The 218,853-nt window shown below is 71.3% G+C and carries 209 protein-coding genes, 4 tRNA genes, 4 pseudogenes and 1 riboswitch (1 of these 218 running past the window's edge); of the genes and pseudogenes, 60 read left to right on the top strand and 157 right to left on the bottom strand.

Going from position 1 to position 218,853, the window contains the following annotated elements:
* The first annotated feature begins 175 nt into the window (after nt 1-175).
* Complete coding sequence (locus HCJ93_RS04405; RefSeq protein ID WP_167991196.1) at nt 176-883, top strand: ester cyclase; 708 nt, start codon at nt 176-178, stop codon at nt 881-883.
* An 86-nt stretch (nt 884-969) separates the two neighbouring features.
* On the opposite strand, the gene HCJ93_RS04400 is transcribed toward HCJ93_RS04405, so the two are convergent.
* The 8 genes from HCJ93_RS04400 to HCJ93_RS04370 form a co-directional block, all read right to left on the bottom strand.
* Nucleotides 970-1,455, bottom strand: coding sequence for a hypothetical protein (locus tag HCJ93_RS04400; protein ID WP_167991195.1), 486 nt, complete (start codon nt 1,453-1,455; stop codon nt 970-972).
* An 8-nt stretch (nt 1,456-1,463) separates the two neighbouring features.
* A complete protein-coding gene (locus HCJ93_RS04395; RefSeq protein ID WP_240967430.1) occupies nt 1,464-2,735 on the bottom strand; it encodes a hypothetical protein in 1,272 nt (423 codons plus the stop codon).
* 4 nt (nt 2,736-2,739) lie between these two features.
* Entirely contained in the window at nt 2,740-3,111 is a 372-nt protein-coding gene (locus HCJ93_RS29270) for a PrsW family glutamic-type intramembrane protease (protein ID WP_373563549.1), read from the bottom strand.
* Between the two features lie 190 nt (nt 3,112-3,301).
* A complete protein-coding gene (locus HCJ93_RS04390; RefSeq protein ID WP_167991193.1) occupies nt 3,302-4,363 on the bottom strand; it encodes a hypothetical protein in 1,062 nt (353 codons plus the stop codon).
* A gap of 219 nt (nt 4,364-4,582) precedes the next feature.
* Nucleotides 4,583-6,208: a chaperonin GroEL gene (gene groL / locus HCJ93_RS04385; RefSeq protein WP_167991191.1), complete on the bottom strand. Its 1,626-nt coding sequence runs from the start codon at nt 6,206-6,208 to the stop codon at nt 4,583-4,585.
* 111 nt (nt 6,209-6,319) lie between these two features.
* Nucleotides 6,320-6,628, bottom strand: coding sequence for a co-chaperone GroES (gene groES, locus HCJ93_RS04380; protein ID WP_167991189.1), 309 nt, complete (start codon nt 6,626-6,628; stop codon nt 6,320-6,322).
* A 241-nt stretch (nt 6,629-6,869) separates the two neighbouring features.
* A complete protein-coding gene (locus HCJ93_RS04375; RefSeq protein WP_309141302.1) occupies nt 6,870-7,667 on the bottom strand; it encodes a polysaccharide deacetylase family protein in 798 nt (265 codons plus the stop codon).
* The gene (locus tag HCJ93_RS04370; protein WP_167991188.1) at nt 7,664-8,605 is read right to left on the bottom strand and encodes a polysaccharide deacetylase family protein; all 942 of its coding nucleotides are present in this window, start codon (nt 8,603-8,605) and stop codon (nt 7,664-7,666) included. Before HCJ93_RS04370 ends, HCJ93_RS04375 begins: the two co-directional genes overlap by 4 nt.
* 90 nt (nt 8,606-8,695) lie before the next feature.
* On the opposite strand from HCJ93_RS04370, the gene HCJ93_RS04365 reads away from it, so the two are divergent.
* The gene (locus HCJ93_RS04365; protein WP_309141301.1) at nt 8,696-9,874 is read left to right on the top strand and encodes a THUMP-like domain-containing protein; all 1,179 of its coding nucleotides are present in this window, start codon (nt 8,696-8,698) and stop codon (nt 9,872-9,874) included.
* Between the two features lie 152 nt (nt 9,875-10,026).
* Here HCJ93_RS04365 and HCJ93_RS04360 read toward each other — a convergent pair whose 3' ends face one another.
* Entirely contained in the window at nt 10,027-11,076 is a 1,050-nt protein-coding gene (locus HCJ93_RS04360) for a LacI family DNA-binding transcriptional regulator (RefSeq protein ID WP_167991185.1), read from the bottom strand.
* Between the two features lie 305 nt (nt 11,077-11,381).
* On the opposite strand from HCJ93_RS04360, the gene HCJ93_RS04350 reads away from it, so the two are divergent.
* Both HCJ93_RS04350 and HCJ93_RS29265 read left to right on the top strand, forming a co-directional pair.
* Complete coding sequence (locus HCJ93_RS04350; protein WP_167991183.1) at nt 11,382-13,748, top strand: beta-xylosidase/alpha-l-arabinosidase; 2,367 nt, start codon at nt 11,382-11,384, stop codon at nt 13,746-13,748.
* Between the two features lie 256 nt (nt 13,749-14,004).
* Nucleotides 14,005-16,722 carry an erythromycin esterase family protein gene (locus HCJ93_RS29265; RefSeq protein ID WP_240967429.1) on the top strand — a complete coding sequence of 906 codons (2,718 nt, stop codon included), beginning with the start codon at nt 14,005-14,007 and terminating at the stop codon, nt 16,720-16,722.
* A gap of 21 nt (nt 16,723-16,743) precedes the next feature.
* Here the strand turns inward: HCJ93_RS29265 and HCJ93_RS04335 are convergent, their stop codons facing one another.
* The 4 genes from HCJ93_RS04335 to tsaB form a co-directional block, all read right to left on the bottom strand.
* Complete coding sequence (locus tag HCJ93_RS04335; RefSeq protein WP_167991181.1) at nt 16,744-17,010, bottom strand: hypothetical protein; 267 nt, start codon at nt 17,008-17,010, stop codon at nt 16,744-16,746.
* Nucleotides 17,011-17,071: 61 nt separating this feature from the next.
* A complete protein-coding gene (gene tsaD, locus HCJ93_RS04330) occupies nt 17,072-18,169 on the bottom strand; it encodes a tRNA (adenosine(37)-N6)-threonylcarbamoyltransferase complex transferase subunit TsaD (RefSeq protein WP_167991179.1) in 1,098 nt (365 codons plus the stop codon).
* A 24-nt stretch (nt 18,170-18,193) separates the two neighbouring features.
* Nucleotides 18,194-18,694 (bottom strand): ribosomal protein S18-alanine N-acetyltransferase, encoded by a 501-nt coding sequence (gene rimI, locus HCJ93_RS04325; RefSeq protein ID WP_373563548.1) that lies wholly within the window; start codon nt 18,692-18,694, stop codon nt 18,194-18,196.
* Nucleotides 18,691-19,344, bottom strand: coding sequence for a tRNA (adenosine(37)-N6)-threonylcarbamoyltransferase complex dimerization subunit type 1 TsaB (gene tsaB, locus HCJ93_RS04320; protein WP_167991178.1), 654 nt, complete (start codon nt 19,342-19,344; stop codon nt 18,691-18,693). The genes rimI and tsaB overlap by 4 nt, the downstream gene beginning before the upstream one ends.
* A 155-nt stretch (nt 19,345-19,499) precedes the next feature.
* Between tsaB and HCJ93_RS04315 the strand changes: the two genes are divergently transcribed.
* Nucleotides 19,500-20,051, top strand: a complete 552-nt coding sequence (locus tag HCJ93_RS04315) for a hypothetical protein (RefSeq protein WP_167991176.1) — start codon at nt 19,500-19,502, stop codon at nt 20,049-20,051.
* Between the two features lie 276 nt (nt 20,052-20,327).
* On the opposite strand, the gene HCJ93_RS04310 is transcribed toward HCJ93_RS04315, so the two are convergent.
* The 8 genes from HCJ93_RS04310 to HCJ93_RS04280 all read right to left on the bottom strand — a co-directional run bounded on the left by HCJ93_RS04310 (nt 20,328) and on the right by HCJ93_RS04280 (nt 27,454).
* Nucleotides 20,328-21,305, bottom strand: coding sequence for a D-2-hydroxyacid dehydrogenase family protein (locus tag HCJ93_RS04310; protein ID WP_167991174.1), 978 nt, complete (start codon nt 21,303-21,305; stop codon nt 20,328-20,330).
* A 10-nt stretch (nt 21,306-21,315) separates the two neighbouring features.
* Nucleotides 21,316-21,495, bottom strand: a complete 180-nt coding sequence (locus HCJ93_RS04305; protein WP_167991173.1) for a hypothetical protein — start codon at nt 21,493-21,495, stop codon at nt 21,316-21,318.
* Between the two features lie 203 nt (nt 21,496-21,698).
* Nucleotides 21,699-22,145, bottom strand: a complete 447-nt coding sequence (tsaE, locus tag HCJ93_RS04300) for a tRNA (adenosine(37)-N6)-threonylcarbamoyltransferase complex ATPase subunit type 1 TsaE (RefSeq protein ID WP_240967441.1) — start codon at nt 22,143-22,145, stop codon at nt 21,699-21,701.
* 232 nt (nt 22,146-22,377) lie between these two features.
* Nucleotides 22,378-23,631 carry an alpha/beta fold hydrolase gene (locus HCJ93_RS04295; RefSeq protein ID WP_167991171.1) on the bottom strand — a complete coding sequence of 418 codons (1,254 nt, stop codon included), beginning with the start codon at nt 23,629-23,631 and terminating at the stop codon, nt 22,378-22,380.
* Between the two features lie 175 nt (nt 23,632-23,806).
* Entirely contained in the window at nt 23,807-24,979 is a 1,173-nt protein-coding gene (gene alr / locus HCJ93_RS04290; protein WP_167991170.1) for an alanine racemase, read from the bottom strand.
* A gap of 448 nt (nt 24,980-25,427) precedes the next feature.
* Nucleotides 25,428-26,897, bottom strand: coding sequence for an NAD(P)H-hydrate dehydratase (locus tag HCJ93_RS04285; protein WP_167991168.1), 1,470 nt, complete (start codon nt 26,895-26,897; stop codon nt 25,428-25,430).
* Nucleotides 26,898-26,948: 51 nt separating this feature from the next.
* Nucleotides 26,949-27,074, bottom strand: coding sequence for a hypothetical protein (locus HCJ93_RS29815; RefSeq protein WP_277350676.1), 126 nt, complete (start codon nt 27,072-27,074; stop codon nt 26,949-26,951).
* Between the two features lie 8 nt (nt 27,075-27,082).
* Nucleotides 27,083-27,454, bottom strand: a complete 372-nt coding sequence (locus tag HCJ93_RS04280; RefSeq protein ID WP_167991166.1) for a holo-ACP synthase — start codon at nt 27,452-27,454, stop codon at nt 27,083-27,085.
* 109 nt (nt 27,455-27,563) lie between these two features.
* On the opposite strand from HCJ93_RS04280, the pseudogene HCJ93_RS29810 reads away from it, so the two are divergent.
* Nucleotides 27,564-27,845 (top strand): annotated as a pseudogene (locus HCJ93_RS29810) (tyrosine-type recombinase/integrase); the annotation flags it as partial.
* A 99-nt stretch (nt 27,846-27,944) separates the two neighbouring features.
* Here HCJ93_RS29810 and HCJ93_RS04270 read toward each other — a convergent pair.
* Together HCJ93_RS04270 and glmS are read right to left on the bottom strand one after the other, a co-directional pair.
* Nucleotides 27,945-28,427, bottom strand: a complete 483-nt coding sequence (locus tag HCJ93_RS04270) for a hypothetical protein (RefSeq protein ID WP_167991164.1) — start codon at nt 28,425-28,427, stop codon at nt 27,945-27,947.
* Nucleotides 28,428-28,840: 413 nt separating this feature from the next.
* Nucleotides 28,841-30,688: a glutamine--fructose-6-phosphate transaminase (isomerizing) gene (gene glmS / locus HCJ93_RS04265; RefSeq protein WP_167991163.1), complete on the bottom strand. Its 1,848-nt coding sequence runs from the start codon at nt 30,686-30,688 to the stop codon at nt 28,841-28,843.
* Between the two features lie 129 nt (nt 30,689-30,817).
* Between glmS and HCJ93_RS04260 the strand changes: the two genes are divergently transcribed.
* Entirely contained in the window at nt 30,818-31,264 is a 447-nt protein-coding gene (locus HCJ93_RS04260; protein WP_167991161.1) for an ankyrin repeat domain-containing protein, read from the top strand.
* 7 nt (nt 31,265-31,271) lie between these two features.
* Here the strand turns inward: HCJ93_RS04260 and HCJ93_RS04255 are convergent, their stop codons facing one another.
* Nucleotides 31,272-32,051, bottom strand: a complete 780-nt coding sequence (locus tag HCJ93_RS04255) for a hypothetical protein (RefSeq protein ID WP_167991160.1) — start codon at nt 32,049-32,051, stop codon at nt 31,272-31,274.
* A 676-nt stretch (nt 32,052-32,727) separates the two neighbouring features.
* Between HCJ93_RS04255 and coaA the strand changes: the two genes are divergently transcribed.
* Nucleotides 32,728-33,717, top strand: a complete 990-nt coding sequence (coaA, locus tag HCJ93_RS04250; RefSeq protein WP_167991159.1) for a type I pantothenate kinase — start codon at nt 32,728-32,730, stop codon at nt 33,715-33,717.
* A gap of 69 nt (nt 33,718-33,786) precedes the next feature.
* On the opposite strand, the gene glmM is transcribed toward coaA, so the two are convergent.
* From glmM to rplM, 3 genes are all read right to left on the bottom strand, one after another.
* A complete protein-coding gene (gene glmM / locus HCJ93_RS04245) occupies nt 33,787-35,145 on the bottom strand; it encodes a phosphoglucosamine mutase (RefSeq protein ID WP_167991158.1) in 1,359 nt (452 codons plus the stop codon).
* Nucleotides 35,146-35,459: 314 nt separating this feature from the next.
* Nucleotides 35,460-35,972 carry a 30S ribosomal protein S9 gene (gene rpsI / locus HCJ93_RS04240; protein ID WP_167991157.1) on the bottom strand — a complete coding sequence of 171 codons (513 nt, stop codon included), beginning with the start codon at nt 35,970-35,972 and terminating at the stop codon, nt 35,460-35,462.
* A gap of 42 nt (nt 35,973-36,014) precedes the next feature.
* Entirely contained in the window at nt 36,015-36,458 is a 444-nt protein-coding gene (gene rplM, locus HCJ93_RS04235) for a 50S ribosomal protein L13 (RefSeq protein ID WP_167991155.1), read from the bottom strand.
* 1,486 nt (nt 36,459-37,944) lie between these two features.
* Here rplM and HCJ93_RS04230 point away from each other — a divergent pair.
* The gene (locus HCJ93_RS04230; RefSeq protein WP_167991154.1) at nt 37,945-38,826 is read left to right on the top strand and encodes a hypothetical protein; all 882 of its coding nucleotides are present in this window, start codon (nt 37,945-37,947) and stop codon (nt 38,824-38,826) included.
* A gap of 103 nt (nt 38,827-38,929) precedes the next feature.
* Here HCJ93_RS04230 and truA read toward each other — a convergent pair whose 3' ends face one another.
* The 32 genes from truA to HCJ93_RS04070 form a co-directional block, all read right to left on the bottom strand.
* Complete coding sequence (truA, locus tag HCJ93_RS04225; protein ID WP_167991152.1) at nt 38,930-39,784, bottom strand: tRNA pseudouridine(38-40) synthase TruA; 855 nt, start codon at nt 39,782-39,784, stop codon at nt 38,930-38,932.
* A gap of 142 nt (nt 39,785-39,926) precedes the next feature.
* On the bottom strand, nt 39,927-40,430 hold the full coding sequence (gene rplQ / locus HCJ93_RS04220) for a 50S ribosomal protein L17 (RefSeq protein ID WP_167991150.1): 504 nt from the start codon (nt 40,428-40,430) through the stop codon (nt 39,927-39,929).
* 184 nt (nt 40,431-40,614) lie between these two features.
* Nucleotides 40,615-41,637 (bottom strand): DNA-directed RNA polymerase subunit alpha, encoded by a 1,023-nt coding sequence (locus HCJ93_RS04215; RefSeq protein WP_167991148.1) that lies wholly within the window; start codon nt 41,635-41,637, stop codon nt 40,615-40,617.
* A 206-nt stretch (nt 41,638-41,843) separates the two neighbouring features.
* Entirely contained in the window at nt 41,844-42,248 is a 405-nt protein-coding gene (gene rpsK, locus HCJ93_RS04210; protein ID WP_125496499.1) for a 30S ribosomal protein S11, read from the bottom strand.
* Between the two features lie 66 nt (nt 42,249-42,314).
* Nucleotides 42,315-42,695, bottom strand: a complete 381-nt coding sequence (gene rpsM, locus HCJ93_RS04205; protein WP_167991146.1) for a 30S ribosomal protein S13 — start codon at nt 42,693-42,695, stop codon at nt 42,315-42,317.
* A 187-nt stretch (nt 42,696-42,882) separates the two neighbouring features.
* On the bottom strand, nt 42,883-42,996 hold the full coding sequence (gene rpmJ, locus HCJ93_RS04200) for a 50S ribosomal protein L36 (RefSeq protein WP_003974245.1): 114 nt from the start codon (nt 42,994-42,996) through the stop codon (nt 42,883-42,885).
* A gap of 62 nt (nt 42,997-43,058) precedes the next feature.
* The gene (infA, locus tag HCJ93_RS29255; RefSeq protein ID WP_003948620.1) at nt 43,059-43,280 is read right to left on the bottom strand and encodes a translation initiation factor IF-1; all 222 of its coding nucleotides are present in this window, start codon (nt 43,278-43,280) and stop codon (nt 43,059-43,061) included.
* A 151-nt stretch (nt 43,281-43,431) separates the two neighbouring features.
* On the bottom strand, nt 43,432-44,268 hold the full coding sequence (gene map, locus HCJ93_RS04190; RefSeq protein ID WP_167991145.1) for a type I methionyl aminopeptidase: 837 nt from the start codon (nt 44,266-44,268) through the stop codon (nt 43,432-43,434).
* Between the two features lie 190 nt (nt 44,269-44,458).
* Nucleotides 44,459-45,112 (bottom strand): adenylate kinase, encoded by a 654-nt coding sequence (locus HCJ93_RS04185; RefSeq protein ID WP_167991143.1) that lies wholly within the window; start codon nt 45,110-45,112, stop codon nt 44,459-44,461.
* On the bottom strand, nt 45,112-46,425 hold the full coding sequence (gene secY / locus HCJ93_RS04180; protein ID WP_167991141.1) for a preprotein translocase subunit SecY: 1,314 nt from the start codon (nt 46,423-46,425) through the stop codon (nt 45,112-45,114). Before secY ends, HCJ93_RS04185 begins: the two co-directional genes overlap by 1 nt.
* A gap of 243 nt (nt 46,426-46,668) precedes the next feature.
* Complete coding sequence (gene rplO / locus HCJ93_RS04175; protein ID WP_167991139.1) at nt 46,669-47,124, bottom strand: 50S ribosomal protein L15; 456 nt, start codon at nt 47,122-47,124, stop codon at nt 46,669-46,671.
* 2 nt (nt 47,125-47,126) lie between these two features.
* Nucleotides 47,127-47,309, bottom strand: a complete 183-nt coding sequence (rpmD, locus tag HCJ93_RS04170) for a 50S ribosomal protein L30 (RefSeq protein ID WP_030174559.1) — start codon at nt 47,307-47,309, stop codon at nt 47,127-47,129.
* Nucleotides 47,310-47,311: 2 nt separating this feature from the next.
* Nucleotides 47,312-47,917, bottom strand: a complete 606-nt coding sequence (rpsE, locus tag HCJ93_RS04165; protein WP_167991138.1) for a 30S ribosomal protein S5 — start codon at nt 47,915-47,917, stop codon at nt 47,312-47,314.
* Nucleotides 47,918-47,953: 36 nt separating this feature from the next.
* The gene (gene rplR / locus HCJ93_RS04160; RefSeq protein ID WP_167991136.1) at nt 47,954-48,337 is read right to left on the bottom strand and encodes a 50S ribosomal protein L18; all 384 of its coding nucleotides are present in this window, start codon (nt 48,335-48,337) and stop codon (nt 47,954-47,956) included.
* A gap of 3 nt (nt 48,338-48,340) precedes the next feature.
* Entirely contained in the window at nt 48,341-48,880 is a 540-nt protein-coding gene (gene rplF, locus HCJ93_RS04155; protein WP_167991134.1) for a 50S ribosomal protein L6, read from the bottom strand.
* Nucleotides 48,881-48,904: 24 nt separating this feature from the next.
* A complete protein-coding gene (gene rpsH, locus HCJ93_RS04150; protein ID WP_167991133.1) occupies nt 48,905-49,303 on the bottom strand; it encodes a 30S ribosomal protein S8 in 399 nt (132 codons plus the stop codon).
* Between the two features lie 211 nt (nt 49,304-49,514).
* Complete coding sequence (locus HCJ93_RS04145; protein ID WP_003956452.1) at nt 49,515-49,700, bottom strand: type Z 30S ribosomal protein S14; 186 nt, start codon at nt 49,698-49,700, stop codon at nt 49,515-49,517.
* A gap of 5 nt (nt 49,701-49,705) precedes the next feature.
* On the bottom strand, nt 49,706-50,263 hold the full coding sequence (rplE, locus tag HCJ93_RS04140; protein WP_167991131.1) for a 50S ribosomal protein L5: 558 nt from the start codon (nt 50,261-50,263) through the stop codon (nt 49,706-49,708).
* A complete protein-coding gene (rplX, locus tag HCJ93_RS04135) occupies nt 50,263-50,586 on the bottom strand; it encodes a 50S ribosomal protein L24 (RefSeq protein WP_167991129.1) in 324 nt (107 codons plus the stop codon). Before rplX ends, rplE begins: the two co-directional genes overlap by 1 nt.
* 2 nt (nt 50,587-50,588) lie before the next feature.
* On the bottom strand, nt 50,589-50,957 hold the full coding sequence (rplN, locus tag HCJ93_RS04130) for a 50S ribosomal protein L14 (protein WP_003998823.1): 369 nt from the start codon (nt 50,955-50,957) through the stop codon (nt 50,589-50,591).
* Nucleotides 50,958-51,051: 94 nt separating this feature from the next.
* Nucleotides 51,052-51,336 (bottom strand): 30S ribosomal protein S17, encoded by a 285-nt coding sequence (rpsQ, locus tag HCJ93_RS04125; RefSeq protein ID WP_039656223.1) that lies wholly within the window; start codon nt 51,334-51,336, stop codon nt 51,052-51,054.
* Nucleotides 51,336-51,560, bottom strand: coding sequence for a 50S ribosomal protein L29 (gene rpmC, locus HCJ93_RS04120; RefSeq protein WP_007494763.1), 225 nt, complete (start codon nt 51,558-51,560; stop codon nt 51,336-51,338). The genes rpsQ and rpmC overlap by 1 nt, the downstream gene beginning before the upstream one ends.
* Nucleotides 51,560-51,979, bottom strand: a complete 420-nt coding sequence (gene rplP / locus HCJ93_RS04115) for a 50S ribosomal protein L16 (protein WP_125496511.1) — start codon at nt 51,977-51,979, stop codon at nt 51,560-51,562. The genes rpmC and rplP overlap by 1 nt, the downstream gene beginning before the upstream one ends.
* Nucleotides 51,980-51,984: 5 nt before the next feature.
* Complete coding sequence (gene rpsC / locus HCJ93_RS04110; protein ID WP_167991127.1) at nt 51,985-52,806, bottom strand: 30S ribosomal protein S3; 822 nt, start codon at nt 52,804-52,806, stop codon at nt 51,985-51,987.
* Nucleotides 52,806-53,153, bottom strand: a complete 348-nt coding sequence (rplV, locus tag HCJ93_RS04105; RefSeq protein WP_028420772.1) for a 50S ribosomal protein L22 — start codon at nt 53,151-53,153, stop codon at nt 52,806-52,808. The genes rpsC and rplV overlap by 1 nt, the downstream gene beginning before the upstream one ends.
* A 42-nt stretch (nt 53,154-53,195) precedes the next feature.
* Nucleotides 53,196-53,477 (bottom strand): 30S ribosomal protein S19, encoded by a 282-nt coding sequence (gene rpsS, locus HCJ93_RS04100; protein WP_125496514.1) that lies wholly within the window; start codon nt 53,475-53,477, stop codon nt 53,196-53,198.
* A gap of 12 nt (nt 53,478-53,489) precedes the next feature.
* A complete protein-coding gene (gene rplB, locus HCJ93_RS04095) occupies nt 53,490-54,326 on the bottom strand; it encodes a 50S ribosomal protein L2 (RefSeq protein WP_167991126.1) in 837 nt (278 codons plus the stop codon).
* 49 nt (nt 54,327-54,375) lie between these two features.
* Nucleotides 54,376-54,795, bottom strand: coding sequence for a 50S ribosomal protein L23 (rplW, locus tag HCJ93_RS04090; RefSeq protein WP_167991124.1), 420 nt, complete (start codon nt 54,793-54,795; stop codon nt 54,376-54,378).
* Nucleotides 54,795-55,454, bottom strand: a complete 660-nt coding sequence (gene rplD / locus HCJ93_RS04085) for a 50S ribosomal protein L4 (RefSeq protein ID WP_167991122.1) — start codon at nt 55,452-55,454, stop codon at nt 54,795-54,797. The genes rplW and rplD overlap by 1 nt, the downstream gene beginning before the upstream one ends.
* Nucleotides 55,455-55,462: 8 nt before the next feature.
* Complete coding sequence (gene rplC, locus HCJ93_RS04080) at nt 55,463-56,107, bottom strand: 50S ribosomal protein L3 (RefSeq protein ID WP_167991120.1); 645 nt, start codon at nt 56,105-56,107, stop codon at nt 55,463-55,465.
* Nucleotides 56,108-56,123: 16 nt separating this feature from the next.
* On the bottom strand, nt 56,124-56,432 hold the full coding sequence (gene rpsJ / locus HCJ93_RS04075) for a 30S ribosomal protein S10 (protein ID WP_003948644.1): 309 nt from the start codon (nt 56,430-56,432) through the stop codon (nt 56,124-56,126).
* A 476-nt stretch (nt 56,433-56,908) separates the two neighbouring features.
* Entirely contained in the window at nt 56,909-57,238 is a 330-nt protein-coding gene (locus HCJ93_RS04070; protein ID WP_167991118.1) for a cupin domain-containing protein, read from the bottom strand.
* Nucleotides 57,239-57,292: 54 nt separating this feature from the next.
* On the opposite strand from HCJ93_RS04070, the gene HCJ93_RS04065 reads away from it, so the two are divergent.
* Nucleotides 57,293-57,964, top strand: a complete 672-nt coding sequence (locus HCJ93_RS04065; protein WP_309141300.1) for a YqjF family protein — start codon at nt 57,293-57,295, stop codon at nt 57,962-57,964.
* A 157-nt stretch (nt 57,965-58,121) separates the two neighbouring features.
* Here HCJ93_RS04065 and gdhA read toward each other — a convergent pair whose 3' ends face one another.
* The 16 genes from gdhA to HCJ93_RS03980 form a co-directional block, all read right to left on the bottom strand.
* Complete coding sequence (gdhA, locus tag HCJ93_RS04060; protein ID WP_373563547.1) at nt 58,122-59,489, bottom strand: NADP-specific glutamate dehydrogenase; 1,368 nt, start codon at nt 59,487-59,489, stop codon at nt 58,122-58,124.
* Between the two features lie 360 nt (nt 59,490-59,849).
* A complete protein-coding gene (tuf, locus tag HCJ93_RS04055; RefSeq protein WP_167991115.1) occupies nt 59,850-61,043 on the bottom strand; it encodes an elongation factor Tu in 1,194 nt (397 codons plus the stop codon).
* 154 nt (nt 61,044-61,197) lie between these two features.
* Nucleotides 61,198-63,324 carry an elongation factor G gene (gene fusA / locus HCJ93_RS04050; protein WP_167991113.1) on the bottom strand — a complete coding sequence of 709 codons (2,127 nt, stop codon included), beginning with the start codon at nt 63,322-63,324 and terminating at the stop codon, nt 61,198-61,200.
* A gap of 39 nt (nt 63,325-63,363) precedes the next feature.
* Nucleotides 63,364-63,834 (bottom strand): 30S ribosomal protein S7, encoded by a 471-nt coding sequence (rpsG, locus tag HCJ93_RS04045; RefSeq protein WP_167991111.1) that lies wholly within the window; start codon nt 63,832-63,834, stop codon nt 63,364-63,366.
* 2 nt (nt 63,835-63,836) lie between these two features.
* Nucleotides 63,837-64,208 (bottom strand): 30S ribosomal protein S12, encoded by a 372-nt coding sequence (rpsL, locus tag HCJ93_RS04040; RefSeq protein ID WP_003948652.1) that lies wholly within the window; start codon nt 64,206-64,208, stop codon nt 63,837-63,839.
* Nucleotides 64,209-64,579: 371 nt separating this feature from the next.
* On the bottom strand, nt 64,580-65,137 hold the full coding sequence (locus HCJ93_RS04035) for a DUF1707 and DUF4190 domain-containing protein (RefSeq protein ID WP_309141299.1): 558 nt from the start codon (nt 65,135-65,137) through the stop codon (nt 64,580-64,582).
* A gap of 164 nt (nt 65,138-65,301) precedes the next feature.
* Nucleotides 65,302-69,201 (bottom strand): DNA-directed RNA polymerase subunit beta', encoded by a 3,900-nt coding sequence (locus HCJ93_RS04030; RefSeq protein WP_167991108.1) that lies wholly within the window; start codon nt 69,199-69,201, stop codon nt 65,302-65,304.
* 94 nt (nt 69,202-69,295) lie between these two features.
* On the bottom strand, nt 69,296-72,781 hold the full coding sequence (gene rpoB, locus HCJ93_RS04025; RefSeq protein ID WP_167991106.1) for a DNA-directed RNA polymerase subunit beta: 3,486 nt from the start codon (nt 72,779-72,781) through the stop codon (nt 69,296-69,298).
* 561 nt (nt 72,782-73,342) lie between these two features.
* On the bottom strand, nt 73,343-73,735 hold the full coding sequence (rplL, locus tag HCJ93_RS04015; RefSeq protein WP_167991104.1) for a 50S ribosomal protein L7/L12: 393 nt from the start codon (nt 73,733-73,735) through the stop codon (nt 73,343-73,345).
* 115 nt (nt 73,736-73,850) lie between these two features.
* Nucleotides 73,851-74,381, bottom strand: coding sequence for a 50S ribosomal protein L10 (gene rplJ / locus HCJ93_RS04010; RefSeq protein WP_167991102.1), 531 nt, complete (start codon nt 74,379-74,381; stop codon nt 73,851-73,853).
* A 304-nt stretch (nt 74,382-74,685) separates the two neighbouring features.
* Entirely contained in the window at nt 74,686-75,642 is a 957-nt protein-coding gene (locus HCJ93_RS04005; protein ID WP_167991100.1) for an SCO4651 family lipoprotein, read from the bottom strand.
* A 248-nt stretch (nt 75,643-75,890) separates the two neighbouring features.
* Nucleotides 75,891-76,616, bottom strand: coding sequence for a 50S ribosomal protein L1 (gene rplA, locus HCJ93_RS04000; protein ID WP_167991098.1), 726 nt, complete (start codon nt 76,614-76,616; stop codon nt 75,891-75,893).
* Nucleotides 76,617-76,701: 85 nt separating this feature from the next.
* Complete coding sequence (gene rplK / locus HCJ93_RS03995; protein WP_028420794.1) at nt 76,702-77,136, bottom strand: 50S ribosomal protein L11; 435 nt, start codon at nt 77,134-77,136, stop codon at nt 76,702-76,704.
* Between the two features lie 194 nt (nt 77,137-77,330).
* The gene (nusG, locus tag HCJ93_RS03990) at nt 77,331-78,191 is read right to left on the bottom strand and encodes a transcription termination/antitermination protein NusG (RefSeq protein ID WP_167991096.1); all 861 of its coding nucleotides are present in this window, start codon (nt 78,189-78,191) and stop codon (nt 77,331-77,333) included.
* Between the two features lie 80 nt (nt 78,192-78,271).
* Entirely contained in the window at nt 78,272-78,559 is a 288-nt protein-coding gene (secE, locus tag HCJ93_RS03985; RefSeq protein ID WP_167991094.1) for a preprotein translocase subunit SecE, read from the bottom strand.
* 108 nt (nt 78,560-78,667) lie between these two features.
* A tRNA-Trp gene (locus HCJ93_RS03980) sits at nt 78,668-78,740 on the bottom strand.
* A gap of 336 nt (nt 78,741-79,076) precedes the next feature.
* On the opposite strand from HCJ93_RS03980, the gene HCJ93_RS03975 reads away from it, so the two are divergent.
* On the top strand, nt 79,077-80,303 hold the full coding sequence (locus HCJ93_RS03975) for a pyridoxal phosphate-dependent aminotransferase (protein ID WP_167991093.1): 1,227 nt from the start codon (nt 79,077-79,079) through the stop codon (nt 80,301-80,303).
* 246 nt (nt 80,304-80,549) lie between these two features.
* On the top strand, nt 80,550-81,590 hold the full coding sequence (locus HCJ93_RS03970; protein WP_167991091.1) for an adenosine deaminase: 1,041 nt from the start codon (nt 80,550-80,552) through the stop codon (nt 81,588-81,590).
* 56 nt (nt 81,591-81,646) lie between these two features.
* On the opposite strand, the gene HCJ93_RS03965 is transcribed toward HCJ93_RS03970, so the two are convergent.
* From HCJ93_RS03965 to HCJ93_RS03920, 10 genes are all read right to left on the bottom strand, one after another.
* A complete protein-coding gene (locus tag HCJ93_RS03965; RefSeq protein ID WP_167991090.1) occupies nt 81,647-82,702 on the bottom strand; it encodes a UDP-N-acetylmuramate dehydrogenase in 1,056 nt (351 codons plus the stop codon).
* Between the two features lie 534 nt (nt 82,703-83,236).
* A complete protein-coding gene (locus HCJ93_RS03960; RefSeq protein ID WP_167991088.1) occupies nt 83,237-83,617 on the bottom strand; it encodes a DUF3291 domain-containing protein in 381 nt (126 codons plus the stop codon).
* 28 nt (nt 83,618-83,645) lie between these two features.
* Nucleotides 83,646-85,091 (bottom strand): MFS transporter, encoded by a 1,446-nt coding sequence (locus HCJ93_RS03955; protein WP_167991086.1) that lies wholly within the window; start codon nt 85,089-85,091, stop codon nt 83,646-83,648.
* 87 nt (nt 85,092-85,178) lie between these two features.
* Nucleotides 85,179-85,748, bottom strand: coding sequence for a TetR/AcrR family transcriptional regulator (locus HCJ93_RS03950; RefSeq protein ID WP_206316776.1), 570 nt, complete (start codon nt 85,746-85,748; stop codon nt 85,179-85,181).
* 33 nt (nt 85,749-85,781) lie between these two features.
* Nucleotides 85,782-86,288, bottom strand: coding sequence for a hemerythrin domain-containing protein (locus tag HCJ93_RS03945; RefSeq protein ID WP_167991084.1), 507 nt, complete (start codon nt 86,286-86,288; stop codon nt 85,782-85,784).
* Nucleotides 86,289-86,511: 223 nt separating this feature from the next.
* The gene (locus HCJ93_RS03940) at nt 86,512-86,940 is read right to left on the bottom strand and encodes a MaoC family dehydratase (protein WP_167991219.1); all 429 of its coding nucleotides are present in this window, start codon (nt 86,938-86,940) and stop codon (nt 86,512-86,514) included.
* An 8-nt stretch (nt 86,941-86,948) separates the two neighbouring features.
* Complete coding sequence (locus HCJ93_RS03935; RefSeq protein ID WP_167991083.1) at nt 86,949-87,401, bottom strand: MaoC family dehydratase N-terminal domain-containing protein; 453 nt, start codon at nt 87,399-87,401, stop codon at nt 86,949-86,951.
* A gap of 249 nt (nt 87,402-87,650) precedes the next feature.
* Nucleotides 87,651-87,815: a 50S ribosomal protein L33 gene (gene rpmG, locus HCJ93_RS03930; protein WP_003948671.1), complete on the bottom strand. Its 165-nt coding sequence runs from the start codon at nt 87,813-87,815 to the stop codon at nt 87,651-87,653.
* A gap of 91 nt (nt 87,816-87,906) precedes the next feature.
* Nucleotides 87,907-87,979, bottom strand: a tRNA-Met gene (locus tag HCJ93_RS03925).
* Between the two features lie 34 nt (nt 87,980-88,013).
* A tRNA-Thr gene (locus HCJ93_RS03920) sits at nt 88,014-88,086 on the bottom strand.
* 228 nt (nt 88,087-88,314) lie between these two features.
* Between HCJ93_RS03920 and HCJ93_RS03915 the strand changes: the two genes are divergently transcribed.
* The 3 genes from HCJ93_RS03915 (at nt 88,315) to HCJ93_RS03905 (ending at nt 91,339) form a co-directional block, all read left to right on the top strand.
* Nucleotides 88,315-89,598: an amidohydrolase family protein gene (locus HCJ93_RS03915; protein ID WP_167991081.1), complete on the top strand. Its 1,284-nt coding sequence runs from the start codon at nt 88,315-88,317 to the stop codon at nt 89,596-89,598.
* A gap of 186 nt (nt 89,599-89,784) precedes the next feature.
* Nucleotides 89,785-90,441, top strand: a complete 657-nt coding sequence (locus HCJ93_RS03910) for an SDR family oxidoreductase (protein ID WP_167991079.1) — start codon at nt 89,785-89,787, stop codon at nt 90,439-90,441.
* A 223-nt stretch (nt 90,442-90,664) separates the two neighbouring features.
* Complete coding sequence (locus HCJ93_RS03905; protein ID WP_167991077.1) at nt 90,665-91,339, top strand: DUF5701 family protein; 675 nt, start codon at nt 90,665-90,667, stop codon at nt 91,337-91,339.
* A gap of 372 nt (nt 91,340-91,711) precedes the next feature.
* On the opposite strand, the gene HCJ93_RS03900 is transcribed toward HCJ93_RS03905, so the two are convergent.
* On the bottom strand, nt 91,712-91,933 hold the full coding sequence (locus HCJ93_RS03900; RefSeq protein WP_167991075.1) for a LexA family protein: 222 nt from the start codon (nt 91,931-91,933) through the stop codon (nt 91,712-91,714).
* Between the two features lie 45 nt (nt 91,934-91,978).
* Here HCJ93_RS03900 and HCJ93_RS03895 point away from each other — a divergent pair, with 45 nt between their 5' ends.
* The 4 genes from HCJ93_RS03895 (at nt 91,979) to HCJ93_RS03880 (ending at nt 95,028) form a co-directional block, all read left to right on the top strand.
* Complete coding sequence (locus tag HCJ93_RS03895; RefSeq protein WP_167991074.1) at nt 91,979-92,317, top strand: DUF6233 domain-containing protein; 339 nt, start codon at nt 91,979-91,981, stop codon at nt 92,315-92,317.
* Between the two features lie 196 nt (nt 92,318-92,513).
* Nucleotides 92,514-93,641, top strand: coding sequence for an ABC transporter permease (locus HCJ93_RS03890; protein WP_167991072.1), 1,128 nt, complete (start codon nt 92,514-92,516; stop codon nt 93,639-93,641).
* Nucleotides 93,638-94,354 carry an ABC transporter ATP-binding protein gene (locus HCJ93_RS03885; protein ID WP_167991070.1) on the top strand — a complete coding sequence of 239 codons (717 nt, stop codon included), beginning with the start codon at nt 93,638-93,640 and terminating at the stop codon, nt 94,352-94,354. The genes HCJ93_RS03890 and HCJ93_RS03885 overlap by 4 nt, the downstream gene beginning before the upstream one ends.
* Before the next feature lie 62 nt (nt 94,355-94,416).
* Nucleotides 94,417-95,028: a TetR/AcrR family transcriptional regulator gene (locus HCJ93_RS03880; protein ID WP_167991068.1), complete on the top strand. Its 612-nt coding sequence runs from the start codon at nt 94,417-94,419 to the stop codon at nt 95,026-95,028.
* Between the two features lie 85 nt (nt 95,029-95,113).
* Here HCJ93_RS03880 and HCJ93_RS03875 read toward each other — a convergent pair whose 3' ends face one another.
* Both HCJ93_RS03875 and HCJ93_RS03870 read right to left on the bottom strand, forming a co-directional pair.
* A complete protein-coding gene (locus HCJ93_RS03875) occupies nt 95,114-95,587 on the bottom strand; it encodes an NUDIX domain-containing protein (RefSeq protein WP_167991067.1) in 474 nt (157 codons plus the stop codon).
* Nucleotides 95,588-96,095: 508 nt separating this feature from the next.
* Nucleotides 96,096-96,177: transfer RNA gene (locus HCJ93_RS03870), tRNA-Tyr, on the bottom strand.
* Between the two features lie 235 nt (nt 96,178-96,412).
* Between HCJ93_RS03870 and HCJ93_RS03865 the strand changes: the two genes are divergently transcribed.
* Nucleotides 96,413-96,901 (top strand): YajQ family cyclic di-GMP-binding protein, encoded by a 489-nt coding sequence (locus HCJ93_RS03865; protein WP_167991065.1) that lies wholly within the window; start codon nt 96,413-96,415, stop codon nt 96,899-96,901.
* 155 nt (nt 96,902-97,056) lie between these two features.
* Here the strand turns inward: HCJ93_RS03865 and HCJ93_RS03860 are convergent, their stop codons facing one another.
* A complete protein-coding gene (locus HCJ93_RS03860) occupies nt 97,057-97,323 on the bottom strand; it encodes a GlsB/YeaQ/YmgE family stress response membrane protein (RefSeq protein WP_167991063.1) in 267 nt (88 codons plus the stop codon).
* A gap of 147 nt (nt 97,324-97,470) precedes the next feature.
* On the opposite strand from HCJ93_RS03860, the gene HCJ93_RS03855 reads away from it, so the two are divergent.
* Nucleotides 97,471-98,760: an APC family permease gene (locus HCJ93_RS03855; protein WP_167991062.1), complete on the top strand. Its 1,290-nt coding sequence runs from the start codon at nt 97,471-97,473 to the stop codon at nt 98,758-98,760.
* Between the two features lie 207 nt (nt 98,761-98,967).
* On the opposite strand, the gene HCJ93_RS03850 is transcribed toward HCJ93_RS03855, so the two are convergent.
* From HCJ93_RS03850 to HCJ93_RS03795, 12 genes are all read right to left on the bottom strand, one after another.
* On the bottom strand, nt 98,968-99,363 hold the full coding sequence (locus HCJ93_RS03850) for a YccF domain-containing protein (protein ID WP_167991060.1): 396 nt from the start codon (nt 99,361-99,363) through the stop codon (nt 98,968-98,970).
* A complete protein-coding gene (gene htpX / locus HCJ93_RS03845; RefSeq protein WP_167991059.1) occupies nt 99,360-100,223 on the bottom strand; it encodes a zinc metalloprotease HtpX in 864 nt (287 codons plus the stop codon). The genes HCJ93_RS03850 and htpX overlap by 4 nt, the downstream gene beginning before the upstream one ends.
* A gap of 280 nt (nt 100,224-100,503) precedes the next feature.
* Entirely contained in the window at nt 100,504-102,003 is a 1,500-nt protein-coding gene (locus HCJ93_RS03840) for an NADH-quinone oxidoreductase subunit N (RefSeq protein ID WP_167991058.1), read from the bottom strand.
* Nucleotides 102,000-103,574, bottom strand: a complete 1,575-nt coding sequence (locus tag HCJ93_RS03835; RefSeq protein ID WP_167991057.1) for a complex I subunit 4 family protein — start codon at nt 103,572-103,574, stop codon at nt 102,000-102,002. Before HCJ93_RS03835 ends, HCJ93_RS03840 begins: the two co-directional genes overlap by 4 nt.
* 6 nt (nt 103,575-103,580) lie before the next feature.
* On the bottom strand, nt 103,581-105,578 hold the full coding sequence (locus tag HCJ93_RS03830) for an NADH-quinone oxidoreductase subunit 5 family protein (protein ID WP_167991055.1): 1,998 nt from the start codon (nt 105,576-105,578) through the stop codon (nt 103,581-103,583).
* On the bottom strand, nt 105,575-105,982 hold the full coding sequence (gene nuoK, locus HCJ93_RS03825; RefSeq protein WP_167991053.1) for an NADH-quinone oxidoreductase subunit NuoK: 408 nt from the start codon (nt 105,980-105,982) through the stop codon (nt 105,575-105,577). The genes HCJ93_RS03830 and nuoK (HCJ93_RS03825) overlap by 4 nt, the downstream gene beginning before the upstream one ends.
* Nucleotides 105,982-106,689, bottom strand: coding sequence for an NADH-quinone oxidoreductase subunit J family protein (locus tag HCJ93_RS03820; RefSeq protein WP_167991052.1), 708 nt, complete (start codon nt 106,687-106,689; stop codon nt 105,982-105,984). The genes nuoK (HCJ93_RS03825) and HCJ93_RS03820 overlap by 1 nt, the downstream gene beginning before the upstream one ends.
* Nucleotides 106,686-107,243 carry a NuoI/complex I 23 kDa subunit family protein gene (locus tag HCJ93_RS03815; protein WP_167991050.1) on the bottom strand — a complete coding sequence of 186 codons (558 nt, stop codon included), beginning with the start codon at nt 107,241-107,243 and terminating at the stop codon, nt 106,686-106,688. The genes HCJ93_RS03820 and HCJ93_RS03815 overlap by 4 nt, the downstream gene beginning before the upstream one ends.
* On the bottom strand, nt 107,243-108,211 hold the full coding sequence (locus HCJ93_RS03810; protein ID WP_167991048.1) for a complex I subunit 1/NuoH family protein: 969 nt from the start codon (nt 108,209-108,211) through the stop codon (nt 107,243-107,245). The genes HCJ93_RS03815 and HCJ93_RS03810 overlap by 1 nt, the downstream gene beginning before the upstream one ends.
* Nucleotides 108,208-109,710 carry an NADH-quinone oxidoreductase subunit C gene (locus tag HCJ93_RS03805; protein WP_167991046.1) on the bottom strand — a complete coding sequence of 501 codons (1,503 nt, stop codon included), beginning with the start codon at nt 109,708-109,710 and terminating at the stop codon, nt 108,208-108,210. Before HCJ93_RS03805 ends, HCJ93_RS03810 begins: the two co-directional genes overlap by 4 nt.
* Nucleotides 109,707-110,405 (bottom strand): NADH-quinone oxidoreductase subunit B, encoded by a 699-nt coding sequence (locus tag HCJ93_RS03800; RefSeq protein WP_167991045.1) that lies wholly within the window; start codon nt 110,403-110,405, stop codon nt 109,707-109,709. The genes HCJ93_RS03805 and HCJ93_RS03800 overlap by 4 nt, the downstream gene beginning before the upstream one ends.
* Nucleotides 110,396-110,791: an NADH-quinone oxidoreductase subunit A gene (locus tag HCJ93_RS03795; protein WP_167991043.1), complete on the bottom strand. Its 396-nt coding sequence runs from the start codon at nt 110,789-110,791 to the stop codon at nt 110,396-110,398. Before HCJ93_RS03795 ends, HCJ93_RS03800 begins: the two co-directional genes overlap by 10 nt.
* 208 nt (nt 110,792-110,999) lie before the next feature.
* Between HCJ93_RS03795 and HCJ93_RS03790 the strand changes: the two genes are divergently transcribed.
* Together HCJ93_RS03790 and HCJ93_RS03785 are read left to right on the top strand one after the other, a co-directional pair.
* The gene (locus tag HCJ93_RS03790; RefSeq protein ID WP_373563546.1) at nt 111,000-112,217 is read left to right on the top strand and encodes a sensor histidine kinase; all 1,218 of its coding nucleotides are present in this window, start codon (nt 111,000-111,002) and stop codon (nt 112,215-112,217) included.
* A 366-nt stretch (nt 112,218-112,583) separates the two neighbouring features.
* The gene (locus tag HCJ93_RS03785) at nt 112,584-113,930 is read left to right on the top strand and encodes a sensor histidine kinase (protein ID WP_167991040.1); all 1,347 of its coding nucleotides are present in this window, start codon (nt 112,584-112,586) and stop codon (nt 113,928-113,930) included.
* A gap of 74 nt (nt 113,931-114,004) precedes the next feature.
* On the opposite strand, the gene HCJ93_RS03780 is transcribed toward HCJ93_RS03785, so the two are convergent.
* From HCJ93_RS03780 to HCJ93_RS03770, 3 genes are all read right to left on the bottom strand, one after another.
* Complete coding sequence (locus HCJ93_RS03780) at nt 114,005-114,907, bottom strand: Dyp-type peroxidase (protein ID WP_309141298.1); 903 nt, start codon at nt 114,905-114,907, stop codon at nt 114,005-114,007.
* A gap of 152 nt (nt 114,908-115,059) precedes the next feature.
* Nucleotides 115,060-115,581 carry a hypothetical protein gene (locus HCJ93_RS03775; RefSeq protein ID WP_167991038.1) on the bottom strand — a complete coding sequence of 174 codons (522 nt, stop codon included), beginning with the start codon at nt 115,579-115,581 and terminating at the stop codon, nt 115,060-115,062.
* Between the two features lie 6 nt (nt 115,582-115,587).
* Entirely contained in the window at nt 115,588-115,956 is a 369-nt protein-coding gene (locus tag HCJ93_RS03770; protein WP_167991037.1) for a hypothetical protein, read from the bottom strand.
* Between the two features lie 830 nt (nt 115,957-116,786).
* On the opposite strand from HCJ93_RS03770, the pseudogene HCJ93_RS03765 reads away from it, so the two are divergent.
* From HCJ93_RS03765 to HCJ93_RS03755, 3 genes and pseudogenes are all read left to right on the top strand, one after another.
* Nucleotides 116,787-117,398: pseudogene (locus tag HCJ93_RS03765) on the top strand (replication initiator); the annotation flags it as partial.
* Entirely contained in the window at nt 117,398-117,622 is a 225-nt protein-coding gene (locus HCJ93_RS03760) for a helix-turn-helix domain-containing protein (protein WP_167991035.1), read from the top strand. The pseudogene HCJ93_RS03765 and the gene HCJ93_RS03760, both read left to right, overlap by 1 nt.
* Nucleotides 117,622-118,929: a tyrosine-type recombinase/integrase gene (locus tag HCJ93_RS03755; protein WP_167991033.1), complete on the top strand. Its 1,308-nt coding sequence runs from the start codon at nt 117,622-117,624 to the stop codon at nt 118,927-118,929. Before HCJ93_RS03760 ends, HCJ93_RS03755 begins: the two co-directional genes overlap by 1 nt.
* An 83-nt stretch (nt 118,930-119,012) precedes the next feature.
* On the opposite strand, the gene HCJ93_RS03750 is transcribed toward HCJ93_RS03755, so the two are convergent.
* Together HCJ93_RS03750 and HCJ93_RS03745 are read right to left on the bottom strand one after the other, a co-directional pair.
* Nucleotides 119,013-119,459: a hypothetical protein gene (locus HCJ93_RS03750; protein WP_167991032.1), complete on the bottom strand. Its 447-nt coding sequence runs from the start codon at nt 119,457-119,459 to the stop codon at nt 119,013-119,015.
* Between the two features lie 16 nt (nt 119,460-119,475).
* A complete protein-coding gene (locus HCJ93_RS03745) occupies nt 119,476-126,402 on the bottom strand; it encodes an RHS repeat-associated core domain-containing protein (RefSeq protein ID WP_167991030.1) in 6,927 nt (2,308 codons plus the stop codon).
* A 296-nt stretch (nt 126,403-126,698) separates the two neighbouring features.
* On the opposite strand from HCJ93_RS03745, the gene HCJ93_RS03740 reads away from it, so the two are divergent.
* The 4 genes from HCJ93_RS03740 to rarD all read left to right on the top strand — a co-directional run bounded on the left by HCJ93_RS03740 (nt 126,699) and on the right by rarD (nt 131,989).
* Nucleotides 126,699-127,400, top strand: a complete 702-nt coding sequence (locus HCJ93_RS03740; protein WP_240967428.1) for a response regulator transcription factor — start codon at nt 126,699-126,701, stop codon at nt 127,398-127,400.
* Nucleotides 127,401-127,697: 297 nt separating this feature from the next.
* Nucleotides 127,698-129,626, top strand: a complete 1,929-nt coding sequence (locus HCJ93_RS03735) for a 2-oxoacid:acceptor oxidoreductase subunit alpha (protein ID WP_167991028.1) — start codon at nt 127,698-127,700, stop codon at nt 129,624-129,626.
* A complete protein-coding gene (locus tag HCJ93_RS03730) occupies nt 129,619-130,698 on the top strand; it encodes a 2-oxoacid:ferredoxin oxidoreductase subunit beta (protein ID WP_167991026.1) in 1,080 nt (359 codons plus the stop codon). Before HCJ93_RS03735 ends, HCJ93_RS03730 begins: the two co-directional genes overlap by 8 nt.
* Nucleotides 130,699-130,990: 292 nt before the next feature.
* Entirely contained in the window at nt 130,991-131,989 is a 999-nt protein-coding gene (gene rarD, locus HCJ93_RS03725) for an EamA family transporter RarD (protein ID WP_373563550.1), read from the top strand.
* A 9-nt stretch (nt 131,990-131,998) separates the two neighbouring features.
* On the opposite strand, the gene HCJ93_RS03720 is transcribed toward rarD, so the two are convergent.
* Entirely contained in the window at nt 131,999-132,625 is a 627-nt protein-coding gene (locus tag HCJ93_RS03720) for a CGNR zinc finger domain-containing protein (RefSeq protein ID WP_240967426.1), read from the bottom strand.
* Between the two features lie 21 nt (nt 132,626-132,646).
* Between HCJ93_RS03720 and HCJ93_RS03715 the strand changes: the two genes are divergently transcribed.
* Both HCJ93_RS03715 and HCJ93_RS03710 read left to right on the top strand, forming a co-directional pair.
* On the top strand, nt 132,647-133,132 hold the full coding sequence (locus HCJ93_RS03715; RefSeq protein ID WP_167991023.1) for a VOC family protein: 486 nt from the start codon (nt 132,647-132,649) through the stop codon (nt 133,130-133,132).
* A gap of 190 nt (nt 133,133-133,322) precedes the next feature.
* Nucleotides 133,323-134,273 carry a M28 family metallopeptidase gene (locus tag HCJ93_RS03710; protein ID WP_167991022.1) on the top strand — a complete coding sequence of 317 codons (951 nt, stop codon included), beginning with the start codon at nt 133,323-133,325 and terminating at the stop codon, nt 134,271-134,273.
* A 100-nt stretch (nt 134,274-134,373) separates the two neighbouring features.
* On the opposite strand, the gene HCJ93_RS03705 is transcribed toward HCJ93_RS03710, so the two are convergent.
* Nucleotides 134,374-135,987 (bottom strand): tetratricopeptide repeat protein, encoded by a 1,614-nt coding sequence (locus HCJ93_RS03705; RefSeq protein WP_167991020.1) that lies wholly within the window; start codon nt 135,985-135,987, stop codon nt 134,374-134,376.
* A 214-nt stretch (nt 135,988-136,201) separates the two neighbouring features.
* Between HCJ93_RS03705 and HCJ93_RS03700 the strand changes: the two genes are divergently transcribed.
* The 3 genes and pseudogenes from HCJ93_RS03700 (at nt 136,202) to HCJ93_RS03685 (ending at nt 138,707) form a co-directional block, all read left to right on the top strand.
* Nucleotides 136,202-136,714, top strand: coding sequence for a DUF6668 family protein (locus HCJ93_RS03700; RefSeq protein WP_240967425.1), 513 nt, complete (start codon nt 136,202-136,204; stop codon nt 136,712-136,714).
* 14 nt (nt 136,715-136,728) lie between these two features.
* Nucleotides 136,729-137,916, top strand: a pseudogene (locus HCJ93_RS03690) (amidase family protein).
* A gap of 206 nt (nt 137,917-138,122) precedes the next feature.
* Nucleotides 138,123-138,707, top strand: coding sequence for a flavodoxin family protein (locus HCJ93_RS03685; protein WP_167991015.1), 585 nt, complete (start codon nt 138,123-138,125; stop codon nt 138,705-138,707).
* A gap of 37 nt (nt 138,708-138,744) precedes the next feature.
* On the opposite strand, the gene HCJ93_RS03680 is transcribed toward HCJ93_RS03685, so the two are convergent.
* From HCJ93_RS03680 to HCJ93_RS03665, 4 genes are all read right to left on the bottom strand, one after another.
* Entirely contained in the window at nt 138,745-139,617 is an 873-nt protein-coding gene (locus tag HCJ93_RS03680; protein WP_167991014.1) for an ABC transporter permease, read from the bottom strand.
* Nucleotides 139,604-140,590: an ABC transporter ATP-binding protein gene (locus HCJ93_RS03675; RefSeq protein WP_167991012.1), complete on the bottom strand. Its 987-nt coding sequence runs from the start codon at nt 140,588-140,590 to the stop codon at nt 139,604-139,606. The genes HCJ93_RS03680 and HCJ93_RS03675 overlap by 14 nt, the downstream gene beginning before the upstream one ends.
* 71 nt (nt 140,591-140,661) lie before the next feature.
* Nucleotides 140,662-141,843, bottom strand: a complete 1,182-nt coding sequence (locus tag HCJ93_RS03670) for a LolA family protein (RefSeq protein ID WP_167991010.1) — start codon at nt 141,841-141,843, stop codon at nt 140,662-140,664.
* 299 nt (nt 141,844-142,142) lie between these two features.
* Nucleotides 142,143-143,153: a polyprenyl synthetase family protein gene (locus tag HCJ93_RS03665; RefSeq protein WP_167991008.1), complete on the bottom strand. Its 1,011-nt coding sequence runs from the start codon at nt 143,151-143,153 to the stop codon at nt 142,143-142,145.
* A 553-nt stretch (nt 143,154-143,706) separates the two neighbouring features.
* Nucleotides 143,707-143,873: riboswitch (cyclic di-AMP (ydaO/yuaA leader) on the top strand.
* Between the two features lie 4 nt (nt 143,874-143,877).
* Between HCJ93_RS03665 and HCJ93_RS03660 the strand changes: the two genes are divergently transcribed.
* Entirely contained in the window at nt 143,878-144,363 is a 486-nt protein-coding gene (locus HCJ93_RS03660) for a transglycosylase SLT domain-containing protein (RefSeq protein ID WP_167991006.1), read from the top strand.
* A 113-nt stretch (nt 144,364-144,476) separates the two neighbouring features.
* Here the strand turns inward: HCJ93_RS03660 and HCJ93_RS03655 are convergent, their stop codons facing one another.
* The gene (locus tag HCJ93_RS03655; RefSeq protein ID WP_167991005.1) at nt 144,477-145,376 is read right to left on the bottom strand and encodes an HAD family hydrolase; all 900 of its coding nucleotides are present in this window, start codon (nt 145,374-145,376) and stop codon (nt 144,477-144,479) included.
* Nucleotides 145,377-145,542: 166 nt separating this feature from the next.
* Here HCJ93_RS03655 and HCJ93_RS03650 point away from each other — a divergent pair, with 166 nt between their 5' ends.
* The 3 genes from HCJ93_RS03650 to HCJ93_RS03640 all read left to right on the top strand — a co-directional run bounded on the left by HCJ93_RS03650 (nt 145,543) and on the right by HCJ93_RS03640 (nt 148,922).
* Nucleotides 145,543-146,637, top strand: a complete 1,095-nt coding sequence (locus HCJ93_RS03650; RefSeq protein WP_167991003.1) for a GNAT family N-acetyltransferase — start codon at nt 145,543-145,545, stop codon at nt 146,635-146,637.
* Between the two features lie 111 nt (nt 146,638-146,748).
* Entirely contained in the window at nt 146,749-148,059 is a 1,311-nt protein-coding gene (locus tag HCJ93_RS03645; RefSeq protein ID WP_167991211.1) for a glycosyltransferase family 2 protein, read from the top strand.
* Between the two features lie 107 nt (nt 148,060-148,166).
* Entirely contained in the window at nt 148,167-148,922 is a 756-nt protein-coding gene (locus HCJ93_RS03640) for a polysaccharide deacetylase family protein (protein ID WP_240967433.1), read from the top strand.
* A gap of 65 nt (nt 148,923-148,987) precedes the next feature.
* Here the strand turns inward: HCJ93_RS03640 and HCJ93_RS03635 are convergent, their stop codons facing one another.
* The 5 genes from HCJ93_RS03635 to HCJ93_RS03615 form a co-directional block, all read right to left on the bottom strand.
* Nucleotides 148,988-150,139: a glycosyl hydrolase gene (locus HCJ93_RS03635; RefSeq protein WP_167991002.1), complete on the bottom strand. Its 1,152-nt coding sequence runs from the start codon at nt 150,137-150,139 to the stop codon at nt 148,988-148,990.
* 23 nt (nt 150,140-150,162) lie between these two features.
* The gene (locus tag HCJ93_RS03630) at nt 150,163-150,603 is read right to left on the bottom strand and encodes a hypothetical protein (protein ID WP_167991000.1); all 441 of its coding nucleotides are present in this window, start codon (nt 150,601-150,603) and stop codon (nt 150,163-150,165) included.
* Nucleotides 150,600-152,396 (bottom strand): glycosyltransferase, encoded by a 1,797-nt coding sequence (locus tag HCJ93_RS03625; RefSeq protein WP_167990999.1) that lies wholly within the window; start codon nt 152,394-152,396, stop codon nt 150,600-150,602. The genes HCJ93_RS03630 and HCJ93_RS03625 overlap by 4 nt, the downstream gene beginning before the upstream one ends.
* A gap of 212 nt (nt 152,397-152,608) precedes the next feature.
* Nucleotides 152,609-155,539, bottom strand: coding sequence for a lipopolysaccharide biosynthesis protein (locus tag HCJ93_RS29995; protein ID WP_167990997.1), 2,931 nt, complete (start codon nt 155,537-155,539; stop codon nt 152,609-152,611).
* Nucleotides 155,532-156,878, bottom strand: a complete 1,347-nt coding sequence (locus HCJ93_RS03615; protein WP_167990995.1) for a DegT/DnrJ/EryC1/StrS family aminotransferase — start codon at nt 156,876-156,878, stop codon at nt 155,532-155,534. Before HCJ93_RS03615 ends, HCJ93_RS29995 begins: the two co-directional genes overlap by 8 nt.
* 293 nt (nt 156,879-157,171) lie before the next feature.
* Between HCJ93_RS03615 and fahA the strand changes: the two genes are divergently transcribed.
* Both fahA and HCJ93_RS03605 read left to right on the top strand, forming a co-directional pair.
* Complete coding sequence (gene fahA / locus HCJ93_RS03610) at nt 157,172-158,386, top strand: fumarylacetoacetase (protein WP_167990994.1); 1,215 nt, start codon at nt 157,172-157,174, stop codon at nt 158,384-158,386.
* A 356-nt stretch (nt 158,387-158,742) separates the two neighbouring features.
* Complete coding sequence (locus tag HCJ93_RS03605) at nt 158,743-159,681, top strand: M56 family metallopeptidase (RefSeq protein WP_167990992.1); 939 nt, start codon at nt 158,743-158,745, stop codon at nt 159,679-159,681.
* A 97-nt stretch (nt 159,682-159,778) separates the two neighbouring features.
* Here HCJ93_RS03605 and recQ read toward each other — a convergent pair whose 3' ends face one another.
* Complete coding sequence (recQ, locus tag HCJ93_RS03600) at nt 159,779-161,863, bottom strand: DNA helicase RecQ (protein WP_167991209.1); 2,085 nt, start codon at nt 161,861-161,863, stop codon at nt 159,779-159,781.
* A 235-nt stretch (nt 161,864-162,098) separates the two neighbouring features.
* On the opposite strand from recQ, the gene HCJ93_RS03595 reads away from it, so the two are divergent.
* From HCJ93_RS03595 to HCJ93_RS03580, 4 genes are read left to right on the top strand one after another with little or no spacing between them, the layout of a single operon-like run.
* On the top strand, nt 162,099-162,893 hold the full coding sequence (locus tag HCJ93_RS03595; RefSeq protein ID WP_167990991.1) for an SCO2525 family SAM-dependent methyltransferase: 795 nt from the start codon (nt 162,099-162,101) through the stop codon (nt 162,891-162,893).
* A 51-nt stretch (nt 162,894-162,944) separates the two neighbouring features.
* Nucleotides 162,945-163,904, top strand: a complete 960-nt coding sequence (locus tag HCJ93_RS03590) for an SCO2522 family protein (protein ID WP_167990989.1) — start codon at nt 162,945-162,947, stop codon at nt 163,902-163,904.
* 1 nt (nt 163,905) lies between these two features.
* Nucleotides 163,906-164,907, top strand: a complete 1,002-nt coding sequence (locus tag HCJ93_RS03585; RefSeq protein WP_240967423.1) for an SCO2521 family protein — start codon at nt 163,906-163,908, stop codon at nt 164,905-164,907.
* Nucleotides 164,877-165,725, top strand: coding sequence for a phospholipase D-like domain-containing protein (locus HCJ93_RS03580; RefSeq protein WP_167990987.1), 849 nt, complete (start codon nt 164,877-164,879; stop codon nt 165,723-165,725). The genes HCJ93_RS03585 and HCJ93_RS03580 overlap by 31 nt, the downstream gene beginning before the upstream one ends.
* A gap of 64 nt (nt 165,726-165,789) precedes the next feature.
* On the opposite strand, the gene nuoN is transcribed toward HCJ93_RS03580, so the two are convergent.
* From nuoN to HCJ93_RS03510, 14 genes are read right to left on the bottom strand one after another with little or no spacing between them, the layout of a single operon-like run.
* Entirely contained in the window at nt 165,790-167,448 is a 1,659-nt protein-coding gene (gene nuoN / locus HCJ93_RS03575; RefSeq protein WP_167990985.1) for an NADH-quinone oxidoreductase subunit NuoN, read from the bottom strand.
* Nucleotides 167,445-169,016: an NADH-quinone oxidoreductase subunit M gene (locus tag HCJ93_RS03570; RefSeq protein WP_167990984.1), complete on the bottom strand. Its 1,572-nt coding sequence runs from the start codon at nt 169,014-169,016 to the stop codon at nt 167,445-167,447. The genes nuoN and HCJ93_RS03570 overlap by 4 nt, the downstream gene beginning before the upstream one ends.
* A 5-nt stretch (nt 169,017-169,021) precedes the next feature.
* Complete coding sequence (gene nuoL, locus HCJ93_RS03565; RefSeq protein WP_167990982.1) at nt 169,022-170,986, bottom strand: NADH-quinone oxidoreductase subunit L; 1,965 nt, start codon at nt 170,984-170,986, stop codon at nt 169,022-169,024.
* 11 nt (nt 170,987-170,997) lie between these two features.
* The gene (nuoK, locus tag HCJ93_RS03560; RefSeq protein WP_167990980.1) at nt 170,998-171,297 is read right to left on the bottom strand and encodes an NADH-quinone oxidoreductase subunit NuoK; all 300 of its coding nucleotides are present in this window, start codon (nt 171,295-171,297) and stop codon (nt 170,998-171,000) included.
* Complete coding sequence (locus HCJ93_RS03555) at nt 171,294-172,139, bottom strand: NADH-quinone oxidoreductase subunit J (RefSeq protein ID WP_167990978.1); 846 nt, start codon at nt 172,137-172,139, stop codon at nt 171,294-171,296. The genes nuoK (HCJ93_RS03560) and HCJ93_RS03555 overlap by 4 nt, the downstream gene beginning before the upstream one ends.
* Nucleotides 172,136-172,777: an NADH-quinone oxidoreductase subunit NuoI gene (gene nuoI, locus HCJ93_RS03550; protein ID WP_167990976.1), complete on the bottom strand. Its 642-nt coding sequence runs from the start codon at nt 172,775-172,777 to the stop codon at nt 172,136-172,138. The genes HCJ93_RS03555 and nuoI overlap by 4 nt, the downstream gene beginning before the upstream one ends.
* A complete protein-coding gene (nuoH, locus tag HCJ93_RS03545; protein ID WP_167990975.1) occupies nt 172,770-174,176 on the bottom strand; it encodes an NADH-quinone oxidoreductase subunit NuoH in 1,407 nt (468 codons plus the stop codon). The genes nuoI and nuoH overlap by 8 nt, the downstream gene beginning before the upstream one ends.
* Complete coding sequence (locus HCJ93_RS03540; protein ID WP_167990973.1) at nt 174,173-176,677, bottom strand: NADH-quinone oxidoreductase subunit G; 2,505 nt, start codon at nt 176,675-176,677, stop codon at nt 174,173-174,175. The genes nuoH and HCJ93_RS03540 overlap by 4 nt, the downstream gene beginning before the upstream one ends.
* Nucleotides 176,674-178,023, bottom strand: a complete 1,350-nt coding sequence (gene nuoF, locus HCJ93_RS03535) for an NADH-quinone oxidoreductase subunit NuoF (RefSeq protein ID WP_167990971.1) — start codon at nt 178,021-178,023, stop codon at nt 176,674-176,676. Before nuoF ends, HCJ93_RS03540 begins: the two co-directional genes overlap by 4 nt.
* The gene (gene nuoE / locus HCJ93_RS03530; RefSeq protein ID WP_167990969.1) at nt 178,023-178,883 is read right to left on the bottom strand and encodes an NADH-quinone oxidoreductase subunit NuoE; all 861 of its coding nucleotides are present in this window, start codon (nt 178,881-178,883) and stop codon (nt 178,023-178,025) included. Before nuoE ends, nuoF begins: the two co-directional genes overlap by 1 nt.
* Nucleotides 178,880-180,220, bottom strand: a complete 1,341-nt coding sequence (locus tag HCJ93_RS03525) for an NADH-quinone oxidoreductase subunit D (protein ID WP_167990968.1) — start codon at nt 180,218-180,220, stop codon at nt 178,880-178,882. Before HCJ93_RS03525 ends, nuoE begins: the two co-directional genes overlap by 4 nt.
* Nucleotides 180,217-180,966 carry an NADH-quinone oxidoreductase subunit C gene (locus HCJ93_RS03520; protein ID WP_167990966.1) on the bottom strand — a complete coding sequence of 250 codons (750 nt, stop codon included), beginning with the start codon at nt 180,964-180,966 and terminating at the stop codon, nt 180,217-180,219. Before HCJ93_RS03520 ends, HCJ93_RS03525 begins: the two co-directional genes overlap by 4 nt.
* Nucleotides 180,963-181,517, bottom strand: coding sequence for a NuoB/complex I 20 kDa subunit family protein (locus HCJ93_RS03515; RefSeq protein ID WP_167990964.1), 555 nt, complete (start codon nt 181,515-181,517; stop codon nt 180,963-180,965). The genes HCJ93_RS03520 and HCJ93_RS03515 overlap by 4 nt, the downstream gene beginning before the upstream one ends.
* Nucleotides 181,518-181,530: 13 nt before the next feature.
* A complete protein-coding gene (locus tag HCJ93_RS03510; RefSeq protein ID WP_003992243.1) occupies nt 181,531-181,890 on the bottom strand; it encodes an NADH-quinone oxidoreductase subunit A in 360 nt (119 codons plus the stop codon).
* 736 nt (nt 181,891-182,626) lie between these two features.
* Here HCJ93_RS03510 and HCJ93_RS03505 point away from each other — a divergent pair.
* On the top strand, nt 182,627-183,451 hold the full coding sequence (locus HCJ93_RS03505) for a C40 family peptidase (RefSeq protein ID WP_167990962.1): 825 nt from the start codon (nt 182,627-182,629) through the stop codon (nt 183,449-183,451).
* A gap of 493 nt (nt 183,452-183,944) precedes the next feature.
* Here the strand turns inward: HCJ93_RS03505 and HCJ93_RS03500 are convergent, their stop codons facing one another.
* Nucleotides 183,945-185,279 (bottom strand): geranylgeranyl reductase family protein, encoded by a 1,335-nt coding sequence (locus HCJ93_RS03500; protein ID WP_167990961.1) that lies wholly within the window; start codon nt 185,277-185,279, stop codon nt 183,945-183,947.
* Nucleotides 185,280-185,326: 47 nt separating this feature from the next.
* On the opposite strand from HCJ93_RS03500, the gene HCJ93_RS03495 reads away from it, so the two are divergent.
* Both HCJ93_RS03495 and HCJ93_RS03490 read left to right on the top strand, forming a co-directional pair.
* A complete protein-coding gene (locus HCJ93_RS03495) occupies nt 185,327-185,833 on the top strand; it encodes a GNAT family N-acetyltransferase (RefSeq protein WP_167990959.1) in 507 nt (168 codons plus the stop codon).
* Between the two features lie 146 nt (nt 185,834-185,979).
* Entirely contained in the window at nt 185,980-186,330 is a 351-nt protein-coding gene (locus HCJ93_RS03490; protein WP_167990957.1) for a PASTA domain-containing protein, read from the top strand.
* 63 nt (nt 186,331-186,393) lie between these two features.
* Here the strand turns inward: HCJ93_RS03490 and HCJ93_RS03485 are convergent, their stop codons facing one another.
* Nucleotides 186,394-187,089, bottom strand: coding sequence for a demethylmenaquinone methyltransferase (locus tag HCJ93_RS03485; RefSeq protein ID WP_167990956.1), 696 nt, complete (start codon nt 187,087-187,089; stop codon nt 186,394-186,396).
* Between the two features lie 159 nt (nt 187,090-187,248).
* On the opposite strand from HCJ93_RS03485, the gene HCJ93_RS03480 reads away from it, so the two are divergent.
* Nucleotides 187,249-188,265, top strand: a complete 1,017-nt coding sequence (locus HCJ93_RS03480; RefSeq protein ID WP_206316772.1) for a chitinase — start codon at nt 187,249-187,251, stop codon at nt 188,263-188,265.
* 12 nt (nt 188,266-188,277) lie between these two features.
* Here HCJ93_RS03480 and HCJ93_RS03475 read toward each other — a convergent pair whose 3' ends face one another.
* The 4 genes from HCJ93_RS03475 to HCJ93_RS03460 form a co-directional block, all read right to left on the bottom strand.
* A complete protein-coding gene (locus HCJ93_RS03475; protein WP_309141296.1) occupies nt 188,278-188,940 on the bottom strand; it encodes an amidohydrolase family protein in 663 nt (220 codons plus the stop codon).
* 7 nt (nt 188,941-188,947) lie between these two features.
* Nucleotides 188,948-190,147 carry a cyclic dehypoxanthinyl futalosine synthase gene (gene mqnC, locus HCJ93_RS03470; protein ID WP_167990954.1) on the bottom strand — a complete coding sequence of 400 codons (1,200 nt, stop codon included), beginning with the start codon at nt 190,145-190,147 and terminating at the stop codon, nt 188,948-188,950.
* 187 nt (nt 190,148-190,334) lie between these two features.
* Complete coding sequence (locus tag HCJ93_RS03465; protein WP_167990953.1) at nt 190,335-191,117, bottom strand: prepilin peptidase; 783 nt, start codon at nt 191,115-191,117, stop codon at nt 190,335-190,337.
* Between the two features lie 191 nt (nt 191,118-191,308).
* The gene (locus tag HCJ93_RS03460; RefSeq protein WP_167990951.1) at nt 191,309-191,542 is read right to left on the bottom strand and encodes a hypothetical protein; all 234 of its coding nucleotides are present in this window, start codon (nt 191,540-191,542) and stop codon (nt 191,309-191,311) included.
* Nucleotides 191,543-192,011: 469 nt separating this feature from the next.
* On the opposite strand from HCJ93_RS03460, the gene HCJ93_RS03455 reads away from it, so the two are divergent.
* A complete protein-coding gene (locus HCJ93_RS03455; protein ID WP_167990949.1) occupies nt 192,012-194,207 on the top strand; it encodes a hypothetical protein in 2,196 nt (731 codons plus the stop codon).
* A gap of 41 nt (nt 194,208-194,248) precedes the next feature.
* Nucleotides 194,249-194,839, top strand: coding sequence for a hypothetical protein (locus tag HCJ93_RS03450; RefSeq protein ID WP_167990947.1), 591 nt, complete (start codon nt 194,249-194,251; stop codon nt 194,837-194,839).
* On the opposite strand, the gene HCJ93_RS29115 is transcribed toward HCJ93_RS03450, so the two are convergent.
* The 3 genes from HCJ93_RS29115 to HCJ93_RS03435 form a co-directional block, all read right to left on the bottom strand.
* Nucleotides 194,766-195,668, bottom strand: coding sequence for a hypothetical protein (locus HCJ93_RS29115; protein WP_206316771.1), 903 nt, complete (start codon nt 195,666-195,668; stop codon nt 194,766-194,768). The two genes, HCJ93_RS03450 and HCJ93_RS29115, sit on opposite strands and share 74 nt — an antisense overlap.
* 5 nt (nt 195,669-195,673) lie before the next feature.
* The gene (locus tag HCJ93_RS03440) at nt 195,674-197,524 is read right to left on the bottom strand and encodes a serine/threonine-protein kinase (protein ID WP_167990945.1); all 1,851 of its coding nucleotides are present in this window, start codon (nt 197,522-197,524) and stop codon (nt 195,674-195,676) included.
* A gap of 98 nt (nt 197,525-197,622) precedes the next feature.
* Nucleotides 197,623-198,471, bottom strand: coding sequence for a menaquinone biosynthetic enzyme MqnA/MqnD family protein (locus tag HCJ93_RS03435; RefSeq protein WP_167990943.1), 849 nt, complete (start codon nt 198,469-198,471; stop codon nt 197,623-197,625).
* A 322-nt stretch (nt 198,472-198,793) separates the two neighbouring features.
* On the opposite strand from HCJ93_RS03435, the gene HCJ93_RS03430 reads away from it, so the two are divergent.
* On the top strand, nt 198,794-198,997 hold the full coding sequence (locus tag HCJ93_RS03430; RefSeq protein WP_004984723.1) for a cold-shock protein: 204 nt from the start codon (nt 198,794-198,796) through the stop codon (nt 198,995-198,997).
* 216 nt (nt 198,998-199,213) lie between these two features.
* On the opposite strand, the gene HCJ93_RS03425 is transcribed toward HCJ93_RS03430, so the two are convergent.
* Nucleotides 199,214-199,789 carry a helix-turn-helix domain-containing protein gene (locus HCJ93_RS03425; RefSeq protein WP_167990941.1) on the bottom strand — a complete coding sequence of 192 codons (576 nt, stop codon included), beginning with the start codon at nt 199,787-199,789 and terminating at the stop codon, nt 199,214-199,216.
* Between the two features lie 68 nt (nt 199,790-199,857).
* Between HCJ93_RS03425 and HCJ93_RS03420 the strand changes: the two genes are divergently transcribed.
* From HCJ93_RS03420 to HCJ93_RS03405, 4 genes are all read left to right on the top strand, one after another.
* Entirely contained in the window at nt 199,858-200,541 is a 684-nt protein-coding gene (locus tag HCJ93_RS03420) for an AzlC family ABC transporter permease (RefSeq protein ID WP_167990939.1), read from the top strand.
* Nucleotides 200,538-200,852 (top strand): AzlD domain-containing protein, encoded by a 315-nt coding sequence (locus tag HCJ93_RS03415; protein ID WP_167990937.1) that lies wholly within the window; start codon nt 200,538-200,540, stop codon nt 200,850-200,852. Before HCJ93_RS03420 ends, HCJ93_RS03415 begins: the two co-directional genes overlap by 4 nt.
* Nucleotides 200,853-200,892: 40 nt before the next feature.
* Entirely contained in the window at nt 200,893-201,636 is a 744-nt protein-coding gene (locus HCJ93_RS03410) for a class I SAM-dependent methyltransferase (protein WP_167990936.1), read from the top strand.
* 188 nt (nt 201,637-201,824) lie between these two features.
* Nucleotides 201,825-202,736: a LysR family transcriptional regulator gene (locus HCJ93_RS03405; RefSeq protein WP_167990934.1), complete on the top strand. Its 912-nt coding sequence runs from the start codon at nt 201,825-201,827 to the stop codon at nt 202,734-202,736.
* A 67-nt stretch (nt 202,737-202,803) separates the two neighbouring features.
* On the opposite strand, the gene HCJ93_RS03400 is transcribed toward HCJ93_RS03405, so the two are convergent.
* Both HCJ93_RS03400 and HCJ93_RS03395 read right to left on the bottom strand, forming a co-directional pair.
* A complete protein-coding gene (locus HCJ93_RS03400; RefSeq protein WP_373563545.1) occupies nt 202,804-204,732 on the bottom strand; it encodes an AMP-dependent synthetase/ligase in 1,929 nt (642 codons plus the stop codon).
* A 254-nt stretch (nt 204,733-204,986) separates the two neighbouring features.
* The gene (locus HCJ93_RS03395) at nt 204,987-206,273 is read right to left on the bottom strand and encodes an acetyl-CoA C-acetyltransferase (RefSeq protein WP_167990931.1); all 1,287 of its coding nucleotides are present in this window, start codon (nt 206,271-206,273) and stop codon (nt 204,987-204,989) included.
* A gap of 106 nt (nt 206,274-206,379) precedes the next feature.
* Here HCJ93_RS03395 and HCJ93_RS03390 point away from each other — a divergent pair, with 106 nt between their 5' ends.
* Nucleotides 206,380-207,681, top strand: a complete 1,302-nt coding sequence (locus HCJ93_RS03390) for a 3-oxoacyl-ACP reductase (protein ID WP_167990929.1) — start codon at nt 206,380-206,382, stop codon at nt 207,679-207,681.
* Nucleotides 207,682-207,685: 4 nt separating this feature from the next.
* Nucleotides 207,686-208,552, top strand: a complete 867-nt coding sequence (locus tag HCJ93_RS03385; protein ID WP_167990927.1) for a MaoC family dehydratase — start codon at nt 207,686-207,688, stop codon at nt 208,550-208,552.
* On the opposite strand, the gene HCJ93_RS03380 is transcribed toward HCJ93_RS03385, so the two are convergent.
* The 9 genes and pseudogenes from HCJ93_RS03380 to HCJ93_RS03345 all read right to left on the bottom strand — a co-directional run bounded on the left by HCJ93_RS03380 (nt 208,522) and on the right by HCJ93_RS03345 (nt 215,175).
* Complete coding sequence (locus HCJ93_RS03380) at nt 208,522-209,205, bottom strand: TetR/AcrR family transcriptional regulator (RefSeq protein WP_167990925.1); 684 nt, start codon at nt 209,203-209,205, stop codon at nt 208,522-208,524. The two genes, HCJ93_RS03385 and HCJ93_RS03380, sit on opposite strands and share 31 nt — an antisense overlap.
* Nucleotides 209,206-209,314: 109 nt before the next feature.
* Nucleotides 209,315-210,637, bottom strand: coding sequence for a dicarboxylate/amino acid:cation symporter (locus tag HCJ93_RS03375; protein WP_167990924.1), 1,323 nt, complete (start codon nt 210,635-210,637; stop codon nt 209,315-209,317).
* A gap of 96 nt (nt 210,638-210,733) precedes the next feature.
* A complete protein-coding gene (locus HCJ93_RS30085; protein WP_344016058.1) occupies nt 210,734-210,820 on the bottom strand; it encodes a putative leader peptide in 87 nt (28 codons plus the stop codon).
* Nucleotides 210,821-210,985: 165 nt separating this feature from the next.
* Nucleotides 210,986-211,351: a DUF4229 domain-containing protein gene (locus tag HCJ93_RS03370; RefSeq protein ID WP_167990922.1), complete on the bottom strand. Its 366-nt coding sequence runs from the start codon at nt 211,349-211,351 to the stop codon at nt 210,986-210,988.
* Between the two features lie 124 nt (nt 211,352-211,475).
* On the bottom strand, nt 211,476-212,000 hold the full coding sequence (locus tag HCJ93_RS03365; protein ID WP_167990920.1) for a GNAT family N-acetyltransferase: 525 nt from the start codon (nt 211,998-212,000) through the stop codon (nt 211,476-211,478).
* 16 nt (nt 212,001-212,016) lie between these two features.
* Nucleotides 212,017-212,665, bottom strand: a pseudogene (locus tag HCJ93_RS03360) (UdgX family uracil-DNA binding protein).
* 65 nt (nt 212,666-212,730) lie between these two features.
* The gene (gene mqnE / locus HCJ93_RS03355; RefSeq protein ID WP_167990918.1) at nt 212,731-213,894 is read right to left on the bottom strand and encodes an aminofutalosine synthase MqnE; all 1,164 of its coding nucleotides are present in this window, start codon (nt 213,892-213,894) and stop codon (nt 212,731-212,733) included.
* 49 nt (nt 213,895-213,943) lie between these two features.
* A complete protein-coding gene (locus tag HCJ93_RS03350) occupies nt 213,944-214,402 on the bottom strand; it encodes an Lrp/AsnC family transcriptional regulator (RefSeq protein WP_167990917.1) in 459 nt (152 codons plus the stop codon).
* 83 nt (nt 214,403-214,485) lie between these two features.
* Nucleotides 214,486-215,175, bottom strand: coding sequence for a UbiX family flavin prenyltransferase (locus tag HCJ93_RS03345; protein WP_167990915.1), 690 nt, complete (start codon nt 215,173-215,175; stop codon nt 214,486-214,488).
* A gap of 89 nt (nt 215,176-215,264) precedes the next feature.
* Here HCJ93_RS03345 and HCJ93_RS03340 point away from each other — a divergent pair, with 89 nt between their 5' ends.
* Nucleotides 215,265-215,858, top strand: a complete 594-nt coding sequence (locus HCJ93_RS03340; RefSeq protein WP_167990913.1) for a rhomboid family intramembrane serine protease — start codon at nt 215,265-215,267, stop codon at nt 215,856-215,858.
* 151 nt (nt 215,859-216,009) lie between these two features.
* On the opposite strand, the gene mqnP is transcribed toward HCJ93_RS03340, so the two are convergent.
* Nucleotides 216,010-216,915, bottom strand: coding sequence for a menaquinone biosynthesis prenyltransferase MqnP (mqnP, locus tag HCJ93_RS03335; protein WP_167990911.1), 906 nt, complete (start codon nt 216,913-216,915; stop codon nt 216,010-216,012).
* A complete protein-coding gene (locus HCJ93_RS03330) occupies nt 216,912-218,363 on the bottom strand; it encodes a menaquinone biosynthesis decarboxylase (RefSeq protein ID WP_167990909.1) in 1,452 nt (483 codons plus the stop codon). The genes mqnP and HCJ93_RS03330 overlap by 4 nt, the downstream gene beginning before the upstream one ends.
* Before the next feature lie 67 nt (nt 218,364-218,430).
* On the opposite strand from HCJ93_RS03330, the gene HCJ93_RS03325 reads away from it, so the two are divergent.
* Nucleotides 218,431-218,778 carry a PLD nuclease N-terminal domain-containing protein gene (locus HCJ93_RS03325; RefSeq protein ID WP_167990908.1) on the top strand — a complete coding sequence of 116 codons (348 nt, stop codon included), beginning with the start codon at nt 218,431-218,433 and terminating at the stop codon, nt 218,776-218,778.
* A gap of 37 nt (nt 218,779-218,815) precedes the next feature.
* Here HCJ93_RS03325 and HCJ93_RS03320 read toward each other — a convergent pair whose 3' ends face one another.
* Nucleotides 218,816-218,853, bottom strand: the final stretch of a protein-coding gene (locus HCJ93_RS03320) for a protein kinase domain-containing protein (protein WP_167990906.1). 1,759 nt of this gene lie beyond the right edge of the window; the window shows 38 of its 1,797 coding nt (coding positions 1,760-1,797); its start codon lies off the right edge, out of view; it ends in the stop codon at nt 218,816-218,818.

Here is a 218,853-nt window from a genome sequence, read left to right as displayed (position 1 = left end):
ACTGCTCTCTGACCGGGAGGTCGGTGCAGTGGGCAGCGATCGCCGCCACAGGCTCCGGCCAGGCGCAGCGGTGGCCCGTCCGCCGCAGGGCTCACGCGAGCTGTGGGTGTGGCGGCCCGGTGGGAGGATGGTGCTGACACATCCGGATCCCAGGGGGGCCGGAGAGGTGGGCACCATGACCTTCGTACAGCTCATCGACTGCAGGACGAACCTGCTGGAGGAGATGGACCGGCTCCTGGACGAGTGGGTCGAGCAGACCAGGGGCAAGCGGACGGCGACGCACGCGATGGTCGGCAAGGACCACTCGGACGCGACGCATGTCGTGGAGATCGTGGAGTTCCCGTCGTACGAGGAGGCGATGCGCAATTCCGGGCTGCCGGAGACGGACCGGATCTTCCAGGAGATGGTGGCGCTCTGCGAGGAGACGCCGACCTTCACCGACCTCGACGTGGTGCGGGACGCTCGGCTGAACGCGGACGCGGCGCGGCGGTTCTTCGAGGTGCTGCAGAGCGAGGACGATCTGTCGCCGATGGCGGGCCTGGTCGCGGAGCACTACCACGACCATGATCCCGCCAATGAGCAGGACATCGTCGGTCTGGACCACTTCCGGCGGGAGATGGACGTCTGGCGCAACGCCTTCGACCTCACGATGCGCCTCGAGGACCAGATCGCCGAGGGCGACCGCGTCTGCACGCGCTGGTCCTGGGAGGGCACGCACAAGGGCGAGTTCCTCGGCATCCCGCCCACCGGCAAGAAGGTCTCCATGACCGGCACGACCATCTTCCGCTTCGACAGCCACGGCAAGATCGCCGAGGGCTGGTGGCAGTACGACCGCCTGGGCCTGATGGCCCGGCTGGGAGCCCTGGAACCAACGGAGTTGTAGAGAAGCCGGGAGGAGCCGGCCGTCGCGGGCGAACGGGGCTCAGCTCATCGAGTCCCGCTCCCGCACGGGGTGCCGTTCCGCCGCCCTCAGCGATCGCGCCGGATCAGCGAGGCGTACTCCCCGAACTCCGGGACAGGTTCCCAGTTCTTGGAAACGTCAATGCCGTACCGGCTCTCGGTGGCCCCCACCCCGCCCCCCTCGACCGTACGCTGAATGACGCCATCGGTCGTCATGCGGTAGGTCTCCATGCTTTCCACGTCTGCGTATCCGCCGCGCTCCTGCGATGCCCCGTAACGGTACAACCTCGCCGTTTTCAGAAAGAGCGAACCGTCGATCAGAGTGAACTGGTAGTTGAGCTCGTCGCGAGCGTACTCATCCATGAAGACGACCGAGGCGTAGCCGGTCTCCAGCCGCAGTTCCACACGGAGTTCCGGCGCCGAGTCGCCCTCGGAGGCGGGTACGGCGGTGTAGAGTTCACCGGATTCGTGTCGGGCTCTTGCCTGTTCCGGCGTGAGCGGCCTCATGGGGGCTTCCGTCAGACGGTTCCACTGCTCGCAGTAGGTCCACTTCATGAGCGATTTCAACCCGTGCCTTTCGGTAGCCGGTAGACAAAACCCTGCACATCTCTGATCATTACGCCACGGTCCGCCGCTTCCCTGAGGGCCCATTCTGGCACAGGCCGGGACTGGACAGGGACTTCCAACACAAATCTCCCCGTCAAGGGTTCCCCGATTAACTCAGGGTAATTCGCGCGCGCCTTCGGAGTGTCTGGAACAATCGTCCCTGGGCTATACTTCTGGCTCATCTCATTCAGATAGTTCTTGAACGTGGAACGTTCGATCTTGGCTATCTGCGTGAACTTGCGCGAAACAATTTCTCGTCCGGGTAAATACGAGTCGAGCCACTTTCCATTCTCCAGGTAGACCTCGTTGGCAGGGTACCGGTGCCAGTTATCCCTGTTGAATTGCCGGCCCCTGTTCCACTGCTCTCGTAGCCACGGTGGAAGGCCGCTGCGAGGGCCACCGCCGGATCCCCCCGTCCCGCCCGCCCCCGCCCCGCCCGCGCCGACTGCGAGCAGCGCGACCCCCGCGATCCCGAGGGCACCCGCGTTCAGGGCGGCTGGGGCTGTGACCGCGCCGACCGCACCGCCTCCGGCCAGGGCGAAACCGGTGGGCGGGAACAGGGCCAGCAGGGAGAGCAGGAGAAGAGCGAAGCCGAGGTAGACGAAGAAGGTGTCCAGCGCCTCGAGCAGATGCAGGGTCTTGATACTCCTGCCGTCCGGGCCGGCCGGCCCGAGTCCTCGCCACAGCAGGAAAGTTCCCGTCGTGGCCGCCCCTGCCGCGATGCCGCAGCGGAAGCGATGTGCGGCCAGCGACTCCGCCACGGGCTGGGACGAAGCCTGCCGCCAGGCCCGTAACAGGATGATCAGCTGGCAGGCGATCCAGGCGAGGGCGGCGACGGCGAACCCCATGAGGATCGCCGGCCCCTGCCCCGTCGTGAAGTACTCCTGGAGACCGGCGGTGGAGGGGAACGAACCGACGCCCAGGAAGAGCAGCGACGGCAGCATCAAGAGCCACGGAAGCAGCCGGAGCCACCGTGCTCGGGTTGTGCGAGACCTGCGCCTTCCCCTCAGCCAGGCACGGATGTTGACCGAACGCCAGGCCGCCTGGTTGTCGGACGCGTCCATGCGCGCGGTGATTCCCGTGAGGACGGAACCGAGTTCACTGGTGGCACGGTCGTGCGGCGCGACGGCTGCGGCGTACAGCAGTGACCGCCGCAGCCCGACGTAACGAAGGACGATCAGCAGCGACCAGGGCAGACGCCAGGCCGCATACCGCAGCAGGGCTGCCACGCTGTCACCGTCGGCGCGTTCCGAATCCGCTGCCCAGCGCCGAGCCCAGCACCACGAAGTCCGTGAGTCCCCACTGCCGGCGGATGACCGGACTCCATCCCGCCAGCAGCAAGGGACTGAGCTTGATGAGTTCTTCCGCCCAGGGCGCCACGGTGTAGCTGGTGGTGTTCACCACCTCGACCAGCGACTGCCCCGACCGGCCGGCCTGGAGACGGGTGTAGCCGTACTCCACCAGCGCGGTCGCCACGCCACACCCGTACACCCCGACCAGAAGCGCGAGCAGCACGGTCGGCAGACGCACCGAACGTGTGGGCAATGACAGGAGGAGGAGCTGCAGCACGCCCCAGACGGCTGCCACCGCCATCATCAGTGTCACGCCAAGCCCCCGACACACTGAATGCAGCACAGATTCGCAACAGTGAACGAATGCTAGGCGATCAACTCAGGTATATACAGGCGAGTTGTGGTCAGCTTTGAGGGGCTCATGTGGCGGTCGCGAACTCATCCGGCCGCGCTTGCCGCCCCAGTACCACGCCCTCACGGGACGGGGATCCGGGACCCGGCGGTCAGTCGCCGCCGCCTCCGCCGCCCCCGTCGCCTCCTCCGCTGTCGCCGCCGCCGTCGCTGCCGCCGTCGCCGGCGTCGCCGCCGTCGGAGCCCCAGCCGTCGCTGCCGCCGGGTTCGTTGTCCTCGGAGCCGAAGCCGAGGTTGGTGTACCAGGGCCGGTCCCAGGGGGTTTCGAGGGGTTCGGCGGCGGGGCGCGGGGTGCGGCGGAACCGGGCGAGGCCCGTGGTGTCGCCGAGGCCGAAGGAGACGGCGACGGCGTGGGCCATGACGGCGTCCAGGGGGTCGGGGCCGGACAGATCGACGGTGGCGAGAGGGAGCAGGACGTCGTCGGGGGTGGTGGGGGTGGGTCGGCGCGGTGGGCGGGTGAGCAGGGCGACGCGGTGGCCGTCGCGTTCCAGCCAGGAGCTGGTGGCGTTCTCGCGGCGCAGCGTGTACTGCCGGTCGGGCAGCCGGATCTCGACCCGGCTCTTGGACTTGCGGAGCTTCTTCTGCAGGTCGAGCCGGGCGGTGGTGTCGCCCACGGTCATCACCAGGCCGGCGCCCGGTGCGGACCGGTCGCCGAGGAAGCCGTGGGGTGCCCTGAGACGGACGGCGGGGGCCTGCGGGCCCCAGACGTCCACGTGCACCAGGCGCCGGTCGACCACGACGGCGACCGGTCCGGCGGGGCCCGGGGCGTAGCGGCGTGCCATCCACAGCGGGACGCCCTCCACGCGGGCCCGGCCGGCCAGGGCGCTCACCTGCTCGGGGCCGCCGCAGCGGCGGACGGCGAGTTCGCCGAGGGCGCGGGCGAAGTCGGCGGCCTGGCGCACCTTCCACGGTGTGGTGGTGCCGGTGACGCGGGTGACGGGGACGACGCCGGCGCCCTGCGGCAGGTGGTCCAGGGGGCGTTCGGTGCCGCAGGCGCCGAGCCAGCTGCCGCGCAGGTAGGCGTCGGCCATGGCGGCGAGGTTGAGTTCGTGGAGGGGCGTGGTACGGCCGCCCTTGCGCAGTCCGTCCTCGGTGAGCTGCACGGTCCGGGCGAACGGATTCCGCGAGCGTTCCGAGTAGAGCGTGTGGTGCATGGTCTCTCCCCCTCCGGTCCGGCCGGTTTCTTCTGCCGTGCGGACCGCCTCCGGCCTCGAACGAGCCGGGCGCGGGCCGCCCATCATTAGGTCGCCGGTGCGTTCTTCGGCGGTTCCATGATCGTGGCCCGGCGATTCCCGCGGTCGGCGGACCGCGCGTCCGGCACGGCGAAGGCCCGGCACCCTCCGGGGTGCCGGGCCTTCGAGCGAGCGTGTGGCTCAGTGGGCGTGGCCGTGGCCGTGGCCCGCGGCGGCCGGCTCCTCCTCTTCCTTCTTCTCGACGACCAGGGTCTCGGTCGTCAGAAGCAGGGAGGCGATGGAGGCGGCGTTCTCCAGGGCGGAGCGGGTGACCTTGACCGGGTCGATGACACCGGCCTTGATCAGGTCGCCGTACTCGCCGGTGGCGGCGTTGTAGCCGCTGCCCTTCTCCAGCTCGGCCACCTTGGAGACGATCACGTAGCCCTCGAGGCCGGCGTTCTCGGCGATCCAGCGCAGCGGCTCGACGACGGCGCTGCGGACGACCGCGACACCGGTGGCCTCGTCACCGGACTTGCCGAGGTTGCCCTCCAGGACCTTGGCGGAGTGGACCAGGGAGGAGCCACCACCGGAGACGATGCCCTCCTCGACCGCGGCGCGGGTCGCGGAGATGGCGTCCTCCAGACGGTGCTTGCGCTCCTTCAGCTCGACCTCGGTGGCGGCACCCACGCGGATGACGCACACGCCACCGGCCAGCTTGGCGAGACGCTCCTGCAGCTTCTCGCGGTCCCAGTCGGAGTCGGTGGTCTCGATCTCCGCCTTGATCTGGGCGACGCGGCCCTCGACGTCCTCCTTCTTGCCGGCGCCGTCGACGATCGTGGTGTCGTCCTTGGTGACGGTGACGCGGCGGGCGGAGCCGAGCACGTCCAGGCCGACCTGGTCGAGCTTGAGGCCGACCTCCTCGGAGACCACGGTGGCGCCGGTGAGGACCGCCATGTCCTGCAGCATCGCCTTGCGGCGGTCACCGAAGCCGGGCGCCTTGACGGCGACGGCGTTGAAGGTGCCGCGGATCTTGTTGACGACCAGGGTGGACAGGGCCTCGCCCTCGACGTCCTCGGCGATGATCAGCAGCGGCTTGGAGGAGTTGGCCTGGATGACCTTCTCCAGCAGCGGCAGCAGGTCGGCGATGGCCGAGATCTTGCCCTGGTGGATGAGGATGTACGGGTCCTCCAGGACGGCCTCCATGCGCTCCTGGTCCGTCACGAAGTACGGCGACAGGTAGCCCTTGTCGAAGGCCATGCCCTCGGTGAAGTCCAGCTCCAGACCGAAGGTGTTGGACTCCTCGACGGTGATCACACCGTCCTTGCCGACCTTGTCCATCGCCTCGGCGATCAGCTCGCCGACCTGCTGGTCCTGGGCGGACAGCGCGGCCACGGCGGCGATGTCGGACTTCTCGTCGATCGGGCGGGCGGAGGCCAGCAGGTCCTTGGACACGGCCGCCACGGCCGCGTCGATGCCCTTCTTCAGCGCTGCCGGGGAAGCGCCGGCGGCGACGTTCTTCAGCCCCTCACGGATCAGGGCCTGGGCGAGCACGGTGGCGGTGGTCGTACCGTCACCCGCGATGTCGTTGGTCTTGGTCGCCACCTCCTTCACCAGCTGCGCGCCGAGGTTCTCGTACGGGTCCTCGATCTCCACCTCGCGGGCGATCGTGACACCGTCGTTGGTGATGGTGGGGGCGCCGAACTTCTTGTCGATGACGACGTTGCGGCCCTTGGGGCCGATCGTCACCTTCACCGTGTCGGCAAGCTTGTTGACGCCGCGCTCGAGGGCGCGACGGGCGTCCTCGTCGAACTTCAGGATCTTCGCCATGGCAGCGGGAGCCCTCTCGGAATTCTGGGTGAAATCACTGCGCCCCGGGCGCCCGGCTTCTTATGGATGCGGGGGCCAGGGGCGCAGTCGAGCAAAGGTGCGTCGAGGTGATTACTTCTCGACGATCGCGAGGACGTCGCGGGCCGAGAGAACGAGGTACTCCTCGTTGTTGTACTTCACCTCGGTGCCGCCGTACTTGCTGTAGAGCACGACGTCACCGACCTTGACGTCGAGCTCGATGCGCTTACCGTCCTCGTAGCGGCCCGGGCCCACGGCCAGGACGACGCCCTCCTGGGGCTTCTCCTTGGCGGTGTCCGGAATGACCAGGCCAGAGGCCGTGGTCTGCTCGGCGTCCAGCGGCTGGACCACGATGCGGTCCTCGAGCGGCTTGATGGCAACCTTGGAGCTGGCGGTCGTCACGATCCGACCTCCCCCTTCGGAGATCTCACGGGGTTAACTGTCTGAGGTGGCGACCAGGTCGATCCGTCGTCGCGGGTGCCGGACCTGCCCGTCGCGTGGTTGGCACTCTCCACCGGGGAGTGCCAGAGCCGAGACTATGACTGCGATTAGCACTCGGTCAAGCGGAGTGCCAATCGGCGACGGCGCGTCGGACACCGGTTCGCGCCCCCGGGTTCACTTCGGAGCGCAGTCGGGCGTGCGCTCATGGTTCTGCCCCGGTCCCTGCGAGGTAGTCCTCGAGGCGGGCCACCCGCAGGCCGCGCCGGTCGGCCTCCTTCAGCAGCCGCCTCGTCCGCTCCGCCAGGGTCAGCGACGGCAGATCGACCGAGGGGACGGAGACGATGTCGCCGGGCATCAACTGCTTCGCACCCTGGGCGTAGGTGAGTACGCCGTCCCCGTCCAGGCTCACCCGCCACAGCACGAGAGCCGTGATGCCGCAGTCGGCGGCGGCGCGCAGGGTGGTCGCGTCGTACGTGCCGTAGGGCGGGCGGAACAGGCGGGGGCGGACGCCGAAGCGGGAGGTGAGCTTGCGCTGCTGGCCGCAGATCTGCGCGCGCTGGCCGGCGTACGGCAGCCCGCGCAGAGCGGTGTGGTCGAGGGTGTGGTTCTGCAGGCCGGCCCCGACCGCGCGCAGCCGGGCGAAGTGGGCGTAGCCGGGGCCCACCACGCTGTCGGTGAGGAAGAAACTGACCGGCAGGCGCCGTTCGCGGACGAGGCCGATGAGGCGGGGGTCGCGTTCGGCACCGTCGTCGTAGGTCAGGAAGACGACTTTGTCGGTGGTGCGGACCCGGTCGACGGCCGGCGGGAGCGCGGTGGCGGACGGGCGCGCGGCGGCAGCGGGTGCCGTGCTGTCGCCGGCCGGGCGCGTCGCGGTCTCACCGGCCGGCTGGCCGGCGCCGTCCCCGGCGGTCGCCGCCCGGTGCTGCACGGGGCCGGCGCAGCCCGCGGCCAGCAGCAGCGCGAGGGCCGCCAGCGCCGGACCGCGGGCGCGGGGCCTCACAGGTAGTCCTCCAGGCGGGCCACCGCGTAGCCCTCGGCGGTGACCTTGTCCAGGAAGCGGCGGACCATGTCGCGCATGGTGCCGTCCCAGTGGTCGGTGCCGCGGAAATGGGTCAGCACGATGTCGCCGGGGCGCAGTTCCCGGTCCCATTCGCGGTACTCCCAGCGGTCGACGAAGACCTCCTCGTTCCACAGGGGCACGTACTTGATGCCGCAGCTCTTGGCGGCGCGCAGCGTGTCCTTGTTGTAGTTGCCGAAGGGCGGGCGGAAGAGGACGGGGCGGGTGCCGTAGCGCTTCTCGATGACCTCCTGCATGCCGCAGATCTCGCGCTTCTGGCGGGCGTAGGACAGGGCGGGCAGATAGCGGTGGTGGAGGGTGTGGTTGTTGAGGGTGACACCGCGGTCCTGCATCCGCTCGAAGTAGGCGTAGTCGTCCTCGATGACGTAGTCGCTGAGGAAGGCGGAGTAGGGGATCCGCAGCTCGCTCATCATCCGCAGGAACTTCGGGTCCTTCTCGGCACCGTCGTCGATGGTGAGGAAGACGATCTTCTTCTTGGTCGGGACGGTGGTGAAGACCGGCGGGAGCCCGAGGCTCCGGTGGCCCTTCACCTCGAAGCCCTCGCGGGTGCCGATGTGCGGCTTCTTCCGTGGAGGCGGCGGGGCGGGCAGCGGCACCTTCTTCAGCCCCCAGCGCTTCGCGGCGGCGGCGCGTGCGGCCTGCGTGGCGCGCAGCTTGGTGGCGTAGGAGTCGAGCGCGCGGGCCGGGGGCGCGTTCAGGGGCCGTTCGCCGCTCGCGGGCGGGGTCCCGCCGCGTCCGCAGCCGGGGGCGAGGGCGGCGAGGGCGAGGACGACGAGCGCGACCCGCACCCGCCCCAGGGGGCCCCGCCTCCGCCACACACCCCGCGCCCTCTTTTCATCGTTTTGTCCTACTACTCGCATGGGCCCGGATCCTCCCAGTCCGCCGCCCTCCAGCCGGTCCGACACCGCGACCGGAGGCGCCCGGTCCACCGACTGGCCCACAATGAGCCGGTGAACGACCTCGACCCGCTCCTCACCCCCGAAGGCCGCGCCCTGCTGGAGGAGGTGCGCGACACCGCCCCGGCGGACGAACTCGCCGTCGCCACCCGGCTGCGCCGCGAGCACCCCGCCGAGCTGGTGTCCGCGGCGCTCGCCCAGGCACGGCTGCGGCAGCGGGCGGCGGCCAAGTTCGGCGCGGAGGACGCCCGCCGGATGTTCTTCACCGCCAACGGGGTCGAGCAGTCGACACGGGCGAGCGTGGCCGCCCACCGGGCGCGGAGGTTCGCCGAGCTCGGCGTGACCTCGGTGGCCGACCTGTGCTGCGGGATCGGCGGGGACGCCATCGCGCTGGCCCGCGCCGGCATCCGGGTGCTGGCGGTGGACCGCGACCCGCTCACCGCGGCGGCGGCACGGGCCAACGCGGAGGCTCTCGGCCTGGCCCACCTGATCGAGGTGCGCGAGGACGACGTCACCCGGACCGACACGGCCGGGTACGACGCGGTCTTCGTGGACCCGGCACGGCGCGGCGGGCGGGGCCGGATCTTCGACCCCGAGGCCTACTCGCCCCCGCTGTCCTGGGCGATCGGGGCGGCGCGCACGGCACGGCTCGCCGCCGCCCTGAAGGTCGCGCCCGGCATCCCGCACGAGGCGGTCCCGGACGACGCCGAGGCCGAGTGGATCTCGGACGGCGGGGACGTCAAGGAGGCCGTGCTGTGGTTCGGCGCGGCGGCGGCGAAGGGCTCCGTCCGCGCCACGCTGCTGCCCGGCCCGCGCACCCTGGCCTCCCGCGGCCTGCCCGACCCGGCGGTGCGCCCGCCCGGCCGGTACCTCTACGAGCCCGACGGCGCCGTCATCCGCGCCCATCTGGTCGCCGAGGTGGCCGAGGAGCTCGACGGCGGCCTCATCGACGAGACCATCGCCTACATCACCGCCGACGAGCACCGCCCCACGCCGTACGCGACCGCCTACGAGATCACCGACCGGCTGCCCTTCAACGCCAAGCAGCTGAAGGCGCTGCTGCGGGAGCGCGGCGTCGGCACCCTCACCGTCAAGAAGCGCGGCTCGGCGGTGGAGCCGGAGGAACTGCGCCGCAAGGTGCTGCCCAAGCCGCACGGCAGCGAGGCCGTCACGGTCTTCCTCACCCGGGTCGCCGGTGCCCCGTCCATGCTGCTCGGCCGCCCGGCCGGCTGATCAGCCGACAGCCGCCGCTCCCCGCCCGCCGGCCAGCCGTCCGCGGAGTCGGAGAGCGCGCTTCCGGGTCACCTTGCGTATGCGCATCCGAAAGTTTCGCAGGCCCCTGCACCCGGCCCCGACTGCCTTCTCACACGCCCTCTCGCGCCCTCTCACACACCCGCCGGCGCCGCCGTACTGCTGCGCACCACCAGGCTGGTGGCCAGCTCCACGCGGGTCGCCGTCTGGTCGGCGCCCTTGGCCAGGTCGAGGACCAGCTTGGCCGCCGCCTCCGCCATCTCGGTCAGCGGCTGCCGCACCGTGGTCAGCGGCGGCCCCACCCAGCGGGCCACCGGCAGATCGTCGAACCCGACCACGCTCACGTCCTCCGGGATGCGCAGCCCCAGCTCGCGCGCGGCCTCGTAGCACCCGAGCGCCTGCAGGTCGTTGCCGGCGAACACCGCGGTGGGCCGGTCCTCCCGCCGCAGCAGGGCGAGCCCTTGCCGGTAGCCGGCCTCGTGGTGGAAGTCCCCGGTGAGGATCAGCGCCGGGTCGACGGGCAGCCCCGCGGTCTCCAGTGCGGCGCGGTAGCCGTCGACGCGGGCGCGGCTGCACATCATCTGCGTGGGCCCGCTGATCGCCCCGATCCGGGTGTGCCCCAGCTCGATCAGGTGACGGGTGGCGGCCAGCCCGCCCTGCCAGTTGGTGGCGCCGATGGAGGGCACGTCGGTGCCCGGGTCGCCCGCCGGGTCCATCACCACGAACGGGATGGAACGGCTGGTCAGCAGCGCCCGCCCGGCCTCGTCCAGGCCGGAGAGCACCAGGATCACGCCGTACGGGCGGCGGGCGGCGACCTGGTCGGCCCAGGTGCGGCCGGGGGTGAGCCGCCCCGCACTCTCGGAGAGCACCACGCTCAGCCCGGCGTCCCGGGCCACGTTCTCCACGCCCCGGATGACCTCCATCGCCCAGGCGCTCTCCAGCTCGTGGAAGACCAGGTCGATCAGGGGTGAGCGGGTGGCCTCGGCGCGTCGGCGGCGGTAGCCGTGATCCCGCAGCAGCTGCTCCACCCGGCTGCGGGTGGCCGGGGCGACATCGGCGCGGCCGTTGAGGACCTTCGAAACAGTCGGCGCCGAGACACCGGCCTCCCGGGCGATCTCGGCGAGCGTCGCGGTCTGGCCGCCGCGCCCTTGCGTCCGGGTTTCTGCGGGCTGCGAGGAACTCATGGCGGCGATCGTATCCCCGCAGCACCCCTTGACGAAGTCTCCGAGGCGCCATAGGTTCCCGGAACATTCGATGGATACTTCGAAACATTCGAACCCACCGCCTCGACCCGAGTCACTCGAGCCCGACCAGCCCACGTCACTCCGAACCCGAGCCACCCCGACCCGAGCCACCCCGACCCGAGCCACCCCGACCCGAGCCACTCCGACCAGAACCACTCCGACCCGAGCCACTTCGAACCCAGTCAAGGTGAACGTCCGCGAGGAACGTTCGTGAAAGGGCCGTCCGTCCACCCGACAGGAGCTTCATGACCACCGCGCCCTGGCGTGACCCGAGCCTGCCCGCCGCCGCCCGCGTCGACGACCTGCTCTCCCGGATGACCCTGGAGGAGAAGACCGCCCAGCTGTACGGCGTGTGGGTGGGTGCCGACACGGACGGCGAGGGCGTCGCCCCGCACCAGCACGACATGACCTCCGACTACGACTGGGACGAACTGATCACCCGGGGCCTGGGCCAGATCACCCGCTCCTTCGGCACCGCCCCCGTCGATCCCGACCTCGGCGCGCAGGCGCTGGCCCGCGCCCAGCGGCAGATCGCGGCGGCCGGGCGGTTCGGCATCCCGGCGGTCGCGCACGAGGAGTGCCTGGCCGGGTTCACCGCCTGGCGGGCCACCGCCTACCCCGTGCCGCTCGCCTGGGGCGCGAGCTTCGACCCCGCGCTGGTGGAGGAGATGGCCCGCCGCATCGGCCACGACCTGCGCGCGGCCGGCGTGCACCAGGGCCTCGCTCCCGTCCTCGACGTGGTCCGCGACCCGCGCTGGGGCCGGGTGGAGGAGACCATCGGCGAGGACCCGTACCTGGTCGGCACCATCGGCACCGCCTATGTGCGCGGCCTGGAGTCGGCCGGAGTGATCGCCACCCTGAAGCACTTCGCCGGATACGCCTCCTCGGCCGGGGCGCGGAACCTGGCGCCGGTGCGGGCGGGCGTGCGGGAGTTCGCCGACGTCACGCTCCCGCCGTTCGAGATGGCGCTGCGCCAGGGCGGGGCCCGCTCGGTGATGGCCGCCTACACCGAGACCGACGGGGTGCCCGCCTCCGCCGACCCGGGGCTGCTCACCCGGCTGCTGCGCGAGGAGTGGGGCTTCACCGGCACCGTCGTCGCCGACTACTTCGGCATCGGCTTCCTGCAGACCCTGCACCGGGTCGCGGGCAGCGAGGCCGAGGCGGCGCACGCGGCCCTGCGGGCCGGCATCGACGTCGAGCTGCCCACCCTCAGGTGCTACGGCGCCCCCCTGGTGGCCGCGGTCCGCGCGGGCGAGATCCCCGAGGAGCTGGTGGACCGGGCGGCCCGCCGGGTGCTGCTGCAGAAGTGCGAACTGGGCCTGCTGGACGAGGACTGGACACCGGAGCCGACCGCCCCCCTCGACCTGGACTCCACGGAGAACCGCGCCCTGGCGCGCCGCCTCGCCGAGGAGTCGGTGGTGCTGCTGGACAACCCCGACGGGCTGCTCCCACTCGCCGCCGGGACCCGGATCGCGGTCGTCGGCCCGCGCGCCGCCGACGCGCTGGCGATGCTGGGCTGCTACTCCTTCCCCTCCCATGTCCTCCCCCACCACCCCGATGTCCCCCTGGGCATCGACATCCCGACGCTGCTGGACGCGGTGCGTACCGAACTGCCGGACGCCAAGGTGACGTTCGCCGAGGGCTGCGACACCTCGGGGCCGGACACCTCGGGCTTCGAGGAGGCCGTGGCGCGGGCCGCGGAGGCGGACGTGTGCGTGGCGGTGCTCGGCGACCGGGCGGGCCTGTTCGGCCGCGGCACGTCGGGCGAGGGCTGCGACGTGAGCGACCTGAGCCTGCCCGGGGTGCAGGCCGAGCTGCTGGACGCGCTGGTCGCCACGGGTGTGCCGGTGGTGCTGGTGCTGCTCACCGGGCGCCCGTACGCGCTGGGCCGGTGGGACGGGCGCCTCGGCGCGGTCGTCCAGGCCTTCTTCCCGGGCGAGGAGGGCGGTCCGGCGGTGGCGGGCGTGCTGTCCGGCCGGGTCAACCCCTCCGGCCGGCTGCCGGTCAGCGTGCCGCGCGTGCCGGGCGGGCAGCCGTGGACCTACCTGCAGCCTCCGCTGGGCCTGGCCGGCGAGGTCAGCAGCCTCGACCCGACCCCGCTGTACGCCTTCGGCCACGGCCGCTCGTACACCACGTTCGCCTGGGAGGACTTCACCGGCGGCGGCACGCCGGTCCCGGTCGCGACGGACGGGGTGTACGACGTCTCGCTGACCGTGCGCAACACCGGCGACCGCGCGGGCGCCGAGGTGGTGCAGCTGTACCTGCACGACCCGGTGGCTTCGGTGACCCGCCCCGACATGCGCCTGATCGGCTACCAGCGGGTCGAGCTGGACCCGGGGGCGGCGGCCCGGGTCACCTTCCGCTTCCACGCCGACCTGGCGGCGTTCACCGACCGCAGCGGCGAGCGCATCGTCGAACCGGGCGATCTCGAACTGCGCCTGGCCGCCTCCAGCGCGGACGTGCGCCACACCGCCCGGCTCACCCTCACCGGCGACACGCGCCGGCTCGGTCCGGACCGGCTGCTGCGGTGCGAGACGGAGGTGTCGGTGCTCCCCGGCACCTCGGGCTCCCCGAAGGGCTCGGGGGTGGAGGAGGCCGGCGGAGCGGAGTGACGACGGGGAAGGTCCTCCGCTCCGCCGGCGCCAAGGAGCCGGGCGAGCACGGCCGGTGGCGGCCACGCCGGACACCGGCGCGACGGACACCGGCCGCGACGGCACTCGCACTCGCCTCCCCCCCCTGCCTCCGGGCGGCCGGCACCGCCGCAAACGCGGGGGGAGAGCCTCCCGGCGTCAAGGGCCTCACCCGGCGTTGCTCCGGCCGGGTGACCGGTGAAGGGCGCCCGGAGGCCCGTGCGGCGAAGCTGGCCGCATGGCACCTTCCCCGACCAGGCGGTTCACCCTGGCCGCGCGGCTTCTGATCGCCGCCCTCGTCTGGCTCGTCGTCGTCCCCGGCACGGTCGCGATGTCCCCGGCAGGAGGTGACTCCGGTCCCCCGGACCGGCCCGCCGCCGGGGATCCGCTGCCGGGCCTGGAGCACATCGCCCGCCCGCTGCGGAGCACCGACCCCACGTCTCCCGCCGGCGACCTGCGGCCCCTCGTCCGTGCGGTCGGCGACGCGGTGGTCGTCGGCGTCGGCGAGGCCGCCCACGGCTCCCGCGACTTCGTCACCTTCCGCGACCGGGTCTTCCGGCACCTGGTCGAGGAGAAGGGCTTCAGGGCCTTCGCCCTGGAGGCCAACTGGAGTGCCGGAGTCCGTCTGGACGAGTATCTGCGCACCGGGCGCGGCGACCCGGTGCGGATCATGTCCGAGGAGTTCCAGAACGCCCATGCGCTGCTGCACAGCCAGGACTATCTGGACACGATCCGCTGGATGCGCCGGTACAACAGCGCCCACCCCGGCGACCCGGTCCGCTTCGTCGGCACCGACAACGGCTACGCCGGACCCGAGCTGTACGACCGGGTGGAGGAGCACGTCCGGCGAGCCCACCCCGAGCTGCTCCCGCAGGTCACCGAGCTGTACCGGGGACTGCGGCCCACGGTGTCCATGCACGAGTGGGTGCGCACCGCCATGGCCGCGCCCCTGGGCGAGCGGCGGGAGCGGGCCGAACGTACCGGCAAGGTCCTCGAACTGCTCCGCGCCCGCGGCTCCGCGGGGACCGCCCGCGGCTCGACCGGGGCGGACGACGACCACGTCTGGGCGGTGCAGCACGCCACCGCCGTCGACCAGGTGGCGCGCCTGTACGCCTTCGACTTCGCGGACCCCGAGGTCGCGCCGCAGGCCATGGCCTACCGCGACAGGGTGATGGCGGAGAACACCCTGTGGTGGCACCGGCGGACCGGCCAGAAGGTGGTGGCCGGCGGCCACAACAGCCACCTGTATCTGACGAGTTCCACCCCGGACCTCCCCCTCCCCCAGGGCCAGGTGCTCAGGGAGCGGCTGGGCGAGGGCTACGTGATGGTGGCCGCCTCCTTCGACCGGGGCACCGTGCACGCCACCGAGAAGAACCTGCAGAACCCCACGGACGAGGACATCCGCCGCTTCGAGGTGGAGCCCGCCGCCCCCGGCACCGTCGAGCACATGCTGGACCGGGTGAGCCACGCCGACTGGTACGCGGACCTGCGCACCGCGCCGCCCCCGGCCCGCGCCTGGCTGAACACCGCCCTGCCCAAGCGGGAGATCGGCACCGACTACCCGCCGGACGGCGACCAGGTCGCCCTGCTGCGGATGGCCGACCTGGTGGTGCACCTGCACGAGATCCGGCCCAGCCGCAGGCTCGACCGGGTACCGGCGCAGGCGCGGACGCCGGCGTCCGGCGGGGCCGCCGGCACCGACCCGCTGCCCGCCCTGCGGGCCGCCGCCCGCCCCCTGCGCACCGTGGAACCCGAAGGCCCCTTCACCGATCTGCGCCCGCTGGGCGAGGCGCTGGGCGACGCCCGGCTGGTGGGCGTCGGGCAGGCCTCCCACGGCGGCCACGAGTTCCAGGCCTTCCAGCACCGGGCGTTGCGGTACCTGGTCGCCGAGAAGGGCTTCCGCTCCCTGGTCCTCGAGGCCCCCTGGAGCACCGGGGTGCGTCTGGACGACTATCTGCGCACCGGGCGCGGCGACCCGCTCCGGATCATGTCCGATGAGCTGCACAGCGGCTACCTCTTCATGCACACCCGCGAGATCCTCGGCCTGATCCGCTGGATGCGCCAGTACAACATCGCCCACCCCGGCGACCCGCTCCGCTTCGCCGGCAACGACAGCAGCTACGCGGGCCCCCAGCTGTACGACCGGGTGGAGGAGCACGTCCGGCGGGCCCACCCGGACCTACTCCCGCGGGTGAGGGAGCTGTACCGCGGTCTGCGGCCCACGCTGCCCGCCCTGGAGTACATGATCGGCTACCTCGGCGAGCCCCTGGACGTGCGCCGGGAGAAGGCGGAACGCACCGCCGAGGTGCTGGAACTGCTGCGCGAGCGCACCCCGAAGGAGCGCACCGAGCAGGACCACCTCTGGGCGGTGCAGCACGCCACCGCCGTCGACCAGGTCGCCCGCCAGTACGCCTTCGACTACGACGACCCGGACGAGGCGCGACGGGCCATGGCCTACCGCGACACGATGATGGCGGACAACACCCTGTGGTGGCTGGAGCAGACCGGGGACCGCACGGTGCTGGCCGCCAGCAACGGCCATGTGTACCTGGAGGGTTACACCCCCGACTATCCGGTGATCCAGGGCGGCCTGCTGCGCCGCGCCCTCGGGGACGACTACCGGGTGGTGGGCGCGGCCTTCGGCCGGGGATCCTTCCTCGCCGCCGACCCGAGCGTCGCCGACCCGAGTGACACGGACGTGAAGAGGTTCTCCTCGGGCCCGATCGCCCCCGGCTCGGTGGAGGAGACGCTGGACCGGGTCGGTCACCCCCACTGGTTCGTCGACCTGCGCACCGCACCGGCCGCCGCCCGCGCCTGGCTGGGCGTCACCCGGCCCAAGCGGGAGATCGGAACGCATTGGCCCCGTCCCCCGGACCAGGTCAATGTGCTCCGCTCGGCGGACGTACTGGTGTACGTGCACCAGACCCGCCCGATCGAACTGCTCCCGCGCGTCTGACCCGGCCGTGCCGCGGGCGGTTCAGGCGGTGTTCTCGGCGCCCACCGACTCGAACCGCCACCGGTGCACCGCGCGGGTGATCAGCGAACCGTCGGGCTCCGGCAGTTCGGGCAGCTCCGCACCGTACGGGGCGTCCCACCAGGTGATGACGAGAACCCGGTCCTGCGGAGCCCGGAAGGTCTCCCGGCGCAGCGGGACGGGTTCCAGCCGCTGCGCCCGCGCCCACTCGAGCAGCTCGCCGCCCCGGCCGGGCACCGCCCGCGCCTCCCACATCAGCGCGACCGTCACGACGTCAGGATCTCCTTGCCCGTCATCAGTACAGGTTCTGCCCGCCCGCCATGAGCACCCGTCATGAGTACAGGTTCTGCTTGCTGAGCTCGTGCACGTGGTCGTGGGAGCGGGCCTCGCCCGGCACATGCGGGTCGGTCACCGGCAGCGAGGAGTCGGCCGACAGCTCCCAGTCGGAGGCGGGCCGGTTCCGGGCGACCATCTCGGCGCCCAGCGCGGCCACCATCGCCCCGTTGTCGGTGCACAGCTTGGGCCGCGGCACCCGCAACCGGATCCCGGCCGCCTCGCAGCGCTCCTGGGCCAGCGCCCGCAGCCGCGAGTTGGCGGCCACCCCGCCGCCGATCATCAGATGGTCGACGCCCTCGTCCTTGCAGGCGCGCACCGCCTTGCGGGTGAGCACGTCCACCACCGCCTCCTGGAAGGAGGCCGCCACGTCACGCACCGGCACCTCCTCTCCGGCCGCCCGCTTGGCCTCGATCCAGCGGGCCACGGCGGTCTTCAGGCCGGAGAAGGAGAAGTCGTAGGCCGGGTCGCGCGGCCCGGTCAGGCCGCGCGGGAAGGCGATCGCGTCCGGGTCGCCCTCCTGCGCGTACCGGTCGATGACCGGCCCGCCGGGGAAGCCGAGGTCGAGCACACGGGCGATCTTGTCGAAGGCCTCGCCGGCCGCGTCGTCGATGGTGGCGCCCATCGGGCGGACGTCGGTGGTGATGTCGCTGGACAGCAGCAGCGAGGAGTGCCCGCCGGAGACCAGCAGCGCCATGGTCGGCTCGGGGAGCGGACCGTGCTCGAGCTGGTCGACGCAGATGTGCGAGGCGAGGTGGTTGACCCCGTACAGGGGCTTGCCGAGGGCGTAGGCGAAGGCCTTCGCCGCCGAGACGCCGACCAGCAGCGCACCGGCGAGCCCCGGGCCCGCGGTGACGGCGATGCCGTCCAGGTCCCGCGCGCTCACCCCGGCCTCCTCCAGCGCGCGCTGGATCGTCGGCACCATCGCCTCCAGGTGCGCCCGCGACGCCACCTCGGGGACGACCCCGCCGAAGCGGGCGTGCTCGTCGACGCTGGAGGCGACCGCGTCCGCCAGCAGCGTGGTGCCGCGGACGATGCCGACGCCGGTCTCGTCGCAGGAGGTCTCGATCCCCAGGACCAGGGGTTCGTCAGCCATTGATCTCGGTTCCTTGTACGCCGTTCACCGGAGGGCCGGTGGGACTGAGGTGGAAGGGTCGGACAGGCGCATCACCAGCGCGTCCACATTGCCCGGCTGGTAGTAGCCGCGCCGGACGCCGATGACCTCGAAGCCGAAGCGCTCGTAGAGCTTCTGGGCGCGGACGTTGTCGATCCGGCACTCCAGCATCACCTCGGAGCACTCGAAGGCGGTCGCCGCCCGCAGCAGCTCGGTGAGCAGCCGCGAGCCGAGGCCGGTGCCCCAGTGGTCGCGGGTGACCGCGATGGTCTGGACGTCGCCCTGACCACCGGAGGCGGCGAGCCCCGCGTAGCCGACGATCCGGTCGCCCTCCTGGGCCACGACATAGCGGCGGGTCGCCCCGTGGCCGCGGGAGTGGGCCAGCTCGGACCAGAACATGCCCCGGGACCAGGCGTCCTCGGGGAACAGCTCCCGCTCCAGCTCCAGCACGGGTTCGATGTCCCACCAGCGCATCTCGCGCAGCACGACGGTCTCGGTTCCGGTCACTTCGGGGTGACCACCTTGTAGTTCTTGGGGACCTGGGCGTCTGGCCGCCGCAGATACAGCGGCCTCGGTGCGGGCAGCTCCTGACCGGCGGCCAGCCGTTCGGCGGCGAGCCGGGCCAGGGCGGCCGCGGACACGTGCTCGGGCTCGTGCGCCCTGGGGAAGACCTCCGGATACAGCAGCGCCCCCGCGCCGACCGCGGGCAGGTCCTCGACCTGCTCGGCGATGTCGGCGGGCCGGTCGACGGCCGGGCCGCTCACCCGGGTGCGGGAGTCCGCGTAGCGGGCCCAGTAGACCTCCTTGCGGCGGGCGTCGGTCGCCACGACGAACGGCCCCGGCAGGTCGGCCGCGTAGGCGAGACCGTCCAGCGTGCACACACCGTGCACGGGGACGCCGAGCGCGAGCCCGAAGGTGTCCGCGGTCATCAGACCGACGCGCAGGCCCGTGTAGGGCCCCGGTCCGATGCCGACGACGATGCCGGTGACGGCGTCCAGCGTGCGGCCGGCCTCGGCGAGGACCCGGTCGATCGCCGGGAGCAGCAGTTCCCCGTGCCGGCGGGCGTCCACCTGGCTCGACGAGGCGATGATGTCGTCGCCGTCGTGCAGCGCGACCGTGACGGCAGGGGTGGCGGTATCCAGAGCGAGCAAGAGCACGCAAACAGCCTACGGCTCCCGCGCCTTCGCCACGGCCGCACGGTCCGGCCGGTCACGGGCTGCTACCGTCCGGAACACGTATGTACAGAACGGGCTGAAACGGTTCGGACAGGACAGGCGCCGGTCCGGAGACCGACAGGACAGGGGTGACGACGGTGGCAGGCACCAGCTCGGCGATCGTGGCGGGGCTGACCGCGGCGGCGCTCGCGACGGTCGGCTATCTCGGTCACCAGGCGGCCGAGAACGTCCCCGCCGGGCTGCGCGCCGCCGCGCAGCCGGGTACCGCACAGTCCGCGCCCAGGACACCCGGCCAGAACGGGAATCCCGAGACTCTTCCCGCCCGCTCAGGTCAGGGCACGCGGGTGGTGTACTCCCTGACCGCGGACCGGGTGTGGCTGGTCGAGGAGGACGGCCGCATCCGGCGCACCTTCCCCGTCCACCCCTCCACGGTGGACCCGGCGCCGGGCACCTACCGGGTCACCTCCCGCTCCAAGCGGGTCACCGGTTCGGACGGCGTTCCGGTCGAACACGTGGTGCGCTTCGCCAGCGTCGACGGCACGGTGATCGGCTTCAGCGCGGCACTCGACGGCTCCGTGCCGCAGCTCGACCCAAAGGTGCGCACCGGCGGAGTGCGGGAGACGCGGGCGGACGGGGCGGCGATGTGGCGGTTCGCCACGATCGGCCGGAAGGTCGTGGTGGTGCCGTAGCGGCCGCGGGCCCCGCCCTCGCCCGGGCGCTGTCGTCCCGTCCCGTCGGTCGAGGGCGAACCCGTCGCCGGCGTCGATCGCGGCGAACCCGTCGCCGGCGTCGATCGCGGCGAACCCGCCAGTCGAGCCGGTCCCGCCGGTCGAGCCGGTCCCGCCGGTCGAGCCGATCCCGTCGGTCGAGCCGATCCCGTCGGCTGAGGGCGAACCGCCACCAGCGTCGGTCGAGGCGAACCCGCCAGTCGAGCCGATCCCGCCGGCTGAAGCGGCCCCGTCCCGTCAGCCGAGGCGGCGCACCGGTTCGCCCGCGAGGTACGCCTGGATGTCCTCCACGGCCTGGCGGTAGTACGTCGCGTAGTTGTCCTGCGTGACATAGCCGAGGTGAGGGGTGGCGAGCAGCCGCGGCGCGGTGCGCATCGGATGGTCCGCCGGGAGCGGCTCGATGTCGAACACATCGAGGCCGGCGCCCGCGATCCGGCCCTCGTGCAGCGCGGCCAGCAGCGCCTTCTGGTCGACAATGGCCGCGCGGGAGGTGTTGACGAGATAGGCGGTGGGCTTCAGCAGGGCCAGCTCGGCCGGGCCGAGCAGGCCGCGGGTGCGGTCGCTGAGCTTGAGGTGCACGGTCAGGAAGTCGCTGCCGCTCAGCAAGTCCTCCAGGGAGGGCGCCCGTTCCACGCCCACCTCGTCGGCGCGCTCCTGGCTGAGGTTCTGGCTCCAGGCGCTCACCCGCATCCCGAAGGCCAGGCCGATCTGCGCCACCCGCCCGCCGATCCGGCCCAGACCCAGCACCCCGAGCCGGCGGCCGTGCAGATCGGCGCCGACCGTGGACTGCCAGGGGCCGCCCGTGCGCAGCGCGCCGTTCTCGGTGACCAGGTTGCGGGCGAGGCCGAGGAGCAGCGCCCAGGTCAGCTCCACCGGCGGGGTGGAGGAGCTGGCGGTGCCGCACACCGTCACGCCGTTGCGCTCGGCGGCCGCGAGGTCGATGGCCGAGTTGCGCATGCCGGAGGCGACGAGCAGTTTCAGGCGGGGCAGGCGGTCCAGCAACGTGCCGGGGAACGGCACCCGTTCACGCAGGGTCACCACGATGTCGAAGCCGGCCAGCCGCTCGGCCAGCTCGTCCTCGCCGGCGATGTGGTCGCGGAAGGTGACGACGTCGACGCGGTCCTCGAGCGGACTCCAGTCGGCCGACCGCAGGGCGGCGTCCTGGAAGTCGTCGAGCACGGCACAGCGCAGGCGAGAAGGCGAAGAATCGTTCACGCGGAAAAGGTTACGCGGCCTCGCGGCGGTCCCGCGCCGGCCCGGCGAGGTGCGGTTCTGGCGCGGGCGCGGACGGCGGGGTGGAGACCGCGGCCGCGGCGGCGCAGGCGGCGAGCAGATCACGCATGGACACCCCGGAGACCGGCTTCGGCTGCGCCGTAATCCTGCGGGCGCTCTCGGTGGCCGACATGGACGCCTCCTGGGGGCCGGGGGGCGGAAAGCAGTCAGGAATCGGTGCCCGGGGCACCGAAGGGGTACTTAGGTACACCTAACTACGTGCTGGATACCATGTGACCACGCCCGACGGCCCGGGCGCAACATTTTCCCGACGCCTTGTCGGAAACTCCCGCCGGAGGGCCACGGCCTCTCGCCGGAGGGCTACTGCTTCTTCGCCTACGCCGCCAGGACGCTCAGGTCGGTCTCCGCCCAGCGTTCGCCCAGACCGGTGAGGGTCACGTGCCGCAACTCGTCGGTGGTGTCGCCGACGGCGCGGTGGATGACGACCTGGAGCCGGTCCTCGGTCAGCTCCTCGACCTTGCCCTCGCCCCACTCCACGACGACCACCGACTCGGGCAGCGAGACGTCGAGGTCGAGGTCCTCCATCTCGTCCAGGCCCCCGGAGAGCCGGTAGGCGTCCACATGGACCAGCGGCGGACCGTCGCCCAGCGACGGGTGGACCCGGGCGATCACGAACGTCGGCGAGGTGACCGCACCCCGCACCCCGAGCCCTTCGCCGAGCCCCCGGGTCAGCGTGGTCTTGCCGGCGCCCAGCTCACCGCTGAGCATCACCAGGTCACCGGCGCGCAGCAGCTTGGCGAGGGTGCGGCCCAGCTCCCGCATCCGGTCGGCCGAGGTGACCGTCAGCTCGACCGTCTGCCCGCCCTGCCCGGCCTGCGCGGCCTGCGCGGCCTGTCCGGCGTGCCCGGCCTGCCCGGGCGACTCGGACCGCCCGGACCCCCCGGACGACTGATCCGCGGCGGGCTGACCGGCGGACCGCTCCCGGCCGGCGGACGGCCCTCGGTCGCCGGAGTGGCCGGAGTGGCCGGGGTGGCCGGAGCCGGAGGGCTCGTGCTCAGCCGGGTTGTGCCGTGCTGCTGGTGCTTCCATAGCCACCCACGGTAGCCCCTGCGGGCACCGCCCCCGCGCGGGTGAGCAGGTCGGCGAGACGGTCGGTGACCACCTCCGGTTGCTCCAGCATCACCAGGTGCCCGGCGTCCGGGACCAGCACCAGCTCGGCGTCCGGCAGCGCGTCGGCGATCGCCTCGCTGTGCTCGCTGGGGGTGACCAGGTCCTGCACCCCGGCCAGCACCAGCACCGGCAGACCCGCGAAGTGGGCGAGCGCCTCGGTCTTGTCGTGGTCGTTGAACGCCGGGTAGTACTCGGCGACCACGTCGATCGGCGTCGACTCGATCATCCGCTCGGCGAACCGGGCGATCGCCGGATCCACGTCCCGGGAGGCGAACGAGTACCGCTTGATGATCCCGGCGAACAGGTCCGCCGTCGCCCGCCGTCCCTTCTCCACCAGCTCGGCCCGCTGCCCCAGCGCCTTCAGCACCCCGGGCAGCACCCGCCGCACCGCGTTGACCCCGGCCACCGGGAGCCCGAAGTTCACCTCGCCGAGCCGCCCCGACGACGTACCGACCAGGGCCACGCCGACGACCCGGTCGCGGACCAGCTCCGGGTACTGGTCGGCCAGCGCCATCACCGTCATGCCGCCCATCGAGTGCCCCACCAGCACCAGCGGCCCCTCGGGCGCGGCGGCGTCGATCACGGCCTTCAGGTCCCGCCCCAGCTGCTCGATGGTGACCGGTTCGCCCCGCTCCAGTTGGGCGGCGCCCCGCGCGGAGCGCCCGTGGCTGCGCTGGTCCCAGTGCACGGTCCGTACGACACCCCGCAGCGCGGCCCGCTGGAAGTGCCAGGAGTCCTGGTTGAGGCAGTAGCCGTGGCTGAAGACCACGGTGACGGGCGCCGGCGACGTGCGGCCGAACAGCCGCCGGCGGCGGGCGGGGCCGGTCTCCTGCGCGGGATCGACGTCGTCGACCTCGTAGTACAGCTCGGTGCCGTCCTCGGCGTACGCCCGGCCCGGCGTGCCGCGCAGCGTGCCGTACGGGCCCGCCGAGTCGAGCACCAGCCGGGCCTTGCGGCGCATGCCCCGGCCGACGGTCATCCGCTCGATGGCGACGCCCGCGGCGGCGCCGGTGGCGAGCACGCCTATCGCGACGCCCGCGATGCCGGTCGCCCGGCGCCAGCCCCCGGACGCCCCGGCGGCGGAGGCGACGGCCGCGGTGGCGGCGCTCGCGGCGGCCTCCGCACTGCTCTCGGTCACGTACCGCTCCTTCTCACCGGCTGTTGCCCGACGGGGGGTGAGCCCCGCCGGACCCGTCTCCGCGTCACCTGTCACAGGCGAATGTCAGTCCGTCATCACCCGTCTGTGCATCGCTTACCCGCCCCGCCCCTCATTCACAGCGACGCGTTTCACAGCGGGGGCGTTCACCCCTCGCTCACGCGGACGCGTTCTTGTAGACGCGCGGGACGCGGGGTCCGATCCGGGTGACGATCTCGTACGCGATCGTGCCGGCGGCCTGTGCCCAGTCCTCGGCGGTGGGCTCGCCCCGGTCACCGGGCCCGAACAGCACGGCCTCCGTGCCCTCCGGCGGCATGTCGCCACCCAGGTCCACGACGAACTGGTCCATGGCGACCCGTCCCGCGACCGTGCGCCACTTGCCCTCGACCAGCACCGGGCCGGTGGAGGAGGCGTGCCGGGGGATGCCGTCCGCGTAGCCGAGGGGAACGAGGCCGAGGGTCGTCGGGCCCGGGGTGACGTAGTGGTGCCCGTAGCTGACGCCATGCCCGCCCGGGACCTTCTTGACCAGTGCCAGCGAGGCGGACACCGTCATCGCCGGCCGCAGCCCGAAGTCCGCGGAGCTGCCCAGCTCGGGGCTCGGCGAGACCCCGTACAGCGCGATGCCCGGCCGGACCAGGTCGAAATGGCTCTCGGGGAGGGTGAGGGTGGCCGGCGAGTTGGCGATGTGCCGCACCTCGGGCGTCGCGCCCCGCGCCTCGGCGTACGCGACCATCTCCCGGAAACGGGAGAGCTGGGCGGCGATCGAGGGATGCCCCGGCTCGTCGGCGCAGGCGAAGTGCGACCAGAGCCCCGCGATCCGCACCAGCCCGTCCCGTTCGGCCCGCAGCGCGGCGCCGACCAGTTCGGCCCAGTCCTCGGGCTGGCACCCGCTGCGCCCGAGCCCGGTGTCCGCCTTGAGGTGCACCAGCGCAGACCTCCCGGCGGCATGCGCGGCCCGGGTGACCTCCTCCAGCGCCCACAGCCCGCTCACCGACACGTCGAGGCCGGCCTCGACCGCCTCCCGCCAGGGCCCTCCGGGCGTCCACAGCCAGCACATGATCCGCACATCGGCCGGCAGCCCGGCCTCCGGCGCGCGCAGGGCCAGCGCCTCCTGGGGCGTTGCGGTACCCAGCCAGGTCGCCCCGGCCTCGACAGCCGCCCTGGCGCAGGCCGGCGCCCCGTGCCCGTACGCATCCGCCTTGACCACGGCCATCAGGGCAGCACCGGGCGCCAGCTCGCGCAGCCGGCGCACATTGCCCCGCAAGGCGTCCAGATCGATCTCGGCACGGGCGCGCAGGGTGCCGGTCCGCCGGGCTTCTGTCTCACTCATGGTTGGGTCAGTGTCTCAGAGGGGACGAGCGAGGTCTGTGACGGCTTTCTCGGCGCCGCCTCGCCCTCACCACTGGGGACGCACGGAGCAAACCGGATGGTTTCCGGCGCCTCCCCGCCTGCCACCCCGGACCAGCCCGCGGACGCGGGCGCCGGCACGCTCATCGACGGTGTCGTCGTCGAGGGCCGGTCCCCGCGGCTCCCGAGCTGCCGATCCCCCACGCTCGACCGCGCTCGCGCGGAAGGGCCGTCGTCACATCGGCGCCCTCGTCCGCCCCCGCAGCCGCACGCACCGGACCGCCGTGCATCCGCACTCACGGGCCCGGGCATTGCGCTCACGGGGACCGGACCCCGCTCACCGGCGCCGGCACAGCGCCGGCGATCCCCGCGGGCCGACATGAACGAAGACTTCAGCCGCCCGCCTCCCGCACCCCATCCCCTCACATCCCCTATACGCCGATCTCCCGCACGACGTCCCGCCAGGCCCGCGGAATCGCCGCAGCCACGTCATGCGCCCCGACCGGCGCCGCGCCGCCCCCCGGCCCCGTCTCCGCCCCCGCCGCGAGCCGTCCGGCCAGGCCGTGCAGATACGCCCCCGCGCTCCCCGCGTCCCGCGCCTGCAACCCGGCCGCCAGCAGAGAGCCTGCGAGCCCGGACAGCACGTCACCGCTCCCCGCGGTCGCCAGCCACGAGGTCCCCGTCGGATTCACCCGCACGGGCCCACCCCCCGGCTCCGCCACCAGCGTGGTGGACCCCTTCAGCAGCACCGTCGCCCCGTACCGCTCCGCCAGTTCCTTCACCGCCGCCAGCCGTCCGCGCTCGACCTCCTCCCGCTCGACACCGAGCAGCGCGGCGGCCTCCCCCGCGTGCGGGGTCATCAGCGTCGGCGCCTTCCGCGCGCGCACCGCCGCCGCATCCGCCAGCCGCAGCCCGTCCGCGTCGATCAGCACCGGCACGTCCGCCGCCAGCACCTCCCCCACCGTGGCCGCGTCGTCCCCGGCGCCCGGCCCGGTCACCCACGCCTGCACCCGCCCCGCGTGCTTGGGCCCCCGGTCCGACACCAGCGTCTCGGGGTACCGGGCGATCACAGCGCTCCCCGCGGGCCCCACGTACCGCACGGCCCCCGCCCCGCCCCGCAGCGCACCCGCCACCGCGAGCACCGCGGCACCCGGATACCGCGCGGACCCGGCGGCGATCCCCACGACTCCCCGCCGGTACTTGTCACTCTCCGCCCGCGGCACCGGCAGCAGCCGCGCCACATCCGCATGCTGCAGGGCCTCCAGGGCGGCCTGGTCCTGCGCGAGGTCGAGTCCGATGTCGACCAGCCGCACCAGCCCCGCGTACTCCCGCGCGGGATCGATCAGCAGCCCCGGCTTGTGCGTCCCGAACGTCACCGTGAGATCCGCCCGCAGGGCGACCCCGTGCACCTCCCCGGTGTCGACGTCCACACCGCTCGGCAGATCCACCGCCACGACCACCGCCCGCGACCGCTCCGCAGCGGCGGCCAACGGCACCGCGTTCGGGCGCAGTCCGCCTTTCCCGCCGATCCCGACGATCCCGTCCAGCACGAGATCGGCCCGTTCGATCAGCTGCTCGGCACCGTCCGTCCCCACGGCCCGGCCACCCGCACGGCGCAACGCCGCGAGCCCGCCGGCGTGCGCCCGCTCCGGCGACAGCAGCACCGCGCTCACCCCGGCGCCCCGCCTCGCCAGCCGGGCACCGGCGTACAGGGCGTCCCCGCCGTTGTCCCCGCTGCCGACCAGCAGCACGACCCGGCTGCCGTAGACCCGCCCCAGCACATCCGCGCAGGCGGCGGCGAGCCCGGCCGCGGCGCGCTGCATCAGCGCCCCCTCCGGCAGCCGCGCCATCAGGTCCCGCTCCGCCGCCCTGACCTTCTCCACGCTGTACGCAGTACGCATGCGTCCGAGTCTCCCGCAGACACAACACGCACGCCCGCCCGCGCGGTCAGGTCAGCGACGCCGATTCCGCATCAACCGCACCAGCGCGAACACGACCGCGAGCGTGGCGGCGACGACCAGCATGGCCTGCCCCCACATCGGCAGATCCACCCCGGCCCCGGGAAACCCCAGCGTCACAGCGTTCCTCACCCCTCCGCGATCACGACCGCCGACGCGACCCCCGCGTCATGACTGAGCGACACATGCCACGACCGCACGCCCAGTTCGGCGGCCCTCGCCGCCACGGTCCCCTTCACCCGCAGCCGGGGTTGCCCGCTGTCCTCGACGTAAACCTCGGCATCGGTCCAGTACATCCCCGACGGCGCCCCCAGCGCCTTCGCCAACGCCTCTTTCGCGGCGAACCGCGCAGCCAGCGAGGCGACCCCCCGCCGCTCCCCACTCGGCAACAGCAACTCGCTCTCGAGAAACAGCCGCTGAGCCAGCCCGGGCGTCCGCTCCAGAGACGCCGCAAACCGATCGATCTCAGCTACGTCGATCCCGACGCCGATGATGCTCATGGGGGCACCCTACGACCCTGCCCGCAGGACGCCTGCCGTCCTCACGCGCTGAGCGTCCCCGCCTACGAAGCCACCCTCTCCACGCCCCGGAGGGGAGCCTTCATGTCCCTCCGTGCTCCTCCGCAAGGCCAGCCTCCGCCGCATCCGCTTCCACGACCTCCGACACTCCACCGCCACCCTCCTCCTGGAACAGGGCGTCGAACTCGTCGTCATCAAGGAACTCCTCGGCCACGCCCACATCGGCGTCACCGCCACCGTCTATGCCCACGTCCGACTCCGCCTCCAACGAGACGCCATCGACGCCCTCGGCACCGCGCTCGTGGGCCGGGAGACCACCGAGACGGCACGCTCCGACGGCGACGAACCGCCACCCTGCGCCTCGCTCGTCCGCTGCCGTTGCCGTCAACTACTGCCGTCACCCCACGCAGAAGCCCTGCCAGGACGCACCTGGCAGGGCTTCAGATCTGCATGCGCGCCGCGTCGAACGCGATCAACTTTCTGTTGATCCACTCCTGAACCAGAAGTGCGTCAGCTCACTTTGATGACTCACTCCCACCACAACAGGACCGCAGCTTGCCTCGACAGCCGTCACAGCTCCACCGAGGGTTAGTAGTTCGCCTTCCGGAAGGCGAACATGCGACAGGTCGACAGTTTTTCTCACACTCCGAATGGCAGGGTCGACGTCCTCCCATTCCGAGATGTCGAATACTGGCACGACATCCCCGAGCAATTCCGGTTCGGGAACCGAGTCCAGGCCACCCCCTTCCGGGGGAAGGTCGATAACCGTCAAGCTCATCAGTTGACCACTTTCAGGGTGCACCCGGACCTCAAGATAGCCGCCAGAGCTGCCGGAAATCATCAGGTAAAGAGGTTGGCGATCCCTGTCGACTTCCCATGAGGCATCCAGCGGGATCCACGGATCCTGCTCTACAACGGCACCGGGACAGGGAGCCCACCGAGTTACTTTTACCATCGGCTACTCCTGACCGACATGGAGAGCGTGAACGAGAGCGGGGAGTGGATCTTGCTGGCGCTGACTGAACTCAAGCTCCCAACCGCCGGAAGTAACCATCCTTCCTGCAGGAACGCCATTCCGAGTCGCCCCTGCAACGGCAGATTGCAAGCTGCGAAGCTGAACCTGGGTAGCCAGTCGCCTCGCCGGTGAGCTGATAGGTGTACTTGGCCACGTCCGCCGGACGAGTGGAAGGTGAAGGTGCCGTAGTCGCCGACGCCGGAGTGCCTGGTCTCGTCCTCCGGATAATCGGCGGAGGTCACCTTGAGATCGATCACACAGTCACGCCGAGCGACCATCGCAGATCTGCCCGAAATCGTACACGGGATCCCGGACGGAGTTCTCGCACCCAGGCGCTCGCCCCGCCGCCGGCCCTACTCCACCGTCACCGACTTCGCCAGGTTCCGCGGCTGGTCCACCTCGTTGCCGCGGGCCGTGGCCAGTTCGCAGGCGAAGACCTGGAGGGGGACCGTCGCCACCAGGGGCTGCAGCAGCACCGGTGTGGCCGGGATGCGGATCAGGTGGTCGGCGTAGGGGACGACCGCCTCGTCGCCCTCCTCCGCGATGACGATGGTCCGTGCGCCGCGGGCCCGGATCTCCTGGATGTTGGAGACGATCTTGTCGTGCAGGACGGAACGGCCGCGGGGTGACGGCACGACGACCACGACGGGCAGGTCCTGCTCGATCAGTGCGATGGGCCCGTGCTTCAGCTCGCCCGCCGCGAAGCCCTCCGCGTGCATGTAGGCGAGTTCCTTCAGCTTGAGGGCGCCCTCCAGGGCGACGGGGTATCCGACGTGCCGGCCGAGGAAGAGGACGGTGTTCTTTCCGGCCAGGGAACGGGCCAGCTCCCGCACCGGGCCCATGGTCTCCAGCACCCGTTCCACGGCTTTGGAGATGGAGGAGAGATCCCGTACGACCGCCCGGATCTCGTCGGCCCACTTGGTGCCCCGCACCTGCGCCAGATAGAGGGCGACGAGGTAGCAGGCGACCAGCTGGGTCAGGAACGCCTTGGTGGAGGCGACCGCGACCTCCGGACCGGCGTGCGTGTAGAGCACCGCGTCCGACTCCCGCGGGATCGTCGAGCCGTTGGTGTTGCAGATCGCCAGGACACGGGCGCCCTGCTCGCGGGCGTGCCGCAGCGCCATCAGCGTGTCCATGGTCTCGCCGGACTGGGAGATCGCGACGACCAGGGTCTGCTGGTCGAGGATCGGGTCCCGGTAGCGGAATTCGCTGGCCAGCTCCACCTCGCAGGGGATCCGCGTCCAGTGCTCGATGGCGTACTTGGCGATCAGCCCGGCGTGGAAGGCCGTACCGCATGCCACGATGACGACCTTGTCGACCTCGCGCAGCACACCGTCAGGGATCCGCACCTCGTCCAGCGACAGCGTGCCGGAGCCGTCGATCCGCCCCAGCAGCGTGTCGGCGACGGCCTTCGGCTGCTCGGCGATCTCCTTGAGCATGAAGTAGTCGTAGCCGCCCTTCTCGGCGGCGGAGGCGTCCCAGTCGACGTGGTACGGGTTCACCTCGGCGGGGCTGCCGTCGAAGCCGGTGACGGTGACGGAGTCCCGGCGCAGCTCCACCACCTGGTCCTGGCCGAGTTCGATCGCGGACCGGGTGTGCGCGATGAACGCGGCGACGTCCGAGGCGAGGAACGACTCGCCCTCGCCGATGCCCACGACCAGTGGTGAGCTGCGCCGCGCGCCCACCACGACGTCCGGCTCGTCGGCGTGCACGGCGACCAGGGTGAACGCCCCCTCCAGCCGCCGGCACACCAGCCGCATCGCCTCGGCGAGGTCGGCGCAGGAGGAGAACTCCTCGGCGAGCAGGTGGGCGACCACCTCGGTGTCCGTCTCGGAGGTCAGTTCATGGCCGCGCTCGGTGAGTTCGGCGCGCAGGGCGGCGAAGTTCTCGATGATGCCGTTGTGGACGACGGCGACCCGGCCGGCGTTGTCGAGGTGCGGGTGGGCGTTGGAGTCGGTCGGTCCGCCGTGGGTGGCCCACCGGGTGTGTCCGATCCCGGTCGTGCCCGTGGGCAGCGGCCGTTCGGCCAGCTCCTTCTCCAGGTTGACCAGCTTCCCGGCCCGCTTGGCGGTGGCCAGACCGCCGTCCGCGAGGACGGCGACCCCTGCCGAGTCGTAGCCCCGGTACTCCAGCCGCTTCAGCCCTGCGGTCACCACGTCGAGCGCCGACTGCGTACCCACATAACCCACGATTCCGCACATACAGGGCACCCTATGGCCCGTCAGCCACCCGGATCGGCCTCCACCTGCCCGGAATCGGAAATTCCCACTACCGTACGAACGGCCGGCGGGACCTTCCCCGAGTCACGGCTCGGGGTAGCCTCGGCCGCCATGAACCACCGTCGGCGCAAGAAACTCACCCGGCGTCTCGTGGACGCGATCGTCGTGGGCGACACGGCCGGAGTGCGCGCGGCGCTGCGAGCCGGCGCCGACCCGGAGCACCCCGGCGGCGAGGGCGCGACGCCGCTCTATCTGGCCGCCGTGAGCGGACACGCGCAGATCGCCCGCCTGCTGCTGAGCGCCGGCGCCCGCCCGGACACCGAGAGCGGCGGGGCCGGCTCGGAGGGCACACCGCTGTGCGCGGCCGCGTGCTGGGGACACATCGGCGCCGTACGCGAACTGCTCGCGCACGGCGCCGACCCGAACCTCCGCGAGGACCACGGCACCGGCCGCACCGCCCTGGAGTGGGCCCGGGAGGGCGGGCACACCGAGACGGCGGAGCTGCTCGCCGAGGCGGGCGGGGAGGGCGTCGGCGAGCCCCGGCCTCCCCGCCCCTGAACGCACGTCAGCCGAGCTTGGACACCTGCGCGTCCACCACGTCCGCGGGCACCTCGAAGTCCTTGCCGTCGGCCATCGCCGCCAGGTTCACGACGGTGAAGGTCACCACGGTCGAGCCCTTGCGGACGGCGACGACCTTGTTCGGGGCCTCGAGCCCGCCTTCGGCCGCCAGAGTGAGCGTGATGGCCGCGCTCTCGTCGCCGCCCTTCGGCGCGGCGGTCGTGGCGACCTTGGCGATCTCCAGCTTCTCGCCGCTCGTGGTGGTCTTGAAGCCGCCGGTGCACTTCTCGGCCGCGGCGCTCAGGCCCTTCATGGCCTTCTCCGCGCCGCCGTCCTCGTACGAGGCGAGGGTGATCAGCATCTTCGAGACGTCCAGGGCCGCCCCGAGGGCCTCCTCGGGGTCGGTGTCCGCGGCGGGCTTCTTCGGCTCGCCGGTCCACGAGCGCTTCGCCGTCGCCGCCGGGTCGCCCTGCGCGACGCCCGCCTGCGCACGGGCCAGCGGCAGGCAGGCCCCGTCCTCGGCCTTCACCTGGTCCGCGGTGAGGTCGTCGCTCGCCGGGACCTCGGCGGCGACCTTGCCCTTCTCGACGTCCGACTGCGCCAGAGCGGCCTTCTCCAGCTCTGCGCCGGTCAGCGCCTTCGCCGCGGGGGCGGGCGCCGCGGTCGGCTCGGAGGCACCCTTGCCCTCGTCGGCCTTCTCCCCGTCGCCACCGCAGGCGGTGACCAGCAGGGTGAGGGCGGCGGCGGAGGCGGCCAGGGCGGTACGGCGGACGGATGTGGGCTTCACTGTCGGCTCTCTCTTCACTGGTGCGGAGAACTCCGCATGATGGTGCGCGCACCCTAGGCGCAGAATCCCCACAGATGATCAACAGAGAGACCACCCGGTATGCGAACGTGACACCGACGTGATCTTGAAACCGGCCCACGCCCCGGCGCATCGCCCGCGTACCGTCGACTCTCGGCCGACTTTCACCGACCGGCGGCCACCGTCTCCGCCCTTCGGTCACGAAACCTTCACAAGCGCCCCTTGGTCTGCGCAGCGTTGGTGAGCCGAGGCAACTGTCGCCCGAGGGAAAGGATCAGGCCGCCCGCCCCGCACGCGGCCGGGCGCCTCCCCTTCCCTCCCCCTCGGATCGATGCCTACAGTTTCGCCGCGCCTGAACGGATCTCACCACTCCGCTCACGCACCCATCGACCAGCGACCGGGGGAACGCGTCGCCAGGGGGAAGGGATGCGGGGCATGCCGGGCAAGAAGGCACCGGCATGCCCCGCAGCACCCCGGCACCGCTTCAGGCCCGCGCCATGCATGTCCGCGTGAGCGGTTCCCGGCATCGCCTCCACCTGGCCGAGGGGGAAGTACGGACCGCGCGAGAGGAGGCCCGGTCCGGTGGGCCCGGTGGGGGCGGGCGCCGACGTGACACACCCCACCCGCCATCGGGTTCGAACAGCGTTAACAATGGACTGTGATCTCACAGGTCTCCTCGACATCCCGGAGCGCCCACCGGCAGCGGCCGGAGACGACTCCCTACGTCGATCTCACCCGTGCCGAGTGGAGTGCGCTGCGCGACAAGACGCCGCTGCCGCTCACCGCCGAGGAGGTCGAGCAGCTGCGCGGACTCGGTGACGTCATCGACCTCGACGAGGTGCGGGACATCTACCTCCCGCTGTCCCGGCTGCTCAATCTCTACGTCAAGGCCACCGACGGGCTGCGCGGGGCCCTGAACACCTTCCTGGGCGAGCAGGGCTCCCAGTCGGGCACGCCGTTCGTCATAGGGGTCGCCGGTTCCGTCGCCGTCGGCAAGTCGACCGTGGCCCGCCTGCTGCGGGCCCTGCTGTCGCGCTGGCCCGAGCACCCCCGGGTCGAGCGGGTGACCACGGACGGGTTCCTGCTGCCGACCAAGGAGCTCCAGGCCCGCGGTCTGATGTCGCGCAAGGGCTTCCCCGAGTCGTACGACCGCCGTGCGCTCACCCGGTTCGTCGCCGACATCAAGGCCGGCAAGGACGAGGTCACCGCGCCGGTGTACTCGCATCTGAAGTACGACATCGTGCCGGACGAGAAGCTCGTGGTGCGCCGGCCGGACATCCTAATCGTCGAGGGGCTGAACGTCCTGCAGCCGGCCCTCCCGGGCAAGGACGGGCGCACCCGGGTCGGTCTCGCCGACTACTTCGACTTCAGCGTGTACGTGGACGCCCGCACCGAGGACATCGAGCGCTGGTACCTCGACCGCTTCAAGCGGCTGCGCGAGACCGCGTTCCAGAACCCGTCCTCGTACTTCCGCAAGTACACGCAGGTCTCCGAGGAGGAGGCCCTGGACTACGCCCGCACCATGTGGCGGACCATCAACGAGCCGAACCTGGTCGAGAACATCGCCCCTACCCGGGGCCGGGCCACCCTGGTACTGCGCAAGGGCCCGGACCACAAGGTCCAGCGCCTCAGTCTGCGCAAGCTGTAGGGGGAAAGCACGACGCGGCAGCACTTCCCTCCGGGGAAGCGGTGCCGCGTCATCGGTCCGGGCGGCGGGCTAGCCCAGCGCGGACTTCACCGCATCGGCCAGCCGGCCGGCGACGGTGCGGGCCTGGTCGCTGTCGGCCGCCTCGACCATGACCCGGACCAGCGGCTCGGTCCCGGAGGGGCGCAGCAGCACCCGTCCGGTCTCGCCGAGCTCCCGCTCCGCCTCCGCCACGGCCGCCGCGAGCTCCGGCGAGGTCTTCACCCGGGACTTGTCCACGTCCGGGACGTTGATCAGCACCTGCGGCAGCCGCTCCATCACCGCGGCCAGGTCGCGCAGCGTGCGGCCGGTCTGGGCGACCCGCGCGGCCAGCAGCAGGCCGGTGAGCGTGCCGTCGCCGGTGGTGGCGTGGTCCAGCACGATGACGTGCCCGGACTGCTCGCCGCCGAGCGCGTAGCCGCGCTCCTTCATCTCCTCCAGGACGTACCGGTCGCCGACGGCCGTCTGCACCAGCTGGATGCCCTCGCGCTCCATCGCCAGCTTGAAGCCGAGGTTCGACATCACGGTCGCCACCACGGTCTGCGAGCGCAGCGCGCCCCGCTCCCGCAGCGCCAGCGCCAGCACGGCGAGGATCTGGTCCCCGTCGACCTCCTCACCGGTGTGGTCGACGGCCAGGCAGCGGTCGGCGTCCCCGTCGTGCGCGATGCCGAGGTCGGCGCCGTGCTCGACGACGGCCGCCTTGAGCTTGTCCAGGTGGGTGGAGCCGCAGCCGTCGTTGATGTTGAGCCCGTCGGGGTCGGCACCGATGGTGACGACCTCGGCGCCGGCCCGGCTGAACGCCTCCGGCGACACCCGGGAGGCCGCGCCGTGCGCCTCGTCGAGGACGATCTTCAGCCCGTCGAGCCGGTTCGGCAGGACGCCGACGAGGTGGGCGACGTAGGTGTCGAGGCCCTCGTGGTAGTCCCGCACGCGGCCCACGCCGGCGCCGGTCGGCCGGTCCCAGGGCGCGCCGGTGCGGTGCTCCTCGTAGACGGCCTCGATGCGGTCCTCCAGCTCGTCGGCGAGTTTGTGACCGCCGCGGGCGAAGAACTTGATGCCGTTGTCGGGCATGGCGTTGTGGCTCGCGGAGAGCATCACGCCGAGGTCGGCGCCGAGCGCGGCGGTCAGGTGGGCGACGGCGGGCGTGGGCAGCACGCCGACCCGCAGCACGTCCACACCGGCGCTGGCCAGACCGGCGACGACGGCGGCCTCCAGGAACTCCCCGGAGGCGCGCGGATCGCGCCCGACCACCGCCGTGGGCCGGTGCCCTTCGAACGTGCCCGCCTCGGCCAGCACGTGCGCGGCGGCCACGGAGAGGCCGAGGGCCATCTCCGCGGTCAGGTCCGCGTTGGCGACACCACGCACGCCGTCCGTGCCGAAGAGTCGTCCCACTTGTCCTCCTGAGGAAGCATCAGTACCGAAACCGCGCCGTGGCGACGTCGGCAGGGTGCCGAGGCGCTGGACGGTCGCGAGGTCGCGAGTCGCGAGGTCGCGATGCGAGTGCGGCTCCGCATCGCCGGGCGGCCGGCCGCACCCGGAGCGGGCCCGGCCCCTGGGCGGCCCGCCGGGGCGGGCAGCACGACCATCCGATCACATTAGCCGCTGAGCGCATGGTGTCGTCATACGCCCACGTCAGTGAAACACGAACGCCCCGGCAGCACAGTGGCGTGCCGCCGGGGCGTTCGGAGTACAGGCAGGCGCGTACCTCAGCGCTTGCTGTACTGCGGAGCCTTGCGGGCCTTCTTCAGACCGGCCTTCTTCCGCTCGACCGCGCGGGCGTCGCGGCGCAGGAAGCCGGCCTTCTTCAGCGGGCCGCGGTTGTTGTCGACGTCGGCCTCGTTCAGCGCACGGGCGACACCCAGGCGGAGCGCACCGGCCTGACCGGAGACACCGCCGCCGGAGATGCGGGCGATGACGTCGTAGCGGCCCTCGAGCTCGAGCACCTTGAAGGGCTCGTTCACGGACTGCTGGTGCACCTTGTTCGGGAAGTAGTCCTCGAGGGTGCGACCGTTGATCTTCCACTTGCCGGTGCCCGGGACGATCCGGACGCGGGCGATGGCGTTCTTGCGGCGGCCCAGGCCGGCGGCCGGCTGGGGCTCGCCGAAGCGGGACGCCATGGACTCCGAGGTGTACTCGCCCTCGACGGGGGCCTCGGACTCGGTGGTGTAGCTGTCGATGTCAAGCTCTTCGAGCGGCTGCTCAGCAGTGGTCTCGGCCACGATTCTCCTCAGATTCTCTTCAGTCTTAGGGGGTGGCCGGACTTACTGCGCGACCTGGCTGATCTCGAACGGCACCGGCTGCTGAGCAGCGTGCGGGTGCTGGTCGCCCGAGTAGACCTTCAGCTTCGAGAGCATCTGACGGCCCAGGGAGTTCTTGGGCAGCATGCCCTTCACGGCCTTCTCGATGGCCTTCTCGGGGTTCTTCTCGAGCAGCTCGTCGTAACGGACGGAGCGCAGACCACCCGGGTAGCCGGAGTGGCGGTACGCCATCTTCTGGGTCCGCTTGTTGCCGGAGAGGTGCACCTTGTCGGCGTTGATGATGATGACGAAGTCACCGGTGTCGACGTGCGGTGCGTAGATCGGCTTGTGCTTGCCACGCAGGAGGGAGGCAGCAGTGGAGGCCAGACGGCCCAGGACGACGTCCTGGGCATCGATGACGTGCCACTGGCGCGTCACATCGCCGGGCTTGGGGCTGTACGTACGCACGGTTCGTAGCCTTTGCTTCTTCAGTGAATGGTCCTGACAAGGTCACCGAAGGCGATCACGACAGCCCTGACCGCACTGCGGTGACGCAAGCCGCGTGCTGGTCGCTGGTCATCGGCCCGGTGGACCGGTGTAAGGGCCCCTCACGTGAGAATGAGCAAGCCAATACACATAACGAACATGCAGAATACCCACGCTCGGCCGGACGGGTCAAAACGAGTCGGCCTGCGCGGACTGCACGCACTCCTTCGATTCTGAAGCCCCTGGTGGGCTGCCTGCGGCACACCCACGGGTCACGCGGCAGGGCGCCTGCGGAGCTGCGCGGACGCCCTCGGGGACCGGCCGGCCGCCGCCCAGGACGGGCACACCGCGGCCGACCGCCGCCGACGAGTGCGCCGCGGCCGGCGTCCGGGGGTGGGGGCACGGCCGGCACGGACACGGCCCGTGCACAGAGGGTGAGGACGCCGCGCGGCGCCGGCCGCGACACCCGCGCGAGCCCCGGCGGGGGCGGCCCGGAAGCCGCGGCGGCGGCGCCGGCCGGGTCCGGGGCCGGCGCGCCGACGACCCGGCGTACCCGCGCCCCGGCGAGCAGCAGGGGCACGACGATCAGCAGGGAGCGCTCGTACGACGGCCCGACGAGCAGCGGAACCGGGAGCATCAGCCCGGTGGCCGTCTCCAGCAGCCGCAGCGGCCCGGCGCCGCCCGCGATCCAGCGCAGGCACGCACACACCCCAGCGCCGGTACGCCCGCACTCCAGCGCCGGTACGCACACACCCCAGCGCCGGTACGCCCGCACCCCAGCGCCGGTACGCGCACACCCCGCGGCCGCGAGCAAGCAGGTCCATGCGGCGGGCTCCGGCGGCAACCCCGGCAGGACCGACCGGGGCAGCCCCGGAAAGCACGAGGGGCTCCGCCTCCGGCACATCCCCGGAAACCACGAACGGCACCTTCCCCGGCACCGCGACCGACACAAGCCACGGGCATCGCGGTCAGCGCGGCCTGCGCCCCCCCACCGGCGCGCGAAGACGAACGGCAGCACCATCGGCGCGAGCAGCGGCTCCAGTACGACGATCACTCCGGTCGGCGCACCCGCCGTCACCCGCCGGCCCCGGCTCGCCGCCGGCAGGCACAGGGGAAGCACGGGCCCCGCGGGGACCTGCCGGGCCTCCCGGAACGTGAACGTGAGATGCACGACCGGAAGCGGCTCCGCGGACGCCGCCGCGATCGGACCCGGCACCGCGACCGCCCGCGAGTCCGTCGCACACCACCGCACGGACCACCCGTCCGGGCCCCGTCCGAGGTCACCCGCGCCGCGCGCGCCGGCGGCGGGTCCGGGACCGCACCGGCCCCCTGCCGCGGGGCCCGCCGGCCGGTCGCACCAACCACCCGGAGATGTCGCATTTGCGCCTCACCACGGGCGCAACGCTACGGGCTCCGGGGCCCGTTGAGGCGGACCAGCACGCCCTGGAGCCCGTCTAAGATGCGCCCCATGAGTTATGGGCAGGGGGGCTCTCAGCAACAGTGGGATCCCTGGAAACCGCATTCTCAGCAGCCCTGGAACAGCGGCAGCTCCGGCCAGTCCCCCGACTGGGCCGCGCTCGCCGAGGCCTCCGAGGCCCGCGCCAAACGGCGGCGGCTGCTGTTCATAGGCGGCGGCGCGCTCGCCACCATCGCGATAGGCACGGCGGTGGCGCTGGCCGTGGTGTCCGCCGACGGCGGCAACGAGAGCGCGGGCGGCCCGTCCTCCCAGCTGCCCGGCGCCGCCGACATCCCGAGCGCGACCAGCACCGTGCCGTCGTTCGCACCCACCAGTGCGCCGCCACCGCTGGACCCGAAGGACTTCATCTCCAACGTCAAGAAGGACCGGGCGCCGCTCGGGCCCGACATCCTCTTCCCCGGCACCCAACTCACCATGGGTGAGACGGTGTACAAGAAGGGGCCCACGGCGGACACCCGCAACTGCGCGTCGGCCGCCAAGGCGACGCTGCCCAAGGTGCTCACCGACAACGACTGCACCCGCCTGATGCGCGTCAGCTACACCAAGGACGACGTGGCGGTGACGGTCGGCGTGGCGGTCTTCGACACCGAGGCGCAGGCGCTCAAGGCCAAGAAGCAGGCCGACAACAAGAGCATCATCAAGTCCCTGTCGGGCGGCGGGGTCAAGGAGTTCTGCGACGGCGCGGTGTGCCGGTCCACCATCAACTCCTACGGCCGCTACGCCTACTTCACCCTGGCCGGTTTCACCAACGGCAAGGACGTGACGACCAAGGACAAGGCCGTCTTCTCGACCGGCGACGACCTCGCCGAGTTCACGTTCCGTCAGATCCGCCGCAGGGGCGAGGCCCAGGCGTCGGCAGCGGCGAACGAGTAGCCGCGCGGGAGCAGCCGCACCGAGGGCCGGCCCGCCCCGACGGGATCAGGACCGGCCCTCGCGCATCTCCGGATCCAGGGGCCCGCACCGGTCCCCGGGGGTCTCAGCAGCAGCCCCGCGGCGGCAGCGTCCGCTTGTTGCGGGCCTCCTTGCTGCGCGCGGCCAGCAGCTCGTCCGCCGGGTAGCCGACCTCCTCCAGCGTCAGCCCGTGCGGCCGCACCACATGCACGGCCGAGTCCCGCACGCCCGCGTCCAGGACCTTGCGCGGCCAGTCCGGCGGCCGGTGGCCGTCGCCCACGAAGAGCAGCGCCCCGATCAGCGAGCGCACCATGTTGTGGCAGAAGGCGTCCGCCCGCACGGTGGCGGTGATGATGCCGTCGTCGCCGCGCACCAGGCTCAGCTCCTGCAGGGTGCGGATGGTGGTGGCGCCCTCGCGGCGCTTGCAGTACGCGGCGAAGTCGTGCTCGCCGAGCAGGGCGCGGGCGGCCTCGTTCATGGCGTCGACGTCGAGCGGCCAGTCGTGCCACAGGACGTGGTTGCGAAGCAGCGGGTCGACGCCTCCGGGGTTGTCGGTGACCCGGTAGGCGTAACGGCGCCAGATAGCCGAGAACCGCGCGTTGAAGCCGCTGGGGGCCTCGCGCAGGGCCCACACCCGCACATCCCGCGGCAGCCGCCCTGCGAGGCGCTTGAGCAGCTTCTCGTGGTGCTCGCGCCACACGCTCTCGGGCAGGTCCACATGGGCCACCTGTCCCCGGGCGTGCACCCCGGCGTCGGTGCGTCCCGCGACGGTCAGCTCGTAGGTCTCCCGGGACCGGGTGACGGTGCGCAGCGCGTCCTCGATCTCCCCCTGCACGGTCCGCCGTCCCCCGGCCTGCTTGGCCCAGCCGGAGAAGTCGGTCCCGTCGTAGGACAGGTCGAGGCGGATGCGGACGTGTCCCGGCGCTACTTCATCACTCACGTGCGAATTCTCTCAGGAGCGGCGCGGCTCTCCCGCCGGGGCGGCGAAGGGGACCGCCCCCGCGCCGAGCCCCGGCCCCCGGAAGACGGAACGGGCCCGCCCCCTGGAAGGGAGCGGGCCCGCGGCCGGGACAGAAGAACGCTTACGCGTCCTTCGACTCCTCGGCCGACTCCTCGGCGGGCGCCTCGTCGGACTTGGCCTCGGTGGCCTCCTCCTTCTTGAGGGCGTCCTCCTTGACCGCACGCTTGGTGGCGGCCTCGGCCTCGCCGACCGCCTTCTGCTGCACCGTCAGCGCCTCGACCAGCTCGATCACGGCCATGGGCGCGTTGTCGCCACGGCGGTTACCGATCTTGGTGATGCGGGTGTAGCCACCCGGACGGTTCTCGTACCGCGGGCCGATCTCGGTGAAGAGCGTGTGCACGACGCTCTTGTCCGTGATGACCTGGAGCACCTGGCGGCGGTTGTGAAGGTCGCCCTTCTTCGCCTTGGTGATCAGGCGCTCGGCGTACGGCCGCAGACGGCGGGCCTTCGCCTCGGTGGTGGTGATGCGGCCGTGCTCGAACAGCGACTTCGCGAGGTTCGCGAGCATCAGCTTCTCGTGCGCGGCACTGCCGCCCAGACGGGCACCCTTGGTGGGCTTCGGCATCGTGTTTCTCCTAGGTGTCTGCCCCGGCCGTATCAGGTACCGGGGTCAGTATCCGAGCAGGCGGTCGCCTGTCGGAGATCCGGGCACGGGCCCGCGAGGGGACCGCGCCCGGAAGAGGTGCGGGGAGCCGTGCGATCAAGCGCGGCGCGCCCGCACCCCGGGTACGGACCGGGAGGCCCGAGCCTCAGTACTGCTCGGTCTCCACGAACCCGGAGTCCGCGTCGTCGTCCGTCCCGAAGGCGTCCGCGGCGGCGGTCGGGTCGAATCCGGGCGGGCTGTCCTTCAGGGCCAGGCCCATGCCGGCCAGCTTCGCCTTGACCTCGTCGATCGACTTCGCACCGAAGTTGCGGATGTCGAGGAGGTCGGCCTCGCTGCGCGCGACGAGCTCGCCCACGGAGTGGATGCCCTCACGCTTGAGGCAGTTGTACGACCGGACGGTGAGCTCGAGCTCCTCGATCGGCAGCGCCAGGTCGGCGGCGAGGGCGGCGTCCGTCGGGGACGGACCCATGTCGATGCCCTCGGCGTCGATGTTCAGCTCGCGGGCGAGGCCGAACAGCTCGACCAGCGTCTTACCGGCGGAGGCCATGGCGTCGCGGGGACGCATCGCCTGCTTGGTCTCGACGTCGACGATCAGCTTGTCGAAGTCGGTGCGCTGCTCGACTCGGGTGGCCTCGACCTTGTAGGTGACCTTGAGCACCGGCGAGTAGATCGAGTCGACCGGGATCCGGCCGATCTCCTGGCCGACCTGCTTGTTCTGGACGGCGGAGACATAACCGCGGCCACGCTCGACCGTCAGCTCCATCTCCAGCTTGCCCTTGCCGTTGAGGGTCGCCAGAACCAGGTCGGGGTTGTGCACCTCGACACCGGCCGGCGGCGCGATGTCGGCGGCGGTGACCAGACCCGGGCCCTGCTTGCGCAGGTACATCACCACGGGCTCGTCGTGCTCGGAGGAGACGACGAGCTGCTTGATGTTGAGGATCAGGTCGGTGACGTCCTCCTTGACGCCCGGCACGGTGGTGAACTCGTGCAGGACGCCGTCGATCCGGATGCTGGTGACGGCCGCACCGGGGATCGACGACAGGAGGGTACGGCGCAGGGAGTTGCCGAGGGTGTAACCGAAGCCCGGCTCCAGCGGCTCGATCACGAACCGGGAGCGGAACTCGTCGACAACCTCTTCGGTCAACGAGGGACGCTGAGCGATCAGCATGTGTGGATCAGATCCTTCATTCGTGGGCGACCGCTATATGACGCCCGACGGAAACCGCACCGGTCACAGATGCGGGTACTGCAAGGGTAACGGGCGATACGGCCGATATGACTCGGCCGTATCGCCCGGAACCACGGACCGTGACGAAGCGCACCTGCTGCGCGACGGCGACGATCACCCCGGCGGGGGCGGATCCTCGCGTCGGGTCAGACGCGGCGGCGCTTCGGCGGCCGGCAGCCGTTGTGCGGGGTCGGGGTGACGTCCTGGATGGAGCCGACCTCGAGACCCGTGGCCTGCAGGGACCGGATGGCGGTCTCACGACCGGAGCCCGGGCCCTTGACGAACACGTCGACCTTGCGCATGCCGTGCTCCTGGGCGCGGCGGGCGGCCGACTCGGCGGCCATCTGCGCGGCGAACGGCGTGGACTTCCTGGAGCCCTTGAAGCCGACGTGGCCGGCGGAGGCCCAGGAGATCACGTTGCCGCTCGGGTCGGTGATCGAAACGATGGTGTTGTTGAACGTGCTCTTGATGTGCGCGTGGCCGTGAGCGACGTTCTTCTTTTCCTTGCGGCGCACCTTCTTGGTCGCGCCCTGACGTCCCTTGGGGGGCATCTGTACTCCTACGGGAGGTGGTCGGTCCTACAGCGAAGACCGCTGGACGGCGAAGTCCGCTGAGGACTACTTCTTGCCCGGCTTCTTCTTGCCGGCGATGGCGCGACGCGGGCCCTTGCGGGTACGCGCGTTGGTGCTGGTGCGCTGACCGCGGACGGGCAGACCGCGACGGTGACGCAGACCCTGGTAGGTGCCGATCTCGACCTTGCGGCGGATGTCGGCCTGGATCTCGCGACGGAGGTCACCCTCGGTCTTGATGTTGTTGTCGACGTACTCGCGGATGGCGACCAGCTGCTCTTCGGTCAGGTCGCGGACGCGGGTGTTGGGGTCGACGCCGGTCGCCGCCAGCGTCTGCTTCGAAAGGGTCCGGCCGATGCCGAACACGTAGGTGAGGGCGATCTCCACGCGCTTGTCGCGCGGGATGTCAACACCGGAAACGCGTGCCATTCAATGGCTCCAGTTGGTTGTCGGAGGTCTTCCACAGGACCGGCTCCCAGCCGCCGTACCAGGTACGAACTGGGTCCCCGGCCTCCGAACCGGGGGTGTCGAGCCGCATGCGGCTCGGGCCCTGCGTATGTACATACTCAGCTCGCGTCGCGCGAATCTCTGCGGAAGGCAGAGGGCAGGTCGTGCGTCAGCCCTGGCGCTGCTTGTGGCGCGGGTTGTCGCAGATGACCATGACCCGACCGTGACGGCGGATCACCCTGCACTTGTCGCAGATCTTCTTGACGCTCGGCTTGACCTTCATGGGATGTGAGGTTCTCCGGGTCAGTTGCCGGCGGCCCCGCTGACGCGGGACGTGGGCAAGATCTACTTGTAGCGGTAGACGATCCGGCCACGCGTCAGGTCGTACGGAGACAGCTCCACCACGACCCGGTCGTCAGGGAGGATGCGGATGTAGTGCATACGCATCTTGCCGCTGATGTGTGCCAGGACCTGGTGGCCGTTCTGGAGCTCGACCTTGAACATGGCGTTCGGCAGAGACTCGACGACAGTGCCCTCGATCTCGATGGCACCTTGCTTCTTGGCCACGCTTCGCCCTTCGAATCGACTACCTTGATCGACTCCTGCGAGCACCGCTGGCGTGCATGCGGACATGCGGGTGCACCAGAGCCGACGAGTCAGTCTACGTCAGCACACCCGGAAAGACGAATCGGGGAAGTCTGCCCCACCCGGCTGATCCTTAACCGAGCGGATCGGGGGCGGCCGTGATGCCGTACTCGGCGAGCTTGGCCTTGCCGCCGTCGGGGGCCGTCAGGACCAGCGGGCCCTGCTCGGTGAGCGCGACGGAGTGCTCCCAGTGCGAGGACCAGGTGCCGTCGGTGGTCACCACGGTCCACTCGTCCTCCAGGACGACCGTCTTCGGTGTGCCCAGGCTCACCATCGGCTCGATGGCCAGGCAGAAGCCGGGGACCAGCTTGGGGCCCTTGCCCCGGCGCCGGTCGACGTAGTTCAGCAGGTGCGGGTCCATGTGCATCTCGGTGCCGATGCCATGGCCGCCGTAGTCCTCGATGATCCCGTAACGGCCGCCGCCGGGCTTGGGCTGGCGGCGGATGTAGGTCTCGATGGCGCGGGAGATGTCGACCAGGCGGTTGCCCTGCTTCATCGCCGCGATGCCGGCCCACATCGACTCCTCGGTGACGCGGGACAGCTCGATCAGCTCCGGAGCGTGACCGGAGCCGACGAACGCCGTGTAGGCGGCGTCACCGTGCCAGCCGTCGACGATCGCGCCGCAGTCGATGGAGATGATGTCCCCGTCCTTGAGGACCACGTCGTCGGAGGGGATGCCGTGCACCACGACCTCGTTCACCGAGGTGCAGATGGTCGCCGGGAACCCTCCGTAGCCGAGGAAGTTCGGCTTGGCGTTGTGCTCCGCGAGCACCTTCCGGGCGACCTGGTCCAGATCCTTGGTGGTCGCCCCGGGGACGGCCGCCTCCCGGGTGGCCGCGTGGATGGCGGCGACGACCAGCCCCGCCTCGCGCATCTTGGCGATCTGCTCAGGGCTCTTGATCTGCACCATGGGGACTACGGCCTTTCTGGACCGGGGGAGAGTCTGTCGTCATCAACGATACGGGCACCCGGACGGGCGAAGCCCGCGTCCACGGCCCCTTTCGGGCGCTCCGGGGCAGCTCCGGGGCGCCCCGCCCCCGCCACGCCGCAGCCGCGGCCCGCCGTGAGCGGACCGCGGCTGCAACGAGCGCGGAGCGTTTCTACTTGTCGCGCTTGAGCGCCTCCAGCGCGCGCCGGGTGACGTCGTCCACCGCGCCGAGCGCCGAGATCGTCACCACGAGGCCCTGCGCCTTGTAGTAGTCGATGATCGGCTCGGTCTGCGTGTGGTAGACCTCCAGGCGCGTGCGCACCGTCTCCTCGGTGTCGTCGTCGCGCTGGTACAGCTCACCGCCGCACACGTCGCACACGCCCTCCTGCTCGGGCGGGCTGTACGACACGTGGAACACATGGCTGGAGTCCTTGCGGCAGATCCGCCGCCCGGCGATCCGCTTGACGACCTCGTCCTCGGGGGCTTCCAGGTCGAGGACCGCGTCCAGCTGGATGCTCTCGGTCTTCAGCAGCTCGTCCAGAGCTTCGGCCTGGGACACATTGCGGGGAAAGCCGTCCAGCAGGAAGCCGCCCTCGGCGTCGGGCTGTTCCATGCGGTCCTTGGCCATGGCGATGGTGACCTCGTCCGGAACGAGGTTGCCGGCGTCCATATAGGACTTCGCGAGCTTGCCCAGCTCGGTCTGCCGGCTGATGTTGGCCCGGAACAGGTCACCGGTGGAAATGTGCGGGATGCGCAGCTTCTCGGCAAGGCGGGTGGCCTGCGTACCCTTTCCAGCACCCGGCGGCCCGACGAGGACGATTCGCATCAGCGGAGGAACCCTTCGTAATTGCGCTGCTGGAGCTGGCTCTCGATCTGCTTCACGGTCTCGAGACCCACACCCACGATGATCAGGATGCTGGTCCCTCCGAACACGAAGTTCTGGTCTGCCCCAAAACCAGCCAACGCCATTGTCGGCACGAGAGCGATCAGGCCCAGGTACAGCGAACCCGGCCAGGTGATCCGGTTGAGTACGTAGCTCAGGTACTCAGCGGTCGGTCGGCCAGCCCGGATGCCCGGGATGAAGCCACCATACTTCTTCATGTTGTCGGCGACTTCTTCGGGGTTGAAGGAGATGGCCACGTAGAAGAAGGCGAAGAAGACGATCAGCAGGAAGTACAGGGTCACGTGGATGGGCGCATCCGTCGCGACCAGGTTCTTCTCGATCCAGGTCTTCCAGCCCGCGTTGCCGCTCGAGAACTGGGCGATCAGCGCCGGGATGTAGAGCAGGGACGACGCGAAGATGACCGGGATCACACCGGCCTGGTTCACCTTCAGCGGGATGTAGGTGGACGTACCGCCGTAGGAGCGGCGGCCGATCATGCGCTTGGCGTACTGGACGGGGATGCGGCGCTGGGCCTGCTCCACGAAGACCACCAGGCCGACCATGACGAAGCCGACCAGCATGACCGTGCCGAACTCGATCCAGCCGTCGGCCAGGCTGCCCTGCTCCTTGATGGCCCACAGGGAGGCAGGGAAGGTCGCGGCGATCGAGATGAACATCAGGATCGACATGCCGTTGCCGATGCCACGGTCGGTGATCAGCTCACCGAGCCACATCACCAGGGCGGTACCGGCGGTCATGGTGATGACCATGGTGATGGTGACGAAGATCGACTGGTCCGGGACGATCTGGTTGGCGACCGGGCAGCCCGAGAAGAGGGCGCCGCTGCGGGCGGTGGCCACCAGACCCGTTCCCTGCAGGATGGCCAGCGCCACCGTCAGGTAGCGCGTGTACTGCGTGATCTTCGCCGTACCGGCCTGGCCCTCCTTCTTCAGGGCTTCCAGGCGCGGGATCACCACGGTCAGCAGCTGCAGGATGATGCTCGCCGTGATGTACGGCATGATGCCCAGCGCGAAGATCGTGATCTGGAGCAGCGCGCCACCGCTGAACATGTTGACCAGACCGAACAGGCCCTGGTTGGCCTCGGCCGCGTCGAGGCAGGTCTGGACGTTGCGGTAGTCGACACCTGGGATCGGGATGTGCGTACCGATCCGGTACACCACGATGATGCCGAGCGTGAAGAGCAGCTTCTTGCGCAGGTCGGGCGTCTTGAACGCCCGGGCGAACGCGGTGAGCACGGTGCCTCCTGCGACCCCCCGCGCAACTGCGTCAAGGGTGACGGTCTTGAGATTCCGACTAAGGACGAATACGTAACGGTCAACTGCCGCCCCGAGTGCCCCGCATGAGGCGCCCGGGAAAAGTGGGCAGTGCAGGTCACCTTACCGGCGAGACTGCCGCCCTAGGAACGACCAACCGGGGATGCCCCATTTGTGGGGCATCCCCGGTCGGGATCGCTCAAGTCATCAAGACGCCTGATGGGTTCAGACGAGCTCGGTGACGGTACCGCCGGCGGCGGTGATCTTCTCCTTGGCGGAGCCGGAGACGGCGTCGACCGTCACCTGCAGCGCCACGGAGATCTCGCCCTGGCCGAGCACCTTGACGAGCGCGTTCTTGCGAACGGCACCCTTGGCCACCAGGTCCTCGACGGTGACCTCGCCACCCTCGGGGTAGAGGGCGGCCAGCTTGTCGAGGTTCACCACCTGGTACTCGGTCTTGAACGGATTCTTGAAGCCCTTCAGCTTCGGGAGGCGCATGTGCAGCGGCATCTGGCCGCCCTCGAAGCGCTCCGGAACCTGGTAGCGGGCCTTCGTACCCTTCGTACCACGACCGGCCGTCTTACCCTTCGACGCCTCACCACGACCGACACGGGTCTTGGCGGTCTTGGCGCCCGGGGCGGGACGGAGGTTGTGGATCTTCAGCGGGTTCTGCTCCGCCATGATCAGTCGACCTCCTCGACCGTCACGAGGTGGCGGACGGTGTGCACCATGCCGCGGAACTCGGGGCGGTCCTCCTTGACGACCACGTCGCCCAGGCGCTTCAGGCCCAGGGAACGCAGGGTGTCACGGTGGTTCTGCTTGCTGCCGATGTAGGACTTGACCTGCGTGATCTTCAGCTGCGCCATGATTACGCACCCACCCCGGCACGCGCACGCAGCAGAGCCGCGGGAGCGACGTCCTCGAGCGGCAGACCGCGGCGGGCCGCGATCTCCTCGGGACGCTGCAGGCCCTTCAGGGCGTCCACGGTCGCGTGCACGATGTTGATGGCGTTGTCGGAGCCGAGCGACTTCGACAGCACGTCGTGGATACCGGCGCACTCGAGCACGGCACGCACCGGACCACCGGCGATCACACCGGTACCCGGGGACGCGGGCTTGAGCAGCACGACGCCGGCAGCCTTCTCACCCTGGATCGGGTGCGGGATGGTGCCCTGGATCCGGGGGACCTTGAAGAAGTGCTTCTTGGCCTCCTCAACGCCCTTGGCGATGGCGGCCGGCACCTCCTTGGCCTTGCCGTATCCGACACCCACGGTGCCGTCACCGTCGCCCACCACGACCAGCGCGGTGAAGCTGAAGCGACGACCACCCTTCACAACCTTGGCGACGCGGTTGATCGCGACGACGCGCTCGACGTACGCGGTCTTCTCGGCGGCAGCAGCGCCGCCGTCACGGCCCTTCCGGTCCCGCCGCTCGCCGCCACCGGCACCGCTTCCGCGGCGCTGGGGTCCAGCCATTGGATTACCTCTCTCTTTCCGCTAGCTACAAGCGGCTCAGAACTTGAGCCCGGCTTCGCGGGCGGCGTCGGCCAGGGCGGCGATGCGCCCGGCGTACTGGTTGCCACCACGGTCGAACACGACGGCCTCGACACCGGCGGCCTTGGCACGCTCGGCGACCAGGGCGCCGACCTGCTTGGCCTGCGCGGACTTGTCGCCCTCGCCACCACGGATCGAAGCGTCCAGGGAGGACGCCGACGCCAGGGTGTGCCCCTTCAGGTCGTCGATCACCTGCGCCACGATGTGGCGGTTGGAACGAGTCACGACCAGGCGAGGACGCTCGGGGGTGCCGGCGACCTTCTTGCGGATCCGGATGTGACGACGCTTGATAGCAGCACGCTTGTAGGCGTCGCCCTTGAGGATCTTCTGCCCGTATGCCATGGCTTACTTACCCGCCTTTCCGACCTTGCGGCGGATGACTTCGCCCTCGTACTTGACGCCCTTGGCCTTGTACGGGTCGGGCTTGCGCAGCTTGCGGATGTTGGCCGCGACCTCGCCGACCTTCTGCTTGTCGATGCCCTCGACCGAGAACCGGGTCGGGGACTCCACCTTGAAGGTGATGCCCTCGGGGGCCTCGACCGTGATCGGGTGGCTGTAGCCGAGGGAGAACTCCAGGTTCGAGCCCTTGGCGACAACGCGGTAACCGACACCGCTGATCTCGAGCTTCTTCACGTAACCCTGGGTCACGCCGGTGATCATGTTCGCCACCAGCGTGCGGGACAGGCCGTGAAGGGCCTTGCTCTGACGCTCGTCGTTGGGGCGGGTGACGTTGATGACGCCGTCCTCACCCTTGGCGATCTCGATCGGCGCCGCGACGGTGTGGGTCAGAGTGCCCTTGGGGCCCTTGACCGTGACCGTCTGGCCGTCGATGGTGACGTCCACGCCGGCGGGAACCGCGATGGGGAGCTTGCCGATACGCGACACAGCTGTTTCCTCCGTTCCCTTCTGCTACCAGACGTAGGCGAGGACTTCCCCACCCACGCCCTTCTTGCCGGCCTGCTTGTCGGTGAGGAGCCCGTGCGACGTGGAGATGATCGCCACGCCCAGGCCGCCCAGCACCTTCGGCAGGTTGGTGGACTTCGCGTACACCCGGAGACCGGGCTTGGAGATCCGCTTGATGCCCGCGATGGAGCGCTCACGGTTCGGGCCGAACTTCAGGTCGATGACGAGGTTCTTGCCGACCTCGGCGTCCTCGACGCGCCAGCCCGTGATGAAGCCCTCCTGCTGGAGGATCTCCGCGATGTGCGACTTGATCTTGGAGTGCGGCATCGACACCGAGTCGTGGTACGCCGCGTTCGCGTTCCGCAGACGCGTCAGCATGTCTGCGATCGGATCAGTCATGGTCATGAATTGGCCTTCGGCCTCTCTCGCCGGGGTTTCCTGGTGCGCCATCCCTCTCCCCGATCCGAGACGGGACGGGTGCGGCGCGGTGGACCTACGGCGTAGTAAGTCGTACGGGCGTCAGGGCGCCCAACCCTCCTAGCCTAAGCCATGAAGGGGTGGGCCCCTGAGCGAACCCTCTGCTTACCGAGAGCCCTGAAATCCCTGATGAGCGGGATTACCAGGAACTCTTGGTCACGCCCGGCAGCTCGCCGCGGTGAGCCATCTCACGAAGGCACACACGGCAGAGGCCGAACTTGCGGTACACGGAGTGCGGGCGGCCGCAGCGCTGGCAGCGGGTGTACGCACGCACACCGAACTTGGGCTTGCGAGCAGCCTTTGCGATCAGAGCCTTCTTCGCCATCTCGCTCACGCCTCCTTGAACGGGAAGCCGAGGTGACGGAGAAGGGCACGGCCCTCTTCGTCGTTGGTCGCCGTGGTCACCACGGTGATGTCCATACCCCGGACGCGGTCGATCTTGTCCTGGTCGATCTCGTGGAACATGACCTGCTCCGTGAGACCGAAGGTGTAGTTGCCACGGCCGTCGAACTGCTTGGGGGACAGGCCGCGGAAGTCGCGGATGCGCGGCAGCGCGAGCGACAGGGTGCGGTCCAGGAACTCCCACATGCGGTCGCCACGGAGCGTGACGTGGGCACCGATCGGCTGTCCCTCACGCAGCTTGAACTGCGCGATGGACTTGCGGGCCTTGGTGACGGCCGGCTTCTGACCGGTGATCGTGGCGAGGTCGCGGATGGCGCCCTCGATCAGCTTGGAGTCGCGGGCGGCGTCGCCCACACCCATGTTGACCACGATCTTGACGAGGCCCGGCACCTGCATGACGTTCTCGTACTTGAACTCGTCACGCAGCTTGCCGACGATCTCCTCGCGGTACTTCGTCTTCAGGCGCGGAGTGGTGGTGGTCGTCATCAGATGTCCTCACCCGTCCGCTTGGCAACGCGGATCTTGTTGCCCTCTTCGTCGAAGCGGTAGCCGACGCGGGTCACGACCTTCTTGCCGTCCTTCTCGACGACAAGCTGGACGTTGGACACGTGGATCGGCGCCTCGGTGGTCACGATGCCACCGGCCTGCGAACCGCGAGCCGTCGGACCGGCCTTGGTGTGCTTCTTGACCCGGTTGACACCCTCGACCAGGACACGCTGCTCGCGCGGGTAAGCGGCAATGACCTTGCCCTGCTTGCCCTTGTCCTTGCCGGTGATGACCTGGACCAGGTCGCCCTTCTTGATCTTCATGCTCACAGCACCTCCGGCGCGAGGGAGATGATCTTCATGAACTTCTTCTCGCGCAGCTCACGGCCGACGGGGCCGAAGATACGGGTGCCACGAGGGTCGCCGTCGTTCTTGAGGATGACGGCGGCGTTCTCGTCGAAGCGGATGTACGAGCCGTCCGGACGGCGGCGCTCCTTGACGGTGCGAACGATGACCGCCTTGACGACGTCACCCTTCTTCACGTTGCCACCGGGGATCGCGTCCTTGACGGTGGCGACAATGACGTCACCGATACCCGCGTAGCGGCGACCGGAGCCGCCGAGCACACGGATGCAGAGGATCTCCTTCGCACCCGTGTTGTCGGCGACACGCAGTCGCGACTCCTGCTGGATCACGTCTATCTCCTGAATGTCTGCCGGTTCCCCGGGAGCCGCTCAGCGAGCGGCTCCCGGAGCCTGGCGGAACTGTCCTGCGGTTTTCCCGCAGGAATTACTTGGCCTTCTCGAGGATCTCGACGACGCGCCAGCGCTTGGTCGCGGACAGCGGCCGGGTCTCCATCAGGAGAACGCGGTCGCCGACACCCGCGGCGTTCTGCTCGTCGTGCGCCTTGAGCTTGTTGGTACGGCGGATGACCTTGCCGTACAGCGCGTGCTTCACGCGGTCCTCGACGGCGACGACGACGGTCTTGTCCATCTTGTCGCTGACGACCAGACCCTCACGGGTCTTGCGGAATCCGCGTGCTTCCTTGTTCTCAGTCACGTTGCTCTCGCTCATCAGGCGTTCTCCACCGTCTCGATGCCGAGCTCACGCTCACGCATGAGGGTGTAGATCCGGGCGATGTCCTTGCGGACCGCCTTGAGACGGCCGTGGTTCTCGAGCTGACCCGTGGCCGCCTGGAAGCGGAGGTTGAACAGCTCTTCCTTGGCCTCGCGGAGCTTCGCGAGAAGCTCCTCGTTGCCCAGCTCGCGCAGCTCGGACGCCTTGGTACCGGCCGACATCACGCTTCACCTGCCTCGCGCTTGACGATCCGGCACTTCATCGGCAGCTTGTGGGCCGCACGAGTCAGCGCCTCACGGGCGATCTTCTCGTTGGGGTACGACAGCTCGAACATGACGCGTCCGGGCTTGACGTTGGCCACCCACCACTCCGGAGAACCCTTACCGGAACCCATGCGGGTCTCGGCCGGCTTCTTGGTGAGCGGGCGGTCCGGGTAGATGTTGATCCAGACCTTGCCGCCACGCTTGATGTGACGGGTCATGGCGATACGAGCCGCCTCGATCTGGCGGTTCGTGACATAGGCCGGGGTCAGCGCCTGGATGCCGTACTCGCCGAACGCAACCTGCGTGCCACCCTTGGACAGGCCGGTGCGCTTGGGGTGGTGCTGCTTGCGGTGCTTGACCCTACGGGGGATCAGCATGTCGGTCAGGCCTCCGTTCCGGTGCTCTCAGCCGGAGCGGCGGCGGGCGCCTCGGCCTTGGGGGCCTCGGCGGCCGGAGCCTGCTGCTGCGGCTTGCGACCGCGCCGCTCGCCACCGCGGCCACGGGCCGGGCGGTCGGAGCCGCCGCGGGCCGGGCGGTTGCCCGCACGGGCGGCAGCGTTCTCGGCGCGGACCTCGGCGATGTTCTTGACGTCGCCCTTGTAGATCCAGACCTTCACACCGATGCGGCCGAAGGTCGTCCTGGCCTCGAAGAAGCCGTAGTCCACGTTCGCGCGGAGCGTGTGCAGGGGCACGCGGCCCTCGCGGTAGAACTCCGAGCGGGACATCTCGGCGCCGCCGAGGCGGCCACCGCACTGGATCTTGATGCCCTTGGCGCCGGCCTTCATCGCGGACTGCATGCTCTTGCGCATGGCCCGGCGGAAGGAGACGCGGGAGGAGAGCTGCTCGGCGACGGCCTGCGCGACCAGCTGAGCGTCGGTCTCGGGGTTCTTGACCTCGAGGATGTTCAGCTGGACCTGCTTGCCGGTGAGCTTCTCGAGGTCGCCGCGGATGCGGTCGGCCTCGGCACCACGGCGGCCGATGACGATGCCCGGACGAGCGGTGTGGATGTCCACACGCACACGGTCGCGGGTGCGCTCGATCTCGACCTTGGAGATGCCGGCACGCTCCATGCCGGACGTCATCATCCGGCGGATGGCGACGTCTTCCTTGACGTAGTCCTTGTACAGCTTGTCGGCGTACCAACGCGACTTGAAGTCGGTCGTGACACCGAGCCGGAACCCGTGCGGGTTTACCTTCTGGCCCATTACCGGGTTCCTTCCTTGCTGCTGACGACCACGGTGATGTGGCTGGTCCGCTTGCGGATCCGGTAGGCGCGGCCCTGGGCGCGCGGACGGAACCGCTTCAGGGTCGGACCCTCGTCGACGTAGGCCTCGGAGATGTAGAGGCTGTCGACGTCGGTGTGGTCGTAGTTGTGCGCGGCGTTGGCGATGGCGCTGTCGAGCACCTTGCCCACCGGAACCGAGGCTGCCTGCGGAGCGAATCGCAGGACGGCCTGGGCCTCCGTGGCGTCCATGCCACGGATGAGGTCCACCACACGGCGGGCCTTCATGGGCGTGACGCGGATGTACCGCGCCTGGGCCCTGGCTTCCATGGTTGTCCTTCCAGTTACTTACGTGTCTGTTGCGATCCGCGCCTAGCGGCGCTTCGACTTCCGGTCTTCCTTGACGTGGCCCCGGAAGGTGCGGGTCGGCGAGAACTCGCCGAGCTTGTGGCCGACCATCGACTCGGTGATGAACACCGGGATGTGGGTCTTGCCGTTGTGCACCGCGATCGTGTGGCCGAGCATCGCCGGGACGATCATGGAGCGGCGGGACCAGGTCTTGATGACGTTCTTGGTACCGGCTTCGTTCTGGGCGTCCACCTTCTTCATCAGGTGGTCGTCGACGAAGGGTCCCTTCTTCAAGCTACGAGGCATCTCAACCCGTCCTTAGCGCTTCTTGTTCGTCTTGCGGCGGCGGACGATGTACTTGTTCGACGCCTTCTTGGGCGAACGAGTACGGCCTTCCTTCTTGCCCCACGGGGACACGGGGTGGCGGCCACCGGAGGTGCGGCCCTCACCACCACCGTGCGGGTGGTCGACCGGGTTCATGACGACACCGCGGACGGTCGGGCGAACGCCCAGCCACCGCTTGCGGCCGGCCTTGCCCCAGTTGATGTTGCTCTGCTCGGCGTTGCCGACCTCGCCGACAGTGGCGCGGCAGCGGACGTCGACCAGGCGGATCTCGCCGGACGGCATGCGCAGGTGGGCCATGGAGCCCTCCTTCGCGAGCAGCTGCACCGAGGCACCGGCGGAGCGGGCGAACTTGGCGCCGCCGCCGGGACGCAGCTCGATGGCGTGCAGCGTCGTACCGACCGGGATGTTGCGCAGGGCGAGGTTGTTGCCCGGCTTGATGTCGGCCCCGGGGCCGTTCTCCACGCGGTCGCCCTGGTTCAGGCCACGCGGCGCGAGGATGTAGCGCTTCTCGCCGTCCGCGTAGTGCAGGAGCGCGATGCGCGCGGTGCGGTTGGGGTCGTACTCGATGTGCGCGACCTTCGCCGGCACGCCGTCCTTGTCGTGACGACGGAAGTCGATCACGCGGTAGGCGCGCTTGTGGCCGCCGCCCTGGTGGCGGACGGTCACACGACCGGAATTGTTACGGCCGCCCTTGCTGTGCAGGGGACGGACCAGCGACTTCTCCGGCGTGGACCGCGTGACCTCGACGAAGTCGGCGACGCTGGAGCCACGACGGCCCGGAGTCGTCGGCTTGTACTTGCGGATACCCATTGTCTCTCAGTCCTCGGAAGAATTCCGAAATCTGGACGATCCCGCCCGCTTACGCGGTCGGACCGCCGAAGATGTCGATACGGTCGCCCTCGGCGAGGGTCACGATCGCGCGCTTGGTGGCGGCGCGCTGGCCGAAGCCCGTGCGGGTCCGCTTGCGCTTGCCGACTCGGTTGATCGTGTTGACCCCGGTGACCTTGACCGAGAAGACCGACTGCACGGCCTCCTTGATCTGGGTCTTGTTGGCACGCGGGTCGACGAGGAACGTGTACTTGTTCTCGTCGATGAGCGCGTAGCTCTTCTCGGACACCACCGGCTTCAGCAGCACGTCACGGGGGTCCGTGTACGCCTTGCTGGCCGGGGTGGCGACGGTGTTCTTGCCCTCGGTGGCGTGGCGGCGGGCCTTGGCGACGCGCGCAGCCTTGGCCGCCTTGGCGGCCTTCGAGGCGATCGAGGGGTGACGGGCAGCCATCAGACCTCGCTCCCTTCGTTGTCGTTGGCCTTGTTCGGGCCGGCGACGAAGGACTCGAAAGCGGCCTTGGTGAAGACCACGTCGTCCGAGACGAGAACGTCGTACGTGTTCAGCTGGCCCGGCTCCAGGATGTGCACCTGGGGCAGGTTGCGGGCGGACAGCCACGCCAGCTCGTCGGAGCGGTCGGCGACCAGGAGCAGGTTCTTGCGCTCGCTGATCTTGCCGAACAGGCTCTTCGCGGCCTTGGTGGACGGCTTGTCGCCCTCGATCACGCCGGTGACGACGTGGATGCGGTTGTGACGCGCCCGGTCGGTGAGGGCGTGACGCAGCGCGGCAGCCTTCATCTTCTTCGGGGTGCGCTGCGAGTAGTCGCGCGGCACGGGGCCGTGGACCACGCCACCGCCGGCGAACTGCGGCGCACGCGTCGAACCCTGGCGGGCGCGGCCGGTGCCCTTCTGGCGGTACGGCTTCTTGCCACCGCCGCGGACCTCGCCGCGCGTCTTCGTCTTGTGGGTGCCCTGGCGGGCAGCGGCCAGCTGCGCGACGACGACCTGGTGGATCAGCGGAACGCTGATCTTCTCAACGCCGAAGATCTCCGCGGGGAGCTCGACGGTACCGGCCTTGTCGCCCGCCGGCGAAAGGATGTCAACAGTGCTCATCGGTTACCTCAGGCCCCCTTGGCCGCGGTGCGGACCAGGACGAGGCCGCCGTTCGGACCGGGAACCGCGCCCTTGATGAGCAGCAGGCCCTTCTCCGCGTCAACGGCGTGGACGGTCAGGTTCTGGGTGGTGACCCGCTCGTTGCCCATGCGACCCGCCATGCGGAGGCCCTTGAACACACGGCCCGGGGTGGCGCAGCCACCGATGGAACCGGGCGAGCGGTGCTTGCGCTGGGTGCCGTGCCCGGCGCCGAGGCCACCGAAGTTGTGACGCTTCATGACACCGGCGAAGCCCTTGCCCTTGCTCTTGCCGGTCACGTCGACCTTGGTGCCGGCCTCGAACACCTCAGCGGTGATCTCCTGGCCCAGCGTGTACTCGGAGGCGTCCGACGTGCGGATCTCGACGAGGTGACGACGGGGGGTGACGTCGGCCTTGGCGAAGTGGCCCTTGAGGGGCTTGTTCACCTTGCGCGGGTCGATCTCGCCGAAGGCGATCTGGACGGACTCGTAGCCGTCGACGTCGTTCGTACGGATCTGGGTGACGACATTGGGCCCGGCCTTGACGACGGTGACGGGAACAACGCGGTTGTTCTCGTCCCACACCTGCGTCATACCGAGCTTCTCGCCCAGGATGCCCTTGATCTGCTTAGCCATTCTCAGATCACCGGCCTCAGAGCTTGATCTCGATGTCGACACCGGCCGGGAGGTCGAGTCGCATCAGAGAGTCAACGGTCTTGGGGGTCGGGTCGAGGATGTCGATCAGGCGCTTGTGCGTGCGCATCTCGAAGTGCTCGCGCGAGTCCTTGTACTTGTGCGGCGACTTGATGACGCAGTACACGTTCTTCTCAGTGGGCAGCGGCACCGGGCCCGCGACCGACGCACCAGTGCGGGTCACCGTCTCGACGATCTTCTTCGCCGAGGAGTCGATGACCTCGTGGTCGTAGGCCTTGAGCCGGATGCGGATCTTCTGTCCCGCCATGGCTACTTCGTAGTCCTGTCTCTCTTCACGCTCTGGAACCCGGCGTTCCAGTCCTTCTCCTCCGACCCACGCGGTCGGGCGTGTCGCGGTCCCGCTGACATGGATGTCCCTTGATCGAACATTCCTGCGGGAATGCACACGGCCCTACCGGAACCGCGGACCGGGGGGCGACAGCGTCATGTGCTGACGCGGACCCGCCGGGTGCCTGGCCGGCGCCGCGCACACGCTTCCCGGAAGATTCCCGTACGTCCGCCCCTGATCAGGAACGACGAGTACTGTGGGACTCGCTTCCGGTCCTCCCGGCGGGAGGCGCGCAGCATCAACACTCGACCGAGCAACTCGGACAGTCTGCCATACGGGGCAGGGGCCTGGCCAATCGAGCGGAAGAGAGTACCCCGCGGGGGCCTCGGATCAAACAGGGTGCGGCCGCTCGGCCCCGTTTCGCAACCGTCGCGGCCCCCTGATCACGTTTCGCGTCACGCTTTCACGACCGTGAGAACGACCACCGCGTCCTCGAGCGCCTCCAGCGCGTGGCGCGCCGGGGGAATCGCGATGAGGTCCCCGCTGCGGCCCTCCCAGGCGGTGTCGCCGCTGGTCAGACGCACCCGGCCGCGCAGCACCAGCAGGGTGGCCTCGCCGGGGCTCTCGTGCTCGGCCAGCCCGGTACCGGCGGTCAGCGCGAGCAGGGTCTGGCGCAGGGTGTGCTCATGGCCGCCGTAGACGGTGGTGGCGCTGCGGCCGTTGTCCGCCGCGGCGGCGCGCTCCAGGTGTTCACGGGCCAGGGCATCGAGTGAGAACTTCCGCATGCCTCAAGCCTTCCGCCGCACCCCGGCGTCCACCAGGGCCATCCGGGGCACATCGTGTCCTCCACCACGATTCACCCCTCCGGACGCCCTGCGCCGGCCGACCCGGCGGATGTCGCACCGCTGCTGCCGCCGGGCACCGTGCCCGACACCCTGGACGGGGTCACCTACGTCGGCCTCGTCCCCTTCCGCATGCACCGCGTCGGCTGGCTGGGCCTGCCCGGCGTGCCGTACCTCGGCGACTTCCCCGAGACCAACGTCCGCCTCTACTCCGTCGACTCCCGCGGCCGGCGCGGCGTCGTCTTCCTGTCCCTGGACGCGGCGCGCCTGATACCGGTGGCGGTCGGGCGCCTGGGCTTCGGCATGCCGTACCGCTGGTCCCGGATGCGCGTCGAGCACCGCCCCGACGGCACGCTCACCTACACCAGCACCCGCCGCCGGCCGGGCGCCCTCCGCGCGACCAGCCGCATCACCGTCCGCCCCGGCGAGCCGATCGACGACCCCACCCCTCTCGAGCACTTCCTCACCGCCCGCTGGGGCATGCACGGCACCCTCTTCGGCCGTCCCCTCCACCTCCGCAACACGCACCCCCGCTGGCCCCTCCACCGGGCCGAGCTCCTGGAGTGCGACCAGACCCTGCTGACCGCGGCCGGTCTCCCCCACCCGGCCGGCCCTCCGGCGAGCGTCCTCTACTCCCCCGGCGTCCCGGCCCGCTTCCCTCCCCCGTGACCGGGAAGGGGCGTGCCGTGGCGACCGCGGGCCATGCGGGCCGGCGTACGCGGCTGCAGGCCGGCACGGCCGCGGCACCGCGGGCAACGAGCCCGCCGTAGCTGCGGGCAGAGCCGGGTCCCACACGAACCCGCCCGCCCGCGCAACGCCGCGCCCGTCAGATGACACCCTGCGCGAGCATCGCGTCCGCGACCCGCTCGAACCCGGCGATGTTGGCACCGGTGACGTAGTCGCCGGGAGCCCCGTACCGTTCCGCGGTCTCCGCGCAGGTCGCGTAGATGTCCGCCATGATCCGAGCCAGCTCCGCCTCGACCCGCTCGGCCTTCCACGACGTCCGCGACGCGTTCTGCGTCATCTCCAGCGCACTCACCGCGACGCCGCCCGCGTTCGCCGCCTTGCCGGGCCCGAACGCGACACCGGCCTCCTGGAACAGATCCACGGCCTCCGGCGTGGCCGGCATGTTGGCCCCCTCGGAGACCGCCTTCACCCCGTTGCGGATCAGCGCGGCCGCGTCGGCCGCGTTCAGCTCGTTCTGCGTGGCCGACGGCAGTGCCACATCGGCCGGCACCTCCCACACACGCCCACCGGGCACGAACCGCGCCGAGCCGCCCCGCCGCTCCGCGTAGTCGCTCACCCGTCCGCGCTCGACCTCCTTGACCTGCCGCAGCAGCTCGACGTCGATGCCCTTCTCGTCCACGACATAGCCACTGGAGTCCGAGCAGGTCACAGGATTGGCCCCGAGCGCGGCCAGCTTCCCGATCGTGTGGATCGCGACATTGCCGGACCCGGAGACCACCGCGGTCTGCCCCTCCAGATCCTCCCCACGGGCACGCAGCATGGCCTCCGCGAACAGCACGTTCCCGTACCCGGTCGCCTCGGGCCGGATCAGCGAACCGCCCCAGCCGGCGCTCTTGCCGGTCAGCACCCCGCCCTCCCAGCGGTTGGTGATCCGCCGGTACTGCCCGAACAGGTAGCCGATCTCGCGGGCGCCGACGCCGATGTCACCGGCCGGGATGTCGGTGTACTCGCCGATGTGCCGGTACAGCTCCGTCATGAAGGACTGGCAGAACCGCATCACCTCGGCGTCGCTGCGCCCCTGCGGGTCGAAGTCGCTGCCGCCCTTGCCGCCGCCGATGCCGAGCCCGGTCAGCGCGTTCTTGAAGATCTGCTCGAAGCCGAGGAATTTGATGATCCCGAGGTTCACCGACGGGTGGAAGCGCAGTCCGCCCTTGTAGGGGCCGAGGGCGCTGTTGAACTCCACCCGGAACCCGCGGTTGACGTGGACCCTGCCCTTGTCGTCCTGCCAGGGCACCCGGAAGATGATCTGCCGCTCAGGCTCGACGAGCCGCTCCACCAGCCCCGGCTCCGCGTACTCGGGCCGGGCCTCGAGCACGGGGGCGAGCGTCTGCAGCACCTCGCGCGCGGCCTGATGGAACTCGGGCTCCGCCGGATTGCGGCGCTCGACCTCCGCGCGCAGTCGGTCGAGCGAGTCGGAGGCGCTCTTCGAGATGGGTCGTGTCACCACGGGGTTCCCTTCTGGCACGGCTGCTCCCTCTACGCATGCCCAGAGGTACGCAGGAACCGCGCCGGACGCTCGGCACTGACGCGCCGGGCATGACTGCGGATGCTCGGCACCATTGCCGCGCGCAGGGCTGTGGCCGCGTCACGCGGACGTCCCGCGCAGCGACCCAGCCCATGGTGCCCCCGCCCGGCCACGAAAACCAAAAGAATCGAGTCACACCACCGGCCGGCCCTCTCCGGCCCGAACCCGGATCGCCCCCTCGGCGCCGCTGTCATGCCCGCACGCCAAGGGGCCCGCACGACTGAAGTCGTGCGGGCCCCTTGTGGTGCTCGCGGTGGAGCTACCAGGTCAGATCAGCAGGTCTTACTTGATGATCTTGGTGACCTGGCCGGCGCCGACGGTCCGGCCACCCTCGCGGATGGCGAACTTCAGGCCCTCCTCCATGGCGACGGGCTGGATCAGCTCGACGCGCATCTCGGTGTTGTCGCCCGGCATGACCATCTCGGTGCCCTCGGGGAGGTTCACCACACCGGTCACGTCCGTGGTACGGAAGTAGAACTGCGGGCGGTAGTTGTTGAAGAACGGGGTGTGGCGGCCACCCTCGTCCTTCGACAGGATGTAGGCCTGGGCCTCGAACTCGGTGTGCGGGGTGACCGAGCCCGGCTTGATGATGACCTGGCCGCGCTCGACGTCCTCGCGCTTGATGCCGCGGAGCAGCAGACCGACGTTCTCACCGGCCTGGCCCTCGTCGAGCAGCTTGCGGAACATCTCGATGCCGGTGACCGTGGTGGTGGTCTTCTCCGGCTTGATGCCGATGATGTCGACGGTCTCGTTGACCTTGAGGACACCACGCTCGATGCGGCCGGTGACGACCGTACCGCGACCGGTGATGGTGAAGACGTCCTCGATCGGCATCAGGAACGGCTTGTCGATGTCGCGCTCCGGCTCGGGGATCGCGGTGTCGACGGCGTTCATGAGCTCCAGGACGGACTCGGCCCACTTCTCGTCGCCCTCGAGCGCCTTGAGCGCCGAGACCTTGACGACCGGGACCTCGTCGCCGGGGAACTCGTACTCGGAGAGGAGCTCACGCACCTCGAGCTCGACGAGCTCCAGGATCTCCTCGTCGTCCACCATGTCGGCCTTGTTCAGGGCGACCACGATGTACGGCACGCCGACCTGGCGGGCCAGGAGCACGTGCTCCTTGGTCTGCGGCATCGGGCCGTCGGTGGCGGCGACCACGAGGATGGCGCCGTCCATCTGGGCAGCACCGGTGATCATGTTCTTGATGTAGTCCGCGTGACCCGGGCAGTCGACGTGGGCGTAGTGACGCGCCTCCGTCTGGTACTCGACGTGCGCGATGGAGATGGTGATACCGCGCTGGCGCTCCTCGGGAGCCTTGTCGATCTGGTCGAAGGCCGAAGCCTCGTTCAGGTCCGGGTACTTGTCGTGCAGCACCTTGGTAATGGCGGCCGTGAGGGTCGTCTTACCGTGGTCGATGTGACCGATGGTGCCGATGTTGACGTGCGGCTTAGTCCGCTCGAACTTCGCCTTCGCCACTGGGGTCCTCCTGTGGAGTGGTTCTGTACGCCTTACTCATCGGCGCCAGGTGATCTTTGCTGGGAAACCCGGGCCCGGGGCATTCCGACAGGTTGATGGCGGAATGCCCCTTGCAGGCTCCGGGGTCAAGCCTACGGCGTATGGACGGAGTCCGTTACTCGCCCTTGGCCTTCGCGATGATCTCCTCGGCGACGTTCCGCGGAACCTCGGCGTAGGAGTCGAACTGCATCGAGTAGCTGGCGCGACCCGACGTCTTGCTGCGGAGGTCTCCGACGTAGCCGAACATCTCCGACAGGGGCACGAGGCCCTTCACGACGCGGGCACCGCCCCGCTCCTCCATGGCCTGGATCTGGCCACGGCGGGAGTTGATGTCGCCGATGACCTCACCCATGTAGTCCTCGGGCGTGGTGACCTCGACGGCCATCATCGGCTCCAGGAGCACGGGCGAAGCCTTGCGCGCGGCCTCCTTGAAGGCCTGCGAACCGGCGATCTTGAACGCGAGCTCGGAGGAGTCCACCTCGTGGTAGGCACCGTCGAGCAGCGTCACGCGGACGCCGGTCATCTCGTAGCCGGCGAGAATGCCGAACTGCATGGCCTCCTGGCAGCCGGCGTCGACCGAGGGGATGTACTCCTTCGGCACGCGGCCACCGGTGACCTTGTTGACGAACTCGTACGAGGCGTCGCCGCCCTCGATCGGCTCGATCGAGATGATGACGCGACCGAACTGGCCGGTACCACCCGTCTGCTTCTTGTGGGTGTACTCGACCTTCTCGACCGCCTTGCGGATGGTCTCGCGGTACGCCACCTGCGGCTTGCCGACGTTGGCCTCGACCTTGAACTCACGGCGCATGCGGTCGACCAGCACCTCGAGGTGCAGCTCGCCCATGCCGCCGATGATGGTCTGGCCGGTCTCCTCGTCCGAGTGGACCTGGAAGGACGGGTCCTCCTCGGCCAGGCGCTGGATCGCGACGCCGAGCTTCTCCTGGTCGCCCTTCGACTTGGGCTCGATGGCGACCTGGATGACCGGCGCCGGGAAGTCCATGGACTCCAGGATCACCGGCTGCTTGTCGTCGGAGAGCGTCTCACCGGTGGTGGTCTGCTTCAGACCCATGACGGCGACGATGTCGCCGGCGCCCACCGACTCGATCTCCTCACGCTTGTTGGCGTGCATGCGGTAGATCTTGCCGATGCGCTCCTTCTTGCCCTTCACGGAGTTCAGCACCTGGGTGCCGGACTCCAGGCGGCCGGAGTACACGCGGACGAAGGTGAGCTTGCCGAGGTGCGGGTCGCTCATGATCTTGAACGCCAGCGCCGACAGCGGCTCCTCGTCCGACGGCTTGCGCCGGATGACCGTCTCCGGGTCCTTCGGGTCGTGACCCTCGATGGCCTCGACGTCGAGCGGCGACGGCAGGTAGCGCACGACCGCGTCGAGCAGGGGCTGCACGCCCTTGTTCTTGAACGCGGTACCGCAGAACACGGGGGTGACGGTGGTGCCGCCGCCCTTGCCGGAGGCGATGGTGATACGGCGGATCGCCGCGTACAGCTGCTCCTCGGTGGGCTCCTGGCCCTCGAGGTACAGCTCCATCAGCTCCTCGTCGTTCTCCGCGACGGCCTCGAGCAGCTTGCCGCGCCACTCCTCGGCGGCCTCGGTGTGCGTGGCCGGGATGTCGACGACGTCGTACATCTCGCCCTTGGCGGCCTCGGCGGACCACACGAGCGCCTTCATGCGGACCAGGTCCACGACGCCCTTGAAGTCGGCCTCGGCACCGATCGGCAGCTGCATGACCAGCGGCTGCGCGCCCAGGCGGTCCTTGATCATGTCGACGCAGCGGTGGAACTCGGCACCGGTGCGGTCGAGCTTGTTGACGAAGCAGATGCGCGGAACGCCGTAGCGGTCCGCCTGACGCCACACGGTCTCGGACTGAGGCTCGACGCCGGCAACGCCGTCGAACACCGTCACGGCACCGTCGAGCACGCGCAGGGAACGCTCCACCTCGACGGTGAAGTCGACGTGGCCCGGCGTGTCGATGATGTTGATGGTGTGGTCGACGTTGTCCAGCGGCCAGTGGCAGGTGGTGGCAGCAGAGGTGATCGTGATGCCACGCTCCTGCTCCTGCTCCATCCAGTCCATGGTGGCAGCGCCGTCGTGGACCTCACCGATCTTGTAGGAAACGCCGGTGTAGAACAGGATCCGCTCGGTGGTCGTCGTCTTGCCCGCGTCGATGTGGGCCATGATCCCGATGTTGCGGACCCTGGCCAGGTCAAGCGAAGTGGTAGCCATAAGGCTTCAGTCTTCTCTCGGTCTCGATGGGGTCTGCGACTACCAGCGGTAGTGCGCGAAGGCCTTGTTGGACTCGGCCATCTTGTGCGTGTCCTCGCGCTTCTTCACAGCGGCACCGAGGCCGTTGCTGGCATCGAGGAGCTCGTTGAGCAGACGCTCGGTCATGGTCTTCTCCCGACGGGCGCGGGAGTAACCGACCAGCCAGCGCAGTGCCAGCGTGTTGGCACGGCCGGGCTTGACCTCGACCGGGACCTGGTAGGTGGCACCACCGACACGGCGGGACTTGACCTCGAGGGTCGGCTTGATGTTGTCGAGAGCGCGCTTCAGCGTGATGACCGGGTCGTTGCCGGTCTTCTCACGCAGGCCCTCCATGGCGCCGTAAACGATGCGCTCGGCGGTGGAGCGCTTTCCGTTCAGCAGCACCTTGTTGATGAGAGAGGTCACCAGGGGGGAGCCGTAAACCGGGTCGACGTGGACCGGGCGCTTCGGGGCGGGGCCCTTACGAGGCATTCTTACTTCTCCTTCTTGGCGCCGTAACGGCTGCGGGCCTGCTTGCGGTTCTTGACACCCTGGGTGTCGAGGGAGCCGCGGATGATCTTGTAACGAACACCCGGCAGGTCCTTCACACGGCCGCCTCGCACGAGCACGATGGAGTGCTCCTGCAGGTTGTGTCCCTCACCCGGAATGTAAGCGGTGACCTCGATGCCGCTGGTCAGACGCACACGCGCGACCTTGCGGAGGGCCGAGTTCGGCTTCTTCGGGGTGGTCGTGAACACACGCGTGCAGACGCCTCGACGCTGGGGCGAGCCCTCGAGTGCGGGCGTCTTGTTCTTTTCGACCTTGTCCTGCCGGCCCTTACGGACCAGCTGCTGGATCGTAGGCACTACTTCTCCGGTTTCTGTGTGCCGATGGGTACAGCTAACCTGGAACGTCGCCGACCCACGCGGTCGGGTGTGTCGAATCGTGCGGACCTTCGCCACAAGGCGAAAAGAAGCGCAGATTGCGGTGGCCGTTCATCGGCCTCCGGTGCGGTTGTGATGGCACGCACGAAGGCCAGGGCACACCCCAGGCACAAGGTCTGAGCGTACCTATCGCATTCGCTGCGGTCAAAACAAACTGGCGCCGCCCACAGGGGTACTGGACACATGTCAAGACCCCGCGTCGAAGACGATCTTCAAATCTCCGGCCCGCGGGTGATTCGGGTGATTTGTTCATCGTAGGACGCACCCTCGCCCAGTACCCCCCGGAGCTCTCTTCAGGCAGCCACCAGGGCCAGCACGAACGACAGGATCAGCAGCGCCGCCCACGCCGCGTTCGACAGCCACCCGAGCGCCAGCCCGGTCAGCGCCAGCGCGTCCCCCTCCTCACCGGTGCGCGCCATCTCCGCCCGCGCGGCATGCCCCAGCACCACCGCGGGAATGCCGGTCAGCCCGAACGTCAGCAGACACAGCCCACCGCACACCGCCGAGGCCACCGCCTTGCCGTTCACCCGCGGCCTGGGCGCCGGCAGGAACGAAGGGGGCACGGGATGCGCCACGGGGTGCGGAGCGGGACCCTGCGGCAGATCCGCCACCAGCAGCGCCAGCTCCCCCACCGTGCGCGCCGCGTACGCCCGCGCCACGCGCCCCTCGAACTCCTGCTGCTCCATCCTCCCCTCGCCGTACCCGGCTCTGAGCACGTCCACGGCCCGCTCCCGGTCGGCGTGCGAGGCGAGCATCGACGACGCGTTCTGAGGGCCCCACGGCTGCCACGGCTGCGGGACACCGGGCTGCTGCTGCCAGGGCTGCCACGAGGGATACGACGGCTGCGACACGGGGCACCTCCCGGAAGGCCGGAGTGTCTCCATGATGCGCCCGGCGGCCCGATCGGGCACCGACGAACCACCGGCGGATCTCCGGGAAGCGCCGGCGGGCCCTCCGGGCACGCCGAAGGGCGGCCACCCCTCGCGGAGTGGCCGCCCTTCAGTGGACGTGCGCCTTACTGGTTGTACGGACCGTAGTCGTAGTCCTCCAGCGGGACGGCCTGGCCGGAGCCGGTGCCGAACGGCGAGTAGTCGATGTCGTCGTAGCCGACGGCCGAGTACATGGCGGCCTTGGCCTCCTCGGTCGGCTCGACCCGGATGTTGCGGTAGCGGGACAGGCCCGTACCGGCCGGGATGAGCTTACCGATGATGACGTTCTCCTTGAGGCCGATCAGCGAGTCGGACTTGGCGTTGATCGCCGCGTCCGTGAGGACTCGCGTCGTCTCCTGGAAGGACGCTGCCGACAGCCAGGACTCCGTGGCCAGCGAGGCCTTGGTGATGCCCATGAGCTGCGGACGGCCGGAGGCCGGGTGACCGCCCTCCTGGACCACACGACGGTTCTCCTGCTCGAACTTCGAGCGCTCGACCAGCTCGCCGGGCAGCAGCTCGGCGTCGCCGGACTCGATGATCGTCACCCGGCGCAGCATCTGCCGGATGATGATCTCGATGTGCTTGTCGTGGATCGACACACCCTGCGAGTTGTAGACCTTCTGGACCTCGCCGACCAGGTGGACCTGGACGGCACGCTGGCCCAGGATGCGCAGCACGTCGTGCGGGTTGGTGGCACCCACGGTGAGCTTCTGGCCCACCTCGACGTGGTCGCCCTCGCTGACCAGGAGACGGGCGCGCTTCGAGATCGGGTAGGACGTCTCGTCGCTGCCGTCGTCCGGCGTGATGACGATCTTCTTGGTCTTCTCGGTCTCCTCGATCCGCACGCGGCCGGAGGCCTCGGAGATCGGGGCGACACCCTTCGGGGTACGGGCCTCGAAGAGCTCGACGACACGCGGCAGACCCTGGGTGATGTCGTCACCGGCCACACCACCGGTGTGGAAGGTACGCATCGTCAGCTGGGTACCGGGCTCACCGATGGACTGGGCGGCGATGATGCCGACCGCCTCGCCGATGTCCACCAGCTTGCCGGTGGCCAGCGAACGGCCGTAGCACATCGCGCAGGTGCCGACGGCGGACTCGCAGGTCAGGACCGAGCGGGTCTTGACCTCCTCGACGCCGCGGGAGATCAGCTCCTCGATGAGCACGTCGCCCAGGTCGGTGCCGGCCGGGGCCAGGACCTGGCCGTCGACCACGATGTCCTCCGCGAGGCACCGCGCGTACACCGAGGTCTCGACGTTCTCCGCCTTGCGCAGCACGCCGTCCGCGTCGCGGTTGGCGATCTTCAGGCGCAGACCGCGGTCGGTGCCGCAGTCCTCCTCGCGGATGATGACGTCCTGGGAGACGTCGACCAGACGACGGGTGAGGTAACCCGAGTCGGCGGTACGCAGAGCCGTGTCCGCCAGACCCTTACGGGCACCGTGCGTGGAGATGAAGTACTCCAGCACGGACAGACCCTCACGGAACGAGGCCTTGATGGGCCGCGGGATCGTCTCGTTCTTGGCGTTCGACACCAGACCGCGCATACCGGCAATCTGACGCATCTGCATCATGTTGCCTCGCGCACCCGAGTTCACCATCATGAAGATCGGGTTGGTCTTGGGGAAGTTGTCGTTCATCGCCTCGGCGACCTCGTTGGTCGCCTGGGTCCAGATCTGGATGAGCTCCTGCGTGCGCTCGTCCTTGGTGATCAGACCGCGCTCGTACTGCTTCTGGACCTTCTCGTCAGCGGCCTCCCACTTGGCGACGATCTCCCTCTTCGCCTCGGGAACCACCACGTCGGAGATGGCGACGGTGACGCCGGAACGGGTGGCCCAGTAGAAGCCGGCCGCCTTCAGGTTGTCGAGCGTCGCCGCCACGATGACCTTCGGGTAGCGCTCGGCGAGGTCGTTGACGATCTCGGAGAGCTGCTTCTTGCCGACCTCGTAGTCGACGAACGGGTAGTCCTCGGGCAGCAGCTCGTTGAAGAGCGCACGGCCCAGGGTGGTGTTCAGCCGGAAGCTGTCACCGGGCTGCCACTCGGGCTCACCCTCCTCGCGCGCCGGCGGGGTCCAGCCGCGCGGCGGGATGGTGCCGACCGGGAAGCGCACGTCGATCTTCGACTGGAGCGACAGCTCGCCCGCGTCGAAGGCCATGATCGCCTCGGCGACCGAGGAGAAGGAACGGCCCTCGCCCTTCAGGTCGCGCATCTCGCCGTCGGTGGTGAGGAAGAACAGACCGAGGACCATGTCCTGGGTCGGCATCGTCACCGGGCGGCCGTCGGCCGGCTTGAGGATGTTGTTCGAGGACAGCATCAGGATGCGGGCCTCGGCCTGGGCCTCCGCGGACAGCGGCAGGTGCACGGCCATCTGGTCACCGTCGAAGTCCGCGTTGAACGCGGTGCACACGAGCGGGTGAATCTGAATGGCCTTGCCCTCGACCAGCTGCGGCTCGAAGGCCTGGATGCCCAGACGGTGCAGCGTGGGCGCACGGTTCAGCAGCACCGGGTGCTCGGCGATGACCTCTTCGAGGACGTCGTACACCACGGTGCGGCCACGCTCGACCATGCGCTTGGCCGACTTGATGTTCTGCGCGTGGTTCAGGTCGACCAGGCGCTTCATCACGAACGGCTTGAACAGCTCCAGCGCCATCGCCTTCGGCAGACCGCACTGGTGCAGCTTCAGCTGCGGACCGACGACGATCACGGAACGCGCCGAGTAGTCGACACGCTTACCGAGCAGGTTCTGGCGGAAGCGGCCCTGCTTGCCCTTGAGCATGTCGCTCAGGGACTTCAGCGGACGGTTGCCCGGGCCGGTGACCGGACGGCCGCGGCGGCCGTTGTCGAAGAGGGCGTCAACGGCCTCCTGAAGCATGCGCTTCTCGTTGTTGACGATGATCTCGGGCGCGCCGAGGTCCAGCAGCCTCTTCAGACGGTTGTTGCGGTTGATGACCCGGCGGTACAGGTCGTTCAGGTCGGAGGTCGCGAAGCGGCCACCGTCCAGCTGCACCATCGGACGCAGGTCCGGCGGGATGACCGGGACGCAGTCCAGGACCATGCCCTTGGGGCTGTTGGAGGTCTGCAGGAACGCGGAGACGACCTTCAGCCGCTTCAGGGCGCGGGTCTTCTTCTGGCCCTTGCCGGTGCGGATGATCTCGCGGAGCTTCTCGGCCTCCTCCTCGAGGTCGAAGGACTCCAGGCGCTTCTGCAGCGCCGCGGCACCCATCGAGCCGTCGAAGTACGTGCCGAAACGGTCGCGCAGCTCGCGGTAGAGCAGCTCGTCGCCCTCGAGGTCCTGGACCTTGAGGTTCTTGAACCGGTTCCACACCTCGTCGAGGCGGTCGATCTCGCGCTGCGCACGGTCGCGCAGCTGCTTCATCTCGCGCTCGGCACCCTCGCGCACCTTGCGGCGCACGTCGGCCTTGGCGCCCTCGGCCTCCAGCTCGGCCAGGTCCGCCTCGAGCTTCTTGGCGCGGGCCTCCAGGTCGGCGTCGCGGCGCTGCTCGATCTGCTGGCGCTCGACGGAGACATGGGCCTCCAGCGAGGGCAGGTCGCGGGCGCGGCGCTCCTCGTCGACCCAGGTGATCATGTAGGCGGCGAAGTAGATGACCTTCTCGAGGTCCTTCGGCGCCAGGTCCAGCAGGTAGCCCAGGCGCGACGGGACGCCCTTGAAGTACCAGATGTGCGTGACAGGGGCGGCCAGCTCGATGTGACCCATCCGCTCACGGCGCACCTTGGCGCGCGTGACCTCGACGCCACAGCGCTCGCAGATGATGCCCTTGAATCGGACGCGCTTGTACTTGCCGCAGTAGCACTCCCAGTCCCGGGTCGGACCGAAGATCTTCTCGCAGAAGAGTCCGTCCTTCTCGGGCTTGAGGGTGCGGTAGTTGATGGTCTCGGGCTTCTTGACCTCGCCGTGGCTCCACTGACGGATGTCGTCAGCGGTGGCCAGGCCGATCCGGAGCTCGTCGAAGAAGTTGACGTCGAGCACTATGCGTCAATCCCTCTCAGGGTCGTAAGTCTGTGGTCTGAAACGGGGGTCCTGGGGCCGGCGGCCTCCGGGTGGGGAGGCCGCCGGACTCCCGTCAGACCTCTTCGACGCTGCTCGGCTCGCGCCGGGACAGGTCGATACCGAGCTCCTCCGCTGCGCGGAAGACGTCCTCGTCGGTGTCACGCATCTCGATGGACATACCGTCGCTGGACAGCACCTCCACGTTCAGGCAGAGCGACTGCATCTCCTTGATGAGCACCTTGAAGGACTCGGGGATGCCGGGTTCGGGGATGTTCTCGCCCTTGACGATGGCCTCGTAGACCTTCACGCGGCCGGTGACGTCGTCGGACTTGATGGTCAGCAGCTCCTGGAGGGCGTAGGCGGCGCCGTACGCCTCGAGTGCCCACACCTCCATCTCGCCGAACCGCTGGCCACCGAACTGGGCCTTACCACCCAGCGGCTGCTGGGTGATCATCGAGTACGGACCGGTCGAGCGGGCGTGCAGCTTGTCGTCGACCAGGTGGTGCAGCTTGAGGATGTACATGTACCCGACGGAGATCGGGTCCGGGAACGGCTCACCGGAGCGGCCGTCGAACAGCCGCGCCTTGCCGGACGGCATCACCAGGCGGTCGCCGTCGCGGTTGGGCATGGTGTGCTCGAGGAGACCGGCGAGCTCGTCCTCGCGGGCACCGTCGAAGACCGGGGTGGCCACGTTGGTGCGCGGCTCGACGCGGTCGGCTCCGATCGCCTGGAGGCGCTTGGCCCACTCCTCCTGCAGGCCGGAGACGTCCCAGCCCTGGCTGGCGAGCCAGCCGAGGTGGATCTCCAGGACCTGTCCCGGGTTCATCCGGGACGGCACGCCCAGCGGGTTGAGGATGATGTCGACCGGGGTGCCGTCCTCCAGGAACGGCATGTCCTCGATCGGCAGGATCTTGGAGATGACGCCCTTGTTGCCGTGGCGGCCGGCGAGCTTGTCACCGTCGGTGATCTTGCGCTTCTGCGCGACGTAGACGCGGACCAGCTGGTTCACGCCCGGCGGCAGCTCGTCGCCCTCCTCGCGGTCGAAGACGCGCACGCCGATGACCTTGCCGGTCTCGCCGTGCGGCACCTTCAGCGAGGTGTCACGGACCTCACGGGCCTTCTCACCGAAGATCGCGCGCAGCAGGCGCTCCTCGGGGGTCAGCTCGGTCTCACCCTTCGGGGTGACCTTGCCGACGAGGATGTCGCCGGCGATGACCTCGGCACCGATGCGGATGATGCCGCGCTCGTCGAGGTCGGCGAGGACCTCCTCGGAGACGTTCGGGATGTCCCGGGTGATCTCCTCGGGGCCGAGCTTGGTGTCACGGGCGTCGACCTCGTGCTCCTCGATGTGGATCGAGGAGAGGACGTCGTCCTGCACGAGGCGCTGCGACAGGATGATCGCGTCCTCGTAGTTGTGGCCCTCCCACGGCATGAACGCGACCAGCAGGTTCTTGCCGAGCGCCATCTCGCCGTTCTGGGTGGCCGGGCCGTCGGCCAGGACCTGGCCCTCGACGACGCGGTCGCCCTCGGCGACGATGACCTTCTGGTTGACCGAGGTGCCCTGGTTGGAGCGGGCGAACTTGGCCAGGCGGTACGTGATGTACGTGCCGTCGTCGTTGGCGGTGGTGATGTAGTCCGCGGAGACCTCCTGGACCACACCGGACTTCTCGGCCTTGACGACGTCACCGGCGTCGACGGCGGAGCGGTACTCCATGCCGGTGCCGACGAGCGGGGCCTCCGCCTGGATCAGCGGAACGGCCTGGCGCATCATGTTCGCGCCCATGAGGGCACGGTTGGCGTCGTCGTGCTCCAGGAAGGGGATCATGGCGGTCGCGACCGACACCATCTGGCGCGGCGAGACGTCCATGTAGTCCACGTCCTGGGGGCCGACGTAGTCGACCTCGCCGCCCTTGCGGCGGACCAGCACCCGGTTCTCGGCGAACCGCAGGTCATCGGTGAGCGGCGCGTTGGCCTGCGCGATGACGAAGCGGTCCTCCTCGTCGGCGGTGAGGTAGTCGACCTGGTCGGTGACCTGGCCCTCGAACACCTTGCGGTACGGGGTCTCGACGAAACCGAACGCGTTGACCCGGCCGTAGGTGGCGAGCGAGCCGATCAGACCGATGTTCGGGCCTTCCGGCGTCTCGATCGGGCACATGCGGCCGTAGTGCGAGGGGTGCACGTCACGGACCTCGAAGCCGGCCCGCTCACGGGAGAGACCACCCGGGCCGAGCGCGGACAGACGCCGCTTGTGCGTCAGCCCGGACAGCGGGTTGTTCTGGTCCATGAACTGGGACAGCTGGCTGGTGCCGAAGAACTCCTTGATGGAGGCGACGACCGGCCGGATGTTGATCAGGGTCTGCGGCGTGATCGCCTCGACGTCCTGCGTGGTCATGCGCTCGCGCACGACGCGCTCCATCCGGGCCAGACCCGTGCGGACCTGGTTCTGGATGAGCTCGCCGACACTGCGCAGGCGCCGGTTGCCGAAGTGGTCGATGTCGTCGGTCTCGACGACGACCGTCTCGCCGTTGTCGCCGACCGTCTCGGTCTCGCCGGCGTGCAGCTTCACCAGGTACTTGATCGTCGCGATGATGTCCTCGACGGTCAGGATGCCCGCGTCCAGCGGGGTGTCCGTACCCAGCTTCTTGTTGACCTTGTAGCGGCCGACCTTGGCGAGGTCGTAGCGCTTGGGGTTGAAGTAGAGGTTCTCCAGCAGCGTCTGTGCGGCCTCACGCGTGGGGGGCTCGCCCGGACGCAGCTTGCGGTAGATGTCGAGCAGTGCGTCGTCCTGGCCCTGGGTGTGGTCCTTCTCCAGGGTGGCGCGCATCGACTCGTACTCGCCGAACTCCTCCAGGATCTGCTCGGTGGTCCAGCCGAGCGCCTTGAGCAGCACGGTGACGGACTGCTTGCGCTTGCGGTCGATGCGCACACCGACCATGTCGCGCTTGTCGATCTCCATCTCCAGCCAGGCACCCCGGGAGGGGATGATCTTGGCGGAGAAGATGTCCTTGTCCGAGGTCTTGTCGATGCTGGAGTCGAAGTAGACACCAGGCGAACGGACCAGCTGCGACACCACGACACGCTCGGTGCCGTTGATGACGAAGGTGCCCTTGTTCGTCATGAGCGGGAAGTCGCCCATGAAGACGGTCTGGGACTTGATCTCGCCGGTCTCGTTGTTGGTGAACTCGGCGGTGACGAAGAGCGGAGCCGCGTAGGTGAAGTCGCGCTCCTTGCACTCGTCGATGCTGTTCTTCGGCGGCTCGAAGCGGTGGTCACGGAAGGTCAGCGACATCGACCCGGAGAAGTCCTCGATCGGGGAGATCTCCTCGAAGATCTCCTCCAGACCGGACTTGGTGGGGACGTCCTGACCGTTCTCGAGAGCCTCCTCGACGCGAGCCTTCCACGCGTCGTTGCCGAGCAGCCAGTCGAAGCTCTCGGTCTGGAGCGCGAGAAGGTTCGGAACCTCGAGGGGCTCCTTGATCTTTGCAAAGGAGATGCGCAGCGGGGCGGTGCTGGCGCCGTTGTTCGTATTCGCGGTCGAGGCGTTGCGCGAGGCGGCCAAGAGGGGGTCCTTCCGAGGGCTCGGACTCACTACGCGCGTACCGGTCCCCCACCATGCCCCGGGACAGACCCCTTCTGACGTGACCGAAAGGCCAGGTCAGAGGCGTTCTGTACGTCGGTGCTGAGGCGAGGGCAGACCCCTGGTGACGGGCAGGGGGCAGCTAACAGGCAGCGCAAAGGGTCAGTGTAGCCACTCGGCACACTGATGTCCAGTGCGGGTTTTTGCGACCCTCGTTGTTCTCAACGCCCTCGGCATGCTTGCCCTCAATGCACGTTGATACTGCCCTCTTCGTCGTCGATCCATGCCTCGGATTCGGATCCTTGTGACGACGCGTCCTGAGAATTGCGCGCTGCGTGCGGTTCGTCAAGGCCCCCTTGCCCGAACTGCCCGAACCGAGACGCCCGAAGACACGACGATGATCACCATACCCCCCGTCACAGGGCGTGCAAGGCAACCACGGGGACGCCCGCCGGAACGCCGAAGAGCGACCACCCGGTTGGATGATCGCTCTTCGGTGCTACAGCGTTACAAGGCCCCTACGAGACCCTGTGCGACAAGGTCTTACTTGACCTCGACCGAGGCGCCGGCGCCCTCGAGGGCCTCCTTGGCCTTGTCGGCGGCCTCCTTGTTGACCTTCTCGAGAACCGGCTTCGGGGTGCCGTCGACCAGGTCCTTGGCCTCCTTCAGGCCCAGGGAGGTCAGCTCGCGCACGACCTTGATGACCTGGATCTTCTTGTCGCCGGCACCGGTGAGGATGACGTCGAACTCGTCCTTCTCCTCAGCAGCGCCGGCCTCGCCGCCGCCCTGAGCAGCGCCACCGGCCATGACGACCGGAGCGGCCGCGGCGGCGGTGACGTCGAACTTCTCCTCGAAGGCCTTCACGAACTCGGAGAGCTCGATGAGGGTCATCTCCTCGAACTGGGCCAGCAGCTCGTCCTGGGTGAGCTTCGCCATGGTGGCGGGTCCTTCCACTAAATCGGCAGGTGCCGGATGTACTGGGTGAGGCGGGCGTACGTCGGGCCCGCATCGACCCTCGCCTCATGCAGCGAGGATCGGAAAGCGAGCCGAATTACTCGGCACCGCCCTGCTCGGCCTGCTTGGCACGAAGCGCGTCCACGGTGCGGACGAGCTTCGAGGGCAGCGCCTGGAAGACGGAGGCAGCCTGGGACTGCTTCGCCTTGAAGGCACCGGCCAGCTTGCTGAGCAGAACCTCGCGGGACTCGAGGTCCGCAAGCTTCTTGATCTCGTCGGCGGACAGCGCCTTGCCGTCAAGGACACCGCCCTTGATGACGAGATTCGGGTTCTCCTTGGCGAAGTCACGAAGACCCTTCGCCGACTCCACCGGGTCACCGGTGACGAAGGCGACGGCCGTCGGACCAGCGAAGAGCTGGTCGTCCAGCGTGATCCCGGCCTCGTTGGCCGCAATCTTGGTCAGCGTGTTCTTCACCACGGCGTACTGGGCGTTCTCACCGAGCGAACGACGCAGCGTCTTGAGCTGCGCCACGGTGAGACCGCGGTACTCGGTCAGCACGGCGGCGTTGGAGCTGCGGAACTTGTCCGTCAGCTCGGCAACCGCGGCAGCCTTGTCGGGCCTCGCCATAGAGCCTCGGCCTCCTTCCGGGTGATTCGGACCGCGCGGACCCGAAGGAGGACTGGGGAAAACGAAACGCCCCGGGCGCAGGCACACGGGGCGTAGCTCGACCGGTTCCTCGCACGCACTCGGGCGGCGAGTCACGGGAACTCTTCCACTGTCACCTGCGCGGGTCGTCCGCAGTTCAGCGGATCCTTCGGCCACCGAGCCCTCTTACGAGCGCACGGCAACGACCAGCGGTCTTTGGCTTCCGTGGAAGAGTACGTGACCGGATCGTCGTCAGGCAAATCGGCCGGACGGGGGCGGGGAGGGCTCAGGCTCCCAGGTCCGCGCCGGACTCCGCGCCGAGTCCGGCGCCGAGGCGTTCCAGCTCCTCCAGCATCTCCATGAAGTCGAAGGTGTCGCCGGCCGGCGGGGCCTGGACGTCGGCCTTCGCCCCGTAGTCGGAGTAGTGGGCGGTCATTTTCATGGTGCCCTGCGGGAACGTCATCCCGACGACCATCTTCACCGGCAGGTCGTCCTCGTTGACCCAGACCTCGGTGTCGTAGCCCTTCATGCCGGCCTTCTCCAGGCCCTCGAGCAGCTGCTTGCGCTCCTTCTCGGAGAGCATGCTGTCGGCGCCCGGGTTGGCGTCCAGCATCTCCTGCACGCTCAGCGTGCCCTTGTAGTGCTCGGTATCGACGCCGTCGGTCTTCTCCGGGCCGACGTGCTTGAGGTTCGGCGACTCCAGCAGCAGGGCGAGCTGCTGGGCCGGGTCCTGGTTCATGTTCCGCAGGCTCTGGGTCATCTGCCGCTGCACGTCGGCGTCACCGGACTTCTCGGCCAGCGCGCCGAAGTCCAGCTTCATCCAGTGCTTGCCGTCCATCTCGGCGGCCTGCTTGGCACCCATGTTCATGTACATGACGTCGTTGAGCATGATCATGCGCATCCGCTCGGGCGCCTCCGGGTCGCCCGCGGTCAGCGCGGAGCCCTTCATGGTGACGTCCATGACGCCCGGGTCCCAGCCCTGGACACCCGAGATCTCCGTGGTGCCGCCGCCCGCCGCGGCCGGCATGGCCATGGTGATCCGCACCTTGGCGGACTTGACCTCGGAGGTCTTCTCGTAGGCCGCCTGCAGCACCTCGGCCGGGCTGCTCTGCGGCCTGGCGTCCGAGGAGCCTCCCGCCTTCTTCCTCCCTCCCCCGTCACCGTCCTGGCAGCCCGCGACCCCCGCCACGACAGCCGCTGCCGTCAGACAGACACCTGCGCGCTTCCATGCGGACATGGCCATGAAATCCCCACCCTTGTGTTCCTCAGCCGGCTCGGCTCGGCCGTCTCTGCTGCATCTGCTGTCTGTGCTGTCTCCGCACCGTGCACGCGTCTCCCTGCGCCGTGCACGCGCCGTGAAGCAATGCCTGGAACGTTAACGCACAGCGCCGACACAGGCGCAGGAAAAAACCCGCCCCCTCGCCCTGGCGGGCGTGGGGGCGGGCTTCACAGCGCGCTCGGACCGGACCGGCCGGTCCGAACCGGCCGGGCTCAGGCCGCGGCCGGGTCCTCCTCGACGAGGAGGTTGCGGGTGCGGTTCGGGTCGACCGGGATGCCGGGGCCCATCGTGGTGGTGATGGCGGCCTTCTTGATGTAGCGACCCTTGGCGGCCGACGGCTTCAGACGGAGGATCTCCTCCAGCGCGGCGGCGTAGTTCTCCACCAGCTGGGTGTCGTCGAAGGACGTCTTGCCGATGATGAAGTGCAGGTTCGCGTGCTTGTCGACACGGAACTCGATCTTGCCGCCCTTGATGTCGTTGACAGCCTTGGCGACGTCCGGGGTCACGGTGCCGGTCTTGGGGTTCGGCATCAGACCACGGGGACCGAGCACGCGGCCGAGGCGGCCGACCTTGCCCATGAGGTCCGGGGTGGCGACGACGGCGTCGAAGTCCAGACGGCCCTTCGACACCTCGTCGATCAGCTCGTCGGCGCCGACGATGTCGGCGCCCGCGGCACGCGCGGCCTCGGCACGGTCGCCGGTCGCGAAGACCAGGACCCGGGCGGTCTTACCGGTGCCGTGCGGGAGGTTCACGGTGCCACGGACCATCTGGTCGGCCTTGCGCGGGTCGACACCCAGACGGAAGGCGACCTCGACGGTGGCGTCGAACTTGGTCGTGGAGGTCTCCTTGGCGAGACGGACGGCCTCAAGCGGGGCGTAGAGCTTGTCCCGGTTGACCTTGGCGTCCGCAGCGCGGAGAGCCTTGCTGCGCTTGCTCACTTAAAGCTCCTGGAGGTTCTTAGGAGTTGTGGTCCGGGCCGAGCAGGCCCTTCCACACTTCTGTGCTGGCTTGGGGAGGTGGAGGTCAGCCCTCGACCGTGACGCCCATGGAACGGGCGGTGCCGGCGATGATCTTCTCGGCGGCGTCCAGGTCGTTGGCGTTGAGGTCGGGCATCTTGGTCTGGGCGATCTCACGGACCTGGTCGCGGGTGATCTTGGCGACCTTGGTCTTGTGCGGCTCGCCGGAGCCCTTCTCCACGCCCGCGGCCTTGAGGATCATCTTGGCGGCCGGCGGGGTCTTGGTGATGAAGGTGAAGGAACGGTCCTCGTAGACCGTGATCTCCACCGGGATGACCCAACCGCGCTGCGACTCGGTCGCGGCGTTGTAGGCCTTGCAGAACTCCATGATGTTCACGCCGTGCTGACCCAGCGCGGGGCCGACCGGCGGGGCCGGGTTGGCGGCACCGGCCTGGATCTGGAGCTTGATGAGCCCCGTGACCTTCTTCTTCTTGGGAGGCATGGCTCTCCGGGTCCTTTCGCATTCGGGTCCTGCCCGCGCCATCGGGGACCACCCGGACGCAGGCATACCGCGCAACTTTAACGGGTAGAGATGCGCGGCCAAAAACCGAGCAGGTCAGACGAGGCGTGCGCGCCTGTCTGACCTGTTCGGACGTAGTACGTCCAGAAAGTACTGAGCGGCAGTACCGAGTGCGCTCAGTTCTTCTGGATCTGGTCGAACGACAGCTCGACGGGCGTCTCGCGGCCGAAGATCTCCACCAGGCCCTTGACCTTCTTCGAGTCGGGGTTGATCTCGTTGATGGTCGCCTGCAGCGTGGCGAACGGGCCGTCGGTGACGGTGACCGAGTCGCCCACCTCGAAGTCCAGCACCTGGACCTCGACCTTGCGCTGCGGGGCCGGCTTGCCCTCGGCCTCGGCGGCCTCGCGGGCGGCCTTCTCCTCGGCCTCCGGGGCGAGCATCTTGACGATCTCGTCCAGGGTCAGCGGGTACGGGTCGTAGGCGTTGCCGACGAAGCCGGTGACGCCCGGCGTGTTGCGCACCACGCCCCAGGACTCGTTGGTCAGGTCCATCCGGACCAGGACGTAGCCCGGGAGCTTGTTCTGCTTGATCGTCTTGCGCTCGCCGTTCTTGATCTGGACGACCTCTTCCTGCGGCACCTCGGCCTGGAAGATGTAGTCCTCGACGTTCAGCGAGACGGCGCGCTGCTCGAGGTTGGTCTTCACCCGGTTCTCGTAACCGGCGTAGGTGTGGATGACGTACCACTCGCCGGGCAGGCCGCGCAGCTCCTCGCGGAGCTTCTCGACCGGGTCGCGCTCGTCCTCCGCCTCCTCACCGGCGGCTTCCTCGCCGGCCTCGCCCTCGGCGGCCTCGGCCTCGGCAGCCTCGGTCTCCTCGGTGCCGGCCTCGTCCGCGGCGGCGTCCGCAGCCTGGGCCTCGTCCGAGGCCGCGGTGTCCTCGCTGTCCGCGCCCTTGGCAGTCTCGAGCTCGTCCTCGACGACGACCTCGGCCCCCTCGCCGCGAGGCTCGACGGCGTCGTTCACGTTCGGGTCAGACACGGTGGCTGCTTCTTCCTGGATACAGAGGGGTGGAACACGCGAAAGGGGCGCCGGGTACCTCGGCGCCCTTCGCTCTCGGCTCAGCCGAAGACGTACTTGGCGGCGTTGCTGAGGCCATAGTCGAACAGGGTGATCAGGCCGATCATGATGACGACGAAGATGATCACTGCGGTCGTGTACGACGTCAGCTGGTTGCGGGTCGGCCAGACGACCTTGCGGAGCTCGGCAACGATCTGACGGTAGAAGAGCGCGAGCCGCTTCAGCGGGCCCTTCTTGGCTCGCTTGCCGCCCTTGCGGGGCTTCTTCCTGGAGTCCGGCGCCTCGTCCTGGGCATCAGGCATGTCGATGGAGCCCACGGCGTCCGTCACTCGTCCTCACCTGATTCCGGGTCGTGGCCGTGCCGCGCCCGGTCTGAGCCGCACGGCGGTGCAGTGCTGTACGTACATGCGCACACATCCTGGCGAAGGAGTGTGTAGCAGGGCCGGAGGGACTTGAACCCCCAACCGCTGGTTTTGGAGACCAGTGCTCTACCAATTGAGCTACGACCCTTTGTGTGTTCCCCAACGTACCGCATCCAACCGGATGCTGGGTGTGCACCGGATGACCGCGGGCTGCTGGAGGCCAACGAGGTGAGAGTGTACGTGGTCTGCGGCCGGGCGTCGAACAGATACCCCCGGGACGGGGCCGCACGGGGCGAAGATCACGTGAGGGAGGGAGCCACCGGGCCCGGATCGGGCGCGGATCGGGCGCGGATCGGGCGCGGATCACCTGCGCCGGCACCGCTCGCGGGCGGCCGGTACGGACGGATGTTCAGGGTTTGCCCGTTCCTGTTCAGTCTGTGAAACCCCGGTGCCGTGCTCGTTTCCGGTCTGAAACGATGGGTCCATGAGCGCTGCAACCCCTCCCACCGAGCGCCGGGTCTCCGCCCGCATCGGCGCGATCTCCGAGTCCGCCACTCTCGCCGTGGACGCCAAGGCCAAGGCCCTCAAGGCCGCCGGGCGGCCGGTGATCGGCTTCGGTGCCGGTGAGCCCGACTTCCCGACTCCGGACTACATCGTCGAGGCCGCGATCGAGGCCTGCAAGAACCCGAAGTACCACCGCTACACCCCGGCCGGCGGCCTGCCCGAGCTGAAGAACGCGATCGCCGAGAAGACGCTGCGCGACTCCGGCTACCAGGTGGACGCCTCGCAGGTCCTGGTCACCAACGGCGGCAAGCAGGCCATCTACGAGGCCTTCGCCGCGATCCTGGACCCGGGTGACGAGGTCATCGTGCCCGCGCCGTACTGGACGACGTACCCCGAGTCGATCCGGCTGGCCGGCGGTGTGCCGGTCGAGGTGGTCGCCGACGAGACGACCGGCTACCGGGTCTCGGTGGAGCAGCTCGAGGCGGCCCGCACGGACAGGACCAAGGTCCTGCTGTTCGTCTCTCCCTCCAACCCGACCGGCGCCGTCTACTCCCGCGAGCAGATCGAGGAGATCGGCCGCTGGGCCGCCGAGAAGGGCCTGTGGGTCCTCACCGACGAGATCTACGAGCACCTCGTCTACGGCGACGCCGAGTTCCACTCGATGCCGGTGGTCGTGCCCGAGCTGGCCGACAAGTGCATCGTCGTCAACGGTGTCGCCAAGACGTACGCCATGACCGGCTGGCGCGTGGGCTGGGTCATCGGCCCCAAGGACGTGGTCAAGGCAGCGACCAACCTGCAGTCGCACGCCACGTCCAACGTCTCCAACGTGGCGCAGGCGGCGGCGCTGGCCGCGGTCTCCGGTGGCCTGGAGGCGGTGGCCGAGATGCGGGAGGCCTTCGACCGGCGCCGCAGGACGATCGTGCGGATGCTGAACGAGATCGACGGCGTGGTCTGCCCCGAGCCGGAGGGCGCGTTCTACGCCTACCCATCGGTGAAGGCGCTGATCGGCAAGGAGATCCGGGGCAAGCGGCCGCAGAACACGGTGGAGCTGGCGGCGCTCATCCTGGAGGAGGCCGAGGTCGCGGTGGTGCCGGGTGAGGCGTTCGGCACGCCCGGGTATCTGCGGCTGTCGTACGCACTCGGCGACGAGGATCTCGTCGAGGGCGTCTCGCGGATCCAGAAGCTGCTGGCCGAGGCGCGGGACTGACGTTCCCGGTCGGATTCGGTTCCGTTCCGGGTTCGGCCGGCCCGGTCGGCTCGGTCCGGTTCCGGTTCCGCTGCGTGCGGGAAGGGCGCCCGGGGTTTCCCCGGGTGCCCTTCGTCGTGTCGTGGGGTGGGGGCGGGTCGTGGGGTGGGGCTCCGCGTTCGCGGCGGGCGGGGTCGTTTGTGCGGGCAAGACCACGTATGGGGAAAGCGCTACCGGGGCGGGCGGGGCGTGCGGCAGGATCCTGGGATGGAGCGTGTACGTGATCTCTCTGAGCTTCCTAAGGCCCACCTGCATCTGCACTTCACCGGGTCGATGCGGCCCACCACCCTGCTGGAACTGGCCGACAAGTACGGTGTGCGCCTGCCCGAGTCGCTGACCGACGCGCTGACCAGCGGGGAGCCGCCCCGGCTGCGGGCCACCGACGAGCGGGGCTGGTTCCGCTTCCAGCGGCTCTACGACGCCGCCCGCTCCTGCCTGCGCGAGCCGGACGACATCCGGCGCCTGGTGCGGGAGGCCGCGGAGGAGGACCTGCAGGACGGTTCCGGCTGGCTGGAGATCCAGGTCGACCCGACCTCGTACGCGCCCCGTCTGGGCGGGCTGATCCCGGCGCTGGAGATCATTCTGGACGCGGTGGACGCCGCGATGCGGGACACCGGCCTGGGGATCCGGGTGCTGGTCGCCGCCAACCGGATGAAGCACCCGCTGGACGCGCGCACCCTGGCCCGGCTGGCGGTGCGCTACGCCGACCGCGGGGTGATCGGGTTCGGGCTCTCCAACGACGAGCGGCGCGGCATGGCCCGCGACTTCGACCGGGCGTTCGCCATCGCGCGGGAGGGCGGGCTGCTCTCGGCGCCGCACGGGGGCGAGCTGACCGGGCCCGCCTCGGTGCGGGACTGCCTGGACGACCTGGAGGCCGACCGGATCGGGCACGGGGTGCGGGCCGCGGAGGACCCGCGGCTGCTGCAGCGGCTGGCGGACCGGCAGGTGACCTGCGAGGTCTGCCCGGCGTCGAACGTGGCGCTGGGTGTGTACGACAAGCCGCAGGACGTGCCGCTGCGGACGCTGTTCGACGCGGGTGTGCCCCTGGCGCTGGGCGCCGATGACCCGCTGCTGTTCGGGTCACGGCTGGCGGCGCAGTACGAGATCGCGCGGCGGCACCACGGGTTCTCGGACGCGGAGCTGGCGGAACTGGCGCGGCAGTCGGTGCGGGGGTCCGTCGCTCCGGAGGACGTGAAGGCGAAGCTGATGTCCGGGATCGACGACTGGCTCAACACGCCGGTCGCCTGAACTCGGTCAGGGCTGCCCTCACGGGGTTCTCCCGAGGCTGAGGCCCGGGCCGGGGTTCAGAGGCTGACGCCCACGGTCACCGGCTCGTTGACCAGGGTGATCCCGAAGGTGTCGCGGACGCCGGTGACCACCTCGCGGGCGAGGGCGAGCAGGTCCTCGGTGGTGGCGTCGCCGCGGTTGGTCAGGGCGAGGGTGTGCTTGGTGGAGATGCGGGCGGGGCCCTCCCCGTACCCCTTGGTGAAGCCGGCCTTGTCGATGAGCCAGGCGGCGGAGGTCTTGGTGTGTCCGTCGCCGGCCGGGTAGGCGGGGGGCTCGGCGTCGGGGCCGAGATGCTGCTTCACCCGGGTGCGGAAGGCCTGGAACTCGTCCTCGGTGAGGATCGGGTTGGTGAAGAAGGAGCCGGCCGACCAGGTGTCGTGGTCCTCGGGGTCGAGGACCATGCCCTTGCCGGCGCGCAGCTTGAGCACGGTCTCGCGGGCGGCGGCGAGCGGGACGCGGTCACCGGGTTCCACGCCGAGGGCGCGGGCGGTCTCGGCGTAGCGGATCGGTCCGGAGAGGCCGCCGGCGTCCTCCAGGGCGAAGCGGACGCGCAGGACGACGTAGCGGGTGGGGTCGGCCTTGAAGCGGCTGTGGCGGTAGGAGAAGGCGCAGTCGGCGTTCGCGAGGGTGACCGTCTCACGGGTGCGGCGGTCGTAGGCGATCACCTCGGTGATCGTGGAGGAGACCTCCTGGCCGTAGGCGCCGACGTTCTGGATGGGGGTGGCGCCGGCGGAGCCGGGGATGCCGGAGAGGCACTCGATGCCGGCGAGGCCGGCCTCCACGGTGCGGGCGACGGCGTCGGTCCAGACCTCGCCGGCGGCGAGTTCCAGGCGGGTGCCGTCGAGGGTGAAGCCCTTGGTGGCGATGACCAGGGCGGTGCCGTCGAAGCCCTTGTCGCCGATGACGAGGTTGGAGCCGCCGCCGATGATGAGGAGCGGGGTTCCGGTGTCGTCGGCCTCGCGGACGACGGAGATCACCTCGTCGTCGGTGGTCGCGGTGACCAGGCGGGCGGCGGGCCCGCCGAGCCGGAAGGTGGTCAGCGGGGCGAGCGGGGCGTCAAAGGTTTCCTGCACGCCGCCAAGCGTACGGGGACGCAGGCCGCTGTGACGTACGGGGCCGGGGTGGTGGGGGGTGCGCTTCGTTGGCGCCTGCGGGTGGGTGAGGGTGCGTGTTCTCCGGGGCCTGCGGGTGCCCCGTGGCGGTGCGCGTTCGGTTGTGCCTGCGGCCCGGTGGGGGTGCGGGTTCGACTGTGCCTGCGGCCCACACCCCGGAGGAAGTGGGCGTTCTCCGATGTCTGCGGCCCGGTGGGAGTGCGGGTTCGACTGTGCCTGCGGGTGGGTGGGGGTGCGCCTGGAGATGCCTGCGGTGCGGCTGCGGCTCCGGTGGGGGTGCGCGTAGCGCCTGCGGGGGGTGGGTGAGTCGGGGCCGGGGTGGTGGTGTCCGTCCTCGGTCTGGCGCGGAATCGGTTTCCTGTCGAGTACGGGCGCGGACGCGCCGGCCGCTGCGGGCGGACACCACCACCCCGTCCCCTCCCCGCCGCGCGCGACTGCGGCACGCCCAGGACCGGTGGGCTGCTGAGCGCCGTGCGCGGCAGGGACGTTGCGCTCTCAGTTCAGGCGCCGCTGTGCCTCGGCCCAGTCCATCGGCAGCTCGCTGCTCTTCGCCGTCCAGCTGACGAACTTCGCATCCCGCATCTGTCCGGCCAGTCCCCGAGACGTGCCCGCATGCGGCGCGGACCGGGCGAACTCACCGAGCGCCTTCCCCGACTCCCAGGCCGAGAGAGTCCAGAACGTGCGCTTGAACACCTCCGCCTTCAGCGTGGCCCCGTACGCCCCCGGCGCCCGGCTCACCTGTCTCCACACACGGGGTGTCCTGAAGAAGAACTTCAGCGCTCCCCACAGCGTCTTGGTCTCGAAGCGCGAGGCGAAGACATGGACCTCGGTGCCGGCAGGCGGGGTGTTCGGAACGGTCCAGGGAAGAGTGGGCATGATCGTGCTCCTTTCTGTTCCGCGGGGTTCAGGCGTTGGTGGATTCCAGAACCTGCTCGGCCGGGCGGCCGGAGGAGGGTTCGCTCGGTCGCACCGCCCTGCGCCCCGGCACGACCAGCGCCGCCACCGCCGCCAGCCCGACCGCCGCCGCTCCGGCCACCAGCGCCGGCCGGAGTCCGTCGACGAAGGCCTGCGGCGTCTCGTAGCCGCCCTGTGCGGAGAAGATCGAGGCCATCACGGCGATGCCGAGCGCCCCGCCCACCTCACGCAGCGCGTTGTTGGCCCCGGAGGCGATGCCCTGCTCCTTCGGCAGCACGCTGGACATCACGATGTTCGAGGCCGGCGCGAAGAACAGCGCCATGCCGACCCCGCTGATGATCAGTGCCGGCAGCTGCGTGGCGTAGGAGAGGTCGGCGGTGGTGATGACGGCGAAGTAGACGAGTCCGAGCGCCTGGAGCAGCAGGCCGGCGGCGACGACCGGCCGCCCGCCGATGCGGTCGGAGAGAATCCCGGCGATGGGCGCGACCAGCATGGGCATGCCGGTCCAGGGCAGCATGCGCAGCCCCGCCTCGGTGGGCGAGTAGCCGAGCACGCCCTGGAGGTACTGGCTGAGCAGGAAGATCGAGCCGAACATGCCGAGGAACATCAGCAGGCTCGCCGCGTTGATGCCGGAGAAGGCACGGGAGCGGAAGAGCCGCATCGGCAGCATGGGGTTCCTGGCGCGGGTGCTGTAGCGGACGAAGGCGACGAGCAGGGCGCCGCCGGCGATCAGGCCGGTGAGCACCGTGCCGCCGGTCCACCCGTCGACCGGCCCGCGGACCAGCCCGTAGACGATGCCGAAGAGGCCGCCGCTGGCCAGCAGGGTGCCGGGTATGTCGAGCGGTGCTCCGGTGCCGTGGGACTCGGCGAGGCGCAGCCGGGCGAGCGGGATCAGGGCGAGGCCCAGCGGGACGTTGAGCCAGAAGATCCACTGCCAGGCGATGTGCTCGGTGAGGCTGCCGCCGACCAGTGGTCCGGAGGCGACGGCCAGTCCGTTGACCGCGCCCCAGATGCCGTAGGCCGTGCCGCGCCGGGCCTCGGGCACGGCGGCGGTCAGCAGGGTGAGGGTGAGCGGCATCATGACCGCGGCTCCGGCGCCCTGCACCGCGCGGGCGGCGATCAGGGTGTCGATGCCGGGTGCCATGGCCGCGGCGGCCGACGCCAGGGTGAACACGGAGAGGCCGGCGATGAACATGCGGCGGCGGCCGAAGCGGTCGCCGAGGGCCGCGCCGAGCATCAGGAGTACGGCGAAGGTGAGCGTGTAGGCGCTCACCGTCCATTCCAGGTCGTGCAGTTCGCCGCCGAGGTCCTCGCGGATGGAGGGCAGGGCGGTGGTGACGACGAGGTTGTCGAGGGCCGCCATGAATCCGGCGACGCTGGTGATGACGAGTGCCCAGACCACGCGGCGCGGGCTGTGCTGTGGGTTCGCTGACATCTCTCCCCCAGGGAGTGTCGCTGTTAGTTATTGATGACTAACTTTCGCGCCCATGAAAGGCCGGAGTGCGCCTCCGCTGCGGGCACGTCAGTGTTCCTTGCGGCCCTTCGTGCGGGCCGACTCGTAGACGCCTTCCCAGACCCGATGCCCGGGCGGGAAGCCCATGGCGACCAGGCAGTTGATCAGCATTCCGTACGCCATGAAGGCCGTCGTCTCGCCGATGTCGGCCCCCAGCGGCAGATGGACGGTGTCCCACAGCCGCATCCAGCCGGCCCGCACCGCCTCACCGAACTCGTGGTCGCCCTCCTGCTCGGCGGCCGCCACGGCCAGGTACGTCTGCATCTGCATCATCAGCAGCTCGGGCCGCTCCGCGATGACCCGCGTGTAGGCGTCACCCATGGCATGCAGGGCCTCCTCGCCCTCCAGCCCCTCGGCGGCCTCGCGGAACGTGCGGATGGTGTCCTCGATGCAGCGTTCGGCCGCGGCGAGGAAGATCGCCTTCTTGCCCGGGAAGAGCCGGAAGAGATACGGCTGCGAGACGCCGACCCGCTTGGCGATCGCCTCGGTCGACGTGCCGTAGTAGCCGCCACGGGCGAACTCGGCGGTCGCCGCACGGATCACGCTCTCGCGCCGCTCCTCCGCACTCATCCTGACCATGGAGAGTAAGTTAGTACTCAATCACTAACTACGTCAAGGGGTTACGGCCGGTGCCGTGCGACGTGCCGGCCAGAGGGGGCCGAGCGCCTCCTCGGGGGCGGCCTCCAGCTCCAGGGTCTCGAGAACCGTGAGCAGCTGCCGTTCCTCGTAGCGGAAGTGGCTCTCCATGATCGCGGCGATGCCCTCCAGGTGGCCTTCCAGCTCCTCGGGCGGGGCCGCGCGGTCCACGGCGGTGCGCAGGCCGCCGAGCAGGTGGGCGATCATCGTGTGGTCCTGCTCCAGGGCGCGCAGCACCGGGCGCAGATCCGGGTACGCGGCCGCGACGGCCGGGAAGAGGGTGCGGTCCTCGCCCTGGTGGTGGCCGTCGAGGGCCGTGCAGAAGCCGTGGCAGTAGAGCAGCAGATCACGGGTGGCCGTCTCGCCGGGGGTGCCGCCGGCCAAGGCGGTGCGGGTGACGTCCAGCGCCTCCCGCAGCCGGGTGTGCACCCGGCTCAGTTCCTGGCTCCAGGCGATCAGCCTGGTCTTCTCGCGCTCAGTCATGCGTGAGCGAAGGGTGCGACGAGAACATCGCCGGCTCTCCTTCGGTCGGGCGCCTCCATGCCTGACACGGTCTGCCACCGGCACGCGACGCTACCGGAAGCCTACGGGGGGCGTGGTTCGTCTGTCAGCCCTTCCCGGCGGGCGTGGATCAAGGAGGCGGCGCCGGGAACGGCGAGGGGCGCCCGTTGCCGCGGGCGCCCCTGGAGCTGTGACCGGCCGCGGCTCAGGCCAGCCGCACGACCGCCCGTGACATGCCCAGCACCTTCTGTCCTGCGCTGGTCACGGTGAGGTCCACGCGCACCTTGTTGTCGTCGAGCTTGGCTCCGACCTTGCCGCTGACCTCGATGACGGCGCCCTTGTCGTCGTTGGGGACGACGACCGGCTTGGTGAAGCGGACGCCGTACTCGACGACCGCGCCCGGGTCGCCGGTCCAGTCGGTCACCACACGGATCGCCTCGGCCATGGTGAACATGCCGTGCGCGATGACGTCGGGGAGTCCGACCTCCTTGGCGAACTTCTCGTTCCAGTGGATCGGGTTGAAGTCGCCGGAGGCGCCCGCGTACCGCACCAGCGTGGCGCGGGTCACCGGGAAGGACTGCGCGGGCAGCTCGGTGCCGACCTCGACATCGGCGTAGGAGATCTTTGCGGTCATGGTGTTGCTCACGCCTCCTCGGCCGCGCGGGCCACCAGCTTGATCCAGGCGGTCACGACATGCTCGCCGGCCTCGTCGTGCACCTCGCCGCGGACGTCCAGTATGTCGTTGCCGGCCAGGGACTTGATCCCCTCGATGGTGGAGGTGACCGTCAGCCGGTCGCCGGCGTGCACGGGACGGGAGTAGACGAACTTCTGGTCGCCGTGCACCACCCGGCTGTAGTCCAGGCCGAGCTGCGGGTCCTCGATGACCTGTCCGGCGGCCTTGAAGGTGACCGCGAAGACGAAGGTCGGCGGGGCGATCACGTCCGGGTAGCCGAGCGCCTTGGCGGCCTCCGCGTCCGTGTAGACCGGGTTGGTGTCGCCCACCGCCTCGGCGAACTCACGGATCTTCTCCCGGCCCACCTCGTAGGGGGCGGTGGGCGGGTAGCTCCGCCCCACGAAGGACTGGTCGAGCGCCATGCGCGCGTGCCTCCTGTGTCTGGTGTCGTAGCCGATGGTGTCGTGGCCGATGGCCGTGGCCGGTGCGTGCGGGGCCGGGTGAAGCGTGCCACGGGGGCAGGCGGGGCGGCACGTGCGGGGGTGCCGGGGGCTGCCACAGGGCGGGCAGGCGTGGCCGGGTGCGGCCAGGTGCGGCCAGGTGCGGCCGGGTGCCAAACGACACGAGGCCGCCCCCAGTGCTTCGGGGACGGCCTCGCGAACGAGCCTGATTTATCGCGTCTCGCGGTGCGCGGTGTGCGCGTTGCAACGCGGGCAGTGCTTCTTCATCTCAAGACGGTCCGGGTTGTTACGCCGGTTCTTCTTGGTGATGTAGTTCCGCTCCTTGCACTCCACGCAGGCCAGCGTGATCTTCGGGCGGACGTCGGTGGCAGCCACGTGAGTGCTCCTTGACGAACGGTGGACTAGAGATTGACGCACATGAAGAGTAGCCGATCGTCGGACCGACCCGGCAATCGGCTACTGAGAGTAGCGGTGACCGGACTTGAACCGGTGACACAGCGATTATGAGCCGCTTGCTCTACCGACTGAGCTACACCGCTGCGGTGCCTGCGCCGCGAACGACGCGTGCACCAGAGCCCCAAAACGGAATCGAACCGTTGACCTTCTCCTTACCATGGAGACGCTCTGCCGACTGAGCTATTGGGGCGAGCGATGAAGACATTACACGGTCCTCCGCCGTTCGCCCAAATCCGTTTCCGGTCCGGTTGCGCTTCCCGTCGGGGGTCCCCCGGGAGGCCCTCGGGTGGGCCTGCCGGCCGACCACACCGGTACGACTATTGCGCTCCTCCCGTCCCCGGGCGGGCCGCCGCCCTAGGCTCGTCTCACTCTGCGTGATCTTGTCTCGCGTGCGATCTCGTCACTGCCCGGGAGTGCGATGCCCGAAAGCCAGCCGCAGCCGCCGCACCACTCGTCCTCCCCCTTCTCGGGGTCCTCGCCCTCGTGGGGCGGCGCCGGGGCGGCGCCGCCGCTGCTGCTGTGCGGGGCGCGGCTCACCGACGGGCGGACCGTGGACGTACGGCTGGGCGGCGGGCGCATCGAGGCGGTCGGCACGGCGGGCAGCCTCGCGGCGCCCGCCGCACGCGTCTGCGGCAGCCGGATCGACCTCACCGGCTATCTGCTGCTGCCGGCGCCCGCGGAGCCGCACGCCCACGCCGACACCGCGCTGTCCGCCGACACCGCGGGTCCCCCGTCCTACGACCCCGGGGACGTCCAGCGCCGGGCCACCGAGGCGGCGCTGCTGCAGCTCGGGCACGGGGCGACCGCGCTGCGGGCCCAGGTGCGGGTGGGCGACCTGGCCGGGCTCGGCGCGCTCACCGCCGTACTGCAGGCCCGGCGCTCGCTGTGCGGGCTGGCCGAGCTGTCGGCGGTGGCCGTGCCGCGGCTGCTGACCGGCGTCGCCGGGGCGGACGGGCTCGCGGTGCTGCGGGACGCGCTGAAGATGGGCGCCTCGGTGGTCGGCGGCTGTCCGGATCTCGACCCCGACCCCACCGGCTATGTCGAGGCGGTGCTGGAGCTCGCCTCCGAGCACGGCTGCCCCGTCGATCTGCACACCGACGCCTCCGACCCCGCCCGGCTGGCCAGGATCGCGGCGATGGCGGGCGGGCTGCGCCCCGGGGTGAGCATCGGTCCCTGCGGCGGCCTGGCCGAGCTGCCCACCGAGGTCGCGGCGCGGGCGGCGGACCAGCTCGCCGCGGCCGGCGTCTCGGTGGTCTGCCTGCCGCAGGGCGGCTGCGGCGGCGCGGAACGCCGGGGCACCGCTCCGGTCCGGCTGCTGCGGTCGGCCGGGGTGCGGGTGGCCGCCGGGAGCGGCGCCCTGCGGGACGTGTCCAACCCGGTCGGCCGCGGCGACCCCCTGGAGGCGGCGTACCTGCTCGCCTCCCGCCACGGCCTCTCCCCCGAGGACGCCTACGACGCGGTGAGCGCCTCCGCTCGTGCGGTGCTCGGACTGCCCGAGGTGCGCGTGGAGGCCGGCTTCCCGGCGGAGCTGCTGGCGGTGCGCGGGGAGGGGCTCGCCGGGGTGCTGTCGCTGGCGTACAGCAGGATCGTGGTGCACGGCGGGCGGGTGGTGGCCCGCACCAGCGCGGTGCGGGAGTACTGCGGCACTGCGGGCACGGCGGACGCGGGGCTGCCGCGGCAGGGGCGCGGGGAGGAGTCCTAGGGTCCTGACGCCCTGGGGTCACGGCGCCCTGGGACCCTGGGGTCCTGGGACCCTGGGGTCCTGGGACCCCGGCGACCGGCCTCGGGCCGCCGTGGCCTTCAGGACCTCTGCGCCGGAGTCTTGTCGTCTCTGTGACGTCTTTGTGTCGCGCGGCGATTCCCGGTGGCCGGGCGTACGGTCGGAAGCATGCGCATTGTCATCGCTGGTGGTCATGGTCAGATCGCGCTGCGGCTGGAGCGGTTGCTCGCGGCGCGCGGGGACGAGGCAGTGGGCCTGATCCGCAAGCCCGAACAGGCGGACGACCTGCGGCAGCTGGGCGCCGAGCCGGCCGTGCTGGACCTGGAGACGGCGTCGGTGGACGAGGTCGCGGAGCGACTGGCCGGCGCGGACGCCGCGGTGTTCGCGGCCGGGGCGGGCCCGGGCAGCGGGGCGGCCCGCAAGGAGACGGTGGACAAGGCGGCCGCGATCCTCTTCGCCGACGCGGCGGTACAGGCGGGCGTGCGGCGGTTCCTGATCGTGTCGTCCATGGGCGCCGACCCCTCGCACCAGGGCGACGAGGTCTTCGACGTCTACCTGCGCGCCAAGGGCGAGGCGGACGAGTACGTCCGCAACCTGGACGGGCTCGACTGGACGATCCTGCGTCCGGGCCGGCTGACCGACGATGCCGGCACCGGCCTGGTCCACCTGGCCGCGCACACCGGCCGCGGTCCGATCCCCCGTGACGACGTGGCCGCGGTACTGGCGGAGCTGCTGGACACCCCGGCGACGGCCGGACTGACCCTGGAGCTGATCAGCGGGAAGGTGCCCGTCTCGGTGGCGGTGAAGTCGGTCGCGGGCGGCTGAGGGGGCGCGCTGACGCGCTCGCGGACAGCGGGGCGACGCGCTCGCGGGCGCCGGGGTGCTCATGCGTGGCGCGGGGCCTGTGCCTGCTCCGGTGCTCGCGCCCGGAGGGGGATCCCGCCGATGCCAGCGAGGCGGAGGGGAACGTTCCGCAGGACGCGGCCCGTTGCCCCCCTGACCGGCAACCGCTGACCGTCGTCGGCACCCCGATCCGGTGAGGAGCATCGTGCCCGAGACCACACCCGTCACCTCCGCCTTCGCCCCCGAGCTTCCGGCGCTGACCGTGCAGGCCGAGCGGCTGATCGAGCTGGGGGTGCACGAGATCGCGGGGCTGCCCGCCGACCGGCTCCGGTCGTTCGCCAAGACGGTCGAGGTCCCCGCGGACCCGTCCGGCACGCTCCTCGCCGTGCACCCGGAGGCCGCCCCCGCCTCTGCGCTGGCCCCACTGCTGAGCCGCGAGGGCAAGCCGGGGTTCGTCGTCACCGACATGCTGGACGTCGACGAGTTCGCCCCACTCGACTCGGTGACGCTCCCCGAGGGCCCGCTCTACCTCGTCACCGGCATCGACCGCGGCGACCACATGGCCGACTGGAGCCCGGACGAGGCGCTGCCCGCACTCACCGAGGAGTCCCGTACACCGCTGGTGCTCACCGAGGGCCTCCACTGGGTGCTCCAGCAGCCCGGGGCCCTGGAGCGCAACCACTGCTTCATGACCATCGGCTCCCGCCTCCGCAAGGCCAACGGCACCCTGGACTCCCGCACCCCGGCGATATGGATCAGCAACGGCACGGGCCGGGACGGCCGCGAGCGCCGCAACGCCCCCAAGGTCGGCTGGTGCTGGGCGGGCAACCGCCACACCTGGCTGGGCTTCGCCTCGGCGACGGGGCGTCTTTCCGGCTAGCTCCACCTGGAGCCCGGCGACGACTGGCGATTCCGGCACCGGCAGGGGTGGCCGCCCTCACGACGAGGTGATCTGCTGCCGCGGGTCTCGGCCACGGGCTGGGACCTGCGGCAGCGGAACGGAGCGATCAGCAGGGCGAGCACGACGGACCGGGGTGGGGCTCCTCATTCACCGACGGCCGAGAGCCGGGCATCGCCATGAAGGCCGAGGCGGAGGGTGACCGCGTCGCGGCCCCCAACGGCGAGTACCGCTACGTCGTCCACGACGGCGTCGTCACGATCTGTCAGTCGGGCAGCCGGATCGGCGAGGAGGACCTGCCCCCGAGCCCTCCCCGTCCTGACTCCGCGATGCGCCACGTCCGCTCCGGTGCCCTCAGGTCAGTCGTATCCCACGAGGCCGGCCCGGCTCCCGGACGATCGCCCCCTTGGCCTCCAGCTCGCGCAGCTGATAGTGCACCGAGGACCAGCGCAGGCCGACCGTGTCCGCGAGCTCGGCGATGGTGGGAGCGTCGCCGCGGTCGACTATGGCCAGGCGGATCTCCCGGAGAATCCGCTCCTGCGTCTCGGTGAGGTGCTGAACCTTGCGCCTGACCATACTCCCAGTAGAAACCTTGTTCGATTTTTGAGGCAAGCTGGAGGCGTGACCACCCTGCCGCCCGACCTGCTCAGACTCCGCACCCTGGAGACCTACCTCCAGCTCCTCCTCGACGAGGTGCGGCGGGCCATAGCCCACGCCGAGCAGCGGGAGGCCGAACGGCAGCGCGGCATCCGGACCCGCCCGCCGGCACCGGACTGGCTCCTGGAGCCGGGGCTGAGCCGCGACGCACCGCCCGTCCAGGTCCACGCGGGCGGCTGCTGGAACGCCGGCAAACGGTCGAAGGGCATCAGCCGAGACGCGGCCCTGCGCGCCCTCGCCGACGGGGTCAAGGCATGCGGAGCGTGCCGGCCGGACAGCGCACTCGGCTTCATCGACGGCTAGGCCCCTGCGTCAGGAACAGCCCAGCGAGGCGACACGGCCCGGGCCGTCCGGTCCGGCCGACGCACGGCACGCAACATACCGACAGGCGCGTCGGCAACATCCGGTAGGATGCCGATACCCACGTCGTCAAGTTCAGGTAAAGCGGCGGCGCGGCCGACCCGTCCTGTCCTCATTCCTTTCTCGCCCGGAGAGCTCCGTGTTCCTCGCCCTACGCGATCTGCGCTTCGCCCGCGGTCGCTTCGCCCTGATGGGCGCGGTGGTCGCGCTCATCGCCGTCCTCGGTGTGCTCCTGTCCGGCCTCGCCTCCGGCCTGGCGGACGCCGGCATATCCGGGCTGCGCGCGCTGCCCCTGACCCACATGGCCTTCGACGAGAAGGCCACCAGCGAGCAGTTCTCCCGCTCGACCGTGGAGCAGCGGGACTGGCAGACCTGGTCCAGGACCCCGGGTGTGGAGCGCGCCGAGCCGTTCGGGAACACCCTGGCCAATGCCCAGGTGACCCAGGGCGCCAAGAAGGGCGAGCAGGTCAACCTCGCCGTCTTCGGCATGGCCCCGGACTCCCCGCTTGCCCCCACCCCCACCAAGGGTGAGGGCCTGAAGGAGGGCAGCGCGGGCATCGTGATCACCCGCGAGATCGCCGACCTGGGCGTGGAGATCGGCGACGTGCTGACCGCGGACAAGAGCGAGGTGCGGCTCGAGGTCGTGGGACTGGTCGACGACAACATCTCCTACGGCCACATCGGTGTCGTCTACGCCGACCTCGACACCTGGCGGCACCTGCACTACGGCCTGCCCGGCGACCTGCCCGAGGCCGTGAGCCGGCAGGCCACCGCCGTCGCCCTGACCCTGAAGCCGGACGCCGACGTCGCCGCGGCGGAGAAGGCGACCGGGACCCGCGCCGAGACCAAGGAGGCCACGTTCAACGCGTCTCCCGGCTACGAGGCCGAGTCGAGCACCATGGCCCTGATCAAGGGATTCCTGTACGTCATCTCCGCCCTGGTCGTCGGCGCGTTCTTCACCGTCTGGACCATCCAGCGCAAGCCCGAGATCGCCCTGATGAAGGCGCTGGGCGCCCCCACCGGGTACATCCTGCGCGACGCCCTCGCCCAGGTCGTCGCCGTACTCGTCGCAGCCACGGCCCTCGGCACCGCCGTCGGCCTGGCCCTGGGCAGCGCGCTGATCGGCAAGGCGCCCTTCTCCCTCTCCGCCCCGGCCATCGCCACCTCCTCCGGCCTCCTCATCGTCCTCGGGACCATGGGCGCCGTCGTCGCCGTCCGCCGCATCACCGCCGTCGACCCTCTGACCGCTCTGGGAGCCACCCGATGACCACACCCGCCACCGACCCCCAGGCCGCTGCGGTGACCGACCGCTCCGGCGGGCTGCGCCTGCACGACGTCAGCCTCACCCTCGGTGACGGCGACACCGCCGTCACCGCCCTCGACCACGTCAGCCTGACGGTCGCCCCCGGTGAGTTCGTGGCCGTCGTCGGCCCCTCCGGCTCCGGCAAGTCCAGCCTCCTCGCCGTCGCCGGCGGCCTCCAGCGGCCCACCTCGGGCACCGTGCACGTCGCAGGCACCGAGCTGACCGCCCTGTCGGACAAGGAGCGCACCGCCGCCCGTCTCCGCCACATCGGCTTCGTCTTCCAGCAGTCGAACCTGCTGGCCTCCCTCACCGTCAAGGAACAGCTCCTGCTGCCCCTGCACATCGCCGGACGCCTCGACGCCGCCGCCCGGGCCCGCGCGGACGAACTCATCGAAGCCGTCGGACTGACCCACCGCACCGGCTCCCGTCCGCACCAGCTGTCGGGCGGCGAGCGCCAGCGCGCCGGCCTGGCCCGCGCCCTGATGACCTCTCCCGCCGTCCTGCTGGTGGACGAACCCACCTCGGCGCTGGACCGGGTGCGGTCCGCCGAGGCGGTACGGCTGATCGCCGAGCAGACCCATGAGCGCAGCACGGCCACGGTCATGGTCACCCACGACACGGCGATAATGGACGCTGCCGACCGGGTGTACGAGATGGTCGACGGCCGCCTGTCCTGACGAGGGCCACCAGGGGGCACCGCATTCCCGGCCCTCCCCGCCCCTTCCAGGAGCCGCCCCGCATGCCGAAGATCAACGCCTCCACCGTCGCCGAGCACCGTGCCCAGCAACGCGAGGCGCTGATCGGGGCGGCGATCGACCTCCTGGTCAGCGAGGGCGCCGCCGCCGTCACACCCGCGGCGGTCGGCGCACGCGCGGGCCTGGCCCGCTCCAGCGTCTACCAGTACTTCGACTCCTCGGCAGCCCTCCTGGCCACCGTCACCGAGGAGGCCTTCCGGCGCTCCAACGAGGCGCTCACCCGCGCCATGGCCACCGCGAACGGCCCGCTGGAGCGCGTCGAGGCGTTCTTCAGGGAGAGCCTCCGCCTGGGCGCCGAAGGCGCACACCGGCCGGCCGTCGCCCTCATGAACGCCGGACTTCCTCCGGTCTGCCAGCAGCGGCTGCTGGAACTCCACCGGGAACAGGTCGAACCGTTCCGCGCCGCCGTCCGGGAGCTCGGCGTCCCCGAGCCCGCGCTCACGGCCGACCTGATCGCCGGGATACTGCACACCGCTCTGACCGCCGTCGAGAACGGCACCCCCCTCGACACGGTCACCCGGCGCACCCTCGCACTCGTGCGCCGCTGCCTCACCCCGGCCGGCGGCGCCGCCCGCGCGCCGGAGGAAGGGGCCTGAAGCCCTCGCCCCGCCGAAGCACCGCGACTGGCCGGACCCGGGCACGGCGAGGCACCGCGGCTGCCGGGGCCCGGAACGCCGGGCGTCAGCCGATGTAGGGGGCCGTCCGGGATCCGTCCGCGGCGTGCTCGATGCGCAGCCGCATCGTGGGATGGATGTCGAGCTTCGCCAGGTCCGCCGGGTCGACCCAGCCAACCTGCGTCGTCTCGCTGCTCGTCCGCAGCTCACCACCGACCGGCCGGGCCCGGAAGCAGATGCTGAACTGCTGCCGGACCTCACCGTCGTCGTACCGCATCACATGCCCCGGATCGGTGTAGATCCCGGAGAGGCCGACGACCTCCACCTCGATGCCGGTCTCCTCCCGCACCTCACGCACGACGGTGTCGCTGATCGACTCCCCCACGTCGTGACCGCCCCCGGGCAGCGCCCAACGCCCGTTGTCCGACCGCTGGACCATCAGCACCCGGCCCGCCTCGTCCCGCACGAACGCGACCACGGACGGCACGACCGAGTTGGCCGGCGGAGCGTCAGGGTCGTGCAGATAGTCGATGCGTCCCACGCTCGGGCTCCTCAGAAGTCTCTGTCCCCGCTCCGGACCGACTTTAGAAGTCACCTCCGTGTCCCGTCCGCCTCTTCCTCGGCCGTTGCGACTCCTGCGCCGCAGAGGCGACGTTGCGTGCGGCGCGCCCGGCGGCGACAGGCGGCAGGAGCACCTATATGATCTTCATCACTCCGCTCCCCCGCGGCTCGACTCGGGCGCCAGGCCTCAGTCCTGACGGATCAGCTTCTGACGGAGACGAAGCCACGGACACGAAGGTCGCGCGGGCCGCGTGAACGGGCGCGCCCGGGATCCCCGGACGGCCGCCCACGGCCCGTCCGCGGGGGACGCCTGGGGGATGCGCACTGATCAGGCGCACTGATGGGCGCACTGATCACGAGTGCGACGCATCTGGGGCGCGATGCGGCGAACCGCGCACCGCGACCGCCCGCCCACGCCGGGCGCCCGGCACACGAAAAGACCCCCTCCGCTCTGCGTTTCCGCAGTTCAGAGGGGGTCTCCCCAAGTGTGGCGGCGCTAGGATTCGAACCTAGGAAGGCTGAGCCGGCAGATTTACAGTCTGCTCCCTTTGGCCGCTCGGGCACACCGCCTGGGTTGCTGCTCGGGTACCGCGTTTCCGCGGTGCTCCCCGGCAACGACGTAAACAATACCTGATGGACGGGGGTGGTTCGCCACCCGATTGATCGCCACCCGGGGGACGGGGGGTGGCTAGGCTTGTCCGGATGCGGCCGGGGACCGGCAAACCGGGTCGACGGCCGCCCCAGGTACGCAGGTACGCATCCGGCCCGCAGCCGATACGCACCCCGATACAAGGAGCCACAGGACATGGCCGACTCCAGTTTCGACATCGTCTCGAAGGTCGAGCGGCAGGAGGTCGACAACGCCCTCAACCAGACCGCCAAGGAGATCTCCCAGCGCTACGACTTCAAGGGCGTGGGTGCCTCGATCTCGTGGTCCGGTGACAAGATCCTCATGGAGGCCAACTCCGAGGACCGGGTGAAGGCTGTCCTCGACGTCTTCCAGTCCAAGCTGATCAAGCGTGGCGTCTCGCTGAAGGCCCTGGACGCGGGTGAGCCGCAGCTCTCGGGCAAGGAGTACAAGATCTTCGCCACGATCCAGGAGGGCCTCTCCCCGGAGAACGCCAAGAAGGTGGCGAAGATCATCCGTGACGAGGGCCCGAAGGGTGTGAAGGCGCAGGTGCAGGGCGACGAGCTGCGCGTCTCCTCCAAGAGCCGCAACGACCTGCAGGCCGTCATCGCGCTGCTGAAGGGCAAGGACTTCGACTTCGCACTGCAGTTCGTGAACTACCGGTAGAACGCCGGCGGGCACCAGCTGCTGACGGAGCAGCCGGTGGCGCACGAAGGGTGGGTCCCCCGGGTCGCCGGGGCCCACCCTTTGCCGTGTCCTTGATGCGTCAGAGGTCCGTTGCCGTGCCCTGGATCCGTCAGAGGTCCGTGCGGCGGGCCGCCTCAGTCGCGGGAGTGGCCGAAGAGGAGGCGGTAGGCGATCAGCAGGACCAGGGAGCCGCCGATCGCGGCGGCCCAGGTCGCGCCGTCGTAGAAGTCCTTGGTGATCGGGTGGTCCAGCCAGCGGGCCGAGATCCAGCCGCCGATGAAGGCTCCGGCGATGCCGATGAGGGTCGTGCCGATGAGGCCGCCCGGGTCGCGGCCCGGGAGCAGGAACTTCGCGATGGCTCCGGCCAGCAGTCCGAGAATGATCCAGCTGATGATTGTCATGCCGTGTTCCTGCCCCTTCCGACCGGCCTCGCACTCCTCCGCTCGCGGCATGCACGCAGTCGTGCAGGGTGCGTGTTCGTGCGGTGTCGATGAGCAGGACGCCGGCGGGACCCTCGGTGGTTGCGCTGATCAGTAGGGTGCCTGTCCATGACGGGACGCTCCGGCGCGGAACTGCGCCGCACTCTCGGGCTCGGCGACGCCGTGGTCATCGGGCTCGGCTCGATGCTGGGCGCCGGGATCTTCGCCGCTCTGGCGCCCGCCGCCCGGGCCGCCGGCACCGGGCTGCTGCTGGGGCTGGCGCTCGCCGCCGCGGTCGCGTACTGCAACGCCATGTCGTCGGCGCGGCTCGCCGCCCGGTATCCGGCTTCGGGCGGCACCTATGTGTACGGGCGGGAGCGGCTCGGGGAGTTCTGGGGCTACCTGGCGGGCTGGGCGTTCGTGGCCGGCAAGACCGCCTCCTGCGCGGCGATGGCGCTCACCGTGGGTTCGTATGTCTGGCCCGGTCAGGCGCAGGCGGTGGCGGTCGCCGCGGTGGTGGCGCTGACGGCGGTGAACTACGGCGGGGTGAAGAAGTCGGCCTGGCTGACGCGGGCAATCGTGGCGGTGGTGCTGGCGGTGCTCGCCGGGGTGGTGGTCGTGTGCCTGGCCTCCGGGCGGGGCGATGCCGGGGAGCTGGGTCTGGGGCCGGGGGCGTGGGACGCGGGTGCGGGTGGGGTGCTGCAGGCGGGCGGGCTGCTGTTCTTCGCCTTCGCGGGGTACGCGCGGATCGCGACGCTCGGTGAGGAGGTGCGGGATCCGGGGCGCACCATCCCGCGGGCGGTGCCACTGGCTCTGGGGATCGCCCTGGTGGTGTATGCGGGGGTCGCGGCCGCGGTGCTCTCGGTGCTGGGTGCGCGAGGGCTCGGGGAGGCCGCGGCGCCGCTGGCGGAGGCGGTGCGGGCGGCCGGGCTGCCGGAGGCGGCGCCGGTGGTGCGGGCGGGGGCCGCGGTGGCCGCGCTGGGGTCGCTGCTGGCGCTGATCCTGGGGGTGTCGCGGACGGTGCTGGCGATGGCCAGGGACCGGCATCTGCCGGGGGCTCTCAGCGCCGTTCATCCGCGGTTCCAGGTGCCGCACCGGGCGGAGCTGGCGGTGGGGGCGGTCGTCGCCGTGCTGGCCGCCACGGTGGATCTGCGGGGCGCGATCGGGTTCTCGTCGTTCGGGGTGCTGCTCTACTACGCGGTGGCCAACGCCTCGGCGTGGACGCTCGATTCGCGGCCTGCGGCGCGGCTGCTGCCGGCGGTGGGCTTGGCCGGCTGCCTGCTGCTGGCGTTCTCGCTGCCGGCGCTGTCGGTCGTGGTGGGGGCGGGAGTGCTGGCGGTGGGTGCGGGCGCCTACGGGCTGCGGTGGTGGCGGAGCCGGGGAGGGGGCGGGCAGCGGGGCGGACGAAGCGGCGTGTGACATCCCGGTGAGCCCGGCGTCCGAGCGCGCCCGGTCGCCTCCTTCATCCACGGCTCGAGCAAGGCCGGTCTGGACCGGCGTCCGAGCGCGCCCGGTCGCCTCAGGCACGGCACCGTCGTGCGCCCGGCTGCCGCGAGCCCACCGGCGCTGACCCGAGCCTCCGCCGGCCCGCGTCTGGTGGTGCCCCGCCGCCGCAGGTGTCTCCCGTCACCAACGCGCCGCGAACGCCTGGTCCGTGCGGACGATGTCGCGCCCCATCGGCAGCAGGGACACCGGGATCAGCTTGAAGTTGGCGATGCCGAGCGGGATGCCGATGATCGTCAGGCACAGGGCGAGGCCGGTGAAGACATGGCCGAGGGCCAGCCACCAGCCGGCCAGGATCAGCCAGAGGACGTTGCCGATGAGGGAGCCGGCGCCGGCGTCCCGGCGTTCGACCGTGGTGTAGCCGAAGGGCCACAGGGCGTAGACGCCGATGCGGAAGGCGGCTATGCCGAACGGGATGCCGATGACGGTGATGCAGAGCAGCACGCCGGCGAGCATGTAGCCGAGGAACAGCCAGAGACCGCTCAGTATGAGCCAGATGATGTTGAGGATGGTCTTCACCGCGGGCCACCTGCCATCTTCTCGAGTCGGGCGATGCGTTCTGCCATGGGCGGGTGGGTGGAGAAGAGCTTCGACATCCCCTGGCCAGGGCGGAACGGGTTGGCGATCATCATGTGGCTGGCCGTCTCGATGCGGGGCTCGGGAGGCAGCGGGAGCTGCCTGGTGCCGAGCTCCAGCTTGCGCAGCGCGCTCGCGAGGGCGAGCGGGTCGCCCGTGAGCTGGGAGCCGGAGGCGTCCGCCTCGAACTCGCGGGAGCGGCTGATGGCCAGCTGGATCAGGGTGGCGGCGAGCGGTCCCAGAATCATGATCAGCAGCATGCCGAGCAGGCCGGGGCCGTCGTCGTCGTCGGAACGGCCGATCGGGATCAGCCAGGCGAAGTTGACCAGGAACATGATCACGGAGGCGAGGGCTCCGGCGACCGAGGAGATCAGGATGTCCCGGTTGTAGACGTGGCTGAGCTCATGGCCGATGACACCGCGCAGCTCGCGCTCGTCGAGCAGGCGCAGAATGCCCTCGGTGCAGCAGACCGCGGCGTTGCGCGGATTGCGACCGGTGGCGAAGGCGTTGGGTGCCTCCGTCGGGGAGATGTACAGCCGGGGCATGGGCTGGCGGGCCTGCGTGGAGAGCTCGCGGACCATGCGGTACAGGCCCGGGGCCTCGAACTCGCTGACCGGGCGGGCCCGCATGGCGCGCAGGGCCAGTTTGTCGCTGTTCCAGTACGCGTAGGCGTTGGTGCCGAGGGCGATCAGGACGGCGATGACGAGTCCCGTCCGGCCGAAGAAGCTGCCGATGACGATGATCAGTGCGGACAGGCTTCCGAGGAGGACCGCGGTCCTGAGCCCGTTGTGCCGGCGGTGCACGGTACGCCCTCCAAGTCGTGCGGCAGGGGAACCCTTGCTGGCTGATCTTTCCGGTGATCGGCGCTGCCACTGGTCGTGGTGGTGTCACGTCCAGTGGACCCTCCCGTACCGGTCAACGCCAGGCGAACTGGACGAGTTCCCTTGTGCGCGTGGTGGCGCGGGTCAACCGACCGGGTGACGCATGCCCGTTCCGCAGGTGGGCGGGCATGCGCGGGGGCGTTCGCGCGGGCGCCGGCGCGAGCGCGGAGGCGGCCGTTCCAGCACGGCCGGCCGGGACCGGTCAGAACAGGCCCGTATCCGTGAAACGGAGGATCAGCTGGGGCGCGCCGGACAGGGCGACGCCGAGGACGCCGGTGACGGCGAGCGCGGCGGTGAGCGGTGCCGGGAGTCGGTGGGTGGCCGGTGCGCCCTCGGGGGCGCGGAACAGCAGCGCCGTCCACTTCAGGTAGTAGACGAGGGCGATGACGACATTGACGGCCATCACGACGGCCAGCCAGCCGAGGCCTGCGTCCACGGCCGCGGAGAACACGGTGACCTTGGCGAACAGGCCGACGACGCCGGGCGGGAGGCCTGCGAGGCAGAGCAGGAAGAAGGCGAGCAGGAGCGCGGTGAGGGGGCTGGCGGCGTACAGGCCGCGGTAGTCCGAGACGCGGTTGAGGGGCTGGGTGCGGCCGACGACGGCGGCGACCGCGAAGGCGCCGAGGTTCACCGCGCCGTACATCAGCGCATAGGCGAGGGTCGAGCCGATCGCCCGCTGGGGCTCGGTGGCGTACGCGGCGGCGGCGATCGGCACCAGGAGGTAGCCGGCCTGGCCGACGGAGGACCAGGCGAGCAGGCGTACCGCGCTGTGGGCGCGGGCGGCCTGCTGGCGGAGGGCGCCGACGTTGCCCGCGGTCATGGTGAGCGCGGCCAGCACGGCGACGGCCGGGCCCCAGACGTCGGCGTAGGAGGGGAAGGCGCGGACGGTGACGAGGATCAGGCCGGAGAAGCCGACCGCCTTGCCGATGACGGACAGGTAGGCGGCGACGGGGAGGGGGGCGCCGACGTAGGTGTCGGGCACCCAGAAGTGGAAGGGGACGGCGGCGGTCTTGAAGGCGAAGCCGATCAGGGTGAGGACGACGCCGGTCTGGGCGAGGGTCCCCAGCTGGCCGTCGGCGTCCTGGATGCGCTCGGCCAGCAGGCCGAGGTGGAGGGTGCCGGTGACGGCGTAGACGAAGCTGATGCCGAGCAGGGTGACCGCGGTGGCGGTGACGGAGGAGAGGAAGAACTTCAGGGCCGCCTCGGACGACCTGCGGTCGCCGTGGCGGAGGCCGACCAGGGCGAACGCGGGCAGGGAGGCGACCTCCAGGGCGACGACGAGGGTCGCCAGGTCCCGGGAGGCGGGCAGCAGGGCGGCCCCGGCGGCGGAGGAGAGGAGGAGGAACCAGTACTCCCCCTCGGGGAGGCGGCGGTTGTCGTCCTTGAGGGCGGTGACCGACAGGAGCGCGGCGAGGAGGGCGCCGCCGAGCACCAGGAACTGGATGACGAGGGTGAACCGGTCGGCGGTGTAGCTGCACACGCCCGGGTCGCCGACCAGGCAGAAGGTGCCGCGGTCGGCGTCGAGGAGGGGCAGCAGCATGAGGGTGGCGGCGGCCAGGGCGGCCACGGACAGCCGGCCGAGCAGCGGCTTGCGCGTCCCGGGGACGAAGAGGTCGGCGACGAGGACGGCGAGTCCGGCGACCGCCGCGATGGTGGGCGGCGCGATGGCCAGCCAGTCGACGGACTGGACGAGGGAGCTCATCGGGTGCCTCCTGCGAGGAGCTGCTGCACGGCCGGGTCGGTCAGCCCGAGGAGGGCTTTGGGCCACAGCCCGGCGACGACGGTGAGGACGACGAGCGGGGTCCAGGCCGCGAACTCGTAGCCGCGCACGTCGGTGAGTTCCGGGGCCTCGTCGGGGGCGGCGCCCATGCAGACCCGGCGGACCACGACCAGCAGGTAGGCGGCGGTCAGCAGGGTGCCGAAGGCGCCGGCCGCCATGAAGGTGAGGAAGGCGGGGCGGCTGAGGCCCTCGGCCGGCTCGAAGGCGCCGAACAGGGCGAGCATCTCGCCCCAGAACCCGGCCAGTCCGGGCAGTCCCAGGGAGGCGACGGCGCCGAAGGCGAGCAGTCCGCCGAGGCGGGGGGCCTTGCCGTAGAGGGCGGCGCCGGTCTCCTCGGCGAGGGTGTCCAGGGCGGTGCTGCCGGTGCGCTCCTTCAGGCCGCCGACCAGGAAGAACAGCAGACCGGTGATGAGGCCGTGGGCGATGTTCGCGAACAGGGCGCCGTTGACGCCGGTCGGGGTCATGGTGGCGATGCCGAGCAGCACGAAGCCCATGTGGCCGACGGAGGAGTAGGCGATCAGACGCTTGAGGTCGCCGTTGGCGCCGCGCTTGGCGAGGGCGAGGCAGGCGAGGGAACCGTAGATGATGCCGACGACGGCGAAGGCCGCCAGGTACGGGGCGAAGGTGCGGAAGCCGTCGGGTGCGGCCGGGAGCAGGATGCGCACGAACCCGTAGGTGCCCATCTTCAGCAGGACACCGGCGAGGAGGACCGAGCCGACGGTCGGGGCGGCGGTGTGCGCGTCGGGCAGCCAGCTGTGCAGGGGCCACATCGGGGTCTTGACCGCGAGCCCGATCCCGATCGCGAGAACGGCGATGACCTGCACGGACGTGGTCAGTGACCGGCCGTTGTCAGTGGCGAGTGCCACCATGTCGAACGTGCCTGCCTCGAGACCGGTCAGGAGCAGGCCGAGCAGCATGACCACGGAGCCGAGCAGCGTGTAGAGGACGAATCTCCAGGCGGCCCGGGCCCGGCCCTCGCCGCCCCAGCGGGCGATGAGGAAGTACATCGGGATCAGGACCGTCTCGAAGGCGAGGAAGAACAGGATCAGGTCGAGGACGGCGAAGGTCGCGAGGGTGCCGGACTCGAGGACGAGCAGCAGCGCGACGAAGGCCTTCGGGGCGGGTCCCGCGGGCGGCTTGAAGTAGGAGTACAGCGCGCAGAGGAAGGTCAGCAGCGCGGTCAGGACCAGAAGGGGGAGGGAGATGCCGTCGGTGCCGAGGTGGATCCGCACGTCGAGTGCGGGGATCCAGCTGATGTCGGTGGTGGCCTGCATCTTCGACGGCTGGTCGTGGTCGAAGCCCAGCGCGAGGACGATCACCGCGATGAGGACGGCGCCGGTCACGGTGACGCCGTGGCGCAGCACGGCCTGCTCGGGTGACTTCCCCTTCAGCCCGGGCGGGGCGGGCAGCAGGGCCGCGGCGGCTCCGAGGAGCGGGGCGACGACGGTGAACGCCAGGAGGAACTGCATCACGGACTCGCTGATATCGATCACGCCTGCTCACGCTCCCGTGGCGACGAGGACGACGGCCACCGCGAGCACGACGGTGCCGGCGAACAGCGCGCTCACATAGGTCTGCACATTGCCGGTCTGGGCCCCGCGCACGGCCGCGCCGAGCCAGCGGGGCAGGGCCCCCGCGCCGCGTACGTAGGTCTCGACGACCTCGCGGTCGAGGAAGGACACCAGGCTCGCGCCGGCCCGGACGGGGCGGACGAAGAGGGCCGAGTACACGGCGTCGAGGTGGAATCCGACGGCCGCATGCCGGTGCAGCGGGCCCAGCAGGAGCCGGCCGGGGTCGGCGGGGTCGGGTGCCTGGGCCACGTCCCCGTAGGCGGGCCCGTGGGTGGCGATGGCCTCGGCCTCGACCCGGGCGGCGTCGCCCTGCGGGTGTGCGGCGACGGCCCCGAGCGGGACGCCGGCGGCCCTGGTGCCGGTGTGCCGCCAGGCGGCGTAGGTGACGATGCCGCCGGCCACGGCCAGGCCGGTGCCGAGCACGGAGGTGGTGAGGGTCGGGCCGAGGTCGTGGCCGTCGAACCAGTCGGGCAGCGTGCGGAAGGCGAGGCCGCCCAGGGCGATCGAGGGCACCGCGAGCACCCAGAGCACGGTGGTCATGGCGAGCGGCTGCCGCCCGTGGTCGGGGGCCTCGGCGCCGTGGCCGCGGAACGCCAGCAGCCACAGGCGCATCGCGTAGGCGGCGGTGAGCAGCGCGGTGACCAGGCCCGCGAGCAGGACGATCCAGCCCGCGGCGGCGGGGGCCCCGCTGTCGCCGGTGCCGGTGACGACGTGCTCGGCGACGCCGAGGACCGCTTCCTTGGAGAAGAACCCGGCGAACGGCGGGATCGCGGCGAGCGCGAGCAGCGCCACGGTCATCGTCCAGTAGGCGTCGGGGACGCGGTGGCGCAGCCCGCTCATGCGGGACATGGCGGCGAGCGAGTTGGTTCCGGCGGCGTGGATGATCACGCCGGCGGCGAGGAACAGCAGCGCCTTGAAGGCGCCGTGGGACAGGAGGTGGAAGACGGCGGCACCTCGGTCGGCGACGGCGAGCGCGCCGGTCATGTAGCCGAGCTGGCCGATCGTCGAGTAGGCGAGGACGCGTTTGATGTCGTCCTGGGCCAGCGCGGCGAGCGCCGAGCCGGTCATGGTCACGGCCGCCATCACGGCGAGGACGGTCATCGCGGCCTGGGATGCCTCGAACAGCGGGAGGAGACGGGCGACGAAGTAGACGCCGGCGGCGACCATCGTCGCGGCGTGGATCAGCGCGGAGACGGGCGTCGGGCCCGCCATCGCGTCGGGCAGCCAGGTGTGCAGCGGGAACTGCGCCGACTTGCCCGCCACGCCCGCCAGAAGCAGCAGGGCGATCAGCGTGGGGTGCTCGATGCCTCCGTTGGCCACGGCACCGAGGATCCGGGTGATGCGGAACGACCCGGCGTCGGCGGCCAGCGCGAACAGGCCGATGAGGAAGGGCACGTCGCCGAGCTTGGTGACCAGGAAGGCCTTCAGGGAGGCGGCGCGTGCCTCGGGGGTCTCCCAGTAGTGGCCGACCAGGAAGTAGGAGCAGATGCCCATGACTTCCCAGCCGACCAGCAGCACCATCAGGTCGCCCGAGTAGACGACCAGCAGCATCGCGGAGGTGAACAGGGAGACCAGGGCGGCGTAGGACGGGTAGCGCGGGTCGTCGCGCAGATAGCCCGTGGAGTAGATCTGCACACAGCCGGCGACGACGCCGACCAGGACGGCCGTCAGGGCGGCGAAGCCGTCGATGAAGAGGGCGAGGTCGATCGGCACCGAGCCGGTGGGCGTGAGTTCGGTGGCCGCCTCCACGGCCCGGTCGCCGCCCTGGCGGGCGGCGACGGTCGCGGCCAGGGCGAGGGAGGCGAGCGTCGGCAGCACGGCCAGCGGGCGCACGAAGCCGGGCGCGGTGCGTCCCACGAGCAGTCCGGCGATCGCGCCGAGGAACGGAAGGAGGGGGACGAGGACGGCGAGGGTGGTCGTGGTCACGCTGTGGCCTCAGCCTTCTCGCCGGCCGCCGGGATCGCGGAGGCGTCACTGCCGTGGGCGTCGCCGCCGGGGCCGTCGGGCTCATGGCCCTCGGCGGTGTCGCGGAGCTTGTCGATGTGCGCCGTGCCGCGGTTGCGGTAGACGGCGAGGACGATCGCCAGGCCGATGCCGATCTCGGCGGCGGCGATGGCGATGGTGAACAGGGTCAGCGCCTGGCCGGAGTGCAGGGTGTCCAGCGCGGCGCGGCTGAGCCAGGCGTCGAAGGCGACGAGGTTGAGGTTGACGGCGTTGAGCATCAGCTCGACCGACATCAGCACCAGGATCGCGTTGCGCCGGGCCAGGACTCCGTAGAGGCCGGTGCAGAAGAGAAGGGCGGACAGCACGGCCGGATAGGCGAGGTGCATCAGCGGTCACCTTCCTTGTCTGCCGGGGACTCGGTGTCCGGCTGCGTGGGCTCGCCGGCCGTGCCGGCGGGGCTCGCGCCCGCCGGGGACGGCGCGCCCTCCCGGGCACCGGCCCCCGCCCGGGAGGCCGCCTTCGCCTTGCGGGAGAGGACGATCGCGCCGACCAGGGCCGCCAGGAGGAGGACGGAGAGGGCCTCGAAGGGAAGGACCCAGTGCTGGAAGAGACTCGCGCCGGTCACCTCGGTGGTTCCTGACGGGGCGCCCTCCAGGTCCATCCAGGTGGCGCGGAACGCGTCGACGACCACCCAGACGAGGGCCGCGGCTGAGGCGACGGCCACCGCCAGGGCCGCCCAGCGGTTGCCGGAGTCGGCGTCCGGGGAGGGGCCGATGGGGGCGCGGGTCAGCATCAGCCCGAACAGGAGGAGCACGACGACGGAACCGACATAGATGAGGACCTGCACCCAGGCGATGAACTCGGCGGTGAGCAGCAGGTACTCCACGGCGAGCCCGCCGAGGGCCACCACCAGCCACAGGGCGGCGTGCACCAGCTGCCGGGTGGTGACGGTGACCACGGCGGCGCCGAGGGTGACCAGCCCGACGAGGAGGAAGGCGATCTCCACCCCGGTGGGCGAGAGGAAGCCCCGGGACTCGGCGGCCAGGTGTGCGGTGCCGGGCACGAGGCCGGCGGCGGTCGCTGCGAGCGTCATTCCCGCTCCTCCTGCCGTGCCTGTTCGGCCTGCTGCTGGGCCAGTTTGTCGGCGGTCCTGCGGGCTGCGGCGAGCTCCTTCGGCTCCTCGGCGCCGGAGTCGAGGGCCGGGGGCGCGGGGACCGTCCACATCCACTCGCGGAGCTTGTCGCGCTCGTGGGTGAGGTCACGGATGTCGGTCTCGGCGTACTCGAACTCCGGGGACCAGAACAGCGCGTCGAAGGGGCAGACCTCGATGCAGATACCGCAGTACATGCAGAGGGAGAAGTCGATGGCGAAGCGGTCCAGGACATTGCGGCTGCGCTCGCGGCCGCCCGGGGTCGCCGGCGGGACCGTCTCCTTGTGGGAGTCGATGTAGATGCACCAGTCCGGGCACTCGCGGGCGCACAGCATGCAGACCGTGCAGTTCTCCTCGAACAGTCCGATCACACCGCGGGTACGGGGCGGCAGCTCGGGCTGGGCCTCCGGGTACTGGTCGGTGACGGACTTCTTCGTCATCGTCCGCAGGGTGACGGCCAGGCCCTTGGCCAGGCCGGAGCCGGGGATCGGGGCCATTACAGGAACACCACCTTGACGATGCCGGTGAGGGCGATCTGGGCGAGGGCGAGGGGCACGAGGAGGGTCCAGGAGAACTTCTGCAGCTGGTCCTCGCGCAGGCGCGGGTAGGTGACGCGGAGCCAGATGACGATGAAGGCGAGCACGGCGGTCTTCAGCAGGGTCCACACCCAGCCGAGCCCGTCGGCGCCCCAGGGTCCGTGCCAGCCGCCGAGGAACAGGACGGTGGTCAGCCCGCACAGCACGACGATCCCGGCGTACTCGGCGAGCAGGAACAGGGCGAAGCGCAGCCCCGTGTACTCGGTGTAGGCGCCGAAGATGATCTCCGAGTCGGCGACGGGCATGTCGAACGGCGGTCGCTGCAGCTCGGCGAGACCGGCGATGAAGAAGACCAGCGCTCCGGTGATCTGCCAGGGCAGCCACCACCACTCGAAGGCGTCGAGGATGCCGGTCAGCGACACGGTGCCGGCCGCCATCGCCACCGAGGCGGCGGCGAGCAGCATCGGCAGTTCGTAGGCGAGCAGCTGGGCGGCGGTGCGCAGTCCGCCGAGGAGGGAGAACTTGTTGGCCGATGCCCAGCCGGCCATCAACGAGCCGAGGACGCCGACGCCCATGACCGCCAGCACGAAGAACACGCCCGCGTCGAGCACCTGTCCGACGGCGCCCTCGCCGGGGCCGATCGGGATGGCGAGCAGGACGAGGAGGTAGGGCAGCAGGGCGACGGCCGGGGCGAGCTGGAAGACCCGGCGGTCCGCGCCGGCCGGGACGACGTCCTCCTTCTGCGCGAACTTCACCCCGTCCGCGATCAGCTGGGCCCAGCCGTGGAAGCCGCCGGCGTACATGGGGCCGACGCGGCCCTGCATGTGCGCCATCACCTTGTGCTCGGTCTGGCCGACGATCAGGGGAAAGGTGAGGAAGACGACGAAGACGAGCAGGAGTCGCAGGGTGACGTCGAGCACGTCGTTCACTGCGGGCCTCCTGCGGGGTCGTCGGGGGTGCGGTCGGGGTCGGGGGCCTCGGCGGGGGCCGGCTGCTCGGGGGTGGGGTCCGGCTCCGGGGCGGGGTCGGGCTCCGGGGTGGGGTCGGAGGGCTCGGGAGCGGCATCGGGCTCGCGGGACTGCTCGCGGGGCGCGCCGGAGTTCTTCTCAGCTGCCGCACCCGTGCCGGCCGCCGTCTCCTTCCCGGCCGTCGGGCCCGTCTCGGCCGCCGGCTCCCTCCTGGCCGCCGTCTCCTTCTCGGCCGCCGCCCCCTTCTCAGTCGTCTCCTGCTCGGCCGCCTTCCCCTTCTCGGCAGTCGTCTCCTTCCCGGCCGTCGGGCCCGTCTCGGCCGCCGTGTCCGGCTCGGTGCTCGTGCCGGCGGGCCGGCCTTCGTCGGCGGCACCGGCGCCGGTACGCGTCCCGGGCTCCGGCCCGGACTCCGCCCCGGACTCCGGCTCCTCGTAAGCCGGGCGGGGCTGGTGCCAGGGAGCGTCGGGGCTGCGGGGCGGGACCGCCGGCCTGCGGGCAGGGCCTTCGGCCCGCCGGCCGGCGGAGCCTTCGGACGCGCTCCGGGTGCGCCGCGGCCCTGCGGAGGTTCCCGGTGCACCGGCCCGCTGCGAGGCGGAACCCTCGCTCGCGCTGCGCGCGCGGCGCGGCGGACGGGCGCCCGGCGCGGCGGGCGTTGCCGCGTCCTGGGCACCACCGGCACCCTCGGCCGTCTGGCTGACCGAGCCCTGGGAGGCCGAGCGCATCCGGCGCGGCGGCGTGGCCGCCGTTTCACTCGCGCCGGGCGCGCCCGCGGCCTGCGAGGCGGAGCCCTCCGACGCCGAACGGGTGCGGCGCACCGGGCGTTCGCCCGCGGCGCGGGCACCTGCCGCCGCCCTGCCCGCACCGCGCGCCGGACGCGCCGGGGCGGGCGGCAGGGTGCCCTTGAGCGGGCCCCACTCGTTCGGGTCGGGGACGCCGGGCGGCAGCATCTGGCGGCGCTTGGGCCCGCCGTGCTCGGACTCACCGGGTTCCTTGGCGCCCGGCCAGGCCTTGGCGACCCGGGCCGCCAGGACGAAGTCCTTGCGCAGCGGGTGGCCTTCGAAGCCCTCGGGAAGCAGCAGGTGGTCGAGGGACGGGTGGCCGGTGAAGACCACGCCGAACATCTCGTGGGTCTCCCGCTCGTGCCAGGCGGCGCCCGCGTAGACGCCGACGGCGGTGGGCAGGGCCGGGTCCTCGTGCGGCACGGTGGTGCGGACCAGCAGGCGCCGCACGGGTGCCAGGGCCGCGACATGGGCGGCCACGCGGATGCCCGTACCCGGTTCGTCGACCGCGCTGAGCCAGTCGAAGTAGGTGCAGCCGAGGCGGTCACGGGCGGTCTCGAGGGCGGTGATCCAGTCGGCGGGCGGCACGTCGACGGTCAGGACCTCGTACGACTCCTCGGCGGTGGCCTGCGCACCGAACAGCTCCTCGGTCTCCGCCGGGAGCCAGCCGACCACGGTCATCGCGTCTCCCCCTCGCCCGCGTCGCCGTCGCTCCCGCCGGACGCCCCCGCCGGACGGTCCCCGGGATCACCCGGCGCACCGGTCGGCTTCGCCGGCTCGCCCGCACCCGTCGACCGCGCCGGCGGCTGCACCAGCCCGCTCTGCAGCGCCGCGGCCGAAGGCCTGCCGCCCGCGGCCTGCTCGTACCGCTCCCCCAGCGACTCCCGGGCGATCTTCTCCTGGAGCTTGAGGATGCCCTGGAGCAGCGCCTCGGGGCGGGGCGGGCAGCCGGGGACGTAGACGTCGACCGGGATGATCTGGTCGACGCCCTTGGTGACGGAGTAGGAATCCCAGTACGGGCCGCCGCAGTTGCTGCACGCGCCGAAGGAGATGACGTACTTCGGTTCGGGCATCTGCTCGTAGAGCCGCTTGACCGCCGGGGCCATCTTGTCCGTGACCGTGCCGGAGACGACCATCAGGTCGGCCTGGCGCGGGCCCGGCGCGAAGGGGATCACGCCGAGACGGATGAAGTCGTGGCGGGCCATCGACGCGGCGATGAACTCGATGGCGCAGCAGGCGAGTCCGAAGTTGAAGACCCAGAGCGAGTAGCGGCGGCCCCAGTTGAGGACCACCTTCATCGGCTCCGGTGCCAGGCGCGCCAGGGCGCCCAGCCGCTTCGGCTCGGGCAGCAGTACGGGCTCCGGGGTCACGTCCATGTCAGGACGCCCTTCTTGTATGCGTAGAGCAGGCCCACGGCGAGGAAGCCGAGGAAGATGAACATCTCCACCAGGGTGGTCGCGCCGTAGCCGGGTGCGGCGAAGACGGTCGCCCAGGGGAAGAGGAAGATCGAGTCGACGGCGAAGATCACGTAGAGGAAGGCGTACACGTAGTAGCGGACCTGGGTGTGGGCCCAGCCCTCACCGACGGGGTCGACGCCGCATTCGTAGGTCAGCAGCTTCTCAGGGGTGGGGACCACGGGCCGCAGCAGGCGTCCAGCGCCGAAGGCGACGGCGACGAACAGCACGCCGATGACGGCGAGCAGCCCGACGACCGAGTAGGCCTGGAAGTAGTCCGCCGCGACGACGACGGTGACATCCCGCACGTCCGCCCCTCACTCCCGCTCTGGTGTCCTGGTCCGTGCCTGGTGAACGCAGCTGTTCGACGATCTGTACGCAGGGAGTCTAGGCCCTGATAAAGGCACGGTAAGCAGCCCGTCGCCGTGCGGCCTGCGGGGGGTGGGGTTTTCCTCAGGGGAGCCCGGCGGGGGACCTCATGGCGCGGAGGCCCGGAGGCCGGGCAGGCTGATGTACATGACCGAACGTATCCCGCCCCGGGACCCGTCCGCGGGCACCGCGGTCCCGGCGTCCGCCGGCCCCGCCGACCACGGCGACAGCCCGCCGCCGCCCCGCTTCGCCTTCGACTCGCACACCTGGAGGGAGGTCGCCCACCTGCTGGCGAACCTCCCGTGCTCGCTGGTCGGCTTCACCTATGTGGCGACGGTGATGCTCACCGGTCTCGGGATGACCGTGACGGTGATCGGCTTCCCGCTGCTGGCGGTCGGCCTGCTGGGAGCGCGGCTGCTGGGCAGCTCCGAGCGGAGGCGGGCCCGGCTGCTGCTCGGTGTGCACGTGGACGAGCCGAGCCGGCTGCCGCTGCACGGCTCGGGCGGGTTCTGGCCGCGGCTGTGGCTGGCGGTGAAGGACCCGGTGGGCTGGCGTGCGGTGCTGTACGAGTCCGTCCGGCTGCCGTGGGGTGTGCTCACCTTCACCGTCACGCTGGTCTCGCTGTTCGTGCTGTGGCCGGTGGTGCCGTTCCTGGCGCGGGGGATGGCCAACGTCGACCGGGCGATGGTGCGCGCCCTGCTGTCGCCGTCGGACGAACTGGAGCGGCGGATCGCCGAGCTGGAGTCCGACCGGGGCGTGGTCGTGGACACGGCCGCGGCCGACCTGCGGCGCATCGAGCGCGATCTGCACGACGGCGCCCAGGCCCGCCTGGTGAACCTCGCCATGGGCCTCGGCCTGGCCAAGGAGAAGCTGCTGGAGGACCCGGACGCGGCGGCGGCGATGGTCGAGGAGGCGCACGGCGAGGTGAAGATGGCGCTGCAGGAGCTGCGCGACCTGGCCCGCGGCATCCACCCCGCGGTCCTCACCGACCGGGGCCTGGACGCGGCCCTGTCCTCCGTCGCCTCCCGCTGCACCGTGCCGGTCCAGGTGACGGTCGACCTGGACGAACGCCCCGCGGCTGCCATCGAGGGCATCGCCTACTTCACCGTCTCCGAGCTGCTGCAGAACGTCAGCAAGCACAGCGGGGCCCGGTCCGCCTCGGTCGACGTGTGGCGCTCCAAGACCCGGCTGTTCATACAGGTGCGGGACGACGGCAGGGGCGGCGCGCGCCTCGACGCCGGTACGGGCATGCGGGGACTCGCGGAACGCCTTGACGCGGTGGACGGCGTGTTCGTCCTGGACTCGCCGGAGGGCGGCGGCACCACGGTGACGGCGGAGCTGCCGTGGCGGGACCGGGAGAAGTAGCGAGCACGGCCGCGCGGCCATGTGCGCGGCCGGGCGGAGCAGAGCACTCTCGTACGGAACGGACGGACCACGCTCGTACGGAGCCGAGCACGCTCGTCCTGAGCGGACCGCGCGCGTACGGAGACGGACCACGACGTACGAGAACGGGCCACGACGTACGAGAACGGGCCATGTCGTACGAGCACGGGCCACGGCCGGGGCGCCGCCCGCTGCCGTGGTCCGAGGGCGGCACGGGCGGACCCGCCGCGCGGGGTGGGGTTAACCCCCGCTCCAAGACTGCGACGGACTCCATGGCCCCGCGACCAGCGCCGGAGCAGGCTGAAGTACGACAGCACAGCCGCCGGACGAGGAGTGAGGACGACGCCGATGGCCACGGACTACCACGCGGGCTACGGACTCGACGCGCAGGCGCCGGGCGGCCGGCACCGGCTGCCGGCCGCGCTGCGGGCGCCGGTCGAGCGACGTACCTGGCGCGAGCTGGGTTATGTGCTGCTGAGTCTGCCGATCAGCGTGCTGCTGTTCTCCTACGCGATCACCATGGTGTCGCTGGGCGCCGGTCTGCTGGTGACGTTCCTCGGGGTGCCGGTGCTGGCCGCGGGGCTGGCCGGCTGCCGGGGCCTCGGGGCGATGGAGCGGGCGCGGGCGCGGGGCCTGCTCGACCTGGAGGTCGGCGAGCCGGAGCCGCTGCGGATGAAGCGGCAGGGTCTCATGGCGTGGATCGGCGCGGTGCTCAAGAGCGGGGCGTCGTGGCGGGCCCTGCTGTACGCGGTGCTGCACATGCCGTGGGCGATCTTCGCCTTCACCGTCGCGGCCGTCGTCTGGTCGATGGGGTGGACGCTGCTGACCTACCCCCTGTGGTTCTGGGTGTTCCCGCTGTACGCCGGGCAGGGCGGCATCCAGCTCTACGGCGACGACCAGCACACGGTCTATCTGGACAACCCCTTCGAGATCACGGTGACGGCGCTGGTGGGTCTGCTGATCACCATGGCCGTGCCGTGGATCGTGCGGGCGCTGACGACGGTCGACCGGGTGATGGTGTACGGGCTGCTCGGGCCGTCCCGGCTGGCGACGCGGGTGGTGGAGCTGGAGTCCGACCGGGGTGTGGTCGTGGACACGGCCGCCGCCGATCTGCGCCGCATCGAGCGGGATCTGCACGACGGCGCCCAGGCCCGCCTGGTGAACCTCGCCATGGATCTCGGCCTGGCGAAGGAGAAGCTGCGGGAGGACCCGCAGACGGCGGCGCGGATGGTGGACGAGGCGCACGGCGAGGTGAAGACGGCGCTGCAGGAGCTGCGCGACCTGGCCCGGGGCATCCACCCCGCGGTCCTCACCGACCGCGGCCTGGACGCGGCCCTGTCCTCCGTGGCCTCCCGCTGCAAGGTGCCGGTCCAGGTGGAGGTGGACCTCCCGGAGCGGCCGGCCCCCGCCATCGAGGGCATCGCCTACTTCACCGTCTCCGAGCTGCTGCAGAACATCAGCAAGCACTCGGGGGCGACCGCGGCGAGCGTCGAGGTGTGGCGGGCCGGGAACCGGCTGATGCTGCAGGTCGTGGACAACGGGGTCGGCGGAGCCGACCCGGCCAGGGGTTCCGGCCTTGCGGGCCTCGCGGAGCGCCTGGACGCGGTGGACGGCGTACTGGTGATCGACTCCCCGGCCGGCGGCCCGACCCGCGTGACGGCGGAACTGCCCTGGCGCTCGGAGCGGGTGCGCTGAGCGTGGCTTCCCGGAGGTCGGGCGCCCGGCCCTGGTGCCGGCCGGGCGCCCGTGCTCATCGCTGAAGCAACTGGTCACGTCAGGGCTGCGAGCCAGCCGTCCCCGGGCGGCGGGACGAAGAAGTAGCCGCCGCCGACGGTGAGCGTGTACTTGGCCAGGGCCTCGCCCCGCAGACGGTGCTGGACGGCCTCGAAGCCCTTGGCCAGGTCGCGCTGGAAGCAGCAGAAGATCAGTCCCTGGTCGTCGGCGCCGCGCCGGTAGTTGTAGCTGCGCCGGACCAGGGGCGGCGGATGACGCCGGTCGGGGGCGGCCCTGCGGACATGGGAGTCCAGGGGCGTGGTTCGGCCGTGCGGGTCGGCGGCGAAGACGGGCCGCTCGTCGCTGGGGGTGCCGTCCAGCCACCGGCCGTCCCTGCGGCGGCCGATGATGCGCTCCTGTTCATGGATGCTGTCACGGTCCCAGAAGTCGGTCGCCAGCCGGATGATGCGGATCACCTGATAGCTGCCTCCGACCGCCCAGGCCGGCTCGTCCTGGTCGGCTGTGACGATCGCACGCTCGGCGACTTCCGCGGACGTGGCGGGGTTTCCGTACCCCTCGGTGAAGTGGAAGGGGTTGCGCGCCAGTCCCCTGCCGTCCTCCGTGCGGTTCTCCGGCCGGAATCCGTCCAGGCGCCAGCGCACCCGCCACTGGGGCAAGGCCCTCAGTGTCCGCTCCGCCGCCTGCCGGGTGACGCGGGCCGTCGTCCCGGTGATCTGCAGCAGAAGGTCCCCGTGGGACTGGGCGGGGTCCAGCACGTCGCCGGCGAATGCCGGCATCTGTCCGAGCTGCCGTGGTCTGCCCGACCGCGAGCCCAGGGCCCCTGCCCCCAGTGCCGCCCAGGCAGCGATCTCTCCGCCGTCGATCGCGGCGATGGCGCGATGTGCGGCGCGCAGGGCGTCGCGGCGGCGTTCGCCGTCCGCCAGGTCGAGGGAGATCACGCGGGTGCGAGGGAGGGGCGCCGTGCCGCGGAGGTGAGCAGGCTCACGGTCCGGTCGGGTGGGCGTTCCTCGTTGCGCTGCGACGACCAAACCGGCGGTCCCGAGGGCGGCAGCCGTCATGCCGCCGATCACCGCCCGTCTGCTTGTCCTGCTCACCTGGTGCTTCCGTGTCCCTTCTCCTCCGGTGGCTGCTCGTACTCCGGCGGGAAGGCTCGGAGGAGCTTGGCAGCCGTCTTGGACACCTTGGGGTCCGGGTTGCCGACCAGCTTCTTGATGACGGGGCGACCGGCCAGCACGGCCTGGTGCGCGTCCTTCTCCCACTGAACCTTGCGGGCGTAGTTGTGGCGGTACTTGGGACCGGCGTCCGCGGCTGAGCGACTCCATATGTGTGACGAGTAGATGTTGAGCAGGAGCTCCAACACCTCTGCTCTGCAGACGACTTGAGGAGTTGCGGCAAGGTCAAGCAGGAACGGAACGGTTGGGGCGGTGGCCTCGGAGATGACGAAATCGAGTTCGCACACGAGACAGGTCAGGTAGACAAGTGCCTCTTCGCCGGTCTCACGGTCCCCATACGCCACCTTGGCGAGCAGGGTGGGGATGTCCTTGGCCGATCCTCTGGGTACTTGGAAGTCGCCCCACGGGATGCGCCGCAATCCTTTCAGGATGGTTCCCATCTCAACTCACCGGCCGTGGTAGGTGTCGGCTATGCCCAGTCGGTCCAAGAATCTCGCACAGTCCTCACACGCAGGTATCAGCTTTCTGTTCGCCTTGTTCCCCAGCGGCACGTGAAGCATTGCGAGGCTGCGGCCTCCCTTGATCCTGTCCCCGGCCTTGAGGGCATCGATGATGCAGCCGATCTCGGCGCAGCCCCGGTGATGACCGAGTTGCCTGTACACCCGTCGCAGGACCAGGGGCCAGTCGAGTACCTCCTTCTCCGGCCGGTAGCGGCTGAAGTTGAAGTACAGGTTGCCGGAGGGCGTCCACAGGACACTGGTCGCGCCGCTGTTCTTGCCCGGCCCCATCCTCAGCAGGTCGGTGTAGACCCTCAAGGGGCAGACGAGCGGATTGTCGTTGTGGACGAGCAGCGCGGCATCGCCGACGAGGACGTAGTACGTGTGCGCGCCGGTCGGTCGTCATCTGAGTTTTTGCTGGTCAGCGAATTCCGGCCTGTCCGTGGGTGTGCGTGGAAGTGCCCTGTTGTGCGCCCGTGTTGCCGTCGGCGTTGCCGTCAGACGGCTACGTACGTGAGGGCGGTGGAGTGGGGTTTGGCCGGTGTCCTGCCCGGGTTGGGGTCGGGCATGGTCAGGGGGCCGTACGCTGGCCCGGCAACTCGGGCAGGTCGTGATCCTGCCCGGAATTTGAACGAGTGGCCCCCTGGCCTTGCCCGACGCGGGCCCCGGCCCGGGGAGGTGGGTAAAGCGCACGGAGTCGACCGACCCCACCTCCGGGCCCCCGTCCCGGCCAACTCCCCGTCGTCGCCTCGCCGTCGGCCTGGCGTTCGTCGTGCGGGCGCGTCCGGCTTCTCTGCGCTTCCGGTGATCCGCTACGCGTTTCTGTGCGGCCTGGTCGCTGGCCGGCCCGCGGTGGCGGAGCCGAGAGCGGGCCGGGTGGGCGGCCGTGCCGCGCGCGACCCGCGTCAGCGGGTCGCCTTGAAGACGTAGAGAAAGTTTGGACGCGTCCCGCTTCGGCGGTATTGTCCGGTCCCGGTAGATGCTTGACACTTCGGTCCCAGCTGATGGTTGACAGTGGCCGTGTTCGGCTTTTCTGTGCGCGTCGTTGCGGCGTGTGTGGGGAGGCCGGGATTGGCGCTGGTGGAGCCGCCGCCGCCGCGCGAGTCCGCATCACGGTCGCCTCGGATGCGGTCGGGGAACGCGAACTCGGCTGGGGCGAACAGTTCGACGTACGTGAGATCGCCTCCTTCGGCGCTGACGCCGAGTTCACCGATCAGGCGGTGGCCGCCTACGTGGCGAAGTACGCCACCAAGTCCGCCGATGCCTCCGGCGCCCTTGACCGTGCCCTGTTCTGCCGCCCCTGCCAGGGACGCGGCGCCACCGTGCTGCCCCACGGAACGCCGCTCCCCTGCACCGCGTGCGACGGCACCGGGCAGGCCCGGCCGCTGCCCCGCCTCGCCGTGGCCCGGCACGTCCGGCAGATGATCCGCACCTGCTGGGAGCTGGGCAGGCTGCCGGAGTTCGCCGACCTCAAGCTCTGGAAGTGGGCGCACATGCTCGGCTTCCGGGGCCACTTCTCCACCAAGTCCCGCAGCTACTCCACCACCCTGGGCGCGCTGCGCGCCGCCCGCCGCACCTGGCGCACCCAACAGGCCCGCACGCACGCCGGCCTGCCCGAGACCGACCCGGCGACCACGCTCGTCGTCGGGCGCTGGGACTACCTCGGCTCGGGCTACAGCCCCGGCGCCTCGCTGCTCGCCGCCGCCGTCTGGCATCGCAGAGAACTTCAACGGCAGTTCACGGCCGAAGGGGGCTGTTGATGGCCTCGCCCCCGCCCGCCGTCCTCCACACGGAGGCGGCACCGGCGCTGGATCTGCTCACGGTGCCCCAGGTCATGGCACGCCTCCAGCTCGGCCGGTCCGCCGTCTACGACCTCATCCGCACCCGCCAGCTCGCCTCCATCACCCTCGGCCGAGCCCGCCGCATCCCCACCCACTCCCTCACCGACTTCATCCGCACCCGCCTCGAACAGGACGCCGCCTGATGACCACACCCCGCGACAGCGCCCCCTCCCGCCGCGTGCGCGCCAACGGCGACGGCACCGTCTACCAGCGCAAGGACGGCCGCTGGGAAGCCGCCGGATACGTCCTCGCCCCAGGCAACACCCGCAAGCGCATCCGCGTCTACGGCACCACCCGCAAAGACGCCCTGGCCAAGCTCACCGAGAAGATCGCCGCCAGCAACCGCGGCGTCCCCGTCCCGTCCGCAGCGGGCAGCGTGGCCACGTACCTGACGTACTGGCTGGAGAACGTCGCCGTCCACCACCTCCGCGAGAACACCCACACCCGCTACACCGCCTGCGTCAACCGATACCTCATCCCCGGCCTGGGCAAGAAGAAGCTCGCCAAGCTCACTGCCAAGGACGTCCGAACCTGGCTCAACCAGCTCCGCACCACCTGCCAGTGCTGCACGCACGGCATCGACGCCCGGCGCGACCAGCCCCGCTGCTGCGCCGCCGGCCGGTGCTGCTCCAAGCTACTCTCCCCGCTGACGCTCACCTACATCCACTCCGTGCTCAAGTCCGCCCTGGAGCACGCCGTCCGGGAGGAAGAGATCCCGCGCAACGTCGCCCGCAACGTCCGCACCGGCACCCCACGGCCCCGACGCTTCGAACCCCTCACCGCCGACGAAGCCCGCCGACTCCTCACCACAACCCAGAGTCATCGGCTGCACGCGCTGTTCGAACTCGCCCTCCACACCGGACTCCGCAAGGGCGAACTCCTCGGCCTGCGCTGGGAAGACCTCGACCTCGACGCGGGCACCGCCGCCATCCGCCGCACCCTTCAGCGAACCGCCGCAGGCGGGCTCACCACGCTGCCCACCAAGACGCGGGCCTCCGAGCGCCGCATCGCCCTCCCCACCCGCTGCCTCCAGTCACTGAAGCTCCACCACGAACAGCAGCAGCGCGAGCGTGAGGCCGCGGGCACGACGTGGCTGCACGACGGGCACGTGTTCACCACGGTGCAGGGCAGACCGATCGACCCGACCAACCTCACCCGCACCCTCCTCACGCTCCTCCGCAAGGCCAGCCTCCGCCGCATCCGCTTCCACGACCTCAGGCACTCAACCGCCACCCTGCTCCTGGAGCAGGGAGTCGAGCTCGTCGTGATCAAGGAACTCCTCGGCCACGCCCACATCGGCGTCACCGCCACGGTGTACGCCCACGTCCGACTCCGCCTCCAGCGCAACGCCATCGACAGCCTCAGCACCACACTCGGAACCCTGGGAATCACCGAGACGGCGCGCTCCGGCGGCGATGAACCGCCACCCTGCAACGCGCTTGTCCGCTGACGTTGCCGTCAACTACTGCCGTCAAGACGGCGAGAGGCCCCGCCAGAGCCAGCTCTGGCGGGGCCTCTCAGCGTCGAGTCAATTCACGACAACAATTCGCGACGAGACTCCGAATAGGAGTCCGCGTTCTCCGGGAGAAGCTCCGACATCTTGCCGAAGAACGCCGCTCCCGCACCCCTCAGCGCCGCCACGAAATCAGACGTTGAAACGCTCGCCTTCTTCGCGCCGTTGCCCGATTTCGCCGAAACGAGAACCTGAGACCCTTGCTGTCGGAAAGAGAGCTCAATCGGCTGATCCGGGAAATAAGTCGCCGCGTACCCTGCGGCCGAGAGTTGCGGGACCATGCTGGCCACGTATGCCCACAGCTGGTCAACGTAATCCCATTCACTGATCCCGATGATCTCAACTCCGTGGATGGCGATTCGCACCGCACCCTCGACGTAGTCGGCATCAGCTGGGCGGGCGGTGCAGGCATCAACCTGCACGAACTTGCCGCCCGAATCCCTCAGGTACGTCTCGATCTCGATCACGCCGCGATTCCTCATGTCAGGGAGTAACAGGGTAGAACTGGCCTACTCGGCCTTTATTCATGCCGAGAACATAGTCGACTCCATTGACGTTTCCCTGAATCTGATACATGCCCCTGCTTCCTCGCTGAACGAGCGTTTCCCTGTTCTGGCGCATGACCTGCCCGATTGCGTCCTGAACATCAGCAACGCTCATCTTGGGGTCGAAGAAGGACTGCTGAGCCTTTACCGATCCATCCCACATTTTCGGATGATGACGAGTGAGGATGTGCTCCATTCCCTTCTTGTCCAGAAGGAAGGTCTGGTTCCCGAACTGGAAGCGTTGGCTGCTCCAATCCCGGAGGGCCGGAATGCACCCTCCACTGTTGTGAACCAGGACCGGAGTCTGTCCTGCCAGCACATAGTACGTGTGCAGTCCGTCGACGGTGAGGTTGTAGACCGCCGTCGACCGGATGTGGTGCCGGATCGCGGTGATCTGGACCCAGGTGCCGGCGCTGGTCTGCAGCCACTGACCAGCCTTCAGGTCACCTGCCTCGACCCACCGGTGCAGCTCCGGCACCCAGAACGGGTGACCGTCGGTGGCCGTGATCGTGCTCGCCTTGCTGCCGCCGTCGGATCCGCCGGTGTCCACGGTGATGTCGACGAGCTGTTTCTCCCCCGTCCCCTTGATCAGCGCGGTGACCTTGCGCGGCCCGCTCTCACCGGTTTCGGGGTCGGTGGCGATCACCGTTTCGCCGACGGCGACGTCCTTGATCGGCTTTCTGGTCCCGTCGGCCATCAGGACCGGTGTGTCGCCGGTGAAGCTGTTGGGGGCGGGGCACCCGGCCACACGTGTGCTCGCCCGGCCGGCGAGTGCGGCGCCCATGCCCTCGCCGAGCATGCCGGCCAGGCAGCCGGTCGCGGCGGCCTGACCCACCTGGCCCCAGCTGACCTTGCGGCCGGACAGGCGCTGGGTGAGCCAGTTCATGCCCCCGTCCAGGATCCCCCCGACGACACACCCGGCGATCATGGGGTTGTTGCCGGAGGGGTCCGTGTAGGTGGTGGGGGACGCCAGGGCGTACTGGTAGAGGTTGACTCCGCCGGAGTGGCCGCTGGGGTCCTGGGAGATGAATCGTCCGGTCTGCGGGTCGTAGTACCGGTCGCGGTAGTAGAGCAGGCCGGTGCCGTCGTCCTCGCGGCCGGTGAAGGTGTGGGTGTTCGACGTGGGCTCGCCGGAGACGGTGGGCATGCCGCCCGGTTCGTAGGCGTAGCTGGTGGCGAGGGAGCCGTCGGTGCCGGCCAGGCCGACCACGGTGCCGAGCGCATCGGTCAGGTAGATGCGGGTCTCGCCCTTCTCGGTGCGGGTCAGGAACTGGTCGAGCCCCGAATTGACCAGCGTGGCGGTCGTCGCCCCCGAACCGTCCTGCTCCACCAGAGGGTTGGCGCCGTCGGTGAGATAGCGGCTGGTGGTGCCGTCGATCGTCTTGGTGAGGCGACCGCCGAGCGGGTCGTAGCCGAACGCCGAGGTGGTGCCCGCCTTGGTCAGTCCGGTGAGTTCGCCACGGGCGTTCCAGGTGTAGGTGCGCAGGCCGTCGCCGGTGAGCCGGCCGTTCGCGTCATAGGTGAAGGTGCGGCCGGCGTAGCTGGTGATGCGGTTGTCCTTGCCGAACCGCGTTCCGCTCTCCTCGGCCGGCAGGGCCACTTTGGTCAGCGCCCCGCTCAGTCCAATCTGCAGCGAGCGCTGGTCGCGTGCGTAGTCCAGGGTGCCGATGGTCCTGGTGCCCCGCTGGTACGCGATGGACGTGATGACGCCGGTCGCGTCGTAGCCGGTGGTGCGGGTGATGCCGCCGGGCAGTGAGGCGGACTTCTCCCGGCCCACCGCGTCGAGTCCGAACGTGACCTCCTGGGCCCCGGACTTCACCGAGGTGAGGATGTCGGAAGCGTCGTAGCCGTAGGTGGTGGTGGTCCCGGCCGCGGTCATCCGGGTGCGCCTGTCCCCGGCGTCGTACGCATAGCCGACCGTGCCGGTCGGGCCGGTGGTGGAGGTCAGGCGGTCGTAGACGTCGTAGGTGAAGGACCGGTTGCCGGCCTGGCTGTCGCTGACCTGCTTGAGCAGGTCGTGGTCGTCGTAGGTGTACGCGACGGTGGACTCTGCCCGGCCGGCGGCATCCACGCCGTACCGGGTCTGCTTGGGCCGGCCCAGCACGTCGTACTCGGCCACGGCCGACAGCCCCGACCGGTCGGTCGCCCGCTCCAGCAGACCCGCTGCGTTGTAGGAGAACCGGGCCTGCGCGCCGAGCGGGTCGGTGGCGGACGTCGGGCGGTCGGCGTCGTCGTAGGCCCACTTGGTGGTGTTGCCGCGAGGATCGATGAGGCCCGTCAGGTTGCCGTTGGCGTCGTATTCGAGGGTGGTCCTGTGGCCCAGGGGGTCGGTGACCTCACGGGCCTGGTTGAGTACGTCGTAGGAGACGGTCGTCAGGGAGCCCGCCGCGTCGGCCAGGGCAGTCACCCGTCCGGCGGCGTCCGTGAACTGGCGGGTGACCCGGCCTTCGGCGTCCTTCGTGGAGACCAGGTCGCCGTGGTCGTAGGTGTATTCGGTGGTGGCGTTCGCGTTGTCGGTGACCTTCTTGATCTGGCCGTCCGCGGCCAGGGTGAAGGTCGTCCTGCGGCCCTCCGGATCGGTGATGGTCCGGAGGTCTCCGGTGCCGGTGTAGGTGAAGGTGGTGGTGTGCCCCAGCGAGTCGGTGATCTTCGTGGGCTGGTCGTAGGGCCCGTCGAACACCGTCGTCCCCGAGGACCGGGCGTCGGCGGTGCCGGCGAGTTCCACGGCCGAGGTGACATGCCCGTTGGCGTCGTACTTCAGCTCGGTACGCCGGCCGTGAGGATCGACCACGGCCATGATGCGGTGGGCGGCCCCCCGCTCGTAGACGGTCTTGCGGGCCAGTGAGGTGCCGTAGGCCTCGGTGTCGCTGACGGCGAAGCCCGAGCCGTCGAACTCCACCCGGCGGACGGATCCGCCCGGTTGGGTCACCTCCGTCGCCGTGACCTGACCGGGGCCGGTCATGGTGTAGGCGAAGGAGTACACCTGCCCTTCGGCGAGCCTCTGCTGAGTGACTCTGCCGTCGGCGTCGAAGGCGTTCGTCATGTAGACGACGCCGCGGGCGTCCGTGGCGGTCTTGATGCGGTTGGAGGTGCCGTCGTAGGTGTACGACATCACCTGGCCGGCCGGGTCGGTGACCGTCTTCAACCGCCCCGCACTGTCGTAGGTGTAGGACGTCGTGCGGCCGGTGTTGTCGCGGGCCCGGGTGACGCGGTGCTGGTCGTCGTACGTGAGGGAGATCCAGCGTCCGCCGGGGGTGGTGATGGTGGTGATGTCGCCCTTGGTGCCGTTGGACCGGGTGAGGCGGACCGCGTTGCCGTGACGGTCGCGGATCTCCTTCAGCGGCCCGTACCAGGGGAAGGTGAACTCGGTCCCGTCCCGCAGCACCAGGTGCCAGCTGCTCTTGTGCTGCGTGATGCTGGCGCCGTCCAGCGCGGTGGGGGAGCCTTCCGGCTCGAAGACGACATCCCTGTAGTCGGAGCCCGTCTTCCGGATGAAGTGCACCTTCCGGCCGCCCGGCAGGTACAGGTCCACCTCGCTGTACAGGCGCCGGGAGTGCAGATACATGTTGTAGGACAGGTCACGGCCGATACCGAAGGCACGGGAGCGGGTGTCGCCCTGCCAGTAGGTCCGGGTGACCTCGGCCGGGCCCAGCGGGTCGGCGACGGCGAGGTCGGTGCGGGAGTCCGTGAGCAGGCCGGTCTGCAGGTCGACCGGGTCTCCCGACAGCCAGTCGACGATGTCCGCGACGCGGGAGATGTCGAACGGGATCGCGTCGGAGACGCTGATCATGGCCCCCGTGAAGGCCCAGATACGGGTCTTCCGGTCCGGTACGACCTGCTTGCCGTCGCGCGTGACGGTCCCGTGGCCGTAGGTGTGCCAGCCCTTGTCCGCCGGGTCGTAGGCGAGGAAGTCGACGCGGGAGCCCGGCGCTTCGTGCGTGTAGTTCGGGTAGATGATCTGGGCGCCCTCGGGGAAGATGTAGGTGCCGCCCGGCTGCACCGTGAAAAAGACGGGGACGGCACTGTTCTCCGGCAGCGGGAAGGGCGAGCGGTCCACCGGGATCGCCGTGATGCCCAGCTCGGTGACCGTCCTCCCGTGCTCGTCACGCACCACGGAGCCCTTCGGGAGGCGTACCTCAAGTCCGGGGATCTTCGGGGTGGTCAGCGTGACGTCGGCCTTCGTGGGCGCGTCGAGGGTGACCGTGTGCCTGGTGTCCAGGGGGGACATCCACACGGGGAAGCCCAGGTCGGTGCTCCGGCCGGCGACCGGGTGGATCCGGATGTCGTACCGGCCGTACGTCCGTGTCCTCGTACTGGCGCTCGCCCCGTCCACGACCAGCGTGGTGGCGTCGGGGCTGATGCCGGACAGCAGGAAGCGTCCCCGGGCGTCCGTGCGGCCGGTCCTGGCGCCGACCCGGACGGTGACGCCGGCCAGCGGCGTGCCGTCCAGCTTCAGCACATGGCCGGTCAGGGCGGTACGGCCGGGCGGGGCGCGCAGCCGGGGCGGGGCCTTGGGGGCGGCGCCGCGCCCGGTGGTCCAGTCCCGGCCGCTGAGGTTCCGTTTGCCCGGCTGCCAGGCATCGGGGCCCGTCGGCACCACACCGGCGGCCTCCTTCGCCTTGGCCGCCTTGGCTTCGGCCTGCTTCTGCAGCGCGTCGCACTTGTCGGCGCGCACCTCGGCGTGGTCCGGCACCAGCAGCGGCAGCCGCTGGGCGAGGCATACGGCCGGCAGGGGGATCTGCGGGACCTTCGCGGTGAGGGTGCCGCGGACTGCGGCGGCGGAGGCAACCGCCTTGAGCGACAGCTGGACGCTTCCCGTGCCCGCGGCGCTGGGATTGATCAGAACGGTGTAGGTCCCGGTTTCGGGGAGGTCCGCCAGGGCGATCGTGCCCGAGGCGCCGGCCGACACCAGGCGCTTGCTGACCACGGCGGCACCGGTCGGGGCCAGTACGGTCACTGCCAGGCTCTTGGTGAAGGCGTTGGACGCCAGGCCGAGCGACAGGTCGTCCCCGGCCTCGGCCGTGAAGGAAGCACCGATGTTCTGTCCGGGCCGGGTGACGGTGGCCCTGGTCGTGCTTCCGTCGCGGGGCAGGAGACCGGCGTCCGCCGGGCGCGAGAGCGTCAGGGTCACCTTGCCCGTGTCGAGCTTCCTGCCCGCGACGCGCACGGTGTACGTGCCGGCCGCGGGCAGCGCGTCGCTGTCCCAGTCGCTGTCGCGGCCGGGCGACGTGGTGAAGCTCTCGGCCTTCTTGCCGTCCGGTCCGGTGACCGTGACCGTCGCATAGCTGGGCACGGTGGTTCCGGATGCCCCCAGGCTGAGCCGGTCGCCGGCCTGAGCGGTGAAGGTCGCGAGCCCGTCCTGACCGGGCCGGGCGAGATCGAAGGTCGTCGACGGAGCCGTCGGTGTGAGCGTGCCGCCCTGCGCATAGTGGGACACGGCGACCTTGACGGTTCCGGTCCCGCCCTCGTCCGGGTCGCAGCGCAGCGTGTACTGGCCGGTCCGGGGCAGCGAGTCGATGTCCACCGAGTTGCCGTCGCCCTTCGGTACGGGCAGGTAGTCCGCCTGCGTTCCGTCCGGCAGGTACACGGAGCACCGCACATAGCTGCTCATCTCCGCGGCGTCGACGCCGACGCTGAGGGACTCGCCCTTGGCCGCGGTGAACGTCCAGGCGCCGTCCTGCCCCATGCGGGACAGCGCGGTACTGGCCACCGGGCCGTCGAAGGTGAGCGGCTCGCCGGCCGGCTTGGACACCATGACGGCCACCGAGCCGGTGTCGTCGGAGCGCGGGTCGACGACGAACTGGTACGTCCCGGACTCGGGCAGCCCCGTGACCTCCCAGTCCGCAGACAGACCACTGAAGCTGGTGGATGCGACGACGGCGCCCTGCGGGGAGACGAGGCTGATGTCAGCGCGGGAGGAGAACGACGCCCCCTGCAGCCCGAAGCCGACCGTGTCACCCCGTTCGGCGTCGAAGAGGACCCGGGCCTTGTGCCCGGCCGACGCCACCGTGATCTGCGACGGGTCCGCATCGGACGTGGAGGCGCGCATCGTCGTGTCGAACAGCGCCTCGCCGGAGTCCCGGGTGACCGTGAAATCGCCCGGTGCGGTGGCGGAGCCGTCCGGCGTGGCCACCTCCACGCGTCCGGTGCGGGCATTGGGCGGCACCTCGACGGTGAGCGACGTGGCCGTGCGCTCCTTCACCTCGGCGACGATGCCGTTGAACCGTACGACGTTGTCCGTCACGGTCCCGGCGAACCCCGAGCCGGTCAGCACGACCCGGTCGCCGGGCTCCCCGGACTGCGGCTCGGCCTTGGAGACCGCCGGCCCGGAGGGGGCCACCGTGAAGGACTCCGTTGCCTCCGCGGTCCTGCCGCCCACCGACACGGTCACCTTCCCGCTCACCGCGTCCGACGGCACGGTGACGACGAGACGGGTCGGAGAGGCGGAGCTGACCGTGGCCCTCTTTCCCCCCACGGTCACGGTGTGGGCGGAAGGGGTGGAGGAGAAGCCGGTGCCGGAGATGGTGATCTTCGCGCCCGGCGCGGCCCGGACCGGCACGACCGAGAGCACCGACGGGGTGCTGGAGGGGTACCGGTCGATGCCGAGCCGGTTTCCGGCCTCGTCGTACCGGTAGCGAGCGGTCTCGCCGTCCGGGTCGGTCACGCCGACCAGCCGGCCGGCGGCATCGTAGGCGTAGACGGCGTTGTCGGTGGTGGGTGCCGCAGCGGAGTCCGCGGATGCGGATGCGGATGCGCCGGGAGGCTGAGGGGGCGGCGCGGGCTTCGCCGGAGCGGCGTCCCCGGTCGCACGAGGCCGGGTCGGTACGGCGTCGGCCGTCACCGTTCCGGCAGTCAGTGCGACCACCAGCAGGCCCACCGTCAGCAGCCGTCGCCGCCGCTGTCCGGCCCCACGCAGAAGTAACCCCCGCGACCGCATTGCGCCCCTCCCCACAGCACCTCACGGGTCACATGCACCCCGTGTCCCCCCCACGACGTACAAGCCGGATCACCATAAACACCGACTGTCATGAATGCGACACACAGCGCGAGGTATGGCCGAGATTGATCTCGTCGGGGCCGGACCGTGTCGCTGCCGCCGGGACACCCGGCGCGCCCCCTCGACCCTCCGCATCCGCCCCGGAAGCTGGAATGCTGGACCACATGAGTTCGGGGATGCGGGGGGTCGAGAGCGTGGAGGACAAGGTGCGGGTGGTCATCGCCGAGGATTCCGTGTTGCTGCGGGAGGGGCTGACCCGTCTGCTGACCGACCGCGGGCACGAGGTCGTCGCCGGGGTGAGCGACGCCGAGGCGCTGATCAAGACCATCACCGAGCTGGACGACCGGGGGCAGCTGCCCGATGTGGTCGTGGCGGACGTCCGTATGCCTCCCACCCACACCGACGAGGGCGTGCGCGCGGCGGTGCAGCTGCGCAAGGCGCACCCCGGGCTCGGGGTCCTGGTGCTGTCGCAGTACGTGGAGGAGCGCTACGCCACGGAGCTGATCGCCGGCTCCAGCCGGGGCGTCGGCTATCTGCTCAAGGACCGGGTGGCCGATGTGCGTGAGTTCGTGGACGCGGTGGTGCGCGTGGCCGAGGGCGGTACGGCCCTGGACCCGGAGGTGGTGGCGCAGCTGCTCGGCCGCAGCCGCAAGCAGGACGTGCTCGCGGGGCTCACCCCGCGCGAGCGGGAGGTGCTGGGCCTGATGGCCGAGGGCCGGACGAACTCGGCGATCGCCAAGCAGCTGGTGGTGAGCGACGGTGCCGTGGAGAAGCACGTCAGCAACATCTTCATGAAGCTGGGCCTGTCTCCCAGTGAGGGCGATCACCGGCGGGTGCTGGCCGTCCTCACGTATCTCAATTCCTGAGATTCCTGAGATTCCTGAAGAGTCTCCTGAGATCCCTGAAGACTCCGTCGTCCTCGGACCCCCGTCCGGCCGAACCGTGGGCCGTGCCCGCGGCGTCTTCGGCGGTGCGGCACCCGGGCGCCGCACCAGCGGTGATCCAGGGGCGGCTGGGTACGGCCGGTGCGCCGTGTGAAGTGCGACGCACGTCCAAAATGCGAATCACTCAAGGAAGGCGACCCTTACGGACGTAGGGTTGATCCCGGGAGGGCCTGCGGGAAGGCCCGGCCCGGACAGCCGCCTCGAGGGAGGTCCAGTTCAGTGACCAGCCAGGTCAGCAGCCCAGCGGAGCACGCCGACGGTGCAGTCGTGGGAGAGCAGCGCACAGCGGCGGGGTCGAAGGACGTCCGCCGCCTGGACCGGGTGATCATCCGGTTCGCGGGGGACTCGGGTGACGGTATGCAGCTCACCGGCGACCGTTTCACCTCGGAGACCGCGTCCTTCGGCAACGACCTGTCGACGCTGCCGAACTTCCCGGCCGAGATCCGCGCCCCCGCCGGCACCCTGCCCGGCGTGTCGTCCTTCCAGCTGCACTTCGCCGACCACGACATCCTCACCCCGGGTGACGCGCCGAACGTGCTGGTGGCGATGAACCCGGCCGCGCTCAAGGCCAACATCGGCGACCTGCCGCGCGGCGCGGAGATCATCGTCAACACGGACGAGTTCACCAAGCGGGCGATGCAGAAGGTCGGCTACGAGACCAGCCCGCTGGAGGACGGCTCCCTCGACGGCTACCACGTGCACCCGGTGCCCCTGACGACCCTCACCGTCGAGGCGCTGAAGGAGTTCGACCTCACCCGCAAGGAGGCCGAGCGCAGCAAGAACATGTTCGCGCTGGGCCTGCTGAGCTGGATGTACCACCGGCCGACCGAGGGCACGGAGAAGTTCCTGAGGTCGAAGTTCGCCAAGAAGCCGGACATCGCGGCGGCGAACATCGCCGCGTTCCGGGCGGGCTGGAACTTCGGCGAGACCACCGAGGACTTCGCGGTCTCCTACGAGGTCGCCCCGGCCGCGACCGCGTTCCCGCCGGGCGTGTACCGCAACATCTCCGGCAACCTCGCCCTGTCCTACGGGCTGATCGCCGCGTCCCGCCAGGCGGACCTGCCGCTGTTCCTGGGCTCGTACCCGATCACCCCGGCCTCGGACATCCTGCACGAGCTGAGCAAGCACAAGAACTTCGGTGTGCGCACCTTCCAGGCGGAGGACGAGATCGCCGGCATCGGTGCGGCGCTCGGTGCCGCGTTCGGCGGTTCGCTGGCCGTGACCACCACCTCCGGTCCCGGTGTGGCGCTGAAGTCCGAGACCATCGGCCTGGCCGTCTCCCTGGAGCTGCCGCTGCTGATCGTGGACATCCAGCGCGGCGGCCCGTCGACGGGTCTGCCCACCAAGACCGAGCAGGCCGATCTGCTGCAGGCGATGTACGGCCGCAACGGCGAGGCTCCGGTGCCGGTGGTGGCGCCGCGCACCCCGGCCGACTGCTTCGACGCCGCGCTGGAGGCGGCCCGGATCGCGCTCACCTACCGCACCCCGGTGTTCCTGCTCTCCGACGGCTATCTGGCCAACGGCTCCGAGCCGTGGCGGATCCCGGACCTGGAGGAGCTGCCCGACCTGCAGGTGCAGTTCGCGCAGGGCCCCAACCACACCCTGGACGACGGCACCGAGGTGTTCTGGCCGTACAAGCGTGATCCGCAGACCCTGGCGCGGCCGTGGGCGCTGCCCGGCACGCCGGGACTGGAGCACCGCATCGGCGGCATCGAGAAGCAGGACGGCACCGGCAACATCTCCTACGATCCGGCCAACCACGACCTGATGGTCCGCACCCGCCAGGCGAAGGTCGACGGCATCGAGGTGCCGGACGTCGAGGTCGACGACCCGGACGGCGCGCGGACTCTGGTGCTGGGCTGGGGATCGACGTACGGGCCGATCACGGCGGCGGTGCGCCGGCTGCGCCGGGCGGGCCGGTCCGTGGCACAGGCGCATCTGCGGCACCTGAACCCGTTCCCGAAGAACCTCGGCGATGTGGTGCGGGCCTACGACAAGGTGGTGATCCCCGAGATGAACCTCGGGCAGCTCGCCACCCTCATCAGGGCGCAATACCTGGTGGACGCCACCTCGTACAACCAGGTCAACGGCATGCCGTTCAAGGCGGAGCAGCTCGCAACGGCTCTGAAGGAGGCCATCGATGGCTGAGACGTCCAGGGAAGGCACGGGCACGATCGAGGCTCTTTCCCTCGTGCCGAAGGCCGAGGGAAAGCAGTCCATGAAGGACTTCAAGTCCGATCAGGAAGTGCGCTGGTGCCCCGGCTGCGGCGACTACGCCATCCTGGCCGCCGTGCAGGGTTTCATGCCCGAGCTGGGGCTGGCCCGCGAGAACATCGTCTTCGTCTCCGGCATCGGCTGCTCGTCCCGCTTCCCGTACTACATGAACACCTACGGGATGCACTCCATCCACGGCCGCGCCCCCGCCATCGCGACGGGCCTCGCGGCCTCCCGCCGGGACCTGTCGGTGTGGGTGGTCACGGGTGACGGCGACGCGCTGTCCATCGGCGGCAACCATCTGATCCACGCGCTGCGCCGCAACGTCAACCTCAAGATCCTGCTGTTCAACAACCGGATCTACGGTCTCACCAAGGGCCAGTACAGCCCGACCTCCGAGGTCGGCAAGATCACCAAGTCGACGCCGATGGGATCGCTGGACGCGCCGTTCAACCCGGTGTCGCTGGCGATCGGCGCGGAGGCGTCCTTCGTGGCCCGCACCGTCGACTCGGACCGCAAGCACCTCACCGAGGTGCTGCGGCAGGCCGCTGCCCACCCGGGCACGGCACTGGTGGAGATCTACCAGAACTGCAACATCTTCAACGACGGCGCCTTCGAGGTCCTCAAGGACCGCAAGCAGGCGGAGGAGGCGGTGATCCGCCTGGAGCACGGGCAGCCGATCCGCTTCGGCGCCGACGGTGCCAAGGGCGTGGTGCGCGACCCGCAGACCGGTGATCTGCAGGTCGTCACCGTGACGCCGGAGAACGAGGCTCAGGTGCTGGTGCACGACGCGCACTCGGCGTCGCCGACCACCGCGTTCGCGCTGTCCCGGCTGGCCGACCCGGACACCCTGCACCACACGCCGATCGGCGTGTTCCGCTCGGTCGACCGGCCGGTGTACGACACGCAGATGGCCGACCAGCTGGACAGCGCCATCGAGCAGCACGGCAAGGGCGACCTGGCCGCTCTGCTGGCGGGCGGGGACACCTGGACCGTCGTCGGCTGAACCGGCGGCCGCAGCCGCCGGCCACGAGGCCCGGGCCCTCGCGGTCCGGGCCTCGTCGTCTGCCCGCCGGGTGCGCCCTGGCCCCCGGGCCCCGAGAAGCCCCCGACTGTCATGACCGTATGCCGATACGGGCATGACAGCCGGGGGGCTTCGGCGTTACCGTCGTCCGGGTGAGCTTTCGCTCGCACAGGTGATCGTCGGGCAGGGCGTCAGGCACGAAGGAGGGCCCGTGACCGGGAAGTCGGCCGCCGAACGGCGCATAGGACTGCTGAACGGCTTCGCGGCCTACGGCATGTGGGGGCTGGTCCCCCTCTTCTGGCCTCTGCTCAAGCCCGCCGGGGCGGTGGAGATCCTCGCCCACCGGATGGTCTGGTCGCTGTTCTTCGTCGCCGCCGCGCTGCTGGTCGCCCGCCGCTGGGCCTGGCTCGGCGAGCTGCTGCGGCAGCCGCGCAGGCTGGCCCTGATCACGGTCGCCGCGTCCGTGATCACCGTGAACTGGGGCGTCTACATCTGGTCGGTGAACTCCGGGCACGTCGTCGAGGCCTCGCTGGGCTATTTCATCAACCCGCTGGTCACCATCGCCATGGGCGTACTGCTCCTCAAGGAGCGGCTGCGGCCCGCGCAGTGGGCGGCGGTCGGCATCGGCGCGGCGGCGGTCCTCGTCCTCACCGTCGGCTACGGCCGCCCGCCGTGGATCTCGCTCGTCCTCGCCTTCTCCTTCGCCACGTACGGCCTGGTGAAGAAGAAGGTCAACCTCGGCGGCGTGGAGTCACTGGCCGCCGAGACCGCGATCCAGTTCCTGCCCGCCCTCGGCTATCTGCTGTGGCTGAGCGCGCAGGGCGACTCGACGTTCGCCGCGGAGGGCGCCGGACATGCGGCGCTGCTCGCCGCGACCGGCGTCGTCACCGCGCTCCCCCTGGTCTGCTTCGGCGCCGCCGCGATCCGGGTGCCGCTGTCCACGCTGGGCCTGCTGCAGTACCTGGCCCCGGTGTTCCAGTTCCTCCTCGGCGTCCTCTACTTCAAGGAGGCCATGCCGCCCGAGCGCTGGGCGGGCTTCACCCTGGTCTGGCTGGCCCTGACCCTCCTCACCTGGGACGCCCTGCGCACCGGCCACCGCAACGCCCGCGCCCTCGCCGCCGCGGCGGCGGAGGCGAAGCAGACGGGGGCGGCCGTGGCCGCCGGGCCGAACCAGCCCGAGCCCGCCCTGGCCACCGAAGGCAGCCGGCCCGCACCGGCGGCGGGGAACGTGCCCGCCGGCCCGGACACCGACCCGCTCGAAGCCCGGCCGTGATCTTCCCGGCTACGCCCCCTCCTGCGCCTCTCGGCGTGCCCGGTGGGCGCGGACCTTCGCGCGGTTGCCGCAGTGTTCCATGGCGCACCAGCGGCGGCGCCCCGGGCGGGAGGTGTCGACGAACAGGAGGCGGCAGTCATGGGCGGCGCACTCGCGAATGCGGTGCGCGTGGGGCCCGCTGAACAGGTCGATCGCGTCGCGGGCCACGGTGGACAGGAGCTGGGTGCCGGTGGCACCCGGGGCCCAGGAGCGGGAGCCGTCCGCGGTCAGGCGGGAGACGAGCGGGGGCTCGGCCGCGGCGGCGTTGATCAGATCCAGGTGCTCGTGCCGCAGCGGGCGTCCGTGTGCCCGGTCGGCGGTGAGCAGGAACAGGGCGTTGCGCAGGGCGCGGGCCCGAGCCAGCTCGGCCTCGTCGACGGTGAGGTCGAGACCGTCCGCGAGCCGGCTCTGCCCCGCCCAGGTCACCAGGTCGGCGGGGGTGTGCAGCACCTCGAAGCGGGCGTGGACGCCCGGGCCGCCGGTGGGCAGCAGTTCCAGGCAGAGGGCGCCCGGGTCGAAACGGTAGGGCGTCCCCTCGTGCGACATCAGGGTGAGACCCGGACCGTTCTTCCGTCCGTCCATTGCACCGCCGGCCATGTAACCAATATAGATGGTTACATGACGCAGTCACCGGAGCAGCCACCGGCACCGCCCGCACCCGTGCACTGGAAAGTGGTCGTCGACGCGAACGATCCGCACGGGCAGGCCGACTTCTGGGCCGCCGCCCTCGGCTACGTCGTGGAGGACAACAGCGCCCTGATCGGGAAGCTGCTCGCCGCCGGCGCCGTGCCCGAAGCGGCCGTCACCGAGCACCACGGCCGCCATGCGTTCCGGGACCTGGTCGCGGTACGGCACCCGGACGACCCCGTCGACGAGACCAGCGGCACCGGGCTCGGCCGGCGGCTGCTCTTCCAGCGGGTCCCGGAGAAGAAGACGGTCAAGAACCGCCTCCACCTCGACCTGCACCCCGGCGAGGGGCGCCGCGAGGGGGAGGTCGCACGGCTCGAGCGGCTCGGCGCGAGCGTGCAGCGGCATGTACGGGAGCCCAGCGGGACCTGGACCGTGATGCTGGACCCGGAGGGCAACGAGTTCTGCGTGCACTGACACCCCTGCGTGCGCCGACCGTCCTCCGATCGGCGACGCCCTTCCGATACCGATATGTGTGAAGCGCTGTCCTGATATCGCTCTTGACGGAGTGTCAGTTCACCTCGACCATCCAGGCACCCACTTCACAGTGGCGTGCCTGTGGGCACCCCGACCCACGGGCCTCCCCAACGGAATTCGGAGTCCCCACATGAAACTCTCCGTTTCCACCCGTGCGGCCACGGCCGGCGCCGTCGCGATGGTCACCCTCCTGGCAGGCGGCACGCTCGCCGACGCGACGACGACCACTCCCCCTCGGCCCGCCGCCGCACCCGACATCCCCGTCGCCGACGTCAAGGCGCATCTGACCCGGTTTCAGTCCATAGCCACCGCCAACGGCGGCAACCGCGCCCACGGCCGCCCCGGCTACAAGGCGTCCCTCGACTACGTGAAGGCCAAGCTGGACGCGGCCGGATTCACCACCTCCGTCCAGCAGTTCACCAGCTCCGGCCGCACCGGCTACAACCTCGTCGCCGACTGGCCCGGCGGCGACCCCGGCCAGGTCCTGATGGTGGGCGCGCACCTCGACGGCGTCTCCTCCGGCCCCGCCATCAACGACAACGGCTCCGGCTCGGCCGCCGTCCTGGAGACCGCGCTCGCCGTGGCACGCACCCAGTACCGGCCCACCAAGCACCTGCGGTTCGCCTGGTGGGGCGCCGAGGAACTCGGCCTGGTCGGCTCCCGCCACTACGTGAGCCGTCTGACCACCGGCGACCGCAACCGCATCGACGGCTACCTCAACCTCGACATGGTCGGCTCGCCCAACGCCGGGTACTTCGTCTACGACGACGATCCCGCGATCGAGAAGACCTTCAAGGACTACTTCGCCGGCATCGGCGTCCCCACCGAACCCGACACCGAGGGCGACGGACGCTCCGACCACGCCTCGTTCAAGAACGCGGGCATACCGGTCGGCGGACTGTTCACCGGCGCGGGCCGCCTGAAGTCGGCCGCGCAGGCGGCGAAGTGGGGCGGCACGGCGGGCCGTGCCTTCGACCGCTGCTACCACTCGTCCTGCGACACCACCGCCAACATCGACGACACCGCCCTGGACCGCAACAGCGACGCGATCGCCCACGCGGTGTGGGAGCTGTCCGCGTAGCGCAGGGCACTGTGCACGTCACGTACGTTGTGCGCGTCACGTACGGTGCGCACGGTGCATGCGGTGCGTACGTGCGTGCGGTACGGACGTTCGGCCCCTGTCAGTCCCGGCCGGCGCGTTCGCCCAGCCGTCCCATCCGGGCGCGGGCGGACTCCAGCTCCTCGATCTCGTCGGCGGCCGGGCCGCCCTCGGCGGCGAGTTCCGTCCACCGGGCGATCAGCTCCTCGCCCAGCTCCAGGCCGTGCCGGGGATCGCGCACCGCCCGCCAGGCGGTGGCGGCGCTGCGGACGTTGCCGTAGGCGGCCTCCGTGTCGCCGGTGCGGCGGCAGATCCCGGCGAGATCGAGGGAGAGCCGGAAGGCGCGCACCGGCTCGCCCGCCAAGTAGGCGATGTAGGCGGTCAGTTCGCCCAGCCGGAGCACCTCCGGGTGCTCCGGCCCCAGCTCGGCGGAGGCGTCGGTCATGGTCTGCTCGGCCAGGCGGGCCGCCTCGTCGATCCGGCCCTCCCGGACCGCGTCGTTGATCCGCCCCATGGGCTCGGCCAGCCGTGCCTCGTCGGGCACGGCGAGCGGTTCGTCCCCGAGCACCGCCTCGGCAACGGCGTCGAACCCGCGCGGCGGCGTCGGCTTCGGGTCCGGGGGCAGCCCGAGATCCTCCGGCTCCGCACGCGGTCCGGACTCGGGCGCCGGGGCCGGGTGGGGCTTCGTGTCCATGGCCGGGGGCGGCCCGAAGGCACCCGTCGGCGGCATGACCGTACCGGGCGGCACGGCGTCCTGGGGCTGGGAGAGCGCACGCAGCCGGAAGGTGGGTGCGGAGTCGCTCGGTACGTGCGGCTCGGGCACGACCCGCAACGGGAAGGTCGGGGCGGGATCGTGGACGGCTGCCTCGCCGGTTGTCTCCCCGGATGCCTTCCCGGCGGGGGTCGAGGCGGGATCGGTGTTCGCTTCAGGTGCGGCGCCCGACTCGGCTGCGGCACCCGTTGCGGCGGGCGGAACCGCGTCCGAAGGGCTGGCCGACGGCTGCGGCGAAGGCGGAGCCGTCGGGGCGTCCGGGGCGTCCGGGCTGGTGGCCGGACTCGGGTCGGTCACCGGCCTCCCGCTGCTCGCCGGAGGCACGGCGCTTGCCGGAGGCGGGGTGCTCGCCGGAGGCGGGGTGCTCGCCCAACTCCCGGTGCCCCCGGGAGGCGCCGTGCTCGCCGGAGGCGCGGTGTTCGCCGGACTGCCGGTGCTCGCCGGAGGCGGGGTGGATGACGGGGGCGGCTCCGGGACGTGGCGGAGCAGGTGGGTGGGCAGGTCGCGACCGCCGGACGGCGCCGCGGGCGGGGCAGGTGCGGGGGATGCCGCTGCCGCCGCGGCCGCCCCCATCCGCAGCGGCTCCCCCACCAGGTGGCTGGAGCCGTCCGGCTCGACCCGGAGCGGGACCACATAGCCGATGCGCTCGTCGTGCACGGTGGCGAGGACCGGGTGACCCGAGGCGATGGCGATGCGGTGCAGGCGGTCCAGTACCACCTGCTGGATCTCCTCACCGGGCCCGGCGACCACCGGCACCCCGCCGACCGAGGCATGGACCGAGGCACCGCTCGGCGCGCCGGGAACGCCGGCCCGCGTACCCGGCACCGGCAGAGGAACATGGACGTCCATCGGCGCCGTCCCGGGCTCCGCCGCGTGGACGGCCTCCGCTTGTTCCCGCTTCTTCTCGCGGCTGAGTCGAGCCATCGTCCCCTCATTCGGGTCGTACACCTGTCTTCGAGTGTGTCCGCTCGCTCGCGTTTCTCACGTCACTGCGATGTCACAGGCTCGTCCCAACGCCCGTCCGCCCCGGCCCCGGCCACCGGGCGGTGGCGTGAGGATCGGAGGGCGAGGCAGCGGTGGCATGGGGATCGGAGGACGAGACAGGAGAGGAGGCATGGGCAGAGGCATGGGGAGAGACATGCAGCAGGGACCGGAGATCTGGCTGCGCGGTCCGGTGGCGACGCCGGAAGCGGCGGCACGGGAGGCGGGCGGCCCCCCGGGACCTGCGCCCGCGCGGGCGAGCGGCCGGGTCTTCTCCTGGGTGGGCACCCACGGCGGCGCCGGCGTCTCCACCCTCGCCGCGGTCTACGGCGGTCACGACAGCGGGCGGTCCTGGCCCGGCCCCGGTGATCCTCAGTCGGTGCTGCTCGTCGCGCGCACCCATGCGGCGGGCCTGGACTCGGTGACGGCGGCCCTGGAGCTGTTCCGGCTCGGGCAGGTCCCGCAGGGGCTGGACCTCGACGCCGTGGTGCTGGTGGCGGACGCACCGGGGCGGCTGCCGAAGCCCCTCGCCCAGCGGATCCGGCTGATCGAGAACCTGATCGACGTGTACCGCGTGCCCTGGGTGTCCGAGTGGCGGCTGGGCGATCTCAGCGGCCGCCCGCCCCGCGAGGCGGAGGACCTCGCCCGCCTCACCGGAGCCCTGCGCTGAGCAGCGCAGAACCGATTCCGCCGCGCTCGGCGGTGAGGACCGCCGCCGTCCCGGCCCGCACCCTCCGCGCCACCGAGGTGGTGGCGCGGGCCCTGGAACGCATCGAGCGCACGGACCGTGCGCTGTGCGCGTTCGTCGAGGTGTGGCGCGAGGAGGCGCTGCGCCGAGCCGGCGAGGTCGACGCGCGAGTGCGGGCCGGTGAGCGGTCGCCGCCGGCCGGGGTGCCGATCGCGGTGAAGGGCCGGCACGGGCTGCTCGCGGCGAGTGCGCTGGTGGGGGCCGGATGCGTCGCCGTGGGCGCCACCTCCGTGCCGGGGCCGGGGACGCCGTGGCGGACCTGGGGGCTCGGAGCGCGGGGCCGCACCGTCGATCCCTGGCGGCCCGACCGTACGCCCGGGCGGCTCGTCGGCCGGGTCGGCGGCGGCCGTGGCGACCGGGCTGGCCCCGCTGGCGACCGGCGGCGACGGGGCGGGGTCGGTGCGGAACCCGGCGGCGTGGTGCGGGGTGCTGGGCCTGAAGGCGACGGTCGGCCGCCTCCCGTCCCCGGACCGCCCGGGCCTGGCGGCCCCCGGCGTCCTCACCCGCACGGCTGCGGACGCGGCGGCCTGGTGGCGCGCGGTCTCCGACGAGAGCGTCGCCTTCGGCGGTCACGGTGCACCCTGCACCGCCGTATGGTCCGCCGACCTGGGCTTCGCCGACCCCGACCCCGGGCAGACGGCCCTGGCCCGGGCGACCGCGGACCGGCCGGCGAAGGCCGGCGTCCTCCGCCTGGAGCCTGCCGCCACACCGCCCCGCCCCCTCGACCCGGCCACGGCATGGCTGTCCCTGCGCTCCCGCCCCGGCCCGCGCTCCTCTGCCCCCGGTCTCACGGAAGCCCACCGCGTCCGCACGGAGAACGACCGCCGCCCGGCCGCCCTGTTCTCCGAGGCCGACCTGCTGCTCACCCCCACCACCGCCGACGCACCCCACGGCCACGACGGTCCGGGCGACCGCTACTCCACGGCGCTGACCTGGGCGTTCAGCCTGAGCGGTCACCCGGCCTCGAGCATCCTGCCGGAGTCGGCTCCGACGGCCGCCCCGCCGGACTCCAGCTCGTCGCCCGGCCCGGACCGGAGGCGCTGCTGCCGGCGGTGGCCCGGGAGGCGGAGCGCCACGGGCTGAGGGCGGCTCTCTCCCGCTCCTGCTCCTCCCCCAGCCCCTGAGCTGCACCCCTCACGCGGCCACGACGGCCGCCGAAGGGCGCCCCTTCCGCCCGTTCCCAGCCGCTCCTTGCGGGATGTACTTGCACACACATAAGATGCACACGCTTTTAATTATCGCGCGCCGGATATCCGCCGTCCGGGGACCAGGGACCACCGTGTCGGCCGCGCGACCACCTCTGTCCACACCTACGACCTGGGGGATTCCCATGACCCGCCGCTTCCTCTTCGTGCTGGGCAGCGCCCGCTCCGACGGCAACACCGAGCTGCTGGCCCGCCGCGCCGCCGAGCAGCTGCCGCCGGATGTGGAGCAGCAGTGGATCGACCTGACCGAGCACCCGCTGCCCGACTTCGTCGACCTGCGCCACGACAGCGATCATGTGCGCCCCACCGAGGGCAATGCGGCCCTGCTGCTGGACGCCACCCTCGCGGCCACGGACGTGGTGATCGCCTCGCCGCTGTACTGGTACTCGGTCTCCTCGTACACCAAGCGGTACCTCGACTACTGGTCCGGCTGGCTGCGCACCCCCGGCCTGGACTTCAAGGCGACCATGGCGGGCCGCACCCTGTGGGGCGTGGCCGCGCACGCCGACGAGGAGCCGTCGGTCGCCGACCCGCTGATCGGCACGCTCAACAACTCCGCCGCCTACATGGGCATGCGCTTCGGCGGCGTGCTCCTCGGCAACGGCAGCAAGCCGGGCGACGTCCTCGGCGACAGCGAGGCGCTGGCCAGGGCCAAGACCTTCTTCTCCCGGGAGGCTCCCCTCGCCCGCTTCCCGCACGAGGAGAGGTGAGCACGTCCGGGAGATGAGCGCTCCCGCGCTGTGATCGCTACGAGGTGATGTCCTTCGCCGTGAACCTCGCCCACGCCGCCGAGCCGAACACCGCCGCGTAGAGGGCCTGCAGGCCGAGGTTCCTGGTCAGGTTCTCCCAGTAGACCGGCTCGCGCATGAGGTCGGCGAAGGACAGCCAGTAGTGGGAGAAGAAGTAGGGGTGCAGGGCGTGCAGCTGGGGGATGTGGTCGAGGATCTGCACGGTGATCAGCAGCCCGACCGTGGTCGCCATGGCGGCGATGCCGCTGTTGGTGAGGGTGGACACGAACAGGCCGAGAGCGGCCACCCCGACCAGTGACGCGGCGACGACCAGGGCGATCAGCAGGGCCCTGACCAGCCCCTCGGCGAAGCCGATGCGGGTGCCGGAGATGGTGGTGAGGTCGCCGAGCGGGAACAGCAGCGCGCCCACGGTCAGCGCCGACACCGCGACGGCGAGGGTGGCGACCAGGCAGAACGCCAGGACGGTCGCGTACTTGGTGAGCAGCAGGCGGGTGCGGCCCGCCGGGGCGACCAGCAGATAGCGGAGCGTGCCGGCGCTCGCCTCTCCCGCGACGGCGTCACCGGCGACGACCGCGACAGCCATCGGCAGGAAGAAGGGCAGCGTCGCGGCCAGCGCCGCGAACACCAGGAACAGCCCGTTGTTGGTGACCTGGGAGATGAAGGCGGGGCCCTCGCCGCCGCCCCCGCCCCCGGGGGCGCCGCCCCCGGTCTCGATCCGCACCGCGACGCCGATCAGCACCGGAACCGCCACCAGCACCCCGAGCAGGGCCAGGGTGCGCCAGCGCCGCAGGGTCGTCAGCAGCTCGCTTCTGAACAGGCCGAAGGTCCACCGCCACCGCACACCGGGGACGGCCGTCTCAGCCCGCGACATCGAAACCCTCCCCGGTCAGGGCGACGAACGCGTCCTCCAGCGAGGCCCGTTCGACGCCGAAGCCGCGCACCCGCACCGATGCCCGCACCAGCGCGGCATTGAGGTCCGCGAGGTCCCGCTCCCCGGGCACCTCACCGGTCACCCGCTCCTCCTCGGCGACGACATCGCCCACGCCCTGCTCCTTGAGCACCCGCGCGGCCTCCGCCACGTCCGGCGTGCGGACCACCAGCCGCCCCCGCGCCCCGGCCGCCAGGTCGGCCACCGGGCCCTGGGTGACCAGCCGGCCCCGCGCCATCACGGCGGCATGGGTGCACACCTGCTCGATCTCGTCGAGCAGGTGCGACGAGAGGAAGACGGTCGTGCCGTCCGAGGCCAACTCCCTGATCAGGGCACGGATCTCTCGCATTCCCTGCGGGTCGAGCCCGTTGGTCGGCTCGTCCAGGACCAGCAGCCGGCGCGGGCGGAGCAGCGCCGCGGCGAGCCCCAGCCGCTGCTTCATGCCGAGCGAGTACGCCCTCGCCTTCTTCCCTGCGGCGGCCGTGAGGCCCACCCGCTCCAGGGCGCCGGCCACCCGGGCCCGCCGGGTGCGGGGGTCGGAGGTGGGGTCGGCGGCGTCGTACCGGAGCAGGTTGTCCCGGCCGGACAGGAAGCCGTAGAGGGCCGGGCCCTCGATCAGCGCCCCCACCTCGGGCAGCACGGAGCGCGCCGCACGGGGCATGGGCCGGCCCAGCACCCGGACCGTGCCCGAGGTGGGCTCGATCAGGCCCAGAAGCATCCGGATGGTGGTGGTCTTCCCGGAGCCGTTGGGACCGAGAAAGCCGAAGACGCTCCCGTACGGCACCGTCAGATCCAGTCCGCCCACGGCGAGTTGGCCGCCGCGGAACCGCTTGGTGAGGGAGCGCGTGACGATGACGCCGTCGCCTTCCCCGGCCGCGTCCGGCTCCGGCCGTTCCCCGATGGACGTCTCGCCCATCCGCTCCCTCGCTCCCCTGACGGCTCCTCTGACAGCTCCTCTGACGGCTCCTCTGACGGCTCCCGCGAACCCTACTTCGCTTCCTCGGCAGCCTTCACCAGCGCCTGCTTGGTGACGGCGCCGGCGTAGACGGTGCCGTCCTCGGTGACCAGCGCGTTGATCAGGCGGGTGCTGAACACCGTGCCGGTGCCGAAGTCGCCCTTGACCTTGTCGCCGAGCGAGTCGAGGAAGCCGCCGGCGGGCAGGCCCGCTCCGCCGGTGTCGAAGGTGGCGACAGTGGTCCAGCCCTCGCCGAGCATCGTCATGCCGTCGGGCCCCTTGCCGAGGTCCTTCTCCGGCTCGTGCTCGGGCCTGCCGCCCTTGTCCAGGTCGCCCTCCTCGGTCACCTTGGCGCCCTTGGGCGGGGTGAAGTCGAAGGTGGAGGCGGCCGGCTTGTCGAAGCTGACCTTGGTGAAGCCGACGTCCACGACGGCGGCACCACCGGCGGCCGGGGTGAGGGTGAACTTCAGCGGCATGCCGGTCCTGTGGTCGACGGCGACGCTGATGGCGCCGACCGTCGAGCCCGGCTGTTCGGGCTTGATGACGAGCTTGTAGGCGTCGCGGCCGGCCACCTGGGCGGTGCCGTCGACCGTGACGGAGGTGGTGTCGTCGACCGACTTCAGCGCCTCCTCGGCGAAGTCCTTCGGAGTGGCGGGGGGCCGCTCCTCCTCGGCCTTGCCGACGGGCTCGTCGACGGTGCCGTGGTAGACCTCGTTGGACTCGCTGTCGTAGCCCCAGACGTCCTTGCCGTTGTGGATGAGGCTGTACTCGGCGGCGTCCTCGAGCAGGGACAGCTTCTGCCGCTCCGGGCCGTCGGTGGCGACGCGCAGGGTGTGGGTGCCGGAGGCGAGTGCGGTGAGCCTGGTGGCGGGGTCGGCGGCGGAGCCGTCGTCCTCGCCCTGGCTCATCGCGCCGGAGGCGAGGCTGCTCTCCAGGCCGCCGAGGTCGGGCAGGCCGAGGTCGGTGGTGATCTTCACGGTGCCGGACAGCTGCTCGACGTCCGACTTGGCGATCTTCTCTATCAGCTGGGCCGCGGTGATCTCCGGGAGGTCGGGGTCGCCGGAGTCGGCGAGTGCGGGGACGAGGCCGATGGTGGCGGCCGCCACGCCCATCACCGTGACGGGAACGACGTAGCGGGCGGCCCTGCGGCGGGCGCGGCTCGGCTCGTCGGCCTCCCCTGCGGTGGTGTTGCCGTCGGTGTCGTGCGGTGCCATGGTCCGGTACCTCCGTGGTCGGCGGCGGGCTCGGCCTGAGCCGCCATTCTCACCCGTTACCGGTGAGAAGTGGTGATGTCCGTCGCTGTCCATCTGACCAAACCGGGCCACCGGATACGTCAGCCCGCGGGCTCAACTCCACGTACTGCTCCGGTATGACAAACCCCGTACTTCCTCCACCGACCAGTAGGGGACACCGGTGACTTCCTGTTCCCGGCATCCGGGGCGGGTGCGGCCGGGGGCAGGTCCGCGGGGACGCCACCAGCCGCCCGGCAGGCGCAGGGCGGGAGGGAGGCGGGTCAGCCGGCGCGGTGGACGACTGCGTCGCAGAGCTGCTCGAGGGCTGCCTTGGCGTCGCATTCCTGGAGGGGGGCGAGTGCCGCCCGCGCCTCCTCCGCGTAGCGGACGGTGTCGCGGCGGGCCTGCTCCAGCGCCGGATGCGCCCGCAGCAGACGCAGCGCCTCGGCATGCCGCGCGTCATCCGTGAGGTCGGAGTCCAGCAGCTCGCACAGGGCCAGGTCCTCCGGCAGCCCCAACCGCGCCGCCCGCTCCCGCAGCCGCAGCACCGGCAGCGTGGCGATCCCCTCCCGGAGATCCGTCCCCGGCGTCTTCCCCGACTCGTGCGAGTCCGAGGCGATGTCCAGCACATCGTCCGCCAGCTGGAAGGCGACCCCCAGCCGCTCGCCGTACTGGGTCAGAACGTCCACCACCGTCTCGTCGGCGCCGGACATCATCGCCCCGAACCGGCAGGACACGGCCACCAGCGACCCCGTCTTGCCGCCCAGCACGTCCAGGTAGTGGTCGACGGGGTCCCGCCCGTCCTGCGGCCCGGCCGTCTCCAGGATCTGGCCGGTGACCAGCCGCTCGAACGCCTCGGCCTGCACCCGCACCGCCTCCGGTCCGAGGTCGGCCAGGATGTGCGAGGCCCGCGCGAAGAGAAAGTCGCCGGTGAGCACCGCGACCGAGTTGCCCCACCGCGTGTTCGCGCTGGCGACGCCGCGCCGCACGGCCGCCTCGTCCATCACGTCGTCGTGGTACAGCGTCGCGAGGTGAGTGAGTTCCACCACAACCGCGGACGGCACGACCCCCGGCGCGTACGGGTCACCGAACTGTGCGGACAGCATCACCAGCAGTGGCCGGAATCGCTTGCCCCCGGCCCGCACCAGATGCTGCGCGGCCTCCGTGATGAAGGGCACCTCGCTCTTGGTGGCCTCGAGCAGCCCTTCCTCGACAGCCGTCAATCCGGCCTGGACATCGGCTTCGAGAGCCTGGTCCCGCACGCTCAGCCCGAACGGCCCGACGACGGTCACGAGGGGTCTCCTGTCTGCTGGTGTCTACTGCCGATTACACGGTTTGTCGATAGGTCGCTGCCGCCACTCAAGTCAGCGTATCCGGTCACGTTTCGATCACCACCAGCGCCCGGTGTTACCCGCCGGACCCGACGGGATCACAAGCACCGCATTCCAGATCGTTTGATCACAACGCGTCCCACTGATCACCACTGATCACCACGGAGCACCGCGCACCTCACCTCGCCACACTCACCATCCTGCCCGCCCTCTTGCCCGATTTGCCGCAATTACCAGGCGAATTCCCCTTGGCGAAATATGCTCCCACCCCACTCGCCCAGTGAAGTGCCTCACGCCTGGAACCCCGTCACCCCCACACCCGTCCGCCCCCCTTCTCCCCGTCCCCGCAACGGAGTTGCTCCTTGACACCGGCAAAGGGGCAGGTGCGCAAATCACCCCAGGACAAGATCAAACGGCCGCTTCTGTGATGACCACACTTGTTCCCGGCATGTGCTCTCGCATACGTTCCCGGCCTGCCGGGCGGACGCCGAATCCTGCCGCCGCCCGCACCACCGATCGTCGATCACTCACGCACGGCAGGAGCGGGGGACCCAGGTAAGTCGCCGGGCCGGACATCCGTCCGGAACGGCTAGGGGTGAAGCCATGCCCGAAGGGGCACGGCCGGGCACTCTCCCAGCCCGAACCCGACAGCTCACCTCGCAGGCGCAGGAGAGGACACACGAACATGCCTGCAACCGGTATGACCCGCCGCTTCGGCGGCCGCCGTCTCGCCCGTACCCTCGCCGTCGCCGGCACCGGCGCCGCCGTGGTCGCCCTGCCGCTCATCGGCGCCACCAGCGCCTCCGCGGCCCCGGCCGCCGCGCCCGCCGCCGCCACCTCGACGGCGTACCCGAACAACCTCGACGGCTGGATCCGCGAGGCGCTGTCGATCATGCAGCAGCACGGCATCCCGGGCTCCTACGACGGCATCCACCGCAACATCATGCGCGAGTCGTCCGGCAACCCGAACGCCATCAACAACTGGGACTCCAACGCCGCCAAGGGCACCCCGTCCAAGGGTCTGCTGCAGGTCATCGACCCGACCTTCGCGGCCTACCACGTGCCGGGCACCGCCTTCGACCCGTTCGACCCGGTCGCGAACATCGTGGCGGCCTGCAACTACGCCGCCGACCGCTACGGCTCCATCGACAACGTCTTCGGCGCCTACTGAGCCGAGGACCCACCCGCGGACGGCCCGGGCGGCCATTGGGGAGCCGCCGGCCGCCGGACGCCCTCCCGCTCCCGGCCACCGGCACGACACCCGGCAACCGGGACGACACCCGGCTACTGGGACGACGCAAGCGTCCTCTCGGCGGACGAGGACGCGGATCCGGAATCGCACCGGGGCGGCACCTGTTGGGGCAGGTGACACCCGGTCTCCGGGAACAGACGCTCGAGGACGACGGCCACGCCGTCGTCCTCGTTCGTCGTGGTGACCTCGTCGGCCACCGCCTTCAGCTCCGGGTGCGCGTTGGCCATGGCGACGCCCCGGGCCGCCCAGTCGAACATGGGGATGTCGTTCGGCATGTCACCGAACGCCAGCGTCCGCTCCGGGCCCAGCCCCAGCCGCTCGGCCGCCAGCGCCAGCCCCGTCGCCTTCGTCACACCGCACGGCTGGAGTTCCACGGTCCCCGGCCCGGACATGGTCACCGTGGCGAGCGAGCCGACCACCGCGCGCGCGGTCGCCGCCAACTCGTCGTCGGTCAGCCTGGGGTGGCGCAGCAGCACCTTGCTGATCGGCCGGGTCCACAGCGCGTCGCGCCGCTCGACCCGCACCGCGGGCAGCGTGGGGTGCGGCATCCGGTACCCCGGCTCGATCAGGGTCAGCCCGTCCACGCCGTCCTGGTCGACCGCCGCGTAGACCTCCCCCACCTCGGCCTCGATCTTGCCCAGCGCGGTCTCCGCCAGCTCCCGGTCCAGGGTGACGGACCACACCAGCCGGTGGGCGCCCGCGTCGTACACCTGCGCGCCCTGTCCGCACACCGCGAGCCCCGTGCAGCCGAGGGCCTCCAGCAGGGGCCGCACCCTGGGGGCCGGGCGCCCCGTCACCACGAGGTGCCGGGCACCGGCCCGCGCCACCCGCGCGAGCGCTGCGAGGGACCGGGCGGACAAGGTGTCGTCGCCGCGCAGCAGCGTCCCGTCCAGGTCGGTGGCGATGAGTGAATATGCGGTGGGTGCGGCCATGATCAGAGAATACGGACAACACGCCGGTGCTTCTCACCGCCGTCGGGTACGCCCGCGCCCCACGCCTTGTGCACCGATTGGCAACAAGATGGTCCGCTACCTACCGTCCATGCCCTCCCGGGCGGTACCTTCCAAGTGTCCAGGGGGGACTTGATCGGGGGGTCAGGTGAGCAGTGGACGTGTGCACGTACTGAGGCCGGAGGATCTCGGCGAGGGGGAGCGGCAACGCTGGCGGGAGCTGCGCGCGGCCGCCGAGGTACCGCGCAACCCGTTCATGGAGCCGGAGTTCACCGCCGCGGTGGGCCTGGTGCGGCCGGGCGCCCGGGTGGCGGTGCTGTACGAGGGGACCGAACCGGCGGGCTTCCTGCCGTTCGAGCGCGGGCCGCTGGGGCAGGGACGGGCCATCGGGCTCGGGGTGTCGGACTGCCAGGGCGCGATCCTGCGTCCGGGCCTGGTCCAGGACACCGCCGAACTGCTGCGGGCCTGCTCGCTGTCGGCCTTCGCCTTCGACAACCTGGAGCCCGAGCAGCGGCTCTTCCTGCCGTACGCGGCCGAGGAGCACGCCACCTTCGTCATCGACGTGGAGAAGGGCTACGACACCTACGAGTCGGTGCTGCGCGCCCAGTCGCCGAAGTTCCTGAAGACCACGCTGGCCAAGGAGCGCAGGCTGGGCCGCCAGGTCGGCCCGGTGCGGTTCGTGTTCGACGAGCGCGACCCGGCGGTGCTGCGCACGCTGATGGAGTGGAAGTCGGCGCAGTACCGCAGGACGGGGCGGCGCGACCGCTTCGCGCAGGAGTGGATCACGCGTCTGGTCGGCCGGCTCGCGCAGACCCGTGCGCCCGAGTGCACGGGCACGTTGTCGGTGCTGTACGCCGACGGGCGGCCGGTGGCCGCGCACTTCGGGCTGCGCTCGTCGTCCGTGCTGGCCTGCTGGTTCCCGGCGTACGACCCGGCGTTCGCGAAGTACTCGCCGGGCCTGGTGCTGCACCTGCGGATGGCCGAGGCGGCGGCGGCCGAGGGCATCGGCCTGCTCGACATGGGGCGCGGCCCCGCCGAGTACAAGGACTCGCTGAAGACCGGCGAGCTCGCCGTCTACGAGGGGGCGGCACTGCGTCCCGGCGCGGGCGCCGCCCTGTACTGGCTGAGCCGCGAACCGGTGCGCCGCGCCCATGCGTTCGTCCGGGCGCACCCGCGGGTGGCGTCGCTGGCCTCGCGGGCCCTGCGCGGCGCGGGACGGCTGCGGGCCGGCCACCGCCGCTGACATGCACCGCTGACCAGGGGGTCATGAGGAGGGGGAGGGTTCATGTCCCGCACATCGCGCACATCGCTGATGTCCCGGGCATCGCGCGCATCGTCGATGGCCCGGGCCTCGATGCGGTGGAGTGCATCGCGTACGCAGGAGGAGATCCGGAGGTTCCTGTCCATCGGGGCGGTGCAGGTCGCCGAGGTGGATCTGGGCGAGGGCGGGGAGGCGGTGCTCCGGCCCGGTCCCGGCAGCCCGCCGGTCACCGCCGGCGAGGTGTTCGTGCTGGTCAGACGGGAGGGCGTGCCGGCCGGAACGTTCCTGGAGCGGGTGCCGGAGGGGGCCGATCCGCGGGCGGTGCTGAGCGCGGCCGCGCGGCGGATGCTCGCCGGCTCCGCGGCCCCGCCGGGTGAGCGGGCGCCGGCGCGCGAGGTCGCGCCCCCGTACGCCTCCGTGGTGGTGGCGACCCGGGAGCGGGCCGGGCAGCTGGCCCGTGCGCTGGACTCGCTGCTCGCCCAGGACCACCCGCGCTTCGAGATCGTGGTGGTCGACAACGCGCCCGTCACCGACGAGACAAAGGAGTTGGTGCACCGGAAGTACGGGGAGCGCGTGCGGTATGTCCGCGAGCCGGTTCCGGGGCTCGCCGTCGCCCACAACGCGGGGCTGGCCGTGGCCGGGGGCGAGGTGGTCGCCTTCACCGACGACGACGTCATCGCCGACCCCCGCTGGCTGACCGAACTCACCGTGCCCTTCGCCGCCGACCCGCGCCTGGGCTGCGTGACGGGACTGATCCTGCCGGCCCGGCTGCGCACCCCGGCCCAGGTGCTGCTGGAGAGTCACGGCGGTTTCGCGAAGGGCTTCACCCCGGCGACGTACGACCCCGCCGAACCGCCCCGCGAGGAGCCCCTGTTCCCGTTCACGGCGGGACGTTTCGGCTCCGGGGCGAACATGGCGTTCCGCACCGGGGTGCTGCGGGAGGTCGGCGGGTTCGACCCGGCCACCGGTGCCGGCACGCCCGCGCGCGGCGGCGACGACCTCTACGGCTTCGTCCGCGTGCTCGCCCACGGGCACCGGCTGCACTACACACCCCGGGCGCTGGTGTGGCACCACCACCGGGAGACCTGGGCGGACCTGGAGACCCAGGCCTACGGCTACGGCGCGGGGCTGACCGCCTATCTCACCGCGATCCTGGTCAACCGGCCCGCACTGCTGCCCGCCTTCCTCGCCCGGCTGCCGCGCGGCCTGGCGCACGCACGGGCGCTGACGGCCGTACGGGACGCCGAGGGCGGCGGGGCCGCTCCGGGGGACCACGACAGCCGCAGCCATCCCTGGCCGCGGCGCCTGTCCCGGCTGCAGCGCCGGGGCATGCTCTACGGGCCCGTCGGCTATCTGCGCGCCCGGCAGGCCCTGCGGAAGACGGCCGCGAGGGGGCGGAGATGACGACGACACCGCGGGAGCCGCTGGCGGGCGGAGCGCGCACGGAAGCCGGGAGCACGGCCGGTGCCGACAGCCCGGCGGCCGTCCCCGTGTTCCTCTATCACGCCGTGATGGACGATCCGCCGGACTGGATCGCCGAGTTCACGGTCCCGCCGAAGGAGTTCGCCGCGCACCTCGACGCCGTCGTGGACAGCGGCCGCACGCCCGTCACCATCAGCACCCTCGCCGCACATCTCGCCGGCCGGGCGCCGCTGCCGCCCCGGCCGGTGCTGCTGACCTTCGACGACGGGTTCGCCGATCTGCCGGGCCCCACCGCCGAGGCGCTGGCCGCGCGCGGCCTGGCCGCCACCGCGTATCTCACCACCGGCGCGCTCACCCCGGGCGGACGCTGCCTGCTGCCGCCCGCGCCGATGATGGCGCTGGCGCAGGCGGCGGAGCTGGAGCAGGCCGGGATGGAGGTCGGCAGCCACACGGTCACCCACGCCCAGCTGGACACCCTGACCCGCCGGCGCCTGCGCACCGAGCTGCACGACTCCAAGGCCGTGCTGGAGGACACCCTCGGCCATGCCGTGCCGCATCTCGCCTATCCGCACGGCTACAACAGCCCGCGGGTGCGGGCGATGGCGGCACAGGCGGGCTACGAGACGGCGACCGCCGTACGGCATGCCCTCAGCTCCGAGCGGGACGAGCGCTACCGCATCGCCCGCCTGATCGTCCGCCGCACCCACACCGTGGACGACGTGCGCACCTGGCTCTCGGGCGGCGGGGCGCGCATCGCGCCGTACCGGGACGGGGTGAAGACCATCGGCTGGCGCTGGTACCGGCGGCTGCGGGCGGCGGTCCACGGCCCGGAGTTCGCGGGCTGACCGCCCGGACCGCCGGTCGGGCCGGGCTGCCCGGACCCACCCCGGGCCGGCCCGGCCCTCCTCGGTCACTCTGCGGGATGCGGCTGGTTCAGGTACGGGTCGGCGGCCACCTTGCGCAGGCTGTTCCAGGCCTCGTCGTCGGCCAGGGCGAGATTGCAGTGCGGGCCGGGGTCGCGGTGGTTCCACTGGAGGGCCGCCTTGACCCCGTCCAGCCGCTTCAGCACCCCCGGCACCTCGGCGTACCACTCGGCCTGCCGTCCGGGACGTGACGTGTCGTTGGCCGTGCCGAACTCGGAGAGCATCAGCGGTTTGCGGTCGGAGATGTTCTCGCGGATCCAGGCGTGGGTGGCCGTCTGGGTCCGGGCGAAGCTCTGCCAGCCGGTCTTGTGGCAGCGGTAGTAGTTGTACTGGTTGTATCCGATCCAGTCGACGTACGCGTCGCCCGGGTACATCTGCTCGAACAGCTCGGCGTGGCCGAGGTATCCGGTGATGATCCACGTCCACACCACGTTGTCCACGCCCAGTTCGCGGAACCGGTCGTGGATGTGCCGGTAGGCCTCCACGTACTCGGCGGGGGTGCCGTTGTCCGGGGTGCGGGTGTCCATCTCCAGGTCGAAGGAGAGGAAGACCTTCTTGCCGGTGCGGTCCCCGTACTCCTTGATGCGGCGGGCCTGGACGTCGATGACGGACTTGTCGAGCTCGCCGTCGGCGATCTGCCTCCAGGTCGGCTGCTGCTTCTTGCTGCCGCCCCACCACTTGCTCTCCCAGGACAGCAGCAGCATGCGGTCCTCGCCGACGCGCTGCTCCTCCGGGGTGAGCAGCTGCCCCTCCCGGCGGCTGCCCCGGGGCAGCGACATGTCGTGGTACGTGTACACGATGTCGAGCTTGCGGCCCACCCGCTTCTCGTAGGCGGCCACCTTCTCCTCCAGGTCGGCGCGCTCGTGCGGGACGAACGCGCCGAACCAGGCGCCGCACGGCGGCTCCAGCAGCTCCGTGGGCCGGCACTCCTCGCCCATCGCGGACGGCTCCGGGCCGGACCCGGAGGGCCCCGCGGCCTCCCGCACCACCAGTGCCCCGGCCAGGACCGCCCCGGCCACCGCCACGGAGGTGATCAGCAGCCGCCGGCGCCGGGACGCCGGCCCCTGCGGCGGGGCCGCCGCGTCCTCGGCGTCCGTTCTGCGGTGCCGGCCTTCGGGGTCGCGACGAAAGGGACGCATGGAGCGAAAGGGACGAGCAAACCTCACAGAGCGGAACCCTTTCCTGTCCTGGGCTTACCCGGCGTCGGCGGCGAGGCCCGCAGCCGCGGGCTGAACGCGGCGAGCGTGGTGAGCACGGTCAGGGCGAGCAGCACCCGCTGCGCGGTGAAGGCGTGCGTGGCGAACAGGACGGTCGCCACGATCATCACCGCGCCGACGCTGACGAAGACGATCAGCATCAGCCGCTCCAGCAGATCGGAGCGGCGGGCGAAGCCGGGGTCACGCCCGTCCACCGGCCCCTGCGCGGGCCGCACCCGCAGCGCGGGCGCGCAGAGCCCCACCAGGGCCGCGCCGGGACCCGCCGCCAGGAAGACGGCGACCGCGGCGCCGCGCAGCGGCGATCCGCCGGGCAGGGCGAGCGCGGCGAGCGCCAGCCAGCCGCCGAACGGCGGCAGCATCCGCACCACGAGTTCCTGCGGGGTCATCGCGCCGCACCTCCGTCCTGACGCAGTTCGTAGAGGCTTCCGGCGCTGTTCTCGGCCACCAGCCGGAACCGGGGCGAGCCGGCCACCGACTTCCGTATGCGCTCCAGCTGCTCCCCGTCGAGCTGCCCGTTCATCTCCGAGTTGGCCACCTGGCCCCGGGTGAACAGGACGTAGGCGCGGCCGGGGCGCTCCACGCCGCGCATGTCGCGGGCGAGCGTGGCGGCCGGGTCCGCGACGATCGCGTCGACGTGACGCCGGTCGTCCTCCAGGAACCAGTAGTGGTCGACGCTGCCGTACGAGGCGTACGCCAGCGGGTAGTTGCGGTTGGCGGCGACCACCAGGGAACCCTCACCGGCTTCGTCGAACACCCGCTGGACCAGCTCCACCTCCTCGGGCGGGAAGTAGCTGATCCGGTCCTTGCCCGAGTAGCTCGGTACGAACGCCAGGGTGAGCGCCAGCAGCGCGACGAGCGGGCCGCCCGCCGCCAGGGCCCGCCGCCGGGGCGCGGCGGAGCGGACGGTCTGCTGCTCGCGGGCCTCGCCCGCCAGGGTGCGCACCGTCGGCAGCAGCGCCGCCGCGGCGAAGAACGCCACGCCGGGCAGCATGAACATCAGCACCCGGAAGATCATCTCGCTCCCGTAGCTGTTGGCCACGAGCATCGGCAGCGGCGCCAGCGCGATCAGCAGCAGCGGCAGCGCCCGGTGCCTGAGCACGCGTTGCCGCCACACGCCCACCGCCCCGAGCAGCAGCACCGAGCCGGACAGCAGCCGGGCCGCCCACGACGTCGCCACCGCTCCGGTGCCGGTCGGCGTGGTGCCGTAGCCGGTGGACACATTGGCGCCCACGTCACCGACCGAGCGCAGCATCTCCGGCAGCGCGGCGGACAGGAACGGCAGCGCGGCCGTCATGCACCAGGCCAGGAAGATGCTCACCACGGTCACCAGCGGCACCCAGTCCCGGTAGCGGCGCAGCAGGCACAGCACCAGCAGGGTGGCGGCCAGCATGGCGGGGGTGAGCTGATGGGAGATGACGATGGTCACCGCCATCAGGGCGATCGCCGCCGTCCACAGCGCCTGCCCGCGCCGGTCGCCGGTGCGGCCGTAGCGGCGCAGCACCACGGCCAGCACCCCGAGGTGCAGGGCGAACGCCACCGACTGCGGCGAGAAGTAGTCCTGCCCCACCCAGTTGGCCACGTAGAACAGCCACAGCGCGGTCCAGATCAGCCGCCGGTCCTCGGTGAAGGTGCGGTAGATCAGCAGCAGCGGGAGCAGGAGCAGCAGGCTGGAGACCAGCGGCCACCAGGCCATGTACATCGCGGCCGAGTCCACGCCGAGCAGCCGCACCAGCGCCGCCTGCGCGGCGAAGAAGCCCGGCCACTGGTCGTACACCGCCATGTCGCCCACCTGCTCGGCGCCCTGCAGTTCGCCGGCCGTCAGCAGGTGCTCCACGACTCCGTCGTGCTTCCACGCCCAGGCGTACAGCGGCGTCGGATACAGCACGGCCTGGGTGGCCCGCTCCATCACGAGCAGCCCCAGCACATACGCTCCCGGCCAGAGCCGGGACCTCGCGGGGTCGCGCACGGTGAGCCAGAAGCCCGCGGTGAGCACGGCGAGTCCGGCCCAGAAGCTCGGGTGGAGCGCGGTGACGAGCCCGAAGTCGTCGAGCGCCGACACGTCCGTGTGCCGTACCGCGTACGCCCACAGGGCCAGGGCCAGCAGGAGCACCGCCGCGGGCCAGGCGGCGCGGGCGCGGCGCCAGGTCAGGGCGGGCGGCAGATCGGACAGGTCCGTCACCGGCTCGGGCGCCGGACTGGGCGGCTCCGCCGACGGAGGTGTCCGGTCCGTGCCGGCCGTGGCGGACCCACCGGGGGCCACCGGCGCCGGCGCACGGTCCGGCGGCGGTTCGGGCGCTGATCCGTGCGCTGATTCGGGCGCGGATCTCTCGCGTGGAGTGGTTGGCGGACGCACGGTGGTTCCCCCCTGCTGATTCGGCTCTTGACGCTTGATCAGTCCCTGGATCGTTCGTTGGGCCGGCGGCGGCCCGGCAGGGCTCCCGCCACGGCTCTCCCGGCGGCGCGGCCGAGCGGCAGGAGCAGGACGAGCACGGTGAGGACGGCGAGCAGCAGCGGGGTGTGCGGCGCGAGTTCGTCCCGCCAGACCCAGCCGCCCACCGCGATCAGATACAGAACCCCCCAGCGCCCCGCCCAGGACAGCCGTCCGCCCGCGCCGGCGTGCAGCAGCCACAGTGGGACCAGGCACAGCAGGGTGCAGACGAGCGGCGCCCAGCGCAGCAGCGTCCCGGGCCCGTCCAGGCCGAGAGCCCCGGCGAGGAAGCGGGCGGTCCTCTCGTACAACGCGCCGTCCAGCGACGCCGGTTCCCGGCCGAGGGCGGCGGGCGCGGCGTGCAGCGCGAACAGCGCGGAGCCCAGTGCGGTGCCGGTGAGCAGGGCGTCGGCCCTTGTGCACAGGGTGACCGAGGCGACGAAGACGAGCAGCAGCACCGCCCCGGCGCCCAGGGCGGGCAGCGGCATCCCCTCCAGCAGCTCCCGCCCGGTCAGCTCCTTGTCACCGCCGCCCCGCAGCCATGGCAGACCGCGCACGGACCACCAGAAGGCGAGGGTGGCGAGGCCGGTCAGGGCCCACAGGAGACCCTTGATCAGCCGGTCCGGGTCCTCGGCGGGCGGCTGTGCGGGCGCTGCGGCGCCCGCACAGCCGCCCGCGACGCCTGCGACGCCGGGGCGGTCGGCGGGGGCGCCGGCGAGCAGGGGAAGCGGGGCGTCCGGCTGCGGGCCCGCCGGCCCCTGGTGCCCGGCCCACGGCGGGCTGCTGATCTCGGTGCTGCCCCGCCGCTCCGGCCCGGGCACGGCTGACGGGCCGTTGCCCGGTGCTCCGGCGGGGGCGGGCGGCAGGACGACGTCCCGGGCGGAACGGGGCAGCTCGGGGGCCCGCGCGTCGGCGCGGAGCGCCGGGCGGGCGTCGCTCAGGGCCAGTGTCGCGTCCCGGGTGGCGGGCTGGGCGTCCCCGGCAGGCTGCTCCGCCTCGCGCAAGGGGCGCGGCTCGTCGTCCTCGTCGTCCTCGTCGGGTTCGCCGCGCTCCTCGGATGCCTCGCTCTCCTCGGGCTCGTCCGGCGCGGGCTCGTCGTTCGTGCCCGGTCCCTCACATCCGGCTCTCCCGTCCGGCCGGCCGGTGTCCGGCTCGGCGGGCGCACCGGCTGCCTCGCCGGCCCCGCCCTTCGGTACGTGGTCGGCGGGTCGGGGACGCTCACCGGCCGCAGGCTCCGGCCGTTCCCCGGTGCCGTCGTCCGTCCCGTCCGCGTCCTGAACCGTCGCCGAGCGGGCCGCCGCGGGTGCCTGCGCCTCCGGTGCGGGAGCCTCGTCGCCCGTTCCCCGCCCGGCCGGCGCCGACGGCCGCACGATGAACGCCAGCGTGTCCGGCTGCAGGGCCTCGCGCTCGTAGCCGGGGTGGCCGATGACCAGCGTGACCGTGTCCTCGGTGCCCTCCTCGTACGCGGCCCTGCGGGCCCAGCCGGTGCCGTAGCCGGCGGTGGCGTTGAGCTTGGCCCAGCGGGTGCCGTAGGTGCCGTCGCCGGCGGAGGGGGCCGCGGCCGCGGCGGGCGGTTCGTCGGGCCGGGAGCGCAGCGCCGAGCGCAGCCCGAACACCGAGACGACGGCGACCAGCGTCATGCTGATCAGCACCGCCCAGCCGGCGCCCGCGATGCCCGCCGGGGTGAACAGCACCGCCGCGCTGCCCAGCACCAGCACGCACATGGCGCCCTGCAGCCCGGCCAGCACTCCCGTACGCCCCTGCACCCGCAGCACGCCGATGTACAGCTCCACCACGACCCTGGGCAGCGCGCCGAGCGCGAGCAGCCGCAGCACCGTCGAGCCGTGCTCGGCGTAGTCGGGGCTGAACGGTGTGAGGATCTGCGGCGCGAACAGCACCAGGACCCCCACCACCGGCACCAGAAGCAGGGTCATCCGGCGCAGCGCCCCGCGCACTCCGTCGGCGAGCTGGCGCGGGTCGTGCGAGGCGTGGGCGGTGAGGGAGGAGGCCATGTTGATGGCCATGAACTCCATCGTGCCGCCGACGGTGTAGGCCACGTAGAAGTAGCCGTTCTCCGCGGAGCTGAAGCGGACGGCGACCATCACCGGGAGCAGGTTGATCATCGCCAGGCTGAACAGCGCGCCCAGCGAGTCCCCGGCGAGGAACCGGCCCATGTCACGCAGCCGGGGCGGCTCCCGGTCGCGGTCGGCGGCGGCCTGGCGCGGAATCAGGCGGCGGAAGATCAGCCAGCCGAGCGGGATCGTGGAGAAGGCGATCGCCACGGCCCAGGAGACGAAGATGCCGAGCACCGGCATCGCGCCGGCGAACACCACCAGCAGCACCAGCTTGCCGACGGAGAACACCGCGTTCCCGGCCGGCACCCACTCCGCCTTGCGCAGCCCCGTCAGCACCCCGTCCTGCAGGGTGAGCAGCGCCCAGGCCACGCACGCCGCGACGAACAGCGCGCCGGCCAGCGGTGTGCCGAGCGGTGCGTAGGAGGCACCCCACTGGTCGAGGGTGAGCAGGAACACCCCGGCGGCCAGGGCGACGACCAGGGAACTCGCCCCGTACACGCCCCACACCAGGCGGGCGGTCTCGCGGCCGGCGCGCGGCACGAAGCGGACCACCGCGCCGATCATCGTGGTCGCGGTGATGCTGGCGAGCAGCCGCATCGCGGCGATCGCGGCCGAACCCTGGCCGACGGCGTCCTCCGAGTAGTAGCGGGCGGCCACCAGCCAGAAGCCCAGGCCGAGCACCGCGGAGACGCCGGTGCTGAGCATCAGGAAGTAGGCGTTCTTGAACAGGGAGTCCGAGCCGGATCCGCTCCCGGCAGGCGGATGACCGCCGCCGGTGTCGCGTGCCGCGGCCCGCTCGTGCACCTGGGTCTCAGCCACGGGACGGTCCCAGCTCCCTCGGGGTCGTGCTCTCCTTGTCCTCGGCGTGCCTGTCGTTCCCGCTGCTCTGGATGGCCTCGTTCCGCTTCTGGGTCTTCTCGTCCGGTGGCGGGCCGGGCTCGCGGACGAGGTGCTCCGGCGGCGCGGCGGGCGGCACTCCGGACCGCTCCAGCGCCTCGATCGCCTCCCGCGCGCGCAGCGGGTCCACCGGCAGCGCGTGCCGGGCGAACCAGCGGGCCGCCTCCGGCGCGGGCGAGGGGTCGGTGAACTCCTTGCCCGCGTAGTCGTCCAGCGGCGGATCGTAGAGATAGCCGACGACGATGCCGTGCCGGGCCAGTGCGGCCGCGGCCGCGTCCCGGTCGGCCACGAACAGCGGCACCCGGAACAGCGGCTGGACCGTGCCGTCCCCGCGCGGCAGCGCCCACCGCGTGGACAGCAGCAGCCGCGTGCCCTCACGCGCCGCGTCCAGGACCTCGTCGAGCCGTCCCAGCCGGCGCTCGATCCGGCGCAGCCGCAGCGCACCGGGGGCCAGCCGGTAGTCGTGCATGTCGACGCGCACCCACGGGTCGTAGGCGTCCAGGTCCGGGGCCGACCCGGCCGCGGCGGCCAGCTCCCGGGGCCGCAGCGGCATCCGGATGTCCTCGCGTTCGGCCATGCCCAGCAGCCGCAGCGTGGCCCAGGCGGCCCGCCGCAGGCCAAGACGCCGCACGGCGGCCTCGGCGTAGGGGCGGACCAGGTAGGCGAGTTCGGCGGTGGTCCGGCGCGGGGCGAGCAGGTCCGCGCAGGCGGAGCGCAGGGCGGCCGAGCGGCCCGGGTCGGCGAACGCGAGAATGCCTCCCGCCTGTGCGTGGACGTGCTTGGACAGGCTGAACACGGAGGCGTCGCCCCACGCACCGACCGGGCGTCCGCCGGTCTCGCTGCCGATGGCGTGCGCCCCGTCCTCGAACAGCGGGATGCCCAGCGCGTCGCAGCGCTCCCGCAGGCGCGGCGCCGGGTCCGGGTTGCCGTACAGATTGGTGGTCAGCACGGCCGACAGCGAACCCCACACCTCCTCCGGCACGGCATCGATGTCGATGGACGCGTCCAGCGGATTCAGCGGTGCCTGCACCGGGCGCAGTCCGGCCGCGAGCACCACGAAGAAGATGACGTCGTCGTTGACCGGCGACATCAGCACCCGGCCGCCCGGCGGGCACCAGTGGCGCAACGCCACGAACAGCCCGAACCTGCATGACGGCACGTACACGCATTCCCTGCCGAGCCGGCCGCGCATGGTCTCTTCCAGCCTCTTCGGCCGCGAGCCAGCACCAGCCGGGCCCGGACGGGCCTCACCGATGGCCATCCGCCCCCCTGGTGTGCCTTCGGAACCGCCCCCTCCCCGAGGCCTTCCGGCACCTGCCCAGAGTCGCCCCCTTCGCACCGCTCCGTCAAGATTGCATCCCCTGCTGTGGATAACTTCCGGTACGCAAGGGGAAGCGGCACACGTGCCCGGCGTGCGTACCGGCCCAGCTCAGCAGCCCCGTGCGCCCCCGCACCACCACCCCGGCTCTGCCCAAGACCACGCCGGCACCCGTAACGTTGGCTCGGCCACGGTCTCGTGGAGCACCTGCGCAGACGAAAGTGAGGCAGCACCCGATGCCCCCCTTCGATGTCCCCGAGGGCGATCCCTTCGGCCCGCACAACCTGCCGTACGGCGTGTTCTCGCCCCCCGGCTCGTCGGAGCGGACCGTGGGAGTCCGGCTGGGCGACCATGTCCTCGACGCCGGCGCGGCGGCCCACGCCCTCGGCTCCCCCTACGCCTCCCTGCTCGCCCGTCCGACGCTCAACCCGCTCCTGGCGGCGGGCCGCACCGCCTGGTCGGACGTGCGCAGGGCGATCACGGCCTGGGTGACCGTCCCGGCACACCGGGAGACGGTCGAGCCGCTGTTCCACCCGCTGTCCGAGGTCACCCTGCATCTGCCGTTCGAGGTCGCGGACTATGTGGACTTCTACGCCTCGGAGAACCACGCCAGGAACGTCGGCAGGATCTTCCGCCCCGACGCCCCGGACTCGCTGACGCCCAACTGGAAGCACCTGCCGATCGGCTACCACGGCCGCTCCGGCACGGTCGTGGTGTCCGGCACCGACGTGGTCCGCCCCGCCGGCCAGCGCAAGGCGCCGTCCGACCCCGCGCCGGTGTTCGGGCCGTCCGTGCGGCTGGACATCGAGGCCGAGGTCGGCTTCGTCGTCGGCGTGCCCTCCCCGATGGGACGTCCGGTGCCGCTCGGCGCCTTCCGCGACCACGTCTTCGGGCTGTGCCTGCTCAACGACTGGTCGGCACGGGACATCCAGGCCTGGGAGTACGTCCCGCTCGGCCCGTTCCTCGGCAAGTCCTTCGCCACCTCGGTGTCGGCCTGGATCACCCCGCTGGACGCCCTGGACGCGGCGCGGGTGGCGCCGCCGGAGCGCACCCACGAGCTGCTGCCCTACCTGGACGACTCGGACGAGGAGCCGGGCGGCTACGACCTGCGGATGTCCGTCAGCATCAACGGCCATGTCGTCGCCGAGCCTCCCTTCTCCACCATGTACTGGACGGCTGCCCAGCAGCTCGCCCACATGACCGTCAACGGCGCCTCGCTGCGCACCGGCGACCTCTACGGCTCCGGCACGGTGAGCGGTCCCGCCGAGCGGGAGCGCGGCTCCCTGCTGGAGCTGACCTGGAACGGCCGTGAGCCGCTGGAGCTGCCCGACGGCAAACGGACCTTCCTGGAGGACGGCGACGTGGTCACGCTGTCCGCCTGGGCGCCCGGCCCGGACGGGGTCCGGGTGGGCCTCGGCGAGGTCACCGGCCGGATCGTCCCCGCGAGCTGACCGACGGGCCCGGCGGGGGCCCGCCCGACGGGGGCTCGTGCGACGGCCCGGCCGCCGCACGCCGGCCCGAGCACGGGCCGGCGGCCCGAGCAGTGGCCGACGGCCGTGCGGCGGCTTCTGCATGGGCGCGTTCGCCGGCCCCCGCCCGGCTCGCGGCCGGCCACTCCCGTCACCGGCTTCGCCTCCGACCCCTGCCTCACACCGCCCGGCGCCGTCATACTGGGCACCGGGCGGTGTGCCGTGTCCGTACCGTCCGGCACCGCCGCCCGCCCCCACGCACGAGCCGTGCCCCGCCACGGCCCGACCAGCCCGCACGACCCGAAGCCGCCCTTCCGACGAGATCCGGAGCCCGTGGCATGACCGTCTGCCTGCTCCTGCTGAGCGTGGTCGCCCTGACGGCCGCCGTGCCCGTCCCCCGTGTGCTGACCCGGGCGAAGTGGCCGGAACGGGAGCCGGTGGTGGCGCTGTGGGTGTGGCAGTGCCTGGTCGCCACCGTGCTGCTGTGCTGCGTGACCGCGCTGGCGCTGGGAGCCGCCGCGGTCTTCGGCACCGTCCGCGCCCAGCTGTTCGCCCCGGCGCCGCCCGCGGTGACCGCGGCCTACGATCTGTCCTCCGCCTCGCCCTGGGCGACCGTGCTGACCGTGCTGCTGGCGGCCGGGGCCGCCTGGACCACGGCGATGCTGGGGCGGGAGCTGGTCGAGGCCCGCAGGCGCCGCGTCAGGGCACGGCAGCATCTCCGGGAACGCGCCCCTGATCTGCCGGCGGGTCTGCCCGGTGCCCGCGGTCCGCTGCTGGTGCTGGAGGACGAGTACCCGGACGCCTGGTGGATGCCGGGCCACCCGCCGCAGCTGATCGTCACCACCGGGGCGCTGAACCGGCTCACCGACCACCAGCTGGACGCGGTCCTCACCCATGAGCGCGGCCACGCCCGCGCCCGCCACGACTGGCTGCTGCACCTGTCCACCGCGCTGGCCACCGGATTCCCGCGCATCCCGCTGTTCGCGCACTTCTGCGACCAGGCCCACCGTCTGGTCGAACTGGCCGCCGACGACACCGCCTCCCGCCGCTGCGGCCACCTGACCACGGCCCTGGCACTCATCGAGCTCAACCAGCACCGCGGCGTGCTGTCCTGCGCCTCCAGTCACCGCCTGCTCGGTGAGCGCGTCGACCGGCTGCTCGAGCCGCCGCCCCGCCTCGACCGCCGGCGGCGGGCGCTGACGACGACCGCGGCGTCCCTGATCCCGCTGCTGCCCCTGCTGATCACCTTCGCCCCGGGTCTGACGGCCCTGCCCTGACCGTCCCCCACCGGCTCACCCCTACCGGCTCACCCCGCCCGGCAGGGACCGGGCTGGTCCGGTCCACCCTCCTTCGGCCTGTTCTGTTCTGGCCTGGTCACCAGTCGAGCTCGGGTTCCGGCTCCTCCTCCGCGGCGGGCCACATCCCGGCGTCCTCCGCGGCGACGTCCGTCACCTTCCCGGCCCCCGCCGTTCCGGACGTCCCGACCACCCCGGCCTCATCCGCCTCACCGTCCTCACCGGCCCGACCGGCCTGACCGCCCGACGGACCGCCCAGCCCTTCCAGCACCGCCAGCACGCCCTCCCCGTACGTCGCCAGCTTCTTCTCGCCCACCCCGCTGATGCCGCCCAGCTCCCGCACGGAGGTGGGCCACACCGTGACGATCTCCCGGAGCGTGGCGTCGTGGAAGATCACATAGGCGGGGACGCCCTGCTCCCGTGCCTGTTCCGCCCGCCAGGCGCGCAGCGCCTCGAAGGCCGGGACCAGCGACTCGGGCAGCTCCGCCGCCGCGGCCTTCGCCTTGCGCTCGCCCCGCGCGGAACCGGAGGCTCCGCCGCCCGGCCGCGCGGCGACCGGCTTCTTCGGGTCCCTGCGCAACGGCACCTTCCGGTCGCCGCGCAGCACCGCCCCGCTGGCCTCGGTCAGCACCAGCGTGCCGTACTCCCCCTCGACCGCGAGCAGTCCCTGGGCCAGCAGCTGCCGCACCACACCGCGCCACTCCGCCTCGCCCAGCTCCTGCCCGATGCCGAACACGGAGAGCTGGTCGTGGTCGAACTGGATGACCTTGGCGGTGCGCCGGCCCAGCAGAATGTCGGTAATCTGCACCGCGCCGAACTTCTGCCCGCGCTCCCGGTGCAGCCGCACCACGGTGGAGAGCACCTTCTGTGCCGCCACCGTGCCGTCCCAGGTCTCCGGCGGCTCCAGGCAGGTGTCGCAGTTGCCGCAGGACGGCGAGTCGGGGTCCTGCCCGAAGTAGGCGAGCAGCTGGGCGCGCCGGCACTGCACGGTCTCGCACAGCGCGAGCATCGCGTCCAGGTGCTGGTTGGCGCGGCGCCGGAACGCCTCGTCGCCCTCGCCGAGCTGGATCAGCTTGCGCTGCTGCACGACGTCGTTGAGGCCGTAGGCCATCCAGGCCGTGGAGGGCAGCCCGTCACGGCCCGCGCGTCCCGTCTCCTGGTAGTAACCCTCGACGGACTTCGGCAGGTCGAGGTGGGCGACGAAGCGGACGTCGGGCTTGTCGATGCCCATGCCGAAGGCGATGGTCGCCACCACGACCAGCCCGTCCTCCCGCAGGAACCGCGCCTGGTGCTCGGCGCGCGCGGCCGCGTCCAGCCCCGCGTGGTAGGGCACCGCCTCGATGCCGTTGCGGGTGAGGAACTCGGCCGTCTTCTCCACCGAGTTGCGCGACAGGCAGTACACGATGCCGGCGTCGCCCGCGTGCTCCTCGCGCAGGAAGTGCAGCAGCTGCTTCTTCGGATCCGCCTTGGGCACGATCCGGTACTGGATGTTGGGGCGGTCGAAGCCGGCCACGAAGTGCCGGGCGCCCTCGAGGCCGAGCCGCTCGGTGATCTCCCGGTGGGTGGCCCGGGTGGCCGTCGCCGTCAGGGCGATCCGGGGGACGTCCGGCCACCGCTCGCCGAGCACGGACAGCATCAGGTAGTCGGGCCGGAAGTCGTGGCCCCACTGCGAGACGCAGTGCGCCTCGTCGATGGCGAACAGCGAGATCTTGCCGCGCGAGAGCAGCTCCATCGTGGCGTCGAGCCGCAGCCGCTCCGGGGCCAGGTACAGCAGATCCAGCTCGCCGGCCAGGAACTCCGCCTCCACCACGCGCCGCTCGTCGACGTCCTGCGTGGAGTTGATGAAACCGGCCCGCACGCCCAGCGCCCGCAGCGCGGTCACCTGGTCCTGCATGAGGGCGATCAGCGGGGAGACGACGACTCCCGTGCCCGGCCTGACCAGGGCGGGAATCTGGTAGCACAGCGACTTGCCGGCCCCGGTGGGCATCAGGACGACCGCGTCGCCCCCGGCCACCACATGCTCGACGACCGCCTCCTGCTCGCCGCGGAAGGCCTCGTACCCGAAGACCCGGTGCAACGCCCGCAGCGCCTCGCTCCGCGCCGCTGCCGTCTCCACCGTCTCTGCCGTCTCTGCCATCCCGGCGACACCGCCCGTCCCACCCATCGTCTCGTCCCCCGCACGTCGTCCCTCGACCACGCCGTCCACGATAGGGCTCCCCGACGACACCCCCCGCAGTTGTCCACAGGCCCCTGCGCCCCCGGCGGTCCCCACGCCGCCCCCACCTGCTCGCCCCGCTCCCCCGCTGCCGACGGGCCATGCGCCCCCATGCGCCCCTGTGCTCCCGTCCCGGTGCGGCAGACCCCCGGACGGGGCGGCCACGGTCCCGTACGCTCGACGGATGGATGAGCGAAGGACGCACGACGCAGCGAAAGCACGTCCCGCCCGGCTCGTCGAGGCTCCCGCATGGGAGGCGTTCGATCCGGACGTCTATGTCAGCCTCAACTACAAGGTCCTCCACGCCGACGACGCGTCCATCCTGCGGGCGGGCAGCGCCCACTTCCGCCGGTGTCTCCAGCGGCGCGACGCGCCCCCGCCGGCACCGCTCTCCGGCATCGACGTGGGCAGCGGGGCGAACCTCTACCCGGCACTGATGCTCCTGCCCTGGTGCGACGAGATCACCCTGATCGACCGCGCCCGGGCCAATGTCGAATGGCTGCGCTCGCACATCCGGGACTACGACCAGAACTGGGACGCCTTCTGGGACGTCCTGTGCGAGGCCGGGCCCTACACCGAGATCCCCTGTCCGCGACGGCGGATGCGCGCCACCACCCGCGTCGAGCAGGGCGACGTCTTCCTGCTGCCCGGGCAGCACTGGGGCATCGGCACGATGTTCTTCACCGCCGAATCCATCACCGCCTCGCTCGATCTGTTCCGGGAGGCCGTGCGCTGCTTCATGCACAGCCTGATACCCGGCGCGCCCTTCGCCGCGGCGTTCATGGCGGAGCAGCGGGGCTACTACGTGGGAAGCCATTCCTACCCGCAGTGCCATGTCGACGAGGACACCGTGCGCGAGGGCTTTGCCGCGTACGCCGAAGAGGACCTGCACGTACGGCGGTTCCGCGACGGGCATGCGTTGCGGGACGGATACGCGGGAATGATCCTGGCCTGCGGGCGGCGCCGGGCGGGGCGGTAGGCCGCGCGGCCGGCCGGCGTTCCGGCCGGAAGAGACGCAGGGGGAGGGGATGTGACCGAGGCCGTGTTCCGTGAGTTCCCGGACCAGTCACGTACCCACTCGGTGCCGCTGTCCCATGTGTCCCTGGAGATGGGGCATCTGTACGCCGAGGACTTCGCGCACGAGGCGGCCCGGTTACGGGCGCACTTCGCAGAGGCCGGGCCCTGGGTGGACGCCGTCGCGGTCTCCGCCGCCCGCGCCACGGGCGGCAGACGCCCACGGGTGAGCACCTGTTTCCTCGTCGACGACTACTTCGCCCCCTTCTCCTCGCCCGCGGATGTCGTACCGGCGCTGATCGGCGAGGCCGAGCGGGCCGGCCTCCGCATCGACTACCTGGTGCGGGAGTCCGGGCTGGCCGAGGCGGACGGTTTTCCGCTGGCCCGGTCCGTGGCGGGGCGCCTGGTCGAGTCGCCACCGCCGGGCAGCAACGGCGTCCGTCCGGCTGCCGCGGAGACCGGCTGGCTCGCCAACGGCAGGCGCAGCCCCGCGAGCGGACCGCACGCGGACCCGTCCGCCCCGTCCGGCTGGCATCCGCCGCACGAGACCGCAGCCCGGCGCCATTCGGTGTTCCTGGACGCCGAGTTGTGGGACGGCCAGGGCGCCGGACGCACCTTCTCCTGCGCCTTTCTGGCCGCTGTGTGGCAACTGCTGCGCCTGGGCCTGCTGCGGCACCACGGCCTCCCGGTGCTGCGTCCGCACCCGTGGGACGGCTCGCTGCCCGGGACCTGGGAGGAGCTGCCCGTCGTGCTGCAGCTGAATCCGAAGGCCGCGCCTTTCGCCGCGTACCGCACCTGCTCGCTGCTGCCGTCCGGTTATCTGCCCGTGGAGCACGCGGTCCAGGTGATCCTCGAGCAGATCCAGGTGGATGCCGAGGCGCTGCACCAGGTGGCCGAGCGGTCTGCCGCCGAGGGGGTCCACCTGCCCGACTCGGTGGCGGAACGGGCCTCGTACATCTTCTATCCGGGGCCATGACATGGGGGTACCGGCGGAGGCGGCGGACATGGTGCTGCTCGGCGGCGAGGTGCGCACCCGGCTGCTGCCCACGGCCCGCCCGCTGCGCGCGGCGGAGACCGCACGGCTGCTGGAGCTGCGCCCGGACGAGCCGGTCCACGTCTCCGCGCGGCCCAACGCCCATGCCCTGTCGCCGCCCCGGCCGGTCGGCGTGGACTGTGCGCTGCCCACGCCCGACGGCACCAGGGTCCGTGCCGTCGGCACGGTGCTCTCCCAGGCTTCGGTCACCGGAGGGCGCGTCGTCCAGGCACACGCCCGCACCGGCGCGACGGCCGCCGGCCCGGACGGGCGGCGGCCCTGGGGGCACTACCTGACCCGGCCCGGCGTGGTCGAACCGCTGGGCAAACTGCCCGAAGGGGCGGTGGCCCGCGGGTTCCTCGCGGGTGGCGGTCCGGGCGAGCTGGATCTCGGGCTAATCGCGCAGCGCCTGCTCACCGAGGTGCTGCGGCATCCTCTGCCGGACCGGCAGGAGCCGCTGCCCACGCCGCGGACCCGGCTGCGCTGGGTGGCGCTGTGGGCCGCCGACGCGGAGGCCCCGCGGCTGGAGCGGTTCACCATCGAGGGTGATGAGCTGCGGACGGCCCGGCTGCGGCTGCCGTACGACGCTCCCCCCGATGCCGTGGCCGCGTTCTGCGCGGATCTCGCGCTGCACGACTGGCTGCTGACCACGCTGATCGCGGTGCTGGAGGAGCATCCTCCCGGGGACCCGCCCGAAGCCGGCTCGGGCCGCGTCCTGCGCTGGGTCGTCGACCAGTTGCTGCACCTGTGGATGCCGGGTGTCCGCCTGGACGAGCGGCTGGCCCCGCTCTGGCACGCCCTCGAGCGGACACCGGGGTTCACCCGTCAGTGGCAGGCGCTGGCACAGCACGTCAGGGACCGGACACCGCGTCCCGTGCGGTGCCGTTGGACGAACGAATCGGAAGCGGGGGAAGCATGCGGCCGACGCGCCGGATATCCGAAGTAGTCGTCAGAGTCGTCGTCACCGTGGTGCTCGGCGGCCTCACCTACCTGATCACCGAGATCGCCGACCAGCCGGAGATCTGGCAGATCACCATGTCTCTGTTCATCGGCGGGGCCTCCTTCGTCGTCCAGCAGCTGGCCGACTTCGAACGGCGTCTGGACCGCGGTCTGGTCGGCTTCAACGAGACCACCCGGCTGTTCTCCCGGCTGGACGTATCCCCGGTGGGTGCGGCGGAGGTGCGCCAGCTGGCGAACAGCGTCGCCGAACTGGACTCCGGCCGCCCGGACTTCGTCTACGGCTTCGTCCGCGCCGAGATCCGGCGCACCGCCGCCCTGGTGGAGGCGCTGCGCGGCAACCACGCCGACTACCGGGGAGAGGACCGCGACTGGCTGCTCAATCTGACCCGCTGCGCGAGCCGCTCCATCGACGCGGTGAGCACCTCCGTCGACCGGGGCTTCTGGGAGACGGATCTCGGCCGGCACTACGAGGCCGCCCAGGAGGAGGCCGTGGAGCGAGGCGTGCGGGTACGGCGTCTGATCATCCTCAACACCCCCGGTGACCTCGACGCCGAGATGACCGAGATGCTGGACCGGCAGAAGAGCCTGGGCATCGATGTGCGCACGCTGGTGCTGTCGACGCTGGAGGCCCGTGACCGGCGGGACGCGGTGAAGAACTTCGTCGTCTTCGACGAGGCCGTCAGCTATGAGATGACGACCGAGGACAACGATCCCTCCCGGATCTACGAGACGAGCCTCGTCTTCGGTGAACGGGTCGCACAGCGCACCGGGCGTTTCGAGGTCTGGTGGGCCAGGGGCCAGTGACGTGACCGGGGCCCGCCCTCCCCGAGGGAGGACGGGCCCCGGTACCGCTGGACCTGAACGTCGGTCAGCGCACGAACACTCCCGCGTCTCCGGCGAGGTCGAGGAAGTACTGGGGTGCCACGCCCAGGACCAGGGTGACGGCGACGCCGACCGCGATGGCGGTCATGGTCAGCGGGGAGGGGACCGCCACCGTCGGGCCCTCGGGCCTCGGTTCGCTGAAGAACATCAGGACGATCACGCGGATGTAGAAGAACGCCGCGATCGCCGAGGAGATCACACCGATCACGACGAGCGGAACCGCGCCGCCCTCGGCCGCCGCCTTGAACACCGCGAACTTTCCGGCGAAGCCGGAGGTCAGCGGAATACCGGCGAAGGCGAGCAGGAAGACGGCGAACACCGCCGCGGTGAGCGGGGAGCGGCGTCCGAGACCCGCCCAGCGGGAGAGGTGGGTCGCCTCGCCGCCCGCGTCGCGGACCAGGGTGACCACCGCGAAGGCGCCGACGGTCACGAAGGAGTAGGCGGCCAGGTAGAAGAGGACCGAGGAGATGCCCTCCGGGTTGGCGGCGATCACACCGGCGAGGATGAAGCCGGCGTGGGCGATCGAGGAGTAGGCCAGCAGGCGCTTGATGTCGGTCTGGGTGATGGCGACGATCGCACCGGCGAGCATGGTGACGATCGCCACCGCCCACATCACCGGCCGCCAGTCCCAGCGCAGGCCCGGCAGGACCACGTAGAGGACCCGCAGCAGCGCGCCGAACGCCGCGACCTTGGTGGCCGCCGCCATGAAGCCGGTCACCGGTGTCGGGGCGCCCTGGTAGACGTCCGGGGTCCACATGTGGAACGGGACGGCGCCGACCTTGAACAGCAGGCCCATCACCAGCAGCGCGGCGCCGACCAGCAGCAGCGCGTCGTTGCCCATGGTGCCGGCGAGCGCCGGGGTGACGTCCTGCACGGTGCCGTCGACGACCTGCGCGATCGTGGCGTACGACATGGAGCCCGCGTAGCCGTAGAGCAGGGCGATGCCGAACAGGGTGAAGGCGGAGGCGAAGGCGCCGAGCAGGAAGTACTTCACGGCCGCTTCCTGCGACATCAGCCGCTTGCGGCGGGCCAGGGCGCACAGCAGGTACAGCGGCAGGGAGAAGACCTCGAGGGCCACGAACAGCGTCAGCAGGTCGTTGGCCGCCGGGAAGACCAGCATGCCGGCGACCGCGAACATCAGCAGCGGGAACACCTCGGTGGTGGTGAACCCGGCCTTGACGGCCCGCTTCTCGGCGTCGCTGCCCGGCACGGCCCCGGCCTGGGCGGCGAAGGAGTCGACCCGGTTGCCGTGGGCCATCGGGTCGAGCCGCCGCTCGGCGAAGGTGAACAGGGCGACCAGGGCGGTCAGCAGGATCGTGCCCTGCAGGAACAGGGCCGGTCCGTCGACGGCGAGGGCGCCCATCGCGGCGATGCCCGCCTTGGTCGTGGCGTATCCGTCGGCCGCGAGCGCCACCACCGCGGCGAACGCGGCGGCCAGCGACACGGTGGCGACGAACATCTGGGCGTAGTAACGGGACTTGCGGGGGACGGCCGCCTCGATCAGCACCCCGATGACCGCCGCGCCGACGACGATCAGGGTGGGCGCGAGCTGCCCGTACTCGATCTTCGGTGCGTCGATCTTCGAGATCGGATCGGCCGCGGTGGCCGCCGTTGTCCACAGGCTGTGGACGGCTGTTGCGCTCACTTGGCCGCCTCCACCTCGGGCTGGGGGTCCTTGCGTTCGACGTCGGACATGGTCTGCTTCACCGCCGGGTTCACGATGTCCGTGACGGGCTTCGGGTAGACGCCCAGGAAGATCAGCAGCACCACCAGCGGTGCCACCACCGCGATCTCCCGCACCCTGAGGTCGGGCATCTTCGCGACCTCGGGCCTGACCGGGCCGGTCATCGTCCGCTGGTAGAGGACGAGGGTGTACAGCGCGGCGAGGACGATGCCGAAGGTGGCGATGATGCCGATCACCGGGTACCGCGTGAAGGTGCCGACCAGGACCAGGAACTCACTGACGAACGGGGCGAGCCCCGGCAGGGACAGCGTGGCCAGGCCACCGATCAGGAAGGTGCCGGCGAGCACCGGGGCGACCTTCTGCACCCCGCCGTAGTCGGCGATGAGCCGCGAGCCGCGCCGGGAGATCAGGAAGCCGGCGATCAGCATGAGCACGGCCGTGGAGATGCCGTGGTTGACCATGTACAGCGTCGCCCCGGACTGGCCCTGACTGGTCATCGCGAAGATGCCCATGATGATGAAGCCGAAGTGCGAGATCGACGCGTACGCGATCAGCCGCTTGATGTCGCGCTGGCCGACGGCGAGCAGCGCGCCGTAGATGATGCTGACCAGCGCCAGCACCAGGATCACCGGCGTCGCCCACTTGCTGGCCTCCGGGAAGAGCTGGAGGCAGAAGCGGAGCATCGCGAAGGTGCCCACCTTGTCGACGACCGCCGTGATGAGCACGGCCACCGGGGCGGTGGACTCCTGCATGGCGTTGGGCAGCCAGGTGTGCAGCGGCCACAGCGGCGCCTTCACCGCGAAGGCGAAGAAGAAGCCCAGGAACAGCCAGCGTTCGGTGCTGGTGGCCATGGTCAGCTCACCGCTCGCCCGGGCCTCGGCGATCTCGGTGAGGGAGAAGTTCCCCGCGACCACGTACAGGCCGATCACCGCGGCCAGCATGATCAGACCGCCGGCCAGGTTGTAGAGGAGGAACTTCACCGCGGCGTAGGAGCGCTGGGTGGCCGCCTTCTCCTCGCCGTGCTCGTGGGCCCGGTCCCCGAAGCCGCCGATGAGGAAGTACATCGGGATCAGCATGGCTTCGAAGAAGATGTAGAAGAGGAAGACGTCGGTGGCCTCGAAGGAGAGGATCACCATCGCCTCGACGGCCAGGATCAGCGCGAAGAAGCCCTGGGTGGGCCGCCAGCGCCTGCTGCCGGTCTCCAGCGGGTCGGCGTCGTGCCAGCCCGCCAGGACGATGAACGGGATCAGCAGCGCGGTCAGCGCGATCAGCGCCACCGCGATGCCGTCCACGCCCAGTTCGTAGCGGACGCCGAAGTCGGCGATCCAGGAGTGGGACTCGGTGAGCTGGTAGCGCGCGCCGCCCGGGTCGAACCGCACCGCGACGACGATCGCGAGCACCAGGGTGGCGAGCGAGAAGAGCAGCGCGAGCCATTTGGCGGCGGTGCGCCGAGCGGCCGGCACGGCGGCCGTGGCGATCGCCCCGACGGCCGGGAGCGCCGCTGTCGCTGTCAGCAGAGGAAAGGACATCGGTATCAGACCGCCCTCATCAGCAGGGTCGCGGCGACCAGGACCGCCGCGCCGCCGAACATGGAGACCGCGTAGGACCGCGCGAAGCCGTTCTGCAGCCTGCGCATCCGCCCGGACAGGCCGCCCATCGCGGCCGCCGTGCCGTTGACGACGCCGTCGACCAGGGTGTGGTCGACGTAGACCAGGGAGCGGGTGAGGTGTTCGCCGCCCCGCACCAGAACCACGTGGTTGAAGTCGTCCTGGAGGAGGTCGCGGCGGGCGGCCCGGGTGAGCAGCGAGCCGCGCGGGGCGACGGCCGGGACCGGGCGGCGCCCGTACTGACCCCAGGCGATGGCCACGCCGAGGACCATGACGGCGACCGTGGAGAGCGTCACCGTCAGGGCGCTGACCGGCGGGTGGCCGTGCTCGAACCCGGTGACGGGCTCCAGCCAGTTGACGAAGCGGTCGCCGATGCTGAAGAACGCGCCGCCGAACACCGAGCCGACCGCCAGCACGATCATCGGGACCGTCATCACGCCGGGCGACTCGTGCGGGTGCGGCGGCTCGTACGTGCCGCCGGTCTGCGCGGCGGGCTCCACGTCGGGCGAGGCCGGCGACGGCGTGGGGGCGTTGCGCCAGCGCTCCTCGCCGAAGAACGTCATCAGCATCACGCGCGTCATGTAGTACGCGGTGATGGCCGCGCCGAGCAGGGCGCAGGCGCCGAGGATCCAGCCCTCGGTGCCGCCCTTGGCGAACGCCGACTCGATGATCTTGTCCTTGGAGAAGAAGCCGGACAGGCCCGGGAAGCCGATGATCGCCAGGTAGCCGAGGCCGAAGGTGATGAAGGTGACCGGCATGTACGTGCGCAGTCCGCCGTAGCGGCGCATGTCGACCTCGTCGTTCATCCCGTGCATCACGGAACCGGCGCCGAGGAAGAGTCCGGCCTTGAAGAAGCCGTGTGTCACCAGGTGCATGATGGCGAAGGCGTAGCCGATGGGGCCGAGGCCCGCGGCGAGCACCATGTAGCCGATCTGCGACATGGTGGATCCGGCGAGCGCCTTCTTGATGTCGTCCTTGGCGCAACCGACGATCGCACCGAAGAGCAGCGTGACCGCGCCGACGATGGTGACGACGAGCTGGGCGTCCGGCGCGCCGTCGAAGACGGCGCCGGAGCGGACGATCAGGTAGACGCCCGCGGTCACCATGGTCGCGGCGTGGATCAGGGCCGAGACCGGGGTCGGGCCCTCCATCGCGTCGCCGAGCCAGGACTGCAGCGGCACCTGGGCGGACTTGCCGCAGGCGGCGAGCAGCAGCATCAGCGCGATCGCGGTGAGCTTGTCCTCACCGGCGGCCGCGGCGAGGCCCTCCTCCCCGTGGCCGCCGAGCACCGGCCCGAAGGCGAAGGTGCCGAACCACAGGAACATCAGCATGATCGCGATGGACAGGCCCATGTCGCCGACCCGGTTGACCAGGAAGGCCTTCTTCGCGGCCGTGGCGGCGCTGGGCTTGTGCTGCCAGAAGCCGATCAGCAGGTAGGAGGCGAGACCGACGCCCTCCCAGCCGACGTACAGCAGCAGGTAGTTGTCGGCGAGGACGAGCAGCAGCATCGCCGCGAGGAACAGGTTGAGGTAGCCGAAGAAGCGGCGGCGCCGCTCGTCGTGCTCCATGTACCCGACGGAGTACAGGTGGATCAGCGAGCCGACGCCGGTGATCAGCAGGACGAACGTCATCGACAACTGGTCGAGCTGGAAGGCGACGTCGGCCTGGAATCCCTCCACCGGGATCCAGCTGAACAGGTGCTGGGTGAGGGTGCGTTCCTCGGCGCCCCTGCCCAGCATGTCGGTGAACAGCACGATGCCGAGGGCGAAGGAGACCGCCGCGAGCAGTGTGCCGATCCAGTGGCCGACGGCGTCCAGCCGGCGTCCGCCGCACAGCAGGACCGCCGCTCCGAGCAGAGGCGCCGCCACCAGCAGCGCAATCAGATTCTCCACGTTTCAGCCCCTTACAGCTTCATCAGGCTGGCGTCGTCGACCGAGGCCGAGTGGCGGGCACGGAACAGGGACACGATGATCGCCAGCCCGACCACGACCTCCGCGGCGGCGACGACCATCGTGAAGAAGGCGATGATCTGGCCGTCGAGGTTGCCGTGCATCCGAGAGAAGGCGACGAACGCGAGGTTGCAGGCGTTGAGCATCAGCTCGATGCACATGAACACCACGATCGAGTTGCGCCTGATCAGCACGCCGGTGGCGCCGATGGTGAACAGCAGGGCGGCGAGATAGAGGTAGTTGACCGGGTTCACTTGGACGCCTCCTCGGACCGCTTGAACGCCTTCAGCGGCTCGATGGCCGTGCGCTCCAGGCGCTCCTCGGCGCGCTGCTCCAGCGCCCGCAGGTCGTTGAGCGCCTCCTGCGACACGTCACGGATCTGGCCGCGCTCGCGGAGCGTCTTGCTGACGGTGAGATCGGACGGGGTGCCGTCGGGCAGCAGGCCCGCGATGTCCACCGCGTTGTGCCGCGCGTACACGCCGGGCGCGGGCAGCGGCGGGATGTAGGTGCCCTCGCGGATCCGCTTCTGGGCCAGTTCGCGCTGGGTCCTGGCACGCTCGGTGCGCTCCCGGTGGGTGAGCACCATGGCGCCGACGGTGGCCGTGATCAGCAGCGCGCCGGTGATCTCGAAGGCGAAGACGTACTTGGTGAACAGCAGGCTCGCGATGCCCTCGACATTGCCGCCGGCGTTCGCCCGGCCGATGCCGTTGAACTCCGTCAGGGCGGCGTTGCCGATGCCGGCCATCAGCAGGATGCCGAAGCCGAGCCCGCACAGCAGGGCCAGCCAGCGCTGGCCCTTGATGGTCTCCTTCAGGGAGTCCGCCGCGGTGACACCGACCAGCATCACCACGAACAGGAACAGCATCATGATCGCGCCGGTGTAGACGACGATCTGCACGACGCCGAGGAAGTAGGCACCGTTGGCGAGGTAGAACACCGCCAGGACGATCATGGTGCCGGCCAGGCAGAGCGCGCTGTGCACGGCCCGCTTCATGAAGACGGTGCTCAGGGCTCCGATCACCGCGACGGTGCCGAGGATCCAGAACTGGACGGCCTCTCCGGTGGACGTGGTGTACGCGGCGAGCTGCTCGGTCATCGCCCGACCACCTTCTCGGACGCCGGCTCGGTCGGGCCGAAGGTGGAGTCGGCCTCCTGCACGACCTCGCCCTTGGAACGGGCGACCTGGCGCTCGGTGCCGGGGGCGGCCTCGGTCACCAGGCCCTTGTAGTAGTCCTGTTCGTCGGTGCCCGGGTACATGGCGTGCGGCGGCTCGACCATGCCCTCCTCCAGACCGGCGAGCAGCTGCTCCTTGGTGTAGATGAGGTCGGCCCGGCTGGAGTCGGCCAGCTCGAACTCGTTGGTCATGGTCAGCGCCCGGGTCGGGCACGCCTCGATGCACAGCCCGCACAGGATGCAGCGGGCGTAGTTGATCTGGTAGACGCGGCCGTACCGCTCGCCGGGCGAGTAGCGCTCCTCGTCGGTGTTGTCCGCGCCCTCGACGTAGATCGCGTCGGCGGGGCAGGCCCAGGCGCACAGCTCGCAGCCGACGCACTTCTCCAGGCCGTCCGGATGGCGGTTGAGCTGGTGCCGTCCGTGGAAGCGGGGAGCGGTGACTTTCTGCTGCTCCGGGTACTGCTCGGTGAGCCGCTTCTTGAACATGGCCTTGAAGGTCACGCCGAAGCCGGCCACCGGATTCAGGAAACCGGGCTTGGTCTCCTTGGGCTCCTCAGCCATCGGACGCCTCCTTTCCATCCGTAGATCCGCCCAGAGGTCCGTCACGTCCGTCACTCTGAGTATCGGGCCCACCACTGACAATCAGCTCCCGCTCCCGGCGCGGGCGGCGCCGGGGCACCGGCGGCAACTCCTGTCCGGGCAGCGGCGGTACCGGGAACCCGCCGGCCATCGGGTCGAACTCGGCCGGGGCCTCGGCGGGCGGCGCCTGCCTGGCCTTCCTCGCGCGGAAGATGTCGGCGACGAAGGAGAGCAGCAGCAGGGCGAGCACGGCGGCGCCGATGTAGAGGGCGATGTCGGCGAAGTCGTAGTTCTCGTTCCGCAGGGCCCGCACGGTGGCGACGAGCATCAACCACACCAACGAGACCGGGATGAGGACCTTCCAGCCGAGCTTCATCAGCTGGTCGTAGCGGACCCGCGGGAGCGTGCCGCGCAGCCAGACGAAGAAGAACAGCAGCAGCTGCAGCTTCAGCACGAACCACAGCATCGGCCACCAGCCGTGGTTGGCGCCCTCCCAGAAGGTGCTGACCGGCCAGGGAGCCCGCCAGCCGCCCAGGAAGAGCGTGACGGCCACGGCCGAGACGGTCACCATGTTCACGTACTCGGCGAGCATGAACATCGCGAACTTGATCGACGAGTACTCGGTGTTGAAGCCGCCCACCAGGTCGCCCTCGGACTCGGGCATGTCGAAGGGTGCGCGGTTGGTCTCACCGACCATGGTGACGACGTAGATGATGAAGGAGACCGGCAGCAGCACCACGAACCAGCGGTCGGTCTGCTGCTCGACGATCGCCGAGGTCGACATCGACCCCGAGTAGAGGAAGACCGAGGCGAACGCGGCGCCCATGGCGATCTCGTAGGAGATCATCTGCGCGCAGGAGCGCAGTCCGCCCAGCAGCGGGTAGGTGGAGCCGGAGCTCCAGCCGGCCAGCACGATGCCGTAGATGCCGACCGAGGCGACCGCGAGGATGTACAGCATCGCGATCGGCAGGTCGGTCAGCTGCATCGTGGTGCGGTGGCCGAAGATCGAGATCTCGTTGCCGGCCGGGCCGAACGGGATGACCGCGAACGCCATGAAGGCGGGGATGGCGGCGACGATCGGCGCGAGGACGTAGACCGCCTTGTCCGCGCGCTTGACGACGACGTCCTCCTTGAGCATCAGCTTCACGCCGTCGGCGAGCGACTGGAGCAGGCCCCAGGGGCCGTGCCGGTTGGGTCCGATGCGCAGCTGCATCCAGGCGACGACCTTGCGCTCCATCACGATGGAGATCAGCACGGTCACCATCAGGAAGGCGAAGCAGAAGACCGCCTTGAGAGCGATGAGCCACCACGGGTCGCGGCCGAACATCGACAGGTCCTCGGCTGCGACGTACGGGCTGACGGCGGCGACGTGCGCGCTCATGCCTCCACCTCCTCGGTGGCCTCACCGGCGGGCGTCGCCGGACCGATGCGGACGAGGGAGCCGGGGCGTGCCCCGGTGTCGGAGGCGACACCGCCGCCGGCGGAGTTCAGCGGGAGCCACACCACGCGGTCGGGCATCTCGGTGACGGCGAGCGGCAGGTGCACGGTGCCGGCGGTGCCGGTCACCGCCAGCAGGTCGCCGTCCTTGACACCGACCTCGGCGGCCGTGGCGGCCGACAGCCGGGCGGGCGCGGCGTGCCGGGTGCCGGCCAGCGCCTCGTCCCCCTGCTGCAGCACGCCCTGGTCGAGCAGCATCCGGTGCCCGGCGAGCACCGCCTCCCCGGCGGCGGGCCGGGGCAGCGCGCCCGCGGTCTCCAGCGGTTCGGTGGCGCGGGGGCCGTCCCAGGCGCCGAGCCGGGTCAGCTCGGCGCGGATGGTGCGCAGGTCGGGCAGGCCCAGGTGGACGTCCATGGCGTCGGCCAGCATCTGCAGCACGCGGGCGTCGGTGGGCTGGAGCCTGCGGGTCATGTGGTCGGGCTTGAGCGCCGCCTCGAACGGCCGGGCGCGGCCCTCCCAGTTGAGGAAGGTGCCGGCCTTCTCGGCGACGGCCGCGACCGGCAGGACCACGTCGGCCAGCTCGGTGACCTCGCTGGGCCGCAGCTCCAGGGAGACCACGAACCCGGCCTCGGCGAGCGCGGCCCTGGCGCGGGCCGGGTCGGGCAGGTCGGCCACCTCGACACCGGCGACCAGCAGCGCCTGCAGCTCGCCGTTGACCGCGGCCTCCACGATCTGGCCGGTGTCCCGGCCGTAGCGCTGGGGCAGTTCGGCGACGCCCCAGATCGCGGCGACCTCCTCGCGGGCCCGCGGGTCGGTCGCGGGACGGCCGCCGGGCAGCAGCGACGGCAGCGCGCCCGCCTCGATGGCGCCCCGCTCGCCCGCCCGGCGCGGGATCCACACCAGCTGCGCGCCGGTGGCGGTGGCGAACCGCGCGGCCGCGGTCAGGCCGCCGGCCACGCCGGCGAGGCGTTCGCCGACGACGACCACCGCGCCCTCGGCGCGCAGCGCCTCGGCGGCCGCGGCCCCGTCGCCCTCCAGGCCGACCCCGGCGGCGAGCGCGTCCAGCCACTCGGTCTCGGTGCCGGGCGCGGCCGGGAGCAGGGTGCCGCCCGCCTTGGTCAGTCCGGGGGTGGCGTGGGTGGCCAGGGCGAAGGTGCGCTGGCCGCGCTTGCGCCAGGCCTTGCGCAGCCGCAGGAAGACGCCGGGCGCCTCCTCCTCGGACTCGAACCCGACGAGCAGCACCGCGGGCGCCTTCTCCAGGGCGGTGTAGGTGACGCCGGTGCCGTCCAGGTCGCGTCCGCGGCCTGCGACGCGCGCGGCGAGGAAGTCGGACTCCTCGCTGCTGTGGACGCGGGCCCGGAAGTCGATGTCGTTGGTGCCGAGCGCCACCCGGGCGAACTTGCTGTAGGCGTAGGCGTCCTCGACGGTGAGCCGGCCGCCGGTGAGCACGCCGGTGCGGCCCCGGGAGGCCAGCAGCCCCTGGGCGGCGATCTGCAGGGCCTCCGGCCAGGAGGCGGGCTGCAGCTCGCCCTCCGCGTTGCGCACCAGCGGGGTGTCGAGCCGGTCCCGCAGCTGCGCGTAGCGGAACGCGAAGCGGCCCTTGTCGCAGATCCACTCCTCGTTGACCTCGGGGTCCTCGGCCGCCAGGCGCCGCATGACCTTGCCGCGCCGGTGGTCGGTGCGCATCGCGCAGCCGCCGGCGCAGTGCTCGCACACGGACGGCGAGGAGACCAGGTCGAAGGGGCGGGAGCGGAACCGGTAGGCGGCCGAGGTGAGCGCGCCGACCGGGCAGATCTGGATGGTGTTGCCGGAGAAGTACGACTCGAACGGGTCGCCCTCGCCGATGCCGACCTGCTGGAGCGCGCCCCGCTCGATCAGCTCGATCATCGGGTCGCCCGCGACCTGGTTGGAGAAGCGGGTGCAGCGGGCGCACAGCACGCACCGCTCGCGGTCCAGCAGCACCTGGGTGGAGATCGCCACCGGCTTCTCGTAGGTGCGCTTCTTGCCCTCGAAGCGGGACTCGGCGTTGCCGTGCGACATCGCCTGGTTCTGCAGCGGGCACTCGCCGCCCTTGTCGCAGACGGGGCAGTCCAGCGGGTGGTTGATGAGCAGCAGCTCCATCACACCCTTCTGCGCCTTCTCCGCGACCGGCGAGGTCAGATGGGTCTTGACGACCATCCCGTCGGTGCAGGTGATGGTGCAGGAGGCCATCGGCTTGCGCTGGCCCTCGACCTCGACGATGCACTGGCGGCAGGCACCGGCCGGGTCGAGCAGCGGGTGGTCGCAGAAGCGGGGGATCTCGATGCCGAGCTGTTCGGCGGCACGGATGACCAGGGTGCCCTTGGGCACGCTGATCTCGATGCCGTCGATGGTCAGGGTCACGAGGTCCTCGGGCGGCAGGGCCGCCTCGCCTCCTCCGGAGGGAGCGCTCGTGGTCACAGTCATGCGTTCACCTCCGTACGGTGGTCGGCCCAGGCCGTGGACCTGGCCGGGTCGAAGGGGCAGCCGCGGCCCGTGATGTGCTGCTCGTACTCCTCGCGGAAGTACTTCAGCGAGGAGAAGATCGGCGAGGCGGCGCCGTCGCCGAGGGCGCAGAAGGACTTGCCGTTGATGTTGTCGGCGATGTCGTTGAGCTTGTCGAGGTCGGACATCTTGCCCTTGCCTGCCTCGATGTCGCGCATCAGCTGGACCAGCCAGTACGTGCCCTCGCGGCAGGGAGTGCACTTGCCGCAGGACTCGTGAGCGTAGAACTCGGTCCAGCGGGTGACGGCGCGGACCACGCAGGTGGTCTCGTCGAAGCACTGCAGGGCCTTGGTGCCGAGCATGGAGCCCGCGGCGCCGACCCCTTCGTAGTCGAGGGGGACGTCGAGGTGCTCGTCGGTGAGCAGCGGCGTGGAGGAGCCGCCCGGGGTCCAGAACTTCAGCCGGTGCCCGGGCCGCATGCCGCCGCTCATCTGGAGCAGCTGGCGCAGGGTGATGCCGAGCGGGGCCTCGTACTGGCCGGGGTTGGCCACGTGGCCAGAGAGCGAGTACAGCGTGAAGCCGGGGGACTTCTCGCTGCCCATCGACCGGAACCACTCCTTGCCCCGGTTCAGGATGGCGGGAACCGAGGCGATGGACTCGACGTTGTTCACCACAGTGGGGCAGGCGTAGAGGCCGGCCACGGCCGGGAAGGGGGGACGCAGCCTGGGCTGCCCGCGGCGGCCCTCCAGCGAGTCCAGCAGGGCGGTCTCCTCACCGCAGATGTACGCGCCGGCGCCCGCGTGCACGGTGAGTTCGAGGTCGAGTCCGCTGCCGAGGATGTTCTTGCCGAGGTAGCCCGCCTCGTAGGCCTCGCGCACCGCGGCGTGCAGCCGCCGCAGCACGGGGACGACCTCGCCGCGCAGGTAGATGAAGGCGTGGGAGGACCTGATGGCGTAGCAGGCGATGACGATGCCCTCGATCAGGCTGTGCGGGTTGGCGAAGAGCAGCGGGATGTCCTTGCAGGTCCCGGGCTCGGACTCGTCGGCGTTGACCACGAGGTAGTGCGGCTTGCCGTCGCCCTGCGGGATGAACTGCCACTTCATCCCGGTGGGGAAGCCGGCGCCTCCTCGGCCGCGCAGTCCGGAGTCCTTGACGTAGGCGATGACGTCGTCCGGGGACATGGCCAGCGCCTTGCGGAGCCCCTCGTAGCCCTCGTGCCGCCGGTAGACGTCCAGCGTCCAGGACCTGTCCTCGTCCCAGAAGGCCGACAGCACGGGTGCGAGCAGCTTCTCCGGGCTGGTGTCCTGCAGTTCGGGTGCCAAGGTCATCACTCCCCCTCCTCGGCGGCGGGCCCGGCCGGGTGGTCCGGGTCGGAGGCCGACGTCTGCTGCGGCGCGTCGTGCGAGCTGAGGTGCTCGGTGGGCGACGGCTCGTGCGGCGGCGCGTCCTCGGGGGCCGCGCCGCGCGGGTGCACCACGCGCGCGGGGGCGGCCTCGCCCTTGGCCAGCTTCAGTCCGACCAGGGAGGCGGGGCCGGCGCTGCCGGAGGCCTCGACGGCTCCCTCCCGCTCGTCGGGGAAGCCGGCCAGGATGCGCGCGGTCTGCTTGAAGGTGCACAGCGGGGCGCCGCGGGTGGGCGAGACCGGGCGGCCGGCGCGCAGGTCGTCCACGAGGCGCTTGGCGCTCTCGGGGGTCTGGTTGTCGAAGAACTCCCAGTTGACCATCACCACCGGCGCGTAGTCGCAGGCGGCGTTGCACTCGATGTGCTCGAGGGTGACCTTGCCGTCCTCGGTGGTCTCGCCGTTGCCGACCCCGAGGTGCTCCTGCAGCTCCTCGAAGATCGCGTCGCCGCCCATGACGGCGCACAGCGTGTTGGTGCACACCCCGACCTGGTAGTCGCCGCTCGGCTTGCGCCGGTACATGGTGTAGAAGGTGGCGACGGCGGTGACCTCGGCCGAGGTGAGGCCGAGCATGTCCGCGCAGAACTGGATGCCGGTGCGCGTGACATGGCCCTCCTCCGACTGCACCAGGTGCAGCAGCGGCAGGAGGGCGGACCGGGAGCCCGGGTAGCGGGAGATGATCTCGCGCGCGTCGGCCTCCAGCCGGGCCCGGACGTCGTCCGGGTAGGGGGGTGCGGGCAGTTCGGGCATGCCCAGGCTGACGCCCCGCTCGGAAGAAGAGGTGGTCACCGGTCGACGCCTCCCATCACGGGGTCGATGGACGCGACGGCGACGATGACGTCGGCGACCTGGCCGCCCTCGCACATCGCCGCCATGGTCTGCAGGTTGGTGAAGGACGGGTCACGGAAGTGGACCCGGTAGGGGCGGGTGCCGCCGTCGGAGACGACGTGCACGCCGAGTTCGCCCTTGGGCGACTCGACCGCCGCGTAGGCCTGTCCCGGCGGGACCCGGAAGCCCTCCGTGACCAGCTTGAAGTGGTGGATCAGGGCCTCCATGGAGGTGCCCATGATCTTCTTGATGTGGTCCAGGGAGTTGCCCAGTCCGTCCGGGCCCAGGGCGAGCTGGGCGGGCCAGGCGATCTTCTTGTCGGCGACCATGACCGGTCCGGGCTCCAGCCGGTCCAGGCACTGCTCGATGATCCGCAGCGACTGGCGCATCTCCTCGAGCCGGATCAGGAAGCGGCCGTAGGCGTCGCAGGTGTCGGCGGTCGGGATGTCGAACTCGTAGTTCTCGTAGCCGCAGTAGGGCTGCGCCTTGCGCAGGTCGTGCGGCAGGCCGGTGGAGCGCAGGATCGGGCCGGTGGCGCCGAGGGCCATGCAGCCCGCCAGGTCCAGGTAGCCGATGTCCTGCAGGCGGGCCTTGAAGATGGGGTTCCCGGTGGCGAGCTTGTCGTACTCCGGGAGGTTCTTCTTCATCTTCTTCACGAACTCGCGGATCTGGTCCACCGCGCCGGGCGGCAGGTCCTGGGCGAGTCCGCCGGGGCGGATGTAGGCGTGGTTCATCCGCAGGCCGGTGATCAGCTCGTAGATGTCGAGGATGAGTTCACGATCACGGAAGCCGTAGATCATGATCGTGGTGGCGCCGAGCTCCATGCCGCCGGTGGCGATGGCCACCAGGTGCGAGGAGAGGCGGTTGAGCTCCATCAGCAGGACCCGGATGACCGAGGCGCGCTCGGGCACCTGGTCCTCGATGCCGAGCAGCTTCTCGACCGCGAGGCAGTACGCCGTCTCGTTGAAGAACGGCGTCAGGTAGTCCATGCGCGTCACGAACGTGGTGCCCTGGGTCCACGTCCGGTACTCGAGGTTCTTCTCGATGCCGGTGTGCAGATAGCCGATGCCGCAGCGGGCCTCGGTGACCGTCTCGCCGTCGATCTCCAGGATCAGGCGGAGCACCCCGTGGGTGGAGGGGTGCTGCGGGCCCATGTTGACGACGATGCGCTCGTCGTCGGTGCGGGCCGCGGCCTGGACGACCTCGTCCCAGTCGCCGCCGGTGACGGTGTAGACGGTGCCTTCCGTGGTCTCGCGCGCCGAAGCGGCGGACGCGGCGGATGTGTTCGACGTGCTCACGAGTACGACCTCCGCTGGTCCGGAGCCGGGATCTGGGCGCCCTTGTACTCGACGGGGATGCCGCCGAGGGGGTAGTCCTTGCGCTGCGGAAAGCCCTGCCAGTCGTCCGGCATCATGATCCGCGTCAGGGCCGGGTGACCGTCGAAGACGATGCCGAAGAAGTCGTACGTCTCGCGCTCGTGCCAGTCGTTCGTCGGATAGACGGAGACCAGCGACGGGATGTGCGGGTCGCTGTCGGGGCAGCTGACCTCCAGGCGGATCACCCGGTTGTGGGTGATCGAGCGCAGGTGGTAGACGGCGTGCAGCTCGCGGCCCTTGTCACCGGGGTAGTGCACGCCGCTCACGCCGGTGCACAGCTCGAAGCGGAGCGCCGGGTCGTCGCGCAGGGTGCGGGCGACGCGGACCAGGTGCTCACGCTCGATGTGGAAGGTGATCTCGCCGCGGTCGACGACCGTCTTCTCGATGGCGTTCTCCGGGAGCAGCCCCTGCTCCTCGAGCGCGCCCTCGAGTTCGTCGGCCACCTCGTCGAACCATCCGCCGTAGGGGCGGTTCGCCGGTCCCGGGAGCCGGACCGAGCGGACCAGGCCGCCGTAACCGGAGGTGTCGCCGCCGTTGTTGGCGCCGAACATCCCGCGCTGGACGCGGATCTCCTCGCCGCCCTCGCCGCGCTGGCCGGGCAGGTTCTCGGCGGAGAGTTCCTTCTCGGGGTTCACCCCGTTCGCATCCCTGGGTGCGTCGTCGCTCATCGCAGCAGCCCCTTCATCTCGATCGTGGGCAGGGCCTTGAGCGCCGCCTCCTCCGCCTCACGGGCCGCTTCCTCCGCGTTGACGCCGAGCTTGGAGGTGCGGATCTTCTCGTGGAGCTTGAGGATGGCGTCCATCAGCATCTCCGGCCGGGGCGGGCAGCCGGGCAGATAGATGTCGACGGGGACGATGTGGTCGACGCCCTGGACGATCGCGTAGTTGTTGAACATGCCGCCCGAGGAGGCGCAGACCCCCATGGAGATCACCCACTTGGGGTTCGGCATCTGGTCGTAGACCTGCCGCAGCACCGGCGCCATCTTCTGGCTCACCCGGCCGGCGACGATCATCAGGTCCGCCTGGCGCGGCGACCCGCGGAACACCTCCATGCCGAAGCGCGCCAGGTCGTAGCGGCCGGCGCCGGTGGTCATCATCTCGATGGCACAGCAGGCGAGTCCGAACGTGGCGGGGAAGACGGACGACTTGCGCACCCACCCCGCGGCCTGCTCGACGGTGCTCAGCAGGAAGCCGCTCGGCAGCTTTTCTTCGAGTCCCATGACTTGTGGCCCCTCAGTCCCATTCCAGGCCGCCGCGCCGCCATACGTACGCGTACGCGACGAAGACGGTGAGCACGAAGAGCAGCATCTCCACGAGCCCGAAAATCCCCAGGGCGTCGAAGGTGACGGCCCAGGGGTAGAGGAAGACGATCTCGATGTCGAAGACGATGAAGAGCATCGCCGTCAGGTAGTACTTGATGGGGAAGCGCCCGCCGCCGGCCGGCGTGGGGGTCGGCTCGATGCCGCACTCGTAGGCCTCGAGCTTGGCGCGGTTGTACCGCTTGGGCCCGATCAGCGTGGCCATGACCACGGAGAAGATCGCAAAGCCTGCCCCGAGGGCTCCCAGTACGAGGATGGGCGCATACGCGTTCACCGCTCCTCGCTCCTCTCAGTCGGCACTGACTGCTGGCGGTTGTGCAGCGGGGCCCGACCGCCTCACCAGTCCCACGAACCACGCCCGCCCCGGCGAAGATCGAGAACATGTGAAGCAGGTCACAAGCCCAACCGCTCCGCATCTTATGCCCGTGGGTCTGTGATCTGCGACACGGGGTATTGCACAAGCTTTGTGATCTTCACCACCTGACGAACGATCATGAAGTCGGATGAGCGGTGATCTTCGCACTCGAAGCGGCCGGGCGATCACCAGCGGTGACATTTTGGCTCGTCAGCGCAGGCCAGAGGGTGCGTCTCAATATCAAGAGGGTTCCCTTGCATGCAAATTGGAGTTGGACTCGATCTCTTGATAGAGGCGGCGTTCACACATGAGAGGGCATTCACGTCGCGGTGTGGACGTGTGCACGCGTTCACGAAGTCGCGGCGTCGAGATCCGGCCGTGACCGCGTCGTGATCCCGACGGCGCGACGCACGCACCCGGTTCATCGTTCCGTGACCTCTGCCACATTCATGAGAGCCGGATGAGAACCGGGCTTGGCCAACCAATCGCTCCGGTGGTAAGCGCGGTGCAATTCGGGCGTATTGATCAAAGACCGTGATCACAGCCCCGAAGCCGGGCGTCCGCAATGTCCGTTACGACGTCAATAGGCGGTCGCGGGACCGCTGTTTGAAGGTCACTTTGAACAACTGTGGCGCAGACCACGTTTCTTGAAGATATGAAGGAGCCCCTGGTACCGGTTGTTCCCATGTCCCACACCGCTCACATACGCAGCCACCGGAAGCCCCGCCGCACCGCGACCTCCACGATCGCGATGCGGGCCGGAGTTGCCGGTGGCGTCCTCAGCACCCTGGCAGTCGCCGGTGCGTCCAGCTCGGCCAACGCCGCCGAGCCCGTGACGCAGACCGTCGAACTGCCCACCCTGACGGCCGACCTGGCCGCTCAGGTCGCCCAGTCCGCCGAGGTCACCCAGCAGGCCGCCGCGGACTACCAGCTGAAGGCCGAGCGTGACGCGGCCGCCGCCAAGGCCGCCAAGGAGGCCAAGGCGGACCTCGCCGAGGCCAAGAAGAAGGCCGAGGCCCGGAAGAAGGCGGCGGAGGAGGCCCGCAAGGCCGCCGCCGAGCGCGCGGCGCGCAACGCCGAGCGCCCGTCCCTCCAGAGCACCACGACCGCCTCCGCGCCGGCCAGCGGCAGCGTCGCGACGGTCATCTCCTTCCTCAAGGCCCAGGTGGGCGACGCCTACGTCATGGGCGCCACCGGCCCCAACGCCTGGGACTGCTCCAGCCTGGTGCAGGCCGCCTTCCGTCAGGTCGGCATCGACCTGCCGCGCGTCTCCCAGGACCAGTCGACCGTGGGCACCGACATCCCGCTGTCCCAGATCCAGGTCGGGGACATCCTCTACTGGGGCGCCAAGGGTTCCGCGTACCACACGGGCGTCTACATCGGGAACGGCCAGTACCTGGACGCCGCGAACCCCTCCAAGGGCGTCGTCATCCAGGACCTCTCCGGCTACCCGGCCACGGGTGCCGTGCGCGTGCTCTGACCCGGACTTGCTGAAGCCGGGCACGTGCCGGGCGTTCTCCGCCAGGGCGCTCCGAAACAGCGCTTCGCGCTCATAACGGACTGAAGGGTCGTCACCGCTCGGGGGTGACGACCCTCGTCGTCGTCGCGGCGGGCACGACCAGCAGTCAAGATCGCCGGATTGTCCGAATCATTCCCCGTCACGGGCGGCTTGACGCTCCCCCACGCCCACCCGCACCCCGCGTCCGCCCCCGCAGCGGCCCTCACGGCGCCCCGGAGGCGGCGGACGGCCCCGAGGTCCGGTCGCGGAACTCCGGCCGCGCACAGGCGCGCTCAGGCCGTCCCGCCGAGCCCGCACCCGTGACCCGGTTCGCACGGTTGAGTCCTTTTCGGGCCGCCGCACCCCGCGTGCGCCACGTGCGCCCGCTGGATGCTTCTGCGGCGGTCTGCCCGAACGCGGAAGGCGGCCGAGGGCCCGTTCCCGGGACCCTCGGCCGCCCACGGGCCGGGGATGTTCAGGCCTTCGGGGCCACCTTGCTCAGGCCGTTGATGATGCGGTCCATCGCGTCGCCGCCCGTCGGGTCGGTGAGGTTGGCGAGGAGCTTGAGGGTGAACCTCATCAGCATCGGGTGGGTCAGGCCGCGCTGGGCGGCGATCTGCATGATCTTCGGGTTGCCGATGAGCTTCACGAAGGCGCGGCCCAGCGTGTAGTAGCCGCCGTAGGTGTCCTTCAGGATGCGCGGGTAGCGCCGGAGGGCGATCTCCCGCTGGGCCGGGGTGGCCCGCGCCTGCGCCTGGACGATGACGTCGGCGGCGATCTGCCCGGACTCCATGGCGTAGGCGATGCCCTCGCCGTTGAAGGGGTTGACCAGGCCGCCCGCGTCGCCGACGAGCAGCAGACCGCGCGTGTAGTGCGGCTGGCGGTTGAAGGCCATGGGGAGGGCGGCGCCGCGGATCGGGCCGGTCATGTTCTCCGGGGTGTAGCCCCAGTCCTCCGGCATCGAGGCGCACCAGGCCTTGAGCACCTCGCGCCAGTCGAGCTCCTTGAACGCCTCGGAGGTGTTCAGGACGCCCAGGCCCACGTTGGAGGTGCCGTCGCCCATGCCGAAGATCCAGCCGTAGCCGGGCAGCAGCCGGTCCTGGGGGCCGCGCCGGTCCCAGAGTTCCAGCCAGGACTCCAGGTAGTCGTCGTCGTGGCGGGGCGAGGTGAAGTACGTGCGCACCGCGACGCCCATCGGGCGGTCCTCGCGGCGGTGCAGGCCCATCGCCAGGGACAGCCGGGTGGAGTTGCCGTCGGCGGCCACCACCAGCGGGGCGTGGAAGGTGACCTCCCGCTTGTCCTCGCCCAGCTTGGCCCTGACGCCGGTGATGCGGCCGGTCCGGTCGTCGATGACCGGGGCGCTCACATTGCAGCGCTCGTACAGCCGGGCGCCCGCCTTCTGCGCCTGCCGGGCCAGCTGCTCGTCGAAGTCGTCGCGCTTGCGGACCAGACCGTAGTCGGGGAAGGAGGCGAGATCCGGCCAGTCCAGCTGGAGGCGGACCCCGCCGCCGATGATGCGCAGGCCCTTGTTGCGCAGCCAGCCGGCCTCCTCGGAGATGTCGATGCCCATCGCCACGAGCTGCTTCACCGCGCGCGGGGTCAGACCGTCGCCGCAGACCTTCTCCCGCGGGAACTCGGTCTTCTCCAGCAGCAGCACGTCGAGTCCGGCCCGGGCCAGGTGGTAGGCGGTGGTGGAGCCGGCTGGCCCCGCGCCCACGACGATCACGTCGGCGGTGTTGTCGGAGAGGGGCTCGGTCACGGCGGGATCTCCCCAAGGTTCGAAATCTGCGTGCCGACCGGCACTGGACATGGGCAGTCTATGCAGCACAATCGATCACCGGCTGAAGGGCTGTCCACGTGAACCGAGCTCTCCCCGCCGTAACGCTGCGCGTCCCCACCGACGAGGACGCTCATCTCTGGCACCGTCTCTTCGACGACCCGGAGGTCATGGAGTTCTTCGGCGGCACGTCCGCCGGACTGTCGGTCTACGAGGAGCTCACCGCCCGCCAGCGGCGGCACGACGCCGAACTCGGCTTCTGTCTGTGGTCCGTGCTCGACTCCTCCGGCCGCGTCCTCGGCTTCACCGGCGCCCAGCCCTGGCCGCAGGACTGGGGGCCCGTCGGCGAGACAGAGATCGGCTGGCGGCTCGGCCGCGAGCACTGGGGCAGGGGCTATGTGACGGCGGCGGCGCAGCAGACGCTGGAGCGGGTGCGGGCGGCGGGTGTGCGGAGCGTGGTGGCGATGGTCGACGCCCGCAACTCCCGCTCCGCGGCCGTCGCACAGCGGCTGGGGATGCGTCTGGCCGAGACGTTCACCACTCCGGTCCGCAAGGCGGAGGCCCACTGCTACCGGCTGGACCTCTGAGCGTTCCCTCCGCTTCCCCCGCTTTCCTTCTCCCGCTTCTCCCGCTTCCCCCGCCCTCACTCCGGGTGACGGGATGTCACGGACTGCCACACGATGCTTCCTGCCGGGGTGCGGGCGGGTCTACCCTGCCCGTACCGCAGGGGGTGATGTCCGTGCGCCTGCCACCCAGAGGATTCCGGACGCCGGAGGTGCGGGTACCGCGCCTGGTCGGCCTGATGGCCGTGGACGCGCGGGAGTCGGCCCGGGCGCGCGGGCTGTCCCTCACCTCGCCGGACCGGCCGGATCTCCGGCTCGCCGTCGTGGACCACGTCGTACGCCAGTACCCGGAGCCCGGTGCCGAGGTGCCGCGGGATTCGCTGGTCTACGTGTGGTTCGACCTCGGGGAGGGCGGGGGCGGGGTGCGCGAGCCGCGCGGGCCGCTGCCGCCGCCCGGCGGGCTCACGCGGGAACTGTCCGAGCCGCACGCCCCTGGTACGGCCCTGCTCGCCTGCCCGTGAGGCGGGTCGTCTCCGCAGGCCCGCGGCGCGGGAGAGCCGACCGCACACTCGCCGCCCCGCGGCTCAGCCCTCCTTGAAGCCCCGGTGCAGGGCGACCACGCCCCCGGTGAGATTGCGCCAGGCCACCCGCGACCAGCCCGCGCCCCTGAGCCGCTCGGCCAGCGCCGGCTGGTCCGGCCAGGCACGGATGGACTCGGCGAGGTAGACGTACGCGTCCGGGCTGGACGACACCGCGCGGGCCACCGCGGGCAGCGCCCGCATCAGGTACTCGGTGTAGACGGTGCGGAACGGCGCCCAGACGGGCTGCGAGAACTCGCAGATCACGATGCGCCCGCCGGGCCGGGTCACCCGGTGCATCTCGCGCAGCGCGGCGTCGGAGTCCTGCACGTTGCGCAGCCCGAAGGAGATGGTGACGGCGTCGAACACGTCGTCCCGGAACGGCAGCCGCGTCGCGTCACCGGCGGTGTACGGCAGCCAGGAGTGCTGCCGCTTGCCGACGCAGAGCATGCCGAGGGAGAAGTCGCACGGCACCACGTAGGCGCCGGTGCGGGCGAAGGGCAGCGACGAGGTGCCGGTGCCGGCCGCCAGGTCCAGGATCTTCTGCGCGGGGCGCGCGTCGACCGCCTTCGCGACCTCCTTGCGCCATCTGCGGTCCTGGCCCAGGGACAGCACGTCATTGGTCAGGTCGTACCGTTCCGCCACGTCGTCGAACATCGAGGCGACTTCGTGCGGCTGCTTGTCCAGGGATGCGCGGGTCACGGGCTCATTCTTGCAGCCCGCCCGCCACCCCGTCCGGCCGGGCAGCGCTCCGGATCGCATGAAGTGCAACCCTGAATGCGAACTTTGCGTCATCAGGGAAACGTGGTCAGTGAAAGTCATCGGGTCATACGAAGGATCCGAGGAACGGGAGCGAGCTCGATGCGCGGTCCGATGAAATCCGTTGCCGGGATCGGCTGTCTGCTGGTCCTGGCCGCCACCGCGGGCTGCTCGTCGCCGGACGGCGGCAGCGACGCGACGGCGCCCGCGGAGCAGGGCGCGCCACCGCCGACCGCCACCGGCTACGCCCCCTATGTCAACGCCTCGTCCGCCGATCCCAACGACACCGCGGGCTCCCCCGACGTCTACAACCTGGCGTTCGTGATCTCCTCCGGCAAGGGCTGCACCCCGTCCTGGCACGGTGTGCAGGCGATCGACGACAAGGCGGTGACCGCGCGCATACGCAAGCTCACCGCCTCCGGCGCCGAGGTCCGCGTCTCCTTCGGCGGTGCGGACGGCAAGGAGCTGGCGACCACCTGCGGCAGCGCGAAGGAGCTGGCGCAGGCCTATGGCAAGGCGCTGGACGCCGCCGGTGCGCAGCGCGCAGACTTCGACATCGAGGGCGACGAGCTGACCGACCCCGACTCGGTGGCCCTGCGCTCGGAGGCGATCGCGCTGCTGCAGAAGGAGCGGCCGGGGCTCGAGGTGACCTACACCGTCCCGGTCATGCCGTCGGGGCTGGACAAGGACACCGTGGCGCTGCTGCACTCGGCCAACGACCACGGGGTGCAGGTCGGCACGGTCAACATCATGACCATGAACTACGGCGAGTCCTTCGACGGCGACATGGGCGACTACGCCGTGACCGCGGCGAAGGCGGCGCACAAGCAGCTCCGCGGCATCTTCGAGCTGCCGGAGGCCAAGGCGTGGCGCGGGATGGCGCTGACCTCGATGATCGGGGTGAACGACGTGAAGGGCGAGACGTTCACCCTCGAGGACGCCGAGCAGGTGCGTGCCTTCGCGGAACGGCGGGGGATCGCCTGGGTGTCCATGTGGTCCACGTTCCGGGACCGGCAGTGCGACGGCTCCGCCGACGACGAGCTGACCGAGTGCAGCGGCGTCGAGCAGAAGGACGGGGCCTTCGGCAGGGCGCTGGCGGGGCGGACCGCGAAGAACTGACCGATCCCGGCGTCAGCGCCGCCGGTACAGCAGCCGGCCGGCCACGACCGTGGCCACGCAGGTGGCGGCTCCGCGCTCGGTGAGCGCGGACTCGTCGGGGACGTCGAAGACCGCGAAGGTCGCTTCGGGGCCGCCGTTCTCCGGCTGCTCGCCCTCCGGCGGCAGGGGGCCGGTGATCGCCTCCGCCAGGCCCCTGCCGCGCAGCGGGTCGAGCACCGCGGGACCGGCGGGCGGCGCCGGGCGCGGCAGCAGGCCGAGCCCGGCCCGGTGCACGGCGTCGCGCACGGCAGGAGTGGGCAGCTCGCCCGCCACCGCCACGACACCGTGCGCCAGCAGCCGCTGCACCCCGCGCCGGGCGCTGCCGCCCCGGCGGGCCTCGGTCGGCGCGAGCGCCGCCAGGGCCCTGCCGGTGAGCGGCTCGGTGCCGAGTTCGGCGGCCTCGCGCGGGTCCGGGTGGTAGGCGTGCTCGAGCAGTTCGGGCCCGTACGGGTTGACCAGCCCCGGCGTGAGCAGGCCCGGCCAGCGGCGGACGCGGGCGGCGGGGTGGGCGGCCGTCAGTGCCTCGAGGGTGCCGACCGCCGCCAGCCGCCGGTCGCGCACCAGCACGGCGCCGCCCGGCAGCGCGGGCCGCCGGTCCCCGGGGACGAGCAGACCGGCCGCGTGAATCGTCAGCACGGCGGCGTCAGTTGGAGGCCAGCAGCTTCAGCTCGGGGTGCGCGGTGCCGCCCTCGATGGCGGTGGACGAGATGTGCGAGACCACGCGGTCGTCGACCGGGTCGTTCGCCGGGTCGTCGTGCACCACCAGGTGCTCGTACGTCGTGGAGCGCTGCGCCGGGACCCGGTCCGCCTTGCGGATCAGGTCGATGATCTCCAGCCGGTTGGAGCGGTGCTTGGCGCCGGCCGAGGAGACCACGTTCTCCTCCAGCATGATCGAGCCCAGGTCGTCCGCACCGTAGTGCAGGGAGAGCTGGCCGACCTCCTTGCCGGTGGTCAGCCAGGAGCCCTGGATGTGGGCCACGTTGTCGAGGAACAGGCGGGCGATGGCGATCATCCGCAGGTACTCGAACAGGGTGGCCTGGGTGCGGCCCTTCAGGTGGTTGTTCTCGGGCTGGTAGGTGTACGGGATGAAGGCGCGGAAGCCGCCCGTGCGGTCTTGGACGTCCCGGATCATCCGCAGGTGCTCGATCCGCTCGGCGTTGGTCTCGCCGGTGCCCATCAGCATGGTGGAGGTGGACTCGACGCCCAGGTTGTGGGCGATTTCCATGATCTCCAGCCAGCGCTCGCCGGACTCCTTCAGCGGGGCGATGGCCTTGCGCGGGCGCTCCGGCAGCAGCTCGGCGCCGGCACCGGCGAAGGAGTCCAGGCCGGCGGCGTGGATGCGCCGGATCGCCTCCTCGACCGAGACGCCGGAGATCCGGGCCATGTGCTCGACCTCGCTCGCCCCCAGGCTGTGGATGACGAGCTGCGGGAACTCCTTCTTGATGGCGGCGAAGTGCTGCTCGTAGTACTCGACGCCGTAGTCCGGGTGGTGGCCGCCCTGGAACATGATCTGCGTGCCGCCCAGTTCGACCGTCTCGGCGCAGCGGCGCAGGATGTCGTCGAGGTCGCGGGTCCAGCCCTTCTCCGTGTCCTTGGGGGCGGCGTAGAAGGCGCAGAACCGGCAGGCCGTGACGCACACGTTGGTGTAGTTGATGTTCCGCTCGATGATGTACGTCGCGATGTGCTCCGTACCGGCGAACCTGCGCCTGCGCACCGCGTCGGCGGCGGCGCCCAGCGCGTGCAGCGGGGCGTGGCGGTAGAGCTCGAGCGCCTCTTCCGGGGTGATCCGTCCACCGGCGGCTGCACGGTCGAGGATGGGCTGAAGGTCGGCCTTCTCGGTCACCGGGCGTCCCTTTCGTGGTGGTGGGAGACGGGTGGGCGGACTTGCCCAGCGTACGCCAGGGGGTCGGAGGGGCCGACGTCAGGCCGGGTCGCGTCCGGGCGGCGGGCCGCACGCGCCGCGGTGGGGGGCCGTACACGCGCCGCGGGGGGCATGCGCGTCCGGCGCCGTGCGGCACCCGCACCCGCGCTCAGGCCGTGTACGCGCCGGCCAGGAGCCCCACGAAGGCACCGGTGATCAGGAACGGGCCGAACGGGATGGCCGTCTTGCGTCCGGCCCGCCGGGCGACGACCAGGGCACCGCCGTAGACCGCCCCCGACAGGAACCCGGCGAGGGTGCCCAGCATCAGGGTGGGCCAGCCGTACCAGCCGAGCACGGCGCCCGCACCGAGGGCCAGCTTCACATCGCCGAAGCCCATGCCGGCCGGGTTGATCAGGAACAGCACGAAGTAGCCGCCGCCGAGGGCGAGTGCCCCCAGCAGTGCGGTGGTCCACTCCCCCGCGTGCTCGGGGACCAGGGAGACCAGGCCGAGCAGGAGCAGCGCGGCCGCGGCGAAGGGCAGGGTGAGCGGGTCGGGCAGCCGCTGCACCCGGAAGTCGACGATGGCCAGCAGGACTCCGGCGGGCGCGAGGAGCAGCCAGACGGCCAGCTCGGGGCGGGTCCCGGTGGCCGCTGCGAGGGCGGCGCAGACCAGGGCGGTGGCGAGCAGCGCGGGCGCGGTGGAGCCGTAGGCGCCGGCCGTTGTCGTTCCCGCCGCTGTGGCCGTTCGTGTGCGCGCCGGGGCTGCCGCTGTCCTGGTGCAGTGGACACAGCGGGCCCGGCCCAGCCATCCCCGTACCGGGTGTCCCGCCGGGCAGGCCGTCAGCCACTCCTGCCCCTGCGGGGCGGAGAAGCGGTACGCCGCCCGCGGCAGCAGCGCCCCGGCCGCCGCGCCCCACAGCGCGGCGACGGTCGCCAGCAGACCGGTGCTCATGTCACCCCCACCGCCGCGGTCTCATGGGCTGCTCCGGGGCCGTCCCCCGGGACCACCGGGATCCTAGTGACTCGCGGGCCGCAGTCGAAGGGCCCGGCCCCACCCGCCTCTGCGCACCGACCGTCCTCCGGCACGGTGAAGCGGGGCGGGAGTCCAGCTTCCGCCCCGCTGCCGGCAGCCGGTGCCGCGGCTCAGTACAGCGTCGCGCTCAGGTGACCGTCGGCGGAGACGCCCTGGAGGGAGGCGGTCACGCCGGCGCCGGCGGTGAGGGCGAGGGGGCCCGCCTCGACGTGGACGCCCAGGGCACCCGGCTCGGCGTGGACGCCGACGGCGAGGCCGGTGCCGGCGCCCGCCTGACCGCCGGAGACGGACTCCAGGTCGGCGTCGGTGAGTTCGGCGGTTTCGACCTGGGGGGCGAGGTTCATGGCGCTTGTGTCCCTTCGTGCGTGCACTGGGCGAGAGCGGGATTCGGAGCCCCGATGTAAACACGCCGCTCAGGGTGCGGCCAGCCGCCCGGGAATCCGCGGGCACGACGGGCACCCGCGCCGTTCACGGCTGTGGGACCGCGGTCACCGATCGGCCCCACATCTTCACGCGATGCCCCGCCTGAGCGGGTTGCCGGTCCCCGGGCGGCGGCTCCCGGGCCTCTCCGCCACGCCCCGGGCCGAAGCCGGGGCCGCTGTCGCCCGAACCGGAGACCGCCCCGCGTGAACACTGTGCAGATCCGCGGAATGTTCCACGAGGATCGGCGCAAACCGGCCAGGTCCGCCCCGTCCCGGCCGGCTGCCGGTACTCCCCGTCGGACGGTCCGGGCACCGCATGCCATGATCTCCGCTCGGACCGTGCCCGGGCACCACGGCAGGTCCGGCCGCGAGCCCCGAGGAGCCCTCCCTTATGAAGTGCACCACCGTGACGTGCACCGCACCGGCCGCCACCGCACCACCGGCCGGCACCGGCAGCACGGACGGCCGGCTCTCCCTCCGCCCGCTCCTCGTGCTGTGCTTCCTCGTCACCGCCGTACCCCTGCTGATCCTGGCCGCCACCGCACCGTCATCGGCCGCGGACGAGCCGCGCCCCGGGAACGAGACGCCGCAGGCCGCCGTCGGCGCCCAGGCCGCCCGCCTGGCCGAGTACCTCCGCACCAGCCCCGTCCACGTCACCGATCAGCTCCCCCGCCGGGTCCCCCGCTCCCTCGCCGACGACTTCGCCCGCCTCGCCGGCCGCACCGGCGTCCCCACCTACGTCCTCGTCCTCCCCGGCGAGATCACCCGCGGGCAGGACCTGCTGGACCAGGTGCACCGGCGGCTCGGCCGCGACGGGCTGTACGTGCTGATCGACGAGTACGAGGTCACCGGCGCCCGGGCGTACGGGGTGCGCGCCCCCGCCGAGGCCGCCCTGCGGGTGGTCCGCAACGAACTCCCCTTCGACGCGGGTCCGTTGCGCGGCTTCGAGCGCTTCGTCGAGGTGGCGGCCATGGAGCCCGCCGAGGCCGGGCGGCTGGCCGACGCGGCGGCCGAGGCGTACGGCGAGGACGGCCCCGAGGGGCTGTACATCGGCCCCACGGACCGCCGCGACCAGTCCTTCCTCACCGGCATCGCGGTCGCCGGAGTGCCGGTCGTCATCCTGACGCTGGTCCCGTACATACGCCGCAGGCGGCGGGGGCCGCCGCCTGCGGGCGCCAAGCCGGTGCTGTGGTTCACCCCCGGCGTGCCGTGGTGGCGCCGCCTGCTGCTGCCCGCCGTCGCCCTGCTCACCGGCGCGGCGATCGCCGGCGCCGCGGCCCTGGTCTTCGACGAGACGCGCAGCAGCGCCGCCCCCACGCCCACCCCGCGCGACATGTCCGCCCGCGTCGAACGCGTCGTCGCGGGCCTGGCCGAGGACCCGGTCTACCAGGACCCGGAGAGTCCGCGGCTGCTCGACGCCCCGCGACTCGCCCGCCTGCACGACCGCATCGACCGCTTCGCCCGGTCCCAGGGCGGCGGCCCGGTCTTCGTCACGCTGGTGCCGCACATGCCCGAGGACGAGACCGCCGGTGACGAGGAGCGGTTCGCCGCGGCCGTCCACGCCAGGCTGGGCGAGGACGGGGTCTACATCACCGCCGACCCGGCGAGCGGCTACCTCAACGCCTTCAACCACGGCCTGCGCCTGAACAGCTACGACCTGCTCCTCAAGCTCCCCGAGCCGGTCGAGTACGGGTCCGACGCGGCGCGCGAGGCCGGGGACCACCTCCTCGGCGAACGCCTCGACGCGCTGATGACCCACCTCGACAAGGCGCCCCGCACCGACGAACCCACCGACGGCGTCACGCCCCCGCCCGCCCCCGGCCCCGCCCAGGAGCACCTCCTCCCGCCCCTCTTCGCGACCGACTTCTGGCCCGGCCTGATCATGGGGGCGGTGGCCGCGGTGGTGCTGGTCCTCGTGATCTGTGCGCTGTGGGCCCTCGCCGCCCGCACCGGCCCGCGGCTCGGCCGGCGGCCCGGCCCCGGATCACCCCGCGCCGCGCCCAGGGCCCCCTCCCTCTCCTGGCTGCGCCGCACGGCCCGGACCGAACTGCGGGCCGCACAGGCGGCCTTGCGCACGCTGCCCGCAACGGGCCGGGACCCGGCGGACCCGGAGCCGCAGTGCCGCAAGGCGCGTACCTACGTCGAGGCGGCGATGTCCCTGACGGACGGGGGCGACCCCGCCCGCCTGAACGCCCCGGCCCTGACCCCCGCCCGCCTGCTGGCCGTCACGGTCCTGGCCCGAGCGGCCCGCGCCGCCCTCCGGGGCGACTCCGGCACGTACTGCTGTGCCGTCAACCCGCTGCACGGACCGGCCGCCGGCCGCCACCGGGTCCAGCCGCATCGCGGGGGCCACGGCAAACGCGTGCTCCCGCTCTGCGAACCGTGCAGCGAGGCCGCGTACCTCGACCCGGGCGGCCTGCACAAGCGGTTCCTCACCCTGCCCGGCGAGCAGCGGCGCCGCCGCATCCGCTACGAGGAGGCCTCCAACGCCCTGCTGGCCCCCCTCGCCAAGGACTACGACTCCCTGGCGAGGAAGGTCCGCGGAGCGGCAGCCGCCCGCACCGGCCGGGCCGCCGCCACCGGCTGACCAACGACCACCGAGAAGACGTCAGGACCTGGAACATCACCATGGGAAGCTCCGCCAGACCCCGGCGCCGCAGAGCGGCGGCACCGGCACTGCAGTACGACCGCCACCGCGGCGGGCCCCGACCGGCCGAAGAGAGAAGGAGGAAGAGCGAGAGCGTCTTCGGCTGCCTCGTCTTCCTGCTCCTGGCGGGCCTCATCGTCCTGCTGGCCACCCTCGACATGCTGTACGGCGACGGCGTCTGGCAGTGGGCGGCCGGGAGCTGGCCGGGCGGCGCCTACGGCTTCGCGGTGCTCGTCGGAATCCTCGGCCCCTGCCTGGCCGTCCTCGCGGTCCGCTCGCTGAGCCGCATGCGGTGGAAGACCTGGAAGCAGCACCCGGCCCGCACCCTCGGCCACACCGCCCTCGGCACCCTCTCGGCGGCCGCCCTCTTCCCCTACGTGATCCTGGTCTTCAACGCCCAGGACTCCGGCACGTGGGGCAAGGGCGAACCGACTCCGCCGAGCTGGGTCTTCTCCCACTACCCCTGGCTCTGGGCCGTCGGCCTCCTCGCCGGCCTCGTCACTCTCGCCGTCCTCGTCTGGTGCTTCCTCCGCCGCCTTCACAGCTCGCGGGACGACAGCCGGGGCAGCTGAGGCACACCTCCTCGGCCACCGACTCCGCGAAGCGCCACACGCCCCGCTCCTCCCCGGCCGCTTCCGCCTTCAGCCCCGCCTCCCAGGCGATCCGCGCGGCCCTGCGGTGCGTCACATCGGGGTAGTCCCCGGGATCCACCTCGATGTACGCCCGGCGGCCGGCGGGCGGCGCCCGCAGAACGCGGCGCAGCCGCTGCTCCTGCTCCTCCGTCCGCCGGGTGCGCTCCTCGGTCACGGCACGCTGCCGCTCGGCGACCCTCCCCCGCCATCCCATCCAGCCCACGCACCCGACCGCGGCGGCGGCAAGCCCCGCCGCGCTGAGCACTTCCCCCGTCACGTCCGCGTCGCCCGGCGTCTGCGGGCGCAGAACGCCTCGGGGGTCGGCGATCACCGTCACGGTCTCGCCGGCGTCGAAGCGGTCGGTCGTCGCCAGCAGCGCGGGCCCCGGAACCCGGGTGCCGTCCTTCCGCTCCAGCTCGTAGAGGTGACCACGGCCCTTGCGCCCCTCCGCCGGCTCCCGCGACTCCCGCACCACCGTGGCCACGGTCTCCTCGCCGCGCCGCTGCAGTTCGAGCCCCTCGCGGGCCACGCCGACGACATGCACGGACATCACCGACGCACCCAGGATCCACAACGCGGCATACGTGCTGGACTCCCTGGCCCCCAGCCGCCGGAGGAGCAGAACCAGCACCACCCCGTGCACGGTCCACAACGGCAGCAGCACCACGAACCGGAGGCGGTCCGCCAGGAGAGCCGTCCCGGCGATCACCGCCAGCACCAGGCACGCGATGGCGACGACCTGCACCCCACGGGTGACATCGCGCGACACGGGCCCTACTTGATCCTCGAGAGCCGGGCCTCGGGGCGGCCCGAGCCCGCGCTGTCGGACTCGTAGACCAGGTCGTCGCCGGTGGGGGTGAGGGTGACCGTGTGCCGGGCCTGTTCGCAGACGTTGCGGTTGTTCCTCGCGCCGGCGGCGTCGGCGACGATCTGCTTCTTGGTGATCTTTTTCAGGGTGAGGATGTCGACGCAGGTGCCGCCGAAGAGGTCGGTGTGCCGGACGGTGCCCAGTTTCTCGCCCACCGCCGCCTTCCCGACGGTCACCCGGAAGGTGCCCAGCGGGATGGAGATGGTGTCGCGGGCGGTGCCCTGGCCCTCCCAGATGCCGAGGTAGGCCGCGGGAACCGTGGGGGCGGGCGGCTCGGAGGACGCCGTTTCCCCGGAACTGGCGCCACCGTCCGCGGACTTGCCCGGCAGCAGATCGAACACGAAGACGGAGCCGACGGTCACCGCGGCCAGTGCGCCCGCCACCGCGAGGGCCACCGTGCAGCTCACCCGCCGGCCACGCCCGCCCTGAACGCCTGGCTCCCGGACGGAGGTTGCCGTCACGGAGAGGGAGAGCCCGCCGGGAGAGCTCCCGCCGGTCCCGGCGGAGGTGCCGGGCGGCGTGCCCGGTGCCGGGGGCCTGCCCGAGGCGGCCGGCTGGGTGGGCGGGTGCGGCTCCCGCGGCTGCGCGGGCGGTCGCGGCCCGCCGGCCGGCGTCCCCGGTGCGGGACCGAAGCCCGCGGGAGCGGAAGTGACCCCGGATCCGGGTGCGGATCCGGCTCCGGCCGCAGCAGCGCCCGTCCCTCCTGCCGCCTCCGGGCCGCCCGGCGCGACCGCGGCGCCCTCGGAGGCTGCTGACGGAGCGGCCGGAACGTCGGGACCGCCCTGCCCGGCCGCCGCGTCCCCCGGGACCGCCGGGCTGGTGAAGGCCACCGGCCCCGACGCGGGGCCGGCCGCGGGCTCGCCCGCCTCCAGGTTCAGCAGCCGCACCGCCGCGCGGCTCACCTCCTCCACCAGCGGGCCCGGCAGCCAGCCGCCGCTGACCAGGCGGGCCGCGCCCTCGGGTGCGAGGCGGCGGGCCACCTCGGCCGGGGCCGGACGGGCGGCGGGGTCCTTGTCGAGGCAGGCCTCGGCCAGTTCCCGCAGCTCGCCGTCCAGACCGCCCAGCTCCGGGGGCTCGTGGACCACCTTGTAGAGCAGCGCCGCCGAGGAGTCGCCGGGGAAGGGCGAGGCGCCCGTCGCCGCGTACGTCAGCACCGCGCCCAGGGAGAAGACGTCGGCCGCGCCGGTGACGCCCTTGCCGAGGATCTGCTCGGGGGACATGTAGCCGGGCGACCCGATGGAGACCCCGGACGAGGTCAGGGAGGCCGAGGCGTCCAGGGCGCGGGCGATGCCGAAGTCGATCAGCAGGGGGCCGTCGAGGGTGAGCAGGACGTTGGACGGCTTCACGTCCCGGTGCACCAGGCCCAGCCCGTGCACCGCCGTGAGCGCCTCGGCCAGGCCCGCGCCCATCGCCCGTACCGTCGCCACGGGCAGCCGGCCGTGCTCCTGGACCGCCGCGGCGAGGGACGGGCCGGCCGCGTAGGCGGTGGCCACCCAGGGGATCCGGGCCTCGGGGTCGGCGTCCAGGACGGGGGCGGTCCAGGCGCCGCCGACCCGGCGGGCGGCCTCGACCTCGCGGCGGAAGCGGGCCCGGAACTCGTCGTCCAGCGCGAAGTGCGGGTGCACCACCTTCACGGCCACCGTGCGGCCGCCCGCGCTGCGCCCCAGGTAGACCCGGCCCATGCCGCCCGACCCGAGCCGGCCGAGCAGCCGGTAGGGCCCCACGACCGTGGGTTCGTCCACTTCGAGCGGCCGCATGCGCGTTCCACCCCTCCCCCGTCGTGCCGGAAGCTTCCAGCAGGGTAGTGGGCCGCCTTCGGGGCCTCACCCGTCCCTGCCCGCCGCCGGCGGCCTTCTCATGTCTGCAGCAGATCCACCGTCACGTCCGGCGCGAAGCCCGTGGTGGGGCCGACGCGGCGGGCGAACTCCGCGACCGCCTCCAGCTGCGCCGGGCCGAAGCTGAAGTCGAGCGTGGTGAAGTACTGGGCCAGGGTCCGCTCGTCGAAGGCCTCCCAGCGGGCCGCCTGCTCGGCGACCTTGTCCACCTCCTCCAGGGAGAGGTTGCGGGAGGCGAGGAAGGCCTCGTGCACCTTGCGGGTGATGACCGGTTCGCGCTCCAGGTACTCCCGGCGCGCCGCCCACACCGCGAAGACGAACGGCAGGCCCGTCCACTCCTTCCACAGCGCGCCCAGGTCGTGCACGTCGAGCCCGTAGCGGGGCCCGTCGAGCATGTTGGCGCGCAGCGCCGCGTCGCCGATGAGCACGGCCGCCTCGGCCTCCCGCATCATCAGGCTCAGGTCGGGCGGGCAGGTGTAGTAGTCGGGCTGTACGCCGTACCGCTCGGCGAGCAGCAGCTGGGCGAGCCGTACGGAGGTGCGCGAGGTAGACCCGAGGGCGACCCGGGCTCCGTCCAGCCGTTCCAGCGGGACCTGCGAGACGATCACACAGCTCATCACCGGCCCGTCGCAGCCGACAGCGATGTCGGGGAAGGCGACCAGGTCGTCCGCGTGCTTGAGGAACTCGACCAGGGTGATCGGCCCGATGTCGAGGTCGCCCTGCACCAGCTGCTCGCTGAGCTTCTCCGGGGTGTCCTTCGTCAGCTCGAAGTCGAGGAGCGTGCCCGTTCTCGCAAGCCCCCAGTACAGGGGCAGGCAGTTCAGGAACTGGATGTGGCCGACGCGCGGCCGGGTGCGAGGATTGTCCACATCGTGAGGCTAGCCCTCGGCCCGCACGGCGCCGCCCCCGGCCCCGTCCGTTGTGGAGGGGCTGTGACACGGGTGGCCCGATACCTCACTCAGGGAAACGTTCAAACATTCGGGTGACGTGATCTTGCCCTCTCTTGCTTTCGGCCCCCCGCGTGCTAGGCTCATCGGCAAGTTGCAGTTTGGTTTCCCTTGCAGTACAGAGCCTGCGGAGCATGTGACCGCGGGCTCTCGTCGTTCTCAGACAGATGCAGTTGTGCGGAATTCGCGTCTTCACACTTGCTGGTTCTGGAGCAGGGCAACCCTTTGGGCCCAAGGAGGGCTTATGGCTACCGGAACCGTGAAGTGGTTCAACGCCGAAAAGGGCTTCGGATTCATCGCCCAGGAGGGCGGCGGCCCCGACGTCTTCGTCCACTACTCCGCGATCAACGCGACCGGCTTCCGGTCCCTCGAGGAGAACCAGCAGGTGTCGTTCGACGTCACGCAGGGCCCGAAGGGCCCGCAGGCGGAGAACGTCACGCCGGTCTGATCTTCGGATTCCTCTGATCGGGAACGACTAGCAGTACCCAAGGAGCCCCGCGCCGTCAGGCGACGGGGCTCCTGCCTTTTCGCCGGCGGCAGGCTCCGCCCCTTGTGCCGGCCCGCCCCGGGGGACGGACCGGCCCTCACCCGACCGGCCGTTTCCCGCGTGAATTCCGGGTGAATTCCTCCGTGCCCGGCTCCTGGACGCAGCACTCGGCCGGCCTCATACGTGCTGCATGATCAGGACGAATCTGGTGCCGGTTTCCAGCGCCTCGTACGTGTGCGGCAGGTCTCCGCGGTACGCCATGTAGTCCCCCGGCCCGAGTTCGGCGCTCTCCCCTACCGGCCCCGCCTTCACCCTCCCGGCACCCACCACCAGGTGCTCCACCGTCCCCGGAAGGTGCGGTGCGGAGTCGCGGACCGTGCCCGGCTCCAGGGTGACCGCGTAGATGTCGCGGCGGGCCCCCGGCGGGCTCGCCGACAGCAGGGTGGCCAGATAGCTCGACTGCTCGGAGTGGACGGCCGGCCCCTCACCGGCCCGGATGACCTGCACGGCGGACACCGGCGGTTCCACCAGCGCGGCGAACGGTACACCGAGGGCCACCGCCAGCGCCCAGATCGTCTCCATGCTCGGATTGCCGCTCGCCGCCTCCAGCTGGGAGAGCGTGGACTTGGCGATGCCCGCGCGTTTGGCCAGCTCGGAGAGGGAGAGCCCGGCGCGGGTGCGCTCGCGGCGCAGGGCGGCGGCGATCCAGTCCAGGGGGAGCCGGGGCGGGACGCCCGGCGTGCCTTCGGTCATGTCGTTCGCTCCAGCGGTCCGGATGTTCGCCTTGACGAACAGCCTACGCCTTGTTCATCGTGGAAAACATGCGTTCGGTACAGCGAACAAGGATAGAGGCCGACCTGGTCCGCGATGTGTCCCTGGTCTGCCTGGCGGGCGGCGTCGTGGGCGTGTCGTTCGGGGCGATCGCCGTGGCCGGCGGACTTCCCGCGTGGGTGCCGGTCGCCATGTCGCTGCTGGTGTTCGCGGGATCGGCCCAGTTCAGCGCGGTCGGCATCCTGCTCGCCGGGGGCGGTCCGGTGGCCGCCGCGGCGACCGGGCTGCTGCTCAACACCCGCACGGCGGCCTTCAGCCTCGCCGTCGCCGGTCACCTGGGCTCCGGGTGGCTCGCCCGGCTGGCCGGCGCCCATCTGGTGACCGACGAGACGGCCGCCTTCACCCTGGCCCAGCCCGATCCGGCCCGGCGGCGCGCCGCGTTCTGGATCTCCGGGCTCGGCCTGTTCGCCGTGTGGAACGCGGGCGTGGCGGCGGGCGCGCTGGCCGGCGGCGCGCTCGGCGACACGGCCCGCTTCGGGCTGGACGCCGCGTTCCCGGCCGTGCTCGCCGCCCTGGTGCTGCCCGCGCTGCGCGAGGACGCCCGGCTGCGCCGTGCCGCCCTGCCGGGAGCGGCGCTGGCGCTCGCGGCGACCCCGGTCGTCCCGGCCGGGGTGCCGGTCCTGCTGGCCCTGGCCGGGCTGGTGCTGCACGCAGGCGGGAGGCGGCCGGCATGAGCGGCGAGCTCGCGCTGATCCTGGCGCTGGCCGCCGGGACGTACGCCTTCCGCCTCGCCGGACCGCTCCTGCAGGGCCGGGTGGAGCTGCCGGCCCGGGTGCAGGAGCTGCTCACCGCCGGGGCGATGGTCCTGCTGGCGGCACTGCTGGCGACCGGCGCCCTCACCGAGTCGGGGGGCTTCGCGGGATGGGCGCGCCCGGCCGGCGTCCTGGTGGGCGGGGTCCTGGCCTGGCGCCGCGCCCCCTTCGCGGTGGTCGTCCTGGCAGCGGCCGGTGCCGCGGCGCTCCTGCGGGCGGCCGGGGTGCCCTGAGCGCCGGGCCCGCTGTCGCCCCCCGGTAGCGTCCCCCCACATGACGGACGCCCGCACCGACGCAGACCGCACCGACGCAGACCACTCCGACGCCGGCGCCTCCGGCACCAAGCGCCCCCGCGCCGACCACCCCGGCACCCCTCACCCCGATCACCTGCACACCACCCGCGCCTTCTACGACGCCATCGCCGAGGAGTACACGGAACTCTTCCGGAACTGGCTCGACGCCAAGCCCCTGGACCGGGCCCTGCTGGCCGGATACGCCGAACTGGCCGGGGCGGACGGAGAGGTGGCCGATGCCGGCTGCGGGCCGGGCCGGGGCACCGCGTATCTCGCCTCGCTCGGACTGAACGTCTTCGGACTCGACCTGTCGGAGGCGATGCTCACGGTCGCCCGGCGCGAGCACCCCCGTCTGCGGTTCGTGCACGGCGACCTGCTGCGCATGGACGTCGCGGACGGGACCCTGGCCGGTGTGGTGTCCCTGTACTCCACGATCCACCTGCCCGACGAGGAACTGCCCGCCGCCTTCGCCGAGTTCTTCCGTGTCCTCGCACCCGGCGGGCATGTGCTGGTCGCCTTCCAGGTCGGCGACGAGCCCCGGCGGCACGACCGCCCCTTCGGGCGTCCGGTCTCCCTCGACTTCCGCCGTCGCCGCCCGGACCGGATGGCCGGGCTGCTGGAAGCGGCCGGCTTCGGCATCGTCCTGCGCTCGGTGCACGCACCGGACGAGCAGCTCGAAGAGCCCACCCCCCAGGCGTATCTGATCGCCCGTAAGCCGCGGTAGGCGCCGGCGGACGGGGCGTGGGGGCAGCGGATGGGTCGGCACCCGCCCACCGTCCCGCGCCCGGTCCGGACCTCGGCGGGGCGGGGAGCGGGTTGCCGCCCTGGGCCCTGTGCAGGATCGTCCCGGAGCCGCGAGGGACAGTCAATCCTTGGGTTTCCTGCTCAACACCCAAGCTGTAGCTTGGCGTTATGACCTTGGACGACCTGCGGGTGTTCGTGGCCGTGTGCCGGGCCGGGAGCCTCAGCGCGGTGGCCCGTGATCTGTCGTGCACACAGTCGGCGGTGAGCCAGCATGTGAAGCGGCTGGAGCGGGAGACCGGCGTCAGCCTGCTGGAGCGGCAGCCGCGCGGGGTGGTGCCGACCCCGGCGGGCCGGCTGCTCGAGGCCGCCGCCTCGGAGGGCATCACCGGACTCGACCTGGCGCTGCGGCGCCTGCGGCAGATGGCCGACGGGGAGACCGGCTCGGTGCGGGTCGCCACGGGCGCCACGACCGTACGGCACTTCATGTCGGAGGCGGTGGTCGCCTTCCGGCAGCGGCACCCGGACGTCAGCCTGGAGTTCCGCACGGAGAGCTCCAGCCGGGGCTGCTTCGACGCGCTGGCCGACAGCGGTCTCGACCTGGCCTGGATCACCCTGGGTGGTCCGGTGCGCGGCATCGAGCAGCGGCCGGTGATGGATCTGCCGTGGGTCCTGGCGCTTCGGGCGGACGACCCGCTGGCCTTGCGCCCGTATGTGGAACCGGAGGAGCTGCGGGGGCTGCGCCTGATCCGGCTGCCGCCCAACTCCACCTCGGCGGCCCGCCTGGACGCCGCCTGTGCCGAGGTGGGTGTGCGGTTCTCCTTCGACACCAGCGTCGCCGACTGGGACACCGCGCTGCTGCTGGCCGAACTGGGCCTGGGCCGTGCCGTGGTGCCGGCCCTGCCGGGACATTCCATACCGGGCGACGAGGGCCCGCTGCGCCTCGTCCCGATCCGCGCCCTGCGCCCGTTGTCGGTGGGCTGGGCGGTCCGTCAGTGGGACGCGCTGAGTCCGCCGGCCCGCGCCTTCGCCGACGCGGTGGTCGACAGCTGCCGCCGCAACGCCCCGGCGCCCGCCGCCTGACCGGCCCCGGGCGCCGTCCGTCGCCGGCTCGCCGCCCCCTCGGGCGCCGCCGGACGGAGCCGCCCGTTCAGGCCTTCGCCCTCCCCTCGTACAGCGCCTCCACCTCCGCCGCGAAATCCTTCAGGATCACGTCCCTGCGCAGCTTCATCGACGGGGTCAGATGCCCGGCCTCCTCCGTGAAGTCCACCGGCAGGATCATGAAGCGCCGGATCGACTCCGGGCGGGAGAGCGTCCTGTTCGCCTCGTCCAGGGCGCGCTGGATCACGCGCTGCAACTCCTCGTCGTCGACGAGGAGTTCCGGCGGCACGGGGTGCTTGCCGTTCATCCGGCGCCAGTGGGTGATGCCGTCGGGATCGAGGGTGATCAGCGCCGCCACATAGGGGCGGCCGTCACCGACGAGCATGCACTGCGAGATCAGGGGGTGGGAGCACAGCCAGTTCTCCAGCGGGGCCGGCGCCACGCTCTTGCCGCCGGCCGTGATCAGGATCTCCTTCTTGCGGCCGGTGATGGTCAGATACCCCTCGTCGTCCAGCTCGCCGATGTCGCCGGTGGCGAACCAGCCGTCCCGGACGGCCGGGACGACTCCGCCGGCCTGGGGGTCCCAGTAGCCGCGCAGCACATGGTCGCCGGAGAGCAGGATCTCCCCGTCGGCGGCGATGCGGACCCGGGTGCCGGGCATCGGCCAGCCGACGGTGCCGAGCCGGGGTTTGAGCGGGGGCGTGACGGTGGTCGCGCCGGTGGTCTCGGTCAGGCCGTAGCCCTCGAAGATCTCGATGCCGGCGCCGGCGAAGAACGCGGCGAGCCGGCGGCCCAGCGGGGAGCCGCCGCAGATGGCGTAACGGACCCTGCCGCCCATGGCGTTGCGGATGCGGCGGTAGACGAGCGGGTCGTACATCGCCCGGGCGGCCTTCAGGGAGCGGCCGGGTCCGGGCCCGGTGCCGGTCTGTCTCGCCTCGAGCGCCTCGCCGTAGCGGATGGCGACCGCGGCGGCACGGTCGAAGGTGGAGGCCCGTCCGCCCGACTCCGCCTTGGCGCGGGCGCTGTTGTAGACCTTCTCCAGCATGTAGGGGATGGTCAGCAGGCAGGTGGGCCGGAAGCTCGCCAGGTCGGGCAGCAGGTCCTCGGGCCTGAGGCTGGGTGCGTGCCCGAGCCGTACCCGGGCGCGTATGCAGGCGACGGCGACCATCCGCCCGAAGACGTGCGACATCGGCAGGAAGAGCAGCACGGAGGCCTCTTCGCTCGTCTTCGCCTTGAAGACCGGGTAGAGCAGCTCGATGGCGTTGTCGATCTCGGCGAAGAAGTTGCCGTGGGTGAGGGCGCAGCCCTTGGGGCGTCCGGTGGTGCCGGAGGTGTAGATGAGGGTGGCGATGGTGTCCGGCACGAGCATGCCCCGGCGGACCTCCACCTCCGAGTCGGGCAGCTGCGCCCCCGACTCGGCCAGCCGCTCGACGTGGTCCTTCTCCACCACCCACACATGCCGGAGGTCGGGCAGCCGCCCCAGTTCGGGGCCGAGGGCGGCGGCCTGCTGGGCGGTCTCGGTGATGAGGGCGACCGCGCCGGAGTCGTGCAGGATCCAGCAGGCCTGGTAGACGGAGGAGGTCGGGTAGATGGGGACGGTGACGAGGCCCGCCGCCCAGGCGGCGAAGTCGATCAGGGTCCACTCGTAGATGGTGCGGGCCATCACGGCGATCCGGTCGCCCGGCATCAGCCCCTCGGCGATGAGCCCCTTGGCGACCGCCTGCACCTGCTCGGCGAACTCCGCGGCCGTCACATCGGTCCAGCGGCCGTCCCCCCGCTTGCGGCTGAGCACCACGGACTGCGGGACGGCGTGGGCGTTGTCGAAGGGCAGGTCGGCGAGCGAGCCGTGCCGTACCGGCCGGGCGAGCGGCGGGACGGCGGCTTCCCGCACGACGCCGTCCAGCCTCCGGAGCTCTGGCTCGACCAGCGCGGGGGCGCCGTAGTCGTCGCCGGTGGCGGAGGTATACGCAGTGGACACGGGCGGCTCCTCGGACATGCAGCGGTGTGCCGGCTCTCAGTCAGGTACGGGTCGCGCAGCTGGCGGCACTCACGGCGGCACCCCGGGGGGTGAGAGGGTTACCGCCGGTCAGTCTGGGGATCGTACGGCTCGGCCATGAGGAGTTTGTGCGGGTCCGGGGATGATCCGGAGCCGGGCGTGTGCAATCTCGACGGCTATGTGAGGGACATTCATCTTCTGTACGTGAACCGCCTCGGACACCCCGGCTCCGCAGGTCAGGCGCGTTCCAGGATGGCCGTCACTCCCTGGCCGCCCGCCGCGCACACCGAGATCAGCCCGCGTGCCGGGGCGTCCCGTTCGGCGAGCAGCTTCGCCAGGGTGGCGACGATCCGGGCGCCGGTCGCGGCGAAGGGGTGTCCGGTCGCCAGCGAGGACCCGGCCACGTTCAGCCGCGCCCGGTCCACCGGCGCCAGCCCCTGCTTCTCCCAGGCGGCCAGGGTGGCGAGCACCTGGGAGGCGAAGGCTTCGTGCACCTCCACGAGATCGAAGTCCTCGATGCCGAGACCGGCCCGCTCCAGCATCCGCGGCACCGCGTAGGCCGGCGCCATCAGCAGCCCGTCCTCGCCGCCCGCGATGTCGCCCGCCACGAAGTCCACCGCGGCCGTCTCGTACGCGCTGAGGTAGGCCAGCGGCTCGAGCCCCCGCTCCTCGGCCCACTCCTCGCTGGCCAGCAGCACCACCGCGGCCCCGTCCGTCAGCGGCGTCGAATTGCCCGCCGTCATCGTCGGTTCGGGCCCGTCGAGTCCGAACACCGGCTTCAGCCGCGCCAGCTTCTCCACGGTCGACCCGGGCCGCAGATTCTGGTCACGGGCCAGTCCCCGGAACGGCACCACCAGGTCCTGGAAGAACCCGCGCTCGTACGCCGCGGCAAGCCGCTGGTGGCTCGTCGCCGCCAATTCGTCCTGCGCCTGCCGGCTGATCCCCCACGCACGCGCGGTGACGGCGGCATGCTCGCCCATGGAGAGGCCGGTGCGCGGCTCGGCGTTGCGCGGGATGTCCGGCACCAGGTGCCCCGGCCGCACCTTGGCCAGCGCCTTCAGCCGCGCCCCCAGCGTCTTGGCGCGCCGCGCCTCCAGCAGCACTTTGCGCAGGGTGTCGTTGACGCCGAGGGGTGCGTCGCTGGCGGTGTCCGCGCCGCCCGCGATCGCGGACTCGGTCTGCCCGAGGGCGATCTTGTTCGCGGCGGCGATCACGGCCTGCAGCCCGGTGCCGCAGGCCTGCTGGATGTCGTAGGCGGGGGTGCGGGGATCCAGCGCCGAGCCGAGCACGGTCTCCCGGGCGAGGTTGAAGTCCCGGCTGTGCTTGAGCACGGCCCCCGCGACGAACTCCCCCACGGCGCCCCGCCCCTGCAGCCCGTACCGCTCGACGAGACCGTCCAGGGCCGCCGTGAGCATCTCCTGATTGGAGGCGGTGGCGTACGGGCCGTCGGAGCGGGCGAACGGGATGCGGCTGCCGCCGACGACCGCCACGCGGCGCACGGCCGCCGGTTGAAGGGGACTCATCTCGACCTGCTCCTCACGGTGGGCTTACCTCCGGTAACCTTACTCCAGAGTAAGCATCGACGTGAGCCCTTCACATCCGCTCTTCACACCCCGCTGGGAGTCGCACATGGCCGACCGCTACCTGAGCTTCACCGGCACCGCGCCCGGCCGCTTCCTCACCCGCCGCCTGGGCCTCCCCCAGCCCGCGGAGCTGAGGCGCCACTCGCCCGAGCAGCCGGACCTCGCGGGCGGCCTGCTGCACCTCACCGCGGGCAAGTCCGACCTCGACCTCGCCCCCGTCCTCGCCCGCACAGGTCTTGCCACCACCCGCACCGACCCCGCGGCCGTCGTCCTCGACGCCACCGGCGTCCGCACCGTCGAGGACCTCTCGGACGTCCACTCGGCCCTGCACCCCGTGCTCCGCTCCGTCACCCCCAGCGGCAGGGTCGTCGTCCTCGGCGCCCCGCTCGACCCGGCCGACCACCACCAGGCCGCCGCCCAGCAGGCCCTGGAGGGCTTCACCCGCTCCCTCGGCAAGGAGATCGGCCGCGGCAGGACCGTCAACCTGGTCCGCCTCACCGACGCCGGAGCCGCCGAGTCCACCCTCCGCTTCCTCCTCTCCCCCAAGTCCGCCTACGTCAGCGGCCAGGTCGTCGAGGTCGGCACCGCACCGGTCACCGCCCCCGCCGACTGGAACCGCCCCCTGGCGGGCCGCACCGCCCTGATCACCGGCGCCGCACGCGGCATCGGCGAGGCGGTCGCCGAGACGCTGGCCCGCGACGGCGCCAAGGTCGTCGTCCTCGACGTCCCCCAGGCCGAGGCGGACGCCCGCCGCGTCGCCGACCGCCTCGGCGGCACCGCCCTTCTCCTCGACATCACCGCCGCCGACGCCGGCGCCCGGATCGCCGAGGCCGTCCCCGACGGCCTCGACATCCTGGTCCACAACGCCGGCATCACCCGCGACCGCCGCCTGGTCAACATGCCCGCCGAACGCTGGGCCCAGGTCATGGAGGTCAACCTGGCGAGCGTGCTGCGCACCACCGACTTCCTCCTCACCTCCGGCACCCTCGAGCCGGGCGGCCGCATCGTCGCCACCGCCTCCATCGCGGGCATCGCAGGAAACGCGGGCCAGACCAACTACGGGGCCAGCAAGGCGGGGATCATCGGCCTGGTCCGCTCCCTCGCCCCCCGCGCCCTCGCCGACCACGAGGTCACCGTGAACGCGGTCGCCCCCGGCTTCATCGAGACCAAGATGACCGCCGCGATCCCCCTCCTCATCCGCGAGGCCGGCCGCCGCATGAACTCGCTGGCCCAGGGCGGCCGGCCCGTCGACGTCGCCGAGACCACCGCCTGGCTCGCCCACCCCGCCTCCGGCGCGGTCAACGGCCAGGTCGTACGGGTCTGCGGCCAGAGCCTGCTGGGAGCGTGACCCCGTGCAGCCCCGCCACGTCCTCACCGCACCCCCGTCCCTGACCCCCCTCCTCGCCCGGGGCGCCCTGCTCTCCCCCCTCAAGCGCCCCCGCCCCGACGCGCCCTGCCCGCGCACCCGGCTGGTCCTCCCCGGCCTGCGCGCCGACCTGTCCCGCCTCGCCGCCTACGAGCGGGTGTGCGGCTTCCCCACCGGCGAGGACGACCTGCCGGTCACCTATCCGCACGTGCTGGGCTTCCCCCTCGCCATGCGCCTGATGAGCGACCGGGCCTTCCCGCTCCCGCTCCTGGGCCTGGTCCACACCTCCATCGCCATCACCCGACACCGCCCCACCCCCGCCACCGGCACCTACGAACTCCACGTCCACATCGCCGGCCTGACCCCCCATCGGCGCGGCACCGAAGCCACCGTCGTCACGGAACTGCACACCCACGGCTCCCTCGCCTGGGAATCCCGCAGCACCTACCTGGCCCGCCACCGCACATCCCCGGACGAGCACCCCGCCCCGAACGCCGGCCCCAGGGTCCGCGAGACTCCGGACCCCCTGCCCGCGGTGTCGGAATGGCACCTGCCCGCCGACCTCGGCCGCCGCTACGGTGCCGCATCCGGCGACCGCAACCCCATCCACCTGCACCCGCTCACCGCGCGCCTCTTCGGCTTCCCCCGTGCCATCGCCCACGGCATGTGGACGGTGGCCCGCTGCCTGGCCGCCCACGGCGTGCCTCCCGCGGCGTCCGTACGGGCGGACTTCCGCGCCCCCGTCCTGCTCCCCGGCACGGTCAGCTACGGCACGCGGGACGGACGCTTCGAACTCCGGAGCGGCGAGGACGGACGCCGCCTTCACCTCACCGGTGAAGTGCTCCCCTGCTGATCACCCTCGTCGTCGGCCGGGGGCACCCACCGGCGCCCGTGCATCAGATCACCGAGCCCTGCCCAGGCGAAGTTCATCAGGGTGGCCGCGGCCTGGCGGGCGGTGACGCCGGGAGTGGCGTTGGCCCAGTCGGCCAGCGACTCGGCGGCGCCGACGAGCGCCTCGGCGAGGCCGGCGACCTCGGCGGCCGGCAGGTCGGGGTCGCGGTGCGCGTCACGGGCGGCGGCGAGGATCAGCTGCGTCACGAACGCGACGATCTCGGCGCGCATGGCGGCGACCTCGTCGGCGAAGCCCGCGCCGTGGGTGCGGGCCTGGAGGTGCAGGACGGACCAGCCGTCGGGGTTGCGGGCGGTGTGCTCGAAGAAGGCGGTCAGGCCGGACCAGAGCTGGCGGTCGGCGGGGAGGCCGGGGCGGGCGCCCGCCCTGACCGCCTCGACGAGAGCCTTCGCCTCACGGCGGATGCAGGCGCTGAACAGGTCTTCCTTGCTGTTCAGGTAGAGGTAGACCAACGGCTTGGAGACACCGGCCAGTTCGGCGATCTCGTCCATGGACGCGGCCATGTAGCCACGCTGGCCGAAGGTCTGCACGGCGGCGTCCAGCATCTGCTGTTCCCGCACCGCGCGCGGCATCCGCTTGGTCTTGACGGCAGGCATACCTTTCAGAGTACGGGGCGGGGTGACAAACCGAACGGCAGCTCGGAGCCGTAGCGGACATGCCGCTGCCCCGCCCGGCGGGTGTGCGGGCGGGGCAGCGGGGCGGGGGTCAGGCGGTCGCGGCAGCCGGTTCGCGGGTTTCCGCGGAAGCCGGCTCGGGCTCGTCGACCAGGGAGCCGTGGACGGAGTTGTAGGCGTCGCGGTCGAGGAGCTTCTCGCGGGCCGAGACGAGGACCGGCACCAGCGCCTGGCCGGCGACGTTCGTCGCGGTGCGGATCATGTCGAGGATGGGGTCGATGGCGAGGAGAAGACCCACGCCCTCCATCGGCAGACCCAGCGTGGACAGCGTCAGCGTGAGCATCACCGTCGCCCCGGTCAGCCCCGCCGTCGCCGCCGAGCCGACCACCGACACGAACGCGATCAGCAGGTAGTCCGTCACGCCCAGCGGAACGTCGAAGATCTGCGCGACGAAGATCGCAGCAATGGCCGGATAGACAGCGGCGCAGCCGTCCATCTTCGTCGTCGCCCCGAACGGCACCGCGAACGACGCGTACTCCCGCGGCACACCCAGCCGCTCGGTCACCTTCTGCGTCACCGGCATCGTGCCCACCGACGACCGCGACACGAACGCCAGCTGGATCGCCGGCCAGGCGCCCCTGAAGAACTGCAGCGGGTTCGCCTTGGCCACACCGGCCAGCAGCGCCGGGTACACGCCGAACAGAACGATCAGGCAGCCCACGTAGATGTCGGCCGTGAACGTCGCGTACTTGCCGATCAGATCCCAGCCGTACGTGGCGATCGCGTTGCCGATCAGACCCATGGTGCCCAGCGGCGCCAGCCGGATGACCCACCACAGCGCCTTCTGCAGCAGCTCCAGCACGGACTCGCTCAGCGCGAGGATCGGCTGCGCCTTCTCCCCCAGCTTCAGCGCCGCGATACCGGCGACCGCCGCCATGAAGACGATCTGCAGCACGTTGAGTTCGGTGAACGGCGTGATGACGTCCGTCGGGATGATCCCGGTCAGGAAGTCGAGCCAGGACCCGGTGCTGTCGGGCTTCGCCCCGTCCTGCGGGGTGAGCCCCGTACCCGAGCCGGGGTTGGTCACCAGGCCGATGACCAGGCCGATCGCCACCGCGATCAGCGACGTGATCATGAACCAGATCAGCGTCTGCGACGCCAGCCGCGCCGCGTTGTTGACCTTCCGCAGATTGGTGATCGACACCAGGATCGCGAAGAAGACGAGCGGCGCGACGGCCAGCTTCAGCAGACCGACGAACGTGCTGCCGATCTTGTCCAGTGTGGTGACCAGCCAGGAGACGTCCTGGCTGCGGGCGAGCCAGCCGAGCAGCACGCCCAGGACGAGACCGGCGAGTATCTGGGCCCAGAAGGGCGCCCTGAAGGGCAGCGAGAAGGATTTCGTGTTCGTGGACACGGACCAGCTCCGTTGAGGGGACGCGTAAGGACAGTGACGTGGTGGTCTTGCGGTGCTCTTGCGATGCGTGGAGCGGCGAGATCGTCGCCCGGCGGTTCAGGGACGACAGCTCGCGGAGGCGACCCGGCAGAGATCCACGTGCAGGCGCGCCACGAGCGGAACACTCCGGGGCGTGGAGAACACGGCTGCTGACTTCACCCCACGACCCTAACACTCAAGCTTTGACTTCCTCCAAGCCTTGCTTTGACAGGCCAGAGACGAAAAGCACCCACACATCACAAAGCGCCCCGGTTTCCGGGGTTTTCGGAAACCGGGGCGCCGATCACGCCCTGTCTGGTGTGACAGACCTTACGAAGCCTGCCCCTGCACCTGCCCCTGCGCCGGCTGCTGAGCCGAGCCCTCACCGGGCTCCGCCTCCTGCTGCGCACCCCGCGCCCGCGCCGCCTCGTCCGCACCGTCCTCCGCCTTGCGGCTGGCCTCCAGGTTCGCCTTCACCCGGTCCACCCGCCGCACGATCTGCTCCGAGGCACGGTCCCGCTCCTTGCGCAGCGCGACAAAGCTGATCGGCGCGGAGATCACCAGCGCGAGCAGCACGATCCACAGGCCGTTGGACCGGCCCAGGCCACGCGGTGCGATGCCGGAGTAGACGAGACCCCAGACGACCACGAGGCAGCCCACGAAGATCCCGAGGCGCATCAGCGTGTAGCGGAGCATCTCAATCCACTCTTCCGTTTCTGGCACAAAGAGGCACCGTCCAGTGAAGCATGCCGGAACGCCGATCTTTCACCGGGGTACGAAGCGGGCCCCGCTCAGCCCATTTCAGCCACCGGAACCGGCCTCACCCCAGCTGCAGCACCATGATCACGTCGTCCCGGTCGTCCCCCGGCGCCACCCGGATCGCCCCCGGAACCCGCCCGACCTCCTTGTACCCGCACCCCGCATAGAACCGCTCCAGCCCCAGCCCGCCGCGGCAGGTCAGCCGGATCGCCTCGATGCCCTCCATGTCCCGCGCGGCCCGCTCCGCCGCCGCCATCAGCTCCCGCCCGTACCCCTTGCCCTGATGTCCGGGGTGGACCATCACCGTGTAGAGCCAGATCCAGTGCGTCATCAGCCGGTGCGTGTTCCGCGTGAGGAACGCCGTGGCCGCCACGCGCCCCTCCTCGTCGTACCCGACGAGCAGCCGCGACCGCTCCTCCGCCATGGCGGCGAACTGCCGCACCAGTGCGGGCCGGACCTGCTCCCGGTCCACCGGCGGCAGGAACCCCACCGCCCCACCCGCGTTGGTGACATCGACCCACAGCTCGAGCAGCCCGTCCCGCAGCTCGCGCGTCACCGGGGGATCAACCACAAAAGTAAGAGGCATAGAGCGACCCTACCCCTTACCTCAGCGCCTCCGCAGCCACTGTCGGATCCGCCACCAGCCCCCGGTACGCCGATGCCCGCTCCTCCTCGTCCCGTGCCCGCAGCACCGACGAGGGGTGCACGGTGGCCACCAGCTTCTCCGGCCGCCCGTGGATCTCCCGCTCCAGCAGCGCCCCGCGCGCCTCACCGACCCGGAACGAGGAACCGAACAGCGCCCTGCCCGCGGTGGCGCCGAGAATCACGACCGGCTCGGGCCGCACGACGGCCGGCCCGGCCGCCGGCCACGGCCCGCGGGCCGCCATCTCCCGCAGCGTCGGCGCCCGGTGGGTACGCCGCCTGCGCAACTCGGCGCGGGTGAACGTGAAGTGCCTGACCGCATGGGTGACATACGCGTCCGCCGGATAGCCCGGCCTCCTCCAGCGCCCGGTCCAGCAGCTTCCCCGCGGGCCCGACGAAGGGCCGGCCCAGCCGGTCCTCCTGCTCACCGGGCTGCTCGCCCAGCAGCATCACCCGGGCATCCGCGGCCCCGGCCCCGAAGACGGTCTGCGTGGCATCCCGGTGCAACGGACACCCACGACACCCCGCCGCGGCCTTCCGCAGCGCCTCGAGGCTCAGCTCCTCCGGAACGAACGGCTCAGCGCTGTACGCATCCTCCGACGCACCCATGAACCCCGAGTACCCGCACACCCAGTCCCACTGCACCGCCCCCAGGGCGCCGCACCCGGAACGGGTCACACCCGCATCGGCTGCGGTGCCTCCCGCCGTTCCGGGTCCGGCCCCTCGTACTCCCGGATGATCTCGTACCGCGTGTTCCGCTCCACCGGCCGGAACCCCGCATCCCGGATCAGCTCCAGCAGATCCTCACGCGTCAGCTTGTTCGGCGTCCCGAAGTCGTCCGCATCGTGCGTGATCTTGTACTCGACGACCGACCCGTCCATGTCGTCCGCCCCGTGCTGCAGCGCGAGCTGCGCCGTCTGCAGCCCGTGCATCACCCAGAACACCTTCACATGCGGCACGTTGTCGAACAGCAGCCGCGACACCGCGAAGGTCTTCAGCACCTCCGCCCCCGTCGCCATCTGGGTCCGCGCCTGGAGCCGGTTACGGACCTTGCCGTCCTTCATGTCGACGAAGTCGTGCTGGTAGCGCAGCGGGATGAAGACCTGGAAGCCGCCGGTCTCGTCCTGCAGCTCGCGCAGCCGCAGCACATGGTCGACCCGGTGGCGGGGCTCCTCGATGTGCCCGTAGAGCATGGTGCACGGGGTCTTCAGACCCTTCTCGTGCGCCAGCCGGTGGATCCGGGACCAGTCCTCCCAGTGGGTGTCGTGGTCCACGATGTGCTGCCGGACCTCCCAGTCGAAGATCTCCGCGCCGCCCCCGGTCAGGGACTCCAGGCCCGCGTCGATCAGCTCGTCCAGGATCTCCGAGGCCGGCAGCCCGGAGATCTTCTCGAAGTGATGGATCTCCGTCGCCGTGAACGCCTTCAGCGACACATGCGGCAGCGCGGCCTTCAGCTCGCGCAGCGACCGCGGGTAGTAGCGCCACGGCAGGGTGGGGTGCAGCCCGTTGACGATGTGCAGCTCGGTGAGGTTCTCCGGCTCCATCTCCTTGGCGAGCCGGACCGCCTCCTCGATGCGCATGGTGTACGCGTCCTTCTCCCCCGGCTTGCGCTGGAAGGAGCAGTACGCGCACGACGCCGTGCACACATTGGTCATGTTGAGGTGCCGGTTGACGTTGAAGTGCACGACGTCGCCGTTGAGCCGGGTGCGTACCTCGTGGGCCAGCCCGCCGAGCCAGGCCAGGTCGTCCGACTCGTAGAGCGCGATGCCGTCCTCGCGGGTCAGCCGCTCACCGGAGCGGACCTTCTCCTCCAGCTCGCGCTTGAGCCCGACGTCCATGCCGTTACCTCTCTCCCAGAAGACAGACCCGACCCACCGTACGCCCCGGTCAGTGAACCTCTTCGGGCAGCTCGCCCACCCGGTTCTCCCACTTGGTGGAGAGCACGATGGTGGTCCGGGTACGGGAGACGCCCTTGGTGCCGGAGAGCCGGCGGATGGTCCTCTCCAGGCCGTCCACGTCGGTCGCGCGCACCTTGAGCATGAACGAGTCGTCACCGGCGATGAACCAGCAGTCCTCGATCTCCTGCAGGTCCCTCAGCCGCTGGGCCACGTCCTCGTGGTCGGCGGCGTCGGAGAGCGAGATGCCGATCAGTGCGGTGACGCCGAGACCGAGCGACGCGGCGTTCACGGTGGCCCGGTAGCCGGTGATGACACCGGCCGCCTCCAGCCGGTTGATGCGGTCGGTGACGCTGGGTCCCGACAGACCGACGAGGCGCCCCAGCTCCGCGTAGGAGGCCCGGCCGTTCTCCCGGAGGGCCTGGATGAGCTGCCTGTCCACCGCGTCCATCGAATCGAAACCTTCCACTGAAGAGGTCTGAAGAGGTCTGAGGAGTCGTGAGAGAAGTCGCCGCTCGGTCCGTCCGGTCCTGCTCAGACCGGCCGGTCGCCGCCGCCCAGCTCCCCCTGCCAGCGGCGGTAGAGCCGGTGCCGGACACCCGCCGCGTCCAGTACGCGTCCGGCGACGAAGTCCACCAGGTCCTGGATGTGCGTCGCGCCCGCGTAGAAGGCCGGTGAGGCGGGCACCACGGTCGCGCCCGCGTCGTCGAGGGTGACCAGGTGCCGCAGGGTCTGGCCGCCCAGCGGGGTCTCCCGCACGGCCACGACCAGTGTGCGCCGCTCCTTGAGGGTGACGCTCGCCGCGCGCTGCAGCAGGTCCTTGGACAGTCCGAGCGCGACCCCGGCCACGCTGGCCGTGGAGGCGGGCACGATCAGCATGCCCTTCGTCGGGTACGACCCCGAGGACGGGCCGGCCGCCAGGTCGCCCGCGGGCCAGTACCGCACGGCGTCCCCGTCCACGTCCACGGTGAACGTGTCCGGCTTGCCGTCGGCGCCCCGGGACAGCCAGGCACGCAGGTCGTTCCGCCAGTGGGCGTCCCGGAAGGAGATCCCGGTCTCGTCCAGCAGGGTGAGGCGCGAGGCACGGGAGACGACCAGGTCGACGCTCTCGCCGGCGGCGAGCAGCGCACGCAGCACGGCGGCGGCATAGGGCGTGCCGGACGCGCCCGACACCCCTACGATCCAAGGCGTACGCGCCGTCTCTCCTGGCTTGAGCGGGTTCACACCCCCGAGCCTATCCGGTTCCGCAGGGTGGGAACCGGCGCAGGGTGCCCGAGCGTTCCCCGGACGGGACGACTGAGGCGGGGGCTGCCATGTCCGGAGTGCGGGGCGAGTGGTCGCGCGGCGACCGGATGAGGGTCGCGGCCCAGCTGATGGTGGGCTGGGTGGCGCTGCTGTGGCTGCTGGAAGCGGTCGACGTGGCCACCGGTCACGCCCTGGACGACTTCGGGATCGTGCCGCGGGAGCCCGCCGAGCTGGCGGACGTCGTCCCGGCCGCCTTCCTGCACTTCGGCTTCGGCCATGTCGCCGCCAACAGCGTCCCGCTCCTCGTCCTGGGCTTCCTGGCGGCGCTGGGCGGACTGCGCCGGTTCGCCGCCGTCTGCGCGCTGATCATCGTGGCGGACGGACTGGGTGTGTGGTTGCTGTCCCCGGCGCACAGCAACACGGCGGGCGCCTCCGGCCTGGTCTTCGGCCTCTTCGGCTACCTGCTGGCCACGGGCTTCGTGGAGCGGCGCCCGCTCGGCATCCTGGTCGCCGTCCTGATCGCCGCCGTCTGGGGCGGCTCCGTTTTGGCGGGCATAGCCCCCACCCAGACGGGCGTCAGCTGGCAGGGCCACCTGGTCGGCCTGATATCCGGCATCACCGCAGCCTTCCTCTTCCGCCGCCGCCCGGCGCCGGTCGCATGACGCCACGGACACCGGCCGAGCGGGTGCGGCAGCTCGTGCCCCTGGTGCGCGCGCTGCCGGAGGCGTGGTGGGACACCTAGGGGCACAACCGCCGGCCGGCGAAGCCGGGCCGGCCGCTGCCCCGGCCCGGTCCCGGGAGCCCCGGGGGCCGTCACACCGTCAGCCCCCGGACCAGCAGGTCCAGCAGCGCGCAGACGAAGAGCGCGATGCCGATGAAGCCGTTGACGGAGAAGAAGGCGCGGTTGAGGCGGGAGAGGTCGTGGGGGCGGACGATGGTGTGCTCGTAGACGAATGCGGCGGCCACAATCAGCAGGCCCAGCCAGAAGAAGGCGCCGGCGCCGGTGAGCACGGCGTACCAGGCGAACAGGGCCGTGGTGACGACGTGGCAGCCGCGGGCACCCCAGATGGCGGCCGGGATGCCGAAGCGGGCGGGGACCGAACGCACGCCGATCCTGCGGTCGGCCTCCACGTCCTGACAGGCGTAGATCAGGTCGAAGCCGCCGATCCAGATGCCCACGGCGAGGCCGAGGACGACGGCGTTCCAGGACCAGGCCCCGGTGATCGCCAGCCAGCCGCCGACCGGCCCCATCGCCTGGGCGAGCCCGAGGATGGCCTGCGGGAAGTCGGTGAACCGCTTGCCGTAGGGATAGACCACCATCGGGATCACCGCGACGGGGGCGAGGGCCAGGCACAGCGGGTTGAGCAGGGCCGCGGCGCCCAGGAAGACGACCAGCGCGATGAGCGCGCCGGTCCAGGCGTGCCGCACGGTCATCGCGCCGGTGACCAGCTCCCGGTGCGCGGTGCGCGGGTTCCGGGCGTCGATCTCGCGGTCGATGATCCGGTTGGCGGCCATGGCGAAGGTGCGCAGGCCCACCATGGCGAGCGTGACCAGCAGCAGCCGGCCCCAGTGGATGTTCCTGTCCCACTGGTACATCGCGGTGAGGGAGGCGATGTAGGCGAAGGGCAGGGCGAACACCGAGTGCTCGATCATCACCAGCCGCAGGAAGGCCTTGGTGCGTCCCGGCTGCTGCGGCAGCGCGGCGGAGGCCGAGGTCACAGTCCGTACTCCTTCCAGCGGCGGTCCACCTTGGCGGCGGTCTCCGGGTCGGACTCGACCATGTCGGGCCAGCCGCCGTCGCGCGTGTACCCCTCCTCGGGCCACTTCTTCGTCGCGTCGATGCCGGCCTTGCCGCCCCAGAACTGCTGGTACGAGGCGTGGTCGAGATGGTCGACGGGGCCCTCGACGACGGTGAGGTCGCGCGAGTAGTCCGTGTTGCCGAGCGCCCGCCAGGCGACCTCGTGCAGATCGTGCACGTCGCAGTCGGAGTCCACGACCACGATCAGCTTGGTCAGCGACATCATGTGCGCGCCCCAGATGGCGTGCATGACCTTCTGCGCGTGCTTGGGGTACTTCTTGTCGATCGAGACGATCGCGCAGTTGTGGAAGCCGCCGGCCTCGGGCAGGTGGTAGTCCACGATGTCCGGGACGATGATCTTCAGCAGGGGCAGGAAGAAGCGTTCCGTCGCCCGCCCCAGCGGCCCGTCCTCGGTCGGCGGGCGGCCGACCACGATCGACTGCAGCAGCGGGCGCCTGCGCATCGTCACGCAGTCGATCTTCAGCGCGGGGAAGGGCTCCTGCGGGGTGTAGAAGCCGGTGTGGTCGCCGAACGGCCCCTCGGGCAGCATCTCGCCCGGCTCCAGCCACCCCTCGAGCACGACCTCGGCGTTCGCCGGCACCTGGAGCGGCACGGTCTTGCAGTCCACCATCTCGATCCGCTTGCCCTGCACGAACCCGGCGAACAGGTACTCGTCGATGTCCCCGGGCAGCGGCGCGGTGGAGGCGTAGGTCACGGCGGGCGGGCAGCCGAAGGCGATGGCGACCGGCAGCCGCTCACCCCTGCGGGCGGCCACCTGGTAGTGGTTCCGGCTGTCCTTGTGGATCTGCCAGTGCATGCCGATGGTGCGCTTGTCGTGGCGCTGCAGCCGGTACAGGCCCAGATTGCGGATGCCGGTCTCCGGGTCCTTGGTGTGGGTCAGCCCCAGGTTGAAGAAGGAGCCGCCGTCCTTGGGCCAGGTGAACAGCGCGGGCAGTTTCTCCAGGTCCACGTCGTCGCCGGTCAGCACCACTTCCTGGACCGGCGCGTCCTTCACCTTCTTCGGCGGCACGTGGGTCATCGCGCCGAGCTTGCCGAAGGCCTCGCGGACGCCGACGAAGCCGTGCGGCAGCTCCGGCTTGAGCAGTCCGGCGATCTTGTCGCTGATCTCGCTGTACGACTTCAGGCCGAGCGCCTTCTTCAGGCGCCGGTCGGTGCCGTACACGTTCATGGCGAGCGGCATGCTGGAGCCGCGCACGTTCTCGAAGAGCAGCGCCGGGCCGCCGGCCTTCTGCACCCGGTCGACGATCTCACCGACCTCCAGATACGGGTCGACCTCGGCCTTGATGCGCTTGAGGTCGCCCTCGCGCTCCAGCGCCCTGAGCAGGGAGCGAAGATCGTCGTAAGCCATGCGGTCCAGTATCCCCGAGCGGCTACCCTGGCCGTGTACCACCCACCGCTTCCGCTGGAGAGGCCCCATGCTTCGGGTGCTGATGTTTCTCGTGCCGCTGGCACTGAGCATCTACGCGTTCATCGACTGCATCAGCACGAGTGACGAGGACGTCCGCCACATGCCCAAGCCGCTGTGGGCGATCCTGGTGCTGCTGTTCCCGCTGGTCGGCTCGATCTCGTGGATCATCGCCGGCAAGAAGCGGCACCCGGCCGCCCGCGGCGTGGGACGCGGCCAGTGGGTGGCCCCTGACGACAACCCCGACTTCCTGAAGTCCCTCGACGAGAACAAGCCCCGCGGGCAGGACCGGGACCGCGATGCCGGCACGGACCGCGAGCGGGACAGGGACCCGGACGAGGACCCCAGGGCCGACTGAGCCGACCGGTCCGCCTCCCCTCCGGAATGCTCATCCCTCATCCCCGCGTCCAGCGCTGTGCGGCGGAGCCGTCGC

Source organism: Streptomyces composti, assembly GCF_012034205.1.
In the GTDB taxonomy this organism is placed as follows: domain Bacteria; phylum Actinomycetota; class Actinomycetes; order Streptomycetales; family Streptomycetaceae; genus Streptomyces; species Streptomyces composti.
The sequence above is the reverse complement of the archived record's forward strand: the minus strand, read 5'-3'. Positions and strand labels throughout refer to the sequence as shown.

What these genes read in the sequence shown, in the direction of transcription:
- HCJ93_RS04405 (WP_167991196.1), top strand. Translation starts at nt 176, where the DNA reads ATGACCTTCGTACAGCTCATCGACTGCAGGACGAACCTGCTGGAGGAG.
- HCJ93_RS04400 (WP_167991195.1), bottom strand. Translation starts at nt 1,455, where the DNA reads ATGAAGTGGACCTACTGCGAGCAGTGGAACCGTCTGACGGAAGCCCCC.
- HCJ93_RS04390 (WP_167991193.1), bottom strand. Translation starts at nt 4,363, where the DNA reads ATGCACCACACGCTCTACTCGGAACGCTCGCGGAATCCGTTCGCCCGG.
- groL (WP_167991191.1), bottom strand. Translation starts at nt 6,208, where the DNA reads ATGGCGAAGATCCTGAAGTTCGACGAGGACGCCCGTCGCGCCCTCGAG.
- HCJ93_RS04370 (WP_167991188.1), bottom strand. Translation starts at nt 8,605, where the DNA reads ATGCGAGTAGTAGGACAAAACGATGAAAAGAGGGCGCGGGGTGTGTGG.
- HCJ93_RS04360 (WP_167991185.1), bottom strand. Translation starts at nt 11,076, where the DNA reads ATGAGTTCCTCGCAGCCCGCAGAAACCCGGACGCAAGGGCGCGGCGGC.
- HCJ93_RS04350 (WP_167991183.1), top strand. Translation starts at nt 11,382, where the DNA reads ATGACCACCGCGCCCTGGCGTGACCCGAGCCTGCCCGCCGCCGCCCGC.
- HCJ93_RS29265 (WP_240967429.1), top strand. Translation starts at nt 14,005, where the DNA reads ATGGCACCTTCCCCGACCAGGCGGTTCACCCTGGCCGCGCGGCTTCTG.
- tsaD (WP_167991179.1), bottom strand. Translation starts at nt 18,169, where the DNA reads ATGGCTGACGAACCCCTGGTCCTGGGGATCGAGACCTCCTGCGACGAG.
- HCJ93_RS04305 (WP_167991173.1), bottom strand. Translation starts at nt 21,495, where the DNA reads ATGTCGGCCACCGAGAGCGCCCGCAGGATTACGGCGCAGCCGAAGCCG.
- tsaE (WP_240967441.1), bottom strand. Translation starts at nt 22,145, where the DNA reads ATGCGGGAGCTGGGCCGCACCCTCGCCAAGCTGCTGCGCGCCGGTGAC.
- alr (WP_167991170.1), bottom strand. Translation starts at nt 24,979, where the DNA reads ATGAGTGAGACAGAAGCCCGGCGGACCGGCACCCTGCGCGCCCGTGCC.
- HCJ93_RS04285 (WP_167991168.1), bottom strand. Translation starts at nt 26,897, where the DNA reads ATGCGTACTGCGTACAGCGTGGAGAAGGTCAGGGCGGCGGAGCGGGAC.
- HCJ93_RS04280 (WP_167991166.1), bottom strand. Translation starts at nt 27,454, where the DNA reads ATGAGCATCATCGGCGTCGGGATCGACGTAGCTGAGATCGATCGGTTT.
- HCJ93_RS04270 (WP_167991164.1), bottom strand. Translation starts at nt 28,427, where the DNA reads ATGGTAAAAGTAACTCGGTGGGCTCCCTGTCCCGGTGCCGTTGTAGAG.
- glmS (WP_167991163.1), bottom strand. Translation starts at nt 30,688, where the DNA reads ATGTGCGGAATCGTGGGTTATGTGGGTACGCAGTCGGCGCTCGACGTG.
- HCJ93_RS04260 (WP_167991161.1), top strand. Translation starts at nt 30,818, where the DNA reads ATGAACCACCGTCGGCGCAAGAAACTCACCCGGCGTCTCGTGGACGCG.
- HCJ93_RS04230 (WP_167991154.1), top strand. Translation starts at nt 37,945, where the DNA reads ATGAGTTATGGGCAGGGGGGCTCTCAGCAACAGTGGGATCCCTGGAAA.
- rplQ (WP_167991150.1), bottom strand. Translation starts at nt 40,430, where the DNA reads ATGCCGAAGCCCACCAAGGGTGCCCGTCTGGGCGGCAGTGCCGCGCAC.
- HCJ93_RS04215 (WP_167991148.1), bottom strand. Translation starts at nt 41,637, where the DNA reads ATGCTGATCGCTCAGCGTCCCTCGTTGACCGAAGAGGTTGTCGACGAG.
- rpsK (WP_125496499.1), bottom strand. Translation starts at nt 42,248, where the DNA reads ATGCCCCCCAAGGGACGTCAGGGCGCGACCAAGAAGGTGCGCCGCAAG.
- rpsM (WP_167991146.1), bottom strand. Translation starts at nt 42,695, where the DNA reads ATGGCACGCGTTTCCGGTGTTGACATCCCGCGCGACAAGCGCGTGGAG.
- rpmJ (WP_003974245.1), bottom strand. Translation starts at nt 42,996, where the DNA reads ATGAAGGTCAAGCCGAGCGTCAAGAAGATCTGCGACAAGTGCAGGGTG.
- map (WP_167991145.1), bottom strand. Translation starts at nt 44,268, where the DNA reads ATGGTGCAGATCAAGAGCCCTGAGCAGATCGCCAAGATGCGCGAGGCG.
- HCJ93_RS04185 (WP_167991143.1), bottom strand. Translation starts at nt 45,112, where the DNA reads ATGCGAATCGTCCTCGTCGGGCCGCCGGGTGCTGGAAAGGGTACGCAG.
- rplO (WP_167991139.1), bottom strand. Translation starts at nt 47,124, where the DNA reads ATGGCGGAGCAGAACCCGCTGAAGATCCACAACCTCCGTCCCGCCCCG.
- rpmD (WP_030174559.1), bottom strand. Translation starts at nt 47,309, where the DNA reads ATGGCGCAGCTGAAGATCACGCAGGTCAAGTCCTACATCGGCAGCAAG.
- rpsE (WP_167991138.1), bottom strand. Translation starts at nt 47,917, where the DNA reads ATGGCTGGACCCCAGCGCCGCGGAAGCGGTGCCGGTGGCGGCGAGCGG.
- rplR (WP_167991136.1), bottom strand. Translation starts at nt 48,337, where the DNA reads ATGGCATACGGGCAGAAGATCCTCAAGGGCGACGCCTACAAGCGTGCT.
- rpsH (WP_167991133.1), bottom strand. Translation starts at nt 49,303, where the DNA reads ATGACCATGACTGATCCGATCGCAGACATGCTGACGCGTCTGCGGAAC.
- HCJ93_RS04145 (WP_003956452.1), bottom strand. Translation starts at nt 49,700, where the DNA reads ATGGCGAAGAAGGCTCTGATCGCAAAGGCTGCTCGCAAGCCCAAGTTC.
- rplE (WP_167991131.1), bottom strand. Translation starts at nt 50,263, where the DNA reads ATGACGACCACCACCACTCCGCGCCTGAAGACGAAGTACCGCGAGGAG.
- rplX (WP_167991129.1), bottom strand. Translation starts at nt 50,586, where the DNA reads ATGAAGATCAAGAAGGGCGACCTGGTCCAGGTCATCACCGGCAAGGAC.
- rpsQ (WP_039656223.1), bottom strand. Translation starts at nt 51,336, where the DNA reads ATGAGCGAGAGCAACGTGACTGAGAACAAGGAAGCACGCGGATTCCGC.
- rpmC (WP_007494763.1), bottom strand. Translation starts at nt 51,560, where the DNA reads ATGTCGGCCGGTACCAAGGCGTCCGAGCTGCGCGAGCTGGGCAACGAG.
- rplP (WP_125496511.1), bottom strand. Translation starts at nt 51,979, where the DNA reads ATGCTGATCCCCCGTAGGGTCAAGCACCGCAAGCAGCACCACCCCAAG.
- rpsC (WP_167991127.1), bottom strand. Translation starts at nt 52,806, where the DNA reads ATGGGCCAGAAGGTAAACCCGCACGGGTTCCGGCTCGGTGTCACGACC.
- rplV (WP_028420772.1), bottom strand. Translation starts at nt 53,153, where the DNA reads ATGGAAGCCAGGGCCCAGGCGCGGTACATCCGCGTCACGCCCATGAAG.
- rpsS (WP_125496514.1), bottom strand. Translation starts at nt 53,477, where the DNA reads ATGCCTCGTAGCTTGAAGAAGGGACCCTTCGTCGACGACCACCTGATG.
- rplB (WP_167991126.1), bottom strand. Translation starts at nt 54,326, where the DNA reads ATGGGTATCCGCAAGTACAAGCCGACGACTCCGGGCCGTCGTGGCTCC.
- rplW (WP_167991124.1), bottom strand. Translation starts at nt 54,795, where the DNA reads ATGGCTGCCCGTCACCCCTCGATCGCCTCGAAGGCCGCCAAGGCGGCC.
- rplD (WP_167991122.1), bottom strand. Translation starts at nt 55,454, where the DNA reads ATGAGCACTGTTGACATCCTTTCGCCGGCGGGCGACAAGGCCGGTACC.
- rplC (WP_167991120.1), bottom strand. Translation starts at nt 56,107, where the DNA reads ATGGCTAAGCAGATCAAGGGCATCCTGGGCGAGAAGCTCGGTATGACG.
- rpsJ (WP_003948644.1), bottom strand. Translation starts at nt 56,432, where the DNA reads ATGGCGGGACAGAAGATCCGCATCCGGCTCAAGGCCTACGACCACGAG.
- HCJ93_RS04070 (WP_167991118.1), bottom strand. Translation starts at nt 57,238, where the DNA reads ATGCGGAAGTTCTCACTCGATGCCCTGGCCCGTGAACACCTGGAGCGC.
- fusA (WP_167991113.1), bottom strand. Translation starts at nt 63,324, where the DNA reads ATGGCTACCACTTCGCTTGACCTGGCCAGGGTCCGCAACATCGGGATC.
- rpsG (WP_167991111.1), bottom strand. Translation starts at nt 63,834, where the DNA reads ATGCCTCGTAAGGGCCCCGCCCCGAAGCGCCCGGTCCACGTCGACCCG.
- rplL (WP_167991104.1), bottom strand. Translation starts at nt 73,735, where the DNA reads ATGGCGAAGCTCACCCAGGACGAGCTGCTGGCCCAGTTCGAGGAGATG.
- rplJ (WP_167991102.1), bottom strand. Translation starts at nt 74,381, where the DNA reads ATGGCGAGGCCCGACAAGGCTGCCGCGGTTGCCGAGCTGACGGACAAG.
- HCJ93_RS04005 (WP_167991100.1), bottom strand. Translation starts at nt 75,642, where the DNA reads ATGGCCATGTCCGCATGGAAGCGCGCAGGTGTCTGTCTGACGGCAGCG.
- rplK (WP_028420794.1), bottom strand. Translation starts at nt 77,136, where the DNA reads ATGCCTCCCAAGAAGAAGAAGGTCACGGGGCTCATCAAGCTCCAGATC.
- HCJ93_RS03975 (WP_167991093.1), top strand. Translation starts at nt 79,077, where the DNA reads ATGAGCGCTGCAACCCCTCCCACCGAGCGCCGGGTCTCCGCCCGCATC.
- HCJ93_RS03970 (WP_167991091.1), top strand. Translation starts at nt 80,550, where the DNA reads ATGGAGCGTGTACGTGATCTCTCTGAGCTTCCTAAGGCCCACCTGCAT.
- HCJ93_RS03960 (WP_167991088.1), bottom strand. Translation starts at nt 83,617, where the DNA reads ATGCCCACTCTTCCCTGGACCGTTCCGAACACCCCGCCTGCCGGCACC.
- HCJ93_RS03955 (WP_167991086.1), bottom strand. Translation starts at nt 85,091, where the DNA reads ATGTCAGCGAACCCACAGCACAGCCCGCGCCGCGTGGTCTGGGCACTC.
- HCJ93_RS03950 (WP_206316776.1), bottom strand. Translation starts at nt 85,748, where the DNA reads ATGGTCAGGATGAGTGCGGAGGAGCGGCGCGAGAGCGTGATCCGTGCG.
- HCJ93_RS03945 (WP_167991084.1), bottom strand. Translation starts at nt 86,288, where the DNA reads ATGACTGAGCGCGAGAAGACCAGGCTGATCGCCTGGAGCCAGGAACTG.
- HCJ93_RS03940 (WP_167991219.1), bottom strand. Translation starts at nt 86,940, where the DNA reads ATGACCGCAAAGATCTCCTACGCCGATGTCGAGGTCGGCACCGAGCTG.
- HCJ93_RS03935 (WP_167991083.1), bottom strand. Translation starts at nt 87,401, where the DNA reads ATGGCGCTCGACCAGTCCTTCGTGGGGCGGAGCTACCCGCCCACCGCC.
- HCJ93_RS03915 (WP_167991081.1), top strand. Translation starts at nt 88,315, where the DNA reads ATGCCCGAAAGCCAGCCGCAGCCGCCGCACCACTCGTCCTCCCCCTTC.
- HCJ93_RS03910 (WP_167991079.1), top strand. Translation starts at nt 89,785, where the DNA reads ATGCGCATTGTCATCGCTGGTGGTCATGGTCAGATCGCGCTGCGGCTG.
- HCJ93_RS03900 (WP_167991075.1), bottom strand. Translation starts at nt 91,933, where the DNA reads ATGGTCAGGCGCAAGGTTCAGCACCTCACCGAGACGCAGGAGCGGATT.
- HCJ93_RS03885 (WP_167991070.1), top strand. Translation starts at nt 93,638, where the DNA reads ATGACCACACCCGCCACCGACCCCCAGGCCGCTGCGGTGACCGACCGC.
- HCJ93_RS03880 (WP_167991068.1), top strand. Translation starts at nt 94,417, where the DNA reads ATGCCGAAGATCAACGCCTCCACCGTCGCCGAGCACCGTGCCCAGCAA.
- HCJ93_RS03865 (WP_167991065.1), top strand. Translation starts at nt 96,413, where the DNA reads ATGGCCGACTCCAGTTTCGACATCGTCTCGAAGGTCGAGCGGCAGGAG.
- HCJ93_RS03860 (WP_167991063.1), bottom strand. Translation starts at nt 97,323, where the DNA reads ATGACAATCATCAGCTGGATCATTCTCGGACTGCTGGCCGGAGCCATC.
- HCJ93_RS03855 (WP_167991062.1), top strand. Translation starts at nt 97,471, where the DNA reads ATGACGGGACGCTCCGGCGCGGAACTGCGCCGCACTCTCGGGCTCGGC.
- HCJ93_RS03840 (WP_167991058.1), bottom strand. Translation starts at nt 102,003, where the DNA reads ATGAGCTCCCTCGTCCAGTCCGTCGACTGGCTGGCCATCGCGCCGCCC.
- nuoK (WP_167991053.1), bottom strand. Translation starts at nt 105,982, where the DNA reads ATGCACCTCGCCTATCCGGCCGTGCTGTCCGCCCTTCTCTTCTGCACC.
- HCJ93_RS03820 (WP_167991052.1), bottom strand. Translation starts at nt 106,689, where the DNA reads ATGACGCTCGCAGCGACCGCCGCCGGCCTCGTGCCCGGCACCGCACAC.
- HCJ93_RS03815 (WP_167991050.1), bottom strand. Translation starts at nt 107,243, where the DNA reads ATGGCCCCGATCCCCGGCTCCGGCCTGGCCAAGGGCCTGGCCGTCACC.
- HCJ93_RS03805 (WP_167991046.1), bottom strand. Translation starts at nt 109,710, where the DNA reads ATGACCGTGGTCGGCTGGCTCCCGGCGGAGACCGAGGAGCTGTTCGGT.
- HCJ93_RS03800 (WP_167991045.1), bottom strand. Translation starts at nt 110,405, where the DNA reads ATGGACGTGACCCCGGAGCCCGTACTGCTGCCCGAGCCGAAGCGGCTG.
- HCJ93_RS03790 (WP_373563546.1), top strand. Translation starts at nt 111,000, where the DNA reads ATGACCGAACGTATCCCGCCCCGGGACCCGTCCGCGGGCACCGCGGTC.
- HCJ93_RS03785 (WP_167991040.1), top strand. Translation starts at nt 112,584, where the DNA reads ATGGCCACGGACTACCACGCGGGCTACGGACTCGACGCGCAGGCGCCG.
- HCJ93_RS03775 (WP_167991038.1), bottom strand. Translation starts at nt 115,581, where the DNA reads ATGGGAACCATCCTGAAAGGATTGCGGCGCATCCCGTGGGGCGACTTC.
- HCJ93_RS03760 (WP_167991035.1), top strand. Translation starts at nt 117,398, where the DNA reads ATGGCCTCGCCCCCGCCCGCCGTCCTCCACACGGAGGCGGCACCGGCG.
- HCJ93_RS03755 (WP_167991033.1), top strand. Translation starts at nt 117,622, where the DNA reads ATGACCACACCCCGCGACAGCGCCCCCTCCCGCCGCGTGCGCGCCAAC.
- HCJ93_RS03740 (WP_240967428.1), top strand. Translation starts at nt 126,699, where the DNA reads ATGAGTTCGGGGATGCGGGGGGTCGAGAGCGTGGAGGACAAGGTGCGG.
- HCJ93_RS03730 (WP_167991026.1), top strand. Translation starts at nt 129,619, where the DNA reads ATGGCTGAGACGTCCAGGGAAGGCACGGGCACGATCGAGGCTCTTTCC.
- rarD (WP_373563550.1), top strand. Translation starts at nt 130,991, where the DNA reads ATGTGGGGGCTGGTCCCCCTCTTCTGGCCTCTGCTCAAGCCCGCCGGG.
- HCJ93_RS03720 (WP_240967426.1), bottom strand. Translation starts at nt 132,625, where the DNA reads ATGGCCGGCGGTGCAATGGACGGACGGAAGAACGGTCCGGGTCTCACC.
- HCJ93_RS03715 (WP_167991023.1), top strand. Translation starts at nt 132,647, where the DNA reads ATGACGCAGTCACCGGAGCAGCCACCGGCACCGCCCGCACCCGTGCAC.
- HCJ93_RS03710 (WP_167991022.1), top strand. Translation starts at nt 133,323, where the DNA reads ATGAAACTCTCCGTTTCCACCCGTGCGGCCACGGCCGGCGCCGTCGCG.
- HCJ93_RS03705 (WP_167991020.1), bottom strand. Translation starts at nt 135,987, where the DNA reads ATGGCTCGACTCAGCCGCGAGAAGAAGCGGGAACAAGCGGAGGCCGTC.
- HCJ93_RS03700 (WP_240967425.1), top strand. Translation starts at nt 136,202, where the DNA reads ATGCAGCAGGGACCGGAGATCTGGCTGCGCGGTCCGGTGGCGACGCCG.
- HCJ93_RS03685 (WP_167991015.1), top strand. Translation starts at nt 138,123, where the DNA reads ATGACCCGCCGCTTCCTCTTCGTGCTGGGCAGCGCCCGCTCCGACGGC.
- HCJ93_RS03680 (WP_167991014.1), bottom strand. Translation starts at nt 139,617, where the DNA reads ATGTCGCGGGCTGAGACGGCCGTCCCCGGTGTGCGGTGGCGGTGGACC.
- HCJ93_RS03675 (WP_167991012.1), bottom strand. Translation starts at nt 140,590, where the DNA reads ATGGGCGAGACGTCCATCGGGGAACGGCCGGAGCCGGACGCGGCCGGG.
- HCJ93_RS03670 (WP_167991010.1), bottom strand. Translation starts at nt 141,843, where the DNA reads ATGGCACCGCACGACACCGACGGCAACACCACCGCAGGGGAGGCCGAC.
- HCJ93_RS03660 (WP_167991006.1), top strand. Translation starts at nt 143,878, where the DNA reads ATGCCTGCAACCGGTATGACCCGCCGCTTCGGCGGCCGCCGTCTCGCC.
- HCJ93_RS03655 (WP_167991005.1), bottom strand. Translation starts at nt 145,376, where the DNA reads ATGGCCGCACCCACCGCATATTCACTCATCGCCACCGACCTGGACGGG.
- HCJ93_RS03645 (WP_167991211.1), top strand. Translation starts at nt 146,749, where the DNA reads ATGCGGTGGAGTGCATCGCGTACGCAGGAGGAGATCCGGAGGTTCCTG.
- HCJ93_RS03640 (WP_240967433.1), top strand. Translation starts at nt 148,167, where the DNA reads ATGGACGATCCGCCGGACTGGATCGCCGAGTTCACGGTCCCGCCGAAG.
- HCJ93_RS03635 (WP_167991002.1), bottom strand. Translation starts at nt 150,139, where the DNA reads ATGCGTCCCTTTCGTCGCGACCCCGAAGGCCGGCACCGCAGAACGGAC.
- HCJ93_RS03630 (WP_167991000.1), bottom strand. Translation starts at nt 150,603, where the DNA reads ATGACCCCGCAGGAACTCGTGGTGCGGATGCTGCCGCCGTTCGGCGGC.
- HCJ93_RS03615 (WP_167990995.1), bottom strand. Translation starts at nt 156,878, where the DNA reads ATGGCCATCGGTGAGGCCCGTCCGGGCCCGGCTGGTGCTGGCTCGCGG.
- fahA (WP_167990994.1), top strand. Translation starts at nt 157,172, where the DNA reads ATGCCCCCCTTCGATGTCCCCGAGGGCGATCCCTTCGGCCCGCACAAC.
- HCJ93_RS03605 (WP_167990992.1), top strand. Translation starts at nt 158,743, where the DNA reads ATGACCGTCTGCCTGCTCCTGCTGAGCGTGGTCGCCCTGACGGCCGCC.
- recQ (WP_167991209.1), bottom strand. Translation starts at nt 161,863, where the DNA reads ATGGGTGGGACGGGCGGTGTCGCCGGGATGGCAGAGACGGCAGAGACG.
- HCJ93_RS03595 (WP_167990991.1), top strand. Translation starts at nt 162,099, where the DNA reads ATGGATGAGCGAAGGACGCACGACGCAGCGAAAGCACGTCCCGCCCGG.
- HCJ93_RS03585 (WP_240967423.1), top strand. Translation starts at nt 163,906, where the DNA reads ATGGGGGTACCGGCGGAGGCGGCGGACATGGTGCTGCTCGGCGGCGAG.
- HCJ93_RS03580 (WP_167990987.1), top strand. Translation starts at nt 164,877, where the DNA reads ATGCGGCCGACGCGCCGGATATCCGAAGTAGTCGTCAGAGTCGTCGTC.
- HCJ93_RS03570 (WP_167990984.1), bottom strand. Translation starts at nt 169,016, where the DNA reads ATGTCCTTTCCTCTGCTGACAGCGACAGCGGCGCTCCCGGCCGTCGGG.
- HCJ93_RS03555 (WP_167990978.1), bottom strand. Translation starts at nt 172,139, where the DNA reads ATGACCGAGCAGCTCGCCGCGTACACCACGTCCACCGGAGAGGCCGTC.
- nuoI (WP_167990976.1), bottom strand. Translation starts at nt 172,777, where the DNA reads ATGGCTGAGGAGCCCAAGGAGACCAAGCCCGGTTTCCTGAATCCGGTG.
- nuoH (WP_167990975.1), bottom strand. Translation starts at nt 174,176, where the DNA reads ATGAGCGCGCACGTCGCCGCCGTCAGCCCGTACGTCGCAGCCGAGGAC.
- HCJ93_RS03540 (WP_167990973.1), bottom strand. Translation starts at nt 176,677, where the DNA reads ATGACTGTGACCACGAGCGCTCCCTCCGGAGGAGGCGAGGCGGCCCTG.
- nuoF (WP_167990971.1), bottom strand. Translation starts at nt 178,023, where the DNA reads ATGACCTTGGCACCCGAACTGCAGGACACCAGCCCGGAGAAGCTGCTC.
- HCJ93_RS03520 (WP_167990966.1), bottom strand. Translation starts at nt 180,966, where the DNA reads ATGAGCGACGACGCACCCAGGGATGCGAACGGGGTGAACCCCGAGAAG.
- HCJ93_RS03515 (WP_167990964.1), bottom strand. Translation starts at nt 181,517, where the DNA reads ATGGGACTCGAAGAAAAGCTGCCGAGCGGCTTCCTGCTGAGCACCGTC.
- HCJ93_RS03505 (WP_167990962.1), top strand. Translation starts at nt 182,627, where the DNA reads ATGAAGGAGCCCCTGGTACCGGTTGTTCCCATGTCCCACACCGCTCAC.
- HCJ93_RS03500 (WP_167990961.1), bottom strand. Translation starts at nt 185,279, where the DNA reads ATGTCCAGTGCCGGTCGGCACGCAGATTTCGAACCTTGGGGAGATCCC.
- HCJ93_RS03490 (WP_167990957.1), top strand. Translation starts at nt 185,980, where the DNA reads ATGTCCGTGCGCCTGCCACCCAGAGGATTCCGGACGCCGGAGGTGCGG.
- HCJ93_RS03480 (WP_206316772.1), top strand. Translation starts at nt 187,249, where the DNA reads ATGCGCGGTCCGATGAAATCCGTTGCCGGGATCGGCTGTCTGCTGGTC.
- HCJ93_RS03465 (WP_167990953.1), bottom strand. Translation starts at nt 191,117, where the DNA reads ATGAGCACCGGTCTGCTGGCGACCGTCGCCGCGCTGTGGGGCGCGGCG.
- HCJ93_RS03460 (WP_167990951.1), bottom strand. Translation starts at nt 191,542, where the DNA reads ATGAACCTCGCCCCCCAGGTCGAAACCGCCGAACTCACCGACGCCGAC.
- HCJ93_RS03455 (WP_167990949.1), top strand. Translation starts at nt 192,012, where the DNA reads ATGAAGTGCACCACCGTGACGTGCACCGCACCGGCCGCCACCGCACCA.
- HCJ93_RS03450 (WP_167990947.1), top strand. Translation starts at nt 194,249, where the DNA reads ATGGGAAGCTCCGCCAGACCCCGGCGCCGCAGAGCGGCGGCACCGGCA.
- HCJ93_RS03440 (WP_167990945.1), bottom strand. Translation starts at nt 197,524, where the DNA reads ATGCGGCCGCTCGAAGTGGACGAACCCACGGTCGTGGGGCCCTACCGG.
- HCJ93_RS03430 (WP_004984723.1), top strand. Translation starts at nt 198,794, where the DNA reads ATGGCTACCGGAACCGTGAAGTGGTTCAACGCCGAAAAGGGCTTCGGA.
- HCJ93_RS03425 (WP_167990941.1), bottom strand. Translation starts at nt 199,789, where the DNA reads ATGACCGAAGGCACGCCGGGCGTCCCGCCCCGGCTCCCCCTGGACTGG.
- HCJ93_RS03420 (WP_167990939.1), top strand. Translation starts at nt 199,858, where the DNA reads ATGCGTTCGGTACAGCGAACAAGGATAGAGGCCGACCTGGTCCGCGAT.
- HCJ93_RS03415 (WP_167990937.1), top strand. Translation starts at nt 200,538, where the DNA reads ATGAGCGGCGAGCTCGCGCTGATCCTGGCGCTGGCCGCCGGGACGTAC.
- HCJ93_RS03410 (WP_167990936.1), top strand. Translation starts at nt 200,893, where the DNA reads ATGACGGACGCCCGCACCGACGCAGACCGCACCGACGCAGACCACTCC.
- HCJ93_RS03405 (WP_167990934.1), top strand. Translation starts at nt 201,825, where the DNA reads ATGACCTTGGACGACCTGCGGGTGTTCGTGGCCGTGTGCCGGGCCGGG.
- HCJ93_RS03395 (WP_167990931.1), bottom strand. Translation starts at nt 206,273, where the DNA reads ATGAGTCCCCTTCAACCGGCGGCCGTGCGCCGCGTGGCGGTCGTCGGC.
- HCJ93_RS03390 (WP_167990929.1), top strand. Translation starts at nt 206,380, where the DNA reads ATGGCCGACCGCTACCTGAGCTTCACCGGCACCGCGCCCGGCCGCTTC.
- HCJ93_RS03380 (WP_167990925.1), bottom strand. Translation starts at nt 209,205, where the DNA reads ATGCCTGCCGTCAAGACCAAGCGGATGCCGCGCGCGGTGCGGGAACAG.
- HCJ93_RS03370 (WP_167990922.1), bottom strand. Translation starts at nt 211,351, where the DNA reads ATGCTCCGCTACACGCTGATGCGCCTCGGGATCTTCGTGGGCTGCCTC.
- HCJ93_RS03365 (WP_167990920.1), bottom strand. Translation starts at nt 212,000, where the DNA reads ATGCCTCTTACTTTTGTGGTTGATCCCCCGGTGACGCGCGAGCTGCGG.
- mqnE (WP_167990918.1), bottom strand. Translation starts at nt 213,894, where the DNA reads ATGGACGTCGGGCTCAAGCGCGAGCTGGAGGAGAAGGTCCGCTCCGGT.
- HCJ93_RS03350 (WP_167990917.1), bottom strand. Translation starts at nt 214,402, where the DNA reads ATGGACGCGGTGGACAGGCAGCTCATCCAGGCCCTCCGGGAGAACGGC.
- HCJ93_RS03340 (WP_167990913.1), top strand. Translation starts at nt 215,265, where the DNA reads ATGTCCGGAGTGCGGGGCGAGTGGTCGCGCGGCGACCGGATGAGGGTC.
- HCJ93_RS03330 (WP_167990909.1), bottom strand. Translation starts at nt 218,363, where the DNA reads ATGGCTTACGACGATCTTCGCTCCCTGCTCAGGGCGCTGGAGCGCGAG.
- HCJ93_RS03325 (WP_167990908.1), top strand. Translation starts at nt 218,431, where the DNA reads ATGCTTCGGGTGCTGATGTTTCTCGTGCCGCTGGCACTGAGCATCTAC.